Source organism: Bacillus sp. FSL R5-0443 (assembly GCF_038608285.1).
Classification (GTDB): Bacteria; Bacillota; Bacilli; order Bacillales; family Bacillaceae; genus Bacillus; species Bacillus velezensis.
The window spans coordinates 1054000-1282768 of the sequence record NZ_CP152013.1; the positions used below are offsets into that span (position 1 = coordinate 1054000).

At 47.0% G+C, this 228769-nt stretch carries 250 protein-coding genes, 1 tRNA gene, 2 pseudogenes, 4 riboswitches and 1 other annotated feature (2 of these 258 running past the window's edge); of the genes and pseudogenes, 166 read left to right on the forward strand and 87 right to left on the reverse strand.

Annotated elements, in window-relative coordinates:
• The 4 genes from NYE28_RS05435 to NYE28_RS05450 all read left to right on the forward strand — a co-directional run.
• Nucleotides 1-165, forward strand: the end of a protein-coding gene (locus tag NYE28_RS05435) for a TVP38/TMEM64 family protein (protein WP_012117242.1). 462 nt of this gene lie to the left of the window's left edge; 165 of the gene's 627 nt are visible here — the last part of the coding sequence; its start codon lies off the left edge, out of view; it ends in the stop codon at nucleotides 163-165.
• Nucleotides 162-677, forward strand: a complete 516-nt coding sequence (gene lepB / locus NYE28_RS05440) for a signal peptidase I (RefSeq protein ID WP_003155158.1) — start codon at nucleotides 162-164, stop codon at nucleotides 675-677. Before NYE28_RS05435 ends, lepB begins: the two co-directional genes overlap by 4 nt.
• A gap of 147 nt (nucleotides 678-824) precedes the next feature.
• Nucleotides 825-2303 carry a monooxygenase gene (locus NYE28_RS05445; protein WP_337681304.1) on the forward strand — a complete coding sequence of 493 codons (1479 nt, stop codon included), beginning with the start codon at nucleotides 825-827 and terminating at the stop codon, nucleotides 2301-2303.
• Between the two features lie 88 nt (nucleotides 2304-2391).
• Entirely contained in the window at nucleotides 2392-2913 is a 522-nt protein-coding gene (locus NYE28_RS05450; protein WP_227051441.1) for a MarR family transcriptional regulator, read from the forward strand.
• Nucleotides 2914-2949: 36 nt separating this feature from the next.
• On the opposite strand, the gene NYE28_RS05455 is transcribed toward NYE28_RS05450, so the two are convergent.
• The 5 genes and pseudogenes from NYE28_RS05455 to NYE28_RS05475 all read right to left on the reverse strand — a co-directional run bounded on the left by NYE28_RS05455 (nucleotide 2950) and on the right by NYE28_RS05475 (nucleotide 7650).
• Entirely contained in the window at nucleotides 2950-4107 is a 1158-nt protein-coding gene (locus tag NYE28_RS05455; protein ID WP_337681306.1) for an AbrB family transcriptional regulator, read from the reverse strand.
• A gap of 167 nt (nucleotides 4108-4274) precedes the next feature.
• Entirely contained in the window at nucleotides 4275-5471 is a 1197-nt protein-coding gene (locus NYE28_RS05460) for an MFS transporter (RefSeq protein ID WP_252052727.1), read from the reverse strand.
• Between the two features lie 15 nt (nucleotides 5472-5486).
• Nucleotides 5487-6107: a TetR/AcrR family transcriptional regulator gene (locus NYE28_RS05465; protein WP_012117247.1), complete on the reverse strand. Its 621-nt coding sequence runs from the start codon at nucleotides 6105-6107 to the stop codon at nucleotides 5487-5489.
• A gap of 250 nt (nucleotides 6108-6357) precedes the next feature.
• A complete protein-coding gene (locus NYE28_RS05470; protein WP_337681308.1) occupies nucleotides 6358-6867 on the reverse strand; it encodes a ferritin-like domain-containing protein in 510 nt (169 codons plus the stop codon).
• Nucleotides 6868-6935: 68 nt separating this feature from the next.
• Nucleotides 6936-7650, reverse strand: a pseudogene (locus NYE28_RS05475) (DUF421 domain-containing protein).
• A gap of 139 nt (nucleotides 7651-7789) precedes the next feature.
• Here NYE28_RS05475 and addB point away from each other — a divergent pair.
• The 5 genes from addB (at nucleotide 7790) to NYE28_RS05500 (ending at nucleotide 19916) form a co-directional block, all read left to right on the forward strand.
• Nucleotides 7790-11290, forward strand: a complete 3501-nt coding sequence (addB, locus tag NYE28_RS05480) for a helicase-exonuclease AddAB subunit AddB (RefSeq protein ID WP_069007028.1) — start codon at nucleotides 7790-7792, stop codon at nucleotides 11288-11290.
• Nucleotides 11277-14981 carry a helicase-exonuclease AddAB subunit AddA gene (gene addA / locus NYE28_RS05485; protein WP_342490479.1) on the forward strand — a complete coding sequence of 1235 codons (3705 nt, stop codon included), beginning with the start codon at nucleotides 11277-11279 and terminating at the stop codon, nucleotides 14979-14981. The genes addB and addA overlap by 14 nt, the downstream gene beginning before the upstream one ends.
• Before the next feature lie 64 nt (nucleotides 14982-15045).
• On the forward strand, nucleotides 15046-16218 hold the full coding sequence (gene sbcD / locus NYE28_RS05490) for an exonuclease subunit SbcD (protein WP_257726655.1): 1173 nt from the start codon (nucleotides 15046-15048) through the stop codon (nucleotides 16216-16218).
• Entirely contained in the window at nucleotides 16215-19607 is a 3393-nt protein-coding gene (sbcC, locus tag NYE28_RS05495; RefSeq protein WP_342490331.1) for an exonuclease subunit SbcC, read from the forward strand. The genes sbcD and sbcC overlap by 4 nt, the downstream gene beginning before the upstream one ends.
• 15 nt (nucleotides 19608-19622) lie before the next feature.
• Nucleotides 19623-19916, forward strand: a complete 294-nt coding sequence (locus tag NYE28_RS05500; RefSeq protein ID WP_003155144.1) for a hypothetical protein — start codon at nucleotides 19623-19625, stop codon at nucleotides 19914-19916.
• A gap of 43 nt (nucleotides 19917-19959) precedes the next feature.
• Here the strand turns inward: NYE28_RS05500 and NYE28_RS05505 are convergent, their stop codons facing one another.
• From NYE28_RS05505 to NYE28_RS05535, 7 genes are all read right to left on the reverse strand, one after another.
• Nucleotides 19960-20178, reverse strand: coding sequence for a spore germination protein (locus NYE28_RS05505; RefSeq protein ID WP_003155143.1), 219 nt, complete (start codon nucleotides 20176-20178; stop codon nucleotides 19960-19962).
• Nucleotides 20179-20217: 39 nt separating this feature from the next.
• Nucleotides 20218-20613 carry a spore germination protein GerPE gene (locus tag NYE28_RS05510; protein ID WP_007409166.1) on the reverse strand — a complete coding sequence of 132 codons (396 nt, stop codon included), beginning with the start codon at nucleotides 20611-20613 and terminating at the stop codon, nucleotides 20218-20220.
• The gene (locus NYE28_RS05515; RefSeq protein WP_003155141.1) at nucleotides 20613-20789 is read right to left on the reverse strand and encodes a hypothetical protein; all 177 of its coding nucleotides are present in this window, start codon (nucleotides 20787-20789) and stop codon (nucleotides 20613-20615) included. Before NYE28_RS05515 ends, NYE28_RS05510 begins: the two co-directional genes overlap by 1 nt.
• Complete coding sequence (locus NYE28_RS05520) at nucleotides 20786-21403, reverse strand: spore germination protein GerPC (protein ID WP_003155139.1); 618 nt, start codon at nucleotides 21401-21403, stop codon at nucleotides 20786-20788. Before NYE28_RS05520 ends, NYE28_RS05515 begins: the two co-directional genes overlap by 4 nt.
• 35 nt (nucleotides 21404-21438) lie before the next feature.
• Nucleotides 21439-21675 carry a spore germination protein GerPB gene (locus NYE28_RS05525; protein ID WP_007409164.1) on the reverse strand — a complete coding sequence of 79 codons (237 nt, stop codon included), beginning with the start codon at nucleotides 21673-21675 and terminating at the stop codon, nucleotides 21439-21441.
• A gap of 12 nt (nucleotides 21676-21687) precedes the next feature.
• Entirely contained in the window at nucleotides 21688-21909 is a 222-nt protein-coding gene (locus tag NYE28_RS05530; RefSeq protein WP_003155135.1) for a spore germination protein, read from the reverse strand.
• Nucleotides 21910-22098: 189 nt separating this feature from the next.
• The gene (locus tag NYE28_RS05535; protein WP_007409163.1) at nucleotides 22099-22314 is read right to left on the reverse strand and encodes an aspartyl-phosphate phosphatase Spo0E family protein; all 216 of its coding nucleotides are present in this window, start codon (nucleotides 22312-22314) and stop codon (nucleotides 22099-22101) included.
• A gap of 217 nt (nucleotides 22315-22531) precedes the next feature.
• On the opposite strand from NYE28_RS05535, the gene NYE28_RS05540 reads away from it, so the two are divergent.
• The gene (locus NYE28_RS05540) at nucleotides 22532-23437 is read left to right on the forward strand and encodes a fumarylacetoacetate hydrolase family protein (RefSeq protein WP_059367263.1); all 906 of its coding nucleotides are present in this window, start codon (nucleotides 22532-22534) and stop codon (nucleotides 23435-23437) included.
• Between the two features lie 93 nt (nucleotides 23438-23530).
• Nucleotides 23531-23887 carry a YisL family protein gene (locus tag NYE28_RS05545; RefSeq protein WP_007409161.1) on the forward strand — a complete coding sequence of 119 codons (357 nt, stop codon included), beginning with the start codon at nucleotides 23531-23533 and terminating at the stop codon, nucleotides 23885-23887.
• Nucleotides 23888-24152: 265 nt separating this feature from the next.
• Here the strand turns inward: NYE28_RS05545 and NYE28_RS05550 are convergent, their stop codons facing one another.
• The gene (locus NYE28_RS05550; RefSeq protein ID WP_014417377.1) at nucleotides 24153-24695 is read right to left on the reverse strand and encodes a DUF2777 family protein; all 543 of its coding nucleotides are present in this window, start codon (nucleotides 24693-24695) and stop codon (nucleotides 24153-24155) included.
• 175 nt (nucleotides 24696-24870) lie between these two features.
• Here NYE28_RS05550 and asnB point away from each other — a divergent pair, with 175 nt between their 5' ends.
• Both asnB and NYE28_RS05560 read left to right on the forward strand, forming a co-directional pair.
• A complete protein-coding gene (asnB, locus tag NYE28_RS05555) occupies nucleotides 24871-26712 on the forward strand; it encodes an asparagine synthase (glutamine-hydrolyzing) (protein WP_025284535.1) in 1842 nt (613 codons plus the stop codon).
• 85 nt (nucleotides 26713-26797) lie between these two features.
• The gene (locus tag NYE28_RS05560; protein WP_007409157.1) at nucleotides 26798-27538 is read left to right on the forward strand and encodes a squalene/phytoene synthase family protein; all 741 of its coding nucleotides are present in this window, start codon (nucleotides 26798-26800) and stop codon (nucleotides 27536-27538) included.
• A gap of 35 nt (nucleotides 27539-27573) precedes the next feature.
• Here NYE28_RS05560 and NYE28_RS05565 read toward each other — a convergent pair whose 3' ends face one another.
• On the reverse strand, nucleotides 27574-28941 hold the full coding sequence (locus NYE28_RS05565; protein WP_003155121.1) for an MATE family efflux transporter: 1368 nt from the start codon (nucleotides 28939-28941) through the stop codon (nucleotides 27574-27576).
• Between the two features lie 122 nt (nucleotides 28942-29063).
• Here NYE28_RS05565 and NYE28_RS05570 point away from each other — a divergent pair, with 122 nt between their 5' ends.
• Entirely contained in the window at nucleotides 29064-29927 is an 864-nt protein-coding gene (locus tag NYE28_RS05570) for an AraC family transcriptional regulator (protein ID WP_052827243.1), read from the forward strand.
• Between the two features lie 143 nt (nucleotides 29928-30070).
• On the opposite strand, the gene NYE28_RS05575 is transcribed toward NYE28_RS05570, so the two are convergent.
• The gene (locus tag NYE28_RS05575) at nucleotides 30071-30565 is read right to left on the reverse strand and encodes a DinB family protein (RefSeq protein ID WP_015239546.1); all 495 of its coding nucleotides are present in this window, start codon (nucleotides 30563-30565) and stop codon (nucleotides 30071-30073) included.
• 53 nt (nucleotides 30566-30618) lie between these two features.
• Nucleotides 30619-31227: a LysE/ArgO family amino acid transporter gene (locus NYE28_RS05580; protein WP_025284538.1), complete on the reverse strand. Its 609-nt coding sequence runs from the start codon at nucleotides 31225-31227 to the stop codon at nucleotides 30619-30621.
• A 125-nt stretch (nucleotides 31228-31352) separates the two neighbouring features.
• Between NYE28_RS05580 and NYE28_RS05585 the strand changes: the two genes are divergently transcribed.
• Nucleotides 31353-32795 (forward strand): PLP-dependent aminotransferase family protein, encoded by a 1443-nt coding sequence (locus tag NYE28_RS05585; RefSeq protein WP_025284539.1) that lies wholly within the window; start codon nucleotides 31353-31355, stop codon nucleotides 32793-32795.
• 7 nt (nucleotides 32796-32802) lie between these two features.
• On the opposite strand, the gene NYE28_RS05590 is transcribed toward NYE28_RS05585, so the two are convergent.
• From NYE28_RS05590 to NYE28_RS05605, 4 genes are all read right to left on the reverse strand, one after another.
• Nucleotides 32803-33429 carry a pentapeptide repeat-containing protein gene (locus NYE28_RS05590; RefSeq protein ID WP_094031635.1) on the reverse strand — a complete coding sequence of 209 codons (627 nt, stop codon included), beginning with the start codon at nucleotides 33427-33429 and terminating at the stop codon, nucleotides 32803-32805.
• A 197-nt stretch (nucleotides 33430-33626) separates the two neighbouring features.
• The gene (locus tag NYE28_RS05595) at nucleotides 33627-34067 is read right to left on the reverse strand and encodes a GNAT family N-acetyltransferase (protein WP_342490332.1); all 441 of its coding nucleotides are present in this window, start codon (nucleotides 34065-34067) and stop codon (nucleotides 33627-33629) included.
• Nucleotides 34068-34149: 82 nt separating this feature from the next.
• Nucleotides 34150-35991 (reverse strand): bifunctional homocysteine S-methyltransferase/methylenetetrahydrofolate reductase, encoded by a 1842-nt coding sequence (locus NYE28_RS05600; protein WP_132106290.1) that lies wholly within the window; start codon nucleotides 35989-35991, stop codon nucleotides 34150-34152.
• Nucleotides 35992-36080: 89 nt separating this feature from the next.
• A riboswitch (SAM riboswitch) is annotated at nucleotides 36081-36202 on the reverse strand.
• Nucleotides 36203-36302: 100 nt separating this feature from the next.
• A complete protein-coding gene (locus tag NYE28_RS05605) occupies nucleotides 36303-36794 on the reverse strand; it encodes a YajQ family cyclic di-GMP-binding protein (protein ID WP_012117263.1) in 492 nt (163 codons plus the stop codon).
• Between the two features lie 99 nt (nucleotides 36795-36893).
• On the opposite strand from NYE28_RS05605, the gene NYE28_RS05610 reads away from it, so the two are divergent.
• The 4 genes from NYE28_RS05610 (at nucleotide 36894) to NYE28_RS05625 (ending at nucleotide 41965) form a co-directional block, all read left to right on the forward strand.
• On the forward strand, nucleotides 36894-37790 hold the full coding sequence (locus NYE28_RS05610) for a S1 RNA-binding domain-containing protein (RefSeq protein WP_170936341.1): 897 nt from the start codon (nucleotides 36894-36896) through the stop codon (nucleotides 37788-37790).
• 170 nt (nucleotides 37791-37960) lie between these two features.
• Nucleotides 37961-38938, forward strand: a complete 978-nt coding sequence (locus NYE28_RS05615) for a BMP family ABC transporter substrate-binding protein (RefSeq protein ID WP_136396258.1) — start codon at nucleotides 37961-37963, stop codon at nucleotides 38936-38938.
• Nucleotides 38935-40584: a methyl-accepting chemotaxis protein gene (locus NYE28_RS05620; protein WP_015239551.1), complete on the forward strand. Its 1650-nt coding sequence runs from the start codon at nucleotides 38935-38937 to the stop codon at nucleotides 40582-40584. The genes NYE28_RS05615 and NYE28_RS05620 overlap by 4 nt, the downstream gene beginning before the upstream one ends.
• A gap of 130 nt (nucleotides 40585-40714) precedes the next feature.
• The gene (locus NYE28_RS05625; protein WP_099566548.1) at nucleotides 40715-41965 is read left to right on the forward strand and encodes a cytochrome P450; all 1251 of its coding nucleotides are present in this window, start codon (nucleotides 40715-40717) and stop codon (nucleotides 41963-41965) included.
• Between the two features lie 48 nt (nucleotides 41966-42013).
• On the opposite strand, the gene NYE28_RS05630 is transcribed toward NYE28_RS05625, so the two are convergent.
• Together NYE28_RS05630 and NYE28_RS05635 are read right to left on the reverse strand one after the other, a co-directional pair.
• Nucleotides 42014-42136: a DUF3941 domain-containing protein gene (locus tag NYE28_RS05630; protein ID WP_136803431.1), complete on the reverse strand. Its 123-nt coding sequence runs from the start codon at nucleotides 42134-42136 to the stop codon at nucleotides 42014-42016.
• Between the two features lie 48 nt (nucleotides 42137-42184).
• Nucleotides 42185-43036: a DegV family protein gene (locus NYE28_RS05635; protein WP_052827249.1), complete on the reverse strand. Its 852-nt coding sequence runs from the start codon at nucleotides 43034-43036 to the stop codon at nucleotides 42185-42187.
• Nucleotides 43037-43161: 125 nt separating this feature from the next.
• Here NYE28_RS05635 and NYE28_RS05640 point away from each other — a divergent pair, with 125 nt between their 5' ends.
• Together NYE28_RS05640 and NYE28_RS05645 are read left to right on the forward strand one after the other, a co-directional pair.
• Complete coding sequence (locus tag NYE28_RS05640; RefSeq protein WP_007409143.1) at nucleotides 43162-44004, forward strand: YitT family protein; 843 nt, start codon at nucleotides 43162-43164, stop codon at nucleotides 44002-44004.
• Between the two features lie 14 nt (nucleotides 44005-44018).
• Nucleotides 44019-44480, forward strand: coding sequence for a BsuPI-related putative proteinase inhibitor (locus tag NYE28_RS05645; protein WP_007409142.1), 462 nt, complete (start codon nucleotides 44019-44021; stop codon nucleotides 44478-44480).
• A gap of 36 nt (nucleotides 44481-44516) precedes the next feature.
• Here the strand turns inward: NYE28_RS05645 and NYE28_RS05650 are convergent, their stop codons facing one another.
• The 3 genes from NYE28_RS05650 to NYE28_RS05660 form a co-directional block, all read right to left on the reverse strand.
• Complete coding sequence (locus NYE28_RS05650) at nucleotides 44517-44714, reverse strand: DUF3813 domain-containing protein (protein WP_003155097.1); 198 nt, start codon at nucleotides 44712-44714, stop codon at nucleotides 44517-44519.
• A complete protein-coding gene (locus NYE28_RS05655; RefSeq protein WP_003155094.1) occupies nucleotides 44714-44863 on the reverse strand; it encodes a hypothetical protein in 150 nt (49 codons plus the stop codon). Before NYE28_RS05655 ends, NYE28_RS05650 begins: the two co-directional genes overlap by 1 nt.
• Before the next feature lie 85 nt (nucleotides 44864-44948).
• Complete coding sequence (locus NYE28_RS05660; RefSeq protein WP_007409141.1) at nucleotides 44949-45761, reverse strand: Cof-type HAD-IIB family hydrolase; 813 nt, start codon at nucleotides 45759-45761, stop codon at nucleotides 44949-44951.
• A 120-nt stretch (nucleotides 45762-45881) separates the two neighbouring features.
• On the opposite strand from NYE28_RS05660, the gene NYE28_RS05665 reads away from it, so the two are divergent.
• Nucleotides 45882-46649: a prolyl oligopeptidase family serine peptidase gene (locus tag NYE28_RS05665; protein WP_007409140.1), complete on the forward strand. Its 768-nt coding sequence runs from the start codon at nucleotides 45882-45884 to the stop codon at nucleotides 46647-46649.
• Nucleotides 46650-46711: 62 nt separating this feature from the next.
• Nucleotides 46712-47020, forward strand: a complete 309-nt coding sequence (locus tag NYE28_RS05670) for a metal-sulfur cluster assembly factor (RefSeq protein WP_003155088.1) — start codon at nucleotides 46712-46714, stop codon at nucleotides 47018-47020.
• Between the two features lie 131 nt (nucleotides 47021-47151).
• Here the strand turns inward: NYE28_RS05670 and fosM are convergent, their stop codons facing one another.
• Complete coding sequence (fosM, locus tag NYE28_RS05675; RefSeq protein WP_007409139.1) at nucleotides 47152-47595, reverse strand: FosM family fosfomycin resistance protein; 444 nt, start codon at nucleotides 47593-47595, stop codon at nucleotides 47152-47154.
• Nucleotides 47596-47916: 321 nt separating this feature from the next.
• On the opposite strand from fosM, the gene NYE28_RS05680 reads away from it, so the two are divergent.
• From NYE28_RS05680 to NYE28_RS05725, 10 genes are all read left to right on the forward strand, one after another.
• Nucleotides 47917-49353, forward strand: coding sequence for an FAD-binding oxidoreductase (locus NYE28_RS05680; RefSeq protein ID WP_007409138.1), 1437 nt, complete (start codon nucleotides 47917-47919; stop codon nucleotides 49351-49353).
• Entirely contained in the window at nucleotides 49350-49892 is a 543-nt protein-coding gene (locus NYE28_RS05685; protein ID WP_012117271.1) for an MFS transporter, read from the forward strand. Before NYE28_RS05680 ends, NYE28_RS05685 begins: the two co-directional genes overlap by 4 nt.
• 168 nt (nucleotides 49893-50060) lie before the next feature.
• A complete protein-coding gene (gene argC, locus NYE28_RS05690) occupies nucleotides 50061-51098 on the forward strand; it encodes an N-acetyl-gamma-glutamyl-phosphate reductase (protein WP_085341878.1) in 1038 nt (345 codons plus the stop codon).
• Nucleotides 51099-51120: 22 nt separating this feature from the next.
• Complete coding sequence (argJ, locus tag NYE28_RS05695) at nucleotides 51121-52338, forward strand: bifunctional ornithine acetyltransferase/N-acetylglutamate synthase (RefSeq protein ID WP_015239557.1); 1218 nt, start codon at nucleotides 51121-51123, stop codon at nucleotides 52336-52338.
• Nucleotides 52339-52352: 14 nt separating this feature from the next.
• On the forward strand, nucleotides 52353-53129 hold the full coding sequence (gene argB / locus NYE28_RS05700) for an acetylglutamate kinase (RefSeq protein WP_032871177.1): 777 nt from the start codon (nucleotides 52353-52355) through the stop codon (nucleotides 53127-53129).
• On the forward strand, nucleotides 53126-54283 hold the full coding sequence (locus NYE28_RS05705) for an acetylornithine transaminase (RefSeq protein ID WP_342490333.1): 1158 nt from the start codon (nucleotides 53126-53128) through the stop codon (nucleotides 54281-54283). Before argB ends, NYE28_RS05705 begins: the two co-directional genes overlap by 4 nt.
• A 68-nt stretch (nucleotides 54284-54351) precedes the next feature.
• Entirely contained in the window at nucleotides 54352-55410 is a 1059-nt protein-coding gene (locus tag NYE28_RS05710) for a carbamoyl phosphate synthase small subunit (protein ID WP_012117273.1), read from the forward strand.
• Entirely contained in the window at nucleotides 55403-58498 is a 3096-nt protein-coding gene (locus tag NYE28_RS05715) for a carbamoyl phosphate synthase large subunit (RefSeq protein WP_160222959.1), read from the forward strand. Before NYE28_RS05710 ends, NYE28_RS05715 begins: the two co-directional genes overlap by 8 nt.
• Entirely contained in the window at nucleotides 58486-59457 is a 972-nt protein-coding gene (gene argF / locus NYE28_RS05720; protein ID WP_094031642.1) for an ornithine carbamoyltransferase, read from the forward strand. The genes NYE28_RS05715 and argF overlap by 13 nt, the downstream gene beginning before the upstream one ends.
• A 75-nt stretch (nucleotides 59458-59532) precedes the next feature.
• Nucleotides 59533-59712 (forward strand): YjzC family protein, encoded by a 180-nt coding sequence (locus tag NYE28_RS05725; RefSeq protein WP_003155070.1) that lies wholly within the window; start codon nucleotides 59533-59535, stop codon nucleotides 59710-59712.
• A gap of 36 nt (nucleotides 59713-59748) precedes the next feature.
• Here NYE28_RS05725 and NYE28_RS05730 read toward each other — a convergent pair whose 3' ends face one another.
• Nucleotides 59749-59934 carry a YjzD family protein gene (locus NYE28_RS05730; RefSeq protein ID WP_007409129.1) on the reverse strand — a complete coding sequence of 62 codons (186 nt, stop codon included), beginning with the start codon at nucleotides 59932-59934 and terminating at the stop codon, nucleotides 59749-59751.
• Between the two features lie 260 nt (nucleotides 59935-60194).
• On the opposite strand from NYE28_RS05730, the gene NYE28_RS05735 reads away from it, so the two are divergent.
• The 4 genes from NYE28_RS05735 to NYE28_RS05750 all read left to right on the forward strand — a co-directional run bounded on the left by NYE28_RS05735 (nucleotide 60195) and on the right by NYE28_RS05750 (nucleotide 62825).
• Entirely contained in the window at nucleotides 60195-60929 is a 735-nt protein-coding gene (locus NYE28_RS05735; protein WP_080130436.1) for a hypothetical protein, read from the forward strand.
• An 82-nt stretch (nucleotides 60930-61011) separates the two neighbouring features.
• Nucleotides 61012-61578 (forward strand): hypothetical protein, encoded by a 567-nt coding sequence (locus NYE28_RS05740; RefSeq protein ID WP_007409126.1) that lies wholly within the window; start codon nucleotides 61012-61014, stop codon nucleotides 61576-61578.
• A gap of 89 nt (nucleotides 61579-61667) precedes the next feature.
• Nucleotides 61668-62621, forward strand: a complete 954-nt coding sequence (locus NYE28_RS05745; RefSeq protein ID WP_007409125.1) for a BMP family ABC transporter substrate-binding protein — start codon at nucleotides 61668-61670, stop codon at nucleotides 62619-62621.
• Between the two features lie 12 nt (nucleotides 62622-62633).
• Nucleotides 62634-62825, forward strand: coding sequence for a ComZ family protein (locus NYE28_RS05750; RefSeq protein WP_003155061.1), 192 nt, complete (start codon nucleotides 62634-62636; stop codon nucleotides 62823-62825).
• Between the two features lie 28 nt (nucleotides 62826-62853).
• On the opposite strand, the gene NYE28_RS05755 is transcribed toward NYE28_RS05750, so the two are convergent.
• The gene (locus NYE28_RS05755; RefSeq protein ID WP_007409123.1) at nucleotides 62854-63072 is read right to left on the reverse strand and encodes a hypothetical protein; all 219 of its coding nucleotides are present in this window, start codon (nucleotides 63070-63072) and stop codon (nucleotides 62854-62856) included.
• A gap of 166 nt (nucleotides 63073-63238) precedes the next feature.
• Between NYE28_RS05755 and NYE28_RS05760 the strand changes: the two genes are divergently transcribed.
• From NYE28_RS05760 to NYE28_RS05800, 9 genes are all read left to right on the forward strand, one after another.
• A complete protein-coding gene (locus tag NYE28_RS05760; RefSeq protein WP_007409122.1) occupies nucleotides 63239-64177 on the forward strand; it encodes a beta-ketoacyl-ACP synthase III in 939 nt (312 codons plus the stop codon).
• A gap of 22 nt (nucleotides 64178-64199) precedes the next feature.
• A complete protein-coding gene (fabF, locus tag NYE28_RS05765) occupies nucleotides 64200-65438 on the forward strand; it encodes a beta-ketoacyl-ACP synthase II (RefSeq protein WP_012117277.1) in 1239 nt (412 codons plus the stop codon).
• A gap of 83 nt (nucleotides 65439-65521) precedes the next feature.
• Complete coding sequence (locus NYE28_RS05770; protein ID WP_012117278.1) at nucleotides 65522-66307, forward strand: DUF2268 domain-containing protein; 786 nt, start codon at nucleotides 65522-65524, stop codon at nucleotides 66305-66307.
• Between the two features lie 173 nt (nucleotides 66308-66480).
• Complete coding sequence (locus NYE28_RS05775; RefSeq protein ID WP_029325950.1) at nucleotides 66481-67467, forward strand: ABC transporter ATP-binding protein; 987 nt, start codon at nucleotides 66481-66483, stop codon at nucleotides 67465-67467.
• Nucleotides 67464-68453, forward strand: a complete 990-nt coding sequence (locus NYE28_RS05780) for a dipeptide ABC transporter ATP-binding protein (RefSeq protein ID WP_003155053.1) — start codon at nucleotides 67464-67466, stop codon at nucleotides 68451-68453. The genes NYE28_RS05775 and NYE28_RS05780 overlap by 4 nt, the downstream gene beginning before the upstream one ends.
• Nucleotides 68454-68530: 77 nt before the next feature.
• Nucleotides 68531-70159, forward strand: coding sequence for a peptide-binding protein (locus tag NYE28_RS05785; RefSeq protein WP_007409118.1), 1629 nt, complete (start codon nucleotides 68531-68533; stop codon nucleotides 70157-70159).
• Nucleotides 70160-70225: 66 nt separating this feature from the next.
• Entirely contained in the window at nucleotides 70226-71176 is a 951-nt protein-coding gene (locus tag NYE28_RS05790; protein WP_003155051.1) for an ABC transporter permease, read from the forward strand.
• A 21-nt stretch (nucleotides 71177-71197) separates the two neighbouring features.
• Nucleotides 71198-72112 carry an oligopeptide ABC transporter permease gene (opp4C, locus tag NYE28_RS05795; RefSeq protein WP_007409117.1) on the forward strand — a complete coding sequence of 305 codons (915 nt, stop codon included), beginning with the start codon at nucleotides 71198-71200 and terminating at the stop codon, nucleotides 72110-72112.
• Nucleotides 72113-72259: 147 nt separating this feature from the next.
• Complete coding sequence (locus tag NYE28_RS05800; protein WP_007409116.1) at nucleotides 72260-73012, forward strand: YjbA family protein; 753 nt, start codon at nucleotides 72260-72262, stop codon at nucleotides 73010-73012.
• Nucleotides 73013-73044: 32 nt separating this feature from the next.
• Here NYE28_RS05800 and trpS read toward each other — a convergent pair whose 3' ends face one another.
• Nucleotides 73045-74037: a tryptophan--tRNA ligase gene (gene trpS / locus NYE28_RS05805; protein WP_014304785.1), complete on the reverse strand. Its 993-nt coding sequence runs from the start codon at nucleotides 74035-74037 to the stop codon at nucleotides 73045-73047.
• 55 nt (nucleotides 74038-74092) lie between these two features.
• Nucleotides 74093-74304 (reverse strand) — a binding site (T-box leader).
• A gap of 476 nt (nucleotides 74305-74780) precedes the next feature.
• Here trpS and NYE28_RS05810 point away from each other — a divergent pair.
• From NYE28_RS05810 to spx, 8 genes are all read left to right on the forward strand, one after another.
• Entirely contained in the window at nucleotides 74781-76415 is a 1635-nt protein-coding gene (locus NYE28_RS05810) for a peptide ABC transporter substrate-binding protein (protein WP_025284554.1), read from the forward strand.
• Nucleotides 76416-76521: 106 nt separating this feature from the next.
• Entirely contained in the window at nucleotides 76522-77457 is a 936-nt protein-coding gene (locus tag NYE28_RS05815; RefSeq protein ID WP_015239567.1) for an ABC transporter permease, read from the forward strand.
• Between the two features lie 3 nt (nucleotides 77458-77460).
• A complete protein-coding gene (gene oppC / locus NYE28_RS05820; protein WP_007409113.1) occupies nucleotides 77461-78378 on the forward strand; it encodes an oligopeptide ABC transporter permease OppC in 918 nt (305 codons plus the stop codon).
• Between the two features lie 12 nt (nucleotides 78379-78390).
• Nucleotides 78391-79467, forward strand: coding sequence for an ABC transporter ATP-binding protein (locus NYE28_RS05825; protein ID WP_003155039.1), 1077 nt, complete (start codon nucleotides 78391-78393; stop codon nucleotides 79465-79467).
• Nucleotides 79460-80377, forward strand: a complete 918-nt coding sequence (oppF, locus tag NYE28_RS05830; RefSeq protein WP_015239568.1) for an oligopeptide ABC transporter ATP-binding protein OppF — start codon at nucleotides 79460-79462, stop codon at nucleotides 80375-80377. Before NYE28_RS05825 ends, oppF begins: the two co-directional genes overlap by 8 nt.
• 106 nt (nucleotides 80378-80483) lie before the next feature.
• A complete protein-coding gene (locus NYE28_RS05835) occupies nucleotides 80484-81671 on the forward strand; it encodes a putative glycoside hydrolase (protein ID WP_015239569.1) in 1188 nt (395 codons plus the stop codon).
• A gap of 117 nt (nucleotides 81672-81788) precedes the next feature.
• Nucleotides 81789-82367, forward strand: coding sequence for a GNAT family N-acetyltransferase (locus NYE28_RS05840; RefSeq protein ID WP_007409110.1), 579 nt, complete (start codon nucleotides 81789-81791; stop codon nucleotides 82365-82367).
• A gap of 178 nt (nucleotides 82368-82545) precedes the next feature.
• A complete protein-coding gene (gene spx / locus NYE28_RS05845; RefSeq protein WP_003155034.1) occupies nucleotides 82546-82941 on the forward strand; it encodes a transcriptional regulator Spx in 396 nt (131 codons plus the stop codon).
• Nucleotides 82942-82998: 57 nt separating this feature from the next.
• Here spx and NYE28_RS05850 read toward each other — a convergent pair whose 3' ends face one another.
• Nucleotides 82999-83655, reverse strand: coding sequence for a TerC family protein (locus NYE28_RS05850; protein WP_007409109.1), 657 nt, complete (start codon nucleotides 83653-83655; stop codon nucleotides 82999-83001).
• 275 nt (nucleotides 83656-83930) lie between these two features.
• Here NYE28_RS05850 and mecA point away from each other — a divergent pair, with 275 nt between their 5' ends.
• The 3 genes from mecA to pepF all read left to right on the forward strand — a co-directional run bounded on the left by mecA (nucleotide 83931) and on the right by pepF (nucleotide 87955).
• Entirely contained in the window at nucleotides 83931-84587 is a 657-nt protein-coding gene (mecA, locus tag NYE28_RS05855) for an adaptor protein MecA (RefSeq protein ID WP_003155032.1), read from the forward strand.
• Nucleotides 84588-84737: 150 nt separating this feature from the next.
• Nucleotides 84738-85898: a competence protein CoiA family protein gene (locus NYE28_RS05860; protein WP_132106271.1), complete on the forward strand. Its 1161-nt coding sequence runs from the start codon at nucleotides 84738-84740 to the stop codon at nucleotides 85896-85898.
• Nucleotides 85899-86125: 227 nt separating this feature from the next.
• Entirely contained in the window at nucleotides 86126-87955 is a 1830-nt protein-coding gene (gene pepF / locus NYE28_RS05865) for an oligoendopeptidase F (protein WP_094031915.1), read from the forward strand.
• A gap of 37 nt (nucleotides 87956-87992) precedes the next feature.
• Here the strand turns inward: pepF and NYE28_RS05870 are convergent, their stop codons facing one another.
• The 5 genes from NYE28_RS05870 to NYE28_RS05890 form a co-directional block, all read right to left on the reverse strand.
• A complete protein-coding gene (locus NYE28_RS05870) occupies nucleotides 87993-88160 on the reverse strand; it encodes a hypothetical protein (protein ID WP_003155026.1) in 168 nt (55 codons plus the stop codon).
• A 285-nt stretch (nucleotides 88161-88445) separates the two neighbouring features.
• Entirely contained in the window at nucleotides 88446-89348 is a 903-nt protein-coding gene (spxH, locus tag NYE28_RS05875; protein WP_003155024.1) for a protease adaptor protein SpxH, read from the reverse strand.
• Entirely contained in the window at nucleotides 89345-89743 is a 399-nt protein-coding gene (locus tag NYE28_RS05880; protein ID WP_003155023.1) for a thiol management oxidoreductase, read from the reverse strand. Before NYE28_RS05880 ends, spxH begins: the two co-directional genes overlap by 4 nt.
• 228 nt (nucleotides 89744-89971) lie before the next feature.
• A complete protein-coding gene (locus NYE28_RS05885) occupies nucleotides 89972-90658 on the reverse strand; it encodes a lytic transglycosylase domain-containing protein (RefSeq protein ID WP_007409105.1) in 687 nt (228 codons plus the stop codon).
• Nucleotides 90659-90662: 4 nt separating this feature from the next.
• Complete coding sequence (locus tag NYE28_RS05890) at nucleotides 90663-91235, reverse strand: CYTH domain-containing protein (protein WP_014417426.1); 573 nt, start codon at nucleotides 91233-91235, stop codon at nucleotides 90663-90665.
• 124 nt (nucleotides 91236-91359) lie between these two features.
• Here NYE28_RS05890 and NYE28_RS05895 point away from each other — a divergent pair, with 124 nt between their 5' ends.
• The 4 genes from NYE28_RS05895 to NYE28_RS05910 are packed head-to-tail and all read left to right on the forward strand — an operon-like array spanning nucleotide 91360 to nucleotide 94114.
• On the forward strand, nucleotides 91360-91725 hold the full coding sequence (locus NYE28_RS05895; RefSeq protein WP_003155020.1) for a hypothetical protein: 366 nt from the start codon (nucleotides 91360-91362) through the stop codon (nucleotides 91723-91725).
• Nucleotides 91726-91752: 27 nt separating this feature from the next.
• The gene (gene yjbM / locus NYE28_RS05900; RefSeq protein WP_007610625.1) at nucleotides 91753-92388 is read left to right on the forward strand and encodes a GTP diphosphokinase; all 636 of its coding nucleotides are present in this window, start codon (nucleotides 91753-91755) and stop codon (nucleotides 92386-92388) included.
• A 17-nt stretch (nucleotides 92389-92405) separates the two neighbouring features.
• Nucleotides 92406-93206, forward strand: a complete 801-nt coding sequence (locus NYE28_RS05905; RefSeq protein WP_003155018.1) for an NAD kinase — start codon at nucleotides 92406-92408, stop codon at nucleotides 93204-93206.
• 14 nt (nucleotides 93207-93220) lie between these two features.
• Nucleotides 93221-94114, forward strand: coding sequence for an RluA family pseudouridine synthase (locus NYE28_RS05910; RefSeq protein ID WP_059367228.1), 894 nt, complete (start codon nucleotides 93221-93223; stop codon nucleotides 94112-94114).
• Between the two features lie 33 nt (nucleotides 94115-94147).
• Here the strand turns inward: NYE28_RS05910 and prpE are convergent, their stop codons facing one another.
• Complete coding sequence (gene prpE, locus NYE28_RS05915) at nucleotides 94148-94897, reverse strand: bis(5'-nucleosyl)-tetraphosphatase PrpE (RefSeq protein ID WP_076423888.1); 750 nt, start codon at nucleotides 94895-94897, stop codon at nucleotides 94148-94150.
• Nucleotides 94898-95125: 228 nt separating this feature from the next.
• Between prpE and NYE28_RS05920 the strand changes: the two genes are divergently transcribed.
• From NYE28_RS05920 to NYE28_RS05965, 10 genes are all read left to right on the forward strand, one after another.
• Nucleotides 95126-96970, forward strand: coding sequence for a monovalent cation:proton antiporter family protein (locus tag NYE28_RS05920; protein WP_007610641.1), 1845 nt, complete (start codon nucleotides 95126-95128; stop codon nucleotides 96968-96970).
• 53 nt (nucleotides 96971-97023) lie between these two features.
• A riboswitch (TPP riboswitch) is annotated at nucleotides 97024-97132 on the forward strand.
• 87 nt (nucleotides 97133-97219) lie between these two features.
• On the forward strand, nucleotides 97220-97927 hold the full coding sequence (gene tenA, locus NYE28_RS05925; RefSeq protein WP_015417218.1) for a thiaminase II: 708 nt from the start codon (nucleotides 97220-97222) through the stop codon (nucleotides 97925-97927).
• On the forward strand, nucleotides 97905-98522 hold the full coding sequence (tenI, locus tag NYE28_RS05930) for a thiazole tautomerase TenI (protein ID WP_012117296.1): 618 nt from the start codon (nucleotides 97905-97907) through the stop codon (nucleotides 98520-98522). Before tenA ends, tenI begins: the two co-directional genes overlap by 23 nt.
• Entirely contained in the window at nucleotides 98506-99615 is a 1110-nt protein-coding gene (thiO, locus tag NYE28_RS05935) for a glycine oxidase ThiO (protein WP_342490334.1), read from the forward strand. Before tenI ends, thiO begins: the two co-directional genes overlap by 17 nt.
• A complete protein-coding gene (thiS, locus tag NYE28_RS05940; RefSeq protein ID WP_007409096.1) occupies nucleotides 99612-99815 on the forward strand; it encodes a sulfur carrier protein ThiS in 204 nt (67 codons plus the stop codon). Before thiO ends, thiS begins: the two co-directional genes overlap by 4 nt.
• Nucleotides 99812-100582 (forward strand): thiazole synthase, encoded by a 771-nt coding sequence (gene thiG / locus NYE28_RS05945; protein WP_094031644.1) that lies wholly within the window; start codon nucleotides 99812-99814, stop codon nucleotides 100580-100582. Before thiS ends, thiG begins: the two co-directional genes overlap by 4 nt.
• A complete protein-coding gene (gene thiF / locus NYE28_RS05950; RefSeq protein ID WP_132106256.1) occupies nucleotides 100579-101589 on the forward strand; it encodes a thiazole biosynthesis adenylyltransferase ThiF in 1011 nt (336 codons plus the stop codon). The genes thiG and thiF overlap by 4 nt, the downstream gene beginning before the upstream one ends.
• Nucleotides 101590-101611: 22 nt before the next feature.
• Complete coding sequence (gene thiD / locus NYE28_RS05955) at nucleotides 101612-102424, forward strand: bifunctional hydroxymethylpyrimidine kinase/phosphomethylpyrimidine kinase (protein WP_052827264.1); 813 nt, start codon at nucleotides 101612-101614, stop codon at nucleotides 102422-102424.
• Nucleotides 102425-102554: 130 nt separating this feature from the next.
• The gene (fabI, locus tag NYE28_RS05960; protein ID WP_003155001.1) at nucleotides 102555-103331 is read left to right on the forward strand and encodes an enoyl-ACP reductase FabI; all 777 of its coding nucleotides are present in this window, start codon (nucleotides 102555-102557) and stop codon (nucleotides 103329-103331) included.
• Nucleotides 103332-103428: 97 nt separating this feature from the next.
• Nucleotides 103429-104037, forward strand: a complete 609-nt coding sequence (locus NYE28_RS05965) for a CotO family spore coat protein (RefSeq protein ID WP_080130422.1) — start codon at nucleotides 103429-103431, stop codon at nucleotides 104035-104037.
• Nucleotides 104038-104095: 58 nt separating this feature from the next.
• Here NYE28_RS05965 and cotZ read toward each other — a convergent pair whose 3' ends face one another.
• The 5 genes from cotZ to NYE28_RS05990 form a co-directional block, all read right to left on the reverse strand.
• Complete coding sequence (gene cotZ / locus NYE28_RS05970; protein ID WP_015417224.1) at nucleotides 104096-104539, reverse strand: spore coat protein CotZ; 444 nt, start codon at nucleotides 104537-104539, stop codon at nucleotides 104096-104098.
• 148 nt (nucleotides 104540-104687) lie between these two features.
• Nucleotides 104688-105170, reverse strand: coding sequence for a spore coat protein CotY (gene cotY / locus NYE28_RS05975; protein ID WP_007409090.1), 483 nt, complete (start codon nucleotides 105168-105170; stop codon nucleotides 104688-104690).
• 150 nt (nucleotides 105171-105320) lie between these two features.
• Complete coding sequence (locus tag NYE28_RS05980; protein ID WP_015239583.1) at nucleotides 105321-105821, reverse strand: spore coat protein; 501 nt, start codon at nucleotides 105819-105821, stop codon at nucleotides 105321-105323.
• Nucleotides 105822-105913: 92 nt separating this feature from the next.
• Nucleotides 105914-106228, reverse strand: coding sequence for a hypothetical protein (locus NYE28_RS05985; RefSeq protein WP_015239584.1), 315 nt, complete (start codon nucleotides 106226-106228; stop codon nucleotides 105914-105916).
• Between the two features lie 37 nt (nucleotides 106229-106265).
• Nucleotides 106266-106652 carry a spore coat protein gene (locus NYE28_RS05990; RefSeq protein ID WP_003154992.1) on the reverse strand — a complete coding sequence of 129 codons (387 nt, stop codon included), beginning with the start codon at nucleotides 106650-106652 and terminating at the stop codon, nucleotides 106266-106268.
• A 170-nt stretch (nucleotides 106653-106822) separates the two neighbouring features.
• On the opposite strand from NYE28_RS05990, the gene NYE28_RS05995 reads away from it, so the two are divergent.
• The 4 genes from NYE28_RS05995 to NYE28_RS06010 all read left to right on the forward strand — a co-directional run bounded on the left by NYE28_RS05995 (nucleotide 106823) and on the right by NYE28_RS06010 (nucleotide 108337).
• Nucleotides 106823-107179 carry a DUF1360 domain-containing protein gene (locus NYE28_RS05995; protein ID WP_015239585.1) on the forward strand — a complete coding sequence of 119 codons (357 nt, stop codon included), beginning with the start codon at nucleotides 106823-106825 and terminating at the stop codon, nucleotides 107177-107179.
• Between the two features lie 286 nt (nucleotides 107180-107465).
• Nucleotides 107466-107663: a hypothetical protein gene (locus tag NYE28_RS06000; protein ID WP_012117306.1), complete on the forward strand. Its 198-nt coding sequence runs from the start codon at nucleotides 107466-107468 to the stop codon at nucleotides 107661-107663.
• A 91-nt stretch (nucleotides 107664-107754) separates the two neighbouring features.
• Complete coding sequence (locus NYE28_RS06005) at nucleotides 107755-107916, forward strand: YjcZ family sporulation protein (RefSeq protein ID WP_007610678.1); 162 nt, start codon at nucleotides 107755-107757, stop codon at nucleotides 107914-107916.
• 166 nt (nucleotides 107917-108082) lie between these two features.
• A complete protein-coding gene (locus NYE28_RS06010; protein WP_003154986.1) occupies nucleotides 108083-108337 on the forward strand; it encodes a stage VI sporulation protein F in 255 nt (84 codons plus the stop codon).
• A gap of 68 nt (nucleotides 108338-108405) precedes the next feature.
• Here the strand turns inward: NYE28_RS06010 and NYE28_RS06015 are convergent, their stop codons facing one another.
• Nucleotides 108406-110691, reverse strand: a complete 2286-nt coding sequence (locus NYE28_RS06015) for an ATP-dependent helicase (protein ID WP_015239586.1) — start codon at nucleotides 110689-110691, stop codon at nucleotides 108406-108408.
• A 120-nt stretch (nucleotides 110692-110811) separates the two neighbouring features.
• On the opposite strand from NYE28_RS06015, the gene NYE28_RS06020 reads away from it, so the two are divergent.
• A complete protein-coding gene (locus NYE28_RS06020; RefSeq protein WP_138092115.1) occupies nucleotides 110812-111066 on the forward strand; it encodes a hypothetical protein in 255 nt (84 codons plus the stop codon).
• Nucleotides 111067-111133: 67 nt separating this feature from the next.
• Nucleotides 111134-111883, forward strand: a complete 750-nt coding sequence (gene bla / locus NYE28_RS06025) for a subclass B1 metallo-beta-lactamase (RefSeq protein ID WP_337681333.1) — start codon at nucleotides 111134-111136, stop codon at nucleotides 111881-111883.
• A 41-nt stretch (nucleotides 111884-111924) separates the two neighbouring features.
• Here the strand turns inward: bla (NYE28_RS06025) and NYE28_RS06030 are convergent, their stop codons facing one another.
• From NYE28_RS06030 to NYE28_RS06055, 6 genes are all read right to left on the reverse strand, one after another.
• Nucleotides 111925-112647: an ABC transporter permease gene (locus NYE28_RS06030; RefSeq protein ID WP_015239588.1), complete on the reverse strand. Its 723-nt coding sequence runs from the start codon at nucleotides 112645-112647 to the stop codon at nucleotides 111925-111927.
• A complete protein-coding gene (locus NYE28_RS06035) occupies nucleotides 112640-113377 on the reverse strand; it encodes an ABC transporter ATP-binding protein (RefSeq protein WP_007409079.1) in 738 nt (245 codons plus the stop codon). Before NYE28_RS06035 ends, NYE28_RS06030 begins: the two co-directional genes overlap by 8 nt.
• Nucleotides 113378-113611, reverse strand: a complete 234-nt coding sequence (locus NYE28_RS06040) for an AbrB/MazE/SpoVT family DNA-binding domain-containing protein (RefSeq protein WP_007409078.1) — start codon at nucleotides 113609-113611, stop codon at nucleotides 113378-113380.
• Between the two features lie 160 nt (nucleotides 113612-113771).
• Nucleotides 113772-114203: a GNAT family N-acetyltransferase gene (locus tag NYE28_RS06045; protein ID WP_012117312.1), complete on the reverse strand. Its 432-nt coding sequence runs from the start codon at nucleotides 114201-114203 to the stop codon at nucleotides 113772-113774.
• A gap of 4 nt (nucleotides 114204-114207) precedes the next feature.
• Nucleotides 114208-114723, reverse strand: a complete 516-nt coding sequence (locus tag NYE28_RS06050; RefSeq protein ID WP_007610690.1) for a YjcG family protein — start codon at nucleotides 114721-114723, stop codon at nucleotides 114208-114210.
• A 25-nt stretch (nucleotides 114724-114748) separates the two neighbouring features.
• Entirely contained in the window at nucleotides 114749-115471 is a 723-nt protein-coding gene (locus NYE28_RS06055) for an esterase family protein (protein ID WP_012117313.1), read from the reverse strand.
• 174 nt (nucleotides 115472-115645) lie between these two features.
• A riboswitch (SAM riboswitch) is annotated at nucleotides 115646-115771 on the forward strand.
• Between the two features lie 68 nt (nucleotides 115772-115839).
• Here NYE28_RS06055 and NYE28_RS06060 point away from each other — a divergent pair.
• The 3 genes from NYE28_RS06060 (at nucleotide 115840) to NYE28_RS06070 (ending at nucleotide 118340) form a co-directional block, all read left to right on the forward strand.
• Nucleotides 115840-116961: a methionine biosynthesis PLP-dependent protein gene (locus tag NYE28_RS06060; protein ID WP_012117314.1), complete on the forward strand. Its 1122-nt coding sequence runs from the start codon at nucleotides 115840-115842 to the stop codon at nucleotides 116959-116961.
• The gene (gene metC / locus NYE28_RS06065; RefSeq protein WP_052827270.1) at nucleotides 116954-118129 is read left to right on the forward strand and encodes a cystathionine beta-lyase; all 1176 of its coding nucleotides are present in this window, start codon (nucleotides 116954-116956) and stop codon (nucleotides 118127-118129) included. Before NYE28_RS06060 ends, metC begins: the two co-directional genes overlap by 8 nt.
• 138 nt (nucleotides 118130-118267) lie before the next feature.
• Nucleotides 118268-118340 (forward strand) — tRNA-Val (locus NYE28_RS06070).
• Nucleotides 118341-118584: 244 nt separating this feature from the next.
• On the opposite strand, the gene NYE28_RS06075 is transcribed toward NYE28_RS06070, so the two are convergent.
• The 5 genes and pseudogenes from NYE28_RS06075 to NYE28_RS06095 all read right to left on the reverse strand — a co-directional run bounded on the left by NYE28_RS06075 (nucleotide 118585) and on the right by NYE28_RS06095 (nucleotide 122184).
• Complete coding sequence (locus NYE28_RS06075) at nucleotides 118585-118941, reverse strand: tRNA-Val4 (protein WP_160222981.1); 357 nt, start codon at nucleotides 118939-118941, stop codon at nucleotides 118585-118587.
• A 365-nt stretch (nucleotides 118942-119306) separates the two neighbouring features.
• Nucleotides 119307-119606, reverse strand: coding sequence for a contact-dependent growth inhibition system immunity protein (locus NYE28_RS06080; RefSeq protein WP_095352238.1), 300 nt, complete (start codon nucleotides 119604-119606; stop codon nucleotides 119307-119309).
• A 53-nt stretch (nucleotides 119607-119659) separates the two neighbouring features.
• Nucleotides 119660-119968: pseudogene (locus NYE28_RS06085) on the reverse strand (hypothetical protein).
• Between the two features lie 33 nt (nucleotides 119969-120001).
• Nucleotides 120002-120394, reverse strand: a complete 393-nt coding sequence (locus tag NYE28_RS06090; protein WP_021494070.1) for a hypothetical protein — start codon at nucleotides 120392-120394, stop codon at nucleotides 120002-120004.
• Nucleotides 120395-120405: 11 nt separating this feature from the next.
• Nucleotides 120406-122184 carry a T7SS effector LXG polymorphic toxin gene (locus tag NYE28_RS06095; protein ID WP_160222982.1) on the reverse strand — a complete coding sequence of 593 codons (1779 nt, stop codon included), beginning with the start codon at nucleotides 122182-122184 and terminating at the stop codon, nucleotides 120406-120408.
• A 520-nt stretch (nucleotides 122185-122704) separates the two neighbouring features.
• On the opposite strand from NYE28_RS06095, the gene NYE28_RS06100 reads away from it, so the two are divergent.
• The 4 genes from NYE28_RS06100 (at nucleotide 122705) to NYE28_RS06115 (ending at nucleotide 125416) form a co-directional block, all read left to right on the forward strand.
• Nucleotides 122705-123067, forward strand: a complete 363-nt coding sequence (locus tag NYE28_RS06100; protein ID WP_038457666.1) for a hypothetical protein — start codon at nucleotides 122705-122707, stop codon at nucleotides 123065-123067.
• Between the two features lie 290 nt (nucleotides 123068-123357).
• Nucleotides 123358-123744, forward strand: coding sequence for a VOC family protein (locus NYE28_RS06105; RefSeq protein ID WP_136396273.1), 387 nt, complete (start codon nucleotides 123358-123360; stop codon nucleotides 123742-123744).
• 348 nt (nucleotides 123745-124092) lie between these two features.
• Nucleotides 124093-125013, forward strand: a complete 921-nt coding sequence (gene bla / locus NYE28_RS06110) for a class A beta-lactamase (protein WP_132106234.1) — start codon at nucleotides 124093-124095, stop codon at nucleotides 125011-125013.
• A gap of 100 nt (nucleotides 125014-125113) precedes the next feature.
• The gene (locus NYE28_RS06115) at nucleotides 125114-125416 is read left to right on the forward strand and encodes a putative quinol monooxygenase (protein ID WP_236655713.1); all 303 of its coding nucleotides are present in this window, start codon (nucleotides 125114-125116) and stop codon (nucleotides 125414-125416) included.
• A gap of 99 nt (nucleotides 125417-125515) precedes the next feature.
• On the opposite strand, the gene NYE28_RS06120 is transcribed toward NYE28_RS06115, so the two are convergent.
• The 9 genes from NYE28_RS06120 to lacG form a co-directional block, all read right to left on the reverse strand.
• Complete coding sequence (locus tag NYE28_RS06120; protein ID WP_160222983.1) at nucleotides 125516-126928, reverse strand: MDR family MFS transporter; 1413 nt, start codon at nucleotides 126926-126928, stop codon at nucleotides 125516-125518.
• A 142-nt stretch (nucleotides 126929-127070) separates the two neighbouring features.
• A complete protein-coding gene (locus NYE28_RS06125) occupies nucleotides 127071-127544 on the reverse strand; it encodes a MarR family transcriptional regulator (RefSeq protein ID WP_007407329.1) in 474 nt (157 codons plus the stop codon).
• Between the two features lie 285 nt (nucleotides 127545-127829).
• A complete protein-coding gene (locus NYE28_RS06130; RefSeq protein WP_052827293.1) occupies nucleotides 127830-128942 on the reverse strand; it encodes a glycosyl hydrolase 53 family protein in 1113 nt (370 codons plus the stop codon).
• Between the two features lie 51 nt (nucleotides 128943-128993).
• On the reverse strand, nucleotides 128994-130493 hold the full coding sequence (gene galT / locus NYE28_RS06135) for a UDP-glucose--hexose-1-phosphate uridylyltransferase (protein WP_342490335.1): 1500 nt from the start codon (nucleotides 130491-130493) through the stop codon (nucleotides 128994-128996).
• A gap of 1 nt (nucleotide 130494) precedes the next feature.
• Nucleotides 130495-131487, reverse strand: coding sequence for a UDP-glucose 4-epimerase GalE (galE, locus tag NYE28_RS06140; protein ID WP_012117333.1), 993 nt, complete (start codon nucleotides 131485-131487; stop codon nucleotides 130495-130497).
• Nucleotides 131488-131490: 3 nt separating this feature from the next.
• On the reverse strand, nucleotides 131491-132660 hold the full coding sequence (locus NYE28_RS06145) for a galactokinase (RefSeq protein WP_160222984.1): 1170 nt from the start codon (nucleotides 132658-132660) through the stop codon (nucleotides 131491-131493).
• Nucleotides 132661-132675: 15 nt separating this feature from the next.
• The gene (locus NYE28_RS06150) at nucleotides 132676-134373 is read right to left on the reverse strand and encodes a PTS lactose transporter subunit IIBC (RefSeq protein WP_007407324.1); all 1698 of its coding nucleotides are present in this window, start codon (nucleotides 134371-134373) and stop codon (nucleotides 132676-132678) included.
• An 11-nt stretch (nucleotides 134374-134384) separates the two neighbouring features.
• The gene (locus NYE28_RS06155; RefSeq protein WP_007407323.1) at nucleotides 134385-134699 is read right to left on the reverse strand and encodes a PTS lactose/cellobiose transporter subunit IIA; all 315 of its coding nucleotides are present in this window, start codon (nucleotides 134697-134699) and stop codon (nucleotides 134385-134387) included.
• Nucleotides 134700-134762: 63 nt separating this feature from the next.
• On the reverse strand, nucleotides 134763-136163 hold the full coding sequence (gene lacG, locus NYE28_RS06160; protein WP_076423928.1) for a 6-phospho-beta-galactosidase: 1401 nt from the start codon (nucleotides 136161-136163) through the stop codon (nucleotides 134763-134765).
• Nucleotides 136164-136415: 252 nt separating this feature from the next.
• Here lacG and NYE28_RS06165 point away from each other — a divergent pair, with 252 nt between their 5' ends.
• Both NYE28_RS06165 and NYE28_RS06170 read left to right on the forward strand, forming a co-directional pair.
• Nucleotides 136416-137177, forward strand: coding sequence for a DeoR/GlpR family DNA-binding transcription regulator (locus tag NYE28_RS06165; RefSeq protein ID WP_052827299.1), 762 nt, complete (start codon nucleotides 136416-136418; stop codon nucleotides 137175-137177).
• Nucleotides 137178-137194: 17 nt separating this feature from the next.
• Nucleotides 137195-137878 (forward strand): HAD family phosphatase, encoded by a 684-nt coding sequence (locus tag NYE28_RS06170; protein ID WP_136803354.1) that lies wholly within the window; start codon nucleotides 137195-137197, stop codon nucleotides 137876-137878.
• Nucleotides 137879-138073: 195 nt separating this feature from the next.
• Here NYE28_RS06170 and NYE28_RS06175 read toward each other — a convergent pair whose 3' ends face one another.
• Nucleotides 138074-138421: a DUF3147 family protein gene (locus NYE28_RS06175; RefSeq protein ID WP_124934908.1), complete on the reverse strand. Its 348-nt coding sequence runs from the start codon at nucleotides 138419-138421 to the stop codon at nucleotides 138074-138076.
• Nucleotides 138405-138830: a MarR family transcriptional regulator gene (locus NYE28_RS06180; protein WP_160222985.1), complete on the reverse strand. Its 426-nt coding sequence runs from the start codon at nucleotides 138828-138830 to the stop codon at nucleotides 138405-138407. The genes NYE28_RS06175 and NYE28_RS06180 overlap by 17 nt, the downstream gene beginning before the upstream one ends.
• Nucleotides 138831-139191: 361 nt before the next feature.
• On the opposite strand from NYE28_RS06180, the gene NYE28_RS06185 reads away from it, so the two are divergent.
• Nucleotides 139192-139827: an MgtC/SapB family protein gene (locus tag NYE28_RS06185; RefSeq protein WP_007407316.1), complete on the forward strand. Its 636-nt coding sequence runs from the start codon at nucleotides 139192-139194 to the stop codon at nucleotides 139825-139827.
• 339 nt (nucleotides 139828-140166) lie between these two features.
• Here the strand turns inward: NYE28_RS06185 and NYE28_RS06190 are convergent, their stop codons facing one another.
• The 3 genes from NYE28_RS06190 to NYE28_RS06200 form a co-directional block, all read right to left on the reverse strand.
• Nucleotides 140167-140340, reverse strand: a complete 174-nt coding sequence (locus NYE28_RS06190) for a YjfB family protein (RefSeq protein WP_136396281.1) — start codon at nucleotides 140338-140340, stop codon at nucleotides 140167-140169.
• 43 nt (nucleotides 140341-140383) lie between these two features.
• A complete protein-coding gene (locus NYE28_RS06195; protein ID WP_136396282.1) occupies nucleotides 140384-140785 on the reverse strand; it encodes a DUF2809 domain-containing protein in 402 nt (133 codons plus the stop codon).
• Nucleotides 140786-140882: 97 nt separating this feature from the next.
• The gene (locus tag NYE28_RS06200) at nucleotides 140883-141452 is read right to left on the reverse strand and encodes a YjgB family protein (protein WP_136396283.1); all 570 of its coding nucleotides are present in this window, start codon (nucleotides 141450-141452) and stop codon (nucleotides 140883-140885) included.
• A gap of 124 nt (nucleotides 141453-141576) precedes the next feature.
• On the opposite strand from NYE28_RS06200, the gene fdhF reads away from it, so the two are divergent.
• The 4 genes from fdhF to NYE28_RS06220 all read left to right on the forward strand — a co-directional run bounded on the left by fdhF (nucleotide 141577) and on the right by NYE28_RS06220 (nucleotide 147678).
• Nucleotides 141577-144534, forward strand: a complete 2958-nt coding sequence (fdhF, locus tag NYE28_RS06205; protein ID WP_076423932.1) for a formate dehydrogenase subunit alpha — start codon at nucleotides 141577-141579, stop codon at nucleotides 144532-144534.
• Entirely contained in the window at nucleotides 144527-145069 is a 543-nt protein-coding gene (locus NYE28_RS06210) for a DUF1641 domain-containing protein (RefSeq protein WP_012117344.1), read from the forward strand. Before fdhF ends, NYE28_RS06210 begins: the two co-directional genes overlap by 8 nt.
• A 207-nt stretch (nucleotides 145070-145276) precedes the next feature.
• Nucleotides 145277-146497: a cytochrome P450 gene (locus tag NYE28_RS06215; protein WP_284646875.1), complete on the forward strand. Its 1221-nt coding sequence runs from the start codon at nucleotides 145277-145279 to the stop codon at nucleotides 146495-146497.
• Nucleotides 146494-147678, forward strand: a complete 1185-nt coding sequence (locus tag NYE28_RS06220) for a macrolide family glycosyltransferase (RefSeq protein ID WP_025284588.1) — start codon at nucleotides 146494-146496, stop codon at nucleotides 147676-147678. The genes NYE28_RS06215 and NYE28_RS06220 overlap by 4 nt, the downstream gene beginning before the upstream one ends.
• A 42-nt stretch (nucleotides 147679-147720) precedes the next feature.
• Here the strand turns inward: NYE28_RS06220 and NYE28_RS06225 are convergent, their stop codons facing one another.
• A complete protein-coding gene (locus tag NYE28_RS06225) occupies nucleotides 147721-147906 on the reverse strand; it encodes a hypothetical protein (protein WP_003154919.1) in 186 nt (61 codons plus the stop codon).
• Between the two features lie 175 nt (nucleotides 147907-148081).
• Here NYE28_RS06225 and NYE28_RS06230 point away from each other — a divergent pair, with 175 nt between their 5' ends.
• Nucleotides 148082-148900, forward strand: coding sequence for a uroporphyrinogen-III synthase (locus NYE28_RS06230; RefSeq protein WP_025284589.1), 819 nt, complete (start codon nucleotides 148082-148084; stop codon nucleotides 148898-148900).
• A gap of 25 nt (nucleotides 148901-148925) precedes the next feature.
• Here the strand turns inward: NYE28_RS06230 and fetB are convergent, their stop codons facing one another.
• The 3 genes from fetB to NYE28_RS06245 are packed head-to-tail and all read right to left on the reverse strand — an operon-like array spanning nucleotide 148926 to nucleotide 151436.
• Nucleotides 148926-149687 carry an iron export ABC transporter permease subunit FetB gene (gene fetB, locus NYE28_RS06235; RefSeq protein ID WP_003154915.1) on the reverse strand — a complete coding sequence of 254 codons (762 nt, stop codon included), beginning with the start codon at nucleotides 149685-149687 and terminating at the stop codon, nucleotides 148926-148928.
• Between the two features lies 1 nt (nucleotide 149688).
• Nucleotides 149689-150426: an ATP-binding cassette domain-containing protein gene (locus NYE28_RS06240; protein WP_085341908.1), complete on the reverse strand. Its 738-nt coding sequence runs from the start codon at nucleotides 150424-150426 to the stop codon at nucleotides 149689-149691.
• A 26-nt stretch (nucleotides 150427-150452) separates the two neighbouring features.
• Nucleotides 150453-151436: a multidrug resistance efflux transporter family protein gene (locus NYE28_RS06245; RefSeq protein WP_032871245.1), complete on the reverse strand. Its 984-nt coding sequence runs from the start codon at nucleotides 151434-151436 to the stop codon at nucleotides 150453-150455.
• 129 nt (nucleotides 151437-151565) lie between these two features.
• On the opposite strand from NYE28_RS06245, the gene NYE28_RS06250 reads away from it, so the two are divergent.
• The 12 genes from NYE28_RS06250 to NYE28_RS06305 all read left to right on the forward strand — a co-directional run bounded on the left by NYE28_RS06250 (nucleotide 151566) and on the right by NYE28_RS06305 (nucleotide 163913).
• Nucleotides 151566-152063, forward strand: coding sequence for a cupin domain-containing protein (locus NYE28_RS06250; protein ID WP_060561819.1), 498 nt, complete (start codon nucleotides 151566-151568; stop codon nucleotides 152061-152063).
• A gap of 386 nt (nucleotides 152064-152449) precedes the next feature.
• Nucleotides 152450-152866, forward strand: a complete 417-nt coding sequence (locus tag NYE28_RS06255) for a DUF1641 domain-containing protein (RefSeq protein WP_003154908.1) — start codon at nucleotides 152450-152452, stop codon at nucleotides 152864-152866.
• Between the two features lie 39 nt (nucleotides 152867-152905).
• Entirely contained in the window at nucleotides 152906-154084 is a 1179-nt protein-coding gene (locus NYE28_RS06260) for an NAD(P)/FAD-dependent oxidoreductase (RefSeq protein WP_012117352.1), read from the forward strand.
• Nucleotides 154085-154269: 185 nt separating this feature from the next.
• On the forward strand, nucleotides 154270-155667 hold the full coding sequence (gene uxaC / locus NYE28_RS06265) for a glucuronate isomerase (RefSeq protein ID WP_094031660.1): 1398 nt from the start codon (nucleotides 154270-154272) through the stop codon (nucleotides 155665-155667).
• Nucleotides 155668-155690: 23 nt separating this feature from the next.
• On the forward strand, nucleotides 155691-157076 hold the full coding sequence (locus tag NYE28_RS06270) for an MFS transporter (RefSeq protein ID WP_025284594.1): 1386 nt from the start codon (nucleotides 155691-155693) through the stop codon (nucleotides 157074-157076).
• A 76-nt stretch (nucleotides 157077-157152) separates the two neighbouring features.
• The gene (locus NYE28_RS06275; protein ID WP_025284595.1) at nucleotides 157153-158151 is read left to right on the forward strand and encodes a LacI family DNA-binding transcriptional regulator; all 999 of its coding nucleotides are present in this window, start codon (nucleotides 157153-157155) and stop codon (nucleotides 158149-158151) included.
• Nucleotides 158152-158226: 75 nt separating this feature from the next.
• Entirely contained in the window at nucleotides 158227-159672 is a 1446-nt protein-coding gene (locus NYE28_RS06280; RefSeq protein ID WP_076423943.1) for a tagaturonate reductase, read from the forward strand.
• Nucleotides 159669-161162 (forward strand): altronate dehydratase family protein, encoded by a 1494-nt coding sequence (locus tag NYE28_RS06285; protein WP_160222990.1) that lies wholly within the window; start codon nucleotides 159669-159671, stop codon nucleotides 161160-161162. Before NYE28_RS06280 ends, NYE28_RS06285 begins: the two co-directional genes overlap by 4 nt.
• 183 nt (nucleotides 161163-161345) lie before the next feature.
• On the forward strand, nucleotides 161346-162017 hold the full coding sequence (locus NYE28_RS06290) for a response regulator transcription factor (RefSeq protein WP_015417275.1): 672 nt from the start codon (nucleotides 161346-161348) through the stop codon (nucleotides 162015-162017).
• Nucleotides 162014-163372, forward strand: coding sequence for a HAMP domain-containing sensor histidine kinase (locus tag NYE28_RS06295; RefSeq protein ID WP_025284598.1), 1359 nt, complete (start codon nucleotides 162014-162016; stop codon nucleotides 163370-163372). The genes NYE28_RS06290 and NYE28_RS06295 overlap by 4 nt, the downstream gene beginning before the upstream one ends.
• Nucleotides 163373-163484: 112 nt before the next feature.
• Entirely contained in the window at nucleotides 163485-163580 is a 96-nt protein-coding gene (locus NYE28_RS06300; RefSeq protein WP_236655736.1) for an ATP-binding cassette domain-containing protein, read from the forward strand.
• A gap of 141 nt (nucleotides 163581-163721) precedes the next feature.
• Nucleotides 163722-163913: a hypothetical protein gene (locus NYE28_RS06305; protein ID WP_025284599.1), complete on the forward strand. Its 192-nt coding sequence runs from the start codon at nucleotides 163722-163724 to the stop codon at nucleotides 163911-163913.
• A gap of 73 nt (nucleotides 163914-163986) precedes the next feature.
• Here NYE28_RS06305 and NYE28_RS06310 read toward each other — a convergent pair whose 3' ends face one another.
• Nucleotides 163987-164751 (reverse strand): sulfite exporter TauE/SafE family protein, encoded by a 765-nt coding sequence (locus NYE28_RS06310; RefSeq protein ID WP_025284601.1) that lies wholly within the window; start codon nucleotides 164749-164751, stop codon nucleotides 163987-163989.
• A 144-nt stretch (nucleotides 164752-164895) separates the two neighbouring features.
• Entirely contained in the window at nucleotides 164896-165363 is a 468-nt protein-coding gene (locus NYE28_RS06315; RefSeq protein ID WP_025284602.1) for a DinB family protein, read from the reverse strand.
• Nucleotides 165364-165568: 205 nt separating this feature from the next.
• Between NYE28_RS06315 and NYE28_RS06320 the strand changes: the two genes are divergently transcribed.
• The 3 genes from NYE28_RS06320 to NYE28_RS06330 all read left to right on the forward strand — a co-directional run bounded on the left by NYE28_RS06320 (nucleotide 165569) and on the right by NYE28_RS06330 (nucleotide 167925).
• Nucleotides 165569-166705, forward strand: a complete 1137-nt coding sequence (locus NYE28_RS06320; protein WP_087920760.1) for a Rap family tetratricopeptide repeat protein — start codon at nucleotides 165569-165571, stop codon at nucleotides 166703-166705.
• Nucleotides 166695-166829 carry a PhrA family phosphatase inhibitor gene (locus tag NYE28_RS06325; RefSeq protein WP_003154881.1) on the forward strand — a complete coding sequence of 45 codons (135 nt, stop codon included), beginning with the start codon at nucleotides 166695-166697 and terminating at the stop codon, nucleotides 166827-166829. The genes NYE28_RS06320 and NYE28_RS06325 overlap by 11 nt, the downstream gene beginning before the upstream one ends.
• A gap of 142 nt (nucleotides 166830-166971) precedes the next feature.
• The gene (locus tag NYE28_RS06330) at nucleotides 166972-167925 is read left to right on the forward strand and encodes an N-acetylmuramoyl-L-alanine amidase (RefSeq protein WP_015417280.1); all 954 of its coding nucleotides are present in this window, start codon (nucleotides 166972-166974) and stop codon (nucleotides 167923-167925) included.
• Nucleotides 167926-167962: 37 nt separating this feature from the next.
• Here the strand turns inward: NYE28_RS06330 and NYE28_RS06335 are convergent, their stop codons facing one another.
• A complete protein-coding gene (locus NYE28_RS06335) occupies nucleotides 167963-168340 on the reverse strand; it encodes a PH domain-containing protein (RefSeq protein ID WP_007610770.1) in 378 nt (125 codons plus the stop codon).
• Between the two features lie 109 nt (nucleotides 168341-168449).
• On the opposite strand from NYE28_RS06335, the gene NYE28_RS06340 reads away from it, so the two are divergent.
• Nucleotides 168450-169055 carry a poly-gamma-glutamate hydrolase family protein gene (locus tag NYE28_RS06340; protein WP_047935636.1) on the forward strand — a complete coding sequence of 202 codons (606 nt, stop codon included), beginning with the start codon at nucleotides 168450-168452 and terminating at the stop codon, nucleotides 169053-169055.
• A gap of 118 nt (nucleotides 169056-169173) precedes the next feature.
• Here the strand turns inward: NYE28_RS06340 and NYE28_RS06345 are convergent, their stop codons facing one another.
• Entirely contained in the window at nucleotides 169174-169764 is a 591-nt protein-coding gene (locus tag NYE28_RS06345) for an ImmA/IrrE family metallo-endopeptidase (RefSeq protein ID WP_007610775.1), read from the reverse strand.
• Nucleotides 169765-169912: 148 nt separating this feature from the next.
• Nucleotides 169913-170251 carry an HTH-type transcriptional regulator Xre gene (gene xre / locus NYE28_RS06350; RefSeq protein WP_003154871.1) on the reverse strand — a complete coding sequence of 113 codons (339 nt, stop codon included), beginning with the start codon at nucleotides 170249-170251 and terminating at the stop codon, nucleotides 169913-169915.
• A gap of 190 nt (nucleotides 170252-170441) precedes the next feature.
• Between xre and NYE28_RS06355 the strand changes: the two genes are divergently transcribed.
• The 36 genes from NYE28_RS06355 to NYE28_RS06530 all read left to right on the forward strand — a co-directional run bounded on the left by NYE28_RS06355 (nucleotide 170442) and on the right by NYE28_RS06530 (nucleotide 197356).
• On the forward strand, nucleotides 170442-170621 hold the full coding sequence (locus NYE28_RS06355) for a hypothetical protein (protein ID WP_007407285.1): 180 nt from the start codon (nucleotides 170442-170444) through the stop codon (nucleotides 170619-170621).
• Nucleotides 170611-171435: a phage portal protein gene (locus NYE28_RS06360; RefSeq protein ID WP_337681400.1), complete on the forward strand. Its 825-nt coding sequence runs from the start codon at nucleotides 170611-170613 to the stop codon at nucleotides 171433-171435. The genes NYE28_RS06355 and NYE28_RS06360 overlap by 11 nt, the downstream gene beginning before the upstream one ends.
• Nucleotides 171335-172135, forward strand: coding sequence for an ATP-binding protein (locus NYE28_RS06365; RefSeq protein WP_014417520.1), 801 nt, complete (start codon nucleotides 171335-171337; stop codon nucleotides 172133-172135). Before NYE28_RS06360 ends, NYE28_RS06365 begins: the two co-directional genes overlap by 101 nt.
• Nucleotides 172135-172302 (forward strand): hypothetical protein, encoded by a 168-nt coding sequence (locus NYE28_RS06370; RefSeq protein ID WP_003154863.1) that lies wholly within the window; start codon nucleotides 172135-172137, stop codon nucleotides 172300-172302. Before NYE28_RS06365 ends, NYE28_RS06370 begins: the two co-directional genes overlap by 1 nt.
• 97 nt (nucleotides 172303-172399) lie before the next feature.
• The gene (locus NYE28_RS06375) at nucleotides 172400-172741 is read left to right on the forward strand and encodes a phage portal protein (protein WP_100001386.1); all 342 of its coding nucleotides are present in this window, start codon (nucleotides 172400-172402) and stop codon (nucleotides 172739-172741) included.
• Entirely contained in the window at nucleotides 172731-172934 is a 204-nt protein-coding gene (locus NYE28_RS06380) for an XtrA/YqaO family protein (RefSeq protein ID WP_100001388.1), read from the forward strand. The genes NYE28_RS06375 and NYE28_RS06380 overlap by 11 nt, the downstream gene beginning before the upstream one ends.
• A gap of 113 nt (nucleotides 172935-173047) precedes the next feature.
• Nucleotides 173048-173560, forward strand: coding sequence for a sigma-70 family RNA polymerase sigma factor (locus tag NYE28_RS06385; RefSeq protein WP_007407279.1), 513 nt, complete (start codon nucleotides 173048-173050; stop codon nucleotides 173558-173560).
• Nucleotides 173561-173672: 112 nt separating this feature from the next.
• Nucleotides 173673-174470 (forward strand): terminase small subunit, encoded by a 798-nt coding sequence (locus NYE28_RS06390; RefSeq protein ID WP_100001390.1) that lies wholly within the window; start codon nucleotides 173673-173675, stop codon nucleotides 174468-174470.
• Complete coding sequence (locus NYE28_RS06395; protein ID WP_025284605.1) at nucleotides 174467-175765, forward strand: PBSX family phage terminase large subunit; 1299 nt, start codon at nucleotides 174467-174469, stop codon at nucleotides 175763-175765. The genes NYE28_RS06390 and NYE28_RS06395 overlap by 4 nt, the downstream gene beginning before the upstream one ends.
• A gap of 48 nt (nucleotides 175766-175813) precedes the next feature.
• Entirely contained in the window at nucleotides 175814-177205 is a 1392-nt protein-coding gene (locus NYE28_RS06400) for a phage portal protein (protein ID WP_160223388.1), read from the forward strand.
• 19 nt (nucleotides 177206-177224) lie between these two features.
• Nucleotides 177225-178070, forward strand: a complete 846-nt coding sequence (locus tag NYE28_RS06405; RefSeq protein WP_342490336.1) for an XkdF-like putative serine protease domain-containing protein — start codon at nucleotides 177225-177227, stop codon at nucleotides 178068-178070.
• 26 nt (nucleotides 178071-178096) lie between these two features.
• Entirely contained in the window at nucleotides 178097-179032 is a 936-nt protein-coding gene (locus NYE28_RS06410) for a phage major capsid protein (RefSeq protein WP_007407274.1), read from the forward strand.
• Nucleotides 179033-179048: 16 nt separating this feature from the next.
• Nucleotides 179049-179432, forward strand: coding sequence for a DUF3199 family protein (locus NYE28_RS06415; protein ID WP_015239680.1), 384 nt, complete (start codon nucleotides 179049-179051; stop codon nucleotides 179430-179432).
• Nucleotides 179429-179785: a DUF3599 family protein gene (locus NYE28_RS06420; protein WP_007407272.1), complete on the forward strand. Its 357-nt coding sequence runs from the start codon at nucleotides 179429-179431 to the stop codon at nucleotides 179783-179785. The genes NYE28_RS06415 and NYE28_RS06420 overlap by 4 nt, the downstream gene beginning before the upstream one ends.
• Nucleotides 179782-180285, forward strand: coding sequence for an HK97 gp10 family phage protein (locus NYE28_RS06425; RefSeq protein ID WP_025284607.1), 504 nt, complete (start codon nucleotides 179782-179784; stop codon nucleotides 180283-180285). Before NYE28_RS06420 ends, NYE28_RS06425 begins: the two co-directional genes overlap by 4 nt.
• Entirely contained in the window at nucleotides 180282-180728 is a 447-nt protein-coding gene (locus tag NYE28_RS06430; protein WP_032871277.1) for a hypothetical protein, read from the forward strand. The genes NYE28_RS06425 and NYE28_RS06430 overlap by 4 nt, the downstream gene beginning before the upstream one ends.
• Nucleotides 180725-180934, forward strand: a complete 210-nt coding sequence (locus NYE28_RS06435; protein ID WP_007610809.1) for a hypothetical protein — start codon at nucleotides 180725-180727, stop codon at nucleotides 180932-180934. Before NYE28_RS06430 ends, NYE28_RS06435 begins: the two co-directional genes overlap by 4 nt.
• A complete protein-coding gene (locus tag NYE28_RS06440; RefSeq protein WP_284646872.1) occupies nucleotides 180934-182331 on the forward strand; it encodes a phage tail sheath family protein in 1398 nt (465 codons plus the stop codon). The genes NYE28_RS06435 and NYE28_RS06440 overlap by 1 nt, the downstream gene beginning before the upstream one ends.
• A 1-nt stretch (nucleotide 182332) precedes the next feature.
• Entirely contained in the window at nucleotides 182333-182776 is a 444-nt protein-coding gene (locus NYE28_RS06445; protein ID WP_003154837.1) for a phage tail tube protein, read from the forward strand.
• A gap of 76 nt (nucleotides 182777-182852) precedes the next feature.
• Complete coding sequence (locus tag NYE28_RS06450; protein WP_003154836.1) at nucleotides 182853-183299, forward strand: phage portal protein; 447 nt, start codon at nucleotides 182853-182855, stop codon at nucleotides 183297-183299.
• Between the two features lie 41 nt (nucleotides 183300-183340).
• On the forward strand, nucleotides 183341-183493 hold the full coding sequence (locus NYE28_RS06455; RefSeq protein ID WP_015239684.1) for a hypothetical protein: 153 nt from the start codon (nucleotides 183341-183343) through the stop codon (nucleotides 183491-183493).
• The gene (locus NYE28_RS06460; RefSeq protein WP_342490337.1) at nucleotides 183481-188526 is read left to right on the forward strand and encodes a transglycosylase SLT domain-containing protein; all 5046 of its coding nucleotides are present in this window, start codon (nucleotides 183481-183483) and stop codon (nucleotides 188524-188526) included. The genes NYE28_RS06455 and NYE28_RS06460 overlap by 13 nt, the downstream gene beginning before the upstream one ends.
• A complete protein-coding gene (locus NYE28_RS06465; protein ID WP_160222995.1) occupies nucleotides 188519-189178 on the forward strand; it encodes a LysM peptidoglycan-binding domain-containing protein in 660 nt (219 codons plus the stop codon). The genes NYE28_RS06460 and NYE28_RS06465 overlap by 8 nt, the downstream gene beginning before the upstream one ends.
• A gap of 13 nt (nucleotides 189179-189191) precedes the next feature.
• A complete protein-coding gene (locus NYE28_RS06470; protein ID WP_044802866.1) occupies nucleotides 189192-190169 on the forward strand; it encodes a hypothetical protein in 978 nt (325 codons plus the stop codon).
• Entirely contained in the window at nucleotides 190169-190435 is a 267-nt protein-coding gene (locus tag NYE28_RS06475; RefSeq protein WP_007610818.1) for a DUF2577 family protein, read from the forward strand. The genes NYE28_RS06470 and NYE28_RS06475 overlap by 1 nt, the downstream gene beginning before the upstream one ends.
• Before the next feature lie 103 nt (nucleotides 190436-190538).
• Complete coding sequence (locus NYE28_RS06480; RefSeq protein ID WP_003154825.1) at nucleotides 190539-190964, forward strand: DUF2634 domain-containing protein; 426 nt, start codon at nucleotides 190539-190541, stop codon at nucleotides 190962-190964.
• Nucleotides 190957-192003 (forward strand): baseplate J/gp47 family protein, encoded by a 1047-nt coding sequence (locus NYE28_RS06485; protein WP_076423970.1) that lies wholly within the window; start codon nucleotides 190957-190959, stop codon nucleotides 192001-192003. Before NYE28_RS06480 ends, NYE28_RS06485 begins: the two co-directional genes overlap by 8 nt.
• The gene (locus NYE28_RS06490) at nucleotides 191987-192565 is read left to right on the forward strand and encodes a YmfQ family protein (RefSeq protein WP_015239689.1); all 579 of its coding nucleotides are present in this window, start codon (nucleotides 191987-191989) and stop codon (nucleotides 192563-192565) included. Before NYE28_RS06485 ends, NYE28_RS06490 begins: the two co-directional genes overlap by 17 nt.
• A complete protein-coding gene (locus NYE28_RS06495; protein WP_060674884.1) occupies nucleotides 192562-192834 on the forward strand; it encodes a hypothetical protein in 273 nt (90 codons plus the stop codon). Before NYE28_RS06490 ends, NYE28_RS06495 begins: the two co-directional genes overlap by 4 nt.
• 2 nt (nucleotides 192835-192836) lie before the next feature.
• Nucleotides 192837-194468, forward strand: coding sequence for a hypothetical protein (locus tag NYE28_RS06500; RefSeq protein WP_052827325.1), 1632 nt, complete (start codon nucleotides 192837-192839; stop codon nucleotides 194466-194468).
• 12 nt (nucleotides 194469-194480) lie between these two features.
• The gene (locus NYE28_RS06505; RefSeq protein ID WP_043021266.1) at nucleotides 194481-194852 is read left to right on the forward strand and encodes an XkdW family protein; all 372 of its coding nucleotides are present in this window, start codon (nucleotides 194481-194483) and stop codon (nucleotides 194850-194852) included.
• A 4-nt stretch (nucleotides 194853-194856) separates the two neighbouring features.
• Nucleotides 194857-195054 carry an XkdX family protein gene (locus NYE28_RS06510; RefSeq protein ID WP_007610833.1) on the forward strand — a complete coding sequence of 66 codons (198 nt, stop codon included), beginning with the start codon at nucleotides 194857-194859 and terminating at the stop codon, nucleotides 195052-195054.
• 56 nt (nucleotides 195055-195110) lie between these two features.
• Nucleotides 195111-195872, forward strand: coding sequence for a phage portal protein (locus NYE28_RS06515; RefSeq protein ID WP_342490338.1), 762 nt, complete (start codon nucleotides 195111-195113; stop codon nucleotides 195870-195872).
• 51 nt (nucleotides 195873-195923) lie between these two features.
• Nucleotides 195924-196187, forward strand: a complete 264-nt coding sequence (locus NYE28_RS06520; protein ID WP_003154815.1) for a hemolysin XhlA family protein — start codon at nucleotides 195924-195926, stop codon at nucleotides 196185-196187.
• Nucleotides 196188-196200: 13 nt separating this feature from the next.
• Nucleotides 196201-196464, forward strand: coding sequence for a phage holin (locus tag NYE28_RS06525; RefSeq protein ID WP_003154813.1), 264 nt, complete (start codon nucleotides 196201-196203; stop codon nucleotides 196462-196464).
• A 13-nt stretch (nucleotides 196465-196477) separates the two neighbouring features.
• Nucleotides 196478-197356, forward strand: a complete 879-nt coding sequence (locus NYE28_RS06530) for an N-acetylmuramoyl-L-alanine amidase (protein WP_063095494.1) — start codon at nucleotides 196478-196480, stop codon at nucleotides 197354-197356.
• A 34-nt stretch (nucleotides 197357-197390) separates the two neighbouring features.
• On the opposite strand, the gene NYE28_RS06535 is transcribed toward NYE28_RS06530, so the two are convergent.
• The 6 genes from NYE28_RS06535 to NYE28_RS06560 form a co-directional block, all read right to left on the reverse strand.
• Nucleotides 197391-197516 (reverse strand): hypothetical protein, encoded by a 126-nt coding sequence (locus NYE28_RS06535; protein ID WP_023356844.1) that lies wholly within the window; start codon nucleotides 197514-197516, stop codon nucleotides 197391-197393.
• 96 nt (nucleotides 197517-197612) lie between these two features.
• Nucleotides 197613-197783 carry a type II toxin-antitoxin system SpoIISB family antitoxin gene (locus NYE28_RS06540; RefSeq protein WP_003154807.1) on the reverse strand — a complete coding sequence of 57 codons (171 nt, stop codon included), beginning with the start codon at nucleotides 197781-197783 and terminating at the stop codon, nucleotides 197613-197615.
• The gene (locus NYE28_RS06545; protein ID WP_076423978.1) at nucleotides 197784-198530 is read right to left on the reverse strand and encodes a type II toxin-antitoxin system SpoIISA family toxin; all 747 of its coding nucleotides are present in this window, start codon (nucleotides 198528-198530) and stop codon (nucleotides 197784-197786) included.
• Nucleotides 198531-198637: 107 nt separating this feature from the next.
• Complete coding sequence (locus NYE28_RS06550; protein ID WP_007407255.1) at nucleotides 198638-199636, reverse strand: inorganic phosphate transporter; 999 nt, start codon at nucleotides 199634-199636, stop codon at nucleotides 198638-198640.
• Nucleotides 199637-199648: 12 nt separating this feature from the next.
• Nucleotides 199649-200266, reverse strand: a complete 618-nt coding sequence (locus tag NYE28_RS06555) for a DUF47 domain-containing protein (RefSeq protein ID WP_003154804.1) — start codon at nucleotides 200264-200266, stop codon at nucleotides 199649-199651.
• 285 nt (nucleotides 200267-200551) lie between these two features.
• On the reverse strand, nucleotides 200552-201868 hold the full coding sequence (locus NYE28_RS06560) for an amino acid permease (protein WP_007407254.1): 1317 nt from the start codon (nucleotides 201866-201868) through the stop codon (nucleotides 200552-200554).
• Nucleotides 201869-202192: 324 nt separating this feature from the next.
• On the opposite strand from NYE28_RS06560, the gene NYE28_RS06565 reads away from it, so the two are divergent.
• The 3 genes from NYE28_RS06565 (at nucleotide 202193) to NYE28_RS06575 (ending at nucleotide 206457) form a co-directional block, all read left to right on the forward strand.
• A complete protein-coding gene (locus NYE28_RS06565; RefSeq protein ID WP_012117369.1) occupies nucleotides 202193-203143 on the forward strand; it encodes a ring-cleaving dioxygenase in 951 nt (316 codons plus the stop codon).
• Between the two features lie 183 nt (nucleotides 203144-203326).
• Complete coding sequence (locus NYE28_RS06570; RefSeq protein WP_094031668.1) at nucleotides 203327-205474, forward strand: glycosyltransferase family 39 protein; 2148 nt, start codon at nucleotides 203327-203329, stop codon at nucleotides 205472-205474.
• A gap of 11 nt (nucleotides 205475-205485) precedes the next feature.
• Nucleotides 205486-206457: a glycosyltransferase family 2 protein gene (locus NYE28_RS06575; protein ID WP_007610846.1), complete on the forward strand. Its 972-nt coding sequence runs from the start codon at nucleotides 205486-205488 to the stop codon at nucleotides 206455-206457.
• 88 nt (nucleotides 206458-206545) lie between these two features.
• Here the strand turns inward: NYE28_RS06575 and NYE28_RS06580 are convergent, their stop codons facing one another.
• On the reverse strand, nucleotides 206546-206722 hold the full coding sequence (locus NYE28_RS06580) for a hypothetical protein (protein ID WP_164463354.1): 177 nt from the start codon (nucleotides 206720-206722) through the stop codon (nucleotides 206546-206548).
• A 99-nt stretch (nucleotides 206723-206821) separates the two neighbouring features.
• Nucleotides 206822-208171, reverse strand: a complete 1350-nt coding sequence (locus NYE28_RS06585) for a trypsin-like peptidase domain-containing protein (RefSeq protein ID WP_153014822.1) — start codon at nucleotides 208169-208171, stop codon at nucleotides 206822-206824.
• A 287-nt stretch (nucleotides 208172-208458) separates the two neighbouring features.
• Between NYE28_RS06585 and NYE28_RS06590 the strand changes: the two genes are divergently transcribed.
• The 10 genes from NYE28_RS06590 to NYE28_RS06635 all read left to right on the forward strand — a co-directional run bounded on the left by NYE28_RS06590 (nucleotide 208459) and on the right by NYE28_RS06635 (nucleotide 219543).
• On the forward strand, nucleotides 208459-210018 hold the full coding sequence (locus NYE28_RS06590) for an MFS transporter (protein ID WP_342490339.1): 1560 nt from the start codon (nucleotides 208459-208461) through the stop codon (nucleotides 210016-210018).
• 155 nt (nucleotides 210019-210173) lie between these two features.
• Entirely contained in the window at nucleotides 210174-210998 is an 825-nt protein-coding gene (locus NYE28_RS06595) for a M55 family metallopeptidase (protein WP_332286084.1), read from the forward strand.
• A 14-nt stretch (nucleotides 210999-211012) separates the two neighbouring features.
• The gene (locus NYE28_RS06600; RefSeq protein WP_342490340.1) at nucleotides 211013-211939 is read left to right on the forward strand and encodes an ABC transporter permease; all 927 of its coding nucleotides are present in this window, start codon (nucleotides 211013-211015) and stop codon (nucleotides 211937-211939) included.
• A 5-nt stretch (nucleotides 211940-211944) separates the two neighbouring features.
• Nucleotides 211945-212892 carry an ABC transporter permease gene (locus NYE28_RS06605; protein WP_003154782.1) on the forward strand — a complete coding sequence of 316 codons (948 nt, stop codon included), beginning with the start codon at nucleotides 211945-211947 and terminating at the stop codon, nucleotides 212890-212892.
• Between the two features lie 5 nt (nucleotides 212893-212897).
• Nucleotides 212898-213926, forward strand: a complete 1029-nt coding sequence (locus NYE28_RS06610) for an ABC transporter ATP-binding protein (RefSeq protein ID WP_342490341.1) — start codon at nucleotides 212898-212900, stop codon at nucleotides 213924-213926.
• A complete protein-coding gene (locus NYE28_RS06615; protein ID WP_342490342.1) occupies nucleotides 213923-215545 on the forward strand; it encodes a peptide ABC transporter substrate-binding protein in 1623 nt (540 codons plus the stop codon). Before NYE28_RS06610 ends, NYE28_RS06615 begins: the two co-directional genes overlap by 4 nt.
• A gap of 75 nt (nucleotides 215546-215620) precedes the next feature.
• Entirely contained in the window at nucleotides 215621-216568 is a 948-nt protein-coding gene (locus NYE28_RS06620) for an LD-carboxypeptidase (RefSeq protein WP_161968259.1), read from the forward strand.
• 6 nt (nucleotides 216569-216574) lie between these two features.
• A complete protein-coding gene (locus NYE28_RS06625) occupies nucleotides 216575-217672 on the forward strand; it encodes a dipeptide epimerase (RefSeq protein WP_100001397.1) in 1098 nt (365 codons plus the stop codon).
• Nucleotides 217669-218568, forward strand: coding sequence for a C40 family peptidase (locus NYE28_RS06630; protein WP_015239704.1), 900 nt, complete (start codon nucleotides 217669-217671; stop codon nucleotides 218566-218568). The genes NYE28_RS06625 and NYE28_RS06630 overlap by 4 nt, the downstream gene beginning before the upstream one ends.
• A gap of 3 nt (nucleotides 218569-218571) precedes the next feature.
• Nucleotides 218572-219543 (forward strand): oligopeptide/dipeptide ABC transporter ATP-binding protein, encoded by a 972-nt coding sequence (locus NYE28_RS06635; RefSeq protein ID WP_007610864.1) that lies wholly within the window; start codon nucleotides 218572-218574, stop codon nucleotides 219541-219543.
• A gap of 27 nt (nucleotides 219544-219570) precedes the next feature.
• On the opposite strand, the gene NYE28_RS06640 is transcribed toward NYE28_RS06635, so the two are convergent.
• Both NYE28_RS06640 and NYE28_RS06645 read right to left on the reverse strand, forming a co-directional pair.
• A complete protein-coding gene (locus NYE28_RS06640) occupies nucleotides 219571-220620 on the reverse strand; it encodes a lactonase family protein (protein WP_025284622.1) in 1050 nt (349 codons plus the stop codon).
• A gap of 70 nt (nucleotides 220621-220690) precedes the next feature.
• A complete protein-coding gene (locus NYE28_RS06645; RefSeq protein ID WP_015239707.1) occupies nucleotides 220691-221551 on the reverse strand; it encodes a dimethylarginine dimethylaminohydrolase family protein in 861 nt (286 codons plus the stop codon).
• 189 nt (nucleotides 221552-221740) lie between these two features.
• Here NYE28_RS06645 and NYE28_RS06650 point away from each other — a divergent pair, with 189 nt between their 5' ends.
• The 8 genes from NYE28_RS06650 to NYE28_RS06685 all read left to right on the forward strand — a co-directional run bounded on the left by NYE28_RS06650 (nucleotide 221741) and on the right by NYE28_RS06685 (nucleotide 227986).
• On the forward strand, nucleotides 221741-222259 hold the full coding sequence (locus tag NYE28_RS06650; protein WP_003154772.1) for an acyl-CoA thioesterase: 519 nt from the start codon (nucleotides 221741-221743) through the stop codon (nucleotides 222257-222259).
• Between the two features lie 99 nt (nucleotides 222260-222358).
• Nucleotides 222359-222904: a GNAT family N-acetyltransferase gene (locus NYE28_RS06655; RefSeq protein WP_007407237.1), complete on the forward strand. Its 546-nt coding sequence runs from the start codon at nucleotides 222359-222361 to the stop codon at nucleotides 222902-222904.
• Nucleotides 222905-222916: 12 nt separating this feature from the next.
• A riboswitch (guanidine-I (ykkC/yxkD leader) is annotated at nucleotides 222917-223025 on the forward strand.
• A 66-nt stretch (nucleotides 223026-223091) separates the two neighbouring features.
• Complete coding sequence (locus NYE28_RS06660) at nucleotides 223092-223430, forward strand: multidrug efflux SMR transporter (protein ID WP_015239709.1); 339 nt, start codon at nucleotides 223092-223094, stop codon at nucleotides 223428-223430.
• Entirely contained in the window at nucleotides 223430-223744 is a 315-nt protein-coding gene (locus tag NYE28_RS06665) for a multidrug efflux SMR transporter (RefSeq protein WP_007407235.1), read from the forward strand. Before NYE28_RS06660 ends, NYE28_RS06665 begins: the two co-directional genes overlap by 1 nt.
• Before the next feature lie 74 nt (nucleotides 223745-223818).
• Nucleotides 223819-224721, forward strand: coding sequence for a formyltetrahydrofolate deformylase (purU, locus tag NYE28_RS06670; protein WP_007407234.1), 903 nt, complete (start codon nucleotides 223819-223821; stop codon nucleotides 224719-224721).
• 369 nt (nucleotides 224722-225090) lie between these two features.
• Nucleotides 225091-226203 (forward strand): glutamate 5-kinase, encoded by a 1113-nt coding sequence (gene proB, locus NYE28_RS06675; RefSeq protein ID WP_072589014.1) that lies wholly within the window; start codon nucleotides 225091-225093, stop codon nucleotides 226201-226203.
• The gene (proA, locus tag NYE28_RS06680; protein WP_025284624.1) at nucleotides 226200-227447 is read left to right on the forward strand and encodes a glutamate-5-semialdehyde dehydrogenase; all 1248 of its coding nucleotides are present in this window, start codon (nucleotides 226200-226202) and stop codon (nucleotides 227445-227447) included. The genes proB and proA overlap by 4 nt, the downstream gene beginning before the upstream one ends.
• Before the next feature lie 113 nt (nucleotides 227448-227560).
• On the forward strand, nucleotides 227561-227986 hold the full coding sequence (locus NYE28_RS06685) for an organic hydroperoxide resistance protein (protein WP_007610880.1): 426 nt from the start codon (nucleotides 227561-227563) through the stop codon (nucleotides 227984-227986).
• A gap of 27 nt (nucleotides 227987-228013) precedes the next feature.
• Here the strand turns inward: NYE28_RS06685 and NYE28_RS06690 are convergent, their stop codons facing one another.
• A complete protein-coding gene (locus NYE28_RS06690) occupies nucleotides 228014-228523 on the reverse strand; it encodes a MarR family transcriptional regulator (RefSeq protein ID WP_015417314.1) in 510 nt (169 codons plus the stop codon).
• A gap of 73 nt (nucleotides 228524-228596) precedes the next feature.
• Between NYE28_RS06690 and NYE28_RS06695 the strand changes: the two genes are divergently transcribed.
• Nucleotides 228597-228769, forward strand: the 5' end (the start) of a protein-coding gene (locus NYE28_RS06695) for an organic hydroperoxide resistance protein (protein ID WP_003154758.1). Its footprint extends 238 nt past the window's final position; only the first 173 of its 411 coding nucleotides appear in the window; its start codon is at nucleotides 228597-228599; the stop codon falls past the right edge of the window.

Below are 228769 nucleotides of genomic sequence, written 5' to 3' on the forward strand. Positions count from 1 at the left end.
AGCTTTATCGGATATGATCTTCACGCACTCATGACACAGCCTTTCAGGATGGCGGGCGCCATAATGGTGATCGCGGTGCTGTGGTATGCCGGGAAGCATATCGAACGGCGTTTACAGATGAGAATCAGTCAGCATGAGAAAGACGGAGGGAGACAGGAATCTTGAAAAAACGATTTTGGTTTATAGCCGGCGTGCTTATCGTTGTTTTGGCCATACAATTAAAGAATGCCATTTTTATTGATTATAAAGTCGAAGGAATCAGCATGAATCCGACCTTTAAACAAGGAAATGAGCTGATGGTCAACAAGTTTTCCCATCGTTACAAAACGATCCGCCGTTTCGATATTGTCCTCTTCAAAGGCCCGCACCGCAAAGTGCTGATCAAACGTGTCATCGGGCTCCCCGGCGAGTCAATCGCATACAGGGAGGATCAGCTGTATGTGAATGGAAAACGGGTGGCGGAACCGTTTTTAAAACCCTTAAAGTCATCATTGTCCGCCGGGAGCCATGTGACCGGTGATTATACGCTGAAGGAAACGACCGGGCGCAAAAGCATACCGAAGGGACAATACTTTGTTATTGGCGACAACCGCATATACAGCCTCGACAGCCGTCATTTCGGTCCGATTAAGGATAAAGACATTGTCGGAGTCATCAGTGAATCGGACGCCAAGTAAACGGCGTCTTTTTTTTCGGAAATGATTGTAAAAAAGCAGAGGAAAGACTATAATGAAAATTGTTACGCGTGAAACAAAAAGAAGGCGTTTTATTTTTTGGTTATTTTGTTACGCGTGTAACAAAAAATATGAAAGAGGGCTGATGAGATGAAAACACAGGCTGCCATTATCGGGGGAGGTCCGGTCGGACTTATGCTTGCATCAGAATTGGCGCTGGCCGGAGTGAAAACGACTGTCATTGAACGATTGAAGAAGACGGTGCCATATTCCAAAGCGCTTATCATGCATCCGCGCACACTTGAGCTTTTTGCCATGAGAGGCATATTGGAACGCTTTTTGGAAAAAGGGACGAAGGTGTCTTCCGGCCATTTTTCCATGCTGGATACACGGCTGGATTTTTCTCGGCTGGATACGAAGCAGAATTATTCGTTAATGCTGCCTCAGGCAGAAACGGAGCGGATTTTGGAGGAGTATGCATCAAGTCTCGGCGCAGACATCATCCGCGGGGCGGAAGCGGTGGCTGTCACCCAGACGGATGACGGAGTGGAGACGGTGTTCCGGGACGAAAGCGGGATCCGCACTCTTCACAGTTTATATGCCGCGGGTACAGACGGAGCGGGGAGCATTGTCAGGAAACAGGCGGGCATCGCTTTTTCGGGCACTGATGCCGACTTAACAGGAACCCTCTGTGATGCCGCTTTGAAACATCCGCCCGAATCTTCCTTTTTGTCAACGTGCCGCCTGGAGGGATCGGTTGTGATTGTCCCTCTTACGGACGGACTTTTCCGCGTCCTCATCGTTTCTCCGCACGCTCCGCAAAAGCGGAAGGAAGAGCCGGTCACCGAAAATGAGCTGAAAGAAGACCTGCGGCGGATATGCGGCACTGATTTCGGATTGAGTGATCCGGTATGGATGTCGCGGTTCGGCAATGCCGAGCGTCAGGCTGAGCAGTACCGCTCCGGCCGGGTTTTTGTGGCCGGGGATGCGGCGCACATTCATTTTCCCGCAGGCGGCCAAGGGCTGAACACGGGGCTTCAGGATGCCTTCAACCTCGGCTGGAAGCTGGCGGCGCAAATGAAGGGGAAAGCGGCGCCTTATCTTCTGGACAGCTATCATCAGGAAAGGCACAGCACAGGAAAAGAAGTATTGCACAATATAAAAACCCAGATAAAGCTCATGGATTTTACCGAGTCGGGGATGGCATTAAGAGAAACGATGGCCGCTTTGCTGGATTTTCAGGAGTCCAACCGTTTATTGGCGGGAAAAGTATCCGCGCTTGATCTGCATTATGAACCGGATGCGGAGCTGCCGCCGCATATTCTGAACGGAAAACGCCTGCCGGATATCGAATTGACCCTTCATGACGGGCGGCCGGCCCGGCTGTATGATTTTCTTCATAAGGGCGCCTTTGTGCTTTTGTCATTAAGAGGGAGCATTCCCGCCGGTATTGATACGGACAGCGTGGCAGCTGTCAGGGCGGAGCTTGCTGAAACACGTGCCGATTGGGATGACGTCCACACCGTTTTCATCCGGCCGGACGGCCACGCGGCATGGGCAGCCGGCGGCTCGGGACGTGAAGCGGAAGAAGCTGTTCTGGCCGGTTTGGAGAGATGGGGATTCATCTGATACCCTTTTATGCGCCTGTGTGATTGTTTCTTGTGTAACAAAACGTTATAGTAAAAGAAACAATCAATACGGAAGGGTGATTCAGCAGTTGGACAGAAGACAGCCAGACCATGCAAAACACATGATTCTTGAAGGGCTGACAGATATTTTTCACGAGCAGGAGAGGTGTCAGGAGGACATCAGGGCGTCGTTGGCCGGACGGATGGACGAACTCCGTGAAGAAAGCGGAAAAAAATTACAGTTGACTTTGACGGAAATTCACATTTTGTCGTGTATCGGAGATCATGAACCGATCAATGTCACGTCAATAGCGGAAAAAATGAAGACGACAAAGCCGACCGTGTCGAGAAGCTGCGCGAAGTTTTTGGAAGCCGGCTTTCTGCGCAGGACCCGGCTGAGCGACAATAAAAAAGAAGTCTATTTCCGGCTGACTCCTGCCGGGAAAGAGCTGCATTCCCTTCATCATGAATATCATGAATTGATAAAAAAGCGGCTCTTGGCGTTTTTAGACCGCTATACAGATGAAGAACTGTTATTTGCTGAACGGCTGTTCCGTGATCTTTCAGCAAACTGGCGGTCTGTAAATGGCGGCGGAGAGCTGTTCAAATAAAAAACACGCATATGGATGCGTGTTTTTTTATTCGGATCATGTTCCTCTTTCTGCCCGGCCTCTTTCACCGTGTGCCCGTTTCAGCTGAGAAAGGTGGTGCAGCAGCCGATAGAAGGGCGGAAGCATGGCGATGACGAGAACGATCCGGATGACCTGAACCGCGACGACGAAAGTCGAGTCTTCGTGCAGGGTGATCGAAGTCGCCGCCATCTCGGCGATCCCGCCGGGAGAAAAGGCGAGAACAGATGTAATCATGGAGATGCCCGTTAATTTAGAAACCGCAATCGCGCTCAGAATCATGGCGGCGATTAATCCGACGGAAGAAATAAATCCGACGGTCAGCACTCTCGTCACGCCGGTGAACATGCTTTTGTACATTTTTGATCCGATTGTGGCGCCGAGAAAAATTTGTGACAGCTGGTTCGCATCCGGCGGCCACCAGGCCAGCATGTCTTTGCCCGCTAAGGCGGACACGCCGATTTCCGCAGCAGCAACGCCGATCATGCTGCCGAGCAGCCAAGGGGCGGGAAATTTCAGCCGTTTTGCGCCTTTGCTTGCAAGCCAGGCAGCCAAAATAAATCCGGCCGTTAACAAGACGGGAGTAAGGCCCGGATGTGAAGCTCCTGCTGAAACGGCTCCGGCTGATGTCTGAGCTGCACCGTTTTGTTTGGTAAATAAGAAAATGACGAGAAACGGTATTGTCATGACGACCAAAAGGACGCGCGTCAGCTGAATAAGGCTTACAATCGCGGTGTTTGCGCCGACTTCCTGGGCGATACCGGGCATGGCGGATAAACCGCCCGGCGCCGTGCCTACAAAGCTTGTCATCATGTCCGTCCGGCTGAACCGAAAGAGCACATATCCGGAAACAAGCGCCATCACGATAGAGAAAATCAGCATGAAGCCTACCGGAAGCCAATGCTCCCGTAAAACCGACAGAACGGACAGGTTCAGTTTCTGGCCGAGTTCGATGCCGAGGATCATTTGTCCCGCGGCAAGCCATCTGCGGTGAATCCCTCTTCTGTCAGGCGCCATGAACAGCCAGCGGGGCCTCGTCATGGAGAGGATGCAGCCGGCGGCCAGCGTTCCGAGCATCCAGGCGATCGACATCCCTGTAAGCGAAAGAAGAAACCCCCCTGCCGCACTGATGAGAATAAACCAGATATCCGTAAGGAGATGTTTGTCTTTCTTCAATGAAAACCCTTCTTCCTGAAACATTCATATTAAATTGTTAAGCTCGTTAACCTTACTATTACTATAGTATAGATTTTGAGATAAATAAATAATGAATTATTTCTCATAATCCATTCATTTTTCTTATCGCAAACGCAAAAAAAGCTCCGGAGATGGGTGAGTGCACCCTACTCCGAAACCTCGCCCGCTTTTCCTTTCCACACAAAGGTCAATCCCAGACCGAGAAATAAAACCACACCTGCGAACAGAAACGGGAAGTGAATATTCATATCAAATAAAATACCGCCCAGAGCCGGGCCGAAAATGGTGCCCAAACTCGTGTATGTTGAGTTCATACCGGCAACAAACCCCTGCTGATTTCCTGCGATTTTCGATAAATAAGTAGTCAGTGCCGGGCGCAGTAAATCAAACGCAAGGAAAATGATGCAGGTGACAGCGAGCACGGGCAAAAATCCTGACATCACCGTAGAAACGAAAGCCAGCACAGCGCCGATGACCAGACAAAGCTGAATGACTTTTTTCTCCCCGAGGAAGTTGACAAGTCTTCCGAACGCGAGCACTTGAATGAGGACCGCCACAATGGAGCTGAACGTAATAATAATGGCGATATCCTTTGGCGTGAAGCCGAATTTATGGTTTGTAAATAAGCTGAATACCGTTTCGTACGCCGACAGTCCGAATGCCAAAACAAAAACGATGATAAAGGCGATCAAGTAGTTTGGATGAATCGACTTTTTCAAATCTTTTAAGAAGGTTGATTCTTTGACGCTTTCCAGCTGCTTTGCGCGTTCTTCTTTAGTTAACGGCTCTTTCAGCATAAAGACAGAGGAAATCACTGCGATAAATGCAATTCCCGCCGCAAAGAAAAACGGCATACGAACGCCGTGATCGGCAATAAATCCTCCTATGCCGGGCCCGATGATAAACCCTGTGCTGATGGCGGCAGATACATAGCCCATCGCCTTCGATCTTTCCTGAACCGTCGTAATATCTGCGACATACGCTGTAACAGCGGGCATGATAAAAGCGGCACTGATGCCCCCCAGCACCCTTGCGAAATATAAAATGGAGACATGTGTGCCCAATCCGAAGGTCAGTTCGGATAATGCGAACAAAAACAGTCCGGCGAGAATCATGATTTTTCTGCCGAAGCGGTCAACCCATCTCCCCGCAATGGGGGATGCAATTAATTGCGCAACGGCGAAGGCAGCAACAAGGTATCCCATTGTGCTGCCCGTCAAGTGCATCACATTCATAAACAGCGGCATAACGGGAATGATCAATCCGATGCCTAAAAACGCAATAAATATATTGCTTAATAAGATGATGAGTACAGCCTTTTGTTCTCTGATCGGTTTTTGCATGTTGTTTCTCCTTTGTCAGCTGTCATTCTGTTTATCAGCGCTGATCGACCCGTGAATAAACACGGAGATGGCTTCTTTTTGCAATTCGATTCTTTGCTGAATGGTATCGTTTTTATATAACACATCTAAACCGTAGAAGACGGATAGCAGGATTTTTACTTTTGATTCGACATGATGAATGGACCAGCTGCCGTCTTGATTTCCCTCTTCTAAGATCTCCCTCATCACATCGTCATATTCAATATCAATTTTGTTGAGCCGTTTTACGACCTCCTCTGACGTAAACGCACTCGCATAAAACTCTTCACTTGCTCTCATAAGCGGGTAATTGATGCTCATCCGGCTGAGCAGCTCCGCAAAGCCCGCCAGCTTTTCGGCAGCATCTTTCAGATCAGCTTCCATTTCCCTCCACGTCTCGATCATCACGCGGTGATCCTCTTCCATGATATGAAGAAACAGAAACTCTTTTCCTTTAAAATGGTGATATAGATTGCCTTTACTGATTTCGGCCGCCTCTAAAATATCCCGAATCGATGTTTCTGAATATCCTTTTTTTGCAAATAAGTCACGCGAAGCGGATACGAGCCTGTTCTTCGTCTTTTCGCTCTTTCCGGCACCGCCTTTTGTATTTGTCACTTCACACAGATCCTTTCCGCCTCATTCATATCGTTGTCCCGGCAAAGCGGGGCTCGGTTCGTTTGAAACCGACCAGTTGGTTTATTTTATTATAAAAGGTTTTTTCTGATTATACAATGAAGAAGGTATCCATTGTTTAGAGGGAGTATAAAACGGCTCGAAAAGTAAACCCCATTCTCTCATGTTGAAAGAACGGGGTTTGTCAGCGGTCTGAAGACTCCCGGCGGGGGAGCGTGATCTGCCTGAACCGTTATTTGCCGTTATTTACCTCGGTGTAGCTTGTGTTCGGCGCGTTTGATACCGTTCCCCCTGTATGGTGGGAGGGAGAGTGGGCCATATCGTATAAAAACCAGACGGCATGACGCTGTTCGTCAAATGCCGTGCGGGCAAATAACCGCTTCGCTTCCGGATGCACCGCTCTATCGGATGCCTGCAAATAAAAATCATTCGTTTTCTGCTCATCATAAAACGCCGCCCTCAGTCCTTCTCTGTATGTGTGCGGACAATGCTCCGTCTGTTTCGGCGTCAACTGTTTTCCGGTAATTGACGTATACAGTGAAGAAAAAGCGTGCAGGTGGCGCACTTCTTCTTCTCTGATATGTTCGATTCGTCTTCTGATTTCTGCGGTCGGCGCTTTTTCGGCTAATATTGAGTAGCAAATCACAGCGCTGTATTCACCGTTTATGGATTTTACCAGATCCTTTATAAGCACAGAATCGTCACTGCAGATGGCTGTATAATGAAAAAAATTCTCGTGCATTGGACTCACCCCCGAATGTTTATAGGGTATTATACGGCGGCAGCCCGTGACATGTGCGGATGTCATTTTTATTCTTGATCCAGCGGCGATGTAATATGGTCGTCGTAAGTGTCGACAAAAAGCCGGCCGTTGCTTCCGCGCACAGCGTATACGACGTCTTCCGGTTTGAGGTTTCTCTTGTCCAATTCTTCTCTCAGCCATTTTTCCGATACGTGGTTTTCTTCCAAATTTTTCATCACCAGCCGGCCGTCCATAATCAGCTCAACGGCAAAGTTCTTTTCATGTCCGGCAAAGATGCCGAGATCCTGTCTTGTAACGGGCGCAAATTCCGGTTTGACCTCCACTGACATGCTGCCGTTTGTTTCAATGATGGCAGTCTGAACCTGAGAAATGTCAAATACGTCATTTACACGCAGCTGCTGGTTCAAGTAGTCGATGGTATAACGCATCGTTTTCATATTATGCTCAAGTATTTTACCGTTTTGAATGATAATGGTCGGTTTTGCCTGCAAAGAAACCCCTCAGGACCCTGTTTTTCATAGAAAGATATGCGACAAGGTAAATGATTGCCACGAAAATAATGTAGGCAATGACATGATAATGAATCGGCAGCTTTGTATTAAACGACAGATTTGCCGTGATGGCGCCGAGCGAGATGGCCGCAATGAAATCAAAAAGCGTCATCTGTGAAATGGTTTGTTTACCGAGTATCCGGGCGCCGATAAACAGAATGCTGAACGACAGAGCCGTCCGTACAATTACTTCGGGATATTCTGACATCATCATTAGTCCTTTTTTCTTTATTTTGGTCAAAAACGAAATTTTTTAAAACAGTCATCCCGTTTTTACCAGCAGATGAGATTGGTCATTTTCGTCAACTTTCGATAAAATGTAGAAAGATAAAAAGAGAGGGGTCTTCTAATTGGGTGTTGAGTTTTTAGTAGGCAGATCGGGGAGTGGGAAAACGAGGCTGATTATCGACAGCATTCAAGATGAACTGCGCCGGGAGCCGTTCGGGAAACCGATCATTTTTCTAGTCCCGGATCAAATGACGTTTTTAATGGAATATGAGCTTGCTAAAACGCCGGATATCGGCGGCATGATACGCGCTCAAGTGTTCAGTTTCTCGCGTTTGGCGTGGCGCGTGCTTCAGCATACCGGGGGCATGAACCGCCCGTTTGTGACGACGACGGGTGTGCAGATGCTTTTAAGGAAACTGATTGAAGAATATAAGCACGAGTTTAAAGTGTATCAAAAAGCGAGTGACAAAACCGGGTTCACTGAGCAGGTGGAACGGATGCTGACAGAGTTTAAGCGGTATTGTATTGAGCCTGAAGACGTCCGACGCATGGCGGAAAGCGGAACGGCGTCAGAATATCGCGGAGAGCGGATGCTGTCTGAAAAACTTCATGATTTAGGCATTTTATATCAGCAGATGGAAAGAAGCCTCGCCGGACACTATTTGCATTCAGAGGATTATTTGACGCTGCTCGCTCAGCAGATTCCTTTGGCGGACGTTGTAAAAGGCGCCCGTGTTTACGTCGACGGATTCTATCAATTTACGCCGCAGGAATTAAGGGTGCTGGAGCAGCTGATCATGCATGCTGAACATGTCACATTCTCGCTGACGGCGGACAGCCCTTCGGCGGAACAGGCACCGGATGAGCTCGATCTGTTCAGAATGACGGGAAGCACATACTATAAGCTTTATCAGACGGCAAAGGAATTGAATGCCGATATTTCCTGCAAGGAACTGCATGGCACGAAGCGGCATCAGCATGCGCCGGAGCTTGCCTGTATAGAGTCGCAGTACGATGTGCGTCCCGCCGCGGCGTATACCGGCGGACAGGAAGCTTTTACCGTCATGCAGGCGCAAAACAGAAGAGCTGAGCTTGAAGGTATTGCCCGGGAAATTCAATCACTTGTCCGGGACGGAGGATACCGGTACAAAGATATGGCGATTCTCATCCGTCAGCCGGAAGATTATAAAGATTTGCTGAAGGAAGTGTTTGCCGATTACGGGCTTCCTTATTTTATTGACGGAAAAGCTTCTATGCAGCATCACCCGCTTATTGAATTCATCCGTTCAAGCCTGGATGTCGTGAAGGGGAACTGGAGATATGAAGCGGTGTTCCGCTGTGCGAAAACCGAACTGTTATTCCCGCTTGATCAGCCGGAGCAGAAAATAAGGGAGCAGGTTGATCAGCTTGAAAATTACTGTATCGCCTACGGCATTAAAGGGGAGCGCTGGACGAGCGGCGAGCGGTTTGTATACAGGCGCTTCGTATCGCTCGATGAGGATTTCGCGCAGACAGATCAGGAAATAGAGATGGAGAACATGCTGAATGAGACGAAAGAGTGGATGGCCGCGCCCCTTGTCCGGCTTCAAAACCGGATGAAAAAAGCGAAAACGGTTCAAAGCATGGCGGAGGCTCTTTATCTCTTTTTGGAAGATACCGATGTTCCCCTGAAGCTGGACCGGAAAAGGCAGCGGGCCGAAGAGGCCGGAAACATGATCGAAGCGCAGCAGCACGGCCAGGCGTGGGATGCCGTTATCCAGCTTCTCGAGGAGTTTGCCGGCATGATGGGTGAAGATGAAATATCTTTGGCGCTGTTCCAGCAAATGCTTGAAACGGGAACGGAATCGCTTCATTTTTCTTTAATTCCGCCTGCGCTTGACCAAGTATTTGTAGGGAATATGGATCTCTCAAGAATGTACGGCACGTCCTGCACATTCGTCATCGGGGCCAATGACGGCGTTCTTCCGGCGCGCCCGGATGAAAACGGCGTGCTGTCTGATGATGACCGGGAGTGGCTGAAAGCAGTCGGAGTGGAGCTGTCTTCCGCGGGGCGTGAGCGGCTGCTTGATGAGCATTTTCTCATCTATATGGCGCTGTCAAGTCCGTCTGACCGTCTTTATGTGTCATACCCGATTGCCGATGCGGAAGGAAAAACGCTCCTGCCGTCAATCGTTGTAAACCGGCTTGGCGAGCTGTTTCCCGATCATCAGGAAAAGCTGTCAGCGGCTGATCCCGAGCAGGTAAGCGAAGAAGAGCAGCTTCAGTATCTCGTCAATAAACAGGTGGCTCAGACATATACGGCAAGTCAGCTCAGGCTGTGGACAAGAGAGTACGAGATCAGTGACGTATGGTGGAGCGCATACAATGTGCTGATGAAAGAGCCTGATCACCAGCGTGCGAAAAAGCTGTTTTCAAGCTTGTTTTTCCGCAATGAGGCGAAGCGTCTTGAACGGCCTGTTTCGCGCCAGCTTTACGGCGAGCATATTAAAGGAAGCGTCTCCCGGATGGAGGCGTTTAATGCCTGCCAGTTTTCTCATTTTGCATCTCACGGGCTTCAATTAAAAGAGCGGCAGTTTTTCAAGCTGGACGCGCCGGATATCGGCCAGCTGTTTCACTCCAGCCTGAAGCTGATTTCAGACCGGCTTCGTGAGCAGAAGCTGGAATGGCGCGATCTGACGAAAGATCAGTGCCGGAATTTCTCCTATGAAGCGGTGGAACGGCTTGCGCCAAAGCTGCAAAAAGAGATTCTGCTCAGCTCAAACAGACACTTTTATGTGAAGGAAAAACTGCAGAAGATCGTCACGCGTGTTTCTGGCATATTAAGCGAGCATGCGAAGGCGAGCGGTTTCGTCCCGGTCGGTCTTGAACTCGGTTTCGGCGGAAGCGGGCCGCTGCCTCCGCTCACTTTCACGCTGAAAAACGGCTGTACGATGGAACTCGTCGGACGGATCGACCGCGTGGATAAAGCGGAAAGCTCAAAAGGCCTGCTGCTGAGAATCGTTGATTATAAATCAAGCGACAGGGGGCTTGATCTGGCTGAGGTGTATTACGGGCTCGCTCTGCAAATGCTCACATATCTTGACTTATCGATTACACATTCCGAAGATTGGCTCGGTATGAAAGCGACCCCGGCAGGCGTTTTGTATTTCCATATTCATGATCCGATGATTCAGGCCAGTCTGCCGATGGGGCTTGATGAAATCGAGCAGGAAATTTTTAAGAAATTTAAAATGAAAGGCCTTCTCCTCGGTGACCGGGAGGCGATCAGCCTGATGGACACGACCTTGGAGGAAGGGCGTTCAAATATCGTCAATGCCGGTTTGAAAAAGGACGGGTCTTTAAGATCCGACTCAGCCGCGGTCAGCGAACGGGATTTTCATCTGCTGACAGACCATGTGCGGCGGACATTTGAACAGGCGGGCGAAGCGATAACGGACGGGCTTGTGTCCATTACCCCGTATAAGCTGAAAGATAAGACGCCTTGTACGTACTGTGCGTTTCAATCGGTGTGCCAGTTTGATGAGTCGCTTAAGGAAAATGAATACCGCAGCCTGAAAGCGGAAAAAGACGGCACCATACTGGATTGGCTGAAGAAGGAGGCGGATGATGATGCAAATTCCTAAACCGAAAGACAGCATATGGACGGATGACCAATGGAGCGCCATCGTTTCTTCCGGCCGCGATATTCTGGTCGCTGCCGCAGCCGGATCAGGTAAAACGGCCGTGCTCGTGGAACGGATGATCAGAAAGATAATCGCGGAGGAAGATCCGGTTGATGTTGACAGGCTCCTTGTGGTGACCTTTACAAACGCCTCAGCAGCGGAGATGAAGCATCGGATCGCGGAAGCATTAGAAAAAGAGCTCGCCAAAAATCCGGGATCTCTGCATATCAGACGGCAGCTCTCTCTCTTGAATCGGGCGAGCATTTCGACGCTTCACTCTTTCTGTCTGCAAGTGCTTAAAAAATATTATTATATGATTGATCTTGACCCCGGTTTTCGGATGGCTGACCAGACGGAAGGCGAATTGCTCGGAGACGAAGTTCTTGATGAGCTGTTTGAAGATGAATACGCAAAAGGGAATCAGGCGTTTTTTGAGCTTGCGGACAGATATACGACAGACAGGCATGATCTTGATCTTCAAGACCTTGTCAAACGGGTGTACGAGTATTCCCGGTCGCATCCTGACCCGGAAGTATGGCTGCAAAGCTTTGTCCGCCTGTATGATGTGACGGAAGAAAGCAAAATGGAAGAGCTTCCGTTTTATCAATATGTGAGAGAAGATGCTGAAATGGCGCTTTTCGGGGCAAAACAAAAGCTTGAGAAGGCGCTTGAACTGACAAAAGCGCCCGGCGGGCCGGCCCCGCGCGCTGATAATTTTCTGGATGACCTTCAGCAGATAGAAGAGCTGATCAGCTGCCGGCATGACTTCAATGCGCTGTATGAACGGGTTCCCGCAGTCTCCTTTAAACGGGCGAAGGCGGTAAAGGGTGATGAATTTGACAAAGCGCTTTTGGACGAAGCGACCGATTTGCGAAACGGCGCGAAGAAACTGATCGAAAAGGTAAAGACCGATTATTTTACAAGAAGTCCGCAAGATCACTTAAAGAGTTTAGCAGATATGAAGCCTGTCATCGAAACGCTCGTTCAGCTCGTGATATCGTACGGAAAACGATTTGAAGCGGCGAAACAAGAAAAATCAATTATTGATTTCTCAGATTTGGAACATTACTGCCTGGCGATTTTAACTGCGGTTGATGAAGAAGGCCGGCGGGTGCCGAGCGAAGCGGCCGTTTATTATCAAGACCAGTTCCATGAAGTTCTGGTTGATGAATATCAAGATACGAATCTTGTGCAAGAGTCTATCCTGCAGCTTGTTAAAAGCGGGAATGAAGAGACGGGAAATCTGTTTATGGTAGGCGACGTCAAACAATCGATCTACCGTTTCAGACTTGCTGAGCCGCTGCTGTTTCTCGGGAAATATAAAAGGTTTACAGAAAGCGGGGCAGGCACGGGGCAGAAAATTGATCTGAACCAAAATTTCCGCAGCCGCTCCGATATTTTGGACAGTACGAATTTCTTGTTTAAGCAGCTGATGGGCGGAAAAATCGGCGAAGTGGATTACGATGAACAGGCGGCATTGAAGCTCGGCGCATCGTATCCGCCGAATGACGCGGCAAAAACGGAACTGCTGCTCATTGACAGCGCTGATGGCGCAGACAGCTCCGAGGATGCCGAAGACTTTGAAACTGTGCACTGGGAAGCGAAAGCGATAGCCGGGGAGATCCGAAAGCTTGTCTCATCTCCGTTTAAGGTATATGACGGCAAAACAAAAACACACCGGAATATCCAGTACCGGGATATCGTAATTTTGCTGCGCTCCATGCCGTGGGCGCCGCAATTAATGGAAGAGCTGAAAAACCAGGGTATTCCGGTGTACGCCAATTTGACGTCGGGTTACTTTGAAGCCGTGGAGGTGGCTGCGGCGCTTTCAGTCTTGAAGGTGATTGATAATCCGTATCAGGATATTCCGCTTGCTTCCGTGCTGCGCTCGCCCATCGTCGGCTGTGACGAAAATGAACTTGCGCTGATACGCCTTGAAAAGAAAAAAGCGCCGTTTTATGAAGCGCTGAAAGCATATATAGCGAACGCTGACAGGCATGATGAACTGTATCAAAAACTGAGAACCTTTTATGACAGTCTGCAAAAGTGGCGGTCATTTTCGACGAATCATTCGGTGTCTGAGCTGATTTGGGAAGTATACCGCGATACCGGATATTTTGACTATGCAGGCGGCATGCCCGGCGGAAAGCAGCGCCAGGCCAATCTGCGCGTCTTGTATGACCGGGCGCGCTCGTACGAAGCGACGGCGTTCCGCGGGTTATTCCGCTTTTTGCGGTTCATTGAACGGATGCAGGAGCGCGGCGATGATCTGGGGACGGCCCGGGCGCTCAGCGAGCAGGAGGATGTCGTTCGGCTGATGACGATCCACAGCAGCAAAGGACTTGAATTCCCCGTCGTTTTCACCGCCGGACTCGGCAGAAGTTTTAATATGATGGATCTCAACAAATCATACCTGCTTGATAAAGAGCTCGGTTTCGGCACGAAGTATATTCATCCGGAACTCAGAATCAGCTATCCGACTCTTCCGCTTGTGGCGATGAAGAAAAAGATGCGCAGAGAGCTCTTATCCGAAGAATTGCGCGTATTGTATGTGGCGCTGACCAGAGCGAAGGAAAAGCTGTTTCTCGTCGGTTCCTGCAAAAACCGGGAAAAACAGCTGGCCAAATGGCAGGCGCAAGCAGACCGGGCCGATTGGCTTCTTTCTGAATTCGACCGCTATCAGGCGTCATCTTATTTGGACTTTATCGGGCCGGCGCTCATCCGCCACCGTGACATGGAGGCGCACAGGACGCCGGGACTTTCCTCATCTGAGGATATCGCGCGCGACCCGTCGCGTTTTCACATCCGGATGCTTCAGCAAAGTGAATTGCTGGAAGAGAATCCAAAAGAACGTGCTGAAGAAAAGAGCAAACGTCTCAAAGCGATTCAGCAGGGCGAGCCGATTCCTGATTCGTTTTCATTTGATGATCAGGCGCGCCGTCTGCTTGAATGGGAATATCCGTACCGAGAGCTGACGGCTATCAGAACGAAGCAATCAGTTTCTGAGCTGAAGAGAAAGCAAGAATACGAGGATGAATACAGCGGCCGCTCTCTCATCAAACCGTCAGGAGACACGCTTTTATACAGGCGTCCCGGTTTTATGATGAAAAAAGGGCTGACAGCCGCCGAAAAAGGGACGGCGATGCATACGGTGATGCAGCACATACCGCTGACGCACGTTCCGACTGCCGAAGAAGCGGAGCGGACGGTCCGGATGCTTTACGAAAAAGAGCTGCTGACAGAAGAACAGCAGGAAGCTATTGATTTAGAAGAAATTGTCCAGTTTTTCGGAACTGAAATCGGGAAAGATCTTCTCAGGGCGCTGCGGATTGACCGGGAAGTGCCGTTCAGTATGGCGCTTCCGGCCGGCGAGGTGTACAAGGATGCCGAAACGGCCGGTGAACCGCTGCTCGTGCAGGGGATTATTGACTGCCTCTACGAAACGGCGGACGGTCTCTATTTGCTGGACTATAAAACAGATCGGATAGAGGGGAAATTCCGGAACGGATTTGAAGGCGCGGCTCCGATTCTGCAAAAAAGGTATGAAACACAAATCGAATTGTATACAAAAGCGGTTGAACAAATTACAAAAACGAAAGTGAAAGGGCGTGCGCTCTATTTCTTCGATGGAGGTCACGTTCTTACACTGTAACAAGATCCGAAGCTCCTTTTTGGAGCGGATCTTTTTTTCTATCAAAAAGTGAGGTGAATGCGGTATGCGCATTTTACATACAGCTGACTGGCACCTCGGCAAAACGCTGGAAGGCAGAAGCCGGCTGAGCGAGCAGGCCGAGGTATTAGAAGAGCTGAATACCATTGTCAAGGAAGAAAATATTGATGCGGTCATTATGGCGGGGGATGTATTTGATACGGTCAACCCGCCTGCGCTCGCTGAACAATTGTATTACGAAAGTCTTTCCGCGCTTTCTGACGGCGGAAAGCGCCCGGTCGTCGTCATTGCCGGAAACCATGACAATCCCGACAGGCTGGCGGCGGCTTCTCCGTTAACAAATGAGCGCGGCATTCATTTAATCGGCTATCCGCGGACAGAACCCGTGCATATTGAAGTGCCGTCGGCGGACGAGCTGTTAGCCGTAGCTGCGCTGGCATATCCGTCAGAGGCGAGATTAAACGAAGTGCTTTCTGATACGTTTGAGGAAAAGCTTCTTCGCGATCATTACGATGTCAAAATCAGAGAGGCGTTTGCTCACATGTGCGGACTGTGCCGGGACGATGCCGTGAAAATCGCGGCGAGCCACATTTATGTCGCGGGAGGAAATCAGACCGATTCAGAGCGTCCGATTGAAGTCGGGGGCGCTTACACAGTTGCCGCTGACAGCCTGCCGGCTGATGCGGCTTACGTGGCTCTCGGCCATCTCCACCGTCCGCAAACGATCAAGCGCGCCAAGACGGCTGCCCGTTATTCAGGCTCTCCGCTCGCATACAGCTTTTCAGAAGCCGGTTATGCCAAATCGGTGACGGTGGTAGAAGCGAAGCCCGGCGGAGAAGCGAAGTGGGAAGAGATTTTCCTGTCTTCCGGTAAACCGCTCGTCAAATGGAAAGCGCAGGGGCTGAGCGAAGTTCACGGCTGGCTCGATGAAGGGCGTGACCGGAATGCCTGGATCGATCTTGATATCCATTTGACGGATCAGCTTTCTCTCGAGGAAATTCATCGGCTGAGAAAGGCGCATCCCGGCTTTATCCATATCAGGCCGGTTTTTGAAGAAAAAGAGACCGAAAATGACCGGATTGAAGTGAAACACACATCAATTGAGGATCGATTTAAGAAGTTTTATGAAAAACAAACGGGCGGCGGCGTGCCGGATGAGGAGATGGTCAAGCTGTTTTTAGAGCTTGCGTCAACAGATGATGAGGAGGATGCGACATGAAGCCGATTCTGTTAACGATAAAAGGGCTCCACAGCTTCAGAGAGGAACAGACCATCGATTTTGCCGGACTGTCCGGAGCCGGGGTGTTCGGAATTTTCGGGCCGACCGGAAGCGGAAAATCATCAATCCTTGATGCCATGACACTCGCTTTATACGGAAAAGTGGAGCGCGCCGCAAATAATACGCACGGCATCCTGAATCATGCCGAAGAGCAGCTCGCCGTCTCATTTACATTCGCGCTTCAATCCGGCCACCGGGTTTCCTACAAGGTCGAGCGCGTTTTTAAGAGAACGGATGAAACGAAAGTAAAAACCGCCCTCTGCCGCTTGATTGAAATCAAAGAGGAACAAACGGTGCTGGCCGATAAAGCGAATGAAGTGAACAAAAAGGTAGAGGAGCTTCTTGGCCTGACCATTGACGACTTTACAAGAGCCGTCGTGCTGCCGCAAGGAAAGTTTGCCGAGTTTCTGTCGCTTAAAGGCGCGGAAAGAAGACATATGCTCCAGCGCCTGTTTAATCTGGAACAGTACGGGGACAGGCTTGTCAAAAAATTGCGGCGGCGGGCGCAGGAAGCGGCAGCGAAAAAAAATGAAATGCTGGCGGAACAATCCGGGCTCGGAGACGCAGGAGAAGATGCGCTGAAGCAGGCTGAACAGCAGTTTCACGAAGCGAACGAACGGCTTGAAGAAGCTGAGAAGAAACGGGTCCGGGCAAAAGAGCGCTTTGAGAATCACCAGGAAATTTGGAACCTGCAGACAGAAAGAGATGAATATGAGCGCCGGGAGAAAAAGCTTGAGGAAAGACGCCCGTACATCACGGATTTGACTGAGCGTCTTAAAGAGGCGGAAACAGCTCTCGCCCTTGAGCCGTACGCAGACCGTTACACAGAAGCCGTCCGCCGGAAGCAGCACGCTGAACGGGAACACGAACTGGCCAAACGGAAATCAGAGGCGGAAACCGTTTCATTTACCCGGCAAAATGAAGCCTATGAAGCATGGCGGGCCCATAAGGCCGAACAGGAGCCGAAGCTTGTCAAGGAAGAAGAGCTGTATCAAAGACTTTCAGCCATTGAACAAAAACTGCTTGAAGCGAAAAAAGAAGCGGAAAAAACAAATGCGGAACACAGCAAAAAAGAGGAAGAATACGAAGCCGCCTCGAAACAGCTGGCCGGAGTGAAAGACCGCCTGACCCGCGGCCAAAACAGGCAGAATGAGCTGAAAGAAGAGCTGAAAGCAGTTCAAGTGACCGCCGATGAACGGAAAAAATGCCAGACCGCAGCACAGCTGGCGGCAGGCTTTCAGCAGACACAGGAACAAATCACGAAAGAGCGGGCCAATCTGACAACGCAGCTGAAAAACGTGGAGAAGCTGAACGGAGAAAGCGAGTCGCTCACAGCGAAAGCGAAAACGGAAGAGGAAGACATTACGCACGCTTATCAAACGCTTCAAACCGTTTACCATATGGTCTGTGAAACGGAACGTTCACTGAAAGCCGCAGCCGAACGGGCTGACAAAACGCAAGCCGATCTCCGCAGGCGCTCAGAGGAAGCGAGAACGGCTGCATTAACAAAAGAATTATCGGAAAAACTAATCGAAGGAAAGCCTTGTCCTGTATGCGGCTCGACGCAGCATGACCGCCCGCGTTCCGCTCATGAAACATTCTCGCCTGATACGGCTGTACAGGAACAGCTGCAGCAGGTTGAAGCGCTGCTTTCTGAGGCGGCGGCTCTTTCTCAGGAGGTGCTGACAGCCAAGGTTGCATTAGAAGAGCAGTCGGGGCGTTTTACCGAAGAATGTCCGTTTCTGCAAAGCGCCCGGGTTCCGGAGCTGGAAGCCGCTTCCTCCATCAGCGGACGCCCGCTTGATGAAGCGTTCAGCGCCGTCCGCTTGGAGTGGAAACAAATGAAACAGGATATGCTGTCGGTAAAAGAGAAGGTCACAAGACTGATCAGCGCGCATCAGCAGACGGTGAAACAAGCTGAGCAGCTTGCCGAACGAATCCGCTACGAGGAAAAAGAAGCCGGCCGTCTCAGACATTCATTAGAAGAGCTTGAATCGCTGTCAGAAAGCCGATTGAATCAGTACAATGAAGTCTGCGGTGATATTCCGCCAAACCGGATTGACGCCTGGCAGGCTTCGATAGATGAGAAGGACAGGCAGGCAGAAGAATGTGAGAAGCGCATTGAAACAAGCATCGCATTCCTCAAGGAACATGAAGAGGAGAAAGAACGCCTGCAGGAGATGAAGCATCGGCTTGAACGGGAACGGCTCGAGCTTCACTATGCGTCTGAGCGCCTGCAGCAGGTGATTGACGGATATGAACAAGAGCTCGGAACAGCAGCTGAAGAAACATCAATTTCCGCAAAGCTTGAAGCGGTGCGGCAGGAATTACAGCTGTTAAAATTCAAAGAACAGTCCCTATTCGATGCGCTGAAGCAGGCGCAGCAATCACTGAATGACGCAAAAGGCCGGGAATCCGGGAGTCTCATGTCACTCAGGGATGCTGAGACCTCCCTTGAGAAAGCGCAAAACGACTGGCGCGTGAGGTCAAAAGACACCGGGTTTGCCGAGCCGGACCAAGTCAAAAAAAGTCTGCTTCCGCAAGGGCGTGCAGAGGAAATGAAAAAAGAAATAGATGAGTTCATGGACACCTCAAAACAGCTATCGGCAAATATCAGCCGTGTTACTGATAAATTAGCCGAGCGCCGGATATCGGAGGAAGAATGGACAGCATCCGTTTCTCTGCTGAAGCAGGCAGAGGCTGAGTCAGGCGCCGCCATGGAGGAAAAAGGAGCACAGGCAAAAGCCTTCGCGGTTATGCAAAAACAGCATAAGCGCTTTAAAGAGATTGAAGCCGAACTGAAAAGCTGGCAGACACAGATTGACAAGCTTGATAAGCTCCAGTCTGTATGTAAAGGCAATACATTCGTCGAATTTTTAGCGGAAGAACAGCTGGAAAGTGTGGCTCGGGACGCCTCTGCCCGTCTCGGAGCTTTGACAAGGCAGCGGTATGCCATATTAGTCGATTCAGAAGGCGGTTTCGTCATGCGTGATGACGCGAACGGAGGCGTCAAACGGCCCGTATCAAGCCTTTCTGGCGGAGAGACGTTTCTGACATCGCTGTCGCTTGCGCTTGCCTTGTCCGCCCAGATTCAGCTGCGGGGGCAATACCCGCTGCAATTCTTTTTCTTAGATGAAGGATTTGGAACTCTTGACCAAGGGCTCTTAGACACCGTTGTCACAGCGCTCGAAAAGCTGCAATCGGACAACTTATCCGTCGGAGTGATCAGCCATGTGCAGGAGCTGAGAGCGCGTCTGCCGAAAAAATTAATCGTTCATCCGTCCGAACCGGGCGGGAAAGGCACCCGGGTCACATTGGAGATCATGTAGAAAGGAGAAGGAATCATGGCCGATTCTGCCGAGGGCACATGTGAATTATGCGGCCGCCATCATGTGCGGCTGACGGAGCACCACTTAACGCCTAAGGAAGAAGGCGGGACATTCCTTCCGACCGCAATGCTCTGCATCCCTTGTCATAAACAGGTTCACGCGCTCTATACGAATCAGGAGCTTGCGGCAAGGCTCGCGGGAATAGAAGAGCTGCGGCGTGACCCGAAACTCGCGCGGTTTGTGAAATGGATCAGAAAACAGCCGCCGGAAAAGCTTGTAAAAACAAAAAAAGCAAATGAACGAAAATAACGCTGAACCAAAAGCAGCCCTCTTCTGAAAGAGCGGCTGCTTTTTAGGCGTTTCCGACCACATTTTGATCGCTGACATCGGGGTCTATATAGTTTGTCGCATTGACAACGTTGTTTAATAACAGGAAATCTCCGGTATTGCCTGCTCCCGAACCGAGCGCAGATTTAGAAGAGCTTTTTGGAGAAAGGTAAAAGGAATCACCAAAGTTTACGACTCCGCCCGATATGGAATTGATAGCTATAGGTCCGGTAATTGCTGGCATAAACGACACCCTTTATAGAAGTCTCACCGTCATTATATGTCAGGGCTGCTGTGATTGTGAGCTTGGCGTGAAGATCTGCCTAATATGTTTCAGCCGCGAATCTCCCAGAACGATCGACGTCGATCCGATTTGAACCACGGACGCTGACGATACCCCTTGAACTTTCACATTCCTTACCCGAATTGAAGGGTTTTCATGGCAGAATGCGCTTTGGACTCCCGTTTCCGGTAACGGCATGACGGCCGGCTGCCGAAAAATCTGGTATTCTTTTTTGTTAAATGAGCCTTCATCATCTCTGTATACAGCAAGACTACGCTGATCGGCCAATACTTTGATCCGCATATTGATTTCATTCGTATCGCCTGCTTGAAAAACACTCGCAATCCCGACTGAATTGATTTTGGCGTTCCGGAGGCGTGAAATGCGCTTTAACATTATTCCGGCGCCAGCGGCACATAAGGCCCGATAATAAGAGATTCCGGAGGCGTGTCAAAGATGGAAGACAGATAGACGGAATCGGTGTCGCCGATTAATAATAAGGAAGAACTGGATACACCGGTAGACCGGATGTCGCCGACTTCAATATTCCGGTTAATCACTGTAAAAATCATGACGGATCATCACCTTTCATTTCACCAGGTATGTGCTTAATAAAGTGCTCGACGGCCCTGACAATATCACGCTTCACATGTTCGGCAATCTGCTCGGCATATTGCGCGGGCGCCGTATTTTCTTCTTTCGGGACATGGGACAGATAATACTGAATCCGGCTGTCCATCTGCTTTCTGATATCTTCAATAATATGATATTTGTTCGTTTCGTCCAGCCTGCTCTCATACTGAGTTTCGAGCTGTTCTAAAAGCGCGGGGATTTCTTCATTCAGGTACATATCGACGTTTTGGCGGATTTGCTGCATTTGCTGGCCCGCCTGTTCCTGCTGCATCATTCCGACCTGCGGAGATGTCTGGCCGACTTCGAAGTTTTGCACGGCATTCGGATCAGTCGGATTCAATCCGATATTCAGCGTTCCTTCTAACCGTTCAATTTTCAGCTGATCAAATTTATACTCGAGCCGATCGATTCTTGTAGAAGGCTGCTGCTTCAGCGTTGAAATTTCATTTTGGAATTCTTTCAGCTGCCGTTCGAGCTCCTGAATCTGCTGCGCCTGCTGCTGGACGAAAGAATTTAAATTCTGCAGGTAGGATGAAACGGATTGATCATACATGACATTCACCTCGCGTCTCGTTTCCTTCATTAAAACTACCGGCTTGGCGGCTGGAGCGGTACAAATGATGAGGTGCCGGGACCTCCCCCTGTTGTTACAGTCTGCTGCCCCGCGGTGACAGGCGGCGCCGGCTCAACATAACTCCCTGTGTTGTACAGATTGGAAAGAGATTTAATTGAACCGGCGCTTCCGATTTGCAGTATGGAGGAATTGCTGACAGATTCTACACGCATGTAATTGATATGGATCGACTGATTGACGTAAAAATTCATACGGCGCCTCCTTTATGCGTTTCCTGCCATCGGCTGATCGATTACATCATTATCGTACACATTCGTTGAATTCCTGTAATTCGTCAGTGTGAGATTGTCTCCGGTATTGAAGCTGCCCGCTCCGGCAAATGTCTTAACCTCTGCTTTTGGAGAAATGGTGATGCAGTCGCCTATATGAACGACTCCGCTCGTACCGACGGCATTAATTTTAAACGCTCCGACAATTGCGGGCATACGAGCACATCCTTTTCGTGAAGATTTTCATGACTGCACTCCAGGAGCTTATCTGGGCTGCCTGCCTAAAATAGCTTATGACAAATGCACATTTTTGTGAGCGGAAAAAACTTTAGACGTAAAAACACCGGCGCTTTACGCATGCCGGGTCTTATACATAAATGATACAGATTTATATACATATCACGTTTATGAGAAAGCCTCTTTTTTTCCTGCGGTGCGGCCGTGCTCAATCTGTGCGGCCGGGTTCAGCCCGCTGTCTTTCGTTTGTTGGATGAGCCCGCCCCGGCACCCGTTTAAAAGGCTGTCCAGCTCCTGGCTGCACCTGATGGTCTCCGTTGCATTGATTCCGAATTTTTGCGCTGTCTCGAATAAAGTTAATCTTTTTTCTTCAATTTTGTTCATCGTGTGATCTCCAATTCTCGATTATTTTGGAAAACATAGGATGACAATAGTATAACCCATTTTGGCCAAGAAGGTTTTATTTCGTCAATATGACTAAAAAAGTGACAATTTTTGATACTCTTTTACACTTATTTTCAGCCTGTTTAAAAGAGGAATTTCCCGCCCGGAGGAAGAATACATAAAGGAATGCCAGATTTAAAAATGATGGGGGATTAACATGAAATTTGCGACAGGGGAACTGAACAGCCGAACATTTGTCGGTCTGATCATTGATGATGACAAAATCTTAGATCTGCAAAAGGCTGAAAAAAAGTTGTTTGAACTTGAGACGATTCCGGGTTCGCTGATCGAGTGCATTCAAAAAGGAGATAAGTTTGTCGCGCATGCCGGACAGCTTGCGGAATGGGCGAAAAAACCGAATGACGAGTCGGGTTCATTTATGTATGCGCTGTCTGACGTAAAGCTTTGCGCGCCTATTCCGAGACCTTCAAAGAACGTGATCTGCATCGGGAAAAATTATCGTGATCATGCTGTTGAAATGGGGAGTGAGGCGGATATACCGGAGCATCCCATGGTTTTTACGAAAGCCCCGGCTGCCGTTACAGGACACGGAGAAACAGTGGACAGCCACTTGGACGTAACGGAGCAGCTTGATTATGAAGGGGAGCTTGCGGTAATCATATCAAAAAGCGGATCGCACATCTCCAAAGAACATGCGCTTGATCATATATTCGGCTATACAATTGTAAATGATATAACAGCGCGCGATCTGCAGAAGAAACATAAACAGTTTTTTATCGGCAAAAGCCTCGATACGACATGCCCGATGGGCCCGGTCATTGTACATAAGTCGGCCGTCAGTGATCCGCAAAACCTGAAAGTTGAAACGCGGGTGAACGGAGAACTGCGCCAATCAGGATCAACGGGTGACATGATTTTTCCGATAGCTGACTTAATCGAAACGCTGTCAAAAGGAATGACGCTTGAAGCCGGTGACATTATAGCGACGGGGACGCCGTCCGGTGTCGGAAAAGGGTTTAAGCCGCCGAAATTTTTAAAGCCGGGGGACCGCATTGACATTACAATTGAACCGATCGGCACGCTGTCGAACCAAATCGGATAATTGTGTGTCTTTCGCACGATTGATAATGCTCCGATCGGCTTGTTGTGGTACCATAAGTGAGGCAGATTGATCTGATAGGGGGAATTGAACATAATGACACATTGGCATATTACTTCATGGGTCGTTGCGCTTATCCTGGTATTTGTCAGCTACGGGCTGTACGGTTCCGGAAAAGCGAAGGGCGCAAAAATTACGCATATGATTCTGCGCTTATTCTACATTATTATTATTCTGACCGGAGCTGAGCTTTTTGTCCGTTTTGCGAATTGGAACGGAGAGTACGCCGGAAAAATGCTGCTCGGCATCATTACCATCGGACTGATGGAAATGCTCGTCATCCGCAAGAAAAAAGGCAAATCAACCGGCGGACTGTGGATCGGTTTTATTATCGTGCTCGTCCTGACGGTGCTGCTCGGCCTTCATTTGCCGATCGGCTTTCACGTATTTTAATCAATTGCTTGAAAAACCCGGATGCATCCGGGTTTTTTTAGTTGCGCATACATTCTGCGCAACTGTGCCGCTGAATGAGAAATGCCGTGACAGGGGGATGTTGATGAGGCGAAGGAGATTTGCAGGATGCCAAAAGCGTCAATCACTCTTGTTACCGCAAAAGCTACGGCTGTGAAGGGTCAAAGCAAACGCCGGGCGTCAATCAGCGTGAAAAACAAAGCTGAATACATCAGGCGGCACCTATTTAAAAGGTGCCGCCTGTTTGTTACGCGGTGCCGTCTTGTTTTGCCGCTGAATACATAATGGAGCGCCGTCCGTCAGATGCCGTCCATTCAAATCTGTCGTGTTTACCCGAGCTGCCGCGGTGATGCTGCAGGGCGCATTGTGCGTCATCCGCCGAGAAGTGATAAAACGAAACGCCTTCACCGGAAAACAGCGCCTGATTGTAGGAAAATACGCAATCATATACAGACAGGCCGAACCCGTGAAGATGGCTGAGAAACAGCAGAAACGTTTCATCGTCCAGCGAATCGAGCAAGGTTAACAGCGGCCGTTTGACCGCCTTTTCATAACGGATTTCTTCCCCGCCGAGCAGGGGGATGGTGTCTGCGCCGATTTCGGCCGCACCGCCGCAAATCCGTGCCGGCTGCCATCTGCCGCCGCGTTTCATCAATACGTCTGCGTTACCTAGACTGTCTGCCAGCAGGATATCGCCTTCATCGTTTTCGACGAGGCAGATGCCGTCCTCTATCATCAGGGTGCCGCGCCCCCATTTGTTTTTTTCTGAGAAAAGCTGTTTTCGTTTCATAACCGTGCCGGTCTCCTTTGTTTGTTTCTTCTCTTCCGTTCTTTCCAAATCGGGCTTGTCTCATACAACTCTTAGTGGGACAAATCAACTATCTGCGTTTCTTTGCATAAACTGGGTAAAGTGCTGATAGAAACGAATTTGATACCGACAGAAACGGGATTGGAGCTGATATCACATGTGTGGAATTGCGGGTTGGGTCGATTTTCAAAAGCAGCTCGTCCAAGAGAAACATATTATGAACAATATGATAGACACTCTTTCAAAACGAGGTCCTGATGATTCAAACGTCTGGGGAGAGCCCCATGTTTTATTCGGACATAAAAGACTTTCGGTCGTTGACATTGAAGGCGGCCGCCAGCCGATGGCCTGCACGCATCAAGAGGAAACGTACACCATCATTTATAATGGCGAGCTGTATAACACGGAAGAATTGCGGAAGGAGCTTCAGGCGAGGGGCCACCGTTTTGAGAGGACCTCTGATACAGAAGTGCTGCTGCACAGCTATATTGAGTGGCGGGAGGAGTGCGTGGACCGCTTGAACGGTATTTTCGCTTTTGCCATCTGGGATGAAAAGCGCAAGCGGCTGTTCGGGGCAAGAGACCGGCTCGGCGTCAAACCGTTTTTTTATAAAGAACACGGCTCTTCCTTTCTGTTTGGGTCGGAATTGAAAGCCATTCTTGCTCATCCTGATGTGAAAGCCCGCACAGACAGCGGCGGACTTGCGGAAGTATTCGGACTCGGACCATCCAGAACTCCGGGCTGCGGGGTGTTTAAAGGAATTCACGAGGTGCGTCCCGCCCATGCGTTCACTTTCTCAAAGGACGGTTTGTCCATATGGCGTTATTGGAATGTAAAGAGCGAAAAGCATACAGACAGCTTCGATGAAACCGCGGCTCACATTCGGTACTTATTTCAGGATGCAGTGACACGCCAGCTCGTATCTGACGTGCCGGTTTGCACGTTTTTATCAGGGGGGCTTGATTCGAGCGCGATAACCGCGATAGCCGCCGCTCATTTTGAGAAACAAGGCAGAGATCCCCTTCATACTTATTCCATTGATTATGAGGAGAACAGCAAATTTTTTAAAGCGAGCGCCTTTCAGCCGAATGATGACGGCCCGTGGATCGATAAAATGACAAATGCATTCGGCACACAGCATCATAAGTGCGTGATTACGCAGGATCAGCTGGTTGAACATCTGGAGGAATCCGTTCTCGTCAGAGACCTGCCGGGCATGGCTGATGTTGATTCCTCGCTATTATGGTTCTGCCGGGAAATTAAAAAAGATTTTGTCGTGAGCCTTTCCGGAGAATGTGCGGACGAAATTTTCGGCGGATATCCGTGGTTTCACACCGCGGCAGAAGAAGACGGATTTCCTTGGATGAGGTCGACTGAGGAGAGGATCACGCTCTTGGATGAAAAGTGGCAAAAACGGCTGAATCTTAGAGAATACGTGAATGCGAGATATGAAGAAACCATTGCGGAAACGCCGCTGTTAGACGGTGAGACGGGAACAGATAAAGCGAGACGGCAGCTGTTCTACTTAAATATGCTTTGGTTTATGACAAATCTGCTCGACCGCAAAGACCGCATGAGCATGGGCGCAAGTCTTGAAGTACGGGTGCCGTTCGCCGACCACAGACTTGTGGAATACGTTTGGAATATTCCTTGGGAAATGAAAATGCATGGCAGCCGGGAAAAAGGCATATTGCGGAAAGCGCTTGAAGGACTGCTTCCTGAAGATATTTTGTACCGCAAAAAAAGCCCTTATCCGAAAACGCATCACCCGAAATACACGCAGGGGGTCACAGAATGGCTGAAAACGATTTTACAACAGAAAGATTCCGTGCTTCACACCCTGCTTGACAGAAAGAAGCTGGAAATGCTGCTGGAGACAGAAGGTTCATCTTTTCAGGTTCCGTGGTTCGGCCAGCTGATGAAAGGCCCGCAGCTGATCGCCCATCTTGCCCAGATCCATACATGGTTTGAGGCGTACCGTATCGATATAGAAGAATAACAGTGCCGCGACCGGTTTCCGCTGAAGGATATCGGTCTTTTTATTGTGAAACATATGGTACACTAAAAAACAGAGGAGTGATACCATGACCGAATACGAAACATGCGCCCAGCTTGCCGAGGCGCACTTTCCTTTATATAAACGGACTTTCTCATCCCTGCCGCCAAAAAACAGGCGGGCCGCATGGGCGGTGCTTGCTTTGTTTCACGAAGCTGACCGGCTTGATGTGCAGGAACTTGGAGGATTTGAACAGGCGGCACAAGACTTTCTGAACGGGTCCCGCGCCGACGGCTTTTTGTGGGAGGCGCTCACCGATGTGCGGCAGCAATTTGCGCTTGAAGAAGAGCCGTTACGTGAGTTTATCGCCGGCCAAATCTCTGACAGAGAAAAAGTAACGTATCAAGAGTTTGATGACCTGCTGATGTATGCGGGCCAAACAGGCGGAGCCCTCGGCCTGCTGCTGCTGCCGGTTTGTGCGCGCCGGAACCAAGAGAAACTCCGCCATGCAGCCGTTTCATTAGGAGCAGCCATTCAGCTGACCCGGGTGCTTCTGGAGGTCCATACGGACGAGCGGGCGAAAAAGCGTCTCCCGCGCCAGGTGATGAAGCAATTCGGCTATACGGAAGAAGAACTGGAGAGCCATACCGTCAACAAAGCTTTTATGAATGTATGGGAGTACATCGCATTCGAGGCCGAGGCGTATTTCGAGGAGGCGTCTGAAGAGCTGGAGCTGTTTCCGTTATACTCAAGGCCCGCCGTTACCGGTTTAGCGGCACATTACCGGTCAGAGCTCGGTGACATGAGACAACAGCTTTCACAAGCATAAAAAAACGCCCGGCTTCATAACGAAGCTTCGGGCGTTTATGCAATCCCTTTTTGAATCCAAATCCGCGACCGCCATCTTCTGTACATAAGAATGCCTCTGACCCATTCATCCGCGATAAATGAAATCCAGATGCCCATGAGCCCTAATCCGAAATGAATGCCGAACAGATAAGCGAGCGGCAGTCCGATACCCCACATGGAAATCATCGCCATGTAGACGGGGAATTTTGCATCTCCGGCAGCCCGCAGCGAGTTGATGATAATGACATTGAATGAACGGCCGGGCTCAAGAATGATCGTCATGGCGATCAGCATGCTCGCCGTCGCAATAATGTCAGGGCTGCTTGTGAAAATTCCGATCAGCTGCTTTGAAAACAAAGTCATGATCACGGATGTCAAAGCGGCAATGCCAAGCGCCCAATACAGACTTTTCATGCAGCGGTCATAAGCGTCGTCAAACCGTTTGGCGCCGATATATCTTCCGATCAAAATCTGTGTGCCCTGGCTGATTGCCGTTCCGAACAGCAGGATAAACATGGTGATGTTTTGTGTATAAACCTTTGTTGTAAGTGCCTGAGCGCCCATAATGGCGATAAAATAAGTGACAACCATTTGCGAAATGTTGTAAGACAGCTGTTCGCCGGCAGACGGAATCCCGATTTTCAGGAGTTTCCGCAAGTGCTCTTTATGGACGTGAAAAATCTTTTGCCATGTCAGACCGAGTCCGATGCGTTTTTTGACGATCACAATCATCGCGATCAGCCCGATGATCCGCGCGAAGGACGTTGACATCGCAACACCGGCGACGCCTAACACCGGAAGGCCGAGCGGCCCGAAAATGACAAGAAAGTTTCCGGCAATATTTAAAATATTCATCCCGATCGTAACGAACATCGTATCCTTCGTATGACCGTAGCTTTTTAAAATGGCGCTGAACGTCATAATCAAAGCCTGAATGAAGGACAGCCCGCCGACCACCTGCAAAAAGACTTTGGCATCCGGCATCAATTCATTGGAAAGACCCATCACATGAAGCAGCGGAACGGCCGCAAAAAATATGGCGGCGCTGATGGCGAGACTGATGACAAAGTTCGCTCCTATTGATACATAAGCCACTTCCTGCGCCTCTTTTTTCTGTTTAGATCCTAAAAACTGTGAAATCACAATTGTCGTACCCGTTGCGATAAAGCTGAACATCACGATAATTAAATTTAAAATCTGATTGCTGACACCCACGGCCGCCACACTGTTGTCAGAGTATTGGCTAAGCATAAGAGTGTCGGCGTTTCCCATAAACATATATAATGAAACCTCAATAAATATCGGCCAAGTCAGCGCATATAATGAGAGTTTGTGATCAGAGGATTGTTTGAACGCAGCCCGTTTTAAAATCGCTTGTTTCATTTCTTTTAACCCCTTTCCTGACAAAATCAACGTTTAAAAGTGTACCTCCATTTTCTTATAATAAAAAGGGAGAGAAACGAAACTTCTTGCAAAAATCCGACTTAAAAAGGAGGGCCGAAAATATGTCCTTTCTCGAGTTCACAGTTCCTCCGTTCCCGGTCTTTATCGCTGCGGGAGAAGGAGTGTTCAAAAAAGGCGAAACCCATGTGAGACGGGTCTTCCCGGTGTTTGATCTGCTGTATGTGAAAGAAGGCGTCCTCTACATTACAGAAGACGAAAACGCCTTTTCCGTTGAAGCGGGAGAATATATTCTGCTTTCTCCCGGGCTTGAACATTACGGAACAAAAGGCAGTGAAGAAACGACATCCTATTCGTGGCTTCATTTTGAGGGAGCGGCTTATGAGATGGCTGAAACAACCGGGAACAACTGGTCGGAGCTGAGGCGAAAAAAAGGGAGCTTTGAAGAGCCGTCCCGCTACCGGCTGTCCCTGCCGCAAAAAGGGAAGGTGAGACGCCCGCAGTTTATGGCCGGGCAATTCAGTGTGCTGACCGATGACAGCGCAGAGAACTCCGATCTGCCGCTCAGAAAGCAGATTCTGTTTGAAGAGCTGCTGCTCCATCTTCAGAAGGAAGCGTTCCAAATCCCATCCGCAAAGGAAAGAGTCGCATGGGAGGCCGCCCGGTACCTGCAGGAGCACTATCAGGAGAAAACAACCATCAAAGCGCTTTCATCGGCTCTTCATTACAACCAAGACTACGTGACCCGCTGTATGCAGCAGGTGCTCGGCGTCACGCCCGGCCAGTATACGAACAAAGTCAGAATGACGGAGGCGAAACGTCTTTTGTCCGCAACCAATGACAAAATGGGGACAATCGCGGATGCCATCGGTATGGAAGACCCGACCTATTTTTCCAAACTGTTTAAACAGATTGAAGGCATTTCGCCGCTTGAATACCGCAAATTCGTAAGCCGGAAAACGGACTGACCTAAAACCAGAGAACAAAAGAGGGATCGGTAAGCATGAAAATGACAATTTACGATGTGGCCGAAAAAGCGGGCGCCTCCGGCTATGCCGAATTATGATAGATTCGAAGTAAAAAAGCAAAGGCCCGGGAGGCCTTTGCTTTTTTATGATTCGTATGAGAAAAAAATGTAGTCAGTCGGCACGCCTTTATAGCCCATTTGGTGAAGCATCGCGGTGATATTGCCGCGATGGTATGTGCCGTGATTCACAACATGCCGGATCACATCGGCATATGTCGTCTGAAGCGTCCCCAGGCGCGGATGAGAAATAGAGATCGGACCTTCCGGGTTCTCCATTTCTTTTAAAAATTCGCTGAATTCTTTGTCCAGTTCAGTCATTCTATGTTCAATCGCCTCAAAATCTCCGTCAAGCTTTTCAAATTGATCAAACTGCGAGACGATTTGTTCGAAAGTTTCTCCGTAAAGCACGTGAAGCCAAATGTAATCAGCCCGGTATATATGCACAAGCACGGCGTTCACAGTCGGAAAAACACTTTTCAGTTTCTGCTGTAAGCTGACCGCGGGCAGCGTCTTCAGATGCTGAATAACTTGCTCATTTGCCCATCTGTGGTAGTGATACAGCTTTAAAATGTCTGACATTCCAATTCCCCCTCTTCTTCCGGTACATTCAACATGGCCTGGCCGAATTCCTTTTATCGAAACAAAAGCGCCGCAAAATAAAAAGCAGCACCCCACATCACCAATGCCGAGCATTTATTCAGGATGCCGAGGAGCCGGCCTCCTGTATCCGCCGTTTGAACGAGCCGTCCCGCGAATGCCAGTCCGGCGAACCATACCCAGGAAACCGCGATACAAGCACCGGCAAACAGCCATTTATCAATTCCCGGATAGGCGGCGGAGCTTGTGCCGATGACACTGACGGTATCCAAAATCGCATGCGGGTTCAAAAGGGATACCATGACGGCCGTGACCGCCTGTTTTTTTGCCGTGAAAACCGTTTTTCTCGCCTGTTCGGCCTGCGGTTTGCTTCTCCAAGTCTGCCAGCCTAAAAAACTGAGAAACAAAAAGCCGCCTATAAGCATGACGGTCTGAAAAACGGGAATCTCTGCAATAATCATTGACACGCCTGCGACGGCCGCGCTAATGAGAATCGTATCGCATACCGCGGCGGCAATCACTGCGGGAAATGCCTGCCACACATGTTTTTGCCAGGCTCCCTGCTGAAAAATAAACACGTTTTGCGCGCCCAATGGCAAAATAAGGCCGAAAGCGAGCATCACTCCGTGAAGAATGGCATTCATTTCGTAAAACCCTCCAATCGTCAACTAAATCTCATTGTAGCCGCACCGTGTGCTGATGTCTCCGGCCATTTGGCTGGTACTTGAACCAGCCAAATGTATAATAAATAAAGAAGGAGGGATGACGTATGAACAGCTGGCGTCCGGATCGGGAGTCGCACATACCGCTTTATCTCCAGATCGAACAGCATATAAAAGAAAAAATACTTCATGGCGAATGGACCATCGGCACGAAAATTCCCTCACAAAGAAAGCTCGCCGAGGAGCTTCAGGTCAACCGAAGCACAGTGACGGCAGCAGTTGATGAGTTAATCGCCCAAGGTCTTCTGGAAGGAAAAAGAGGGGGAGGCACAAAGGTCGTCAACAATACGTGGAGCATCATGGCAGCGGCTAAGCCCCTTGATTGGAGCACATACGTTACATCGGGGAGTCATCAGCCGAATTCATCCTTGATTCAGGCCATTAATCAAAACGAGCCGCGTCCGGATCTGATCAGGCTGGGGACGGGTGAACTGAGTCAAGAGCTGCTGCCTGAGCAGGAGATGGCCGAACTGTTCCGTGAAGCGGGAACTAACATTTTTGCGCTCGGCTATGAAGAACCGAAGGGCAGCCTGCAGCTTCGGCAAAGCGTCGCGGAACATTTGAAAACAAAGGGGATTCACGCGTCCCCGGCATCCATCGTAATCGTCTCAGGCGCGCTGCAGGCGCTTCAGCTCATTTCAATCGGGCTGCTAAAACCAAACTCCGTCATGCTGACTGAAAACCCGTCGTATCTCCATTCCCTGCGTGTGTTTCAATCAGCGGGCGTCAGGCTTAAGGGAGTGCCGATGGATGGGAGCGGAATCAAAACGGATCATCTTCCCGCTTACCGGCGGCAATACGAAGCAGGGCTGCTGTACACCATTCCGTCATTCCATAATCCGACGGGAACGGTGATGTCACTCAAGCGGAGGAAGGAACTCATCGTCCTCGCAAGAAATCACCGCCTGCCTGTCATTGAAGATGACGCATACGGTGATTTATGGATCGATAAAGAACCGCCGCCTCCGTTAAAATCCATGGACGGTGAGGGGAATGTGCTGTATGTCGGCACGCTGTCAAAAACCGTAAGCCCTGGTCTGCGCATCGGATGGGTCGTCGCCCCTGAGCCGGTTGCAGACAGGCTCGCCGATATTAAAATGCAGACGGATTACGGCTCCAGTGCTTTATCTCAATGGGCGGCATGTCAATGGCTGTCAAGCGGCCGCTATGAAGCGCGTCTTTTGCGTCTCAGAAAGGAACTCAAAATGAGGAGAGATGCGGCATTGCGTTTTCTTAAGAGATACGCAGGAGATATTGCGGAGTGGCGTGTGCCGGAGGGGGGCTTTTATATTTGGGTCACTTTTCATCAAGCAATCGCCGTTCAGACGCTTTTCACCCGTGCCTTGGAGGCCGGCGTGCTGATCAATCCGGGAGCTCTCTATCTTCCCGAAGACCGGCAAAGCCTGCGTCTTTCCTATTCATACGCATCCTTACCGGACTTGGAAAAAGGCATTCAAACGATAGCGGACATCGCCCGCCGTTTCGTTTAATAAAAGATCACGTCACAATGGCTCCGAGTGCTTCTGCGAATGTAATGGCATGAGACGGAGAGATGCGGCATCCTTTCAGCTTCTCAAGTGAGACGTGCAGATGATCAAATGTGCACGTGCTGATATCCATATTAAAAAGAGACGTGCCGATGAAGTTTGCGCCGTTCAAATCACAGACGTCAAGATCTGTGTATTCAAGAACGGCATCATTCCACTCGCTTTCTGTAAGAGCGCACGTGTCAAACCGGACATGCTTCATATTGGAATAGCTGAAGGAGCTGTAATTTGCGAGGCAGTCTTCAAACCGTACATGACGCATGGCGGAATCCGCCAGATTCAACCCGAGAAGTTTTGAATGCTGAAACGCCGTTCTATGGATGATGCTTCCGCTGAAATCAGCGTTTGAGACATCACATTTGTCAAACAGGACATCCGTACATTCCATATGTCTGAAAGAGACATCCGTAAAAACGGTGTTTCTGAAAATGACTTTTTCGGCGCGCAGGCCGTCCAGTTTGCTGTTTACGACGGCGTTTTCTATGACGACTTCTTTTATGAGGTCGTCCTGAAGCGCTTCTGTGAAAGAAAGCACCGGCAATTCTTTCGGGATTTTCGGTTTTTGGATCGTATTCATCTCATACTTCCTTTTCTGAATTAATAGCTGAAAACGGCAATTGACAGATATCGTTTTCTGCCTGCCATCCTTGCTGTTGCGTAATGTACAAAGGGTATTAAAAAAGCGGGAGGGCGTCAATAGTACCGTATATAAAAGCAGACGTGACATTCAGGGTAATGCCCTTAGAGACATGTCCCCAAGGGCATTTGTCTGTTTCAGGCGAGTTCTTTATACATGATCACATGAGGGCCGATGCCGGGTATGTCAAAGGGGCTGCCCGTGCTTTTCCAGCCGAGCTTTTCGTAATATCCCTTTACGTGACATCTGGCGTTGCACCAGACAAGCGCCGCCCCCATATCTGCCAGTTTTCGTTCTGCATAGGCGATTAACGTGCTTCCCGCTTTTTGCGTCCGGTATTCCTCAAGCGTCGCCATGCCGCGCAGCTGGTAGGCGGGCGCTGCCTGTAACGCCTGCTGGTTCTGCGGGTAGAAAGAAGCGATGCTGATCAATGTCCCGTCGTAAAAACCTCCGAGATGAAAGGCTCCTTTGACGCTGTCCTGATCATATTTACAATCCTCAATCGTCTGATGGGGGCGCAGCACGCTGTGTCTGATCGCGTACGTGTCTTCTGCGGTGATGGGTTTTAATTCAACCATGAAAAAATCCTCCTTTGCTTGATTCTTTTTCTGTATCGTACCATGAAAAAGCCGCCTGTCATATCAGGCGGCCTCTTCCGCGTCAATGCAAATATACATCAGCCCGCTTTTCATCCTTTTGCTTAATATAAGCTGCAAGCTCTGACGTCAAATCAGAACGGAGAAACGGGGTGATTAAATAAATTCCGTTAAACAGTTCGCACGCCGTGTCGAGAAGCGACTTGGCGATGGCGAGGCCTTCGGCTTTCTGCTTCCGCTTGTCTTCGCCGGCGAGCGCCATTTTTTCGCGGATGCTGTCTGACAGCTTAATGCCCGGGATTTCATGATGGATGAACTCTGCGTTGCGGCTGCTCGTTAACGGCATGATTCCGATATACACCGGTGTTTTGAGATGCTTCGTTTCATGATGAATGTCAATGAGCTGCTGCTCCGAGTAGACAGGCTGGGACACGAAGTAGTCAGCTCCGCACTCGATTTTTTTCTCCAGCCGTTTTACTGCTTTATCAAGGTGGCGGACATTCGGATTAAATGCTCCGGCTACGGAAAAGTTCGTTTTCTTGCCGAGCGGTTTCCCTGATAAAGAAATGCCCTCGTTGAATTGTTTAATCAGCCTGATCAAGTCAAAGGACGTTAAATCATAGACGGAGGTAGCCCCCGGAAAGTCGCCGATTTTTGAAGGATCACCCGTGATGGCTAAAATGTCGGTGAGCCCGAGCGTATCCAGCCCCATTAAATGTGACTGAAGGCCTATTATATTGCGGTCTCTGCATGTAATGTGAACGAGAGAACGGATATCAAGGCGCTCTTTCAGCAATGAACCGCAGGCGGCATTGCTGATCCGCGGTGTCGCCAATGAATTGTCGGCGAGCGTCAGCGCTTCTATGCCGGTTTCTTTTAATTCAGCCGCCGCTTGCAGAAATTTGTCAAAATTCAATTTTTTCGGCGGATCAAGCTCTACGATAATTGACCGTTTTTGAGCGGCGATTTCGTTTAAACCCGGTTCGGTCCGTTCGTTGCGGACTGAGATGACTTCTTCTTCCCGTCTGATTTTCACTTCTTTCTCAGTGACGGGAGAAAGTCCTTGGACCGCTTCAGCCATGGCTCTGATATGGTTTGGCGTCGTACCGCAGCAGCCGCCGATAATGCGCGCGCCCTGAGTGCGGAACTGGACGGCGCTCTCCCGGAAATAGGCATCGTCCGTATCATAAACAAGCCGGCCTTCTTCTAAAGACGGAAGGCTGCTGTTCGGATAGACCGATAAATAAGCGTCACGGAAAATCGGCACTTCGGTGAGCGCTTCAATCATGTGGTACGGGCCGAGCCGGCAATTGATTCCCGTTATGTCAGCGCCGAGATCGGCAATGGACCTGAGGGCTTCCCGAAGCGGCGTTCCGTCCTGCAGCACGCCCTGTTCGTGCATGGATACGTTCAGCATAATCGGAAGTTCCGTTTCTTTTCTCGCGATCTTCAGCACTTCACGCGCCTCTTCTAAATCATAGTATGTTTCCAGAAGCAGACCGTCCGGCTCTTCGTGCAGCAATAAATAAAGCTGCTCCCGAAAGCTGCGTTTAATCTCCTCCAGGCTGTAGGCGTTTTTGTTAAAGGTGCGGATGCCGCCCATCGTTCCCAATACATAAGCGCCGTCTGAGGAAGCGCGCGCGATTCTGACCGCCTCCTGATTGATTTTTTTCGTTTCATCCTCAAGTCCGTATCTTGAGAGCTTAATAAAATTCGCGCCGTACGTATTTGTCTGGATGATGTCTGCCCCGGCTTCCACGTAAGCCTTATGTATCCGCTTGATTTCTTCGGGCTTTGATACGTTCAGTTCCTCAAAACATCTGTCAATGCCGTAGGAATAGAGGAGAGTGCCCATCGCGCCGTCTCCGATTAAAATCCGTTCTTTTAAGTCTTGTAATAGTCCCATTGTTTGCCTCCTTCGTCACATTCAGCAAGGAAAAAAGAGAAATAAAAAAAGTCTTCTTAAGAAGAAGACTTTGTAATCATTTGTCTCTCTTCTTATCTTCCAAGCTGTTTTTAGCTTGCTGGATTTAGCACCTTGGTCATGGTTTGGGTAAACCACTACACCGGTTGCTGAAGCGTCGTCGGGCCAGTCCCTCGGCTTCTCTTGATAAGAACGTTCATGTAATTGTCATGGGTTTCCAAAACTTAACTGTGAAAATCCCTTTCTCCAAATTTACCGAAAATAGAGACAATAATCAATAGGAATCACATAATTTATCTAAAATTAATAAATTGAACGTCAATCGGCAGGTCTGCTCCGCGGACGGCTGCAATAATCTGCTGCAGATCATCTTTATTTTTTCCGGTGACGCGCACTTGGTCGTCCTGAATCTGCGACTTGACCTTCAAGCCGGAGTTTTTAATCACCGCGTTGATTTTTTTGGCGTTGTCTTTATCAATGCCCTGTACAAGCTTCGCGCGCTGGCGCACCGTGCCTCCCGATGCATTTTCGATTTTGCCGTATTCAATGTTTTTCGTCGGCACGTCCCGTTTGATCAGCTTGCCGCTCAGCACATCTTTGAGCTGATTCAGTTTAAACTCGTCATCAGAAATCAGGACAAGCTCTTCCTTTTCTAAAGTTACATCGCTTTTCGATCCTTTAAAGTCATAGCGCGTGCCGATTTCTTTCAGCGTCATCTGAATCGCATTCTGCACTTCGGGAAATTCAACTTTGGATACAATATCAAAAGAACTTTCTTTTGCCATGAGAAAACCTCCTATAACATTTCACTTATGAGTTGATTATAGTAGAATAAAGAGAAATGTCCAACAGCATAAAGCATGAATTTATGCATATTGGAAAAAATGAGAAAAACATCAGCCTCATACGGGCGAATCAGGAAGGACGATAACATGAGACCAGGGCAGCAGCTCACGCTTAGTATAGATCACCAAACCGATTTCGGTTATTTTTTAACCGACGGCGAGGATACGGTTCTTTTACATAACAGTGAAATCACAGAGGATATCGAAGACAGAGATGAAGTGGACGTATTTATTTACGTCGATCATCAGGAAAGACTCGCGGCGACGATGAAAAAGCCGCTCATCAGCTTTTATGACTACGGATGGGTGGAAGTGACGGACGCTGTGGAAGATATGGGCGTATTCGTCGACGTCGGTCTGTCAAAAGACGCGCTCGTCGCAACGGAGCACCTGCCTCCGTACAAATCCGTCTGGCCGCAAAAAGGAGACAGACTGTATTGCATGCTGAAGGTGACAAGCCGCGGGCGCATGTTTGCCAAGCCGGCACCCGAAGATATCATCAGTGAATTATTTACGGATGCAGAGGAAGACGTCATGAATAAAGACCTGACGGGCACGGTGTACAGACTGATTGCATCAGGCTCTTTTCTGATTACCGATGAAGGCATCCGCGCGTTTATTCACCCTTCAGAAAGAAAAGAAGAGCCGAGACTCGGCAGCCGCGTGACAGGGCGTGTCATCGAGGTGAAGGAAGACGGCTCCGTCAACATGTCACTGCTGCCGAGAAAGCAGGATGCGCTTTCGGTTGACGCGGAAGAGATTCTGACCTATCTGAGATCAAGAAACGGCGCGATGCCTTACGGAGACAAAAGCCATCCTGACGATATCCGCGAACGGTTTCATTTAAGCAAAGCCGCCTTTAAGCGGGCGCTCGGGCATCTGATGAAAAACGGCAAGGTCTATCAGGAAGACGGCTGGACATACGAAAAACAATAAATTTTCTGCAAAAACATCGGTGAACCAAAACCGATGTTTTTTATTTTCTCAAAAGCTCCTATACCCTCATTTGTTTAACATCCTGCCGAACATACATATTTTATTGAAATAAAATATTCTGACATCCGAACCGATATATAACTATAGAAAAAAACAAAAGGAGAGTTTCAATGAGAAAAATGGCGATATTTGCGGCTGTACTGCTGATTGCGTTCAGCACGGCGGGATGTGCCGGCAAATCTGAGGAAACGGCGGCCGAAAAAACGAAAACAATCGGCATCATGCTGACAGACAACGGCCTCGGCGACCAATCATTTAATGATTCAGGCTTTCAAGGTTTGATGAAAGCGAGAGACGAGCTCGGCATCACATTTGATTACCGGGAGATAAAAGACACCGGTACATACGAAAAAGGACTGACCCAGCTTGTCCGTGAAGGCAATGATCTTGTGGTGGGGCTCGGTTACAGCATGCAGGCGGATTTAGAAAAGGTCGCCAAAAAATATCCGAAGCAGCGGTTTGTGCTGATTGATTCCGTATCAGACCTGGGTAATGTCACCTCCGTCACGTTTAAAGAGGATGAAGGAAGCTTCTTAGCCGGAGCGCTGGCGGCCATGACGAGCAAAACCGGCACGATCGGATTTATCGGCGGTTCAGATGCCGACGTCATTAAACGGTTTAAAAAAGGCTATCTGAAAGGCGCGGAATCAGTCAAACCGAATATCCGCGTGCTGTCGGACATCAGCGGTACGTTTGATGATGATAAGCTCGGGAAGGGCATCGCCCAAAACATGATCCGAAAAAAAGCCGATGTCCTGTTTACGGCGGCCGGCTTCACGGGTGTCGGCGCACTGAAAGAAGCGGAGGCGCAAAAAGTATACGCCATCGGTGTTGACAGCGATCAATATTACACCGCCGAGCACGCGGTTATCTCTTCTTTAGTGAAAAACGTCGACCATGTCATCTATGAATTGGCGAAAGATTTAACAGACAACAAGGAGATCAAAAGCGGTGAGATCGTTTACGGACTGAAGGAAAACGGCATGGACTTAGCTAAGATCAGAGTTGTCAAAAACGCAGGCGGGCTGGCGAAAAAGATCACGGATATGAAAAACAGCCTGATTGAAAAAGGAGGCGATCTGAAGTGACATTACGGACAAGGCTGCTCGTTAACGCAGCCGTTACGATGATTTGCTTCGCCGCCGTCATCGGCTTTACCATTGTAAACATGATGAAGATTCAGGCTTCAAATGAAGATGAAGTGGACGCGCTGTTAAACGTCCAGGAAGCAAAAGCTGACCTTAATACGTTAAAAGAAAGCATCACCGGCTATTCCTATACGCTCGCAGACGCCCAGAAAGAAGATGTGCGAAGCTATATGAAAAGCAGCTCAGACAAACTGGCGGCGCTCAAAAAAACGATGACGGACGGTGCAGACAAAGCTGCTTATGACAAACTCGCCAAAAAATACGAATCATGGCAGGCGGAGGCGGACGCTGCTCTTGATTCGAAAAGCCCGGCTGAAGCGACAAGGACGGCGGCCCGCATCAACGGTCTTCTGAATGATATTTATATGCTGAATCTGAAAAGCCGGGATCACTATGAAGACATGCAGAAGCAGACGGCTGACCAGATTCAGTTTATCGTTTACAGCGCAGCCGTGCTGACCATCGTGATACTTGCCGTCACCGTCATATCTTCCATCAGGCTGACGAAGAGAATTGCAGGGCCGATCCGCCGCATGGCTGAAAATGCCCGTCGTATTGCAGGAGGGAACCTTGCTGTTGAAATGCTTGATTATAAAGGGAAGGACGAACTGAAAGAGCTGAATGACTCATTCGGAATGATGGCTGAACAGCTCCGCACCTTAATTCAGGCGATCGGAGAGGTCGGCCGTGAAGTCGAGACTTTCGCGGAAGGTTTGACGAAGGAAAACCAGACGCTGAAGGACATGACCGAGCAGGTGTCCGTGTCGACGGAAGAAATGGCGCAAGGCTCCCAAACCATTTCAGAAGATCTGCAGCATGCGGTGCAATTCATTGAACAAATGGATGAACATTCAAAGGCGAACGCCGAACGTTCAAAACAAACGACGAGAAGCAGCGAAGAGACGATTGCGGCGGTGGCTGCGGGGCGCGGTGCTTTAGCCGAGACCAAGCAAGCCATTGATAAAAGCAATGAGACATCAAAAGAGATTTCCGAAGCCGCCGATCTCTTCATAGAGCATGCGGCAGGCATCAGTATGATGGCGCAGACCGTTTCTGACATTGCGGGCCAGACCAATCTGCTGTCATTAAACGCCGCAATCGAGGCGGCCAGAGCAGGCGAGGCCGGAAAAGGATTTGCCGTCGTTGCCGAGGAGATACGGAAGCTCGCAGACGGATCAGCCAAAGCGACCGCGCAGATTTTCGATATGGTAAAGCAAATTGAAGACGGCATCACATCTATTACCGGAGCTGTCACGACCGGCGTCGCTTTAGCGGACAGACAGCAGGAGCTGATGGAGAAAACGTCAGAATCATTCGTCCATATTGAACAAAAAGCCGCCCATATTAAAGCCGAGCTTACTCAATTGGACGGACGGATCATCGAATCGAAACAGCTTGGTGAGCAAGTGCTGCATCATGCCGAAAGCATCAGCGCCGTCGTTCAGGAAACGGCTGCGGGAAGCGAAGAGATTTCTGCCTCCGCGCTTGAGCAGCTGTCTTCTTTTCATAAAATGGCGGAAAGCGTCAATAATCTGGTGAGCCTGACAGAGCGGTTAAACGATCAGGTCCGCCGGTTTACTTTGTAACGGGCTTATGCCCCGCCCCCTGATTTTTGCAGCCTGACATGAGTAACTTCTGAATGAAACACAAATACTGAATATACTTGTGTTATTTATTCTTTTTCGAGAAAGGTGAAAAAAGAAGGGAGGAATCGGGATGGATGAACAAATTCCGCATGAAAAGGGTCTTGATAATAGTCTGGCTTTATTACGCGATGGTTATGTATTTGTGAAAAACCGAGCGGAGAATTATCGCTCGGATGTGTTTCGCGCCCGTTTATTAGGGAAGACATTCATTTGTATGAGCGGAGCGGAAGCCGCAAAGCTTTTTTATGACACAGAACGATTTCAGCGGGAGCATGCCCTCCCCAAACGGGTGCAGAAAACGTTATTCGGAACAGGGGCAATCCAGTCAATGGACGGTGAACGGCATAAGCACAGGAAGCTTCTATTTATGTCGCTGTTGACGCCGCCCCGGCAAAAACGGCTTGCGGAAGCGGTGGCAAAACAGTGGAAAGCATCTGCGGAAATGTGGGAGGGTTCAAACCGAATTGTCCTTTTTGATGAAGCGAAGAAAGTGCTGTGCCGGGCTGCCTGTGAGTGGGCCGGCGTCCCGCTGAAAGACTCAGAAGTGAAAGAGCGGGCGGAGGATTTCACCGATATGGTAGACGCATTCGGCGCTGTCGGACCGCGTCATTGGAAAGGCAGAAGGGCGAGGCTGAAAACGGAGAAATGGATAGAGGAGGTCATTGAGGATGTGCGGTCCGGCAAGCTGCAAACGCCGGAGTGCTCAGCCTTGTATGAAATGGCTTTTCATACAGAACTTGACGGGAACAGACTTGATTCTCACATGGCTGCTGTTGAGCTTATTAATGTTCTGCGCCCGATTGCCGCCATTTCTTACTTCATTACGTTTTCAGCTCTTGCATTGCATGATTACCCTGAATATCGGGGCAAACTGAGATCGAGAGATGATCAGGAGGCTGAAAGATTTGCACATGAAGTTCGGCGGTATTACCCGTTTGCCCCGTTTTTAGGAGCCGTTGTGAAAAAAGATTTCGTATGGAAGAACTGTGAGTTTAAAAAGGGTGCATCCGTCATGCTTGACCTATATGGTACAAACCATGATTCCCGGCTTTGGGAAAATCCCAATGAATTTCGCCCGGAACGTTTTCAGGGGCGGGAGGAAAATAAATTTGATTTCATTCCCCAGGGCGGAGGTGATCCGGCTAATGGCCACCGCTGTCCGGGTGAGGGAATGACCGTGGAAGTCATGAAAACTTCCCTTGCGTTTCTTGCCAATGAAATAGAGTACGATGTTCCGTCCCAAGATTTGAGCTTCAGCCTGTCCAGAATGCCGGCATTGCCTGAAAGCGGATTCGTGATAAGTGATGTTAGACGCATATAGAACAAAAAACAGCCCTCTATCTTCATACACAAGAGGGCTGTTTTGCTTTTACAGATGGTCCGGTTTTTTGGAATTCTGGTTTTTTCCCGCCTGCCGGTTTTTTTCGGCAAGCCGGTTCTTTTTCTGATTTATGGCGTTATTGTCCAACGGTTTTTTGTCATCATCTTTCATGCGGCAAAGCCTCCCTTCTGTCCGTTAGGATGCCCGCCCGCATTGAAATTATGGCTTCAGGAAAAAAATCGCGAGCGTGCCCGGCCCGGAGTGCGCGCCGATCGCAGAGCCGATTGAATGAAGAATGGTCTCTTTCGGATGGAACGCTTCTTCAATCATTTCCTTCATCCGAAGCGCCGTCTCCTCGTTATCTGCATAGCTGATCCCCACGGTTTGATCCGCCCAATCGCCGCCTTCTTCCTTCATCATTTCTATAATCCGTTTAAACAGTTTCTTTTGTCCGCGTAATTTTTCGAGCGGCACGAGCCTGCCGTCATCCACATGCAGAATCGGTTTAATGTTCAAAAGCCCCCCGACAAAAGCGGACGTTTTTGAAATTCTGCCGCCCCGCGCGAGATAAGCGACATCATCGACCGTAAATATATGTTTCATCCGTGCGCAAAAGCTCTTTACAGACGTTTCGATTTCTTGTATTGTATTCCCGTTAACACAGAGTGTTTGCGCGTGCATCACCGCAAGGCCGCAGCCCAATGAAGCGCATTTGGAATCTACAATCCGTAAATCAAAATCGGGAAATTCCTCTTTTACTTCATTGGCGATCATCACCGCCGTCTGATAGGTGCCGGAAAGACCTGAGGAAAAGGCGATGTATATCGCCGGTTCTCCCAGTTCCGCGTATTGTAAAAATACTTTTTTTATCGTATCCGGTGATGCCTGGGATGTTTTCGGAACTTTCCCGTCCCGCATCGCTTGAAATATATGATCCGCCTGAATGGTGACCGTGTCCTCATATTCGTTTCCGTCAAGTGTTACGTGCAGCGGAATGAACCCGATCCGGTTTTCTTCAATATAAGATTTCGGCAGGTCAGAGGCGCTGTCAGCAATAAGGTGAACTGTCATCATAATTCCCTTCTTTCCGATTGGTGAGAGTGATGCCAACTATATCATATAAATGTGGCAAAATAGTGTTCAAAACTTTATTTTAAGGGAAAAGCTAATAATGAAAATGAGCGGAGGAGCAAGCCATGGTACTAGAACAAGCAAAAAAATTAGCAATCGTCGTCATCGGCGCGTTTCTGTATGCGGCGGGACTGAATTTATTCCTGATACCGGCGAATGTATATGCCAGCGGTTTTACCGGTGTCGCCCAGCTGCTGTCAAGCGTCGTTGATCAATACGCCCCCTTTTATATTTCGACAGGAGTTCTCATGTTCCTCTTAAACATTCCCATCGGTGTGTTAGGGTGGCTGAAAGTCGGCAGATCATTCACTGTATACAGCATATTAAGCGTAGCGCTGACGTCCGTCTTTATGGGAATTCTCCCGGAAATGAGACTGTCGCACGATATTCTTCTGAATACCGTATTCGGAGGAGTCATCTCAGCTATCGGCATCGGTTTAACGCTGAAATTCGGCGCTTCGACAGGCGGTCTTGATATCGTGTCGATGGTGCTGGCCAAATGGAAGGATAAGCCGGTCGGCACATATTTCTTCATTTTGAACGGGATTATCATTTTGACGGCAGGATTATTGCAAGGATGGGAGAAAGCATTATATACCCTTGTCGCTCTGTATGTCACAACAAGGGTGATTGACGCCATTCACACACGCCACATGAAACTGACCGCCATGATCGTTACAAAAAAAGCCGATGAAATCAAAGAAGCGATTTACGGGAAAATGGTCCGCGGCATTACGACGGTGCCGGCAAAAGGCGCTTACACAAACGAACAGAAAGAAATGATGATCATCGTCATCACGCGGTACGAATTGTATGACCTTGAGAAAATCGTGAAAGAAGTCGACCCGAAAGCCTTCACAAACATCGTGCAAACGACGGGGATCTTTGGTTTCTTCAGAAAAGACTGATAGGAGCGGATAGAATGAAGTGGCTGTTTGGCCTGTTATTACCGGTCATTTTATTGATCGGATGCAGCAGTCAATCCGGGCAGAAGGAGCCCGCTGAGGAGGTATCCGGAGAGATGAATGAACAGCAAGCGGAATTAGCCGTAAACCCTGTGCAGACGGATCAGCAGATCGAATTTCAAATGTCTTTAAAAAACAAGAGCGGCAGCCCGATCGATTTCACATTCAGCTCAGGGCAGAAATTCGAATTGACCGTACATGACCAACATCACAAAGAACTGTACCGCTATTCAAAAGACAAAATGTTTACTCAGGCGTTTCAGACTGTGACCTTAATGCCGAATGAAACGTATGACTTTTCAGATGTGTGGAAGAACGTGCCCGGTCCGGGAACATACACGGTGACGGTGACGTTTTTAGGGAAGTCCGATCAGATCGGAAAAAGACTGAAAACGGTAAAAACATTTGAAGTGAAATAAAAAAGCGGCGCCCTCGTCTAAACGGGGCGCCTTTTTTTATTGCAATTTCTCCAGCTGATCCTGAAATTGGTGCAGCTGCTGACGTTCTGCATCCGTCGAATTGGCGTACGCGGAAGACACGGCGTTTTTGGCGCGTGAGACAGCTTTTTCCTGATCGCCGTCCTCGAAACCGTTAGCAATCATGACGGCCTGCTGGACAAATGACTTGGCTTGAGAAAACAGTTCGTTTCTCATTAAAAGTCAACCTGCCTTTCAGCCGAATCTTTTGCTGCATCATGCTGTGCTTCCTCTAATGTAGACCGATATGGAAATCTTGCGTCATGAAGACTGACAGAGTCCTTGCCTTGCTGAATAAACCGTTTTGATTTGTTTCGTTTACCCATTGCAATGTCCCCCTTCCATATTTAGACGAGATGAGTCGTCTGTTTTAGTATGGGCGGAAGGCTTTGTGTTATGAGCGGCAAAACCTCACAGGGAGAAATAGGATTTTAAAAATTCGGCGATTCCGTCCGCTTCATTTGATCCCGTGACGCGGTCGGCGGCCTGTTTGACTTCATCCGTGCCGTTTCCCATCGCTACGCCGCACCCGGCAAACCGGAGCATTTCAAGATCGTTGTCTTCGTCGCCGAACGCGATGATCCGTTCTCTCGGCACTTGGTAATAGTCGCTGATTTTCTTCAGGCCGACCGCTTTATTCATCCCGTGTTTAATGATTTCAATCACATGCCACGGAGCCGCCCATCTTCTGTGGTCAATGACCTCGGCGTGCACATCGGATAAATGTGCGCGTATATCCGCGACGTCCTCTTCCTTTGCATGAATCAATACGGACGTTACATCCTCCTTGACCGTTTCACGCAGATCGCCGAATGTGACATTCGCCGTATTCATATGAAACGCCTCAATTAAATGCTCATCATGATAATGGAAGTACACATCATCAATGACCTCAGCGAGCACATTATGTATTTGATAGGTCTCTGTAAGTTCGGCAAGCTGTCTGACCACATCGACCGATAAAGACGTGTGGTAGCGTCCCCATGATTCGTCTTTCGGGTGGTGGACAAATGCCCCGTTAAAATTGACAATCGGCGTTGTCAGCCCAAGCTCGTCATAATACATCGAACTGGAACGGAAAGGGCGCCCGGTTGAGATGCAGACATGATGGCCCGCTTCTTTCAGCTTCTGAATCGTCCGTGCCGTTTCAGGGGAAATGGTTTTATCGTCTTTTAATAAAGTTCCATCCAGATCTAAGGCGATGAGATAAGGTTTTGTCTCCATAAATAACTCCTTTTGTCATATAATTTGCTGTTTTTCACTTATGTACAGTGTAGCTTTTTACCATCTTTATTGTCTACATGTTACACTTATGATTATGGTTATCCTAAGGAGGGAGTCAACGTGATTCTTATTGATCATCAAACCGTATCAGGCATTCCGTTTTTACATATTGTAAAAGAAGAAAATCGGGACCGTCCCGCTCCCCTTGTTTTCTTTATTCACGGTTTTACAAGCGCGAAGGAGCATAATCTTCATTTCGCTTACCTGCTTGCTGAAAAGGGCTTCAGGGCCGTGCTGCCGGAAGCTCTTTACCACGGTGAACGCGCTGAACAGCTGTCAGCAGAAGAGCTCGCCGTCCATTTTTGGGACATTGTATTAAATGAAATCGAGGAGCTTGACGTGCTGAAAAAGGATTTTGAAGCGCGCGGTCTGATTGAAGACGGGCGGATCGGTCTTGCGGGCACGTCAATGGGCGGAATTACGACATTCGGCGCGATGGCCGCGTATGATTGGGTCAAAGCCGGCGTCAGTCTGATGGGAAGCCCGAACTATACGGCATTTTTTCAGCAGCAGATTGACCACATTCAAAAGCAGGACATCGACATTGACGTCACAAAAGAACAGGTCGATGAACTGTTTGCGCGGCTCAAACCGTTCGATCTCAGTCTGGAACCGGAAAAACTCCGCAGCCGCCCGCTGCTGTTCTGGCACGGCGTTCAAGACAAAGTCGTTCCGTATGCACCGACCCGCGGCTTTTATGAAACGATTAAACCCCATTACAGCAGCCGGCCCGACCATCTTCAGTTTCTGAAAGACGAACGGGCTGATCATAAAGTCCCGAGATACGCCGTTTTAGAAACCGTCGCCTGGTTCGATAAGCATTTATAAAGCACAAAGGTGTTAACAAAAGCCGCTTTTACGTTATACTGAGGAAAAAGGAGTGATGGAACGTGGAAGAAGCATTAAAAGAAAACATCATGGGCGCCTTGGAGCAGGTTGTTGACCCTGAGCTCGGCGTCGATATCGTCAATCTCGGCCTTGTATACGACGTTGATATGGATGACGACGGCCTCACGCACGTTACGATGACACTGACATCAATGGGGTGCCCGCTCGCTCCGATCATCGTCGACGAGGTGAAAAAAGCGCTCGCCGACATTCCGGATGTAAAAGAGACGGAGGTCCACATCGTCTGGAATCCGCCTTGGACAAGAGACAAAATGTCACGCTACGCAAAAATCGCATTAGGGATTCAGTAATAAGAAAATGCACCTCGGATTTTAGGTACATCCTAAAGTTTGGAGGTGCTTTTCTTTTGTCTGCATTTACAAGGAAAAAATCAACGCGGATAAGCGACAGTGAGGGTTTGTTTTGGATCGCAAACAAACCTTTAAATATAAAATTTCATATGAGGTTTATCTTTTTTGTAATAGGACAGTCTGTCTTGGAGTGTACCTGTGTGGAATTCAAATTTATGTCCATCGGGATCAGTAAAATAAATTGACTTTTGATCTTGCTTATCCCTAGGACGCCCATTTAATATATTTACATTTAGATTTTTTAACCTTTGATGTATTGCATCAAAATCTTTTGGGTCAATTGTAAAGGCCATATGCGTATAAGATTTATGTATTTCATTTCTTGGTATATCCGCCTCTAAGTTAAGTGCAAGCCAAAGCCCGTTCAGATCAAAATATGCTGTCTTTTGTCCTTTAACCAGGAGCTGTGCATGAAATACTTTTTCATAAAATTCTATAGATTTTTCCAAATTTGAAACAGAAAAAAGAAGATGATTGATTCCTTTTATGTTTATTTTCCCCACCTCATTTAACATGTTTGTTTGAAACAATCCCTCTGGTAATACATCTGCATATATATCGATTATATACTGACTAAAAAATCATTTTAAGGATTTCTGTGGATTTTTATGCCCGGTGTTTTCCGGCTGACCGTTTCGAGCTGTACTAAACATGATTCTGTCGGGCGCCGTTCTGTCTGCTTTGCCGCTGCAGACCGGCGTTCGGAAAGAAGGGCAAGTCACTAAAAAAACCCGAGTTTCCCACCATTCGGGGTTTTTTGCGGTATCGGGTTAAAAAGGAAAAAAACGGACGTGAGGCATGATATAATAGACCGGCTGCATGCGAGGGAGGAATCCATGAAGAAAAAATTACTTCTCATTATCCTTAGCATTCTTGTTTATACGGCGCTGTTCGCTGTTTCCGCTTTTCACAAAGAGCCGGTGCAGCAGGCAGGGACAATGACGGATGTCAGCCGTCTCATGCCCGTGAAAATTAAGCAGACGGTCAAAGGAAAAGAGAAAGAAACATTGGTCGAAACCATTAAGGAAGCAAAGAGAAAGCATCTGAAGATCTCAATCGCAGGCGCCCAGCACTCAATGGGCGGCCAGACGTATTATGAAGACGGTATCGTTCTCGACATGACGGGCTACAACAAAATACTCGGTCTCGACCGAAAGAAAAAAATCATCAGGGTGCAGGCGGGAGCGACGTGGAATGATATTCAGCGCTATGTCAATCCGTACGGGCTCGCGGTAAAAGTCATGCAATCGCAAAACATTTTTACGATCGGCGGCTCACTGAGCGCCAACGCCCACGGCCGGGATATCCGGTACGGTTCGCTGATTGATACGGTCAAATCGTTTCATCTTTTAAAGGCGGACGGCAAAGTCATCACCGTTACTCCGAAAGATGACCTGTTTTCAGCCGTCATCGGCGGCTACGGCCTGTTCGGCGTCATCCTTGACGCGGATATTGAGCTGACGGATGATGAGCTTTATGAAATGAAAACGAAACGCATGAACGCTGATACATACAGTCAATATTTTACGCAGCATGTTCGGCGCAACCCCGCCGTGCGCATGCATCTCGCGCGGATCGCAACAGGGGATAAAGGCTTTTTGCACGATATGTATGTGACTGATTACACACTCTCAGACAACCAGAAAGAATTAAAGCGGCACAATGAACTGAAAGAAGATGAGCATCCGGCGCTGACGAAATTCGCGCTCGGCCTCTCCCGCCGGTATGACTGGGGCAGAAATTGGTTCTGGTCAACCCAGCAGTCTTATTTTCTCAGCCAAAACGGCGTGAAAGTCTCCAGGAACAATGTCATGCGGTCAGAATCGAAATTTTTGGAATATGAAAACACGGACAACACCGATGTGCTGCAAGAATACTTCGTGCCAGTCGGCGAATTTGCGCCGTACATTCATGATTTACGCAAGACGCTGTCACATGAAGATCTCAATCTCGTAAATATTACGATCCGCTACGTGCAAAAAAATGAAAAAGCCGATCTGTCATACGCAAAGGAAGACATGTTTTCACTCGTTCTTTTAATCAATGAAGGGTTTTCAACAGACAGCCAGGCGAGTGCGGCGCGGATTGTCAGAAAAATGACGGATACGGCATTGCGCCACCGCGGCAGTTATTATCTCCCGTATATGCTGTATCAAACGAAAGAGCAGATGCGCGAGGCATATCCGAAAAGCGATATGTTCTTTCAGAAAAAACACAAATATGATCCGGATGACTTGTTTATGAATTATTTTTATCAGAGGTACAAATCATGAAACACAACCATTTAAAATGGCTGATCCTGTCTCAGAGCAGTGTCTTTTTTGCCGGCAGCCTGATCTTTCCGTTTTATATTTTATTTATTAAAAACATCGGTTCCAGCTACACGCAATTCGGTCTCTCATACGGCTTGTTCGGCTTGAGCGGCGCATTGATTCATCCGCTGCTCGGCCGGCTGTCGGCAAGACTGGATTCCCGCTGGTTCCTTATGGCAAATTCGTGGGGGATGGCGGTGCTTCTTCTGACGCTCCCGCACATTACCGGCGTGCACCAGGTTTATGTTGTGCAGGTGCTTTTGGGCCTGTTCGGCGCGATGCAAAAACACGGCGAGAAAATCATGATCGCCGATTACACCGACGGCGGGGAGCGGGGAAAAAAAGTCGGCAGCTATCATTTCTGGACGGCCGTATTTTCAGCTGCCGCCATTATTCTCGGCGGGTTTCTCGCTGATTTCTTTACGGTTTATATTATCTTTTACGCCAGCTCCGTGCTGTTTTTTATAAGCGGGCTGATGATGCTGAAAAAAACAGGCTGATCCGATCAGCCTGTTTTTCTTATGCCCCCCCCCCTCGATCGAGAGGGGGTTTTTTGTCAGTGAAAACAGATGGAAAATGAATGAAAAAATATTAAATATACAATTGAATTAATTTTTATTCATGTTATAATGTTAAATAATTTCACAAAAACCAAGAAGGTGAACCCGTTGAAAATAGGTATTATAGGCGCGACTGGTTATGGAGGCGCCGAACTTGTCAGGATTCTTAACCATCACCCTTATGCAGAAGATTGTATATTATATTCATCGAGCGACGAAGGAAAAGAATATGCCGCTTCATATCCGCATTTGAGGAATATAGCGTCACAATCACTTCGGCCGCTTCATATAGAAACGATCCGAAACGAAATTGATGTCATGTTCATAGCCGCGCCGCCCGGCGTTTCCGGAGAGTGGTCGCCCAAGCTGGCGGAGGCGGGCATCCCGGTCATTGATCTATCCGGCGATCTGCGCATTCAAAACCCGGCCGTGTATGAAAAGTGGTATAAGCGGAAGGCCGCTCCGAAAGGAACGATTCAAAGCGCGGTTTACGGTTTAGCTGAACTGCAAAAAGAAGAGATTCAGACCGCAAAGCTGATTGCCAATCCGGGATGTTTTCCGACGGCTGTGCTGCTCGGGCTCGCCCCGCTGGCGAAGAATAAGCTTTTACAAGATTCGTTTCTGATTGTTGATGCGAAAACGGGCGTATCCGGCGCCGGCCGAAAAGCATCCATGGGCACTCATTATTCTGAGCTGAATGATAATTTCAAAATTTATAAGGTTAATGAGCATCAGCATACTCCGGAAATTGAACAGCAATTAGCGGCTTGGCAGCCCGGCACAGGCCCGATCACGTTTTCCGCTCATTTGGCGCCGATGACAAGGGGCATTATGGCGACGATGTATACGGAGGCTCCTCCGGGTATGTCTGCTGAACGGATAAGAGAATTGTATTCCGAATTCTACAAAGATTCATATTTTGTCAGAATCAGGCCGGAGGGTGAATTTCCGGCGACGAAAGAGGTATACGGCAGCAATTTTTGTGATATCAGTGTCACTGTGGATGAAAGAACAAACCGTGCCACCATCGTTTCTGTCATAGATAATCTGATGAAAGGCGCCGCAGGGCAGGCGGTTCAAAATTTAAATATCATGAATGGCTGGCAGGAAGAAACGGGACTTACGATGACGCCAGTCTATCCATAGAACGAAAGAGGGATTCGAAAATATGATTCAGCTGAGTGAGGAAATCACGAAAATAAAAGGCGGCGTATCCTCGCCGAAAGGGTTTGAGGCAAAGGGCGTACACTGCGGTCTGCGCTATTCAAAAAAAGATCTCGGAGCGATTATCAGCGAAGCGCCTGCAGTCAGTGCAGCGGTATATACGCAGAGCCATTTTCAGGCAGCGCCGCTGAAAGTGACGCAAGCCAGCCTGAAAAAAGAGGGTGTGCTTCAGGCGGTTATCGTCAACAGCGCGATTGCCAACGCCTGTACGGGAGACCAAGGATTAAAGGACGCCTATGAAATGCGGGACGGCTTCGCGAGCCAGCTCGGCATTGAGCCGGAGCTTGTTGCGGTTTCGTCAACCGGGGTGATTGGCGAGCTTTTAGACATGAAAAAAATTCAAGCGGGCATTGAACAGCTCGGTCAAGCGCCGTCCGTATCCGGAGCATTTGAAGAAGCCATTTTGACGACGGATACAGTGACGAAACAGACGTGTTATGAACTGGTGATCGGCGGAGACATCATCACGATCGGCGGAGCGGCGAAAGGCTCCGGCATGATCCACCCCAACATGGCGACAATGCTCGGCTTTGTCACAACGGACGCGGCCGTGGAAGAACAGGCGCTCAAAAACGCGCTTAGAGAGATTACGGATGTTTCATTTAACCAAATCACCGTTGACGGAGAAACATCGACGAATGACATGGTGCTTGTGATGGCAAACGGCTGCGCGGGGAATGATTGCCTGACGGATCAGCACCCTGACTGGCCGGCTTTTAAAAAGGGATTAAAGCTTGTATGCGAAGACCTTGCCAAAGATATAGCCAGAGACGGTGAAGGAGCGACGAAATTAATTGAAGCCAGAGTCGAAGGCGCGAAAAACAACCTTGAGGCGAATATTATCGCCAAAAAAATCGTCGGCTCAAGCCTTGTGAAGACCGCCGTTTACGGCACAGACGCCAACTGGGGGCGCATCATCGGCGCAATCGGGCACAGTGCGGCAAGCGTAACGGCCGAACAAGTGGAAGTTTTCCTCGGCGGCCAGTGTCTGTTTAAACACAACGAACCTCAGCCGTTTTCGGAAACTGATGCCAAGGAGTACTTATCAGGTGATGAGATTACGATTGCAGTCCGCCTGCAGGAAGGCTCCGGCAGCGGCCGGGCATGGGGCTGTGACTTAACCTATGATTATATTAAAATCAATGCGAGCTATCGCACATAACAAAGGGGAGCGGCATGAAGAAAACGATCGTTTTTAAGTGCGGCGGAAGCGTAATCCGCGAGTTATCCGCCGATTTTTTTCAAAATGTAAAAGAGCTTATGCAATCGGGCTGGAACATTGCCGTCGTCCATGGAGGCGGCCCGGACATTTCAAAAATGCTGAAAACATTGCAGATTGAAACGGAATTTGTCGATGGACAGCGTAAAACGACCAAACCGGTGCTGGAAACAGCGGAAATGGTCTTGTCAGGGACGATCAATAAATTTTTCGTAACCGAACTCGCGAAAAACGGGCTGAAAGCCGCGGGAATATCAGGAAAGGACGGCGGTCTCCTTCAAGCATCCTATCTTAATCAAGACAAATACGGAGAAGTCGGCGAAATACAAAAAACCGATCCGTCAATCATTCACGCATTAATGAAAGAAGGCATCATTCCCGTTATCGCTCCGCTTTCCATGACAAGTGATTTCGAAACGCTGAACGTCAACGCAGACGCAGCGGCATCGGCCGTCGCTTCAGCCTTACACGCCGATAAACTTTTATTTGTCACGGATGTCGAAGGAATTATGGACGGAGAGAACAGGCTGGATACTTTGACGCCGCAAGAGATTCAGGCCCTCATAGATGACGGCGTGATTTCAGGAGGGATGATTCCGAAGGTAAACTCGGCATTATCGGCACTGAGTGAAGATGTCGAGGAAGTGATGATCGTAAACGGAAAAGGAGCGTTTTTCACCGATCAAGCCTTCCAAGGAACAAAAATCGTCAAAGAAAAGGAGAGCGTGTCATGAGCAGTCTATTTCAAACCTACAGCCGCTGGCCCATCGATATCAAAAAAGCGAAAGGGACAATTGCAGAGGATGAAAACGGAAAAACGTATCTCGATTTTATTCAGGGCATCGCCGTTTCCAATCTCGGCCATTGTCATGATGAGGTCACAGAAGCAGTGAAAGAACAGCTTGACAGCGTATGGCACGTTTCCAATCTGTTTGAAAATGATCTTCAGGAAAAAGCCGCGGCAAAGCTTGCCGAACATAGCGCGGGAGATCTCGTTTTCTTCTGCAACAGCGGGGCCGAAGCGAATGAAGGCGCCATTAAGCTTGCCCGTAAAGCAACGGGAAAGACAAAAATTGTAACATTTCATCAATCCTTTCACGGGCGGACCTATGCGGGGATGGCCGCCACCGGACAAGACAAAATCAAGACCGGTTTCGGACCGATGCTTCAAGGCTTTCACTATCTTCCGTTCAATGATCCGTCGGCATTCAGCACGCTTTCAAAAGAGGATGATATCGCCTCCGTCATGCTTGAGACGGTGCAGGGAGAAGGGGGAGTCAATCCCGCCGATCCGGAATTCATCGAAGCCTTACAGACATTTTGCAAAGACAAACAGGCGCTGCTTATCGCAGACGAGATTCAAACCGGAATCGGCCGGACGGGCAAGGCATTCGGCTATGAGCATTTCGGCATCTCTCCGGACATCATCACTGCTGCGAAAGGGCTTGGAAACGGTTTTCCCGTCGGAGCCGTGATCGGCAAAAAGAAGCTTGGAGAGGCCTTTACGCCGGGTACGCATGGTACGACTTTCGGCGGCAATAAGCTTGCCATGGCAGCTGTGAAAGCAACCTTGGATATTGTGTTTCAGCCGGACTTTCTCCAGGCGGCAGCAGACAAAGGATCATTTTTAAAAGCGCAGCTGAACCGTGAACTGACAGGGCCTTTTGTAAAAGAAATCCGCGGAAAAGGGTTATTAATCGGCATTGAATGCGCAGGTCCCGTGTCCGGCATCATCGGAGATCTGCAGGAACGCGGGCTTCTCGTGCTTCCGGCCGGACCGAATGTCATCAGGCTGCTCCCGCCGCTTACGGTTTCTGAAGAAGAAATGCTGTCGGCCGTCAGTATGCTTAAGGCAGCGATCGAAGCGCATTCGGCAGTGAAACGGTAATTTTTTTCGATATAAAAGTATAAAAATTCATATTTTTAATTAATTATTCATCAAGAGGTGGGCTTTAGATGAAAGGCTATTTAGTATTGGAAGACGGAACATCATTTGGCGGTGAACTTGAAAAAGAAGCCCGCTGTGTTGGCGAAGCGGTTTTTTTCACCGGAATGACGGGCTATCAGGAAGTGCTTACAGACCCGTCATATAAGGGTCAGATCATCGTCTTTACGTATCCGCTCATCGGAAACTACGGAATTAATGAAAAAGACCTTGAAAGTAAGATTCCTCAAGTCAAGGCTGTTGCCGTCTATGAAGCGTGTGAACATTTTTCTCACCACGAAGCAGTCTCAAGCTTGAGAGAGTATTTAAATAAATGGAACATCCCGCTCTTAACCGAAGTGGACACACGGGCCGTCGTCAAAACCATCCGCTCCGGCGGCACGATGAACGCTGCCGTGTCAACAACAGGAGAAATTCCGGCAGCATCCGGAACAGAAAACCCGGCGGAGCTGGCGCAGTCTGAAGACATCACGTCAATGGGGAATGGAGACCGGCATATTGCGCTGATTGATTTCGGTTATAAAAAATCAATCGCCTCGTCACTTGTAAAGCGCGGCTGTAAAGTAACGGTCATTCCGTATCAGCAGATGAACGCTGTTTACGACATTCAGCCCGACGGAATCGTGCTCTCAAACGGCCCGGGCGACCCGAAAGCGATTGCGCCGTACATGAACCGGATTACATCATTACTCAGTGATTTCCCCGCACTCGGCATTTGCCTCGGGCATCAGCTGATTGCCCTGGCTTTCGGAGGAAATACGTATAAGCTGCCGTTCGGCCACAGGGGTGCCAACCATCCTGTCATTGACCGGAAAACGAAACGGGTGTTTATGACAAGCCAGAACCACAGCTATGTCGTTGATGAAGCATCAATTGACGAAAACGAGCTGTCCATCAGATTTCATCATGTCAATGATACATCGGTAGAAGGGCTCATTCATAAGCGCCTTCCCGTATTAAGCGTCCAGTTCCACCCTGAAGCTCATCCCGGACCGGCTGAGAGCGAGTGGATATTTGATGAATTTCTAGAGAAAGTGATACCAGCAAGGAGAGAAATCGCTCATGCCTAAAGATACAACCATTTCCAGCATATTAGTCATCGGCTCCGGCCCGATCATCATCGGCCAGGCGGCAGAATTTGATTATTCAGGAACGCAGGGCTGCATGGCTCTGAAAGAAGAAGGATACCGCGTTATTCTAGTCAACAACAACCCGGCAACGATTATGACGGATGAGGCGTTTGCCGATGAAATATATTTTGAACCGCTCACAACCGACAGCATCGAGGCCATTATTGAAAAAGAAAAACCGGACGGTCTGCTTGCCAATTTGGGCGGCCAGACGGCATTGAATTTAGCCGTTAAGCTTGAAGAAGCAGGCGTGCTGAAGAAGCATCACGTCAAGCTTTTGGGAACATCGGTGGAAACCATTCAAAAAGGCGAAGACCGGGAGCAGTTCCGGGCCCTGATGAAAGAGCTCGATCAGCCCGTTCCGGAAAGCGAAATCGTCGACAACGAAGAAGACGCCCTCCGTTTCGCTGAGTCTATCGGATTTCCGGTCATTCTGAGACCGGCGTACACGTTAGGCGGAAAGGGAGGCGGAATCGCGAAAACGAAAGAAGCGTTTCAGACGCTTATTAAACAGGCGCTCTTAGCAAGCCCGATCAGCCAATGCCTCGTCGAAAAAAGCATCGCCGGTTTTAAAGAAATCGAATATGAGGTCATGCGCGACAGCAATCATACATGCATCACCGTCTGTAATATGGAAAACATCGATCCCGTCGGCGTGCACACAGGGGACTCCATTGTCGTCGCACCGTCCCAGACGTTAACGGATGAAGAATATCAGATGCTGCGTTCAGCAAGCCTGGCGATTATTTCGGCGCTGGATGTGGTCGGCGGCTGCAACATTCAATTTGCGCTGGATCCGTTCAGCAAACAGTACTATGTCATTGAAGTGAACCCGCGTGTCAGCCGCTCTTCAGCCCTCGCGTCAAAAGCGACCGGCTATCCGATTGCCAAAATGGCGGCGAAACTTGCCGTCGGCTATACGCTTGATGAACTGAAAAATCCGCTGACGGGCTCTACTTATGCAAGCTTTGAACCGGCGCTTGATTATGTCATCGTCAAATTCCCGCGCTGGCCGTTTGATAAATTTAAACATGCCGACCGCACGCTCGGAACGAAGATGAAAGCGACGGGAGAGGTCATGGCGATTGAAAGAAATATGGAAGCGGCCATTCAAAAAGCGGCGGCCTCCCTTGAGCTGAAAACGATCGGCACCCGCCTGCCTGAACTCGGCGGCTGTACGATCAATCAGCTGTGGGAATTAGCGGTAACGCCGGATGACCGGAGATTTTTCGTCGTCATGGAGCTGTTAAGCCGCGGTGAAACAATAGAAGACATCCATGCCAAAACGAAAATTGACCCGTTTTTTCTCCATGTATTCCGAAATATCATCACATTGGAAAACAAGCTGATGGAAGAAGGGGATCATCTGTCTGTCCCGCTTTTAAAGCAGGCGAAGGTAAAAGGCTTCACGGATGTCATGATCGCATCTCTCACGGGAAAAACGGAAGAAGACATCCGTGTTCTCAGAAAGAAATCAGGCATCGTCCCGTCGTTTAAAATCGTAGATACATGTGCCGCTGAATTTGATGCCAAGACGAATTATTTCTACTCCACCTACCTCGGGGAAAGCGACGGAGATATCAGCCGAAAAGAGAAAAAACGCGCCCTCATCATCGGCTCAGGCCCGATCCGCATCGGTCAGGGAGTGGAATTTGATTACAGCGCCGTCCACGGCGTTCTGACCCTGCAAAAGCTGGGGTATGAAACGATTATGATCAATAACAATCCGGAAACAGTAAGCACGGATTATGAAATCGCCGACCGGCTTTATTTTGAACCGCTGACGACAGAACATATTTTGAACGTGGCGGAACATGAAAACATTGATTTTGCCATCGTCCAATTTGGGGGACAGACCGCGATCAATGCCGCTGAACCGCTGGAAAAAGCGGGCATTCCGCTGCTCGGAACATCCTTTGAAACCCTTGATGCGCTGGAGGATCGGGATCTATTTTATCAGCTGCTTGATGACCTTGACCTGAAACATGCCAAAGGCGAAACCGCTTATTCAAAAGAAGAAGCAACGGAAAAAGCAAGCCGAATCGGCTACCCCGTGCTGATCCGTCCGTCTTATGTCATCGGTGGGATGGGCATGATCATCGTTGATTCAGAAGCGCAAATGTCAGAGCTGCTGGCAAATGAAGCGAGCATGCCGTATCCGATTTTGATCGATCAGTACATTACAGGAAAAGAATTGGAGATCGATCTGATTTCCGACGGACATGAAGTATTTGTGCCGACTTACACAGAGCACATTGAACGCGCCGGCGTCCATTCGGGTGACAGTTTTGCGATTCTTCCGGGTCCGTCTGTCACACCTGATATGCAGCGGAATATAAAAGAGGCCGCCGAAAAAATCGCGGTAAAACTGGCTTTTAAAGGCATCATGAACATTCAGTTTGTCATTGATGATAAAGGGGATATTCTCGTTCTTGAAGTGAATCCGCGGGCAAGCCGCACGGTTCCTGTCGTGTCTAAGGTGATGGGGGTGCCGATGATCCCGCTTGCCGCCAGATTGCTGGCCGGCGCTTCCCTTAAAGACATCAAGCCCGAGGTTCAAAATCAGCACGGAACGGCAGTGAAATTCCCGGTTTTTTCTTCGCACGCCATTCAGGATGTGGACGTAAAGCCCGGGCCGGAAATGAAGTCGACCGGAGAAGGCATGTGTGTCGCGTTTGACGCAGAAAGCGCCCTGAAAAAAATCTACGCGCACGTCTGGGAGAAAAAAGGCAGCATCTATCTGGAAGGCTGTGATGCGGAATTGGAACGTCAGGCTCAAGAGGCGGGATTTACGGTATGCAAAGATGCGTTCCCGGCATGGGCAGAGCGAAAGGATAAAGCGGTCCATATCAATTTCAATCACTCTGAAGAAGCGCGTAAACAACGGATCGAAGCCATGACGCACGGTGTGACGGTCTTTACTGAACCGGAAACCGTAAAGGCATTTTTAGCAAGCGGCTCGGGCAAACCTCAGCCTGTATCGCTCAAAGATCTTTATCAAAAGGAAGTGGCATCATGCACACAATAAAAGCGGAACACACATTAACCCATTTGTACGGCAAAGATTTTCTTTCCTTAAAAGATGTCAGCCCGTCAGACATCAATGCGCTTCTGACAGAAGCTTCATTATTAAAACAACATCCGATACAGCCGATTTTCCAAGGGAAAACATTGGCGATGATTTTTGAAAAATCTTCAACCCGCACACGTGTGTCTTTTGAAGCGGGAATGGCCCAGCTCGGGGGAACGGGACTATTTCTTTCAAGCAGCGACCTGCAGCTTGGGCGGGGGGAGACGGTCGCGGATACGGCGAAGGTGCTGTCCGGCTTCGTTGATGCCATTATGATCCGCACCTTTGAGCATGAAAAAGTCGAAGAGCTTGCCGAGCATGCAGACATTCCCGTCATAAACGGGCTGACCGACCGGTATCACCCGTGTCAGGCACTCGCGGATCTGTTAACGATACAAGAAATAAAAGGAAAACTGAAAGGAGTAAAAGCCGCCTATATCGGTGACGGAAATAATGTAGCGCATTCACTAATGATCGGCTGCGCAAAAATGGGCTGTGACATTGCGATTGCTTCGCCGAAAGGCTATGAAGTAAAGGAAGAGGCGGCAAATGCCGCAAAAGAAGCGGCGGCTGTTTCCGGAGCGAAAATCACCCTTACCGAAAATCCGCAGGAAGCGGTGCGGGATGCAGACGTGATTTACTCCGACGTCTTCACGAGCATGGGGCAGGAGGAAGAGACGCAGCAGCGGCTGAATGTGTTTGCCCCGTATCAAGTCAACGCCTCACTCGTCAGTCTCGCCAAACCCGACTATACATTTTTGCATTGCCTGCCCGCGCATCGGGAAGAAGAGGTCACGTCCGAGATTATCGACGGCCCGAACTCTGCGGTATTTCAGCAGGCGGAAAACCGGCTTCACGCGCAAAAAGCGCTCCTGAAAGCTCTTCTTTACAAACAGGATGAACAAAAAAACCGCTGAATCTCATTCAGCGGTTTTTGATATTTCTCCGCATACAAGCGCATACTACATAAAAAAGAAAAAGGAGGAAATGACGTGGGACAGCAGCATCAATTCCGCCCGGGACAAAAAGCGCCGAATAACGGTGTGTACGTTGAAATCGGCGAAACGGGAAGCATGGTCAAAAACCCGCAAAAAATCAAGCTTACAGTGGGAGAAATGTTCCCTGAAACTTCAAACCACAACAGATTGTGGACGTATCAACGAAAACCGTGAACACAAAAAAACCTGCTGAATAGCAGGTTTTTTTATTTAATGCTGGCTTGCATCCTGTTTGACAGGCATGATCTCCGCAAGAACAAAGACTAGCACCGCAATAACCACGGCAATAACGGATGATTGCTTGAAATTGTACGCCGCGCTGTTCATGGAGGCGACCAAATAACAGGCCATATGTGTTAAAAGGAACGTCCAAATAAAACCGATAATAAACCGCACGTTTCCACCTCGTCCTTCATTTTATTCTACGTTGTATCATACCATACATAAAGCGCGGGCGGAAGGTCATTTTCTCATCAAAAAGCGCGCCTGAAACTGACATTTGCCCGCCTGTCAGGCCGTCTGAAGGAAAATTCGGTTCCCGTGCTCGGGATAATAGCCAAAACATAGCAGCAAATAGGAGTTTATCCGATCCGTTTTCATTCTTCTTACATATGATAGCCAATAGAGAGATTAGGAGTAAAAGGAGGCGGGCAGGCATGGGGATTACGGAAAGATTTTTCCAATTCGGATCTGAGCTGAACGTCATCCATCTGCCGTATCGGCCGAATGGCTTCTGTATCTTTATTCTGGGGGACAGAACCCACTTTGTCAGCCGGGACTCAAGCTTTTGGCTCGAACATGAAGGGAGAAACCAGCTGTTACATGTGCTGCTTGACAGAGGGTACACGATTTTTAACAGCAATTTATACGGACGGCATTGGGGTTCGGAAAAAGCCGTCCTTTACGCCAGACAGCTGATGCATTATGTGTTGAAACAAGAAACCCTCAATCCGAAAATACACTTGCTCGCAGAAGGCATGGGCGCCCTTATCGCCGATCAATTGCTGCAGTCTTCAGCGGAGCATATCCGTTCAGCCGCAATGTTAGATCCTTGTCTTGACCTTCAAGCCCATTTTGAATCAGAGAAAGAAAATAAGTTTTTTTATAAGCAGTTTCTGAGGGAAACGGCACAGAGCTTCGGTGTTTCTGAAAAAGAGGCAAGCTCACTGAGCTATCAGACCATTACCGGCTGCCGCACCCGCGTGCCGGTACATATATGGCAAAGAACGACCGGAGCGCCGTACCCGTACACCCTGCATGCGAATGCGTATAAAGAAGCCCGGGAAAAGACCGGAAGCAAGACTGATATCACGTATCACCTGCTTGAGAACCCTGCGCGTATGTACAGAGCCATCTGCCGGTTTTTCCGCAGTCATGAAAAAGACCTGTAATGAATAGAATACAACAGCCATCTCTTTTCAGAGGGCTGTTTGGCTTGTGTGCGAATGAAAAACCGGAAAGGCGGCAGATGTGATGAAGACAGCGCTGATCATTGGAGCAGACGAATTTCTCGGCCTTTCATTGTGCGAACGGTTGATGGATGAGGGCGTGCATGTTGATGTCATTTTGGCAGAACCGGAGGACAAAACGAGGCAGCTGTATTTAGAAGAACGATTAATGTGGCTCGCGAGAAACGGGCTTTTTCAAATAATAGATGAAATCGGTGAAAAGGAATACGATCGTATCTGCGTTCAATACGGGAGCGGGTGTCTGCCTGAAGAAAGGGCTGAGCCTTTATATTGGATTGTTTACAGTGAGGATCACGGAGACTGGGAAAAAAACGGTCAGCGGGATACGGCAAAAGCGATTATCCTTCCTCCCCTTTACGGTCCGTGGACAGAAGCAAAAGAAGATGGCGAAAGCAGGATCTTTTTAGAAGACGCAGTCTGCGGGCTGATGAATCAGCTTGAGGCATACGGCACAGAAGACGAAAATCAGATTATTACCCTGGAAATAAAAGAAAAAACGCAAAAAACGGAAGCGGAAGAAAAAATTAAAGAATGGAAAAGACAATTTTCATCAATATTCGACATTTTTTAAGAAATACCTTCCATGTTATGTGCATTACCGCTACAATAAACGTATATCAATTATACATGTTATGAGTTTGAAAAGGGGTTGAACATGGCTTGATCACCAGGCTTGTCATGATCTTTTCTGTCCTCCTTTTATTGAGCGGATGCGCACAAACTCCGTTTAAAGGAAAAATTGAGAAGGTCGGAATGCTTTTTCCCGATACCATCAGTGACTTGGTATGGGGCACAAAAGGTTACAAAGGTTTATTAGCGATACAATCTGAATTTAACGTTGACGTTTATTATAAAGAAAATATCAGATCCGATGAAGATATTTTAAAAGCGATAGATGATTTTCATAAAAAAGGAGTCAATCTTTTATACGGGCACGGAAATGAATACGAGGAAATCTTCAATATGATCAGCAAGGATTATCCCGACATGGAATTCGTCGTCGCAAACGGAACGGCGAAAAGCGATAATGTCACAAGCGTTCATCTTATGGGAGAAGCAATGGGTTTTTTCGGGGGAATGACAGCCGCCCATATGTCAAAAACCAATGAGGTCGGCGTCATCGCCTCCTTTTTGTGGCAGCCTGAAGTAGACGGCTTTATCAAAGGGGCGAAATATGAAAAGCCTGATATCACCGTCAACACTGAATTTACGGACCACTGGGATAACGGCAATGAAGCGCTGCATCTTTACGAGAAGTTAAAAGCGGAAGGCACGGATGTTGTATATCCGGCCGGAGACGGGTATAATGTTCCTGTCATTCAGCAAATCAAAAAAGACGGGCTTTACGCCATCGGCTATGTCGCCGAGCAATCGAATCTCGGCAAAAACACGGTGCTGACAAGCACGGTGCAAAACGTAGATAAAGCCTATACATTAATTGCCGAGCAATATAATAAAGGTACGCTCAAGAGCGGAGATCACAACTTTGATTTCAGGGAAGGAGTCGTTGAAATGGGGACGTTCAGCCCTCTGGTGGACAAAGCATTTCAAGACAAAATCTCAGACCTTGTAAAAACGTATAACCGAACAAATGAACTGCCGTCAAATGAATAGAGGTGGATACACATGCAGCATGAAAAGTCTCTTGAATTTATGCAGATCGCGATGAAATACCTGCCGGAAGCAAAGGCAGAGCTTGAGAAATCCGGCATAGATCTGTCTATGGAAATGATTCAGCCGTTTATGGACCTGTTTACATCGGTCATGGCGGAAGCGTATGAGCTTGGCAGATCTGATGCCGGGGAGCTGAATAAATAAAGAGAGCCACTTTTCATGAAGTGGCTTTTCACATGATTTTTTTCTTTATAGCGGACACCATCGGCGCGAAGTCTTTAAATACGGGCTTTAATTGATCCAGAGAGTTCATGATGGACCCCAGCTGATTCATCACGTGGTTGTAATCGATCTCTTCTTCGTTTTCAGCCTGAGGCTGCTCCGGGTTTTCTTCCGGTTCTTTATCCCGGTCTCTGGAATCGCCGAACATCATTTTGGAGAAAATATCCATAGTGAAGCCTCCTTTCGTCTTCCTTTTATTCTATGAGGAGCAGCGTCCGATAGTTTAGACGAATATATTGCCAACAGAAAAAAAATAGGGTAGAATTAGTACCTGATACTAATAATTGATCATAACTAATTAGTTTTAAATTCATTATAAAAAAGGAGTCTTTCCAATGAAAGCTGGAATTCTTGGCGTCGGCCGTTACATCCCGGAAAAAGTGCTGACAAATCATGATCTTGAACAAATGGTAGATACATCGGACGAGTGGATTCGTACGAGAACAGGTATAGAAGAAAGAAGAATCGCCGCGGAAGATATGTATTCATCCGGCATGGCCGCTGAGGCTGCGCAAAAAGCGCTTGATCAGGCCGGCATTTCCGCTGAGGAGCTTGATATGATCCTCGTGGCGACGGTTACTCCTGACCAGTCTTTCCCTACCGTTTCCTGTATGATACAAGAGAAGCTCGGGGCCAAAAAAGCGTGCGCGATGGATATCAGCGCCGCATGTGCGGGTTTTATGTACGGTATCGTAACCGCCAAACAATTCATTGAATCGCAAACATACAAACATGTCCTCGTGGTCGGCGTGGAAAAGCTCTCAAGCATTACCGACTGGGACGACCGCAATACGGCTGTGCTGTTCGGAGACGGAGCCGGAGCGGCGGTCATCGGACCGGTCAGCGACGACAGAGGCATACTGTCATTTGAGCTCGGAGCAGACGGTACAGGCGGTCAGCACTTGTACTTAGATGAAAAAGGGCATACAATCATGCATGGAAGAGAAGTATTCAAATTCGCCGTCCGGCAAATGGGTGAATCGAGTGTAAATGTCATTGAAAAAGCCGGCCTCTCCAAAGAGGACGTAGACTTTTTGATTCCGCATCAGGCAAACATCCGCATCATGGAAGCGGCACGGGAACGTTTGGAGCTTCCGGTTGAAAAGATGTCTAAAACAGTCCATAAATATGGAAACACATCCGCAGCATCCATTCCGATTTCATTAGTAGAGGAACTGGAAGCAGGCAAAATTAAAGACGGCGACGTCATCGTCATGGTCGGTTTCGGCGGAGGATTGACATGGGGCGCCATAGCAATACGCTGGGGACGATAAAAAAAGGTGAGGTGCACACAAGATGAGTAAAAAAAGAGTAGTCGTTACAGGGCTTGGAGCCCTGTCTCCGCTTGGAAACGACGCCGAAACAAGCTGGAAAAATGCAATCGGCGGCGTATCCGGAATCGGACCGATCACACGTGTGGAATCGGACGAGTATCCGGCGAAAGTAGCTGCTGAACTGAAAGATTTCAATATTGAAAATCACATGGATAAAAAAGAAGCGCGAAAAATGGACCGCTTCACGCAATACGCTGTCGTAGCCGCGAAAATGGCCGTTCAAGATGCCGGTCTGAACATCACAGACGAGATCGCGCCGAGAGTCGGCGTTTGGGTAGGGTCCGGAATCGGCGGTCTTGAAACGCTTGAATCCCAATTCGAAATCTTCCTGACAAAAGGGCCGAGACGGGTCAGCCCGTTCTTTGTTCCGATGATGATTCCGGATATGGCGACAGGCCAAATCTCAATCGCTCTCGGAGCAAAAGGAGTCAACTCCTGTACGGTGACGGCATGTGCGACGGGAACGAACTCTATCGGTGACGCGTTTAAAGTCATTCAGCGCGGCGATGCCGATGCGATGATTACGGGCGGAACGGAAGCGCCGCTGACAAGAATGTCATTTGCGGGCTTCAGCGCAAACAAAGCCCTTTCTACAAATCCTGATCCGAAAACGGCAAGCCGCCCGTTTGATAAAAACCGTGACGGCTTTGTCATGGGAGAAGGCGCGGGGATCGTCGTGCTTGAAGAGCTTGAGCATGCGCTTGCCCGCGGTGCGAAAATCTACGGGGAAATTGTCGGCTACGGCTCAACGGGTGACGCCTACCACATTACCGCGCCTGCCCAAGACGGGGAAGGCGGTGCGAGAGCGATGCAGGAAGCAATTAAAGATGCGGGCATCAAGCCTGAAGAAATTGATTACATCAACGCTCACGGCACAAGCACGTACTACAATGATAAATATGAGACAAAAGCCATTAAGACCGTTTTCGGTGATCATGCGTACAAGCTTGCCGTCAGTTCGACAAAATCAATGACGGGTCATTTGTTAGGCGCTGCCGGAGGAATTGAAGCAATCTTCTCCGTCATGGCCATTAAAGACGGCATTATCCCGCCGACGATTAACATCGAAACACCTGATGAAGAGTGTGATTTAGATTATGTACCGGACAAAGCGCGCGAGCAGGATGTCAACGTCGTTCTCAGCAACTCGCTCGGCTTCGGCGGACATAATGCCACTTTGATCTTTAAAAAATATCAATAATACAGTTTTTGACCGGCTGCCTGAAAAAGGTGGCCGGTTTTTTTGTGCGTGCATATGATAACAACAAGAGGAGGCGAACCGGTATGAGCGTCAAGCAGACATATCAATGGATGGAAAAGGCGGCATCCGTAAATGATCTGGCCCCGCATCTTTTGCCGCTTTTTTCAGGGGCCGATAAGAAAGAGTGGAAGCCAATACTCGGGATGCTGCAAAACCACGGCATGTTCCGCCATTTGAAGGATGGCGTTAGGACCAGTAAACGGCTGAAAGAAAAAGGATGCTACAGCCATATTCAAAAGGAGGAAGCTTATTTAAAGGAGAAGTGGAACGGGCCGGACGTGCCGATCGTAGTTTTGCCCGTCGATGAACGAAACCGGAAAATCCGTCAGGAATTCGGATCAAAATCCGGTCTGGCCTTTCGGGACAAAATGTTCCTCTTTCTATCGTCGGATAGTTCCAATTCAGCTGTATCCGCCCTTATGACACATGAATATAATCACGTCTGCCGGTTAGAGCATGTGACAAAGGACGAAAAAGACGAGACATTTCTTGATACAATCATGATGGAGGGGCTGGCAGAATATGCTGTATATGAGCGGTTCGGCTCAAGTCTTACGGCGGAATGGACGTCCTACTATACGCCTGAGCAGCTTGATTTTCTGTTTGAAAAAAGAGTCAAGCCGAACCTCCGCTTAACGAGAGACAGCAGAATGTTTTCCCAGCTGTTATACGGAAAAGGATACTTCCCCTCAATGCTCGGCTATGCCGTCGGATTCAATATAGTAAAAAAATATTTAACCGACCATCAAAAAACAGTAAAAGAAGCATTGGCCATCCCTTCAAAAACCTTTCTGGAGGCAACGCTTTAATAGATTAAAAGAATGGAAATTATTTAAGGATATTACATTTATCCTAAAAAATTCTTGCTTTTGTAATAATGATGTAATAATATACAACTATAAAATTTTTCGACTATTCTATATTTTGTGATAGCGAAACGTATGTTTCCCTCTGCTTCAGCGGAATGAGAAAGGGGCGTATCATGAGCACACTATTAGAAGTGAATAATTTAAAGACCTATTTTTTCAGAAAGAAACAGCCGATCCCCGCAGTCGACGGGGTTGATTTTCACATTAACAAAGGCGAAACCGTCGCTCTTGTAGGAGAATCCGGCTCGGGCAAAAGCATCACCTCGCTTTCTATTATGGGACTTGTCCAAGGCTCGGGCGGAAAAATTATGGACGGCTCGATTAAGCTTGAAGGCAGGGACCTGGCCTCCTTCACCGAAAACGAATATTGCAAAATCCGCGGAAATGACGTCTCTATGATCTTTCAGGAGCCCATGACTTCCCTGAACCCGGTGCTGACCATCGGCGAACAAATTACCGAAGTGCTTGAATACCATAAAAAAATGAATAAAAGAGAAGCGGCTAAAAAAGCCGTTGAGCTTCTGGAACTCGTCGGATTCTCCAGAGCGGAACAAGTGATGAAAGAATATCCGCACCGTCTTTCCGGAGGGATGAGACAGAGGGTGATGATCGCCATTGCGCTCAGCTGCAATCCGAAGCTTCTGATCGCTGATGAGCCGACGACGGCGCTTGATGTGACGATACAAGCCCAAGTATTGGAGCTGATGAAAGACCTCTGCAAAAAATTCGATACTTCCATTCTGCTGATCACTCACGATTTAGGTGTGGTTTCCGAAGCCGCCGACAGGGTGATCGTGATGTACTGCGGACAAGTCGTAGAGAGCGCGAGTGTGGAGGACTTATTTTTAAACCCTCTTCATCCGTATACCGAAGGGCTGTTAAACTCCATACCGGTGATAGATGGAGAGATTGATACATTAAAAGCGATCAAAGGCAGTGTCCCGACACCGGATAATCTTCCGGAAGGCTGCCGATTCGCCCCGAGGTGTTCAAAAGCGATGGACAAATGTAAAACAGGGCAGCCGGAGCTGATAACGCATGAAAGCGGCCGTTCTGTAAGATGTTTTTTATATGAGGAAGAGGGTGCCCAATCAAAATGACAGCTGCAGGCCAAGAAACGATTTTAGAGCTGAAAGACGTAAAAAAATATTTCCCGATCCGCTCCGGTTTTTTTCAAAGGAAAGTCGGTGATATAAAGGCTGTTGACGGTGTTTCTTTTTCACTGAAGCGCGGGGAGACGCTCGGCATCGTCGGTGAATCAGGATGCGGCAAATCAACGGCGGGAAGGACGATGATCCGTTTATACAAGCCGACAGACGGCCGGATTCTATTTAAGGGTCAGGATATCTCCGGCTTATCTGAAGAAAAGCTGAGAAAAAGCGTCCGCAAAAACATCCAGATGGTCTTCCAAGATCCCTTCGCATCCCTTAACCCGAGGAAAACGCTGCGTTCCATTATTAAAGAGCCGTTCCAGACTCACCATATGTACAGCATGAGCGAGCGGAACGAGCGAGTAGAGGAGCTGCTGGCGAAAGTCGGCCTTCATCCGAGCTTTGCAAACCGCTATCCGCACGAATTTTCCGGGGGGCAGCGCCAGCGGATCGGGATTGCGCGGGCTCTGACGTTGAATCCCGAGCTGATTATTGCGGATGAACCCGTTTCCGCACTCGATGTCTCCATTCAGGCCCAGGTCATCAATCTGATGGAAGAACTGCAGGATGAATTCAACCTGACCTATTTGTTTATTTCTCATGATTTGAGTGTTGTCCGCCATATCAGCGACAGAGTCGGCGTCATGTATCTGGGAAAAATGATGGAGCTGACCGATAAACACGAGCTGTACGGCAATCCGCTTCACCCTTATACGCAAGCGCTTTTGTCTTCAGTGCCCGTCACGAGAAAAAAAGACGCCGTCAAGCGGGAACGAATCATCCTGAAAGGAGAACTGCCAAGCCCGGCAAACCCGCCGAAAGGCTGCGTGTTCCACACGCGGTGCCCGATGGCCAAACCGATCTGCAAGGAACAAATCCCGGCATTTGAAGAAGCCGCTCCCGGCCATTACGTCGCCTGCCATTTATATGCCTGAAATGACAAGCATCGAGAGGGGGTATGCCGGATTACATAACCAGTTTGCTGCATATATATCACAAAGGGGGAATTGATATGAAATTACGTAAAAGCGCACTGATGATGCTAAGTGTTTTTATGGCGTTTGCCATCTTCCTGTCAGCCTGCTCCGGCTCAAAATCCACAAGCACCGAATCCAAACCGGCAGGAAAACCGCAAAAAGGCGGAGATTTGGTTGTCGGGTCAACCGGGGAACCCACACTTTTTAATCCACTTTATTCTACTGATGTTGCAAGTTCTGATATTGAAGGAATGCTTTACAGCACATTATTGGAAACTGATGAGAAATTAAACGTCAAGCCGTCGCTGGCTGAAAAAGTAACAGAAGCTGACGGGGGATTAACGTATGATGTAAAACTGAAAAAAGGCGTTAAATTCCATGATGGAAAAGAACTGACGGCCGATGATGTTGTTTTCACCTACAGCATCCCTCTTAACAAAGATTACAACGGTGAGCGTGGCTCGGGTTTTGAGTCCCTTAAATCCGTAACGAAAAAAGGAAAATATGAAATTCAGTTTAAAATGAAGAAAAAAGATGCCTATTTCTATAATGTCGTTCTCGACAGTTACGGCATTTTGCCAAAACATATATTGGGTAAGGTCCCGGTTGCAGATCTGGGAGAGAATGAATTTAACCGTAAAAATCCAATCGGTTCCGGTCCGTTTAAGTTTGTTGAGTGGAAAAAGGGCGAGTATGTCAAACTGGAAGCAAATGATGATTACTTTGGCGGCAGACCTTACCTTGATACAGTGACAGTAAAAACAATACCTGATTCTAACGCGGCCGTGGCTCAGTTAAAAGCGGGGGATATTGATTTCTTCGTTGTGCCGGGCACAGATTTTGATACGGTTAAAACGTTTGGAAATGTGAAGGTCAAATCTGACCTTGGTTTAAACTACAGCTATATCGGCTGGAATGAGAAAAAAGAGATCTTTAAAGACAAAAAAGTGCGTCAGGCATTGACTTACGCTCTTGACAGGCAGGCAATGGTGGATCAAGTGCTGAACGGAGACGGTAAGGTAGCGGATGTTCCTGAGAGTCCGCTGTCATGGAATTATCCGAAGTCTAAAGTGCCGACATTTGATTATAATCCGAAAAAAGCAAAGCAGCTGCTAAAAGAAGCCGGATGGGAAGACCATGACGGTGACGGCTACCTTGATAAAGACGGAAAAAAATTCTCATTTGAAATTAAAACGAATCAAGGCAATAAAATTCGTGAAGATTTAGCTGTTGTCGTTCAGCAGCAATTAAAAGAAGTGGGAATCGAGGCTAAACCGCGAATTGTTGAATTCAGTGCGTTAATCGAACAGACAAGTGCCCCTAATTGGGATTATGACGCTCTTCTTCTCGGATGGAGTCTTGCAACGTTCCCGGATCAGTTCTCTATCTTCCATTCAAGCCAATCGAAAAACGGGCTGAATAATATCTGGTATAAAAACCCGAAAGTCGATAAGCTGCTTGAAGAAGCGAAGACAATTACAGACAGAAAAGAATACCAAAAGAAGTATGAAGAGATATACAAATTGATTGCTGAAGATCAGCCGTACAGCTTCTTATTCTATTACAATTACCACAGAGCGATGCCGAATAATTTACAAGGCTATGTATTCCACCCTAAAAATGACTTGTACAATATTGAAAAATGGTGGCTGGATCAAAAATAGCAAAAGCCCTGGAGAGGGAAGGAGGTTCCTTTCCTCTCTTATCCTATTTAAAAAGGGGACAAGAACATGGTTACATATATTTTACGGCGAACATTAATGTCCTTGCCGATTCTCTTAGGCATTACAATTTTGTCGTTTGCCATCATGAAAGCAGCGCCGGGAGACCCGATGTCACTTATGATGGACCCTACAATCAGTCAAGCGGACAGGGCAAAATTCATTGAAAAATACGGGTTGAATGATCCGGAACCTGTTCAATATGTGAAATGGCTGGGGAATATGCTGCAAGGGGATTTCGGGACTTCTATCGTCAAGAAAGGCACTCCAGTTTCTGAACTTATCTTATCCCGCTTACCGAATACGATTGTGCTTATGCTTTTCTCAACCCTTGTCGCTCTTCTTATTTCTATTCCATTTGGTGTTCTGTCAGCGAAGCGTCCTTATTCAAAATTGGATTACGGGATAACTGTTACTTCATTTTTAGGGCTCGCCATTCCGAATTTTTGGTTCGGTTTGATTTTAATCATGGTTTTATCTGTAAATCTGGGGTGGTTTCCCACTGGCGGAGTAAGCACTTTGAATGCTGACTTTAACATATTTGACCGATTGCATCACTTGATTCTGCCTGCTTTTGTGCTCGCCACGGCAGACATGGCAGGGATAACGAGATACACAAGATCCAGTATGCTTGATGTGTTAAAACAGGATTATATACGAACGGCGCGTGCGAAAGGATTCCGAGATAATAAAGTAATTTTTAAACACGGTTTGAGAAACGGACTTCTTCCTGTCATCACTATTTTTGGTCTGATGATACCGTCATTTATCGGGGGAGCGGTAGTGGTAGAACAGATTTTTACTTGGCCGGGTCTCGGCAAATTGTTTATTGATTCAGCCTTTTCGCGGGATTATCCGGTTATCATGGCCATGACGGTCATTTCAGCTGTTTTGGTTGTGGTGGGGAATTTAATTGCGGACATCTTATATGCGCTGGTTGATCCCCGCATTGAATATTAACAAAGAGAGGTGAGAGGTCAAATGTTACAGCCAAATACCGGCACACCCCCCAGCGAAGTAAAATTAAAGGAAAATATTCAATCCAAACCGGAAACAATGACGAAGATTTTTTTCGAAAAGTTCTTTCAAAATAAACTAGCTGTAATCGGAGCCGTTATATTAACCATCATCATCTTGTCAGCCTTATTCGCTTCGGTAATCGCTCCTTACTCTCCGGAGAGTCAATCTCTTATCAATCGTTTGAAGCCGCCGAGCTTAAAACATCTAATGGGAACTGATAAATTCGGAAGAGACATCTTTACGAGGGTTCTGTACGGGGCGCGCGTCTCCTTGCTTGTCGGATTCGCTTCTGTGATCGGCGCGATTACAATCGGGACAGTTGTCGGAGCCGTTGCCGGATATTTTAAAGGGATTGTCGATGCCGTTCTCATGAGAACCGTTGATATCGTATTATCCATACCTGATATATTTTTGCTTATTACACTTGTTACGATTTTCCAGCCAGGAATGGATAAATTAATTTTAATTTTCTCCCTTACAGGCTGGACAACAACGGCACGTCTTGTTCGAGGGGAGTTTTTATCGCTTCGTTCCAGAGAGTTTGTATTAGCTGCAAAGACGATCGGTACAAAAAATCATCATATTATTTTTTCTCATATATTGCCGAATGCGCTTGGGCCGATTATTGTCTCGGCCACATTAAAGGTCGGAACGGTTATTTTGGCAGAATCTACATTGAGTTATCTCGGTTTCGGGATTCAGCCGCCGATCGCAAGCTGGGGCAATATGCTTCAGGATGCACAGAACTTTACGCTTATGATTCAGGCTTGGTGGTACCCGTTATTCCCAGGTTTGTTGATCCTTCTTACCGTATTGTGCTTTAACTTTGTCGGAGACGGGCTGCGTGATGCGCTTGATCCGAAAAATGTGAAATGATCTCCCGGACGGAACGGGAGATTTTTTTGTTGCAATGCAGTCAGAAATCCAGTTCCGTATTGCGGAAATCTCATATCGAAATGGAATAATTTATCTATCCCTTGCCTATACTGTGGACAACAGTTTTTATAAAGTGAGGGGTCGAATATGTTATTTCTTCATGATGTATGGGTCAATTGGTTTGAAGGGGAAGAAAACGGCTACAATGTATGCCATTTTCACGAATGGCGGAAGGAAGACACGGTTGAGCTTTTGGATCAGACGCCGCTGCTCAGAGTGCCGTCGGTATTATTTCATTACATAGAAAACGACTTATCAGAGCTTCCGAAAGAACTGCTTGACCAAGTCCACCAAAAGTCATACGTGCGAAAAAATCATGAGCGGACAAAGCTGGAGTATTGTTTTGTCGTGACAGACGGTATCGGCATCATTGCCGTGGATACGATCGGGTATACCATTCCGGTCAGAAAGAGCCGCCTGATTCCGAGACAGGAGCAGCTTGTTTATGAAATGGTAAAGGATGTAGAACCGGAATCGTTTCAATTTGAGCCGGCGCAATTGGAGTCTTCAAAGGAATATCACATTTTGTCATTGGCGCCGGAGCACGTCAGAGGGCTGACGAGAAAAGAGCGGCAGATCAAGCAGCTGATGTTTATGGCGCTCGACCAGCTGAAAGGGTTGAAAAACCGTGCGGAAATTGTGTATTGGTACACGGAATGGAATCCGCATATGTATGAGCAGATCAAACGGATGAGCTTTGAAGAGATCTGGGACATGCTTTACAATGAAACAATTGAAGGCTGGTCAGATAAACATCTTGCGTTCTGTGAAAATTTGATTAAAGGGCAGCCGTTTTTCGAAAAGCTTTGGGAAATGGAGCAGGAATCAAAAGTGAACTAAAAAAGAGGCGGGGATTCTCCCGCCTCTTTTCTTTATCTTCTTTTCCGTCCGAGACCCATGGCGTTTTCCATTTTCTTCACCATTTTGCCGGCCGTTTTGTTTGCGCGCGCCGCTCCTTCGTCGAGAATGCGGTCAAGTTCGTCGCTCTCAATTAATTCACGGTAGCGCTCTTGGATCGGTGTCAATGCGCCGATAACGACTTCGGCTAAATCGCTTTTGAATTCACCGTACCCTTTGCCTTCATATTTAGCTTCTAATTCTTCAATTGATGTGTTTCCTAAAATAGAATAGATCGTCAAAAGATTAGAAACGCCCGGTTTGTTTTCTTTATCATACTTTACAATGCCTTCAGAATCAGTCACGGCGCTCTTGATTTTCTTCTCGAGCTGCTTCGGCTCATCAAGCAGCGTGATGAATGCCTTTTGGTTCGGATCTGATTTGCTCATTTTTTTGAGCGGATCAGCCAGTGACATGATGCGCGCGCCTGATTCAGGAATTTTCACCTCAGGAATCGTGAAGATGTCATTGTATTTTTTATTGAAGCGTTCCGCTAGGTTGCGGGTCAGTTCAAGATGCTGTTTTTGATCTTCTCCGACCGGAACAAGATCCGTTCCGTACAGTAAAATATCGCCGGCCATCAGCGGCGGATAGGTTAACAGTCCTGACACGACGGCTTCTTTGCCCTTTGACTTATCTTTAAATTGCGTCATCCGCTCAAGCTCGCCGATATATGCGACGCATTGGAGCATCCACCCCGCCTGGGCATGAGCGGGAACCTCCGACTGGATAAAGAGGGTCGCTTTCTCGGGATCAAGTCCGACGGCCAGGTAAAGAGCCGCGAGGTTGCGGATGTTCTTCCGCAGCTCAAGCCGATCCTGCGGAACCGTAATCGCATGCTGATCGACAATACAGAAGTAGCCGTTGTAGTCATGCTGCAAATCAACAAATTGCTTCATTGCGCCGATGTAGTTGCCGAGGGTAACGGAACCGCTCGGCTGAATGCCAGAAAAAATCGTTTTCTTCATAGTTCTTACCTCATTTCTTAAAACATAATAAAAAAAGCCCATTCTTCCCGTAGAAAAAAGGGACGAATGAACCGTGGTGCCACCCTGATTATTCCATTACAATGGAATCGCTCGAGACGTTGGTAACGGAGGCTGCTCCGGCTGGGCCTACTAACGTTCGGTCAGCTGCTCAGAAGTCCATTCCACATCGCCCGTTACCTGCTCCCAGCACCGCAGACTCTCTTCAAACGGATGAAAATGTGTACTACTCTTCATCATCGCAATCACAACAAATGTATTTGATTGATCTATTATAAATCAATTATAGCCAAATGTCATCAGAGGAATACAAGCTTATTTCCAGTTTGCTTAAGGGCTGGAAATCCTCAAAAAGAACTGAAAATGCTTAAATGATAACGCATATCAACATTTCGTATAACGAATATTATATGTAAAAAGCAATATGAACTGGAAATTGCAATAAAAAAATTTAGTTAGGTCATGCTTTAAACTATAGAAGTGTATCACCTTTTTGACAGAAAAACTGACCAAATTTAAATATTTTAAATTGAGAAAATAGTATTGCAATAAATTATTCATTTCATTATAATGAACTTGTTCACTCTATTGTTACAGCTTCTTTACATAAAATAATCAGAAAAGACGGAACACAATTAAAGTTTAGAAAAATATTAAGTTATTTTGTCTGATATTTCTGAGTATTTAGTAGTAAAGGCTGAAAAATTTGATTAGGGGGTTAGTGCATGAAAAAGCGTTGGTCTATTGTAGGTTTGATGCTTATCTTCTCGCTTGTATTAAGTGCGTGCGGCGGATTCAGCGGCGGATCAGGCGGCGGTAAAAAAGACACCAAAGGACAGACTTCACTTAATATCAATATTAAAACCGAGCCGTTCTCACTGCATCCTGGTTTAGCGAATGATTCCGTTTCAGGAGGCGTAATCCGCCAGACTTTTGAAGGATTGACACGCGTAAACTCCAAAGGTGAGCCTGAAGAAGGAATGGCATCTAAAATTGAAACAAGCAAAGACGGAAAGACCTATACATTTACGATTCGTGACGGTGCGAAATGGTCTAACGGCGACCCTGTGACGGCGCAGGATTTTGAATATGCGTGGAAATGGGCGCTTGACCCGAACAACGAATCACAATACGCTTATCAGCTCTACTACATCAAAGGCGCTGAAGCTGCCAATACAGGAAAAGGAAAGATTGATGATGTAGGCGTAAAAGCCGTAAATGACAAAACATTAAAGGTTGAACTGAATAACCCGACACCTTATTTCACGCAATTAACTTCATTCTATACGTATATGCCGATCAACAAGAAAATCGCGGAAAAACATAAAAACTGGAACACAAATGCGGGCGAAAATTATGTGTCAAACGGCCCGTTCAAAATGACGGCCTGGAAACACAGCGGTTCCATCACGCTCGAAAAGAACGATCAATATTGGGATAAAGACGCTGTGAAATTGAAGAAAATCAACATGGTGATGATTAACAATAACAACACCGAACTGAAAAAATTCCAGGCCGGTGAGCTTGACTGGGCAGGAATGCCGCTCGGCCAGCTTCCGACTGAATCTCTGCCGACATTGAAAAAAGACGGATCTCTTCACGTTGAACCGATCGCAGGCGTGTATTGGTACAAATTCAACACAGAAGAGAAACCGCTGAACAATGTCAACATCCGTAAAGCCCTTGCTTATGCGATCGACCGCTCGTCCATCGTGAAAAATGTAACGCAGGGCGAACAGATCCCGGCCATGGCTGCGGTGCCGCCGTCAATGAAGGGATTCAAGGATAACACAAAAGGTTATTTCAAAGACAATGACGTCAAATCAGCTAAAGAATTCTTAAATAAAGGACTGAAGGAATTAGGCGTCAAGAATGCCTCTGACCTTCCGGCGATCAAACTGTCCTACAATACGGATGACGCGCATGCGAAAATCGCGCAGGCCGTACAGGAAATGTGGAAAAAGAACTTGGGCGTCAAAGTTGAGCTTGATAACTCCGAATGGAATGTTTACATCGACAAGCTGCACAGCCAGAACTACCAAATCGGGCGTATGGGCTGGCTCGGCGATTTCAACGATCCGATCAACTTCCTAGAATTGTTCCGTGATAAAGAAGGCGGAAACAATGATACCGGATGGGAAGATCCTGAGTTTAAAAAGCTGCTGAACCAATCTCAGCTTGAAACGGATCCGGATAAACGTATCGAAGAGCTGAAAAAAGCAGAAAAGATCTTTATTGACGCAATGCCGGTCGCGCCAGTTTATTTCTATACGGATCCTTGGGTGCAGGATAAAAACCTCAAAAATGTGATCTTGACAGGAACAGGCGAAGTTTACTTCAGAAATGCTTCTTTTGAATAAAAGACGGTTCTGAAAACAAAAGACCCAAGGTATATGGGGAGGATGTCCCCATATACCTTTCTTACTGATTAAGTTTAAAATTGTAAAAAACATGGAGGTGTTCACCTTGCTGAAATATATCGGTAAACGATTCATTTACATGATCATCACGCTGTTTGTGATTGTGACCGCCACATTCTTCTTAATGCAGGCAGCGCCGGGCGGACCATTTTCCGGCGAAAGAAAGCTGCCGCCTGAAATTGAGGCAAACTTAAACGAACACTATGGCCTGGACAAGCCTCTTTTCGTTCAATATGTCAGCTACTTAAAATCTGTGGCGATGTGGGACTTCGGACCTTCTTTTAAATATAAAGGCCAAAGTGTTAATGATTTAATCAATTCAGGCTTCCCCGTCTCATTCACTCTCGGTGCAGAAGCTATTCTCCTCGCTTTAGCGTTCGGTGTGCTTTTCGGGGTGCTTGCTGCCCTGTACCATAATAAATGGCAGGATTATACCATTGCGATTTTAACGATCTTTGGGATCTCAGTTCCGAGCTTTATATTGGCGACGATTTTGCAATATATTTTCTCAATTAAATTAGAACTGTTCCCGGTCGCAGGGTGGGAATCCTGGGCATACACCTTTCTGCCCTCTATTGCGCTCGCTTCCATGCCGATGGCGTTCATTGCCAGACTCTCCCGTTCAAGCATGATTGAAGTGTTAAACAGCGATTACATACGGACTGCAACAGCTAAAGGACTTTCCCGTCCGTCAGTCACCGTGCGCCATGCGCTTCGAAACGCGCTTTTGCCGGTCGTGACATATATGGGGCCGATGGCGGCATCCATTTTAACGGGAAGTTTCATCATTGAATCCATTTTCGGAATTCCCGGTTTAGGCGCGCATTTTGTAAACAGCATTACAAACCGTGATTATACGGTCATTATGGGAGTTACCGTGTTCTTCAGCGTGCTTCTGCTTTTATGCGTATTAATTGTAGACGTGCTGTACGGATTAATCGATCCGAGAATCAAGCTTTCCAAAGCAAAGAAAGGAGCCTAGACCATGCAGAACATTCCTAAAAATATGTTTGAACCAGCTTCAGCTAATGCCGGCGATGCCGAAAAAATAAATAAAAAAAGCCTTTCCCTCTGGAAAGACGCCATGCTCCGCTTCCGCAGCAATAAGCTTGCGATGGTCGGGTTCGTACTGATCGTTCTTATTATTCTGATGGCGATTTTTGCGCCTGTCTTTTCAAGGTATGATTATGCCACTACCAATCTATTAAATGCGGATAAAGCGCCGTCGAAAGATCATTGGTTCGGCACGGACGACCTTGGAAGGGATATATTCGTCCGGACATGGGTGGGCGCGCGGATTTCTATCTTTATCGGTGTCGCAGCTGCCGTGCTTGATTTATTAATCGGCGTAATCTGGGGCAGCATTTCCGGTTTCCGCGGCGGACGCACAGATGAAGTGATGATGCGCATCGCCGACATTCTGTGGGCTGTTCCTTCATTATTAATGGTTATTTTGCTGATGGTTGTTCTGCCGAAAGGATTGCTCACCATTATCGTCGCCATGACAATAACGGGCTGGATCAATATGGCGAGAATCGTCCGCGGACAGGTGCTGCAATTAAAGAATCAGGAGTATGTTCTTGCTTCACAGACACTCGGCGCCAAAACCGGCCGGCTTTTGTTTAAGCATATCGTCCCGAACGCGATGGGCTCTATCCTCGTAACGATGACACTGACGGTTCCGACGGCGATTTTTACAGAAGCGTTTTTAAGTTATTTGGGCCTCGGCGTACCTGCGCCGCTTGCGAGCTGGGGAACGATGGCCTCAGACGGATTGCCTGCATTAACCTATTACCCTTGGCGTCTGTTCTTCCCTGCCGGCTTTATCTGCCTGGCGATGTTCGGCTTTAACGTTGTCGGCGACGGGTTAAGAGACGCGCTGGATCCTAAGTTACGCAAATAAGGAGTGATATGAGTGACACGTTTGCTAGAAGTAAAAGACTTAGCCATTTCATTTAAAACATACGGCGGAGAGGTACAGGCAATCCGCGGCGTGAATTTCCATTTGAATAAAGGAGAGACGCTGGCGATCGTGGGGGAGTCGGGTTCCGGAAAAAGTGTGACCTCCCAAGCGATTATGAAGCTGATCCCGATGCCGCCGGGCTACTTTAAAAGAGGACAGATTCTTTTTGACGGACGCGATATCGTGCCGATGTCTGAAAAAGAAATGCAGGCCATCAGAGGAAAGGATATCGGAATGATTTTCCAAGATCCGATGACCTCTCTGAACCCGACGATGAGAGTCGGCAAACAAATTACGGAAGTGCTTTTCAAACATGAAAAAATCTCAAGTGAAGCCGCGAAAAAGCGCGCCATAGAGCTGCTTGATCTCGTCGGAATTCCGATGCCCGAAAAAAGGATCGGCCAATTCCCCCATGAATTTTCAGGCGGGATGAGACAGCGTGTCGTCATCGCGATGGCGCTTGCGGCAAATCCGAAACTGTTAATTGCCGATGAACCGACAACAGCTCTTGATGTGACGATTCAGGCACAGATCCTTGAGCTGATGAAAGATCTGCAAAAGAAAATTGATACGTCTATCATTTTTATCACGCATGATCTCGGCGTTGTCGCCAATGTCGCCGACCGGGTCGCTGTCATGTACGCGGGTCAGGTCGTCGAATCGGGCACGGTGGATGAAATCTTTTATGATCCGCGCCATCCGTATACGTGGGGGCTGCTTGCCTCAATGCCTAGCCTGGACAGCACCGATCAGGAAAAACTGACGGCCATCCCGGGCACGCCGCCTGATCTGACGAACCCTCCGAAAGGGGATGCATTTGCGCTCCGCAGCTCATATGCGATGAAAATTGACTTTGAACAGGAACCGCCGATGTATAAAGTGTCTGATACGCATTTTGTGAAATCGTGGCTTCTGCATCCTGATGCGCCTAAGGTCGAGCCGCCTGAAGCGGTGAAGGCTAAAATCCGTCAGCTTCCGAATACGTATCAGCATCCTGTTTTAATGAAGGAAGGTGAAAAAAATGACTGAGAAGCTTCTCGAAATCAAACACTTAAAACAGCATTTTTTCACGCAGAAAGGAACGGTAAAAGCCGTAGATGATTTGTCATTTGATATTTATAAAGGCGAAACGCTCGGCCTTGTCGGAGAATCAGGCTGCGGTAAATCAACGACGGGCCGCAGCATTATCCGGCTGTATGAGGCAACCGGCGGGGAAGTTCTCTTTAACGGGGAAAATGTCCACGGGAAAAAATCCCGCAAGAAACTGCTGGAGTTTAACCGGAAAATGCAAATGATTTTCCAGGATCCGTACGCATCTTTAAATCCGAGAATGACAGTCGCCGACATTATTGCCGAGGGAATAGATATTCACCGCCTGGCAAAAACGAAAAAAGAGCGGATGCAGCGGGTTCACGAACTGCTGGAAACGGTCGGTTTAAATAAAGAGCACGCCAACCGCTACCCGCATGAATTTTCGGGCGGACAGCGCCAGCGTATCGGAATCGCCAGAGCGCTGGCGGTTGATCCGGAGTTTATCATCGCGGACGAACCGATTTCGGCGCTTGATGTCTCCATTCAGGCGCAAGTCGTCAATTTAATGAAAGAATTGCAGAAAGAAAAAGGGCTCACTTACCTGTTTATCGCCCATGATTTATCAATGGTCAAATACATCAGCGACCGCATCGGCGTCATGTATTTCGGAAAATTGGTGGAGCTTGCGCCGGCGGATGAGCTTTACGAAAACCCGCTTCACCCATACACGAAATCATTGCTGTCCGCTATCCCGCTCCCTGATCCGGACTATGAAAGAAATCGCACGCGAAAGAAATACGATCCGTCCATTCATCAGCTGCAAGACGGAGAAAAGATGGAATTCAGAGAAGTGAAACCGGGACATTTTGTCATGTGCACAGAAGCTGAATTTAAAACCTATCTATAAACGTATCATCCTCCAAGAATCAGTCTTGGAGGATTTTTTTGCGCACATTCAAGTTTATTAAGCCTGCTCCCGTTTTTCTATAATGGAAAAAAAGGGGGAGATCAGTATGAAAACCATTTTGTGCGCCATTTGTGCGGGACTGTTTATCAGTGCAGCCGCTTATCCGGCCCACGCCGCTGCGAAAGAGGAGCAGCCGCTTGTAAAAATAGCGCTGGCCGAAAAAGAACTGCCGAAATCAAATGCACGGTTCGCTTATCCGTCAGGGCTGCATTTTTCACATCCTGATAAGGTGCGGGGCATTTACGTCACAGGGCATTCAGCGGGAGGAAGCAAATTCGGAGAGCTGACAGACTTTGTGGACAAAACGGAGCTCAATACAATGGTGATTGATGTCAAGGACGACAACGGAAACCTCACCTTTAAGCCGGACGGCCATTCTGAGTATGCCAAAATCGCCAAGCCGTACATCAAAGACCCAAAAAAGATGATGAAAAAGCTGGAGGAAAAAAAGATCTATCCGATCGCGCGTATTGTCGTATTTAAAGACAGCGAACTCGCGAACAAAAAGCCGGAGTGGTCCTTTAAAGAAAAAAACGGAAGTGTCTGGAAAAACGGCCGCGGCGAATCGTTCGTCAATCCGTTTATGAAAGAAGTATGGGATTACAATGTAAAGATTGCAAAACAAGCCGTAAAGATGGGTTTTCAAGAAATTCAGTTTGATTATGTCCGTTTTCCTGAAGGATTTGAAAAACGTGATGACGAACTGACATACGGTCACGGCGATTACGGAAAAACAGCAGACAGCAATGTGCAAAAACGTGTTCACGCCGTCACCGATTTTGTCGGTTATGCGAAGAAAAAACTCAAGCCGTACGGCGCGGATGTGTCGGTTGATATTTTCGGCTATTCAGCCACGCTACCGGAAGCGCCTGGTATCGGCCAGAATTTCAGCAAAATTTCAGAACAGGTCGATGTCATTTCATCCATGATTTATCCGAGCCATTGGACAAGCTATTTCGGCATTGATAAACCGGATCTTGAGCCTTACAAAGTCGTCAAAGAATACGCGAAGGTGGAACATAAAAAACTGTCTAAGCTGAAACACCCGCCTGTATCGCGTCCGTGGCTTCAGGACTTCACGGCATCATATCTCGGCAGCGGAAATTATCAAAAGTACGGAAAACGCCAGGTGGAAGACCAGGTTAAAGCGCTGCATGATGAAGGAATTGACGAATTTTTATTGTGGGACGCGGCAAACCGCTATACCAAAAACGTCGATTACACACCATTTTAAAAAAATTGAAACCATGTTAAAGGATCACACGTCTTAATAGATGTAAGATTGTTTAAACAATCGGAAATGGGGTATATCTAAAAGTGTGAAGACAACGAACCCATAAGGAGCAAATGAATGAACTGGTACGAAAAGCTGAGTGAATATTTTCCGATTGAAGAAATGAAATCAAAAGCGCATATGGAAGCTCTGTTAAAGGAGCAAAGCGATGTTTATCATAAAGAAGAGGGGCAGTACCACGTGCTGATGTATGCGGAATTTGACTCTTTCATCTTTATTGATTACCTGTTTGTGTCAAAGAAATCCAGAGGACAAGGCCTCGGAAGCAAGCTGATCGGCAGGCTGAAAAAGAAAAACAAGCCGATTCTGCTTGAGGTGGAGCCTGTTGACGAGGATGACACGGATACACAGAAACGCTTGCGTTTTTATCAAAGAGAGCATTTCAAGCACGCGCAGTCAATCGGGTATCGGCGCCGGTCATTGGCTACGAATGAAGTGAACAAAATGGAGATTCTGTACTGGTCACCTAAGACGGAATCAGAAGAAGAAATGTTTGAAGCAATGAAACAGACATATGAAAACATTCACACTTATAAAGATGAAAAATGGTACGGAGAATCATACGAAAAAACGGATGAAGTTCTCAAAGTCATTGATGAGAAAAAACGAAAAAACATTTTCGATCAGCTGAGCTAATTGAGAATGGGGAAACATCCGCCAGCCGTAAATTTGCCGGATTGACACATTTTTTTCTCAGGAGACTGTTCACACTTACTTTTTTATAGTATAATACCTATAAAGATTCCTTTTTTAAAGTCATTTCAATTTGAGAATACAAACATGTTCATCCTACTAATTAGAGGAGTGAAGATTAATGGTTACATTATACACATCACCTAGCTGTACGTCATGCAGAAAAGCAAGAGCTTGGCTTGAAGAGCACGAGATTCCGTTTGTAGAGAGAAACATTTTCTCCGAGCCGTTATCAATTGATGAGATCAAGCAGATTCTGCGTATGACTGAAGACGGTACGGATGAAATTATCTCTACCCGTTCTAAAGTATTCCAGAAACTGAACGTAAATGTTGAATCTATGCCGCTTCAAGACTTATATACTTTGATCAATGAGCATCCGGGACTGCTCCGCCGTCCGATTATCATTGATGAAAAACGTCTGCAAGTCGGCTATAACGAAGATGAAATCAGACGATTCCTGCCAAGAAAAGTGCGTTCTTTCCAATTAAGAGAAGCACAGCGTCTTGCCAACTGATATAAGCTTACGATAAGCATGGAAAAAGCCCAAAACCATCGCGGTTTGGGCTTTTTGTTATTTTTCAGTCTGTTGGTAAATCATACTGGCGAGGATAACAAATACGACGGTCAAAATCGGCAGCGTCATTTGTATAATGCCGTGTTCTGCCATGAAAAATGACAGCTTGCTGTCTCCGGCAATCATTTCACCGCCGGTAAATGCGAGAAGACCGCTTCCGGCGTACATCAATAAAGGCATTTTGTCCATGGCGGCATGAACGAGCTTGCTGCCCCAAATGATAATCGGCACCGAGATGAAGAGACCGATCACTACAAGTGTCAGCTCACCGTGAGAAGCGCCGGCTACTGCGATGACATTGTCAAGCGACATAAAGATATCAGCCATAACGATTGTGCGGATGGCTTTCCAAAGAGAAGAACTGCTTTTCACATGCTGCGCATCTTTCTTCTCAATCAGAAGCTGATAGCCGAGATACAATAAAAATACCCCGCCTGCGCATTGCAAAAAAGGAACATTCAATAAATAGACCGCAGCGCTCGTCAGAACGATTCTCAAGACGACTGCGATAAACGTTCCGAAGATGATCGCTTGCTGTCTTTGTTTATGGGCCAGATTCCGGCTGGCCATCGCGATGACGACGGCATTGTCACCGCCGAGAATAAGGTCAATTCCGATAATGAGCAGAAGGGACAGCAGGTAATCGTGCGGCATGGTAACACCTCGCTTATAGATCGATTGCTTGTACAGCTAATATATGAAGAAGTGCGCTATTTATGATGGGAACCGGGAGAAAGCCTGTTTTTCGGTGTGAAAATGCTTTTTTATTTCTTTTATAACTGTTTTATCATAAAATAGAAATATAAAGAATTTGCGCTGTCTTCTATAAGGTTAAGATGTGGACGGAATGGGTAAAGTGTAGTAAAGTACTATTCATCGGGAGCTTAGATGTCCCTTCAACATCTTATAAAGAAGGGAAGGTTGGCAAAATGGAAATAGAAAGAATTAATGAGCATACTGTAAAATTTTATATGTCTTATGGTGATATTGAAGATCGCGGTTTTGACAGAGAAGAAATCTGGTACAATCGCGAGCGCAGTGAAGAACTGTTCTGGGAAGTCATGGATGAAGTGCATGATGAAGAGGAATTCGCTGTCGAGGGTCCTCTTTGGATTCAGGTTCAGGCATTGGACAAAGGACTGGAAATAATCGTAACAAAAGCCCAGCTTTCCAAGGACGGACAAAAACTCGAACTGCCGATCCCGGAAGATAAAAAACAAGAGCCGGCAGATGAAAATCTCGATGCTTTACTTGATGATTTCCAGAAAGAAGAGCAGGCCGAGAGCCGGGAAGATAAGGAGCAAAAGCTTCAGTTCACTTTGCGGTTCGATGATTTTGAGGATCTCATCTCGCTATCAAAATTGAATCTTAACGGAATTAAAACGACCCTGTATTCGTTTGAAGACCGATATTATTTATATGCAGATTTTTATGAGCAAACTGATGAAGAGGTTGAAAATCAGCTAAGCATCCTGTTGGAGTACGCGCACGAATCATCAGTCAGCATTCACCGTCTTGAAGAATACGGCAAATTGGTGATCGCTGATCATGCGTTATATACAATAAAAAAACACTTTGCATCATAACAAACCGATTTCTCTCAGCAGAAATCGGTTTTTTTTGTTCTGAATGACAGGATGAACGGCTGAAAACCGTATAACGGCTCTCATCCGCAAACAGGATTATATCTTCTTCCTGCTGAATACAACAAGATTCAGGAAAGGAGAAGATGCAACATGTTCAGTGCTGTGACTGCCGACGGACGGCTCATTCAGCTGGCCGGAAGCTATTCAAAGGAAAAAGCGGCGGAGCTGAGAAAGAAACGCTGGTTCTGCCCCGTTTGCGAAAGTGAACTTGATATCAAACTGGGACGGGAGAAACTGCCGCACTTCGCTCATAAAAAAAGCAGGCTGTGTCCGGGGGAATCCGAACCTGAAAGCGAATATCATCTGGAAGGAAAAAGGCAGCTTTTTCTCTGGCTAAAGACACAAGGGTGCAGCGTCAGCCTGGAACCGTATCTGACTTCCGCTGGACAGCGGCCTGACTTGACGGCGGAAAGCGGAGAAGAGAGGCTGGCTTTTGAATTTCAATGTGCGAACCTTTCGGCGGACTCTTTAAAGAGCCGGACGGCAGGCCTGAAAAACGCCGGGTACCGGCCGGTCTGGATCATCGGGGCAAAACGGTTAAAACGGATGGCCGCGCAATTTTTCCGGCTTTCTGCTTTTCACTGGCAGTTCTTTGAAGTCCATTCATTTTCCTCTTTAATGTTTTACTGTCCCGACGCCCGCTCCTTTTACAGGCTGCATTCCATCACTCCGTTTTACACCGGCTATTCTTATGCCGGCTTAACCACAATCCCTCTTCATAAAGCAAACCTGAAAGACATATGTCATCCGGAAGGGCGGCACAGCGTCAGACTTCCCTCGTGGGGACGTGCCGTAGCCGGCTTCCGAAACAAAAGCGGGCGGTTTTTATCTGAAGATGCCGGTCTTATCCGGCGTCTTTTTTACGAAAGACATCAGGTCGCATTTCCATTTCTCCCCTCTGAAGTGTTTATTCCCGTTTCAGCGGGCTTTGTGTTTGCAAGTCCCGTTTTTGTGTGGCAGAGCCATTTATACTTGCGGCTTGCGGAACTTTCTAAAAAAGGCGCGCCGATCCGATTATCCGGCATGGTTCATGATTTGCGGCAAAAAATCAGGCGTAAGGAGATTCGGATGCGGTATGGTTCCCAAAATAGCCTTATCAGAATGGCGGTAAAACAATATGCTGATTTCTTATGTTTGCAGGATTTTTTAAGGGAAATTGAGAATGAAGTATATATGCCCTCATCTCAACGGAAGCTCCCTCAAACGGCAGAAGAGCTGCGCCGGCGGGATCTGCTCTTTTTTGGGGAATGAGAATGCTTCATTTCGTTCACCCTAACGTCAAGGTGGTGGCGAATGTGAGGGGCGTACAAGCAGTTTGTTTTCGTTTTTTCACTGTATTATTGGTATGCTTGGTCTTATATGCCGCATATGATTTGACAAAAGGCAGTGAAAAGCCGGAAGATAATCACAACACAAGTTTTTGGAGAAACAATCGTTTTTTCAATTGGCTTGAAGTAAAGAAAACGAGGGGGATCACCATGACTGAGGAAAATAAAGCAGCACAGCTGCCTGACAGAAGTGAAGTAAAGGCAGAGCATACATGGAGACTAGAGGATATTTTTCCTAGTGATGAGGCCTGGAATAAAGAATTTCAAGCAGTTAAAGAATTAATCCCGAATTTATCTTCTTTTAAAGGCACGCTTGCTCATTCGGCTGATAATTTATACGCGGCGCTTACGGCACAGGATGAAGTGACGAACCGCCTTGGGAAACTTTATGCATACGCGCATATGCGCTCAGACCAGGATACGGGAAATTCTTTCTACCAAGGGCTGAACGACAAAGCCGCAAGCCTGTATTCCCAGGCTGCCAGCGCGACTGCTTACATTGAACCGGAAATTCTGGCGATTCAGGAGGACAAGCTGCACCAGTTTATTCTGGAAAAAGAGGAGCTTAAACTTTACTCCCATGCAATTGAAGAAATTACAAAACAGCGTCCGCACGTGCTGAGCGAACAAGAAGAGGCCCTGCTTGCGGAAGCCTCAGAAGCGCTGTCGTCGCCTTCCAATACATTCAGTGTTTTAAATAACGCCGATATTACGTTTCCGTCGATTAAAGATGAAAACGGCAAGGAAACTCAAATCACACACGGCAACTTTATTAATTTCCTGGAAAGCAGCAATCGTGAAGTCCGCAAAAACGCATTTGAAGCCGTATATAAAACATACGGACAGTATAAAAACACGATGGCGACTACACTCAGCGGCACTGTGAAAAAAGATAATTTTTACGCCCGTGTGAAAAAGTATAAATCAGCACGGGAAGCGGCTTTATCCAATAACAGCATCCCTGAAGAAGTTTACGATAACCTTATTAAAACGATCAATAAACATCTTCCGTTATTACACCGTTACATTGACCTGCGGAAAAAGGTTCTCGGCCTTGATGAAGTCCATATTTATGACCTTTACACACCGCTTGTAAAAGATTCGGGAATGAAGGTCACATATGAGGAAGCGAAAGAGTATATGCTCAAAGGACTTGCTCCGCTGGGCGAGGAATACGCGTCTATTTTAAAAGAAGGACTTGAAAACCGCTGGGTCGATATATACGAAAATAAAGGAAAACGCAGCGGTGCTTATTCGTCCGGTACATACGGCACGAATCCGTACATCTTGATGAACTGGCATGACAATGTCAATAATCTGTTTACGCTCGTTCACGAGTTCGGCCATTCCGTGCACAGCTACTATACGAGAAAATATCAGCCGTATCCGTACGGTAACTACAGCATTTTTGTCGCTGAAGTCGCTTCAACGACCAATGAAGCGCTGCTCGGTGAATATATGCTGAACAGCTTAAAGGATGAAAAACAGCGTCTGTACCTGCTCAACCATATGCTTGAAGGATTCAGAGGCACAGTGTTCAGACAGACGATGTTCGCTGAATTTGAGCATCTGATTCATACGAAAGCGCAGGAAGGCGAGCCGCTAACGCCTGAACTGCTGAACGAACTTTATTATGATCTGAATAAAAAGTATTTCGGTGACAACATGGTGATTGATAAAGAAATCAGTCTGGAATGGTCAAGAATTCCGCATTTTTATTACAATTATTATGTGTATCAATATGCGACAGGCTACAGTGCGGCCCAAGCGCTGAGCAGCCAGATCTTAAAAGAAGGCAAGCCTGCGGTGGAGCGCTACACCGAATTCTTAAAAGCGGGAAGCTCGGAATATCCGATCGACATACTGAAAAAAGCGGGAGTCGATATGACATCGCCTGAACCGATCGAGGCAGCCTGCAAAATGTTTGAAGAGAAACTGAACGAAATGGAAGAGCTTCTTTCGAAAGTGAACCCTTCGTAGTTCAAAAAAGCCTGTGCATAAGATGCGCAGGCTTTTTCTAAAACCCTTTAAACGTTTTTCTGTGATTCAGCCGATACAGGGCAAACAATATGGACAGAAACAGCAGGGGAGATGTAATGTAAATCGGCAGCATGTGCATCATGGCCAGCAGGTTTAAAAAGAAGAAAAACACAATCATTCCGATGATCAATACGGTGCGGAGCATTGATTTCCCTCCTTGTTTTTCATTGATATATTCTATGAAAACAAGCAGTCAGTTATGTTTTGTGACAAAAATATGAACATTAATCTTATGGCTTGTCAAAACTCGACAAGATTTGATATGATAAGGATGTGAAATTGATCACAAACAAACATTACCCCTTTGTTTGACCGTGAAAAATTTCTCCCATCCCCTTTGTTGTCGTTAAGACATATGAAACCGCGCTTATCCCGGCGCGGTTTCTTTATTTGCACAAAAAAAGCCGGCTCCGTAAGGAATCAGCTTTTTTTAATGATCACAACAGGTGACATCCTCCTGGGTGCCGGCCAGAGACTTCCAAAACAGACCGTGCTTTGCTTCCACTCTGGCGACCTTTTTGGCGAATGCCAGTTTTTTCATTTCTTTTTCAACTTCTTCTAGACTCAAATCATAAACGAGTGCGATTTCTTTCGATGCGACAAACCGAAAATATTCAATGAAACATTCCAAAGGCGGCGTTTCAGAAGGTTTCGGTTCATCCCCGAGCATTTCGAATAAGATCTCTTCGTATACGTCATAAGAATAGTTGCCGGGAACCTTCAGCCCTTCATCATCATGCAGGCTGTTAAAGAACGTCAATGTCGGGTTGACGGTGACGTCCATTTCCGCCGCGATTTTCATATCGCACTGAAGCGCTTTTACCGCGCTTTGCGAATGGAGGTCGCGCTTGAATTCTTCAACATCCAATTTCGTCTTTTCGGCAATCTCTAAAAGAACGTCTTCATCCGTAATATTCTGCTTGGAAACAAACAGGCTTTCCTGCATGCTGCGGAGAAACAGAATGCCCGCTTTTCTTCCCTGCAGTTCGGCCGCTTTTAAAGCGAGTGCGGCAAGGTAGGGCGATGAAAGAGGCTGATCCTGCTCAAGCCAAAGGCTTCCGTCACAGGGCATCCCGGAACGGTTCGCAATTTTTTCCCAAGCTTCGGCAAGGAGGTGTTTTTTCCGCTTTTGCTTATTCAGCGATGTAATGCTCGCGGAAACAATGATCCGCAGCGTAAAAAAACGTCCGTATTTGATTTTTAATTTTTTTATGGCGGGCTCCAGCGACCAGCATTCAGGACATAAAGGGTCGACAAACATGTAAATTTCGAGCGGTTTTTTTGGATGTCCGTGGCAATGGGCGAAGTATTGCTCATGCTGATAATTCGTCAATATGATCGATCCTCCGCTTCTGACTGGTTTACCATATGCCTGGCCGTCAGTTCCAGACGCCCGTACAGGAATTCACGAATATCGCCCTCCAGCCCGACCTGATCCATCGCTTTGCTCATACAGCTTAGCCACGCATCAGCCCTTTCGTCCGTAATCGGAAAGGGGAGATGCCTTGCCCTCAGCATGGGATGTCCGTGCTCTTCAGTATAAAGAGGAGGTCCGCCCAAATACTGGGTTAAAAATTGCTTTTGTTTTCTGGCCGTTTCAGTCAAATCACTTGGAAATATCGGCTTCAGCAAGGGATGAGACGAGACACGCTCATAAAAAGTATCAACAAGTTGCGATAGAAGTTCCTCTCCAATCGCTTCATATGGTGCGTTAAACGATTGTCCCATGTTGACTACTCCTTTATATGGCTAATAGGAATCATAATTCCCATTGCGAATTTATCTTTCAGTTTTACTATCTTCAGTTACTGTATATTTTAGCAATAACATTTTATTTCTACAAACAAAGTGCCTTTCTGTCAGGCGCTTGTATTTCATATCATATCACATCGCCTTCATTCATGTGTAAGATTTCACTCCGCAAAAAAACCAGAGGGCGAAGGAAGCCTCTCTGGTTTACGCGTAATACTGTTTGGTTATGTTTTTGACATATTGCTGTGTTTCCTTAAACGGCGGAATGCCTCCGTACCGATCTACGTTGCCGGGGCCTGCGTTGTAGGCGGCTAACGCCAGAGATACATTTCCGTCGTATTTCGTGAGCATCTGCTTTAAGTACTTTGTGCCGCCCTCAGCGTTCTGGACGGGATCAAGCGGGTTTGACACCCCGAGTGATTCTGCCGTGGAAGGCATGAGCTGCATCAGTCCCATTGCCCCCGCACCGCTGACCGCTTTCGGATTAAAGCCTGATTCCTGTTTAATAACCGCGCGGATCAGCTTTTCGTCCACTCCGTATTTTTCGGCCGCTTTCTGAATGGCGCTGTCTATTGAAAAGTTTCCGGTGCTGATATCAGAAGCCGCATCCGGAGACTTTATGCCCGGGGAAGCGGTCTGTGAAGCAGCCGCGGAGCCGGATGAAACGGGAATTCTCGGTGAATATGAAGCGTGAGCGGTCCGCACACCGTTTAAAATTCCTGATTCCGGCTGCTGCCGGACGGCTGTGTCCGTATACTGGCTGAGCAGCGCGCTGAAATTTGCAAGCGGGCTTTCTGAAGATTGTCCGCCTGAAGCCGTGCTTGTATGAGAGATTGATTGCAGCGCCATTGATTGCAGCTGGAGAAGGGCCGCCCAATTCGTGATATTCACTGTGTCATTCCACCTTTTTTTGTTTCTGTTCATAAAAACGCTGGATTTTATTTTTCGTGATCCGCTCTGGGATGCCGAATTGCTTGAGCAATTGTTCAAACGCCCGTTTTCCTTCATCCCAGTCAGCAGCTTCGAATTCCAATTCAAAGTCTTCTTTCTCTAAATATCGGCTGTGATCTAAAATGATTAAGCCTTTTTCTGATTCTTTTTCCGCGCGTGCGGTCGACAGCGTTCCGAAATAGCAAATGTGTTCTGAGTTGATTCCGAGACCTTCCAGCTGACGTTTGACGGGGCCATCCGGAATCTTGAAGACGTCAAGATCAGGTGCCGCAAGCTCTTGGTGGGTTTCCAGCAGACCGACCGCGGCAGGCTCTTTTAACGTCAGAACGAACGCGCCGTCTTTTTCTCGGATGCGGAGTGCTGATTTTTTTTGTTTCAGGGAAAAATCTTTCGTGTCGAAATAATGATTGACCTGCTGTTTAAAATCATGTTCTTTCATGCAGAGTGCTTCACTCAGCTTCAGAAATTCTGATTTTGTCAGCAGGTTTTTGAATTCAATTTCTATTTCTTGGGTCATGACAGTCTTCCTTTCAGGACGAAAAATTGTATAATTCCCATTATCTCTTTAGAGGTTACGTTTATCAATATCGACCTTGATATGATAAAATAAATGCTGTACTTTGTTAAAAAAGGAGAACATTATGCAAAAGAGAATTGAAATCCAAAATGCATCATTAACAGAAGACGCGCTCCGCTTGAAGTGCGGAGAGGACTTAAGCGGAGCGGAACGCAAAGCCTCAGGTCAAATGCTTGTTGATTCCGATCACTTTGCTTTTGTATACATACTTGAATCAGCTGACTCTTTTGAATATGTCATTATAAAAGAACATATCTGGCCGGATCTGAAAGAAGCCTTAGACCAAAGAAAACCGGCGGTCCTTGAGGCCGGCGGAAAAACGGTTGAACTTTCAGGGCTGCATGAAGAACTCGATTATCTTCTTGAAAATATTAAAGATAATGCAAACTACGGAGATATGGAAGAAAAAGTGAAAAGCGTATTTCTTTAGAACAGGTTCGGAATTGGGGGATGTACGATGGATGACAAACAATGGGAGCAATTTCTAGCGCCATACCGCCAGGCTGTTGAAGAATTAAAGGTGAAGCTGAAAGGCGTCAGAACCCTTTATGAGTATGAAGATGACCACTCACCGATTGAGTTTGTGACAGGCCGCGTGAAGCCGGTGGCGAGCATACTTGAAAAAGCGAGACGAAAAAGCATACCGCTTCATCAGATTGAAACGATGCAGGATATCGCGGGGCTGCGTATTATGTGCCAATTCGTCGATGATATCCAGATCGTCAAAAATATGCTGTTTGCCAGAAAAGATTTTACCGTTGTCGATAAGCGGGATTACATAGCAGAGCATAAGGAAAGCGGATATCGGTCTTACCACCTTGTCGTTTTATATCCTTTACAAACAACGTCCGGAGAAAAGCACGTTCTTGTGGAAATACAGATTCGGACGCTTGCCATGAACTTTTGGGCAACCATTGAGCATTCACTGAATTACAAATACAGCGGGAACATTCCCGAAAAAGTAAAGCTGAGGCTGCAGCGGGCCTCAGAAGCCGCATCCCGGCTCGATGAAGAAATGTCAGAAATCCGCGGAGAAATCCAGGAAGCCCAAGCCGCGTTCTCGCGAAAGAAAAAAGCGGGAGACCACCAGTAGGAAAGGAGGGGAATGGCATGAAATTTGCCGTTTCTTCAAAAGGAGACGAGGTTTCAGATACACTGAAAAGCAAAATACAGGCGTATTTACTCGATTTTGATATGACCTTGGATGAAAAAGAGCCGGAAATCGTGATTTCCGTCGGCGGTGACGGAACGCTTCTTTACGCATTTCACAGGTACAGCGACCGTCTCGATAAAACGGCGTTTGTCGGAGTTCACACGGGGCATTTGGGTTTTTATGCCGATTGGGTTCCGCAGGAGATAGAAAAGCTCGTTCTGGCCATTGCCAAAACGCCGTATCATACCGTGGAGTATCCCCTTCTTGAGGTGATTGTCACTTATCATGATGAAGAGCGTGAGGAGCGGTATCTGGCTTTGAACGAATGTACGATCAAAAGCATAGAAGGCAGTCTCGTCGCTGACGTGGAAATTAAAGGCCAGCTGTTTGAAACGTTCAGGGGGGACGGTTTATGTCTGTCCACGCCTTCCGGAAGCACGGCTTATAATAAGGCGTTAGGCGGCGCGATCATCCACCCTTCCATCAGAGCGATTCAGCTTGCAGAAATGGCATCCATCAACAACAGAGTGTTCAGGACTGTCGGCTCGCCGCTTTTGCTTCCCGATCATCATAACTGTGTCATCAAACCGAGAAACGACGTCGACTTTCAAGTCACAATTGATCATTTAACCTTGCTGCATAAGGATGTCAAGTCCATTCTATGCCGTGTGGCAAATGAAAAAGTCAGATTTGCAAGATTCCGTCCTTTTCCGTTTTGGAAAAGGGTGCAGGATTCCTTTATCGGAAAAGGCGAATAGAAAGAGGAAACGGATTGGACAACTTTTTTATCCAAAAGAACATGACTGCCCGGGAAGCCGGCATGACGGTAAAAGAATATACGGCGCAGCTCGGCATTTCAAAGCGGCTTCTCGCTGACATTAAATTCGGTGGGGGAGACCTGCTTGTGAACGGAGAGCATGTAACCGTCCGCGCCGTGTTAGCGGAAGGAGACGTGCTTAAGATTGAATTTCCGAAGGAGCATGTGAGTGAAACGCTTGTGCCTGAGCCGGTTCCGCTTGATATTCTTTATGAAGATGACCATGTGCTTGTGGTCAATAAACAGCCGTATGTCTCCTCAATTCCATCAAGAGAACACCCGTCGGAGAGCATCGCTAACGGAGTGATCAGCCACTACCGAAAAAGCGGTGTGCAATCAACGGTTCATCTTGTCACCCGCCTTGACAGGGATACATCGGGGGCGATGCTCATCGCCAAACATCGGCTTTCCCATTCTCTTTTGTCGGCAGCGCAGAAAAAGGGGCTTGTCAGCAGGCGGTATCTCGCTGTCGTACACGGGATCATGCGGCAGAAGGAAGGAACGGTGGACGCGCCCATCGGAAGAAAACACGACAGTATTATTGAGCGGATGGTAACGCCGGAGGGACAACGAGCGGTGACGCATTTTCAAACGGAAAAAGCGGGACATGCGTTTACGCTTGCAGCCCTGCGGCTGGAAACGGGGCGGACGCATCAAATCCGGGTGCACATGAGCTACCTCGGCCATCCGTTAGTCGGTGATACACTGTACGGCGGAAAAAATGAGGGAATTGCGCGGCAGGCTCTTCACAGTGAGCGGCTTTCATTCGTACACCCCATGACCGGAAAAACGCTCGTTTTTCACGCTCCGGTGCCTGACGATATGAAAACATTAATTGAACACATGTAAAGCCCGAACCGTTTGCCGGTTTCGGGCTTTTTTTCATGCCTGCCTTCCGTGATCCTCGCGAAATCGTGAAGCATCATAGGGCATTGAGCTTTCCACAGAGACGGTTTCATGCTCCGGAAAGCGAAAGCCTGTCAGTTGATTGCCGAAGACGCATCCTGTATCAATGTTGATTGTACGGTTGACGATCCGGGGACGTTTTACCGGGGTATGGCCGTAAACAATCCATGCCTTGCCTTCATAAGCGGCGGCCCAGTCTCTTCTGACGGGTCTGCCGTCGGGATGCGTTTCACCCGTGATATCGCCGTACAGAACAAATTCTTTTACCTTACGCGAGTATTTACCGATATCGTCAGCTTTTATGCCGGCGTGGGCGACAACGAGATCGCCATTATGTAAAATGTCATAAAGCGGCGCTGACTCGTATAAGCGGATGAATTGTCTGGAGACTTCCGTTCTGTCGGCGGGAGACAGCTCTTTCAGTTCGGCTGCCGTCGTTTCCAGTCCGTGCATCACTTTTACGGGGTTTCCTTTTAAGTAACGGTACAGTTTGTTGCAATGATTTCCCGGGACATAACGGACGGCTCCTTTTTCATATGCTTTTGCCACAAAACGCATCACTTCTACGGATTTTGGGCCTCTGTCCGTTAAATCCCCCGCAAAGACAAGCGTCCTGCCTTCAGAGTGAACGGGCGTTCCGTCTTTCACTTCATATCCGAGCTTTTGTATTAACGCGATCATTTCGTCATAACATCCGTGTATATCGCTGATGATGTCATAAGCCATTCGTGTCTGCCTCCTTATTAACGGTTTTTTATTTATTATGGGGCTAATTCCTATACCTAATTACGCTGTTTTTGCACAAATTAAAAAAAGAATTAAAGAAATAAAGCCTTATCACTTTTTTTTCGCGTTCAGCCTTGTTAGAATATGCGTTATGTTTTTAAAAAAAAGTAAGGTTTCGCCCGCTTTAAGCGGGCTTTTATAACCCTTGTTTTAAGGAGGTATTTACGAATGGAACACACATCAGTCGCATCTTTAGTCGTCGTTCTGATCGTCGCTTTTTTGACGCCGCTCCTTTTACATCGGTTTAAGCTCAGCATCCCCGTCGTCGTCGCGGAGATCATCATGGGGCTTATTATCGGAAAAAGCGGCCTGAATCTTGTCGTTCAGGGAGACACGTGGCTGGAGACGCTGTCTGTTCTCGGCTTTATCTTTTTAATGTTTTTAAGCGGCTTGGAAATTGATTTTTCTTCATTTGAGAAAGGGAAGAAAAAACAATTCCTTCCGAATGGCAAGGAAGCGCCCAACACGTTTTCTGCCGCACTGATTATCTTTTTCGGCATCTTTATTTTATCATTGCTGCTGTCCTATGCCTTTGTATTAGCCGGTTTTATTCAAAACGCATTTTTAATGACGCTTATTATTTCGACGATATCACTCGGTGTGGTGGTCCCGACTTTAAAGGAAGAACGGATCATGAACTCCAATATCGGCCAGATCATCCTGCTTGTCGCCGTTATCGCGGACTTGGCTACGATGATTCTGCTCGCTTTCTTCTCTTCTCTTTACGGAGAAGACAGCGGAAATATGTGGCTTCTGTTGATTCTCTTTGCCGCGGGGGTCGTGCTGTATTTCTTCGGCAGGATCTTTAAACACCGTTCATTTGTGCAGTCGATGTCTAAAGGCACCGTGCAGATCGGCACGAGAGCCATTTTCACACTGATTATCGTGCTTGTCGCTTTATCGGAATCTCTCGGGGCGGAAAATATTCTCGGCGCGTTTTTGGCAGGCGTTCTGGTATCGCTTCTGTCTCCGAATAAAGAAATGGTGGAACAGCTGGATTCCTTCGGCTACGGGTTTTTAATTCCGATCTTTTTCGTCATGGTCGGGGTGAAATTGGACATTTGGACGCTCTTCCAAGATCCGAAAACATTAACGATGATTCCGCTGCTTCTGCTTGCGCTGTTTATCAGCAAGATGTTCCCGGTGTTTTACTTAAAGAAATGGTATGACAAAAGAACCGTGTTTGCTTCGGGCTTTTTGCTGACGTCCACGCTGTCGCTTGTTATCGCGGCGGCTACGATCGGAGAAAGGCTCCACATTATCAGCGCCAATATGTCCGGCGCGCTGACTTTAGTTGCGGTTATTGCCAGCATCATCACGCCGATCGGCTTTAAGAAATTATACAAACGGCAAAGTGCGCCGCAGGAAAAAAAGCGCATTACATTTATCGGCGCCAACCAAATGACACTTCCGGTTACGCTTGAATTGCCTGAGGAGGAATATGAAGTACGGGTCGTCCATGTGTATCAGGAAAATGCCGGGGAAACGCTTGCGGAATCCGTTTTTTCGGTTGACACGATTTCTGATTACGAGCCCGGAACGCTTGAGTCGCACGGTATTTTCAAAACGGATATTCTTGTCGTGGCGACGGGAAATGAAGATGTGAACGCCGAAATCGCCTTAATAGCGAAAGAGAAAGGGACTGAGCGTATCATCGCAAGCGTCGGCTCGGTTGAGCATGAAACAAAACTGAAAGAAGAGGGCATCAGTATTTTTTCTATCCTTCTGTCTACAAAGACGCTCTTGCGCGCATTAATTGAGGCGCCGGGCGTGATGAGCCTCCTGACGAATGAGGAGTCTTCGTTATATCAGATCAATCTGGAAAACCCGGCGTATAACGGCATCATTCTGCGGGAATTTCCGCTGATGGGCGATGTGATTTTCGTCCGGATTTTCAGAGGTGTGGACAGCATCGTTCCGCACGGAGACACGCGGCTGAAAACAGGAGACCGTCTCATCGTCACGGGCTCGCGCAACTACGTGTCGGAACTGAGAAAAATCCTTGAAGCTTGACCAAATTGCAATTCGTGATAATATAGAAGGCATAACAAATAAATCATTAATCGTATGACCACTAGGGGTGTCCTTCATAAGGGCTGAGATAAAAGTGAGACTTTTAGACCCTCATAACTTGAACAGGTTCAGACCTGCGTAGGGAAGTGGAGCGGTATTTTTTTGGGGTTCCTTTTATCCATTTAAATTCCAAACCACTTTTCCGATGCGGGAAAGTGGTTTTTTTATTTTATCAGGGGGGAAGACATGATGACATTTTCTGAAGAATGCAGACAGGCGGCTGCCGAATGGTGGGACGGAAGTTTTGTTCATCCGTTTGTAACGGGAATCGGTGACGGAAGCCTGCCGATAGACCGTTTCAGCTATTACGTGCTGCAAGATTCCTACTATTTGACGCATTTTGCAAAAGTTCAGGCGTTCGGCGCCGCATATGCCGAAGACTTGTTTACGACGGGCAGGATGGCGGGCCACGCTCAAGGGACATATGAAGCGGAAATGGCGCTGCACCGCGAGTTTACGGAGCTTTTAGGGATTACGGAAGAAGAGCGTGCGGCATTTAAACCGGCACCGACCGCCTATTCTTATACGTCTCATATGTACAGATCGGTGATGAGCGGCAATTTTGGAGAAATATTAGCTGCGCTTCTGCCCTGTTATTGGCTTTATTATGAAGTCGGCGAACACTTAAAGGAGTGCAAACCGGAGCATCCGATTTATGAAAAATGGATCGGTACATACGGCGGAGACTGGTTCAGACAGCAAGTCGAAGAACAGATCAGCCGTTTTGACGAGATTGCTGAAAACAGCACAGAAGACATTCGTGCGAAAATGAAAGAGAATTTTGTAATTTCAAGCTATTATGAATATCAATTTTGGGGAATGGCATATCAAAAAGAAGGCTGGTCCGAGAAGGGCGGAAAAGAGGTGGAATCTTTTGGAGCTGCACGCGGTAACTGATAATCGCAAACCCGTTGCCGAGCTGGCCGAGGATATTCTTTCGATTCAGCGCGAAGTAAGCTTTATCCATATCCGTGAGCGGGATAAAACAGCGGGAGAGATCATGCAGCTTTTGTCCCTTTTGAAAAAGGGCGGTGCGGATAAGGACAAATTGATCATCAATGACAGGGCGGATATCGCGCTTTTTGCCAATATACACCGTGTTCAGCTTCCGTCCCGCAGCTTTTCCGTAAAGCAGGTGCGAAGCAGATTTCCCCATCTTCATATCGGACGTTCGGTTCATTCGCTGAAAGAAGCCATCCAAGCTGAAAAGGAAGATGCGGATTATGTGGTGTTCGGCCATGTATTTGAAACCGAATGTAAACAAGGACTTGAAGCAAGAGGCATCAGCCTGCTTTCAGAGATCAAACGCACGCTTTCCATCCCCGTCATCGCAATCGGCGGAATGACACTGCAGACGATCGGACACACAAAGCAGGCGAAACCGGACGGAATTGCCGTCATGTCAGGTATATTCTCAGCTGAAAATCCTGAGGAGGCGGCAAAACGGTATGCACGCGCGGTAAGGGAGGCCGATTATGAAGAAGCACTATGATACGGCGGTGATCGGCGGCGGAATTATCGGATGCGCCATTTCTTATGAGCTGGCGAAGACGCAGCAGAACGTTGTCTTGCTTGAAGCCGGAGAAGTCGGCCGAAAAACGACAAGCGCTGCCGCAGGAATGCTGGGCGCTCATGCGGAATGTGAAAACCGGGATGCGTTTTTTGATTTTGCCATGCACAGTCAAAGGCTGTATGAAGCGGCGGGGCAAGAGCTTGAGGAAGCTTGCGGCATTGACATCAGGCGCCATAACGGCGGAATGCTTAAACTGGCGTATACCGAAGAAGATATCGCCCGTCTACGGAAGATGGATGATCTGCCTTCCGTCACCTGGCTTTCAGCGGAAGATGCCCTTGAAAAAGAGCCTTACGCTTCAAAAGACATTCTCGGCGCAAGTTTTATAAAAGACGATGTCCATGTCGAACCGTACTATGTCTGCAAAGCGTATGCAAAAGGAGCGCGGCGCTATGGCGCTGATATATATGAGCATACACAAGTCACCTCCGTAAAACGGATGAACGGAGAATATTGCATCACAACGTCCGGCGGGGATGTTTATGCTGACAAAGTCGCAGTTGCAAGCGGTGTATGGAGCGGCCGGTTTTTCAGCCAGCTCGGCTTGGGACAGCCTTTTTTTCCTGTGAAAGGAGAATGCCTTTCCGTGTGGAATGACGATATCCCGCTGACCAAAACCCTTTACCATGATCATTGTTATGTCGTCCCGAGAAAAAGCGGCCGGCTTGTCATCGGCGCCACGATGAAACAGGACGACTGGAGCGATACGCCTGACATCGGAGGAATTGAGGCCGTCATTGCAAAAGCGAAAACCATGCTTCCCGCCATCGAACATATGAAAATAGACCGGTTTTGGGCGGGTCTCAGGCCGGGAACAAGAGACGGAAAGCCGTTTATCGGGCGGCATCCTGAAGACAGCGGCATCATCTTCGCTGCCGGCCATTTTCGGAACGGCATCCTGTTGGCGCCGGCAACGGCTGAAATGGTGCGGGATATGATCCTGGAAAGACAGATTAAGCAGGAATGGGAAGAAGCGTTTCGAATTGATCGCAAGGAGGCTGTTCATATATGATCCTTCAGCTGAACGGAAAACAAATTGATTGGAATCGAAATGAGGGGACGGTTCAGGATTTGCTTGAATCGTACCAGCTTGATCAAAGAATCGTAGTTGTGGAGAGAAATAAAGAAATCATTGAAAAAAAGAATTATGAAAATACGAGTTTGTGTGACCGCGATGTCATAGAAATTGTCCATTTTGTAGGAGGCGGATGAGGATGTTAACAATAGGCGGAAAACAGTTTCAGTCAAGATTGCTGTTAGGAACGGGAAAATATCCGAGTTTTGAGATTCAGAAAGAGGCGGTGGCTGTCTCGGAATCAGATATTTTAACCTTTGCGGTAAGGCGGATGAACATCTTTGAAGAGTCTCAGCCTAACTTTCTTGAACAGCTTGATTTGTCTAAGTATACGCTTCTGCCGAATACGGCCGGCGCCGCAACGGCTGAAGAGGCGGTCCGAATCGCAAGGCTTGCCAAAGCTTCAGGGCTTTGTGACATGATAAAAGTAGAAGTCATCGGATGCAGCCGGTCACTTTTGCCTGATCCGGTTGAAACGCTGAAAGCATCAGAACAGCTGCTCAAAGAGGGGTTTATCGTGCTTCCGTATACGTCAGATGATGTTGTGCTCGCAAGACGTCTTGAGGAGCTCGGAGTGCATGCCATTATGCCGGGCGCTTCGCCGATCGGTTCCGGTCAGGGAATTTTAAATCCGCTGAATCTATCCTTTATCATTGAACAGGCGAAGGTGCCGGTCATTGTCGATGCCGGCGTCGGATCTTCAAAAGACGCCGCCTACGCGATGGAGCTCGGGGCTGACGGTGTGCTGTTAAATACCGCTGTGTCAGGCGCTGATGATCCGGTCAAAATGGCCCGGGCGATGAAGCTTGCCGTAGAAGCGGGCCGTCTTTCTTATGAAGCGGGGAGAATTCCGGTGAAAGATTACGGAACTGCAAGCAGTCCGCGAGACGGTCTTCCGGTATGACGGACAGATATTCCAGACAGGAGCTGTTTCAGCCGATCGGTCCCTCCGGCCAAGAGAAGCTCCGGTCGTCTCATGCCGTGATTATCGGCGCGGGTGCGCTTGGGACGGCAAGTGCGGAGATGCTTGTCAGAGCAGGAGTCGGGAAGGTAACGATCGCTGACAGAGATTATGTGGAGTGGAGTAATCTCCAGCGCCAGCAGCTTTATACCGAAGACGATGTAAGAAATGAAATGCCGAAAGCCGCGGCGGCTGAAAAACGGCTTCGATCTATAAATAGTGATGTAGAGGTCGAGGGATTTGTCATGGATGTCACTGCGGAAAACGCACCCGGATTGATTCGTGGCGCCTCCCTCATCGTGGATGCCGCTGACAACTTTGAAACGAGGCTGATTGTGAATGATGCGGCTGTACAGAAAGGGATTCCCTTTCTGTACGGCGCCTGTGTCGGCAGCTACGGGCTCTCTTTTACCGTCATTCCCGGTGTCACGCCGTGCCTTCACTGTCTGCTTGAGACATTGCCTTTAGGCGGTATGACATGCGATACGGCGGGAATCATCAGCCCGGCTGTATTGCAGACGGCCGTTTTTCAGGCAGCAGATGCGCTGAAGCTGTTAACGGGCGGATCTATCGAGCATGTTCTCCGTTCCTTTGATTTATGGAAAAATGAACGGTCAGAAATAAACGTCGCCCGTCTTAAGTCGGCTGATTGCCCAAGCTGCGGCACGAACGATTATCCGTTTTTATCCTATGAAAATCAGACAAAAGCGGCGGTTCTGTGCGGGCGGAACACGGTGCAGATCAGAGCGGGGATCTCTGAACAGTTTGATCTGCAAAAACTTGCGGGACAGCTCAGACGGACAGGGCTTGATGTTTCAGCCAACCCGTATTTAATTTCGTTTTGCAAAGACAATTTCAAGATGGTACTGTTTCGTGACGGCAGAGCATTAATACACGGCACAAGTGATATCAGCAGAGCGAAATCCTTTTATCATAAATGGATCGGATAATGCGAAAGGAGAGAAAAACATCATGAGCATATGCAAAGCATTGACGATTGCCGGATCAGATTCAGGAGGCGGCGCCGGTATACAGGCGGATCTCAAAACCTTTCAGGAGCTCGGCGTTTTCGGAATGTCAGCCATTACAGCGGTAACCGCCCAGAACACTTTGGGCGTTCACGGCATTTATCCGCTCACCCGGGAAGCGCTGGGCAGCCAGATTGACGCGGTGGCGGAAGATTTGCGGCCTGACGCTGTAAAAACGGGAATGCTGTGGAGCGCGGAAATGATTGCGGAAATTGCGGAAAAAACGGATCAGTACGGGCTTGATCATCTCATCACGGACCCCGTCATGATTGCCAAAGGAGGCGCTTCCCTGCTGCGTGAGGAATCTCAGGCCGCGTTAAAAGAGCTGTTAATTCCGCGCAGCTATGCGGTGACGCCGAATGTTCCGGAAGCTGAGGTATTGACGGGAATGGAAATCCGCACGTTTGAGGACCGGAAAAAAGCGGCCGAACGCCTTTGCAAGCTTGGTGCAAAGCATGTCATCATAAAAGGCGGACACCAGCCTGAACAGGGGAGGATCGTTGATTTATTATTTGACGGTTCGTCTTTTACCCAAATCAGCCACGCTTATATTGACACCAAACACACCCACGGAACAGGCTGCACGTTCGCAGCCGCGCTGACGGCGGAAACGGCAAAGGGGAAAAACATTCAGACCGCGTTTGAGACAGCCGTCAATTTTGTGCGGGAAGCCGTGGAACATACGCTCGGCATTGGAGAGGGACACGGCCCGACCAATCATTTTGCCTTTAAAAGGAACAGTCTGCAGACGAGATAAAAAAGAGACCGCTTCAACATCCGCGGTCTTTTTCCCATGCTTTCAATCTGGACAAGGTTATGATATGATAAAAATTAAGATCAGGTACTAAAACTATGTCTTTAAGACGATTACAGGAGGCTTTATACATATGAATTTCTCACTTGAAGGCCGCAACATCGTTGTGATGGGCGTTGCCAATAAACGCAGTATCGCATGGGGAATCGCCCGTTCGCTGCATGAAGCCGGAGCGCGCCTCATTTTCACTTACGCGGGAGAGCGCTTGGAAAAATCAGTTCATGACCTTGCGGCTACATTAGAAAGAAATGATTCCATCATCCTTCCGTGTGATGTGACAAATGACGCTGAGATCGAAACTTGCTTTGCGAGCATTAAAGAGCAGGTCGGCGTGATTCACGGCATCGCGCACTGCATCGCGTTCGCAAACAAAGAAGAGCTTGTCGGCGAATATTTAAATACGAACCGCGAAGGATTCCTGCTTGCGCATAACATCAGTTCTTACTCTCTGACAGCGGTCGCAAAAGCGGCGCGTCCGATTATGACTGAAGGCGGAAGCATCGTTACACTCACTTACCTCGGCGGAGAGCGCGTCGTTTCAAACTATAACGTAATGGGTGTGGCAAAAGCGTCTCTTGATGCGAGCGTCAGATATTTAGCCGCTGACTTAGGAAAAGAAAACATCCGCGTCAACAGCATTTCAGCAGGACCGATCCGTACGCTGTCTGCAAAAGGAATCAGTGATTTCAACTCCATCCTGAAAGAAATTGAAGAGCGCGCGCCGCTGCGCCGCACGACAACACCTGAAGAAGTGGGCGACACGGCTGCATTCTTGTTCAGTGACCTGTCAAGAGGCATCACGGGCGAAAATCTTCACGTTGATTCAGGATTCCATATTACCGCACGTTAAATAACAAGCAGTCCCTTTCAGGGATTGCTTTTTTCTTTCTTCTGATTTTAATCATTCCGTCATATAAATAAAACATGACAGAATCGGAGGGATGAAGATGTCAAAACAAAACAGAAACGCGGAAAAAAAACCGCTCATGTATATTGTTCAGGCGGATTATTCAGACACGCAATCATCAATGCAGGACATATTAATCAAAAAAAGGAAAGCGCCTCAGCCGCCGGAAGAAGAGCCGATGCATGGAAAGCGGGAGGAAGAATGTCAAACTCAGCCTGAAGGAGCAGTGGCTGTCGAACCAGAAAAGCAAGTACCTGAACAGCACAGCCGCGCAGAAGAAGCCGTTCAAGAAGTTCCGGCGCAAGCGGAGCAGGACACTGCCAAGCCCGACGCCGCTAAAAAAGAGCCTGATGCCGCTAAAAAAGAGCCTGAGGCGGTTCACAATGCCGCCCCAGAGGAAAAGGTTCCGCCAAAGCGCGTGAAAAAGCCGATGAGCAGAATGTCCATTCTTGAAAAAATTGATTTCTTAACGAAGCTGCCGCATAATATGCCGCGGACCCTTTGTCTGATAGAAGCCAACGGGAAAACCTACAGAGGCGTCATCGTCGGCAGAAAAAATAATGCGATCTTCCTGCGGACGACAAGCAACGGAGCGCCGGCAGAACTCGCAATAGACGATATTACCTCGCTGCATCCGCTTGGATTTTAACCATACAAAAAGCTGCCTGAATTCTTTCATCCGGCAGCTTATTTTTATGCTTTTTGATTTAAGAATGTGTGCGGTTGATCAGTCTCGGGTTCAGGCAATTGATGGCGCAGAAGCTATGGAGATCGACTTCAACGCAATAGTTCGTTTTTTCTAAACGGAATACATCGCAGAGAGAGTCTTTATCTGTAAAATCAAGAATGTGCTTATGCTCGTCAAAAGCAATAAGCAGGCTTAATGTGGCACAGCCGTCACAGACCCTTTCAACTCTGAAAAAAACGGTATTAAAGCACGGACCGTTATCCAGCTCGCCGACGTTTCCGAATGCGGTGAACGGTTTCGATTTTGAGGTGAAGATGGCGAACGGCACTGTATCGCCTAATGTATAAGCCGGAGATAGAAGTTTAGAATAACAGCCTGTCGGGCAATCTTCTTCAACCGCATTTTGCAGGTCTTCAATATTTTCTACCGCTTCACGCACACAGTATGTTGTATGCTTGCTCATAATATCCCTCCTGACTTCACGTTTTAAATGGTACCGGTTTAAACGATATCGGAGAGTCAGCCGCCCGGAAGTCCGGGCGGGCTGATGATTGCATCTGTAATAGAAGGTTGGAAGGGGATTCTTCTTTAGGAAAGATGCGAATCAATGACTATCCGTGATGCTTTTTCTCTTTGTGCGGCGCAGGCCGGTTAACAAGCTCGGGTGAAAGGCACTGAATGGCGCTGAAGCAGCTCAGATCAACTTCAATGCAAAATTCTGTTTTTTCTAAACCGAAGAAATCAGGATCACAAGGATGGCAGACGCTGAGGGTGTCGCCGTGCACATCTACGGGGCGCAATACTGAAAGCGTCGCGCAGCAATCGCATAGTCTTTCTACACGAAAGAAAATGGACTCAAAGCACTGGCTGTCATCCGCAAATCCTCCGACGTTCCCGAATGTGGAGAACAATCCGCCTTTTTTATCAAATACGAGAAACGGAATGGTGTCTTTACCTGCAATCGTCGGGCTCAAAAGATTCGTATAGCATCCAGTCGGGCATTGTTCTTCAACAGCCTCTTGTTCTGCTAAAATCTTCTCGACTGCATCGCATACACAACTTTCATCTCGGCCATGGTGTTTTCCGCAGCTCATGGATTTCAGCTCCTTCTTTTAGGGTATTTGACTTTTGTCTTTAACAACATATGTACGCGAGCCTCACTTGGTGTGGGTGAACGTCTATATATTCATCATATGCGGAGAAAATAAGAAAAAGCAGAGCATTTTTAGCTCTGCTTTTTCTTTTTAGAGGACAAGGGTGATGACTAAGACAGCAATCAGTAAATTTGTCGCTGTTGAGATCAACACTGCGATATCGGCATCTACTGTTGTCACGTTTACGCCGCGGGAGTTTTCGATGAGCAGTTTTTGACGGTTGATTTGTTTGTTAGCTGTTAGCTGCAATAAGTCTTGTGCGACCAATTCAGCGATGACTCCGTCAGCGATTGAAGTGAGAGTGGCCGTTACGACTGCTGCATTAATCGCTGTCATGACTGAAGCGACTGCTTGAACGTCTGTTGACGTTACGTTAATATCACAAGAGTCTCTGATAATAATCGCTTCTTCAGAAACTTGTTTGTTGATATTCGCTTGAGCAAGGTCTTGGTCAAGGAAGGCATTATCTTCGCCAAATCCATGTCCGTTACAGCAAACATTACATCTTCTGCCTTCTTTTTCTTCTTTTTCTTCTCGCGGATGTTCGCATTCAGGATCAAGTGCAACCCAAGAGTATGGTCTGCTTTCCATATCTATTCCTCCTTTTCTTTTACTATTATTAAATGAGCCGGCCCCTTACTTTGACTCAGGCATCTATCCTGATAAAAATCACTATTTTTTAGTTATTGACCGGGATTTTGGCGTCTTTGCCGGAGCTGTTCGATTAATTGTTCTCTGCGGGTTTGCGGATTGGTCTGCTGATCTTGCGCTTTTTCCTGCTCTTTTTTCTGTTTCTGGCTTTCAAGAAAAGCTTCTGTTTTTGCCTGCATGTCTTTGACTAATGCGATCAGCATTTCTTTTTCTTCATCAGGAATTTCCCGCATTTTATCTTTTGTCACGCCGTGTTTTTTGAAGACATTGCTGACAAGCACCTTTAAAAGCGGATCCACTTCTGGTAGATTTTCGAGTTCTTTTTTTAATTTTTCGTTATCTGCCATTTGTTCTCACCTCTATTTAAATATTTGAAAAGAAAGGTTAAAGGATGTCTAGTTCAGCAAAAAGTATATTTAATAATTGAAACAAAATTTGTACAAAGGCCATAATATCGTCTGCAGTCAATGTGATTTTAATATTGCGGCTGTTCAGGACTTGAATGACGGTCCTCTTTTTTATTTGGCAATCATCCAGGATCAGCAGTTCGGTTGCTATTTGGTCGGCTGTGTCTTCATCTGCGATCGCGAGCTGTGTCGCGAGGATAATCGCCGTAGTAACTGAGGCTTGTATAGAAAGAGCGGCCGTTATATGTGTTGTATCTATTGTGACATTTTCGCAATCAATCACTTCGATCGTCTGCTCGAATTCGTTGGATAATTGTTCGTATATTTGCGGTTGCAGTGTTTCGACTTTTTCTTCAAACGACATAACCTTCACTCCTTTCTCATTCATACTTTATATAATGCAAATGAAACGCCGAGCGGAATAAGAAAAACAACTAAACCGCACCTATTTTTTTACCGGACAAGGTGCGATTCATGAAGATCAGGGTTTTCGCATATGTATAAAGAGGTCAAGTTTTGAAAAGGAGTGAACAGGTGGTTATCAATTGGCTTTCATTTATTCTGTTATCGTTTGCCGTTTTCCGGCTGGCCAGGCTTTTCGTATTTGACACCATTATGGCGCCGCTTCGGAGCCTTTTTCACGAGGAAAAAACAGAAACCGCACCCGACGGCACGACAGAAACCTACATTGTCATAAAAGGAAAAGGCATCAGGGCATTTATCGGTGAACTTCTCAGCTGCTACTGGTGTACGGGCGTGTGGTGTGCCGCCTTTTTAATTGCGGTCCAGATTGTGGTACCCGAGGCTGCGCAATGGCTGATTTTGCTGTTAGCCATAGCCGGCGCGGCCGGGATCATTGAAGCTGCGGTTTCTCGTCTTCTGCAGGAATAAGGCGGTTCCACCAGCAACTTACCGTCACCTTCGGCATAAACTGGCATATATGACATAAGGAAAGGAAGGATCACCATGAGTCAATCAAGCAAACCTTCCCAACATTCTCCATACAAATCAACTGTGCATCAGCCTTACGAAAAAAAAATCAAGAAAAAAGGCTGCGGCTGCGGCCAAAAGAAAAAACCGAAATAGCCGTTTTCTAAAAAACCGGAGCTTCCGGTTTTTTTGTTTTTTGCCGAACGCCGGCCTCTGTTCGGCATAGATCATAGGAGGAGGGGATGTTATGAATATATTTGAATCATTCATAAACGGTAAATACCGCCGGCACAATCAAAACCAGCGGGAGCATGACAAATATATCTTATCTATTGAAAAACAGCTGTCTGAGTTTGATGAAGCGGGATCGCGCTTTGAGGAATGGATAGATGTGTTTGCCGCCGAAACAGAAGCAAAACTGAAGAAAAATGAGCATTCTCACTAAAATGAATGAAATCCGCACCGGCCCTATGCATTTATCCAAGCCAAACAAGTCGGCTCACATAGAGTATAGAGAGTAAAGGAGGTGCTTAGATATGGGATTCGGATATGGCGGATTCGGCGGCGGCTACGGCGGTTATGGCGGCTGCGGCGGATACGGAGGCGGCTATGTCGGAGGCGGCTACGGCTCAACATTTGTTCTTGTTGTCGTATTGTTCATCCTTCTGATCATTGTCGGTGCATCCTTTTTTGGCTAAACCTTAGCAAGACCTTGGATAAGCGCGGGACCGTTCAGTCCCGTGCTTCCCTGATGTATGAAGGAGTATAGAGACGGGGCACTCGGAATTTTTTCCTTGTCTTACGGGCACATGTTCCGCTCTTTATTCATACAATATCGTATTACTCCACAAAAGGAGGCACACCATGGATAATCAATTTTTCAAAAATATTGAGAAGAAAACAGGCGTCAGCATGAAGGATGTCATGAACCTTGCAGGATCATTGCAAAATGCCAATTTCAAAGATGAAAACACGGTGAGAGGCGTCATTCAGAAGGTGTCCCAGCTGGCTAACAAGCGTGTTCCGAAAGAATTGGAAGACAAAATCGTTCAATCTATTACAAGCGGTAAAGAGAAACTTGATTTTGGCACCATTTCTAAAATGCTGAACAATAAATAGGCGTCAGCCGGCCTTGCTAAAAAGGCCTTTTTATGTGAGAAGAACCCGGCAGTGATCTGCCGGGTTCTTTATATCCTGAGTGCGCTCCGTCTGTCCGTCCGAAGAAGGGGCTCGAGAAATCTTGAGCTGCGCGCTGTTTTTCCCCGCCTGTACGCGGGACAAGATACATATAAATGCTGCATGGCCCTTGTCATTGCGACATACAGAAGCCGTCTTTCTTCTTCGAGCGGAGCGGGATCGCCCTGTCTCGCCGTCTCAAGCGCGAAGTCATGGGGGATCGAGCCGTCAGCCGCGCCTAAAATATAGACCGTATTGAATTCAAGACCTTTAGAGCGGTGAATGGTCAGCAGTTCGACGCCGTTTTCATCGGTTTTCAGATTCTCAGCGGCGCGCATATGATCGACATGCGCAAGAAAATCGGGAATGGTTTTGAATTTTTTGGCGGCCACTTTGACATCCCTGAGATCATCAGAGCCTTTTTCCAGTTTGTTTCCCTCATTGCCCCGTTTTTTTAAATACTCGGAAAAACCCATTTTGCTTTCTGCAAAGGTGATGGCTTCAACCGGCTTCATTGTCCGGATGCTTGCGAAAAACGGAACGATCTGCTTGATCTTCCCTATTTGAAAAGGCTTCAGGTCAGGCAGTTTCGTCAGTGCCTTAATCATCGTGCAATCTTCCGTAATTGACAGCGCCTTTAACGTTTGCAGGGCGGATTGCTTTAAAAATAAGGCGGGCAGCAGGTCTTTCACCGCATCCGGATCATCTTCATTCTGACTCGCATATAAGTAGGCGAGGATCTGGCGTACGATTCTGCGGCTGTAGAACGTCTGCACGCCCCTGTCGGCATGGTAAGGAATCGATGATTGATGCAGTCTTTCATAAATGGCCCGTCCGGCGCTGTTTGTCCGGTAAAGTACGGCAAAATCGTCAGGACTCGCCCCGTTTTGAATCTTCTCTTTCATATCCGAAACGATCATGGTCGCTTCTTCTTCTTCATCGTAAGGATAAAACATCACGGGATTGTGAACGCCGTCTTTGACGGCAGAAAGTGTTTTTTCATACCGTTTTTTATTTTTCTTTACGACGGCATGAGCGCTTGAGACGATCGGATGAGGCGATCGGTAATTTGCCGTTAAGTAAATGGTCTTTGCTGCCGGGTAATCTTTCTGAAAATCTAAAATGAAAGACGGGCTGCTGCCGCGGAACGCATAAATGGATTGGTCGTCATCACCCACGCAGCACAGGTTATTCTCAGGGCTTGCGATCATTTGCATAATGTTGTACTGGACAGGATTGATATCTTGAAACTCATCAATCAAAATATGAGAAAATCTGTTTTGGTACTGCGCGAGAATATCAGGCCGGCTTTGAAACAGTTCATAACAGCCTTGGGCCATGTCATCAAAATCAAATTGCCGTTTTTCCCGCTTCTGCCGTTCGTAATGTTCGTAAAGCCTGTACACTTTTTTCTCCCAGTCGTCCGCAAGCGGAATGGTCTCATGGGGGAGATACGTGTTTTTCCAGCAGCCGATAAGCTGAAGCGCCTGGTCGACGGGAAACTCTTTTTCATCCAAATTTTCTTCATAGAGCGCCTTTTTCACATATTGCTCTTTTTGCCACTCCATTTTTAAAAGCTGGCTGCCGTTCCATTTTGAAGAATCATAATGACAGAGTATTTTATAGAAAAAACTGTGGAATGTTCCGGTCACGAGACGGGAGACTTTTCCGGCTGCCAGACCGTACTCATTCGCCATCCGCTCTTTCATTTCGGCGACGGCTTTTGTCGTAAAGGTCACAAGCAGCATATTTTCAGGTGAAATGCCGAGGTGTTCAATCATATGGGCGGCGCGTGCTGTCAGCACCCTTGTTTTTCCGCTTCCCGCTCCGGCAAGCACTAATAAAGGCCCGTCCGTTTCAGTAACTGCCTTCATCTGTTCGCGGTTCAGGCCGATGCCGGGGAACAAAGATGTATCAGCCGCCTCGGATGTTGGTGAAAACGGTTCGGCCGCAGGCACTTTTTTCGGGCTTTTCCATTCTGAGACGATCGGTTTCGGATTCTCTGAAATCGCTTTTCCTTTCGGCAGGCGGAACATGCCGGCTTCCTTATACTCTTCTTTTTCTTTCTCCGCTTGTGGTTCCTCGGCCGCGCATGCTTTTTCACAGGCGGTGAAGTCTCCCTTTTGCCGGTGATAAAATGCCGGCTGCTCTAAAATCGAAAGCCGCATCAAGACGGGCTGCTCACAATGTGCGCAAAAAATATTTCCTTTCTGAGCTTCTTCAAAAAGGAATTGGTAATGTTCTCTAGAATATGTATGTAAATGTATCGTTCGGTTATTCAGTCGGGCGCAATTCAAAAAGGGGTCCTCCCATTAAAAGGTGTTCATCCATTTGATAGACAAAGAATATCATAACAAAAGAACAGCGTTTCAAAAAGTAAGATTAAGGGAAATGAAAAGCGAAGGGGAGGGGTACATATGATTTATGCAGGACGGATTCAAAACCAGCAGTATTCTCAATACGCAAACCGGGCAGCGGGTTATAAGTCTGATTATGCCGGCATCACGAAAGCGGCCGCCCTTGCCAATGACAGGGTGTACAGAGAGGTGGAGCGCCGCCAGGAAAACACCGCAGCCGCAGAAAAGAAAGTACATGAGGAAAAACGTAAGCGCTCTCTTTCCCGTCTGCCGCAAATCATGGGAAAAGGCCGGTTGATTAATCAATGCGTGTGAAAAGCCCGGAAATATCCGGGTTTTTTTGAGGCGTATATATGAAAGATGCGGAAAGGAATGGGTCAATTTGAGAAGGATTTCTTTATTAATTGCGGGGTTATTTCTATTCGGCCTCTTGACTGCCGGAATGAAACCGGCACACGCGGCGGAGAGCTCCGCAGCAAAAGATGTCACTCTCACACAGCTGGCGCCGCATGTCTGGATGCATACAAGCACCGGTACGGCAGACGGAAATCCCGTCCCTGCGAACGGATTGCTTCTTGAGACTTCCAAAGGAATTGTACTGATTGATACTCCGTGGAATGACAGTCTCACAGAGCAATTAATGACACAAATAAAAAAGCGGTTTCCCGGCAAAAGGATGACCGATGCCATTGTGACACACGCCCATGATGATCGTATCGGCGGTCTGAACACCCTGTACAAATACGGTGTAAAGGTGCACAGCACGAAACTGACCGCCGACTTCGCCCGACAGCAGGGATATGACCGGCCGCTCGGAGATTTGAAAAACGTGACAAAGCTGCAGTTTGGCGATATGAAAATTGAAACGTTTTATCCGGGAAAAGGGCATACGGAAGACAATATTACCGTCTGGCTGCCTGAGGATAAGCTCTTATTCGGCGGATGCTTAATCAAGGCTTTAGAAACAAAGGAAATCGTGCCTACTCCGGGTTTTTATCCGGATCAGTGGCCGCGCGCCGTCCGCAAAGTCATGAAAAGATATCAGGACATCAGCATTGTCGTTCCGGGCCATGGCAGTCCGGGGGATGACCGTCTGCTGCCGCATACGATAAACCTTCTGAAAGAAACGTAATAAAGAAGACCGGCGCTCCCATTACGGAGTGCCGGCTTTTTTTATCTCTTCCTGATTTTCATAAAACTGAGGAAAGCAAGTGCAAGCGCCAAAACGGTATATCCCGCTATCGGCCAAATATGCTGATGAAAGGAAGAATAATCTCCGGATATGACTTCCTGGGCCAGCTCGATCGAGTGAATAAACGGTAAGGCATAAGCGATATGTTTGAATGTGTCACCGAGCAGGCTCACCTCCATCCAAGCCCCGCCCAGAAATTGCACGAGTGTAATATAAATCGTTCCGATGCCTGAAATTTGTTTGTCCGTAAACACAGCCCCTAAACATAAACCGAAGAAAACGGACATCATCGCAATCGGCAGCAAGACAGCGATACCTGCGAGAAGATTCATCCACTCGGCGGATAAACCGGCAGCCGCTGCTGCGATAAAACAAATGACGATTTGTAAAATGGCTAACGGCAGCATCGGTATTGCATAACCGATGACATAATCGGCTGTTTTTAAAGGGGAAGCAAACAAACGGGTCAAAAGGGCGGTCTGTTTGTCTTTTGCGATCAGCAATGCAGAGAACATCGTAAGGAAAGCAAAACCGAAAACAATGAGTCCGGGTGCTAAATGCTGAATTTTAAAGGTATCAAGCGGCGCATTTTTTTCAATCGCCGTAAACAGAAACAATAGAATAACAGGCAGTGCGATTCCAAGGATAATAGACAGGGGGTCACGAAAAATTTCTTTGCGGTTGCGAATGGCGAAATCAAGCATAAAGACCCGCCTCCCCGTCACAAATCGCTAAAAAGGCATCTTCAAATGTGGCTGAATGAGTTTGCTTTTTCAGAGCCTCCGCCGTACCCAGTGCTTTTAAAGTCCCATTTTCTAAAATGCAAATACGATCTGCCAGGGCTTCAGCCTCTTCTAAATAGTGTGTCGTTAAAATAATCGTCATGTCCCCCTTTAATGCCTCAAGATTTTTCCACAACTCGCGGCGTGAACGGACGTCCAGCCCTAATGTCGGCTCATCTAAGAAATAAATATCAGGCTTGGTGATCATTCCCATTGCGATGCTGAGGCGGCGCTGCATTCCTCCTGATAATGTTTTTGTTTTTGCTCTTTCTTTCTCTTTTAATTGAAACAATTCGAGCATCTCATCTGTTCTTTTTTTTGCTTCTTTTTTCGGAATTCCGTAGACTCCGGCTATAAACTCTAAGTTTTCCCGTACGGTTAGATGAGGAGCGATGGCTGTTTCCTGCGGGGACATATTCAATTTCGGTTTTATTTTATCCAAATCAGTCAAAATACTGTGTCCAAGCACTGATGCATCACCGTCATCCGGAGAAAGGAGTCCGCAAAGCATACTGATTAATGTCGTTTTTCCGGCTCCGTTCTCACCGAGTAAAGCGAAAAATTCCCCTTTCTCAACTGAGAACTCAAGACGGTCAACGGCGGCGGTTTCTTTATAATGTTTCGTTAATTGCTTCAGCTCAATCGCGTGCATTTACTCATCCTCGCTATCTTCATCGATTTGCTTAGCGTTTAAAATATCTTTTGCAAACTCGAAAAAGAGTTCTTGTTTAACAAGTGCGATACCTTGCTGGTCATCTCCGAGCATAAGCAGCGAATCCCCCGGATTTATATCAAAAACATCTCTTGCTTCTTTAGGAATGACAATCTGTCCTTTTGTACCCACTTTAACAGTCCCGAATATGTGTTTTCCTTTTGGTGCCGTCATGTGTATCCCTCCGAAATATGAATTGTATTTTTTGTATGAATTGTAATACTTCGTATACTAAACATACATTAACCTTCCATAAAATGCAATAAAATGCATGAAATAGTATTATTTTCATAAAAAAAGCACTCCTGCCATATCAACAGGAGTGCTTTTGATTTTATCGTTTGTGTTCCTTTATCATTTCCAGATGGGGGATGCCCGCATCGAGAAATTCTTCACCGGATGTGACGCGGTATCCTTGTTTTTCGTAAAACGGAACCGCCTGCGTCTGCGCATGTAAGATAAAGCTGTCGGCGCCCTTGGCTGCCGCAGCTTTTTCAAGCGCCTGCATAATGATGGCTCCGACGCCTAAAGAACGATGGCTTTTCATCACGCAGATGCGCTCTAATTTTCCATGCCCGTCTTTCAAGCGCCATCTGCCGGCTCCGACCGGCTGGCCGCCGTCATATATGACTATATGCTCTGACGTGTCTTCGAATTGATCAATCTCTTCTTCTTCCGGAACGTGCTGTTCTTTAACAAAGACCTCTTTTCTTACGAAAAAAGCGTCGTTTAGCTGTTTTTCAGTTTTTGCGATGATGGATTCCAAGCAGTTATTCTCCTCCGCCTAATAAAAATGTTTCGTACACAGTCCATGAGCCGTTATCCAGCTGATAGAGCAAGTGAAAACGGTCGATGACTTCTTCGTGGGAAATGTCCTGCATTTTCAGCTGTCCGAGTACGTCGGAATGTTCATCTGACGACAGCTTTTGGCCGACCGTGACATGCGGAACGAAGCTGTATTCCGGCTCGCCGGATAATGCTCCTGAGTAGCATTTCTCACTCAGAGATTTTAATTCCTCCGTCGGCTCTGCTTTCATATATATCACATTATTCACAGGAGAAAACGAGCTGTATTTTGTGATTTTCAGAACGAGCGGATGCGACTCTTTCGCCGTCTGTCTCAGTTGTGATACGACCTGCTCGATTTCCTGTTCTGTCGCTTCAAACGGATCTCTTAGCGTCAGGTGCGGAGGAATGAGCGCGTAGCTCGGGTCGTAGCGTTTCCGGTACGAATTTGCGAGATCCTGTAATTTTTTTGATGGAAATAAAACAATACCGTATTTCATGAAAGTTCCCTCCTTAAATGAATGGTTACAGCATTTTTTTCAGCGCCGGCGTGATGAGCGGCTGCCAGTAGGTCCATTTATGATCCCCGTCGAAGGTTTCATACGTGTATTCAGACTGTTTGCTTTCCAGCAGCTGTTTGAGCTCTTCGTTCGGCGCGGTGAAATCAAGAACCTGGCCGTCTGTCGTGTGAACGCCGGTTTCTTTTTCTCCGATTTGATGATAAACGGAAATCTGTTTGAGATCCTCCGACTGCCGGACGGCATCCAGCACGTGCCCGTCAACATACGGAGACTGCATGATGACGTTTCCAAACATGTTCGGATAGTCAATCGCCGTCATGAGCGAAACGGTTCCGCCGAGGGAATCCCCAATCATGGTGCGGCCGTATCCGACTTGATAAGTCGGGTATTCTTTGTCGATAAAAGGAACGAGCTCATTTGCGATAAATCGCTTATATGAGGCGAACTTAGAGCCTTCTGGATGGTATGTGTTTCTTCGCTCCCGCACATTTTTATAAGGGACGCCGATAATGATGCAGCGGTCAATTTCCCCTTTTGACATAAGCTCTTCCGCCTGCCGCCCGATTCTCCCTAATCTGAAATAATCATGGCCGTCCTGAGCGATGATCGTATGATATTTATACAGGGGGGAGAAGGTGGCGGGCAGGTAGACCAAAACGGTCATTTCCTCTTCAAGCTCATGGGAGAAAAGTTTTTTCTCATGAATGATTCCGTTTTTTGATGCCACTTCGCATTCCTCCAGGCCGCTTCTTGTCTTGATGGTTTTTTCCTATTGTACCATGAATTATTAGAAATTTCTTTCTTCAGATGCACTTCTTGCGAGAGTTCAGATAAATAAAAAGTTATTGAAATTCATTTTATAGTGCGTTAATATAGAACAATCAGAAAATACAAAACAATATTCTTATCACGAGAGGTGGAGGGACTGGCCCTTTGAAACCTCAGCAACCGGTTTGCTTTGCCGCGGGAAGGCAAAGTGCCAAGGTGCTAAATCCAGCAAGCGATTCACATGCTTGGAAGATAAGAGGAAGAGAAAAGCTCCTTCTTCTTATGAAGAGGGGGCTTTTTTATTTTGAAAAAGGATGGTGCTTACTGATGACGCAGCATGTTGATACAAAATTAGCCCAAATCGGAAATAGAAGCGAAGAAGCAACGGGAACGGTCAGTCCGCCGATTTATCTGTCCACCGCCTATCGCCATAGAGGAATTGGAGAATCTACAGGCTTTGATTATGTGCGTACGAAAAACCCGACACGCCAGCTCGTTGAAGACGCTATCGCCGTGTTGGAAAACGGTGCGAGAGGCTTTGCTTTCAGCTCGGGAATGGCAGCCATTCAAACGATTATGGCTTTATTTAAAAGCGGAGATGAATTGATTGTATCCTCCGATTTATACGGAGGCACGTACCGTTTGTTTGAAAACGAATGGAGAAAATACGGCTTAAGCTTTATTTATGATGATTTCAGCGATGAAGACTGTTTACGCTCCAAAATAACGGAAAACACGAAAGCGGTATTTGTTGAAACGCCGACAAACCCGTTAATGCAGGAGGCGGACATTGAAAAAATCGCCCGGATTACGAAAGAAGCCGGCCTGCTTTTGATTGTGGATAATACGTTTTATACCCCGGTGCTCCAGCGTCCGCTTGAACTGGGAGCGGACATCGTCATTCACAGCGCCACAAAATATTTAGGCGGGCACAATGATCTCCTTGCCGGTCTTGCTGTCGTAAAGGATGAAGAGCTCGGCGAGATCATGTTTAATCACCAAAATGCGATCGGAGCCGTTCTCCCGCCGTTTGATTCGTGGCTTTTAATGAGAGGGATGAAAACACTCGGACTCAGAATGCGCCGTCATGAAGAAAACGCCCGTGAACTTGCGGAATTTTTAGAACAGGAAGAAGAAATCGCCGACGTGTTATATCCCGGAAAAGGCGGGATGCTGTCTTTCCGGCTGCAAAAAGAGGAATGGGTCAATCCGTTTTTAAAGGCGCTGAAAACGATCTGTTTCGCAGAAAGTCTCGGCGGGGTGGAAAGCTTTATTACATACCCCGCGACGCAGACGCACATGGACATTCCGGAAGACATCCGTATCGCAAACGGCGTCTGCAACCGTCTGCTGAGATTTTCAGTGGGCATTGAACATGCAGAAGATTTGAAGCGGGATGTAAAGCAGGCATTACAGCAAGTAAAAGAGGGGGCCGTGTCATATGAGTAATCACAATTGGACGCTGGAAACCCAGCTCGTGCACAATCCATTTAAAACAGACGGAGCCACCGGAGCCGTCAGCGTCCCGATCCAGCATGCTTCCACATTCCATCAGTCTTCATTTGAAGAATTCGGGACATATGACTACAGCCGCTCAGGCACACCGACAAGAACAGCGCTTGAAGAAACGATCGCAGGTCTTGAAGGCGGAACGAGAGGTTTTGCTTTCAGCTCAGGAATGGCGGCGATTTCGACGGCGTTTCTGCTCTTATCCCAAGGCGACCATGTCCTCGTCACGGAGGATGTGTACGGCGGAACATTCCGCATGGTGACTGAGGTTCTGTCCCGTTTCGGAATCGAACATACCTTTGTCGATATGACGGACACAGAAGCGGTCGCCCGCGCCATCCGGCCGAACACGAAAGCCATTTATATGGAAACACCGTCAAACCCGACGCTCGGCATCACGGATATTAAGGGCGTCGTCAAACTGGCAAAGGATCACGGCTGTCTGACATACCTTGACAATACTTTCATGACGCCTGCTCTGCAGCGGCCGCTTGATCTCGGCGTAGATATCGTGCTTCACAGTGCGACGAAATTTTTAAGCGGCCACAGCGACGTGCTGTCAGGCCTTGCCGCCGTAAAGGATGAAGAGCTCGGCAATCAGCTGTATAAGCTGCAAAATTCATTTGGAGCGGTGCTCGGCGTTCAGGACTGCTGGCTCGTATTGAGAGGCTTAAAAACATTGCAGGTCAGACTGGAAAAAGCGAGCCGGACGGCTGAGCGGCTGGCTGCCTATTTTGACGGGCATCCGGCCGTCAAAAACGTTTACTATCCCGGCCTTGCCGGACACCCGGGAGCCGATACCCATAAACGTCAAGCGAGCGGTGCGGGCGCCGTCCTGTCCTTTGAATTGGAAAGCAAAGAAGCCGTCAAAAAGCTGGTCGAAAACGTATCGCTTCCGGTATTTGCCGTCAGCCTCGGCGCCGTCGAATCCATTCTCTCATACCCTGCAGCCATGTCGCATGCCGCCATGCCAAAAGCAGAGAGGGAGAAACGCGGCATCACAGACGGCCTTCTGCGCTTGAGCGTCGGAGTCGAAAACGCCGAAGATTTAGAGCGGGACTTCGAACAGGCATTGAAAAAAATAACCCCCGCCCAAGTGAGATCATAAACGAAAAGGGCGCCGTCAATTTTGTGACGCGCCCTTTTTTTATTTTAGATAAAAAAAGTGTTGACGAATGAGAAATCAGGATATATAATTATAAATGTCAGAGAGACAACAACATACCCAGCAACACATACATATCATGATTCCGTAGCTCAGCTGGGAGAGCGCTACCTTGACAGGGTAGAGGTCGCTGGTTCGAGCCCAGTCGGAATCATAGCCAAAACCCTTGCGTAGCAAGGGTTTTTTACTTTTTATTGAAACAGCTCTAGAGGCTTACATTATTCCAGTAAGAAGGGCAAGGAAATGGCATTGATAGCTATTATGCACTGAAAACCGAAAATTCGTCAGACGGTTCCTAATGAGTTCTCCAGATAGTAACTGCGGATCGAAAACAAAGTGAAACTTGAAGCGGTATTAAGTAATAAAAAGGTCCCTTGAATTTCAAGGGACCTAAAGTTTCAATCATCACTCTTATACCTTTGGGGGATCTTGTCTCTCCAGTCGAGTATAAGTTTTTTGAATTTTTCTGTCTCCATGGAGCTTCTATCATTTTCATTTTCTGTATAAAGGTGTTCTATGACTGTTTGATCTTCTTTTATATATGCAATGGTTGTACTTAGTTGAATCTCATAATCTTCAGAAGAACCATCCAATACATCTTGAATAATTTTCAAGTATTCATCAGCTTCATCTACCGAAACAATGTCTTCAATGAAATCAGAAAAGTATTCTAACTCTGCGGGGAGAACTACTCGTAAGTATCCTAAATGGTCTCTTTTACATTCAAATATATATTCCATAATAAAATCAATCATTCCCTTGGTTTTTTATATAAAGGATATGCAGTAGCTATTGAGCCATCTTTATTAATATACATCTCTACATCAAATACAGCCGATATGGTTTAGCGACTTTTTGTTCATCAGAGAGATGGGAAAAATCCCATAAAATGAGATTAGAAGAATATAAATTAAGTCCATTATTATGGGATTTTTTACTACCCTCTTTTTCTGCAGTTTATACCACTTCAATTTATCTGTCATCAAAAATGCGGTCGAACGATTCAGTCCATGTTTGTTTTGAAGACATACGGCATTTACGGACTAAAAACGAAAGCGGAGCTAGAAGTGAAATTGAAATTATAAAAGAAGCCCTTCTTATAAGAGGGCTCTTTTTCTAACTATGTTGTTTTAAGGTGTTTTTTAATTTGTTCAGTGACTTGCTTAAGCCATTCTAATGGAGTTATATCATCTTCAGGAAAGTATATGCCATCCGCTGCTTCCTCTATAAATTCATTCTTGTCTTCTTCTGAATAATCACTATTTACAAACTCAGTTAGTGCTATTAAATCTCTTTCTTTTAGTTTTTGTGATGCTTCATTTAAATATTCATCAAGTGCATTTGCCGGAGACTCTATATCTTGGTGGAAATGTCCACCGAGAAATCTAAATAAAGGATCAGAAACTTTAATTTCAATCATTGCTTACCACCACCAAGAATCGTTATCTTCAAATATAAGAGATGGTAAGTATATTATTCTATATAACTTTCTGCTATATCAATATCATTTGTCATTTCTAGGCCAGGGAATTTTCATCTAATTTTCTTAAACAATCAATAAGGTCTTTACTTTGCAAACTTTCAGCTAAATCTTCAAATACCTCACTGACCCAATATAAATCTGCTTTATTACAATTTTCTAGAGTAGCTGATTGTATTTTCTTCGTTTTCTGAGAGCACTTCAATTATTTCATCCCAACTTTTTTGAATGCCATAGTCATCATTAAGATTAAGTTTTTTTCTTTTAATTAATATATCTTTCATTTTTTTCTCTAAATTCATATTGATTCTCTTAACTAAGAAGGGCTAATATTTTCATATTGCTTTTCCTATTGTTACATCTCCATCATGGAAAAATTCAATAACATAACCAGATTCGCTGAACATGAAGGTATCTGAACCTACAGCAGTTACATCATCAATTACGTTTAAGGCGTTGTCTAAGCTGGTTTTTACAGCTGGATAATCACCGTAAGCCCAAAGGAGAATAACAGTTTTATTATCTATTTTATTCTCAACTAACCATTCATCAATATCTTCAGCGTAATCAATAGATCTGTGATAAGTTACTTCATCCCATTTAATTCTTCCCCATGATGTGAAGGGGAAACTTTCGCCAAGTTGCTCATGATATTTACGTGTCTCAGAAATAGTGAGGACTTCTTTGTTATCTCCAAGAGCTTCTAGACATTCTTCGTATAAGGTCATATTAACACTTCCTATTTATTTAAATGTTTTAAAAGGGATTTATAAGTATCTTCGTTTCCGTTAAAAGGTATATAATATTTCTTTGCCTTATCTCCTTTTCCATTTCTATAATCCTCAACATTTATATGAGGTCCCTTTTCGGGGTCATAATCTAATCTCCAAAGGACTTTATTATCTCCAGACATTCGGCCAGTAACTTTACCAAAGCCTGCGCTTTTAGATAAAGTACCTATAAAAGGTTTTGAATCTATTCCTAAATCACCAATTAGATTTAGCGCCTCATTTCTAGCTTGTTCATATGTGTCTACCTTTGGAAGCGCAACTTCTCTTGATTTTTTGGAAAGGCCTTTTTTAACTGTCTTGTTTTTTGATGACTTACCATTGATTGATTTAAAGAGTACACTACCTTTAGTGGAATCGGCTATTCTTTTTAGGAGTGGTGTATTCTTCACATTAATAGTATTCTCAGCATCTTGAAGGATTCCTTCTAATGCAGGAGTATACCGATTGACAGGAGATTTGTAAAACTGTTTTACAGACTTTCCGCCTTTCTTAATTGTGCCACCAGCTTTAGCAAGATCTTTCGAGCCTGTTGAGACAGAGGACTTTCCGCCTTTCAATAACAGAAGACTTCCGCCCAAGTAAGTAACATAGTGCATCCGTGTATATGCATCCCCGTGAATCATCTTTTTATCCCAATCATCCTTCAATGTGTCAACCATACTTTGAAAGACACCTAGATAGTCGTATTCCAGAACAGTATCCAGAACTTTTTGAGGATCTTTGTTTAAGTTGTCAATTGTCCAACCGATATTCCGTCCGAGTTGAAGTGCTCCTTCACCGGTATCCTTGGCAAGATCGTATACACCAACAAGCAGACCTTTGGCGCCATCACCTATGATTTGCAATGCTTCTTTTCCGTTATCCATGAAAGCTTTACGCTGTTCCAAAAATAAAACAAATTCAAGCTGTTCAGGGGTGAGATTCTCATAGCCAACCTTCTTGGCGATTTCTAAGTATTCATCCGGGTCGGTTACACCATCAGCCAGCTTTTTCTTCAGATCCTTGATTTCACGCTCTTTCGCTTCTTCCTTTTTAATCGTCAAATAAGCATCCGAGTGCCTTGCGATATCGCCTTTTTTCTTATGGATGTCGCTTTCACGGTACGCCTTGGCATTGTAGTGAAGCGGAGTTGCGCTTTTTCCTGTGCCCGTGGCGTTTTGGAGCTGCTCAAAGTCGGCTTGGATGAACTGTTCGTTCGCTTCGGTTTCTGTGTATTCCTTCGTTAAATCGTGATCAAGCTTGTCGAGCTTATGTATCGTTTCGCTTCTTTTTTTGTCAGCTGAAGAAAGCTTCTGATCTGTGCTTTCGGTTGAAAACAGATCAAGCGAGATGATGTCTTCGATCTCTCCGAGGATGGAGCGCATGTCCTTTTTCTGCTCTTCCATAATCGCCTTTGATTTACTGAGGGCGTGGGTGAGCTCATGCTCCAGAAATGATTCCTCCACATGCGAATTGGAAAGTCCGGCATCTTCGACCTTACCGGGAAGGCTTGTGAGAAATGCGATTTTCATATCGATCAGATCAAGCCAGCTGTCTGTGACGCCGGCGTGGTCCTGGAAAAAGGCTTTGATGTTGTCAGCGCCCCGGCCTGAGAAGTCGCTGTCACCGAGATCAGCCATACCTTGAAACGCTTTTTTCAGATTGACCATCTGGCCGCGCAGTTCTTTGTATTCACCCGCGCGCTGTTTGGCGGCGGCCAGCAGGGTGGTTGCTTCGAAAACTTTCATGACCATATCCTTTCATTCGAAATACTTCAACAAGATATTACCATGGAAGAATGAAGAAAAAGACAAATAAGTATTTTGAAAGTGCAAAATGATTAATTTGTTCTGGGTAAATTTACTTATTTTATGATCGGGAATTGGGGAAGAGTTAGCTTTAGGTTGAATCGGTTGTTAGAACATCATGTGACGCACCTCCTTTACAAAGCATACACACATATTAGAGGGCTGAAATTTACCCATATGAATTGGATACGGCGGTCCAAACTGCTTTCCGCATGGAACCAACATGCGGCAACTGGTCCACAGCTTTAGAAACTTCATCTTAACAGGGAAGTACGGCAAGCATTGGGAATATAAAGGAATATAGGCTTACAGCTATGAAGGATGTATGAAAATCCGTCAGATGGCGAAGGGAAGGCAACCTCCATGTAATTGTGACGGTTTGAATGCGGGTGTATGGAACTTCCCATTCATCCGCTGTTACGTCAGAGGGACGAAGCGACTTTTTTGAGGAGGAAGCGGAATGATTGAATTTACACGGCCATCACCTATGAAGAAAACATGCACGATGCACCCGGAAAAGGAATCTGTCAGAGCGGTTTCGTTTACTGATTTTAACGGCAATTCTGTAACAGTAACCCTTTGTCAAATGTGTCTGGCTGAATTAAAAATGAAAGCCGCGACTGAATACAGGAGCATGACCGAGGAGCGGGCCAAACTGAATCGTTTCAAGATTGGTGATCATGTGTATTTAGAGCATTTGGGAGTAGTCAGCGAGATAAAAAACATGGAAGGCGTTCAAGTGGCAAACAGGACAGACACAGACGGAGTCCGAAAGGCTACCCCTAAGGAAATCGCAGAATATAAAAAGCAGGGGAAGCAATGACGGTGAAAAAACGATTCAGTCAATCATTTATCAGTTGTGTTACTTACAGGAGCGGCGGCCGGATGTTTACGGATGCGCGACTTACACGGCCGGAGCCTCCACGGTGAAGTGAAGGAAAATTCAAACCAAGAATGTGAATTGATCAAACGCAGTTTCATGAATCTCCGAAGGCTTTCATCCGAAATTTAGGTGCAGTATGGAAAAAAATTTATGGAAACTTGACATAATGCTGTCAGGTCCCTATTGTATGATTAAATGAATGGCCAGTAAAATGATAGGAGGCGTTCAATATGAAATTGCTGCAAATTAGACTATTGGTTAATGACTTTAAGAAAAGCGTCGAGTTTTATAAAGATTCATTAGGACTTCCAATCAGTTGGTTAGAGAAGGAAATGGAATATGCACTTTTCGATAATGGAGAAACGAAAATAGAGCTTTTATCTCGAGAAAATATGGCTGAAATAGTTGGAGAAGAAAGAAAATCTTTAGACGGAGATGCGCAATCAAGATTTTTGCTTCAGTCTAAGGTAGAAGATGTTGATAAAACGTATGACTATCTGCACAAGCAAGGGATTAAATGCGTCAATGAACCGCATGATCGTCAGGAATGGCGTGCACGAGTGGCTCATTTTAGAGATCCAGATAATAATCTTATTGAAATATATAAAATGATATAATTTTTTGACTGGCGAGATTAAGGTAATGCGTTTGTTAACTTACCTTATGATTTTTATAGTCTGTAAGAGAAACATATATAGGTCCAAGACGGAAAGCCTGCAGACACTGATCATTGCACAGCTCACTGTGCTCTGATTGGTGCCCGTTTTTATTTGCACGGAGGGATAACAAATAGATGATGAACACGAAGCGGACATGCAAACATTCAGACGCGGCAAGGGCGGCGCATTTAATAAGGGGAGGGATCAGAATGCAGGATTTAATCATCTCACAGGAAATATATTGACTTTCATCCTGTTTGTAATGTTAATTAGAAGATGTATACAAAATCATTATAATGAGGAGGTCTGGATGTGAAAAATAAAGCGGGAATACAAGTTGGAATATGCATTGGACTTTTATGTTTAAGCTTTACCGGTTTCAATCCTTTATTCGGCTCAGCGCATGCTGAAGCGAAGTCTATAGAAAACACAAAAATGACAAGCTGTATAACGAATCAAAAATTTGTTCAGCTTGAGAAAAAATTTGATGCCAGGCTCGGCGTTTATGCGATTGATACAGGTTCAAACAAGACAATCGCCTATCGGCCGAATGAACGGTTTGCTTACGCATCAACCTATAAAGTTCTGGCTGCCGCTGCTGTTCTGAAGAAAAGCTCAAATGAAAAACTTAATGCCATCATCCGCTACAGCAAAGACGATTTAGTTACATATTCCCCAATCACAGAAAAACACCTGGATACAGGCATGAGCCTGAAAGAAATCTCAGAAGCCGCTGTCCGTTACAGCGATAATACCGCCGGGAACCTATTGCTGCAGCAGCTTGGCGGCCCCAAAGGTTTTGAAAAATCACTGAAACAGATTGGGGATCATGTAACAAAAGCTGATCGATTCGAGACGGATCTAAACTCTGCGATTCCTGGGGATCGTCGTGACACAAGCACCGCAAAAGCACTGGCGAATGACCTTAAGACTTTCGCTTTGGGTAACACTCTCACGGCTGACAAGCGCACGATTTTAACAGATTGGATGCGGGGCAACGCTACCGGCGACGAACTGATTCGGGCAGGCGCTCCTGCAGGATGGGAAGTCGGCGATAAATCCGGAGCCGGAAGCTACGGCACACGAAACGACATTGCGATCGTTTGGCCGCCTGACAGAGCCCCAATTGTTTTGGCAATCCTGTCAAACCGGTTTACGGAAGATGCCAATTATAATAATGCTCTTATCGCTGAGGCTGCAAAAGTCGCTCTTAATGATCTTAAATAAACATTGCCGTTCATTTTTTATGGACGGTTTTTTATATGTTGAGAATGCGGTATGCCGGTTTCGTTTTTCGATACATGTTATAATGTAAAGCCATAAAAAGATGGAAAGAGGGGGATTTTCGATGCATTACATAACGGCATGCTTAAAAATCATCAGTGATAAAGACCTTAATGAAATAATGAAAGAGTTTAAAAAACTTGAGGAAGAAACGAACAAAGAAGAAGGGTGTATTCAGTTCCATGCTTATCCGCTTGAACCATCAGAACGCAAAATCATGCTTTGGGAGATTTGGGAAAACGAAGAAGCTGTTAAAGTCCATTTTACGAAAAAACATACAAAAGACGTTCAAAAACAAGAATTAACGGAAGTAGAATGGTTAATGAAAAGCAATGTGAATGAGTAAAAGGCTTTGTCTATTGTTGGCTGACTCTGCCGGCAACCATCATCAGTTTCATTCACTAAAACCCTTGCTGTGCAAGGGTTTTTTACTTTGAAAAGTTCTTTATATCGCAGTCTTTTTATGGGTAAGGAACAGACTTGGAATGAAGATGGCCGCAAGGATGATGACGGATACTAAGAATCCGGCATGGTAGCCTTTTAAACTGTTCGAAATCGTCGGCTGCAATCCTTGTATGACAGTTGCGGTAACGGTTGCGATCACACCTGACCCAAAGCTGGAACCGAGGTTTTCAATCATATGAATACCGACACCCGCTTCCGGAAGCTGTTTGCTGTCAAGACCTGTATAAGCGTCACTCATCAATGGTAGCATAATTCCTCCAAAACTGGTGCCGCGGATAAATAATACGACGGAAATCCAAATCATACTTGTGTTATCGGTGATAAAAATAAGCGGGATAGATCCGATCAGCGAAAGAACAAGACTGACCGTAACCACGTATTTCGCACCGATCTTATCAATCATTTTTCCGATCAGCGGACGAGTCACGAGCATTCCGACTCCTTGAGGGATTAAAGCGAGTGCTGCTCCGACTGCCGTGAACTGACGAATGTTTTGAAAAAACAGCGGAAGTATTAACATCGGCCCCATGATGGCAACATTCGCTAAGAACAACCCGATCGAAGATGCTAAGAAGCTCTTGTTTGCAAACAAATTCATAGGCAGCACGGTTTGGTTTTTCTTGATCAGATTATATACAAGATAAATGACTGCTGAAACAAGACCGATACCCGCCCATAAAATGGTGTCGCTATTGTTAAATGATGCATGATCCGCCGCTTTCGTAATACCGTAAATCAATGCCGCGCTCATTAATGACAAATTGATAATCCCGAAAATATCGAGTTTACGATCTTTGTTGAATGGTTCAAAGTCTGGAATGGTTTTCATCATAAGCGGTGCAGCAATCAAAACGATGAACACGTTGATGTAAAAAATCCAATGCCATGAAGCGCCTTGGACGATGAAGCCTCCGATGACAGGTCCTAAGATCGGGCCGAAGATCATAGGGGTGCTGACGATTGCCATCACTTTTCCCAGGTTTTCCGGACCTGCCGTTTTAACCAAGAGTGTTGACATAAGCGGAGTCATAATGCCGGCGCTGAATCCTTGAAGCAAACGGAAGAAGATGAAGCTGGAAACGTCACGGCTCATTCCCGCAAAAACAGAAATGACACCAAAGGCGATGACTGAGCCGATGAAGATTTTCTTACCGTTATATTTATTCATAAGCCAGCCGGATACGGGTACTGCAATCGCAAGTGCTAAGACATAGCCTGTAACGGACCACTGAATGGTATCCAATGTCGTGTTGAAGTCTTTGGTCAGTTTGTCGATGGCGATGTTTACCATCGTAGAGTCAAGCATTGGAGTGATTGCTCCCAGTGCAATAGCCCAGGCGGCTGTGAGAACTTCTTTTGGCACCCGAAGTTCCTTTCTTTTATGTGTTGACATATTACTCTCCTCTCAAAATTGCTATCTTTGTTTCCTCGTCAACAAAATAATAGAGTGATTTTGTTTCCTTGTCAACAATAAGAGGGATATAAAAAGGCAGCCCGTTTTCATGGAGAAGGGCTGCCTATGGTTTTATTCATATTTATTCCGATTTCATGTCTGCACCAAGTTTCTTTATTTCTGAATCCAAATGCCTGCTGTATGTTTCCACGAAGTTCAGCATCGTGTCAAATTGTTCATCAGTTACTTGTTCAAACACGATTTTGTCCCGTTCTTGAAACTCTTTGTGCAATTCCTCGTGAATTTTATAAATGACTTTTCCTTGTTCGGTAAGCCTGAAATAGATTTCTTTCTTGTTAAGCGGCTTCTGATAGCTTTCGATAAGGCCTTTATTGATAAGCTTCTTCGTTAATTTACTTATGGCGCCTCTTGTCATATAAAGGGACTCCGCAAGTTTTGTCACATTGGCGTCTTCAATTTTTTCGATGAATTCGATGCAATGCACTTCAGAAGGTTTATGCCCCTTAAGGCTTTCTTCCATCTTCAGCCTATTCAGCCACACCATCTTGTTAAAAAAGTCCCTGAAATCCGTGAGGAGCTGTTCTTTTTTGTCCATGGCCCGTCCTCCTGCTCGGTGGTGCTTACACAATATTATAAAATGTTTGTTTCTTTTTCAACAATCGTAAAGTTATTATTTAGGAACTGAGAGATAGTGCGCAGAAATAAGAAGGAGGGGGAACAGAAGAAGTATTCTATTTAAAAAGCGGTTTTTTAACCGAAACGTGGGTTTTCGGGTATTTTTCTTTCCGTATTCGTTACTTGCTCTTTTTCATAACAGGCCAACACTACAGCCTTATCAAAAAGCAGGCTGCGCAATGAGCCTGCTTGAGATTCGCATCAATCATTTTCCTGTTGCGGCATCATGAAAAGCGTCGATTGCGGTTGTGTATTTCAAGACGTTTTTAGACACTTTGGCGGTTGCGCCTAATGGATACGCGTCTGACAGAACGCTGGAGTGAGCCTCGGGCTCCCAGTAAAATACGCCGGTTCCTTTGCCGTTCGGAACGGCTTTCACCAGTTTTATGGTGTCTTTTATGGTCCAGTAGGAATCTTTCGGATTATTTTCATCTCCGCCCAGTTCAACCACCATGACTTCCTTGTTGTAGCGTGAGGCGATGTCATTCAAATTAGATGATAAATGGCCGGTGAGCTCCCAGTACGGCTTACCTTCCCAATAGGGATAGAACGAAACGCCGATAATGTCGGTTTTCCCGCCGTTTTTAAAGAATTGATCAAACCACCATCTGAATAGGCTGTTGTCCGTGCCGTGTGCCAAATGGCTGATGACCTTGGTGGCCGGGCTGACGGATTTCACGGCGTCATAGCCTTTGTTCAGTAAGGCGGTCAATTTGCTGAAATCGTTCGTGCTGCCGTCGGGCAGTAAAATTCCTGAATTCATTTCATTCCCTACTTGCACCCAATCAGGGGAGATGCCGTGATTTTTAAGTTCTTTCATGACATCGTACGTATGGTTATACACGGCTGCCTGCAGCTGGCTGTTTGAATAGCCGGTCCATTGGTTCGGCTTGATCTGGTGGCCTGGATCAGCGAACACATCACTGTAATGGAAGTCAACCATTACCTTCATTCCTAACGCTTTTGCCCTTTTGGCCGCCGCAAGTACGCCCGCTTTGTCACTATAGCCGAGCATGGTCCATGTTGTGCCGTCTTTCAGCCAATAATAGCTGCTTGGCGGATTCACAAACACTCTCAGTCTCACGGCATTTATTCCGTGATCTTTAAGAATCTGCAAGGCATCTTTCTGTTTTCCGCCGTCATCCAGCCAGCGCACACCTTCGTCCTCCATTTGTTTCAGCCATCCTATATCAGCGCCATAGGCAAACGGGGCATCCGCTTTTGCTTTAGGAGACTTCTCAAAGAATGTAAAAGCAGTGAAAATGAGAGAAAGACAGATTGCGTTTACAAATACACGTTTCAATCGGTTTTTGAACATCACAATACCTCCTGATAAAAAAGATTGTTGATTGATTTCACTCTGAATGTTTCAGCTGCCATTCTCCAATAACGTCGTGAAACGCTGAAACGCCTGAATTCCTTCGTGTGTCATTTTAAAAACGCCTGCATCGGTCAGCGCGCGTAAAAATACATTCGCGGTTTCTTTTTGTAAAACAGCGGCTGCATTTTCCGGTGTCACGTCTTCATCCGTTTTGATGTTTTCGGCCCACGGAAGATGAATGTCTTTGATGTCATGAGGTTCATTCAGTAAATACTTTTTCACTTCTGCCAGCTCATCTTTCAGGCGGGGAGGTAAAACGGCGAGTCCCATCACTTCAATCAGACCGATATTTTCTTTTTTGATGTGATGCACATCTTGATGCGGGTGAAAAATGCCATCCGGATAATTTTCGGAGGTGCGGTTGTTTCTGAGAGCGAGATCGATTTCAAAATCCGTTCCCCTGCGTCTGGCAATTGGGGTGACGGTATTATGGGGTTCATTTGTCTTTGCGATGATGCTGACGGTTTCGTCTGAATATTCCCGCCACTTTTCAAAAACATACGCAGCGGCATCTGTCAGCAAATCCGGATCTTTTGCGCGAAGGCGGATCACTGATACCGGCCACTTCACGGCTTCGGCCTGAACGTCTGGAAAATGACGCATATGAAAAGGGTAGAGGGAACCCGCTTTTGCCATCGGAAACTCATGGGCGCCGCCTTGATAATGATCGTGTGAAAGAATGGAACCTCCTACGATCGGCAAGTCTGCGTTTGATCCCGCAAAATAATGCGGGAAGATTTCCGTAATAGCCAAAAGCCTTCTGAAGCTGTCGCGGCTGATGTTCATCGGCTTGTGCACGCTTGAAAGAAAGATAGCGTGCTCGCTGTAATACGCATAAGGAGAGTATTGAAACCCCCACTGTTCTCCCGCTAAGTCAAGCCTGATGATGCGGTGATTTGAACGGGCGGGGTGATGCGGTGTTCCGGCATACCCCTCGTTTTCCATACAGAGCAGGCATGTCGGATACCGGTTTTCCGGACTGTTTTTTACCGTGGCGATGTCTTTAGGGTCTTTTTCGGGCTTTGATAAATTAATGGTGATGTCCAATGCCCCAAAAGGTGTTGGTGAGCGGTACACGATATTTTTTCGAATGGCCCGCGTCTTAATATAGTCGTTGTTTTGGCTCAGTCGGTAAAAGTAATCTGTTGCTTTTTTCGGGCAATCTGATAACAATTTGCTGAATGCGGCATTGATCAGAGAAGGGGCCGGCGTGATCACGTCCATGATTCTGCTTCCCAGCATGTCTCTTTCAGCCGGCGTATCGTTAATGATTGACCGTTTTACCGCGTCTTTCACCATTTCGTCCAAATAGTGAAGCCTGTTTTGTTTCTTGATATGCTTCGGTTCTGCATAATCCGTCAGTCCGAGCAGATCGAGAAGTCTGTTTCTTGTGTAAATCACATCTGTTTCATTTATGTCGCCTAAGACAGTGCTTTCTTTCAGAAACCCTGCCACTGATTCAAAAACTTCAATGACCGCCGCCTCCATTTCATTTGTCCTTGTATCCGTTTGGATGTTGCCGATGCCAATTCCATGCTGACGCAATGATTTCCGATATGTCCGTTTGTTTCGGATTCCAGCCCAGAATGTTCCGCGCTTTATCGCTGGAAGCGATGAGGGTGCTTGGATCACCGGGTCTTCTTGCGGCCGCTCTTACTTTTATGTCTCTTTCGGTCACTTGCCGGGCCGCTTCGGCCATTTCTGATACGGAAAACCCGCTGCTTGATCCTAAATTGAAAATGCCGCTGTCTCCGCCGTTTTGCAAATATTCCAGAGCGAGAATATGGGCATCGATTAAATCGGAAACATGGACATAATCGCGGATGCACGTGCCGTCTTTTGTATCATAGTCAGTGCCGAATATCAAAACCTCCTCGCGCTGACCGAGCGCGGTTTGTAAAAGGATAGGGATAAGGTGGGTTTCCGGATGATGATCTTCTCCGATGGAACCGTCCGTTTTCGCGCCGGCAACGTTAAAATACCGAAGCGAGACATATTTTATGCCGCAGGCGGTTTCACACCACTTCAGCATTTTTTCTGCCATGAGTTTTGATTCGCCGTATGCGCTTTCCGGCTTTTCCGGCATGTCTTCTGTGATGGGCACTTTTTCAGGTTCGCCGTATACAGCGGCGGATGAAGAAAACACAATGTGTTTCACCCCGAATTCCTGCATGACCTCCAGTGTAATTTGCGTACCGTACACATTATTATTGAAATATGAAAGAGGGTCTTTCATTGATTCGCCGACAAGGGATTGAGCGGCAAAATGGAGAACGCCTGTTACGTTCTCCTTCGCAAACACAGAGCGAAGAAACGGTTTGTCACGGATATCTCCATGGTAAAAAACTGCTTTTTCATGAACAGCTTTCCGGTGGCCTGTCTGCAGATGATCCACAGCTATCGTTTTAAATCCTTTGTTTAATAATTGATCAACCGCATGAGAACCGATATAGCCGGCTCCGCCGAGAACGAGAATCGCCATGATTTATTTTTCCCTCCATTCAGCCGCGCCATCGCTTATATCCGCGATGTAAAAAGAAGCTTCAAGACCTGTCCTGCTGCGGTAGTGAGATGAAACGGCCCGGATAAAGCCGGCGGTTTCTTCACTTTCCACAATGGCTATGGCGCAGCCGCCGAACCCCGCGCCCGTCATCCGCGCTCCGAGTGCTCCTTCTTTCCAGGCTGCTTCAGCAAGCGCGTCTAATTCGTCACCGGTCACTTCATAATCATCGCGTAACGAACGGTGGGACGCATTCATCAGCTCGCCGAACGTTTTCAAATCATTCGATTTGAGAGCTTCCGCGGCTGAGAGGGTCCGCTCGTTTTCATTGACCGCGTGCCGGGCTCTTTTACGCAACGTTTCACAGGAGAGAAGGGATTCGAGTTTGTTGAATTCTTCTCCCGTCAATTCTGCAAGTGATGCGATATTCCGATATTGCCGCAGTTCTGAAAGAGCCTCGTCACATTCGCTGCGGCGTTCATTATATTTTGAAGCCGCCAGCTCCCGGCGCTTGTTCGTATTCATAATGACGATTTTATATCCGTTAAAAGCAGCCGGAATCATTTCGTGCTCAAGCTTATCGCAGTTTAACAGAATGGCCATGTTCTTTTTGCCTTTTTGCACTGCGAATTGATCCATAATGCCTGAATTCACGCCGATAAATTCATTTTCGACTCTTTTTCCGATAAGCGCCAGTTCAGTATCGGTAACATCCAGGCTGAATAACTTTCTTAAAATGGAACCTGTTAACATTTCAATAGAAGCGGAGGAGCTTAAACCGGCTCCGTTTGGAATTGTACCGTGAAAAAGAATATCCATTCCGCTGTCTATTTGGCCGCCGGCTTTAAGAAGGTAATGGATCATCCCCTTCGGATAATTGGCCCAGCCGTCTTCTTTTTTGTATGATGTGGCGGAAAGATCAAGGCAGACAATGCCGCTGTCAGGAAAGTTTTCTGAGTATAACCGGATCTGGTGATCTCCGCGTTTTGCGCATACGGCATATGTTCCGATCGTGATCGCGCATGGAAGAACGTGGCCGCCTATATAATCCGTATGTTCCCCGATCAGGTTGATCCGGCCGGGTGCGAAAAACAGTTCTCCGTTACTTCTCTTGAAAATGTCTTCGAATCTTGATTTCAAAAGTTTGGCTTCCATGATAAACCTCCGATTCTATTTTGAGGTATGCTCCAGTATGAACTGAATGGCTTTTTGTGAATTTCTGGTGAGGCTGATATATTCTGCTCCTTTCGTTGCGATGAGTTTCACTTGCAGGCGGTCCGCATCTTCTTTAATGTCATCGTAATAAGAGCCGACCTGCGGAGCCAAAATGATCATATCGAAGTCTTTCATGATGTCGTAATGGGATCCGTAGGCGCCTGCTGAGGCGGTAATCGGCACGTTATATTCTTCGGCTCCTTCTGTCAGTGCGTTCGCAAGCATAGCGCTCGTTCCCGCTCCGGCGCACAGCACTAACACATTGGTGCTGTGTTCCAAGGAGGATGAGGATTCCTGAAGATTTGTGCTGATGACGGAGGACGCGTCTTCGGAGGCGCCGGCCATGGCGGGCTGTAATGTTTGCGGCGCGGTTTCAGGCTCGGTGTGTTGGGCTTCTTTCGCCGCTAATACTTTGTCATAAGCTTTGCAGAATGGCAGGTATATCAGGAAATCGACAATGATTAATACAGCTGTCAGCACAAAAGCCGAGAGCCCCATGCCGGTTCCGAGAATCAAGCCGGCGGGCGCCGGGGTGGCCCACGGAAGAACATACATAAAACTGTTCATTCCGATGACATCCACGAAAAATTTAAACAGACAGACATTCACCATCGGCGTTACAACAAACGGAATGAAAAAATAAGGATTTAAAATGATCGGCGCAGCAAAGAGCAGAGGTTCGTTTACTGCGAAAGACACCGGAACCGCGGATGCTTTTCCGACTGCTTTCAATTGCTTGGATTTCGCGAAAAGAAGAAAGATAAACGGAACCACAAGGGTTGCGCCGGTTCCTCCCATTGTGCCGACGAAGTTCCCGAGTCCGACGGTCAGCACGTTGGACGCCTGCTCACCGGCATTATGAAGCTGAAGGTTCGCCTCCACATTTGCGTAAATAATAGCTGCGATGGCCGGTTCCACAATAGAAGGCCCGTGAACGCCGACAAACCAGAACAGCGCCATCATTCCCCAAATGACACAAATCCCCAGATAACCGTCTGCGGCGGTAAAAAACGGCGATAAGAGAGAGGAGAGAGCCTCTGCAAACGATACGTTCAGCGTGTTCCTGATCAATAAATCAACGATCACCATGGCCAAAACGGAAAAAGCGAACGGAAAAACATCTTTAAATGTTTGTGAAATGGTACCCGGTACTTCTTTAGGCATTTTAATCGTAATATTTTTCAGCACGCAGAATCTGTAAACGTTCACTGTTATGAAAGCGGATACAAAAGCGGCTAAAAGACCTTTTGTGCCGAGGTATTCCGTGGAGAACCCGCCATCGATTTGAGTGACGCTTAAAATGAGAAACCCGACGACTGAAGCAAGCATCGCTGAAACGGGGTTGATCCCTTTGTTTTTCGGCATTTTTCGGTTCATTGATTCACTCAGGCATTTCGCACTTGTTGCCGCAACGATCAGACCGAGGGCGCCCATTGAATAGTTATAAACTTTCCAAAGCCATTCAGAAACACTTTTAGGCCAAGTGAAACCCAACACTTCCGGCACAGCGGCGGTGAGGATGAAAATGCTGGCGAATAAAATAACAGGCATGGCCGTTAAGAAGCCGTCGCGGATCGCGCCTAAATAAATGTTTCTTGAGATTTTTTCAAAAAACGGTTTTCCCTTTTCGATTTGCTTGATGATACCGTTCATTTTTCCACTCCTTATCGGCGGCTTCGGTAGAGTTCTATAAAATCCTGAATAAGATCACGGAGCAAAAGGGTTGTCATCAAGTGGTCCTGACCGTGAACGAAAATAAATCCTAATTCCATGTCCTTGCCGTCAGCTTCTTCAGCTAACATTTTCGTTTGCGCATTGTGGGCGAGGGTTAAATTTTCATCGGCGCTTTTCAATGCTGCTTCCGTGTTTTCGAAGTTTCCGGCACGGACTTCTTTCAGGACTTTCAATAAAGTGCTTCTGGCGTCGCCGGCATAGGCGACGATTTCAAAACCGAGCATCTGCAATTCTTCCTTTGTCATGAAAAAAACCTCCTAAAGACGGCACACATGATGAAAAGAGACTCTTTTCACCATGTATGATCGTTAAATGATTGTTTTTGTTTCACTTACAAGTTTGTACCAGTAGGCCGATTCTTTCGGATATCGTTTTTGGGTGTCAAAGTCGACGTAAAAAAGACCGTAACGTTTGTTGTAGCCGTTGGTCCATGAAAATAAATCCATTAAGGACCATAAGAAGTACCCCTTTACATTGACTCCGTCGGTAATCGCTTTACTGACGGCTTCTAAATAGACTTTTAAATAGTCGATTCTTGCCTTATCCATAATGATGCCGTCTTCAAACTCATCTTTATAGCCCATGCCGTTTTCGGTAATGTACATTTTGTTATATTGCGGATAGTCCCGTTTGATGCGCATCAGCATGTCATACATGCCTTCAGGATAAATGAGCCAGTCCCAATCGGTCCGTTTCAGGCCTTCTTTGTAAATTCTTTCGCCGATTCCTTTTACTTTATAGACCGAAGTGCCCTTATCGCCCGTTCCGTTATGGTGAATAACGGTTTCTCCGTCGTACGCTTTGACGAAATGGCATTGATAATGATTGATGCCGAGATAATCATTGCGCGTTGAAGCTTTTTTCATCACGTCAAAGTCACTGTCTGAAAACTCGTATGAAGCGCCGTTTGCCTCACAGATTTCATCCAGAGCCCGCATGGTTTCCTCAGAATAATAGCCGAGGTAGGTGGCGTCGAGGAGGAATCTCACTGATAACGCGTCATCCAGAAAACAGGCGTGGCGGTCTTCTTCTGAGTCGCTGGCGGGATATTTTGTTTCCAATGAGTGGACGACACCGATTTCTCCCGGATAGCCGCCGTCTTTAAAAAGATTGACGGTCATCGCATGCGCTACCATCATATGATGGAGGCATTGAATGACTTTTGTGATATCACTTTTAACAGATGGCGGGAAAACCCCGAGTAAATACTGGTTGGTGGCTGTGGGATAAATTTCGTTAAACGTGCTCCAATATCTGATTTCGCTGAATTCTTTAAAGCAAAACTCCGCATAGCTGACGAACGCTTCTATTGCAGCGCGGTTGAGGAAATCTCCCTGGTCAAATAATCCTTTCGGTGTATCGAAATGATGCAGCGTGACAAAAGGGGTGACGTTGCGTTTATGGCACTCTGAGAAAATACGATGATAGTAATCAACACCTTCCTGATTGATTTTGCCCGTGCCGTCAGGGAAAATTCTCGTCCAGGCTATAGAAAGGCGGATGCCGTTTATTCCGAATTTTTCACATAGTTTAATATCTTCCGGAAACTGGCGGTAAAAATCACTTGCCGGATCAGGGCTGAATCTTCCCTGTTTTTCAAGAAATTCATCCCAGGCCACAGGCCCTTTGCCGCCTTCTTTTGTGGCGCCTTCCGCTTGATATGCCGCAGTCGCCCCGCCGAAAATAAAGTCATGAGGTAATTTGAGCATTACTGAATCCTCCTTCGCCAATGTGTGAATTGAAGTTTGTTAATGTTTGTAATTGTTATCTTTTGTTTAATAGTAAACGCATACATTTTTGTTGTCAATAGCTTCATAAAGAAATAAAATCTGTTTTCATAGGGGGTATATAAGTTTTTCGTTGTTTTATATGTTGATTATGTTGTTTGTTAGTGTTTGTTTTTGTTGACCGGGTTGCCGCAGTGTGTTAGATTGTGTGTAAAGTTGAGGGGATGATTGAACATGTTAAAAAAAGAACGTCTTTTAAAAATCATCGATATCGTAAACTCGCGGGGGTTTATTACGGTGAGTGATATTATCGATGAACTGGATGTTTCTGATATGACAGTGAGAAGAGATCTGGACGAGCTGGATAAGGCCGGAAAAATCGTACGTATTCACGGAGGCGCACAGAGCATTTCTTATTCCATTGATCACGAATTATCGCATAATGAAAAACTGGGTGTTCAAATGGAGGAGAAGGAGAAGATCGCGGAACTCGCAGCTTCCTATGTAAATGACGGCGATACCGTTTTTGTAGGGCCCGGCACGACGATTGAACTTTTAGCCAAACACCTGCTGCATAAGCGAATCAGGATTATCACAAACAACTATCCCGTATTTGATATTTTAAAGCATGGTGACACTGCGGATACCATCCTGATTGGCGGCGATTTCCGAAAAAATACCGGTGCCTTCGTCGGGCCCATCGTGAACGGCAATCTGCAGAAATTCAATTTTACGAAAGCCTTCATCAGCGCCAACGGCATACATAATGATGAGATTTCTTCTTACAGCATTGAAGAAGGGGAAGCTCATCAAATCGCGCTGAATAATTCGCGGACGAAATTTTTGCTGGCGGATAATAAAAAATTCAACCGGGAAGATTTTTACGTGTTCTATAACTTACATGATATGGATTATCTGATTACGGATGATAAAGTGATGAAAGATGTTCAAATTCATTACGAGCAATATGTAGATGTCAAAATCGCAAAAAAATAAAAAAGGCGGGCGGTTCAATGAAAGGGGTTATTTTTGATTTTAACGGCACGATGTTTCAAGATTCGCATCTGCACGAAAAAGCATGGTTTTTCATGGTGAAAAAATACGCGCCGAAAACCATTTCTGATGAAGACATTTTCGTTAACATTCACGGGAGAACAAACAGTGAAATCCTGACGTATTTTATTTCCGGCGATTTAACAAATGAAGAAATCAAGAAGCTGTCTTTTGAAAAAGAAGCCTACTACAGAGAATTATGCCTTGAAAACAAAGATGAGTTAAAGCTGACGAAGGGACTGACCGGCGTATTGAACCATCTGAAAAAATCAGAAACGCCAATGACCATTGCCACGGCTACGGTAAAGGAAAATGTCGAGTTTTACTTTGACGCCTTTCAGTTGGATCGGTGGTTTGATTTTGACAAAGTCACGTTTGATGACGGGAGCTTCCCCGGAAAACCGGCGCCGGATATTTTTCTCATCGCATCGGAAAAGTTAGGCCTCGGACCTGAAGATTGCTTAGTCATTGAAGATGCCTTTTCGGGGCTCACAGCGGCGAAAAAAGCAGGTGCAGGCAAGATTATGGCCATTGACCCGCTCGGAAAAAACCGCGCGCTATTTGAAGAAAAACAGCTGGCGGATGACGGGATACTGACAGATTTCACCTCGTTTTTTGAGGTGATTGCCGGACATTCTGTTTGAGAGATCAGCCGGTTCTTCATGCCGATATGGCTGTACAGGCTGCGGACTCCGTTCGCAACACGGGATGTTTTTGTGTTCGGCGGTGTCTGCTTCTCGTGAAGAAAGGGGTTTCGCTTTTTAATCGGAGTCACTTTTAAGACAGGGGTATCCCTGTTTTTTTTAATTCCTCGTATTTACAAAGAAGCGCTAAGGAGCTTATTGCTGACTGTTTATATGTTTTACGATAAAATCCTGAGCATACAAGAAAACCAGCCATCCTGTAAGTCCAAGCCCTGATGCGGCAATGAAAGACAGTGAATGGCGAAGGGCGATGCCGATAATGACCAGCATAATGACTGTGGAGGGGATGCCGGAAGCCACGCTGAATGCAAAATGACTTAATGTCTCCTTCGGTTCGCCTTGGATGTACAGCCAAACCATGCTCAGCATACTGACAATTGGTAAAGCCGCTATTATACCTCCATAACTCGGGCTTCTTCTTGATATTTCAGTGATAATCCCAATAATAGCAGCGGAGACAATGATTTTAACGATCGTAAACATCTTCAGCACGCTCCTTCATCAAACTGAATGCTTTTAGGACAAGTGTTCTTTCTTCATTATTCATGCTGTCAATAAGAAGCTGTTTAAGCTTTTCTTCATCGAGCCCGGAATGCCGGTAAAGGACATCCGCCCCCAAACTGGTAAGTTTTAAAATGACTTTCCGCTCATCCTCAACACTTCTGGTTTTATAAACGTACTTTTTCTGCAGTAACCGCTTTATATGTTCCGAAGCGGTATTATGTGATACTTGAATCGCTTCGGCAATGTCTTTTATTCCGACTGCCTTCTCTTTTTGAATGACTTGCAGAATCCGTACACCTTGGTGAGTAATTTTTTCATGGTGCTGATAACGGAGCCGGTAGTAAATATCTGTCCAGAGGTCATTTAATCGCATGATTTCGTTTGACATCATCATCCACCTTCTATCGTTTATTAAGATTATATCTTATATTACGATATATTTTTGCGGATTGAAAGCAATTTTTGAGCATGAGGGAGCGGCATTCGTTCTGTTTTTAGAAGATTGGAAGAGACAAGCGGCCGCAGCTTCAACGAATAAACTTGTTTCATATACTCTCAATAAGTTATTTCCTTTATTTTGGAAACGCCAGCTTAATACCTTCCGCATATAAATAAGAGCGCTGACAATATGATAAAGAACCAAAGTATATATTCAAATGCAGTTTTTTTCAGCAGGGCAGTCTTGTGCTGAAAGAAAAAGATACGGGGGATAAAAAGCGGGTAAGAAGATAAGGAAAGGAGAGAGACGGATGGAACTTGATTTTGTGATTCGTCTGGCGGTTGCGGGTCTGCTTGGGGCTCTTATTGGATTGGAGAGAGAATTCAGGGCGAAGGAAGCCGGTTTGAGGACGCATTTTTTAGTGGCCGTCGGCAGCGCCTTGATGATGATCGTTTCCAAATACGGCTTTTTTGATTTGTTATCCAACAGCCATACGTCCTTTGATCCGAGCCGGGTGGCTGCGCAGGTCGTCAGCGGCGTCGGATTTTTAGGAGCCGGCACGATTATTTTGCAGCGGCATGTCGTGCGGGGGCTTACGACGGCCGCGGGGATTTGGGCTACGTCGGGCATCGGGCTGACGATCGGGGCAGGTATGTATGTCATCGGCATCAGCGGCACGATTTTGGCGTTAATCGGGCTTGAACTGTTAAATTTTCTGTTTAAACCGGCGGCGCATTCTTTGTCTGTCAGTTTCAGGATTGAGGAGAAAGCCGTCATGCATGATATTTTAACTTCTCTTGAGGAAAAAGGAATTCTTATTACGTCCTATGAATTGAATAAGGCGGTGCTTGAAGTGAAGGGAAGGGTGAAAAGCAAAAGCGGGAAAGCGGCAGTAATGGAAAAAGTTCAAGCTCTCCCGTATATTCTGTCGGTCAAAGTTGAATAGCAGACAGGGGAAGCCTCCTGTCTGCGGTCATTTCTTTTAAAACATTAATACCAAGGATAGAACGGGATATACGGCCGCGGATAGTATGGATACGGTCTGGGGAAATAATAAGGCGGCCGCGGGTAGTATGGATATGGTCTGGGGTAATAATAAGGCGGCCGCGGATAATGATAAGGCACCCGTTCGTGGCTCTCGGCTGTGTCTTCATGGTAGAAAGGATCGTACAAGAGGAAAACCTCCTTTTCAAATGTTGGTTCCGTTTACCTTATTCCTGTATGCCAGGTATGGTGTACGTACAACGGGCAAAAAAAGACGCCGGTTATCATCCGGCATCTTTTTTTACACTTTCACATCAATTGAATGTCCGGCAGTCGGGTGCTGGGACGGCAGCATTTTCACTGTTTCTTCCGCCGTAGCCTGTGCATGCTGCATGACCGTTTTTGTTAAAGCGATATTTACATTCTGCGCCAGAGATGCTTGGTGCATAGCGATTGATAACGCAGGGATATCCATAGCTTCCACCTCCTTATCCCTTCATATCGGCGGCATGCTCCGATTATGAAGGGGACTGGCGGTTTCTTTTTACGGCCCATTCTAAAAATGCGGCAGCGCATACCCCGAGGGTATAGGCGAAAATGTCACTCCAGACAAATTGCCAGCCGAGGAGCAGCCCGCCGAGCGTGCTGCTTCTGATTGCGTCAATCCAAGGCGCGTGATACAGCTGGCTGCATTCAATCAGACAGCAAAACGAGAGGCTCAAAAATGCGGCTGTTTCCGTCCGTATGTGCCGAAACAAAAGCCCGAATCCTGTAAAAATCATTGCCGCCCACAAGGCATCTCCTAAATAAGCGTTTATGATGCCGGGCAATAGGGCGGTGATGTATGCGGTTCTGGACAGCAAACCGAGGGCGATGATAAAAACGGTACATATTCCGTATGTCAATGGATGTCTATTCACTTCACACTGTTCCCCTTTTTTTGTACTCCCATGTATTGTAAGGAACGACGGAAAAGCTGTCTATGAAAAAACGGCCCGGGAGGCCGCTTTTTTTGCGTTATCTGGCTTTTAGGTTGACATGGTCTGCTTTTTGATCACTGCCGATGACGAAGCGGAGCTCATACTGCCCCGTATGGTAGACGTAATCTGTTTCGCCCGTTTTTGGCACTGTCAGGATTTTGTCAGCGCTGCCGATTTGTTTGCTTAAGACGTCAGGTGTGACGCTGCCGAGGTTTAAGCGCCGCTCAACCCCTGTTCCGAAATAGCGTATTTCCGAGATTTTTCCGTTTTTATGATAGGAAAATCCATAACCGGGGTTTCCCATGTTCCAGCTGTATAAATCAAATGGATTGCGGCTGTCTGCTTTTTGTTCCGGCTCGCCGATTTTATCGTAAACGTCCTGTCTTGTGCTTTGGTTGATTTTCAGGCCTCTCACATTTTGCGGCATTTCCCCTTTAAACGCCGATTGGTAAAGGCTGTACACCAGTTCTAGTGCACGTTGATTTTCCGTTTTTGAAGCGGCTGCGGCATGGACGGGCTGTATAACCGAAAATGCTTCTGCGCCGAATGCGCATCCCGTGAGCATCACTGCCGATAATCCCGTGGCGAGTGTTTTTTTCTTCAACATATGTGAACGCCTCCTTTTTACCGCTCATACCCGTATGTTTCCTGAGATAAACGAGATGTTTTAGTGAAAGGCCGGCTGGGAATCATAGAGGATGTATAGAGGGGTACAGAAAGGGGAAAAGAAAATGGCTGGTACAAAGAAAGTTACAATCAATGGGGTTGAAATGGAAGCGCCGGACGGCCAAACCGTTTTGCAGCTTTTGAACAATAGTTCAATTGACGTGCCGCACGTGTGTTATCATCCGAGTCTCGGGCCGATTGAAACGTGCGATACCTGTATCGTCAATGTTAACGGGGAACTGGTGCGTTCGTGTTCCGCGCAAATAAAGGACGGAGATGTCATTGATACGCTTTCGTCCGATGTGAAAAAAGCGCAGATTATCGGCATGGACAACATTTTGCACAACCATGAATTGTACTGCACGGTCTGTGATTACAACAATGGGAGCTGCGAAGTACATAATACCGTAAAGGAAATGAAAATCAATCATCAAAGCATTCCGTTCGATCAAAAACCGTATCCTAAAGATGAATCAAATCCGTTTTACCGATATGATCCCGACCAGTGCATTTTGTGCGGACGCTGCGTCGAAGCCTGTCAGGACGTACAGGTAACCGAAACGTTAAGCATTGATTGGGAGCGGAAACGCCCGCGGGTCATTTGGGATCAGGATGTGCCGATCAATGAATCATCATGTGTTTCCTGCGGACATTGCTCGACGGTATGTCCGTGCAATGCCATGATGGAAAAAGGCATGGAAGGCGAAGCGGGGTATTTAACAGGCATTAACCAAGAGACGCTTCGGCCGATGATTGACATCACAAAAGGGGTCGAAACCGGGTACGGATCGATTTTGGCCATATCGGACATGGAATCGGCCATGCGGGATGAAAGAATCAAAAAAACGAAAACCGTATGCACTTACTGCGGTGTCGGATGCAGTTTTGATATATGGACAAAAGGAAGAGACATTTTAAAGGTCGAGCCTCAGGCCGAGGCGCCAGCAAATGGCATTTCGACGTGTGTGAAAGGGAAATTCGGCTGGGATTTCGTCAATAGTGAAAAGCGCCTTACCAAACCGCTTATCCGGGAAGGAGACTCGTTTCGGGAGGCGGAATGGGATGAAGCGCTGCAGCTGATCGCTGATAAATTTACCGATATAAAAGAACATTTCGGCCCGGACGCACTTGCCTTTATCACATCTTCCAAATGCACGAATGAAGAATCATACGTGATGCAGAAGCTTGCGAGAGCCGTCATCGGCACAAATAATGTCGACAACTGCTCACGCTACTGCCAGTCTCCCGCCACGGCCGGATTGTTCAGAACGGTCGGATACGGCGGTGATTCAGGGTCGATTACAGATATAGAAAAAGCTGAGCTCGTGCTGATTATCGGCTCAAATACGTCTGAGTCTCACCCCGTCCTGTCCACACGCATTAAACGTTCTCATAAACTGCACGGACAGAAGCTCGTTGTCGCTGACTTGCGAAAACATGAAATGGCCGAGCGCTCCGATGTGTTTTTCCAGCCGCGTGCCGGATCAGATATTGTCTGGCTGAATGCCGTATCGAAATATCTGCTTGATCACGATTTGGCGGATACTGCATTTCTGAAGGAGAGAGTGAACGGATTAGATGAATTTGTGAAAAGCCTTGAACCTTATACAATGGAATATGCGGAAAAACATACCGGTGTGGACAAGGATACCCTAATCAAAGTGGCCCGGATGATTCATGAAGCCGGCAGCGTGTGCGCACTGTGGGCGATGGGTGTCACCCAGCATATCGGAGGAAGTGATACGAGCACGGCCATTTCCAACATGCTTCTTGTGACCGGAAATTACGGCAAGCCCGGCGCAGGCTCATATCCGCTTCGGGGCCATAATAACGTGCAGGGAGCCAGTGATTTCGGCAGTATGCCTGACAGCTTCCCCGGTTATGAAAAAGTAACGGATGAAAAAGCCCGCAAAAAGTATGAGCAGGGCTGGGGAACAGACTTGCCGAAAGAAATCGGAATGACAAATCATGAAATGATCGAAGGCATCCACTCAGGAAAACTGAAGTCCATGTACTTAAAAGGAGAAGAAATGGGGCTTGTCGACTCCAATATTAACCATGTTCATGCCGCATTTGAAAAGCTTGATTTCTTCGTTGTGCAGGATATCTTTCTTTCGCGTACGGCCGAGTTCGCCGATGTCGTGCTTCCGGCAAGCCCGAGCCTTGAAAAAGAAGGGACGTTTACGAATACGGAACGGAGGGTGCAGCGCCTTTACAAAGTGTTTGAACCGCTGGGCGATTCAAAGCCTGATTGGCAGATCATTACGGACATCGCCAACCGTCTGGGCGCTGATTGGCACTATGAACATCCGGCAGACATTATGGAAGAAGCGGCGATGCTTTCGCCGCTCTACGCAGGCGTCACTTACGAACGTCTCGAAGGCTACAATTCACTGCAATGGCCGGTTGCAGCGGACGGAACCGATTCACCGCTTTTATTTACGGATAAGTTCCCGTTTTCAGACGGCAAAGCGATTCTATATCCCGTTCAGTGGACCGAGCCGAAAGAATTTGGTGAAGAATATGATATCCATGTGAATAATGGGCGGCTGCTCGAGCATTTTCACGAAGGGAATCTGACTTACCGATCAAAAGGAATATCCGAAAAAACACCGAGTGTGTTCCTTGAGGTCTCGCCCGAACTCGCCGAAGAAAGAGGGCTGGAAGACGGAACGCTTGTCCGTCTGACATCACCGTACGGAAATGTGAAAGTCAAATGCGTCATCACAGACAGGGTAAAAGGCAAACAAGTCTATCTTCCGATGAACGATTCAAAAGACGCCGCCATTAACCTTTTGACAAGCAGCTATGCCGATAAGGATACCGATACACCGGCTTATAAAGAAACATCAGCGAAGATGGAGATTTTGAAAAAAGAAGGCGTTAATCCGCTTCCGAAAATCAATTTCCGTTACGGAAACCCGCAGCCGCAGATCGGTGTCCGGGTTGATCGGAAATGGGCGCGTAAAGATTATGTATTCCCGGGAGACGCCGTAAAAAGGGGGAAACAGCAAAATGGCTAAAGCAATCAGCGGCATCCGAAAACAGACCGTCACAGAAGAAGACAAACGAAAAAAGGACTTAGAAGAGATCGAGACGGCTCTTTTACGAAATAAAGACGCGATTTTGGAATCTCTGCATATTCTTCAGCACATGAACGAGCGCGGCGTTTTGGCGCTTCTGCGCGGGCTCTTCGGCCAGGGAGACAAAGTGATGGATATCCTCGTGAAGAAGGCGAATACTCCGGAAACGGCCAATATGCTGAAAAATCTCCTGTTGTTAAGCGGCGTTCTCGGCATGCTCGATGTAAAACAGCTTGAGCCGTTTATCGTTAAAATCAATGCGGGGGTCACAAAGGCCGTCGAGGAAAAAGACAGCGGCAGGAAGACCGGGTATTTTGATATCGTCCGCGCTTTAAAAGACCCGGAAATCAACAAGGCCGTCACTCTGCTGTTTTCTTTCCTGAAAGGCATGGGCGCTGATACGGACGATATGGAAAGAAATACGCAGCCCCCTGAAGACCAAAAGCAGCACCAGAAACCGCAGACGAATGAGTGAACATATCTCCCGAGCCTGGCCGAAGGCTCGGGTTTTTTGTGCGCTTCTGCTGTTTTCTTGGGAGAAATTTCACCTCCGGATTCATGACTTTTGTTGTGTTATGTTAATAGTTAAGGTTATGAATAGAAAAAAATTGAAAATATGTGCTAGGATAAAATTCAAGGTACGTCAACTATTCAAATATGAAACAATCAGGAGTGATGAAACATGAGTAAGCTGAGGAGCACGAGACAAGCCATCCAAAGAACCCTGATGAAAGGAAAAAACGGCCTGGACGTATACAACCCTTTTCCTTGGTACGAAAAAATGAGACGGGAAAGCCCTATACACTTTGATGAAGAAACGAAGGTTTGGAGTGTGTTTTTATACGATGATGTCAAAAAAGTCATCAGTGATAAAGAGACGTTCTCAAGCCTCATGACTGATGTGAAAAGCTCGATTGCAAAGTCCATGCTGAATATGGACCCGCCGAAGCATACCCAAATCAGATCCGCCGTCAATCGCGCTTTCACTCCCCGCGTCTTGAAGGAATGGGAGCCGAGAATTAAAGACATTACCGATCATCTCCTGAAACAGGCAAAGAACAAAGGGCGGATTGATATCGTTAAAGATCTCTCTTACCCTTTGCCGGTCATGGTGATTTCAGAATTATTAGGCGTTCCGTCCGAACGTATGGATCAGTTTAAAAAATGGTCGGACATTCTCGTCAGCATGCCGAAAGATGCGAGTCCTGAAGCGGCGGAGAAAAATCAGCAGGAACGTGACCAATGTGAGGCGGAGCTGGCGGCGTTTTTTGCGGAAATAATAGAAAGCAAACGAAAACAGCCCGGCCAAGACATTATTTCTATTTTGATAAAAGAGGAAGAAGAGGGAGAGAAGCTCACGGCAGAAGATCTGATCCCGTTTTGCAACCTGCTTTTAGTGGCGGGAAATGAAACAACGACTAATCTCATTTCAAATGCGGTTTACAGCATATTAGAGACGCCCGGCCTTTATGAAGAGCTGAGACAGGACCCTTCTCTCATCGCGCAAACGGTGGAAGAAACGCTGCGTTTTCGCGCTCCCGCTCCGTTTGTCAGAAGGACGGTCCGGCACGACACTGAACTGCGCGGACGCCGCTTGAAAAGCGGGGAGGTCGTTCTCTGCTACGTTGCATCTGCCAACCGTGATGAAAACAAATTTGAGAAGGCGGGCGTATTTGATATTCATCGCCAATCGAATCCGCACCTTTCCTTCGGATTCGGCGTACACTTCTGCTTAGGCGCTCCGCTTGCCAGACTTGAAGCGGAAGTGGCGCTGAAAGGAATTGTAAAAGCCTTTTCACACCTTGAGCCGATCCGGATTGAGCCGATCCGAAACAGTGTCATGTACGGGCTGGAGTCTTTAGAAGCGGAGATAAACGAAAATAAGGGAGAAGAAAAAAGATGAGAAAAACACATATCGCCATTATTAATGTGGCCGCTCACGGTCATGTCAATCCCACGCTGCCTGTAGCCGAGGAACTTGTCAATCGCGGGTATAAAGTGACATTCGCTACGACTGAGGAATTCGAAGCTTCCGTTGCCAAAACGGGCGCCATTCCCGTTTTATACCGCACAAGCATAAAGGCGGACCCGGAGACGATAAAAGAACGGGTAAATAAAAATGACGCGTTTGTGATGTTTCTGGAAGAAGCGGTTGAAGTGCTTCCGCAGCTGGAAGAGCTGTACAAAGACGACCTTCCTGACATCGTCCTGTTTGATTTTTTAGCTCTTGCCGGAAAATTGTTTGCGGATAATGGCGGCATCCCGGCCGTAAAGTTCTGCCCGAGCTATGCAATGAATGAGTATTTTCAATTAGGAAGAGACGAAGAAACACTGGAAGCGGCCAAACAGGCGATAGAAGAATACCAGGAGCAGATTGAAAATGAACAATTGAAACGGATGACAATGGAAGAATTTTTCATGCCTGAAAAACTGAATATTGTCTTTATGCCAAGGGCCTTTCAGCCGAAACAGGAAACCTTTGATGAACGATTCTGTTTTGCGGGTCCGTCTCTTGGAGAACGCACAAATACGGGAAGTCTGGAAATTGATGCAGCCGATGACCGTCCGCTTATGCTCATCTCACTGGGAACGGCGTTTAACGCCTGGCCTGAATTTTACCAGATGTGTATTGACGCGTTTCGGGACTCGGACTGGCGGGTTATTATGTCAGTCGGCACAACAATTGATCCGGAAAGTTTTTCGGATGTCCCCGATCACTTTATCATCCGCCAGCACGTTCCTCAGCTTGATGTGCTGGAGAAAGCAAAGCTGTTCGTATCTCACGGCGGGATGAACAGTACAATGGAGGCGATGAATGCGGGTGTCCCGCTCGTTGTCGTTCCGCAAATGCACGAACAAGAGGTTACCGCAAAGCGTGTGGATGAATTGGGGCTTGGCGTGCATCTGCCGCCGAAAGAAGTCACTGTGGCCCGTTTGCAAAAAGACGTTCAAAACGTATACGGCGATAAAAACATCCTCAGCCGCGTGAAAAGCATGCAGCAGAAAATAGAAGAAACCGGCGGCCCCAAACAGGCTGTTTGCGCCATTGAAGAATTTTTGAAAAAGGCGGCCGTCGAAAATTGATTGAGAAACAGGCAGCGCACCGGAAGACGGCTGCCTGTTTTGTTATATGTTTTTCTTCATGCCGCATCTCCGGCATTCCCTCAAAAATTTTCCGCCCTTCACTGAGCTTTTAAACAGCGTGTAGTCGCAATTGTCACATCGGCCGCTGTGAACATCAGGATATTCATTGAACTCATAAATGACCGAAGTATCGTATCCTTTTGTCTCGAACTCTTTTTTTGTTTCCATGATTGAAAATCCCTCCGCGAATCAAATCGTTCTGCCCGGTTAATGATACAGCAACTGCACGGGGGATTCAACGGGAGCATAGCTTGATTTTCCCGGCTGATTGCGTAACAATAATAGAAATAAATGACGGCCTGCCATAGGGCGCCCGGCATCTGAAGGGAAGAAGAAAACAGCGATGGGAAAAGGATTGAACGGGAAACGGATTGCCATCGGCGGTTCGCGGAAAACAGAAGAGATCACAAGATTAATAGAAAAGCAGGGCGGAACGGCGGTCGTCCGTTCCCTCCAAGGAACCGTATACCTGGCGGAGGATCAAATTGAACCCGACGTAAGAACATTTGCCGGGCAAAAAGCCGACTGGGTAATATTCACCACAGGCATCGGTACGGAAACGTTATTGTCGGTATCGGAAAAAATCGGTCTGAAAGAAGAATTTTTAGCGGCCGTTCATGAAGCGAAAATCGGCTGCAGAGGCTATAAAACATATGCGGCCTTAAAAAAGCTCGGCATCACGCCGCATGCCTCAGATGAAGACGGTACAACAAGAGGGCTGATCCGCTCCTTGGAACGATTTGACTTTAAAGATAAAAAAGTCATGATACAGCTTCATGGCGAAAAAGCGCCGGTCTTAACGCAGTTCCTTGAGAAAAACGGAGCGGAGGTATTCCCTGTTCTGCCGTATCAGCATATTCCGCCTGAAAGGGAGACGGTTGATAAACTGCTGGGAGAGCTGTTAAACGGAGAGGTCGATGCCGTATGTTTTACAACAGCCATTCAAGTGCGCTCTCTCTTTGATTATGCAAAAGAAAAAGGATCCACAAAAGAATTGCAGCAGGCATTCGAAAAACAAGTGCTTGCCGCCGCAGTCGGCAAAGTGACGGCTGAAGCGATCCGGGATGAAGGGGTAAAGAGGGTCCTTGCTCCGGACATTGAGCGGATGGGAGCGATGATTATTGAATTATCCCGTTACTATGAATCTCTGACCTTGTCATAAACCATCATTCAGCAGGGAAAAAAGCCTACGCTTCCCTGCTGAATTTTTTTAATTGCCAGTGTTCCGTGAAAAGGGAAGGATATGTCAAGGCGCTGAGTATGATACATGTAAGAAGAGCGGAGGCCATCGTTGTAAAAACGATCAGCAGCTGAAAGCGCACCGCCTGTATCGGATCAGCCCCCGCTAAAATCTGCCCCGTCATCATGCCGGGAAGCTGAACGAGACCCAATGTTTTCTGGCTTTCAAGCGTCGGGATCATACTGAGCTTCATACTGGACGTCAATATCTGCCGGACGGCCTGCTTAGGCGTTCCTCCGAGAGAGAGAATCAGCTGGATTTCTTCTTTCCGCAGGTCTGCTTCCGAACTGAGCCTGCTTAAAAACAGGCTTGAGAGCACCATGGAGTTTCCGATGACCATGCCGCTTATCGGAATGACATATCTTGAAGTGAACGGAATGATGTGAAGGGTCAGTAAAAGTCCCTGCGTCACGGTTTCCGCGATCGCCAGTGTCAGAAAAACGCGCCAAAATGAGCCGATCCGCATTTTTTTCCGTTTGGCGACATTGTGCGAAGCGGCCGTGAGCATGAGAAGCACCATTAATATGATAAATATCGGGTGATCACCGCGAAAAATCAATGACAGCACATAGCCGATGATGAGAAGCTGAATGACGGCCCTGACGGTTGCGACGATCATATCCTTTTCGACGCCGGCTTTAAAAGATTTAGACAGGAATAAAGCGATAATGACAAATATACTTGTCAATAACAGAGAAAGATCATTCATATCAGCGCCCGCTCCCTTGTAAAAGCGCCCGGGCCTTTTCGTGTTTCGGTTCCTTAAAGAACGTTTTCGTTTCCGCGGTCTCTAAAAGCCGACCCTCAGCCATAAACCATACCGTATCGGATAATCGTTCCGCTTGTTCAAGGTTATGGGTGATCCACAGGACCGTCAGCTGTTTTTGCCGATGGAGTTTCGTAATCAGTTTCTCAATGATGAGAACGGATGACGGGTCCAGCGCCGAGGTGATTTCATCCAGCAGCAGGATGGACGGCAGTCCGGCGAGAGTTCGCGCTAATGAGAGCTTCTGCCGCTGACCTCCGGATAATTCTTTTGCATTCCGATCCAGAAGCACGCGCGGAAGGTCTGTAAAATCTGCGAGCTCTTCAGGCGTATAGTGCTGTGCCCCGTGGAGTTTTTCTGCGAGCAGAAGGTTGTCCCGCACCGTTCCCTCGAGGACGGGAGCTGATTGAAATGCAAGGCCCGCGGTTTTTCTGAGCTCTCTGATGTCCCAGTGTCTTATTTCTTTTCCGAATACAAGCACTTCCCCTTCATCAGGTGTATTCATCAGATTGCACAGTGACAGCAATGTGCTTTTTCCCGCGCCGGAAGGGCCTATCAACGCCGTGATAGAATCTTTTTGAATATGTCCGGTTACACGGCTTAGGACATCAAAGGACGTATTGTTTTGTTCAAAGCGTTTGCCGGCTGACAGAAAAGATATTGCCGGAATTTCTTCTTTCATACAGGAGGACACCTTTCGTAAAAAAATCAGGAACCGGTGAGATTGGCTGACGTTTGCTCAGCCGTTTTCTGGTCTGTCTGCCGGGAAGCGAATGTATGCATGACCATTCCCGCAATAATAATGAACAGTCCGGCAAATGAAAGAAGTGACGGAAACGCCGCGGATAAAAAGACGATTTCGCCGATCAGTGCAAAAAGAACCTCTCCGGACTGCGTCGCTTCAACAGCAGCGAGCTTCTGCGGCTCATTCCTCACCATATCGGTGGCGCGGAAAAATAATACTGTTGCGATAACGCCAGAGCTGAGTGCGACGATAAAGGATTGGAATGACTGTCCCATTGACGGAAGCCCGTCTCTATGCCAGCCGAAAGCGGCGATCAAAAGCCAAAACGGAAGGCTTGCGAGCGTCATGCCGAGCACCCGCTGAAACGTATCGAGTTTTCCGCCGTATTGTTCCAGCATTTTGCGGTTGCCGAGCGGATAGGCAAAAGCGGCGATGACGACCGGCACCACGCTGAATAGTATCGTGCGGCCGGACAGAGAACCCGCATGCTGAAGCTGAATCAGACCGGCTCCGATCAGGATGATGACGGAAGTAACCAGCGAAATCAGCGGGATCTTTTGTCTGGCGGAAACCGGGCCCGCCGGTGAATGTTTTGTTTCGTAGAAAAACGGCGACAGAAGCACACCCGCGACAATTGTAATCTGCCACGTGCCGGCGATCAGCCAGCCCGGCCCATATGCCGCCGCAAACGTAATCGGGGCATAAAAAAGCACGAACCCGGTAAAACTCCACTTCAGCCAAAAAAACGGTTTTTTCCGGATTTCATGCCAGAGCGGCGCCCATTTTCCTTTCGCATAAACGATCAAAAATAAAAACGGAACCATAAAAAGAAAACGCAGGGAAGAGCTCCACATCCAGCTTCCGCCGGAAAGCTCCATCGCCCTGTTTAAAATAAATGTGACTGCAAAAAACAGAGATGCCAATATTCCGATCACGATGGCTTTCATTAAATCCCTCATTTTTACACATATTTTTTTATACTATACTATTCACTGGCAGGCTTCGCAATGGAATATGAGAAAATAGCGTTTTAACAAATGATGAATGGGAAACAGACATATACGGAGGTGAAAACAATGCAGAAAGAGGATATTCAAGTGCTTTATTTTGAAGATGACGGCCGCATTCCGAATAACCCGAATCTTCCGCTTGTTATTTATAAAGCGGTATTTAATGAAGAAACGGTGCAGAAAGCAGAGTCCGTCCTCAGCCGGCACGATTGGTCGAACAGCTGGACGGGCGGAGTATTTCCGTATCACCATTTTCACAGCACCACGCACGAAGTTCTTGTCGCGGTAAAAGGAAACGCGGTTTTGAGGTTCGGCGGGGAACAAGGAGCGGATGCCGTTCTTCAAACGGGGGACGCAGCGGTCATTCCGGCCGGCACCGGACATAAAAAACTGTCGGGCAGTTTTGATTTTACCGTGATCGGGGCTTATCCGGGCGGCCGGCAGTACGATACAAAAACGGAGAAAAATGATAGAACTTCAGAAGAAACCAGCCGTGTCCCCCTCCCGGAATGCGACCCCTTTACGGGAAAAACGGGCCCGCTATTAAAATTGTGGGAAAAATGACAGGGGAAAAGCGGATGGTCTGTAAAAAAATAGCCTAAAAGAAACGTTATTACACCCCCGCCATATAAATAATTTCATAAACGAAACAATTCACGTTCAAATTTTGTTCAAAAAGTGTTATTATATAAGAGTAAATCAAATTGGGGTTTTTTATGTTTGCTATTTTCAGAGAGGAAAAAGAAATTTTGACTTATTCAATTGTTTTTGTTGATATAAAAATAATACTGGATATGGCAAAGTGAAAAACTGGGTAGTAAACATTTATTTTTGTAAATGATTGTGCATGAATTCACAATCTTGCTTTTTCATGCTTTTCTGCATGAAGGGGGAAAGGCTACCCTTTCCAAAAAAATCAGCATACTGCTTATAGTAAAGGAGAATCGGATATGCCAGAAACAATCGATCAAACAAATGCATCTGTCAGCCAAGGCCAACGCGATCTTATTGATCAGCTGCTAAAACCTGAAGTTCAAGAATCACTGACTGTTTTAGTGGATCAGCTTCCAAAACTGACTGAGTTAGTAAATATTTTAACGAAGTCTTATGATTTTGCACAGTCTGTAGCGACAGACGAAGTATTGAAGAGCGATACAGTGGGTGCGCTTACAGAAATTCTTGAGCCGGTGAAAGAAACAGCGAAAGAAGTGGCGGCTACTGCGATCGAAGCAAAAGACCGCGCGGATGCAAGCAATGAAACGATCGGACTTTTCGGCCTGCTGCGCATGCTGAAAGATCCTCAAGCTCAAAAGCTGTTCCGTTTTGCTAACAGCTATCTTGAAATCATGAACGAAAAACAAAAATAATCTCAGATTCAAATTGATATAAAGGACGGAGGATATACGATGTCAAAACATATTGTCATTTTAGGCGCTGGTTACGGCGGAGTTCTTTCTGCTTTAACCGTTCGCAAACATTACAGTAAAGATGAAGCACGCGTAACCGTTGTGAACAAATACCCGACTCACCAAATCATTACGGAACTGCACCGCCTTGCAGCGGGCAACGTGTCTGAACAGGCTGTTGCTATGCCGCTTGAAAAACTTCTGAAAGGAAAAGACGTCGACATTAAAATCGCAGAAGTCAATTCTTTCTCAGTTGATAAGAAAGAAGTTGCCCTTTCTGACGGTTCTAAGCTGACTTATGACGCGCTTGTTGTCGGACTTGGTTCTGTTACGGCTTATTTCGGCATTCCTGGACTCGAAGAAAACAGCATGGTGCTGAAATCTGCGGCTGATGCCAACAAAGTATACAAACACGTGGAAGACCGTGTGCGTGAATACGCTAAAACGAAAAACGAAGCTGATGCAACAATCCTTATCGGCGGCGGCGGCTTAACAGGCGTTGAGCTTGTCGGTGAGCTTGCTGACATCATGCCGAACCTTACGAAAAAATACGGCGTAGATCCGAAAGCAATCAAACTGAAATTAGTAGAAGCAGGTCCGAAAATTCTTCCTGTTCTTCCTGATGACCTTATCGAACGCGCGACAAAAAGTCTTGAAAAACGCGGCGTTGAGTTCTTAACAGGTCTTCCTGTTACAAATGTTGAAGGAAACGTTATTGATCTGAAAGACGGTTCAAAAGTCGTTGCCAACACATTTGTATGGACAGGCGGCGTACAAGGCAACCCGTTAGTCGGCGAATCCGGCCTTGAAGTGAACCGCGGCCGTGCGACGGTTAACGATTTCTTACAATCTACTTCTCATGAAGATGTATTCGTTGTCGGAGACAGCGCTGTATACTTTGCGCCGGACGGCCGTCCGTACCCGCCGACAGCGCAAATCGCTTGGCAGATGGGTGAACTTGTCGGTTACAACCTGTTCGCTTACTTAGAAGGAAAAACGCTTGAAACATTCAAGCCTGTAAACTCTGGTACGCTTGCAAGCCTCGGACGTAAAGACGCGGTTGCCATCATCGGAGCGAACTCTACTCCGCTGAAAGGTCTTCCGGCATCTTTAATGAAAGAAGCAAGTAACGTACGTTATTTAACACATATCAAAGGATTATTCAGCCTCGCTTACTAATCCTTAAAATCACACAGAAGACATTGCCGGACTTTCTCGGCAGTGTCTTTTTTTGTATGAAAATGTTAACGGATACAATTTTCTGAAAAATAAAATAAAAATGATTGATATGTGAGAAAGAGGAAGCTAAAATAAAAAAGAACCATTTTGTTAACGTTAACATTTTTAAGAGGGAGGATGAAAGTGTGAAAGCTTTTATGGGTGATGATTTTTTACTGGATAGTACAACGGCCGTAAAGCTGTACAGGGAATACGCCGAAAACATGCCGATCATTGATTATCACTGTCACTTAAGCCCAAAGGAAATCTATGAAAATAAAACCTTCGCAACGATTACGGAGGCATGGCTTTACGGTGACCACTACAAGTGGCGGATCATGAGGGCCAACGGCATTGAAGAGCGCTGCATTACCGGAAACGCTTCAGATGAAGAGAAGTTTTTCGCCTGGGCAAAAACGGTGCCGATGGCGATAGGCAATCCGCTGTACAGCTGGACGCATTTAGAGCTGCAGCGCTGGTTCGGCATTTATGACGTATTGAATGAAAAAACGGCCGCGGCAATTTGGAAAAAAACGAATGAGCTCCTGCAGGGAGACGGGTTTGGCGCAAGGGATCTCATTCTGAAATCAAATGTCAAAGTCATTTGCACAACCGACGATCCTGCCGATGCGCTGACATACCACGAACTGTTGAAAGAAAGTGATTTTCCGGTTCAAGTGCTGCCCGGATTTCGGCCTGACAAAGGACTGGACATCAGCAGCCCGGGTTTTGCCGATTGGGTCCGTTCGCTGGAGAGCGCTTCCGGAATGGCTGTCACCACCTACCAATCGTATTTAGATGCGTTAGAATCCCGCGTCCGCTTTTTTCACAATGCCGGGGGAAGAGTGTCGGATCATGCGTTAGATCAAATGGTTTATGCCGAGACGACCGAAGAGGAAGCGGCCCGGATTTTTGCAGCCGGATTAAGCGGAGAGCATGTGTCTTTTGAAGATGAAAAGAAATTCAGAACACGGACGCTGCAATATCTTTGCGGTCTTTACGCCGAACTGGACTGGGCGATGCAGTTCCATATAAACGCGTTAAGAAATACCAATACAAATAAGTTCAGCAGCCTCGGTCCTGATACGGGATATGACTCAATTAATGATGAACGTATCGCAAAACCGCTTGCCCGGCTGTTAGATTCCGCCGAAAAAAAGCGGCAATTGCCTAAAACGATTTTGTATTCTTTGAATCCGAATGACAACTATATTATCGCCAGCATGATCAACAGCTTTCAGGATGGGAAAACACCGGGGAAAATTCAATTCGGCACAGCCTGGTGGTTCAATGACACGAAAGATGGAATGCTCCAGCAAATGAAAGCGTTATCGAACATAGGCCTGTTCAGCCGTTTTATCGGGATGCTGACGGATTCAAGAAGTTTCCTGTCCTATCCCCGCCATGAATACTTCAGGCGGCTTGTCTGCACGCTGATCGGCGGCTGGGCGGAACAAGGCGAAGCGCCTTACGATATGGAGCTTTTAGGAAAGATTGTCGAGGGAATTTGTTACCGGAATGCTGAGGAATATTTCCGCTTTTAAAAATGGAATGAAAGAGGTGGCCTATGAGTAATGTGCCTGTCGTGACAGCACCTGCCGCAAAAGTGAAGGAGCATAAGCTGAGTCTGAAAGAAAAAGTATCCTATGGTTTTGGAGATTTTGGGAACGGATTTATGTTTGATCTCGGGCAGATCTATTTGCTGAAGTTTTTCACAGATGTCGCAGGCATTCCGGCAGCGTTCGCCGGCAGTATTTTTTTGGTCAGCAAGCTGTTTGCGGCTTTGACTGATCCGATTGTCGGCTCGGCCATTGACTATAGAAAAAAGATCGGACCCCGGGGGAAATTCAGGCCGTACTTATTATTCGGAAGTATTATTCTTGCGGTCATGACCGTATTGATTTTTGTGTCACCGGACGTGAGCGTCACCTGGAAGCTTGTGTACGCCTATGCTTCTTACATGCTGTGGGGGGTCGCTTATTCTTTCGTCAATATTCCGTACGGCTCCCTCGGCGCGGCCATTACACAGGATGCGGAGGACAGAACGGCGCTTTCCGCATTCCGCCAGATAGGCTCCCTCGGCGCGCTGCTCATTACAAGTGTCATCGTCATCCCGATTCTTGTTCATTTTGATAACGCTCACATCGGCTACCCGGCAGTCATGGGAATGATGGCCGTAATCGGAATCGCGGGATTTATGATCTGCTACCGAAACTGCAAAGAAAGAATTATCGTCCGTGAAGCGCCGAAAGAAAAGCTTTCCGTCATGTCGGTTTTCAAATGCTTTATCGGCAACAAACCGCTTCTGACCGTCGTTTTCATGACGATTTTCTCAATATCGGCATACAACATTAAATCCGCTATGCTTGTTTACTTCGCCCAGTACAATCTCAACAATGCGGAGCTGATGTCCTACATGAGTTTTATCATCATCGGTTCTTCATTTTTAGGTGTTTTGTTTATGCCGAAACTCGTCAAACGTTTCGGAAAAAAGCAAACGGTGATGATCGGTTTTGCCGTCAGCGCCGCGGCTGATGCGCTGAATTTCTGTCTGCCGTCAAACGTATTTATCTTTACGGCGTTAGCGAGCATTGCTTTTATCGGGATCAGCATACCAAACGGCATTACGTGGGCGCTCGTGTCGGACATTATTGATTACGGAGAATGGAAGACGGGTGAACGGAAGGAGGCGACGACATATTCGCTTTTCAACTTCTCCAGAAAACTCGCCCAATCTTTATCAGGTTTTCTTTCAGGCATCGGGCTGAGCGTTATTGGCTATATCCCGAATGCATCTCAGACAAAAGGCACGTTAATCGGGATTAAAGGGCTTCTGCTGCTGTACCCGGCTTTCGCTTTAGCGTGCGCCATGCTGATTATCGGTTTAATGTATAAACTGACGGACCGGCAGCATGCCGAGCTCGTTCAGGACTTACATCATGCAAAACCTTAACTTTTGTGATTTTATGGACTGTCCGTTAATGGTACAATAGAAATAAATGCCAGCATACAGAAAGAAAGGAAAAACGATGGTAACCATAAAAGATATCGCAAAACTCGCCAACGTATCCCACACAACCGTATCCCGGGCACTTAACGGCAGCCCCTACATTAAAGAGCATACAAAACAGAAAATATTAGAGCTCGCTTCACAGCTGAATTACACACCGAATGTAAATGCAAAAAGCCTTGCCATGCAAAAGTCCCATACGATCGGGCTGTTTTTTACAAGCATCACAAACGGAACCTCACACAGCTTTTTTTCCGATACCATCAAAGGTGTAAACCGCACAATCAGTGAGGAATACAATTTGTTCGTCCGCGCGATTGACGACCTGAAAAGCTTTGAAACCATTACGCCCATGAGATATGACGGAATCATTTTAATGAGCCAAAGCGACAGTGATAATTCATTTATTTATCATATCCGCGAGAAAAACATCCCGCTTGTCGTGCTGAACCGGGACATTGATGACCGGAGCATCACGAATATCCTGTCAAACGATAAAGAAGGCTCCAGACAGGCGGTCGACTGCCTGATCGCAAACGGACACAGAGATATCGCGATCATTGAGGGAAAGGAAGGATTCAGGTCAACTTCTCAGCGGAAAGAAGGCTATTTGACATCTTTAATTGATCATTCTATCCCGATTAAGCATGAATACAGTGTAAAAGGCCGCTATGATATGGAAAGCGGCAGTCAGGCGATGGAGAAACTCTTGGCGCTTCAATCACCTCCTACGGCTGTTTTTTGTTCAAACGATGATATGGCGATCGGGGCGATGAACGCCATTTTCGCCAAAGGCCTGAACGTTCCGGAAGATATATCCGTTATCGGGTTTGATGACATCGGCATTTCCCAATACATGACGCCGAGGCTTTCGACAGTAAAACGCCCGGTTGAAAACATCAGCATACTCGGCGCAGAGAAGATTTTGGCTCTAATCGCCGACCCGGATACGGCGGCGGAAAAAATATATGAAAACACCGAGGTGATCATAAGAGATTCCATTAAAAAACTCACATAACGGCCCGTCTGAATATCCGGGTTTTCACACGGAGGAATGTTAACGTGTGCATAAATGCAGAAGGAGGCGGACAGCTTGCAGCAGCTGAATAAAAAGATGTGCGGCGAATACATTCAATATCCTGAAAAAGTCCTTCAGTTCGGTGAAGGCAACTTTTTGCGGGCTTTCGCTGACTGGCAGATCGATCAATTGAATCAATTGACGGATTTTAACGGAAGCGTTGTCGCCGTACAGCCGAGAGGCTCTGAGAAAATCAAACGTTTAAACGAGCAGGACGGTTTATTTACGCTTTTTTTGCAGGGGATAAAGGACGGAAAACCGGCTGAAGAACACATGATCGTCAAATCCATCAGCCGCGGCATTGATCTTTTTTCTGACTATGATTCCTTTAAACGGCTGGCAGCACAAGAGGATCTTCGTTTTATCATTTCTAATACGACGGAAGCGGGAATCACGTTTGAGAAAGGCGACCGGCTTGAGGATAGACCTCAAAAAACATTCCCCGGGAAATTAGCGGCGTTCCTTTATTTCCGCTATAAGGCATTTGCGGGTGACGCCGAGAAAGGGTGCATTATGCTTCCATGTGAACTGGTCGAAGAAAACGGACGGAAACTGAAGGCGGCCGTGCTTCAATATGCCGGGCTGTGGGAGCTGGAACCTGGTTTTACTCAATGGATTCATGACGCGAACATCTTCTGCAATACCCTCGTGGATCGGATTGTTCCCGGATTTCCTGTTGATACCGCGGAAGAACTTACCGATTTTCTCGGATACGAAGACCGTCTGCTTGTGGTTGGTGAGCATTATTATTTGTGGGTGATAGAAGGGCCGGAACAGCTTCAGAATGAGCTTCCTTTTGCTGAGGCCGGGCTGAACGCACTGATCACGTCTGACCTTACGTCTTACAGGACAAAAAAGGTGAGAATCTTAAACGGCGCTCACACGGCATTGGCGCCAGTGGCTTTACTATACGGACTGCAAACCGTCCGGGAAGCGGCTGAGCACGAGATGACGGGCAGATTCATCGAAGAGCTGATCAATGAAGAAATTCTCCCTGTGCTGCAAATGGAGGGTGTCACCCAATACGCGGCAGATGTGTTACAGCGGTTTAAAAACCCTTATATCCACCATTATCTGCAAAGCATTACCCTTAACGCCGCCGCGAAATTCAAAACAAGAAACCTGCCGACGCTGAAGGCTTATATCGAACAGGAGGGCCGGCTACCTGAGAAGCTGGTATTTTCGTTCAGCGCCATGATCTATTCATACTGGAACGGACCGAACAAACCGGCAGACGGCGAGGAGGTTCTTAACCGTTTTCAAATGGCGCGGTCCCGTTGCAAAGATGATATGTTTCAAGCGGCATCTGCCATATTAGGAGAAGAGCGATTGTGGGGGAAGAATCTGAATCATCTTCCGGGGCTTACCGAACGAACGGCTTTTTTTCTGTCTGTCATTCATAAGCGGGGTATGAAGCATGCGTTACATGAATGCTGCGGAAAAAAGGGGGAAGTGAAATGAAAGAGGTCATAAAAATCCATAAAAACGATAACGTGCTTCTCGCCATGCGCCATTTTAACAAAGGGGAGCGGCTGCATACAGACGGACTGACGATTGAAGTGAAGGACCCTGTAAAGCGGGGGCATAAAATCGCGCTGCAAACCATTGAAGAAAACGGCAGCATCATTAAATACGGTTTTTCAATCGGGCGTGCGACAAGGCGGATTTCGGCCGGCGAGCATATTCATACCCATAATCTGCAAACGAATTTATCCGATGTGCAAGAATACACGTATTCACCGCGCTTCGAGGACAATCCTTTTACAAATGAGAACCGGACATTTAAAGGCTACAGAAGAGAAAACGGTACATCCGGCGTCCGGAATGAACTGTGGATCGTGCCTACAGTCGGCTGCGTAAACGGCGTCGCTGAGAAAATCCTGCAGCGCTTCGTAAAAGAGGAGAAAGACATTGCGCCCTTTGACAATGTGCTGGTTTTAAAGCACCAATACGGCTGCTCCCAGCTTGGCGATGATCATGAGAATACGAAACAAATGCTGATGAACGCCATCCGTCATCCAAATGCGGGCGGTGTGCTGGTTTTAGGGCTCGGCTGTGAAAATAATGAGCTGGCGGCGATTAGGGAAACGCTTTCTGAAGTGAATGGAGATCGGGTGAAATTTCTCGAATCACAAGCTGTCACAGATGAAATTGAAGCGGGTACTGCGCTTCTTAAAGAGATACACCTTGCGGCAAAGGGAGATAAACGTGAGGAGATTCCGCTGTCAGAATTGAGCATCGGATTGAAATGCGGCGGGTCGGACGGTTTTTCCGGCATCACGGCAAACCCTTTATTAGGGAGATTTTCAGATTACTTGATTGCACAGGGAGGGAGCACGGTCTTAACGGAAGTGCCTGAGATGTTCGGCGCTGAGACGATTCTCATGCAGCGTGCGGCGAGTGAAGAAGTGTTTCATAAAACAGTCCGATTGATCAATGATTTCAAGCAATATTTTATGAAGCACGAGCAGCCGATTTATGAAAACCCGTCACCAGGGAATAAGGAAGGCGGCATTTCAACGCTCGAAGACAAGTCGCTCGGCTGCACCCAAAAAGCCGGTCTTGCACCGGTTTCTGATGTGCTGACATACGGTGAAACACTGAAGACAAAGGGATTGACACTGCTCAGTGCGCCCGGCAATGATTTAATCGCTTCTTCAGCGCTCGCCGCGGCGGGCTGTCACATCGTTTTGTTTACAACCGGAAGAGGCACGCCGTTCGGCACATTTGTCCCGACTGTGAAAGTATCAACAAATACCGATTTATTTCAATCAAAGCCTCATTGGATTGATTACAACGCGGGCAGATTGGCGGAAGACCAAATAACAGAAGATCACATTGTAAGAGATTTTATTCAATACATTATTAAAGTTGCAAGCGGAGAATTCGTCAATAACGAAAAAAACGATTTTCGGGAGCTTGCAATTTTTAAGTCCGGTGTGACATTATAAGGGAAAAGGCGATCTGACAACAGACCGCCTTTTCGAGTTGACTTATCGTTTTGCCCCTTGATGAATTGTGAATATCTATAAGTTATAATAATGGAATGGTGCCTTACATAAAGGAGATTTTTATAATATATATAATTATTATGGAAGATTGATTTTCAGTCACATATTTCAGAGGGGGTCCTAATGAATAACATTTTATACATTGAAGATGACCAAGAAATTGGCCAATTTGTAAAAGGTGATTTAGAAGATCGGGGCTATATGATTATATGGCTCACTTCTTCCTATAATTACGAAACATATATAGAAAAGGCTGATCTGATCGTGCTTGATATAATGATGCCCGGTTTAGACGGATTTACAATCGGTCAAAGGATGAAAAAAACACATCCGCAGATCCCGCTCTTGCTTTTAACAGCCAGAACGGGTCTGGAAGATAAGCTGAAAGGCTTAGGATTTGCGGATGATTACGTGACAAAGCCCTTTCATCCCGATGAATTGGCTGCTCGAATCGAAGTATTATTAAGAAGATTTGACAAGACTGCCATTCATGAATTGAAGCTAAAACACTTAAGTGTTCACTTGAAAGAAAAAAGAATTTTAAATCATCAAAGTCATGAGGAAATATTTTTAACTGATAAGCAGTTAAGGATTTTTTTGCTTTTGCTTAGACATCCCAATCAAATATTAACAAAGGAACAAATTTATGAAAATATTTGGGAACAGCCTTATATCGAAGGGGATAAGACGTTGATGGTACATATCCGGCATTTACGGCAAAAAATCGAGATCAATCCAAATGAGCCGGAAATTCTTGAAACAATCAGAGGGATTGGATACAGGATCAAACAATGAAATTATCAACCAAATACCTTATTAATATCGTTGCCTCAATTTTGTTTTTTCCGATAGCCTTTTTAGGCGTGAATTTTCTATACTATGTCACATTAACATACTTGATTGATCACCAAGGGCAAGTACACTATGAACCAAACAAGTTGGAAAGTGATTGGAAGTCTGATGTGGAAGATTTTTCAGGGAAATCCAATCGGGAAATTACGTCTGCTTTCCCGCACATGAAGCAATATAAACACTCTGATATTGTATGGATAAATGATAAGGGAAAGGTGATGTTTTCTAACTCAGAACGGTTGGCCAAAAAGGGTGAGGTTATTCACCTTAGCGAATTGATTAAAATGATAGAACAAAACGAAAAGAAATATTTATTGCTGAGTGCTTATGTAAATGGGAGTGAAGACAGCGGATATGCATTTTTAGAAACTCCGCGCTCAATTATAGGATCTCAATGGGAGGTTATGAGGGCTAAGTATTCCTATATATGGTTTATCGCCTTGATTTTTGTCTGTTCACTTTTTGTGATTAATTCATGGATGTTTTTTGCGAAAATACAAAAAAGGTTAATTTCTTTGGGGTATCATATGAAAAAACAAGATAATGACGGCATACCGGAATTTGTAACAGTTAAACAGAAGGATGAACTGGGCCAAGTGGAATATTCATTCAACCAGATGGTTGAGGAACTAAGGAACAGCAGACAAAAAGAGCGCGAAGAAGGCGAAATCCGAAAAAACTTGATTGCTGATTTATCTCATGATTTAAGGACCCCTCTTACGGTTATAAGAGGGCATACATTTACATTAAAGAATGAAATAAGCAGTGAAAATGGAAAGCATTCTTTAGGGATCATAAACGATAAAATAACGTTTATGGGCGAACTGATTGACAATTTGTCATCATTTTCTCTTCTTGCCGCAGGTAAATTGCCGCTTCATAAAAAGAGTTGTGACATATTAAAGATAATACGTTCTTCGTTAACAGCTTGGTATCCGATTTTTGAGAAAGAGCACTTTACAATAGATATTGATCTGAAGGAAAACATCGTATGGGAAATAGACGAGACTTGGTTGAAGAGAATTCTTGATAACATTTTTCAAAATGTTTTGCGCCATGCTCATTCAGGAAAATACGTTTCCGTACAGACAAAGCTAATTGAAAACAAACCCGTAATCATAATTGAGGATAGGGGCCCGGGAATGAATAATAAATCTGAAAGAAAAGGCGCCGGGATTGGCTTATCGATCATTAATATGATGCTTAAACAAATGGGGCTTGAACATAAAATAAAGAGCAATCAAAACGGAACGATTTTTATAATTTATCCAAACAGCAGTGAATACGTGAAGCCGTAGAGGCTTCACGTATTTTTTATGTTGAGAAATTTAAACGCAAATTAACCTTGATTATATCTTCTTTTTAACCTCGTAAGTTTATATTATAAACAGAACAAGACGGAAAGGGATGATGCGTTTATTAGGTCCCAACGGTGCAGGAAAAACGACATTGCTTAAAGTTCTTTTAGGGATATTTCCTCAAACTTCAGTCCCGGCAAGCGATTAATAGCGACATTTTTTCTGCTGCTATGAACTTAGTAACGTTTCAATTCTAGTAATGAAAATGTTAGGTCGCAATAATTTTATCTTTTTCCCAGACTAATAGGCATATTTGAAAAAATAAAATGTAAATAGAGGATGATTTGACATGGAACAGGTTATTTTTGTGATTTCAATGCTCGCTTTAGGAGTTACACTGGTGACATTTTTCGGAATGATTTTGAATGACGGATTAAGAGGAGTATTAAACTTCTCAAGAAAACCCGTAAAATTTATGGCTGGATCATTTCTGGTATACATTGTTATGTTTGCTGTTTATATTTTAATAAGTGTAGGGTAATATTGAACTTTTATAGAGGTACTCGTTGGGGGATTTCCCAAATAAAAAAGCGATCCCGTAGAGGGACGCTTTTTTATATTAATTTGATTCCGCTGATTAAAATAATCGCCGCCATCACAAACTGCAGGGGGCGCGGTGAGAATTTCGGCGAAAAGAAGCTGCCGAGAAGCACACCCGGCACAGAGCCGATCAACAGATTCAATACAAGCAGGTAATCGACGCTTCCGAAGCTTGCGTTTAACAGACCGGCAGCAGTTACGAGCAGAAAGGCATGTGCGATATCCGTTCCCACCACTTCTGCCGTTTTCATTCTGAACAGGTATAACATGGCGATCGCAAATAATGAGCCGGACCCAATAGATGTCAGGCCGACGATGAAGCCGAAAATGACGCCGATCATTATCAAGAGTGTCCGCTTTTCTTCAAGCGTTTTTTGCTGCCAGCGGTTCGGCCGCAGTCTTTTATCGAAAAAAAGGCGGGCGATAATGGAAATGGCGACAAGGGTCAGTACGTAGCCGAGCGCCTGTTTGATAATCTGCTCCTGATGCTGGTGAAAAGCGGGAAACACGTGAAGAACACCGATGGCGGCTGTTGCGCTGGGAATGCTTCCGAGCGCCAAGTAACCGACAAGTTTAAATTGAACGGTGCGCTGCTTCCAATGAGAAACGACACCGAACAGTTTGGTGATGGAGTTATATAAAAGGTCAGTGCCGACGGCGATTGAGGGGTTGATCCCCAAAACGATCAGTAAAGGAGTCAAAAGCGCCGCTCCTCCCACACCCGTCAATCCGACAAGCGTTCCGACAAAGAAACCCATAAACACAATGCTTACTGTCATCTGTGTGCCTCCTGAATAATCCTACTATTTTTATCAGATTATATATGATTAAGAGGCGGTAATCAATTAAATTTTCGGAAAATTTTATACAGAACAAAAAATCCGCCAGCCTGCTGTTATGTCGCAGACCGGCGGATGGCCGGATTATGATTTTTGCTGATAAAACGGAAGTTCCGTGTGGCCCATTTCTCTGACATACACGAAAAGATTGCCTTTATGATGAATTTCATGCTCCATGGCAAGCTGAAGGAGAGCCGCGCCGGTCACTTTTCTGCCGAAAGAGGCGGTCAGGTCAATTTCGCGGTTCAGCTGCTCTTCTGTCAGCTGTGACAGGATGTCTGTCGTTTTTTCAGTACACGTTTCAGCCAGTTTGACGAGGTCTGTTTCTGCTTCTTCTTTCGGTTTGTTCTGGATGGCTGATGCGTTTCCGTCGTTAATGACGTTTGCAAACATAAGAAAAGAATAAACCATGTGTTTTACAAGTTCCTGAGCGGACATTGATGTCTCTGCCGGCTTGTAATCGTAATGTTCGCGGCTGATTTTTTCCGCCAGCTCAATCGTCACGTTTCGATGTGACAGAAAGTGGCTGACCAATTGATTTTGTGCTGTCATGTGAAAACCCCCATTTAATACAGAATAAAAAGCTGCAAGGATATGCTATATCAACGGCACGGAAGAAACAAGCAATAAGCTTGTGACGGAGATAAATCGTTGCGGATATCCGAAATTCGACAATTGCGGTCTTTTTGCGTTCTTCTTTTTCTAGCAAATATGATAAAATATGACATATCTCGGTCATTCCAAAAGGGGGGATTTATTGAGGATGAAGCAGACTATTCCGTCCTCTTTTGTCGGGCTCAAAATTAATGAATGGTATACCCATATCCGGCAGTTTCACGTCCTTGAGGCGGAGCGCGTCAAACGTGAAGTAGAGAGAGAGATCGAGGATATGGAAGAAGATCAGGATCTGCTGCTGTATTATTCATTAATGGAATTCAGACACCGTGTCATGCTGGATTACATCAAGCCCTTAAAAGAGGACCCTTCTCAGCCTGAGTTTTCAGAATTATTGGAAGACATTGAAGGCAACCAGTATAAACTGACAGGACTGCTTGATTACTACTTTAATTTTTTTCGAGGAATGTACGAATTTAAACAGAAAATGTTCCTAAACGCCATGATGTATTACAAACGGGCTGAAAAAAACCTTGCACTCGTTTCTGATGACATCGAGAAAGCTGAGTTTGCTTTTAAAATGGCCGAGATATTTTACAACCTGAAACAAACCTACGTCTCCATGAGTTATGCCGTTCAAGCCCTTGAAACGTACCAATCGTATGAGACGTACAACGTCCGCAGAATCCAATGTGAATTCGTTATTGCAGGGAATTATGATGACATGCAGTATCCAGAAAGAGCATTGCCCCACTTAGAACTTGCTTTAGATCTTGCAAAACAAGAAGGCAATCCCCGTCTTATCAGTTCAGCCTTATATAATCTCGGAAACTGTTACGAAAAAATGGGAGACCTCTCTAAAGCAGCCGAATATTTTGAGACATCCGTTTCCATTTGCAGGTCAGAAAAGTTCGATAATCTTCCGCATTCTATTTACTCATTAACACAGGTTCTTTATAAACAGAACACTACAGCCGAAGCAGAGAAGCAATACCGCCTCGGGCTCAGTATCGCCCGCGAATACAATGATGAATTGTTTGTGAATCTGTTCCAATTTTTACATGCGTTATACGGCAAGGAAATGGATAACGCATCCGTCAGGCACACGTTTGATTTTCTGGAAGAACACATGCTGTATCCGTATGTGGAAGAATTGGCGCATGACGCTGCCAAATTTTACATGAAACACGGACAGCCTGAAAAAGCGCTCACGTTTTATGAAAAAATGGTGCACGCCCAAAAACAAATCCAGAGAGGAGATTGTCTATATGAAATCTAAACTGTTGTCAGGATTGCTGCTTGTTGCTGTCGGGTTCAGCTTTACACAGGTGATCGGCCATGAAAGCCATTTGGAAAACCAAGCGGACGGCACATTCCATATTGCCGCGCGCAACCAAACATAACATAAAGACCCTTCTGTGGAAGGGTCTTATTTTTTGCGTGCGTATCCATTCCATTTTTATCCGAATGCAGGGTCTATATGCTCAAGTTATCTGTCCTACGAATGCCACCTATTGATGAAAAAGGCATAAGGAGAGATGAAGAGTGGGGATTGAAGTGAAAAAACGGCTCGTATCGGCTGATAAATATGCGTTAAAATGTCCGAATCCGATGACGCCGGAGTATATTACCATTCATAACACGGCAAACGACGCATCCGCCGCTAATGAAATCAGCTATATGACGGGAAACAGCGAATCAACGAGCTATCATTTTGCGGTTGATGACAAAGAAGTGATCCAGGGAATTCCGTTGGACCGGAATGCCTGGCATTCGGGAGACGGCACGAACGGTACCGGAAACCGAAAGTCGATTGCTATAGAAATCTGTTACAGCAAGTCAGGCGGCGAACGGTACAGAGCCGCAGAAGAACTGGCGATTGCGTTCGCGGCGCAGCTTTTGAAAGAACGGGGCTGGGGGATTGACAGAATCAGAAAGCATCAGGACTGGAACGGAAAGTACTGCCCGCACCGCATTTTGTCTGAAGGCCGCTGGGATGAAGTGAAGGCGAAGATTGAAAAAAAATTAAGCGGGAGTATGCCGGCGAAAAAAGCCTCTATTGCTTCTTCCGCGTCTGAATACCATGTGAAAAAAGGCGACACCTTATCGGAAATCGCCGCATCGCACGGTGTCAGCGTAAAATCGCTGCAAAGCATCAACCATATCACCGATCCGAATCACATTACAGTCGGACAAGTGATCAAGCTCGCTCAGACGGGTTCTTCTTCAAAAAGTCAGGCTGTGTCTTCCTATCCGCTTCCATCCGGTGTGATCAAAGTGACGAAACCGCTGACGAAAGGGACAAACGTAAAACAAGTGCAAAACGCTTTATCCGCTCTTTATTTTTATCCCGATAAAGGAGCAAAAAATCATGGGGCGGACGGCGTTTACGGTCCGAAAACGGCAAATGCCGTAAAACGTTTTCAATCCGTCAGCGGATTAACGGCAGACGGAATTTACGGCCCGAAAACGAAGGCGAAAATTGAAGAAAAACTGTAATCAATAAAACGGAAGCTCCCCGGGCTTCCGTTTCTTCTTACATACAAACTGCTGCAAGGGCCTTTTGAATATCATAAATGCTTTCATCTTTTTTAAACTGCTTTGAGACAGCGGGAAGTTCCGCGCCTGAAATCCAAATTTTCAGCTCTGAATCAAGGTCAAAGCGGCCGGCAGTTTCTACGCTGAATCTGGAAATGCTCTTGTACGGAATGGATTGAATCTCCGTTTTCTTCCCTGTGAGTCCCTGTTTATCAACAAGAATAAGACGCTTATCCGTAAAGACAATGATATCTCGGACAAGCTTAAATGCGGCATTGACATTCTCACCTTCCAGCAGAATACGAGCCAGTTCTGCTTTTGCTTCAGCCGTCGATATTGTCGACGCATTGCCCAGCAATCCATTGATGAACCCCATGATATATCCCCCCTGATACGTATTCTATCAAATCATACTATAAAAAGGTTTCCATTCCCAGATGAGTAGAGTAAACTGGTGCTGACTGGAAAAGGAGAGCATGTTACACATGAAAGATAGATATGACAATTTCGCAGCCCTTTCTGCTGCTGAATCGGAATACAGAATTATTTATGAAGAAAAAGAGGGAAGTAAATGTATCGTCCTCGCTCCCCACGGCGGCAGGATTGAGCCGGGTGTCAGTGAGCTGGTGCGGGCATTTTCTGACCAAAGCTCAATTTATTTATTTGAAGGAACGAAGCGGTGCGATAACCGTTCTCTCCATTTGACAAGCACACGCTTTGACGAACCCCTGGCTTTAGAAAAAGTGACCGCCCATCATTACGGATTGGCTTTTCATGGGTATCATGATCTGAAAAAGGCAAATACACTCGTCGGGGGCGCGGATCTGGAAAAAGCAAGACTGATTTGTGATCTGCTGCGTGAAGCGGGGTTTGATGCCGAGCTGACAGAGAAGAATGATCGGCTGGCAGGTGTAAATCCCCGCAACATTGTCAATCGGACAAAAAGGAAAATGGGGCTGCAATTGGAAGTGAGCACGGCGCAGAGACACGCGCTGTTCAGCAATTTTGGCTGCCGGGGAGAAAAATATACGCCAACCGATCTGTTTTTTCGGTATGTAGAAGCCGTGAAGGCCGGTTTTTATGATAAATGAACAGGGGGCCCGTTCTTATATTTACTGGAGCTGCTATGCGGCGCAAGAAGTGCGTGGCGGGCAGCACGGTGAGAATGATGACATTCTGCCGGCTGCGTTCCAAGCCGGCAGAGTATCGCTAATTTTCAATAAAATACGGCGTTTTTTCTTCAGCGGCATGCAAGTGTGTCTGTCCGCTTTCATAATACACATTCGGCCGCTTGTCGGATAACAGACAAGCGAGCCGCTTCTGAAATTGAATACCTGCTTTACGCCGTTCAAACAGCTCCAGCCTTTTTTCCGCAAATGATGCCGTCACCCGGAAAGCGGCTGCGATTAAAATGACGGCGTGGCTCCTTCGCTGGGGAAGCTCCATGTTTAACAGCATAAAGGTCGGCACACAGAAGTGGTACATAAAATGGTTGGCCTGAAATTCCTGCAGTTCTCTGAACAGCTTGTTCATATGAAAATGGTTGCCGGTATGCTTCAGCACATGGCACAGTTCGTGCGCAAAATCCTGCCATTGCTCTTCGGGTGACTTTTTTTGATTCAGGACGATGCTGTACATGCCGTCCCGCTTCAGCATCATACTGTGCGTATCTTCAAAATGAATCCAAATGTCAAGCTCCTTGGCAATCATCTGCATATCAATATGGAGAGGGGCGGTCATTCCCATGCGGCAATATAAGTTTTTGACGTATTCCTCAAGATGTGTTAAAAAATCGCCCAATTGAATACACCCTTTCGAACATATGTTCTTTTTTAAGCGAGAAAGAAAAGCCCTGATCGGACTTTGAATCAATTCCCTTTTCTTTTAAAAATAAACATTCAGCTTTTATATCGGCTGAACGTTAAGCAGTTTAAAGGAAAAGAGCGGATTATTTATGTTTCGGCCTGCGGTTTTTCTCTTTTTCTTTTAAATAATTAATGAATTCAATGGCCTGCTGTTTGCTCTCCGGGGAAAAGTCCTGCATGTCCCGATATGCGATCTGCAGGTCGGGATCGGCAAACATGTCTTCATCTGAAGGTTCTTTTCCGGTTAACAAATAATCAGTCGACACTTTGAAATAATCCGCAAGCTTTTGCAGCGTGTCGTAATCGGGTTCAGATCGGCCGTTTTCATAATGAGAATATCTGGCGCGCGAGACACCGATATGATTTGCGACTTCTTCCTGCGTTTTCTTTCCTCTGAGACTCTTTAATCTTCCGCCTATCATCCGAATGACCTCTCTTTTTTCAACACCCTAAGTTACTTATGATTATAGATACAAAATGTATCAAAATAAAGAGATGATAAAAAAAGTATCAAAAAGGTCTTGATGATACAAAATGTATCGTATATAATCAACATCATAAGGATACAAAATGTATCAATATACGATAAAAAATTGATCAGGAGGGTGAGAGATGCAGCCGATAATCATCCGTTTCAGCAGCAATCCGGCTGACCAGAGATGTTTAGGAAAAGCAGGCGGTTCGATATCTTTTACCGCTTGCGGACTTCCGGTATTCCGATTTGATAACCGATTGCAGTATGAACGCTATATAGGTCTGAAGACAAACGGAGACGTCCCTTATGAATCGTAAAAGCTACCCGTTTTTCATCTATTCCGGATTACTGAATTCAGAACATTATGACAAAATAGGGTCCGCCATTTGGCTGTTTTTATGGTTCATCAGCTCAACGACAAAGGAACACGTAAAAGACGGTGTAAAGTGGGGGATCGTCCTTGGTCATAAGCCCGTAAAAGCAAGAGAGATGGCCGATGTATTTGCCGTCAGCGAAAAAACCGTCAGACGGTGGCTTGAGGTTTTGGAACAGCATGAATATATCAAAACCGTCCGCGCCCCTTACGGACTCATCGTCTCCGTAAAGCACTCGAAAAGATTCACGCCGAAAAAGACATTGACCCGCCCGGAAGCAACTGACCGGACAATATCGGCGGATCACCGGGACAAAAATGTCCGGAGAGAAATAGATATAACAAAAAATCATACTGCTGAAGAAACGATTAACGACATTGCCGCCCATTTTATCAGATTAAGGTCTGCACAGGAGGGGCGGAGCGTATACCCGTCGCCCCGGGATTATCAGGCCATCGCCCGTATTGTTTCCCTCGGTGCGTCAGCACAAGAAGCAATCAAATGGCTCGGCGAATGCTTTACCGCTTTTGAACAGCGGCGCACATCTTCTGAAACGATCAAGGCTTTCAGCTATTGCGCCAAGTATATGGAAGACCGCTTGAATGCACGAATTGCGGGAAGGACAATCACAACAAAAAAAGAGAGGAATACGATACATGACAAAACGAACGATCGAGCAGATACTGGCCGACCTGAAAAACGGAAAACGTCCATTACTGGCGGACAGACCGGAAGAATCAGACGAAAGCCGCTTTGACTGTCCGCTCTGTAAAGATCAGGGCGGTTATCTCAAAAACCAGCTGGGAATGGATGTGTGGGTTAAGTGCCGCTGCGCCGCCGAACGAAAAGCAGAGCGCATCCTCAGCGCAAGTGAGATTACAGGCGCCTTTCGGAAGCTGGATTTCAAAGGATTTATCACGCGGGGCAAGCCTCAGGCAGTCGTCGACGCATATGAGTGCGCCCTTGAATATGTTGAAAACTTCGACAAGATTAAAAACTGCCGGAAAAACAGCATTGCCCTTTTAGGGCGTCCGGGGTCGGGAAAAACCCATCTTTTGACCGCTCTCAGCAATTATGTCATGAGACAGAAGCAGACACCCGTGCTGTATTTTCCTTTTGTGGAGGGATTTACGGATTTAAAAAATGATTTTGATCTGCTTGATGCAAAGCTTGGCCGTATGAAACAGGCGGATGTGCTTTTTATTGACGATCTGTTCAAACCGCTGAACGGAAAACCCCGGGCGACCGATTGGCAGATTGAACAAATGTACGCCGTCGTAAATTACCGCTATTTAAATCATAAGCCGGTTCTTATCTCGAGCGAGCTGGCCTGTGACGGACTGGTGCAGGTTGATGAAGCCTTGGGCACAAGAATTTATGAGATGTGCAGCGATTATTTAGTCATCATTAATGGCAATTCATTTGACGTAAACCACAGATTAGAGGGGGCGAGATAATGTGTAAGCTGTGCGGGCCGAAGAAGGTCATTGTGACGGAAACGGGTTTCGGCGCTGTCTTTCACCCTTGCCCGAACTGCAAAACAGGCACTGATTTAACGCCGGTCATTAAACGTCTTGAGCGAATGGTTCAAGACGCAAAAGCGAGGCTTGATGCACGTGTATAAATATATTAAATGGCTTTTTTGCCTGCTGTTCAGGGCGAAACGGATAGAAAAGCAAATTGAAGCATGGCATGAGGCTGATGGAAAGTGAGGATAACCATTGCAAGAAAAACACAGCCCCGCTCCATGGCGGGCCGTACACAGCGGAGAAGAAAAACCCATTTACATTTATTCCGCTTACAGCGAAGCGGATAAAGAGAAGTTCCCTTATTCAAACGGAAGGCTCATCGCGGCCGTTTTCAACTTAAGTTCATACTCACAACAGATCAACGCGGGATTGATGGCAAAAGCCCCGGAACTTTTTGAGGCGGCCGAAACGGCTCTCCGCCTGCTCCGGGGAGAAAGTTCTGAAGAAAAAGAAGCGTTCATAAATGAGCTCGGAAGCCTCATACATGAAGTAAACATCCTGAAAAAAACGGAGGACGTAAAACATGAATCCTAAAAAACTGACTGACATTGAACATACAACATTACAAAGCCAGCTGGAAGAAGGCAAGGTTCGGGTGATTATTATAGACGGACTGAATAAGGAAGCATGGCTCGCCGAAGCGCCGGAGCACGGCAAAACGCTTGTCGAAACGCGAAAAGGGGATCTGGCCCGGGTCGAATATGAAATCGGCTTTAAATTGAATTAATCGAAAAAAACAGAATACGTCCAAGACGGAAAGCCTGCGGACACTGATCAATCGCGTACATGCTGCGCATTGGTTGGTGTCCTTTTTTTGTTCCGAAAAAGAGGAGGATCTGCATGGAAGACTTACTATTTGAATATAAACGCACGCTGAAAGAGACGAAAAAGTGGTACAAGCAGCTGGAGGAAGCCGATGAAACGGTGCTTACTTCAGAAGAACTGAAAGATAAAAAAATCATCAGAACGATCATTACAGATGTGGAATATGTCATCGAATGGCTTGAAAAAGGCCGGCAGCCCGGCATAAGAAGAGCGATAGACCGCAGAGACGCTTATCAGAGAATGCTGATTAAAGATCCGAGAATCATAGAAACCTATTCGCAGGCGCTGATGTTTGAACCTTCCGGGAATGTGACTGAAGAAGACAGAATCAGACTGCGGGACGCATTAGCCGTTTTAACGGATAGAGAAAAAGAAATGCTGCTGCTCCACAAAGCGGAATGCTTTTCATATGAACGGATCGCCGCCTTGCTGAATGTAAAGAAATCAACCGTACAGACGACGGTCAAACGGGCGCTTCTAAAAATACAAAAACAGCAGGAACAAAGAAATCAATCGCCTGCTTCATAAGTTGTCATACGTTTGCCACCTAGAAGTGAACAGACGATCACAAAAAGCGGCCCGATTAGAAGCCGCTTTTTATTATAGACAATCATGTCGGAGGTGGCGGTGATGCCGTAGCATGAAAAACGCAAAAAGAAAACAGGCATTTACAATCTATCAGTCTCATAAAGGCCGCATCACAAATCGCGCCCTTGCCGGCGAATCAGGCGTATCCGCAAGAACGATCGGCAGATGGAAAAAAGAAGGGCGCTGGGACGAGGCGCTCCATAAGAACGCGGAAAGCGGCGGAAAAAACACCCCGGGCGAAGATGATGAGTTAAACGAACGCCAGCGGCTGTTTTGTCTTTATTATGTGAAAAGCTTTAACGCCACCCAATCTGCGATAAAAGCCGGGTATTCACCGGAAAGCGCGCATGTGACGGGAAGCAGGCTGTTAAAAAACGAAAAAGTCGCCAAAGAAATCAGCCGCATGAAAAAGGAAATGGTCAATAAAGTGTTTGTCGAAGCGATGGACGTTCTTCAAGTCTATGTGAAAATCGCTTTCGCCGACATTACCGATTATGTAACCTTCGGAAAAAAAGAGGTTCAGGCCTTCGGAAAATCAGGGCCGCTCTTTGACGAAAATGATAAGCCGATTATGCAGGAAATCAGCTACGTTGACGTTAAAGATTCGCACCTTCTGGACGGAACCATCGTCACAGAAGCAAAACTCGGAAAAGAGGGCATTGCAATAAAGCTTGCCGACAAGATGAAGGCTCTTGAAAAGCTGTCCTTGTACTTTGACCTTTTCCCTGATCAATTTAAACAAAAAATCGAAAATGAAAAATTAAAGCTGGCACAGCAGAAGATGGAAAAAACAGAAGACAGCCAAAAGCCGATTGACATTGTCATTACGCGGAAAGAGGAACGGTCATGATTGAAAAAGCGGTCAACCCGCGCTTTGAAGATTATTTGTTCAATTGGAATGAAACGTACCAATTTCTCGTCGGAGGCTACGGCTCGTCAAAAAGCTATCATACCGCGCTGAAAATCATCCTGAAGCTGCTTCGTGAAAAGCGGACGGCGCTTGTCGTGCGGGAAGTTTTCGATACGCACAGAGATTCTACGTTTGCCTTGTTTGAAGATATTATCGGGGAGCTTGAGCTGGGACATGCCGTAAAAGCCGTGTCTTCACCGATGCAGCTGAGATTTTCAAACGGAAGCCGGATTATGTTTAAAGGGATGGACAACCCGGCCAAATTGAAATCCATTCATCATATTTCACTGATTTGGATTGAAGAATGCTCTGAAGTGAAGTATGAAGGCTTTAAGGAGCTGATCGGGCGTCTGCGCCATCCCGAGCTTTCGCTTCATATGATATGCACCACAAATCCCGTCGGCACCTCCAATTGGACGTACCGGCATTTTTTTCGTGATGAGCAAAAAAAACGCTTCGTATTGGATGATCAGACGCTGTATGAAAAAGGCACCGTCGTTAAGGGGGATACGTATTACCACCACTCCACAGCGTGCGATAATCTGTTTTTGCCGAAAAGCTATATTAAGCAGCTGGACAGTTTACGGCATTACGATCCCGATTTATACCGGATCGCCCGCAAAGGACAGTTCGGCATCAATGGCATCCGCGTGTTTCCGCAGTTTCAGGTCATGGAGCACAACGAAGTAACGGAGCGGATTGCTTCCATCAGGCGCCCCCTGTTTCGGACCGGCATGGATTTCGGTTTTGAAGAGTCATACAATGCGGTCATCCGGCTTGCCGTCGATCCGGATCAAAAAGAGCTTTATATTTTCTGGGAGTATTACAAAAACAAAATGACCGATGATCAGACAGCTGAGGAGCTTCAGGAATTGGCGGATCAAAAAGAGCTGATCAAAGCGGATTCGGCTGAGCCGAAAAGCATCCAATATTTTCGCAGGCAGGGCTTTTGCATGGTTGCGGCCAAAAAGTTTCCGGGCTCAAGACTTCAGTATACAAAAAAACTGAAACGGTTCAAACACATCTATTGCTCAGACAGCTGTCAACATACGATCCGCGAATTGCAGAACTTAACGTACGCAAAAAACAAAAACGGCGTTCTGTCGGAAGATGAGTTTTCAATTGATCCCCACACACTTTCAGCCATTTGGTATGCGCTGGATGACTATGACGCGGCGGATCTGAAAGATGCATCACAAAAACGGAGACGTCCGAATCGGGAAAGGAGGAGGTAGGCGTTGCCGAACTATCAAAACGTTAGAGCCACCGTCTTTAAATCAAAAATGGCCGCGCCGCAGGCAAGGCAGATGAACGAAGATCAATTTGCCGATCTGTACGGCGAAGACATCATCTCACCGCCCTATAATCTCATTGAACTGAAAACAATCGCCGAATACTCGACGATTCTTCAGCAGTGCATTGACGCGTATCGGGTCAATATTACGGGTTTTGGGATTGATGTGGAATATACCTTTGATGTAAATAGCCCAGATTGCTCCCCGTCAAAAAAGGCCCGGGCCGAAAAAAACTGGATGAAGCTGGAGAGCTTTTACAAATGTCTTCATTTTGATGAATCAGCCGAGACGATCCTCGGATATGCGATAGAAGACCGTGAAAAAACGGGCAACGGTTTTCTCGAAGTGCTTCGGGACGGGGCGGGAAAACCAGCGGGGATTGAATATCTGGATGTGAAACATATGCGCGTCTGCGGTGTGACTGATCCCGTTGAAGTTACATTTTCTTATGAAGAAAATGGCGCATCCAAAACGATTAAAAGGCAAAAACGGTTCCGTAAATATGTTCAGATGCTGAACGGTCGGAAAGTGTTTTTTAAGGAATACGGCGACCCCCGCATGATGGACATGAGAACCGGCGAATACGTAAAGACCCTGTCTGAGGAATACCGGGCAAATGAAGCCATTCACTTAAAAATCGGCAGCGGCACTTACGGAATTCCGCGCTGGGTCGGCAATATCGTCAATCTGTACGGCGCCCGGAAAGCGGAAGAACTGAATTTTATGTATTTCAAGCAGGGCCGTCACGTGCCGGCCGCCATTACGGTTGAAAACGGCATGCTGTCAGAAGCATCGTACAAAGAACTCCAGGATTATATGAATGACCTGGAAGGGGTGGAAAATGCCCACAAATTTCTGCTGATTGAGGCGGAAGGCATTGCGAAGGAAAAAGACCTTCACGGAGGCGAAGACATTACGCCCGTGTCTGTGGAAATTAAATCACTTGCGGAAATTCTGCAGGATGATGCGCTGTTTCTTGAATATGACGACAAAAGCAGAAATAAACTCCGCTCCGCTTTCCGTCTCCCGCCGCTTTATACGGGCGAGGCGCAGGAATACAACAAAGCCACCGCCGATACGGCACGGAAAATAACGGAGGAGCAGGTGTTTCAGCCGGAGCGGAAAACGCTGATTAATAAGCTCAACACGTTATTTTTGCCTGAACTGGGTCTCCACGATGTACAGCTTACATTAAAAGGGCCTGATTTTCGCGATCCGCTTGAAATTGCGAAGGTGCTTACACCATTTATTTCCGCCGGCGCGGTCTCTCCTAATGACCTCCGTGATCTGGCCGGAAGAGTGCTCGGCAAGACGCTTGAGGAATGGCCTGAAGAGTACTACAGCCGGCCGGTGCTGAAAGGGAAAAAGGAGCAATCCTGAAAGGGGGTGAAAACATCTCGTGCCGAGAGAATTGAGAAATGCCGTCATCAGTTTTGTGAGCTATGTCGATAAGGCGGCGAACCAAACGGAATTCTTTTTTACAAAATCAGCCGGAGGCCTTCCGTCATTTAAAAAAAAGGTGCAGGTGTTTACAAAAAGCGAATCGGATGAGCAGAAGCTTGTTTACGGCATCGTTTACGAGCCGGATGTCCCGGATGCCCATGGCGATTATATGACGGCTGAAGAGATTGAAAAGGCCGCTCACGGTTTTTTGGCGGACGCCCGCAACATCGATACAAATCATAATTTTGAAGGCGGGACCGGCGAGGTGGTGGAGTCGTACGTCGCCCCGGATGACTTTGAAATCGGGAATGCTGTGATCCGGAAAGGATCTTGGGTGCTTGTCACCAAAGCTTCCGATGAAGTATGGGATCAGATTAAAGCCGGTATCATTACGGGCTACAGCATGGCGGGAACCGCTGACGTTTACGAAGAGCCGGCAGAAAAGCAAGCCGGCTTATTCGGCGCGGTCAAGCAATTTCTCGACCGTGACCGCAAATCAAGAAACCGCAAGGGAGAGGACTTGAACAAGATGAGAAAAGAAGACGTAAGAGAATCGATTGAACACGCGCTGCACCCGCTTTTAAAGCGGCTTGACAGCTTGGACCAAAACACGGAAGACAAAGACGGGGCGGCTGCGCCGTCTGATGAAGAAAAGCTGAAAATGCTTGTTGAGGACATGCTCGCGCCGATTATTAAACGCATTGAAGCGCTTGAAAAAGTAAGAGGCGCATCAAAGCAGCCGGAAGAAGAGACGGGCGGCCAAGAGCCTGTTAAAAAATCCATTTGGAGCGGACTGCTTTAAGCCCAGTCAGAAGGAGGAACTGTAGAGTGAGAAATCAAGATATCATCAGAAAGGCGGAAATGTCACTTTCCGCTTTAAAAAGCGGCGGTTTAATGAACCCCGCACAAGCTTCAGCATTTATCCGCATGGTGCAGAACACGCCGACTATTTTCAGCGAATCGCGTGTGATTCAAATGGAAAATGACTCGCAGAAATTTGAAAAAATCGGTTTCGGCCAGCGTATTCTGCGTGCCGCTGAGGAAGGAAAAGCCTTAACTGACGATCAGCTGACCGTTCCGGCAACAAGTACGGTGCAGCTGAATACGAAAGAAGTCATTGCGGAAATTAATATCACCTATGACACGCTTGAAAATAATATTGAAAAAGACGGTCTGCAGCAGACGATCATGCAGATTTTGGCGGAGCGGGCGGCAGTCGATATTGAGGAGCTTGTCGTAAACGGCGATACATCTTCTTCTGATCCGTACTTGGCACAGCTTGACGGAATCCGTAAGCAGACTGTATCTCACGTCATTGACGGAAACGGGGAAGAGCTGTCCAGAGCCACATTTAAAAAAGGCTTAAAAGCCATTCCGGCAAAATATTTGCGCCTGCCTCAGGAATTCAGATTTTACACATCTCAAGGCATGGAGATTGAATGGAAAGACCGTGTGGCTGACCGTCAGACCAATCTGGGGGATCTTGCGGTGCAGGGCGGTTTGTCTTCAGCATTCGGCGTTCCGGTCAAAGGAGTGTCCAATCTGCAGCCGTACTCGGTCGGAGAAGGTGACTCCCAGTACGATGCGTCTGACATCATTTTGACTCACCCGAAAAATATCATTCTCGGTTTTTCACGGAATATCCGAATCGAAGTAGATAAAGATATTCGCAGCCGCAAATTTATTATCGTACTGACGGCTAAACTTGACAGCAAATTTGAAGAAGAAGATGCAAGCGCCAAAATCGTAAACGTTAAAGAATAAGACGGAGGTGGCAGTTATGTTAATTCAGCCGTCTGACGTTGTTTCATATTCAGTTTATGATCAAGTCAAAAACAGGCCGGAGCCGCTTCTAATACAGGACATTCTGGAGGCGGAGGCGGAAGCGGCCAGAATGGCGGGGCATTCGTTCACTGACCCTATTTACTCACCGCTTCCCGAAAAGATTAAGCTTGCGTTATTAAAGCTTTCTCAATATTTTGCGCTGATCAACCAGAATGAAGCAGCCGCTTCCGCCTATCAATCTGAAAAGATAGGCGACTACTCGTATACGGTGGCAGGTGAAGGCGGAATCAGAAAACCGGCGGTGCACCATCTGCTCTGTGAATATATCACGCCGGGTTATTCCCCGGTTTCTGCAATCGCAAAGGTGAGACCTTTATGAGCTACGAACGGCTGCTCACTGACAGATGCGATATTTATCATGAGACGGTGTCAGTTCCGAAGGCCGGACGCTTCGGGATTCCCGCCGAAAAGCTCCAGCCTGTCTTTTCTTATCCGGAAGTGCCCGACGCTGAAGACGTGCCGTGTCTGTTTGTTGAAAAACAGCAGCAGCTTATTCAGCTTGCGCCTGATCATAAGGTATATCAGCGGTTTCTCGTTCATTTTCCGAAAGAGGCCGCTGTGCGTGTCAATGACAAAATCATTTGGGAAGGACAGGCGTATATTCTGGAAATGCCGAAGAAAGCAAGACAGCACCATTGGGAGGTTATCGCTGTGAGAGATGACAGGCTATGAGCATAAAAAACCTTGAACAATGGAATCGGTCGCTGCAAAAGGCATCATCCGGAGAATTTGCCCGTCAGGCAGGCGAATGGCTGGAACAGTCAGGAGAGGATTTTCTCGACATGGTAAGGGAGGAGCTTGTTCATTCGGGAGGAATTGAAACAGAAAACCTGCTGTCTTCTTTCCGAAAAGGAGCGCAGGATCATGTATGGATCATTGAAAACGGGGGACTGACCCTTGAAATCGGCACCAATGTAGAGTATGCCTCATTCATAAATGACGGACATTGGACCGTCTCAGATGAAAATGTCAGATGGGTGCCCGGGTATTTTCAAGGCTCCCGGTTCATCTATGATCCGTCAGCTTCAACGGGAATGGCGCTCAAAAAACAGTGGATCAGCGGGAATGGGTTTTGGGACAAAGCCCTTCTTTTGTATGAAACACTCTTCGCCGAATCGCTGGACAAGCGTTTCAATCAGTGGCTTAACACGTTGGGGGGAGATATCGGATGAATCGCGAAACCGGTTCAATCGCCGCTTTTTTGTATCAGCAGTGCGGCGTGCCCGTATATGAAAATGAACTGCCTGAACAATTTCAGGTGCCGTCACTATACATTCCGCCCCCATTTGTTTTTGACGAAAATGATACAGTCTCCACTTATAAGAAAACGTACAGTCTGAATGTGAAGCTGTTCCATGCCGACTCGGTGCAGGCGCTCTATACAGCCGACCGGATCGCTGATGCGGTGAGAGAATCAAGACAGCTGATTCCGCTGCTTACGGAATCAGGGGAGGATACCGGTGATTTCGTCCGCATCAGCCGTATCGAAACAAGAGTCGGAGACAAAGGCGAGGCAGTGATCACAATCCGCTGGACGAGCCGCTACTACTATCAGAAACAAACATCTCCCGCACTGCGGGATGTGGACATTAACAGCGGGGTGAAAGAAAAGTGAAACAACATAAAAAGAAAAATGCCGCAGCGGCGGAACGAGCGGTTCTTTATGACACGGCGGATTTAACAAAGCACGCGAAGGAGCTTTTCGGCGTAAAACCTGAGATTCTCCAGGGGGCTTTATTCGGCGTGAAGCAAAAACAAATGACAAAAGCGCAAGCCAAGTCTTACATTGAAGCATTTTTAACCAAGGAGGTCATGCAATAATGAACGGCGGAACATTTACGCAAGGAAAAGAAAAAGAACGTGCCGGGATCTATTTTAACTTTAAAACAACCGCCCAGGAGCGGGTATCGATCGGTGAACGCGGGATTGTCGCCCTTCCCGTCGCATCCGGCTGGGGGGAAGCGAAAACATTCGTTTCCATTTCAAGTATTGAAGATTTGAATAAAAAAGTGGGGCTCAGTATTGAAGATCCGTCACTGATTCTGCTTCGTGAGGCGAAAAAGAAAGCAAAAACCGTTTTGATGTACCGTCTGACAGAGGGAATCAGAGCGAGCGCCGATCTTTCGCAAGGTGTTAAGGCAACCGCTTTGTACGGCGGTTCAAAAGGAAATGACATCATCATCCGCATCAGTGAAAACGTCCTTGATCAGACCGCTTTCGATGTGACCACTTACATGGATGAAGCGGAAGTTGACAAACAAACGGTGAAAAAAGCCGAAGAATTAAAAGCAAACGGCTATGTCACATTCACGGGAACGGGCGAACTGTCGGCTTCCATCCCGCTGACAGGCACCGAGGAAGAATCCGGGGAAACGTTAAACCCGCAGGCAGGCATCCGTCTTGCGGGCGGAACTGATAAAGCACCGGTCAACTCAGACTATACGGATTTTTTAGCTGCTGCTGAAACGGAGAATTTCGATGTCATCGCTCTTCCTGTCGCGGAAAACGATCAGCTGAAAGCGACATTTGCCGCATTCATTAAACGCCTTCGCGATGCGCAGGGACAGAAAGTGCAAGGGGTGACCGCCCATTACAGCGGGGATTATGAAGGCATTATCAATGTGACTGAAGGTGTCCTGCTGGAAGACGGAACCGAGATTAAAGCTGAAGATGCGACCGCCTGGGTGGCAGGCGCAAGTGCCAGCGCCGCATTTAATCAATCCTTAACATTCGTTGAATACGAAGGCGCCGTCGATGTGCTGCACCGCCTGACTCATGATGAAGTGATCGAACGTCTTTCCAAAGGTGAATTCCTTTTCTCTTATGATGCCCGTGATAAGTCAGTCAGCGTTGAAAAAGATATCAACTCATTGGTGACATTTACGGCAGAGAAAAACAAAAAGTTCGCGAAAAACAAAATCGTCCGTGTGCTTGATGCGGTGAATAACGATTTGACACGTGAACTGAAAGCCTTAATTAAATCGAAAAAAGGCACGGGCAGCGATCTTCCTGCGACAAATGACGGCCTTCAATTCGTCAAAACGATGATCATTCAATATTTGACTACGCTTCAGGATGCGGGTGGCATCGCCAACTTTAATTCAGACAAAGACATTATAATCGGGCTGAATGAAGACCGCGACGGCTTTTTAATCGATCTCGCTGTACAGCCTGTGGATGCGGCAGAAAAATTCTACTTTAACGTGGAGGTAAACTAAGATGGCATTAAAAGCGCAAAACACGATTTCAGGAAAAGAAGGCCGTTTATTTCTCGACGGAGAAGAGATGGCGCATATTAAAACGTTTGAAGCAAACGTGGAAAAAAACAAATCAGAAGTAAACATCATGGGCCGCCGCATGACGGGACATAAAACAACAGGCGCCAACGGAACGGGCACGGCAACATTCTATAAGGTCACATCCAAATTCGCCGTCCTTATGATGGATTACGTCAAAAAAGGCAGCGACCCGTATTTTACGCTGCAAGCCGTTCTTGATGACAAATCATCGGGCCGCGGAACAGAACGCGTCACTCTGTATGACGTCAACTTTGATTCTGCAAAAATCGCCGGACTGGACGTAGACTCAGAAGCACTCGAAGAAGAAGTGCCGTTTACCTTTGAAGATTTCGATGTGCCGGAAAAGCTTTCTGAAACGTTTTAATTAAGATCGGTATGAGTGAAACAGGCCTTTTTACAGGCCTGTTTTTTATAAAAAATAGAGTAAGGGAGTTTTCATCATGAGCGAAAAAAACGAACAAGTATATGATCTATCATTCTTTATGCCAGGTAAAACAGTCGAGGCTGAGGAGATTCGGGTTCCGCTTTCAAAGCGTTTTGTCGATAAAAAAGGAAACATCGTGCCTTTTATTTTTAAAGCCATTACGACTGAGCGCATTGATGAACTGGAGAAGGAAAGCACGACATATAAAAATGTGAAGGGCAGAGGCCGCGTAAAAGACTTAGACAGCCAGCGCTTCTATGCGCGGATCGCGGTTGAATCTACGATTTACCCTGATTTCCGGTCTAAGGAGCTCCGCGACGCTTACAAAACGGCAGATCCGGTCGAGGTGGCAAAACGCGTGCTTTCAGTCGGCGGTGAGTATGCAAATTGGCTGAATAAAGCGATTGAGATCAATGGTTTTGAAGATGAATTAGAAGATCTGGAGCAAGAAGCAAAAAACTGATAAAAGATGGGAATAAGGAAGCCGTGTATCTCTATTACGCGATGCATGAGCTTCATTATTCTCCATCAGAACTGAAAGAGTTATATGAAGCACCGAGACATTTTAAGGCGCTGTTGTACGGTTTAATCGGTTACAAGCTGGACATTCTTGAAAAACAAGCGAAGAAAGGGGGAGCGACATCATGGCAAAGCTGACCGCCCGTTTTGAATTGGAAGATCGGGTTTCAAAGAAAATAAGGAAAATCCAAAATGGCTTCAGAGCGCTTGAGAAATACAGGAAAATGACAAAACGCCAAAGTGAAATTGATATACGCAAAGAGAGTAAATCAGTTTTAAGAACAATTGACCGCATTCAGCGCTCTATGAAAAGAAAGCTGGGCGCACAAATGATCTCTATTTCAGCTGAAGACGGAGCCAGTGCCGTCATTCAAAAGGTGCAAGCCCAATTAGCGGGTCTGCCTGCGTCTTTAACCATTAAAATAGGAGCAAAAGACAGCGCGACAGCGGCATTTGAGAGATTGCGGGATCTGGCTGCCGGTTTTAAAGGATTTACCGTTTCACTTTATGCGTCAGACGAAGTGACCCCTGCCATGGAACGTATCAAACGCTATATGCAATCTGCGTTAAAGAACGGGTACTCTGTCACTATACGCGTCATAGATCACGTCATGAAAACAGTCGGCCGAATTTCAGCGGGCATTGATTCGCTGACGAGAAAAAACAATGTTATTCAATTATCGTTAAACGAAAAGGTGACAGCACAGCTGGCTGCAATGCAAAAGAATATGCCGGACGTCGGAAAAGCTTCTGCATCTGCTGCTCCTGCTTCGCCGAAAAACGATTTTTCAATGCTTGACTCCATTGCAGACACCTTCATGAAAAAAGTCAATGACATCGCATCCAAATTTTATCCGGAAACAATCATAGCGGAACTGGATAAATTCGCTGCAAGCTTTATGAAGAAAGCGGACGAAATCGCAAGCAAATTCAGCCCGGAGACGATTTTAGCAGAATTGGACAAGTTCACGACATCATTCATGGGGAAAGCGGACGAAATCGCAAGCAAATTCAGCCCGGAGACGATTTTAGCAGAACTCGATAAGTTCACAACGTCATTCATGGGAAAAGTGGACGAGATCGCGAGCAAATTCAGCCCGGAGACGATTTTAGCAGAGTTGGACAAGTTCACGAGCTCATTCATGGGAAAAGTAGACGAAATCGCGAGCAAATTCAGCCCGGAGACGATTTTAGCAGAATTGGACAAGTTCACGAGCTCATTCATGGGAAAAGTAGACGAAATCGCGAGCAAATTCAGCCCGGCAACGATTTTAACCGAACTGGATAAGTTCACAACGTCATTCATGGGAAAAGTGGACGAGATCGCGAGCAAATTCAGCCCGGCAACGATATTAGCCGAACTCGATAAGTTCACGACCTCATTCATGGGGAAAGTAGACGAAATCGCGAGCAAATTCAGCCCGGCAACGATATTAGCCGAACTGGACAAGTTCACGAGCTCATTCATGGGGAAAGTAGACGAAATCGCGAGTAAGTTCAGCCCTGAGACGATTTTAGCAGAGCTGGACAAGTTCACGACCTCATTCATGAGAAAAGTAGACGAAATCGCGAGCAAGTTCAGCCCTGAGGCGATATTATCAGAACTGGATAAATTCGCTGATTCGTTTATGAAAAAAGTAGACGGGGTCGTGAGTAAATTCAGTCCGGAAGCCATATTGAAAGAACTGGATAAATTCACTGATTCATTTATGAAAAAGATAGATGACGTTGTCAGTAAATTCAGTCCGGAGACCATATTGAAAGAGCTGGATCATTTTACTGATTCGTTTATGAAGAAAGTCGACGACGTTGTCGGCAAATTCAGTCCTGATAAGCTAATCGACCGCGCCGAACAATTTGTAAATGACACGATTGACCGAATTTCTGAGAAATTCGATTTTCTCAATCCGGATAAGATTTTGGAAAAAGTGGAGCAGTTTACATCCTCACTGTTCGGAGGCATTGATAAAAAGTTCGGCAAATTCAGTCCTGATGCGATCATCGAAAAAGCCGAGGCATTTGTTGATAAAATTGTCAGCAAGATTGCCAAGAAATTTGAGAAATTCAGCCCGGACAAAATCATCGAAAAAGCCGGGGAATTAATAGAAAAAATATTTTCAGGAATCGCTGAAAAATTAGGCAAACTCAATATCGGCGGATTATTAGGAGGCGGCACGAAAAAAGAAAAGAGTAAGGGCGGCCTTACTGCCGGCGGCTCCAACAGCCCGAAGCGTCCTGATCTGACAAAGGGTTCACAGCGCACGGTAACAGCGTCAAAATCTTCAGGAAAGTCAGCCAAAAAAACCGGCGGGGCTTTGGGGGGATGCTGCTGCTGTACCGGAGTGACGAGGGGCAAAAGCAGTAAAGTCGAAGAGCGGAATAAATCTTCAAAACGAGGTTCATCTGCAAAGGGAAGCAAACAGGCATCCGTAAACACGCCGAAAACAAAAGGGGCAGGTAAAGGCATCGGCGCGCTTTTGAAAGGCTTGGGAGATTCAAAGGCGCTAAAAGGCGGTATGAAAGGGTTAAAAGGTGCCGCTAAAGGAATTCCCGGCATAGGTGAATTGTTATCACTCACTGATTTAGCCGGCATCAATAAAGATAATGCAGGAGAGAAGGTCGGCTCAGCAGGCGGCGGTCTTGCCGGAGCCGCGGCCGGAGCGGCAATAGGAAGCGTTGTTCCCGGAGTGGGCACATTAATCGGCGGCGCGGTAGGCGGCATCGCCGGCAGTTTAGGCGGTTCCAGCTTGGGAGAGGCCTTTGATTCAGGAGCTTTGAAAGACACGTGGAATGATATTTCCAAAGCGGCGCAAAGTGCTTGGACAACAATACAAGATACTTGGGGAAGCGTTTCATCCTGGTTCATGGAAAATGTATGGACGCCGGTTTCATCAGCTGTCGTCGGAGTGGCGACAAGCATCTGGTCAAATATCGTGAATGCGTGGACGACGATTCAAGGGATTTTCAGCACGGTGTCATCCTGGTTCATGGAAAATGTATGGACGCCGGTTTCATCGGCTGTCGTCGGAGTGGCGACAAGCATCTGGTCAAATATCGTGAATGCGTGGACGACGATTCAAGGTGTCTTCAGCACAGTATCCGGCTGGTTTATGAGCACGGTGTGGGGGCCCGTAAAATCGGCTGTCGTCGGAGTGGCGACGTCCATTTGGAGTAAAATCACAGGAGCTTGGGATAAAATTAAATCTGTTTTCAGTACGGTTTCCGGCTGGTTCATGGATACTGTCTGGAATCCGGTGAAAGACATGGTGAAAAATGTCGGTAAAGGAATATCAGATGCTTTCCAGACTGCTTTAGATACGGTAAAGAATATATGGAAAGGGTTAAGCGGCTGGTTTGAGAAACATATAAAAGAACCTCTTGTAAAAGTGGGAACGGCCATATCAGATGCTTTTTCTGCAGCATTCGACTGGGTGAAAAAGATTTGGGATAAAACCGGCGGCAAAATGATTTCAGGCATAATGAACTTTGTCACAGGAGGCGGCGGAGATAAAAAGAAAAAACCGGACAAAAACGCCACAGGAGGCTACATTACAAAGCCGACCATTTCCTGGATTGGTGAAGCCGGTAAAGAATTTGTCATTCCCGTCGACAACAATCGCGGACGCGGAAAGATGCTGCTTTCACAAGCTGCGTCTAAGCTCGGCATGCGTGTTGTCGATGATATGGGCGCGGCTTCGGCTCAGTCTTCTGCTGTTCCGGCGGGAGCGGGCGGTGTTTCTTCTTCTGCATCTGTGTCGGCCGCAGCGTCTGTGGATTCTTCCGGATTTGCCGGGACGGCTTCATCACTCGGCAAACAGTTTACTGAAGGCTTTGACAGCGGAATCAGCAAAAAAGCGGTGGATATGGACGGCTGGAAGGAAAAAAACATCGGAACGCCGTTCAATGCCCTCATTTCGTCTTCATCCGGTTACGGAAAGCAAGTCGTTGCGGGCTATGCCAAAGGTCAGAATACTTCGCCGACGGGCACCGATTCATTTTTAAAAACAAAGGTGAAAACACCTTATCAATCGGCGGTTAATCAATCGTCATCATGGGGCGCCGCAACGGTGAAAGGATATTCGGCCGGACAGAATGCAAAAGATACGGGAACGTCGCAATACGTAAGCACACATATCAATAAACCGTTTGTGCAATCAAGAGATTCCGCGAACGGCTGGGGGTCAGGCCTGATCGGACACTTCGTATCAGGGATGACTGCAAAAGGAAGCGAAGTCAAACAGGCGGCCAAAGATATGGCCAAAAAAGTCGAGGACGCATTCAGGGAAGAGCTTGATATTCACTCTCCTTCCCGTGTCATGATGAGCCTCGGGCGCTTTGCTTCAGTCGGCGTCGTCAAAGGGCTCAGCTCAGTTGACGTGAAAAAATACGCCGAAAAACAGGCAGGCTCGCTTGCAGCAGCCTTTTCCGGCATGGGTGCAGCGGGAGGAAGCGTCAAAGAGTGGCTTTTGGCCGCAATGAAAGCAACCAATACGCCGATCAGCTGGCTTCCGGGATTAATGACGATCGCACAGCATGAGTCAGGCGGCAACCCTAATTCCATTAATCTATGGGACAGCAACGCCAAAGCCGGACACCCGTCACAGGGGCTTATGCAGACGATTCCAAGCACCTTTGAAGATCACAAAGCGCCGGGTATGAATGATATCAGAAATCCAATTCACAACGCCGCTGCCGCTATCGGCTATATTAAAAGCCGATACGGCTCGATCAGCAATGTCCCCGGGATTAAAAGTATGGCTCATGGAGGCCCTTACGTCGGTTATGCCAATGGGGGTCTGATTACCAAGGAGCAGATCGCCCGTGTCGGCGAAGGGAACAAACGGGAGTGGATCATCCCTGAAGAGCGGGGCATCCGCGGCCGTTATCTGCTGCAACAAGCCGCTCAAGCGCTCGGCATGGAAGTGTCCGATCCGTCCCAGACGGAACCGGCGGCGCTTTCAGCCGGCACGGTTTCCGCAGCCGTTAAAGGCGGCGGACAAACCGTTCAAAAAACGGGAACAAAAGAAATTAAAATCGAATTCAGCGGCGATCAGCATTTCCATAACGGACAGGACGCCGACAGCCTCGCCGCCAAAATCAAACAGGCGCTGATTGATGAACTGCAAAAAGACATTTATACCGGAGCAAAGGGGGCCGTTGCTTTTGACTAAATCTGTTTACGAATTTTGGCTGTCTCAGGGGAAGGACAAGCTCCGGCTTCCCGTTCTCCCTGAAGCGATTGATATCGCAAACAGCGTGCAGAATGATTCCGTGAAAGTCACCGGACTTGGAGAGGTGACGTTTATCGAAGAACCGGGAGCGAAAGAAATTTCGTTCTCTTCTTTTTTTCCGAAACGGTACAGCCCGATTGCCGAATATCAAAGCATCCCTTCGCCGGAAAAAGCCATTTCAGCCATTGAAGCATGGATGAAAGCGAAAAAACCCGTTCAGTTTTTGATTACAGGGACAAAAATCAATGTCACATGCAGCATTGAAAGCTTTAATTACAGCGAAGGTGACAATGAAATCGGTGACTGGAATTTTGATATCGTACTGAAAGAATATAAAACCGCTTCGCCAAGAAAAATCAAACAAAAGAAAAAAACGAAAGCGAAGCGCCCGTCCAAAGCTTCACCCAAAACATATACCGTCAAAAAAGGGGATACGCTTTGGGACATCGCCGGCAAGTTTTACGGAAAACACACGGAGTGGCGGAAAATCTGGAACGCGAATAAAACCCCCATGATTAAGCGCAGCAAACGGAATATCCGGCAGCCGGGGCATTGGATCTTCCCGGGGCAGAAGCTGAAGATACCGCAATGAAACGGGTGAAAAGATGATTGAACTATTTGTCATAAAAGAAACGGAGTGGCTCGAGCTTGTCACAGAAAGCGTAACGCTGGAAGGACACAGATATCAGGCGCCCCGCTCCATCGAAGCGACGATTGTCGTAAAGCAGGGCAGCCAGACGTATTACGGTGTATCGGAGGGGGATACGGTTTTGTTCAAATGGAACGGAAAAGAACTGTTCCGCGGCATTGTTTTTGCAAGAACGCCCGATGAGCATACCGTCGCCTTCACCGCATACGATATGCTCCAATACCTTGTGAAAAACCAGGACGTTTACGTGTTTTCCAACAAGCGCGCCGATCAAATATTAAAAAGGATCGCCAGCGATTTTCAAATTCCCGTCACATCCATTGCCAACACAGGCCATACCATTAAATCACTCGTTTTTAAAAATGATACAAGTCTTTACGATATGATGCTAAAAGCGTTAAAGCAGACAAAAAGCCAGACGGGGCGCAATTATCAGCTCTATTCAGAAAAAGGCAGGCTCGGCTTGCGTGAATGGCCGGAGCCGTCTGACATATGGGTGCTGGAAACAGGAGTTAATATCACAGGGTATCAATACAGCACCTCAATTGATGACACCGCAACCCGTGTCGTCATGCGGCTGCAAAAAGACAATAAAACGATAAAGGCTTCCGCGTCAGACAGCGCGGGCATGAAAACATTCGGCGTTTTGCAGTATACCGAAACGGTTTCTGACGACATTAATGAAGCCCAGCTGAAACAGCGCGCAAAAGTGAAGCAGGCTGAGAAAAAAGGCGTTAAGAAAGAGCTGAAAAATATACAGGCAATCGGTATTCCTGGGTTGGAAAGCGGATTGCCTGTCTATATTTCAATTCCGGAAATCGGGCTGAAGAAAACCTATTATGTAGATACGGACCGCCATGAATTCCAAGGAACAAAACATACCATGACGATTGACGTCACGGAGAAAAATTCACTGCCGGAGGGGACATCCTGATGAGATTAAGTGATGCCATTAAACATTTAGCCGTCGGAGCGGTTGACGCCGAAGCGCCGGTGGAGCTGATGCCGGCCGAAGTGACCTCCGTTTCGCCGCTCGAGCTGAAATTGAAAGATCACGACAAACTTTTGATTCCGTCTGATGCACTCATTGTGCCGAAGCGGCTGAGATCCGGAGAAGATGATCAGCTCCAGGCGGGAGATCGGGTGATGACCGCCGCCTTAACAGGAGGACAGTCTTTCTTTGTACTGGACAAAATTTAACCGGCATCCGGACGGAGATGTACGAGAATATCAGCCTATTAAAGCCGCTTCATCTGCCGAAGAGGGCTTTTTTACATGAACAAATCTAAAAGGAGCGGGTGCAATGGCCCTGACACCGGAAATCGAATTTGAAGATTTGGAGGATGCGAGTGAGGCCGTTGAGACTTCACAAACCTACCGAATTGATTTTGAAAACAACCGGATTACCAATGAACTGATAAACGGACTGGACGCAATCAGACAATTTGTCTATATCGCTCTTCACACAGAACGGTATTCATATTCGGTTTTCAGCCATGATATCGGAAATGAACTGCAGGAAGTGCTTTCAGATCAGAACACGACGGATGCTTATAAAAAAATGGAGATTCCAAGACTGATAGAAGAAGCCTTGCTGTATGATGACCGTATTTTGGCCGTTACCAATTTTGAGATTGAGAAAAAAGATGATGCCTTCATCGTCTCTTTTACCGTTGAAACTGATGAGGGCATGCTTGAGATAGAGGAGGTGCTGGGTGAGGATGTTTGAAGCTCAGACGTTTGACGACATTATGGACAGAATGCTGGCGCGCATTACGGCAGATATTGATACGAGAGAAGGCAGCGTCATTTACAATGCGCTCGCGCCTGCGGCCGCTGAGCTCGCAAAGTCTTATATTTGGCTGGATACCGTGCTGGAGCTCGTGTTTTCCGATACGGCTCAGGGAGAATTTCTGGACAGGCGTGCTGCTGAAGCGGGAATTGAACGAACACCTGCCACAAAAGCGGTCAGAGCAGGAGAATTTACAGCGGGCATCACCATTCCGCCAGGCTCCCGTTTCTTCGTTGATAACCTGTATTTTCAATATACGGGGGATGGAACGCTTGAATGTGAAACAGCCGGTGAAGCGGGCAATGCCGGCATTTCAGGGCAGAACCTGCTGCCGCTTGATACGATACCCGGGCTTGAGAAAGCAGTCGTGCGCGATATATTAATTCCCGGCCGTGAGGAAGAAGATGACAACAGCTTAAGGGCGCGCTATTTTACCCGTGTCCGCCGGGAAGCAGTCAGCGCAAATAAACAGCATTATAAACAATGGGCCGAAGAGGTTGACGGCGTCGGCAGAGCGAAAATCTTTCCGCTTTGGAACGGAGACGGAACGGTGAAGGTTGTCATCACAAATGCGAATTTGGAACCGGCATCAGATATTCTGATCAAAAAAGTAAAGGATTATATTGATCCGGACGAAGGGCAGGGAGAAGGACAGGCGCCGATCGGAGCGGCAGTAACGGTGGAAAGCGCCGTATGGAAGGAAATCGAAATCTCCGCTTCCGTGCTGCCTGAGCTGAACAGCTCGATCGATGACGTAAAAGCGGAGATTGAAAAAGGCGTCCTGAATTTATTTAAGAAAATGGCCTTCGAAGAAAACACCGTCCGTCTATCACAAATAAACAACATCGTTTATAACTCGGCATCCGTCAGTGACTACGCTGATATCAAAATGAACGGTGCGGCGGAAAACCTCGTGCTCAGTGACGTGGAAATTCCTAAACTCAAAGAGGTGACAATCCTTGAGCAGACTCGATGAGATGACGGCGTACCTCCCGCCGTTTTTAACCCGATTAAAGGAGATGGCACAACTGCTTGAGGCGGAAGCTCCCGAGTTTGAGCGGCAGAATAACGATATTTTCGATTTGACAGATCAGCTCTTTATCACGACGGCGACGTGGGGGCTTGAACGCTGGGAAAAAATATTAAAAATACCGCGGGAATCAGGTGACACGGAGGATATGAGACGGCTCAGGCTGATTTCAAAGATGTCGAATATTCCGCCCATCACACATCAAGCGATCGAGCAGGCGCTAAACCGTTTTTTAAAACATCCGTCAGCTTACGTTCGGATGTTTCCGGGGCAGTATCGTTTTTATGCCGATATCGGGCTTGATGACCTGCAGCACATGAACGAGCTGATTGAAACACTTGAAAAAATCAAACCTGCTCATTTGGCGTATACACTGAGAGCCGCATTAAACGAAACACTGGAAATCAAAGACCGGGTCATTCTCAACAATCGGAGATACCGAAAAGTCAGTGAACTGAAGGTCGGTTATTCCGTCACACTCAACAATAACGAGGTGGTCTTACCATGATATCAGCCGCTTACAGACAGCGTGCCGCAGCCGATCTGAAAAACAGGATCACAAAAGTGCTGTTAAACGGAAAAGAAACTCCGATTGCGGACATTTCCGTAAAAGAAGCCGCAGTCACCGTTCTCACACGCAGGGAAGAAGACGTCAAACACATTGAAACCGTGCAGATGCTTGACGAAACAGGAAGCGTCATCACAGAACGAAAAACAAATTTAGATCTCAGCAATAACAGAACGCTTGATTTAAGATTTACCTTTGAGGTGGTGTAACGATGGCTTACGAAGAAAAAACAGACTGGCTTCCGGACGATCCGATTAACGAAGATGACGTCAACCGCTGGGAAAAAGGCATAAATGACGCACACACGGATCTGGCGGCCCATAAAAACGACATGAACAACCCGCACAAAACGACAAAGGCGCAAATCGGCCTCGGAAACGTGGACAATGTCCAGCAGGCAGCAAAGAAAGATTTTGATCAGCACAATCAAGATCTGGACCGGCATGTGACGAAAGCTGAGAAGGATACATGGAATGCAGGACAGCTGTTTAAATTAACGGAAGATAATGGGTTGGCAAAGTATCGAAGCGGTGCTGACTTTAATACGGTAACGGATACAGGTTTATATTATATGAGCAGTGTCACGACCGCATTAAACGCGCCAGTGAATAATAACGGGTATTTGTTTGTTCACAACTACGGAACGTATGCTTATCAGGAATATACGTCCTATAGCAGCAGCGACTCAACGTCGTCAGGCCGCCGAAAGTTTATGCGTAATAAAATCTCAGGCTCGGATTCTTGGACGTCATGGCGTGAGTTTGAGTCAGTGGAAGGATCGCAGTCAAAGGTCGATGCACATGCTAATAAAACAGATATTCACGTAACAAAATCTGATAAGGATAAATGGAACAATGCGCAGTTAAATAAAATTTCGAATGATGACGGCCAGCCGTTATTTAATGTCACAACTGATCTTCATGCTGAATTGTTAAATTATCCTTCATTGACCTATTTCTCATATGAAAAAACTGCGGCGAATACCCCTCCTGCAGGCGGACGCGGGTTTTGGACCTGCAGTGTCGGAAAGTCATATGGTCATGTTCTTGCCATGACAAATGACAACAGAACATTCCGTAAGTCTTTGGCAAATAATGTTTGGAGTGATTGGGTTGAGTTGGACAACACAGAAGCTGTACAAAAACTAGTAGACGCTCACGCTAATAAAAAAGACATCCATGTCACACAGGCGGATAAAAATATGTGGAACGGGGCACAGCTTTCGAAAATAACAAACGATAACGGCGGCTATCTTCTTACAATTGGTGATGATGATAACTTTCTTGAAAAAATCGTTAAAAACGGCAGGGCGTTCGGCACCTTTTATTCAACCGGCAAAGCGGCAGACAGTCCGAGCAGCGCTTCGACCCGCGGCATGTTTCATTTTACCTCTCTTGACAGTGAGGGAAAGGGAACGTTTGGGTATGTCATTGCCGTTGATTATAAAAATAATATGTTCACGAACTATTTGGATTTGAACTTGGGCTGGCAGGGCTGGCGTCGCCTCATTACTGAACTTGATACTGAGAATGTACCTTGGATCAATGTTCCTTATAAAAATGGCGCTAAATCAGGAGACAGGCCGCTTCAATACCGCAAAGTGGGAAACACCCTTCACCTGAACGGACACGTTCTTACGGACAGAGAAGTGGTATTCGGGAGTGTGCCATCCTCTTGTGCGCCGGCCAAAGGCGTTGTGACGATGGTTGCAGCCAGCGGCACCACCGGTTACAGCAAATTTATTATTTATTCTAATGGAGATATGAAGCTGACGGGAATTATGGCCAATATAGAAAGTAATGTGAACGGCTATTATATTGACCTTGTTTTGGCACTCACGTAAAGGAGCGAGAATATGAAATTAATATTTCCGTATGACAATAACAACATTTATACAGGCACTCCGGTTGAGCTTTATCCGGATTCTGAGACAGGAAATTATATGCTGCCGCCTAACGCTGCGGACTTTCCGCCGGAAATAAACGGCGAAGGCATGTGGCGCCCATTTTTTGATGAAGAGAAACAAGAATGGGTGGAAACCGCTGACGAAGCATATAAAGACAGCTTAAAAAAAGATACGGCTCCCGATTCAAACCAGCTTGCAGGCCTCGGCGGACAGCTGGCGAATGAGAAATTGGCCAGAAAAGCAGCCGAACAAGCGCAGCAGTCACTCGGCAGGCAATTAGCGTCTTTAAAATTAGAATTATTAAACGTAAAAGGAGAATGAAAAAATGAAGAGACTTAACTTTTGGGTTTACGCTTTGTTTTATAAGTGGGCCTCAATAGAAATGGTCAAACAAGCTATGGGCTATGATGACTGCTCTGCCGAAGATCTGGCTGAAGGTGTGGCCGCGAAGTATATCACGCCTGAGGAATTTCAAGAAATAACGGGTGAAACATACGAAAATTATAAAAATGCTGTGTCATAAGCCAAACGGCTTTTTTTATTTGTCATTTTTAATAAATGAGAAAAGGAGGACGGCCGATGAAAAAGCATTCATTTGAATTTCCCGCCGATCAACTTGGCAGACCCGGCGCCGTAAAAGCTTATCGCGGTAACAAAAACGATTATGTCACACCTGTTGCTGATTTGTCCGGAATGGCAGAGCTTCTTACCAATACGCCGCTAGAAGCGATTGAAGTTTACAGCCAATTCGGACAAGACCGTTTAGGAGCCGTCTTAATAGACAGAGTACAGGGGTGGGCTTATTCGGACCGCAGCGGAACTCTTTTTATCGAAGAGAGCGAGGATAACAATTCGTGGACAGCTTCACATTTTGTCGCAGTCAAAGGCGGAGTGCTGACCGCTTCGGGGTGGGTCTGCCTGACAAAACGATATTACCGGTTCCGTTTTGAAAACGGAAATCAAAAGCAGTCCGAATTTGTTTTATACCAATCTGTCGGTACGGGCGGTGATATGGCGTTTTCATATACAGACGTGATTTTTCATGAAAATGCAGCAGAGGCGGGCGAGGGAAGCATCTTCTCGGCGGGCGCTTGGAAAAAATTTCTCGTCGAAATCACCGGCACGGCTGAGTCGGGCCATGTCGCGTTTTGGGGGAGATCCATCTCGGGAAAAAACGTGCCGATCAGAGGAATCAGGTCTGAAGACGGAACATCAGCCGCCGGTACATCAGGCACAGACGAAGTGTGGTCATTTGATATTGCCGGTTTTAAGGAAATCATCATGGAAATCAAAAGCATTTCCGGCGGGAGCCTTTCTGTCAAAGGCACGGCATTTTCTTAAGAATGAAGCTTCCGAAGGGAGGTGAGAACAATGTAAGAGGGGGGAGCGGAAGTGCTTCTGGATGAACAAGCGGTGCAAAAAGAATTCGCAGGCATCAAAGGTGAACAAAAGGTGCTTGAACAGCGGGTAGCCGCATTAGAGCGGGTATCCGACCGGCAGGATCAGCAAATCATGACGCTGAATGAAAAACTGAACAAAATTGACGAAAACACAACATGGATTAAGCGGACCATTACAGGAGCGATCGTGACAGCAATCTGCACGGGCGTCATTGGCGGAGCCATCGCCATCATGTACAATCTGCTGCAAAAGTAAGGGGGAAACCGATATGAAATTCGCGGACAAAGGCACGGTCGTCAGGACGGTGCTTCTTTTGCTTGCTCTATTGAATCAAACTTTGCTGATGTTCGGCAAATCGCCGCTGAATATTCAGGAGGACCAGGTCAGCCAGCTTGCAGATACGCTGTATGCCGCCGGGTCGGCCGTTTTTACAATCATAACGACTGCCGCCGCCTGGTTTAAAAACAATTACGTTACAGCAAAAGGGAAAAAACAGCAGGCTTTATTAAAAATAAACAATTTATCGAAATAGGAGAGATGAGAATATGGTAAAAATCACACAGGATTTTATCCCGGCAGGAAACAATAACCGCCCAGGCTATGCAATGACACCGATTTACATTACGGTGCACAATACAGCCAATACCGCAGTCGGAGCTAACGCCAAAAGTCACGCAAGCTATGTGAAAAATCCCGATACACCGACAAGCTGGCATTTCACAGTCGATGATACGGAAATTTATCAGCATCTTCCGCTGAACGAAAGCGGCTGGCATGCCGGTGACGGAAACGGGGACGGCAACCGTAAATCCATCGGTATTGAAATTTGTGAAAACGCAGACGGCAACTTTTCACAGGCCGTGGCAAACGCCCAATGGCTCATCCGCACATTAATGACCTCTCACGGCATCACGCTTGCAAATGTCGTTGCGCACAAGCATTGGTCAGGAAAACTTTGTCCGAGAAGACTGTTGGATACATGGGATGAGTTTAAAGCGGGAATCGGTTCTGGGGAAAGACAGACGTATACCGTCCAAAAAGGAGATACGCTGTCGGCGATCGCGCGGAAATTCGGCGTCAGCGTGGCCGATCTGCAGAAATGGAATAACATCGCTGACCCGAACCTGATTAAAGTCGGACAAGTACTGATCGTCAGCCCGCCGGTTGAAGCACTGTATTCTCTTCCGGACGAGGTGATTCAGCTGACAGAGCCGTACACGTCCGGCGAAAAGGTATACCAGGTGCAAAACGCGCTCGCCGCGCTTTATTTCTATCCTGAAAAAGGAGCTGTCAATAACGGAATTGACGGTATCTACGGTCTGAAAACCGCAGATGCCGTGGCCCGCTTCCAATCTGTAAACGGACTGACGTCTGACGGCGTCTACGGCCCCGCTGTAAAAGCGAAAATTCTGATGCAGCTTTAACAAAAAAGGCTGAGTCCCGTTCACATTGCGGGATTCAGCCTTTTTTCTTTTTTAACCGGTTCAATAGCCTGAGATTCCTCGCCCGCATCCTCAGCGAATAAGCGGAAAGCCCGAAGCGTCCGTAATCCACAAACTTTACGCGCCTGACAATTTTCTTCACATCATCACCTGTCGCATCTCTTTGTTGGTTTTATTATATGAAAGATAAGGAAAAAAGGAATAAGGACAAGAGCCGTGTCTCCTGTCCTTAGTGTAATCAAGCTTTTTTTTGTTTATACTTGTCAATCAGCCGCTCGTTTTCTTTGAAAATTCTGGCGGTATGAGGGCTGACCTGGTAACTTGCGATACTTGTCATTGAACGTTTTTTAAACATTTTGAACGGTTTCGCTCTTTGTTCCGGCTGCCCGTTTTGAAATGCCTGCTCCATTTAACCGTCACCTTCCTCTTCTATTGGCAGCATTAAATCATAAATGCTCGTTAGCGATGTGAAAAGCAAATAATCGAATTCCGTCAACAGGTTTTCCGACGTGAGTTTGATCACGTAATGGCGGTTCTGGACTGTAAACGGAATAAGCACAAGCCTGCCTTTTTGATCATAGTAGACGTCTTTACGGTTAAGACGGGACTGAACGTCCGCCGCATCAGGCATATGCTCCGTCAAGCGGTCCTTTTCCGATTGTGCGGAATAGTCGCACAAGGAAGCCGTGACATTCATTTTTTCGGCATAAGCGGCCAGCAGTCTGCTGATGCCTTCCGCATAAGCTTCTGTACTTCCATAATATACATGGATCGGTTCATTTTTCAACAGATATTGATAGGTTTTCAGTTTTTCAAGATAGGAGTGAAGCATTTCGTTATTTTCTTCTAAAATTTCCCGCGTATCCGTCTCTAATTCATTGCCGGCGAGCTTTTTGATATACGCGCTCAAAAAGATAAACGCATCAATAAGGGCAAAGCAGACGGCAACAATCAAATATTGTCTCCATGCGGCAAAGAGCGATTCAGGATCATATGTCCAATAGACCATGGAGCCCAGTACAAATAGTAAATACCACGTTTTACGGATGGCAAACATTTTTTCTTTTACCTTTGCCTCATACCGCCAGGATGCGTACACATATAAAATGAGCGCGGCCGCCATCGTCCACACCATGATCTGAAAAAACAAAAGCATGAGCATCCCTCACAATTTGAAAAATGGTCTGCTATGTTCATTCTATGTCATGACATCATTTTCCTGTCACAAAAAAAACCGCTTCTGTAAAGAAGCGGATGCCGTCATTAGAAAAAGAGATCTAAGATGAAAAAGGCGATGGCGCCGAGTGTACCTGCAATCGGCAGGGTGATGACCCATGTAATGAGCATCCGTTTAGCCGTTCCCCAGTTTACGCCTTTTACGCGGTGGGAAGCGCCCACACCGAGAATGGAAGACGAAATGACGTGCGTCGTGCTGACAGGGAGATGAATAAACGTGGCCCCGAAAATAATGGCTGCGCCGGTTAAGTCGGCAGATACGCCGTTTACCGGACGGATTTTCATAATTTTTCCGCCGACGGTTTTAATGATTTTCCAGCCGCCGATGGATGTGCCGAGACCCATTGCCAGGGCACAAGAGAGCTGCACCCAAAAAGGAATGGCATCACTTTTATGTAAATTGGCCGTCATAAGCGCCATCGTAATGATACCCATCGCTTTTTGCGCGTCGTTCGTTCCGTGTGTATAGGACTGAATGGCAGCCGTCAAAATCTGCACTCTGCGGAAGCGTTTATTTGTTTTCGCCAGATTGCTGTCTTTAAAAATCAGCTTCACGATCGAATATACGATAAAGCCGAGAACAAAGGCGATGATCGGTGATAAAATAAGTGCTTCGATAATTTTAATGAACCCTTTATAATTAAGCGTTGCAAAACCTGACGCTGCAATGGCCGCTCCGGCGATCGCTCCGATAATCGCATGTGAAGAGCTGCTCGGAATGCCGAAATACCATGTGATCAAGTTCCAGACGATTGCGGCGAGTAAAGCCGCCAGAATGACAACTGACCCGTTGTCTAATGTATAAGGATTCACAATGTCCTTTGTAATGGTTTTCGCCACACCGGTAAATGTCATCGCTCCGAGAAAGTTCATGATGGCGGCCATAACGATTGCGTGCCGCGGCTTCAGCGCTTTTGTCGAAACTGAGGTGGCGATTGCGTTTGCGGTATCGTGAAATCCGTTAATGAAGTCAAATACCAAAGCGCATATGACAATTAATATCGTTAAAAGTAATAGAGTATCCATTATAACCCCTCGTTACGCGTTTTTCATAATAATGGTTTCAAGGTTATTGGCAACGCTTTGGCAAGAGTCGGCAATTTCCTCAAGCGTTTCGTAAATTTCGCGGTACTGAATCACTTTAATCGGATCGGTTTCTGTGCCGAACAGATTTTTTAATGATTTACGGTGCAGGTTATCACAGCTGTGCTCGTATTCCTTAATTTTAATGGCGTGAGGGTGAATGTCCTTCAATCGGTTTTCTGCAAGAAGTTCAATCGTGATTAAAATTTCCTTCGCGCACTCTCTGATGTATCCGCTGAACTTATCGATATGCTCATCGGAAGAAGTGATCGAGAAAATCTCCATCATTGCTGAAAAATGTTCGATTCCGTCAAGCACGTCATCGAGGCTGTTTGTCAGCTCAAGGATGTCTTCACGTTCAATGGGAGTGATAAAAGCTTTGTTCAGCTCTTTAATCATAACATGAACATGATTATCTCCTTTTGTTTCAAACTCTTTTAACGTATCGGCAAATTCCTTTAAAGTCGTCTGGTTCGTCACTTTAAAGTTGACAAAATATTCTGCGGTTTCGTCTATGTTTTTTGCGATTTCTGTTAAAAGGAGTGAGAACTTATCTTTTTTTCTTTTTATCATTAAAAACCCTCCATTGTTTGAATGAGACAATGCACACATCAAATTATTATATAGCCTTTTGTCGAAAAAAAACAGATAAAGTCGAAAAAAACGCCTCTTGATTTTTTCGTAAAAACGTGTCTCATCCTGTTTTTCTTATGTTACCCACTTCGCCAAAAAAACGTAACATACTTCGAATTCAGACATCTTGCTTAAAAAGTATAACAAAAGATGTGAATTTGCTGTCAACTTTTGCACGTGATTTTGCCAGAAAAAAAACGGCTCCCGTAAAAGGAACCGTTTTTGTCAGTTTTTTCTGCCGTTTTTCAGCCAAAAATAAAGCGGCAGCCCGGCGAGGCCGATCAAGAGGGACAGCACGCAGCTCAGTGTATCTGTAATGATCGTGCTGATCAGCACAAACAGTGAACCCGCGATGGCCAAAACAGGAATGATCGGATACAAAGGCACGCTGTAGGCGCGCGGTTTTCCGCCGCTTTTTTTTCTGAGGATAAACACGGCGAAAAAGGCCATGACGTAAAAAATATAAATCATGAAAATAGAGATTTCAGACAGCTTATCGGGATTGCTGGCGATCATAAAAATAATGGCCAGCGCGATCTGAAATGACACGGCAATCCACGGGGTGCGGAACGTCGGGTGCACCCGCGAAATCTGTCCGGCAAACGGCAGCTGTTTCCGTTCCGCCATCGCAAATGAGACACGCGGAAAAGCGAGAATCTTTCCGTTTAAACAGCCGAAGATGCTGACGATGATTCCGACGCTGATCAATTTTCCTCCGATGTCGCCAAATAGCATTCCGGCAGCGGTGCCGGTCGCATTTTCACCGAGTTTGACGATGTCGGTCGCAGGAAGAATGTGCAGCAGCGCAAAGTTAATGAAAAGATAAATGGCGGTGACGACCAGCAGTCCGCCCGTCATCGCTCTCGGGAGCAGCTTTTCCGGATTTTTCATTTCGCCGCCGAGTGCCGCAAGCAGAATCCAGCCGTCATAAGCAAACAAGGTGGCCAGTATGGCAGCGCCGAAATTCATGTCCGACATGCTGCTTGTAACGGCTGTGAAAATATGCTGATCGCCTTTCCAAAGGCCGAACACGATCATGCAGATAATCGGAATCAATTTGCCGACAGTCGTAATTCCCTGGACGATGCCGCCATATTTCGTTCCGATAATGTTAATGATGCTTAAAAACAAAACGGCTGAAATCCCGATCAATTTAGACCAGCCGGAATCCCAATTGAACAAGTGCGCCATCAAAGAGCCGAAATACAAGCCGATTGCTCCGATAATGGCGGGGCCGTAAATGATAATTTGAACCCATCCGCACAAAAAGCCCCAAAATTCGCCGTACACTTCTTCTAGATATGTATAAAGTCCGCCCGTTTTCGGAATCTGAGTGCCGATTTCCGCAACGGTCAAGCCGCCGGCAAGCGTCAAAATGCCTCCTAACAGCCACGCGATAAGCGCAGTTTTCGCATCACCGGAGTAGGCAAGCACGGCGCCTGGTTTCATAAATACGCCGGAACCGATGATGGTGCCGATAACAAGTGAGAGGGCGATGGTAAGGCCGATCTCTTTTTTAAGTCCGTTCTCTTCAATCTGCATATCCTATCCCTCCAGATGTAAAATCGTCATGCTGAAAAAACTATTTTCCATATTGTAAACCCTAATTGCTGAAACGCGAATAAAATAAATTTTCTGATTTTGTTGTTTTCCCTAAAAGATAAAGGTTTCTGCTTTTGAGAAGGAAAAAATACTGTTTTAAAAGCGAACATTAATGGTTTTTTAATATCGAAGGTTCGTTATTTGGAGAGCAACAGTCTGCAGACCGTCTGTGAAGCAGATGGGTTGACTTTGCGATCCGGATAACATAAATTGTATATATATAAAATATCTCGAAATCGAGATAATTGACTGGAGGATAACATAATGAAAGTTAATGGAATACACCATGTATCAGCATTGACGGCTGATGCGCAGAAAAATTTAGATTTCTATCGGAACATCCTGGGATTGAAGCTTGTGAAAAAGTCCGTAAACCAGGATGAACCGACGATGTATCACTTATTTTACGGTGATGAAACAGCTAATCCGGGATCGGAATTGACGTTTTTCGAAATTCCGCGGATTGCGCCGTTTCATGCGGGAACAAACAGTATTTCTTCAATCGGCCTGCGTGTCCCGGATGCACAAGCGCTTCAATATTGGAAAAAACGATTTGAAGAGCATCAGGTCGCTCATGGCGACATCATGACAATAGCGGGCAGAGAGACACTCGCTTTTTGGGATCATGAAGGACAGCGGCTTGTGCTGACAGCTGACGAAAAAGGAAAAGACATCGGTGAAGCGGTGAAGCAAAGCGGCATACCGGAAGAATATTCTTTCCGCGGTCTTGGTCCCGTTGAATTGACCGTCCCGTATGCAGAACCGACGCTGCGTGTGTTAACCGATGTGCTGGGCTTCACTGAAATCGGGAAAGAAACGCATGAAGACCGGGGCACGGTTACGGTGCTCGAATCCGGAAACGGAGGCGCGCGCACAGAAGTCCATCTCATTGAAAGAAACGATCTTCCGCGCGAGCGTCCGGGGAAAGGCAGCGTCCACCATGTGGCCTTCCGCGTTCAGAATGAAGAGGAGCTTGCTTTATGGCACCGCATCATTACAAAAGAAGGTTTCAGCAACTCAGGCATTGTAGAGCGTTATTATTTCAAAGCGCTGTACTTCCGGGAGCCAAACGGAATTCTGTTCGAATTGTCAACGGACGGTCCGGGATTTATGGTTGATGAAAAACCTGAAGAGCTAGGCAAAACGGTTGCGCTCCCGCCTTATCTCGAACACCGCCGTTCTGAAATAGAAGCACGGCTGAAACCGATACAGTAAATCAGAAATCATGACAGATGCCTCCCGGCTTGACGGGGGCATCTTTTTTTTGCTTTTTTACCCGTTTTGTCATTCTTTTTACCTATTTGTAAACGGCAAAATAATTGTCTTTGTTTATTAATAAATTTTTCACATTTGGTTGTTACACTTGTTCAAAGTTAAACAAAAGGAGTGAAAACACAGGTGAAAATGAAAAAACGCGAGATAGACGCAGTCTTCATTCTCATTTTACTCGCTTCCGCATTCTTGAATATGTACAACATCTGGAATGACGATACGGTGAATCCTTATTACACCGCAGCGGTAACGAGTATGCTTCAAAGCTTTCATAATTTCTTTTACGCTTCATTTGACGCAGCCGGGTTTATCACGGTAGATAAACCGCCTGTTACATACCAGATACAAACGATCAGCGCGCTGATATTCGGTATGCACGGGTGGAGCGTCATCCTGCCTCAGGCATTGGCGGGTGTAGGTTCAGTTCTATTCATGTACTTATTAATAAAGCCGACGTTCGGAAAAACGGCGGCGCGCATCGCCTCATTTGTCATGGCGTGTACACCGATCGCAGTAGCGGTCGCGCGGACGAATAATGTCGATGCTTTACTGGTCTTTTTCCTCTTGTTCGCCACATGGCTTCTCTTTAAAGCGATCAGAAAAGGCAGACTGATCTGGCTTTTGGCGGCATTTTTTGTCGTCGGAGCAGGCTTTAACACAAAAATGCTTCAGGCTTATATGATTTTGCCGGCCTTCTTGCTGTTCTATATGATTGCGGCAAACACCACGATTAAGAAAAAAATCATTTCATTGGTAAGCGCGTTAGCCGTTTTAGCAGCCGTTTCATTGTCATGGCCGCTCATTGTTGATAATATTCCAGCCGGCAAAAGGCCATATGTCGGAAGCAGCCAGACAAACTCCGTATTGGAATTGGCTTTCGGATATAACGGGATTCAGCGGCTGACAGGGCAAAGTTCCGGCGGCGGTCAGGGCGGGCCGGACGGAAACGCATCGAAAGAGATGTCTTCTTCCGATGGTTCTTCACAAATGCAAAAACCGCCTGGCCAGTCTTCAAGCAGCAGTTCAGCAAGCGGAGACAAACCACAAAACGGCAGTATGACGGCACCTCCATCTAACGGGAAAATGCCAAGCGGCGGTCAAGGAGGTCCTACAAGCGGCGGAGATGGTCCCGGTGGCGGAGGAAAAAGCGGTACAGGCACCGGCTCGAAAATGCAATCAGGTTCAGGAATGTTCGGAACGGGAACTCCTGGTCCGCTGCGCCTTTTCCAAACGGAATTATCTGATCAGATCAGCTGGCTCCTGTCGTTTGCGATTTTTGGAATGGCCGGTTTATTGATCGCCGGGGCGAGAGAAAGAAGACGATTATCAGCAGAACAGAAGGAAACGATCTTTTGGGCAGCGTGGCTTGTGCCGATTGCCGGATTCTTCAGTGTGGCGGAATTTTTCCACCATTATTATCTCATTATGCTGGCGCCTCCGATCGCGGCACTTGTCGGTGCGGGATGGGTCGCCCTCGTTCATCTGTACCGCAAGCAGGCGGGATGGAAAACTTGGCTATTGCCGGCCGCTATTCTTGTGACAACCGGATTTGAGCTGTTTATCCTCAGAAACTACAATGATCAAATCGGCGCAGGCTGGAGCATCGGAGCAGGCGTTCTCGGCGCAGTGGCAGCAATCGCCCTGTTCGTATTCAAACAGCGCCAAAAACCGCTAAGTTATTATGTTTCACTTGCAGCCCTTTTCGTCTTGATGGTCATGCCGATTTATTGGGCGAGCACACCGCTTCTGTACGGAGGCAACAGCTCATTGCCTGAAACAGGCCCTCAGCTCGCTTCAACAAGCGGAAAAGGCATGGGAATGGATAACGCATCTGTCAATACAAAACTGATCAACTATTTAGAGAAACATAACGCCGGAGCGGACTATCTATTTGCTGCAACCGATTCCAACACAGCGGCGCCTTACATTATCAAAACGAAAAAAGCGGTCATGGCGATCGGCGGTTTCAGCGGGTCTGACCCGGCCATTACGCTGACTCAATTTAAAAAGCTCGTAAAAGAAGGGAAAGTAAAATACTTCTTAACATCCGGAATGGGCAAAGGCGGAAATAACGATATTGTGCAGTGGGTTGAGAAAAACGGAAAGAAAGTATCTTCAGATAAATGGAAATCAAGCACAGATCAGAAAACGAAAAATAGTGATCCAGCTGATACAAAAAGCAGCAAGGCTGCGGGTAAAAACAGACGAATGAGCGGCGGGCCGGGCGGAATGAATCAGTCAGCTTCACTATACGAACTTCAATCTGATGAATAGGAGGAAAAAACATGAGCAGACATATTCAATATTCAATAGTCGTCCCGGTTTATAACGAGGAACTCGTCATTCAGACAACCTATCAGCGCCTGAAAGAAGTCATGGATCAAACAAAAGAGCATTATGAATTGATCTTTGTCAATGATGGAAGCAAAGACCGCAGTATTGAGATTTTAAGAGAGCAAAGTCTGATTGATCCGAGAGTGAAAATTATTGATTTTTCCAGAAACTTCGGACATCAGATCGCGATCACAGCGGGTATGGATTATGCAGAGGGGAATGCAATCGCCGTCATTGACGCCGATTTGCAGGATCCTCCTGAATTAATCCTTGATATGATTGAGCAGTGGAAAGAAGGCTACGATGTGGTGTACGCCGTCAGAACGAAACGAAAGGGAGAAACCTTTTTCAAGAAACAGACGGCCTCTATGTTTTACCGGCTGCTGCGGAGCGTGACTGATATTGATATTCCGCTCGACACCGGAGATTTCCGCCTGCTGGACAGAAAAGTCTGTGATGAGATGAAAAGATTAAAAGAAAAAAATCCTTTTGTCAGAGGACTCGTCAGCTGGGTCGGCTTTAAGCAGACTGCTGTAGAATATGAACGAGATGAGCGGCTTGCGGGGGAAACGAAATACCCGCTTAAAAAAATGCTGAAGCTTTCCATGGACGGGATCACAACGTTCTCTCATAAACCGCTCAAGGCGGCAAGCTATGCGGGAATGATCATGTCCGGAGCGGGTTTTCTCTATATGTTTATCGTTTTATACATGAAGCTGTTTACGAACAGCACCATTACGGGCTGGTCCTCTCTGATTGTGATACAGCTGTTATTCAGCGGCATCGTTCTATTAATGCTTGGAATGATCGGCGAATATATCGGAAGGATTTATGACGAAGCAAAAGACCGTCCGCTCTATATCGTGCAAAAAGCGTACGGCATGAAAAACGAAAAGATTTATCGGGACCAGCATATGTCTTAACCGAAACACCCTGTCCGGCCAGCGGACAGGGTGCTTTTATGTGAAATAAAAGCCGCGGGATGACAGAATGTCCCGCGGCTTTTTTCATTCATCTGCGGCCGGTCTGCGTGTGCAGAGAGCGCATGATCAGTCCGGTTCCCGAAAGGTTCAGTAAAATGCTTGCGCCAAGCGTCATACCCCAAGCAGCGTTTTGCTGAGGAAACTGAATGCTCAGCTGCAGCAAGATCAGGCCTGTAACGACCAGCAAAAGTCCTGTTTGTTTCATGTGTAAGTATCCTCCTTTGTACACTAAGTCATACGGCTGATCCAGGCCTAAAGTTTCATCTGTATATAAAAAATCCAAGGCGGCTGCCTTGGATTTTTGTTAAGAAGATGTTTCTTCTTTTTGAGTCAGTTTCATTTTTTTCGTCATTTCCTTGCCGTTTCTGATAATCTTCACGTCAACGGTGCTGCCGACTTTCGTATTCTTGTAGAGAATATTGCGGAGTTCGCTGCCCGTGTCAGTTTCTTTCCCTTTTAAGCTGATAATGATGTCTTCTGCTTTTAATCCGGCTTTGGCAGCAGGTGAGCCCTGCGCCACTTCGCGAATATAAACGCCTTTATTCAGCTGTTTGCCGAAAAGCCCGAGTGTGCCTTCCTGATAGTTTTGCGGCACTTGTTCCAAGTCGATCATGCTCACGCCGATATAAGGGCGCTCCACCTGTCCTTTCGTGAGAAGCTCTTCGGCGATCGGTTTTACATCGTTGCTCGGGATGGCAAAGCCGATGCCTTCTACATCACTTTCGCTGATTTTCATGCTGTTGATGCCGATGATTTTGCCGTCTGTATTTAAGAGCGGTCCGCCGCTGTTTCCGGGATTGATGGCGGCATCGGTTTGGATGACGTTGATGCTCGACTCGCCGGCTGACGTAGAGATCGAGACGGTTCTGTTTAAGCCGCTCACGATGCCTTGTGTGACGGTGCGGGAAAGGTCTTTTCCGAGCGGATCACCGATGGCGATGACGGATTCACCCGTTCTGAGAGCGGATGAGCTGCCGAAGCTTGCCGTTTTTGTCACGTGTTTATCACTGATTTCTAAAACGGCCAAGTCTGTCAGAGAGTCGCTGCCGACGAGTTTAGCTGTTACATCGGTGCCGTCAAATAATGACACTTTAAGGGAAGAGGCGCCTTCGACCACGTGGTTATTCGTAATGATATACGCTTTGCCGTTTGCTTTCTTAAAAATAACGCCTGAACCCGATCCCGTTTCCGCATCATCACCCGACGAATTAGAGTTTGAATCTGAGCTTGATCCGAATCCGAATAAATCGGAACTGCTTTGCTGCTTCTGCAGATTGGTGATCCCGACGATCGCCGGTGAAATGTCTTCCACCATATTCGAAATGCTGCTTGAATTTGCCGATGAGCTGTTTGCCGATTTGCCGCTGTCTGATTCAGAAGATGTCTGCTTGGCGGTTACCGATGACGTTTCCTGAGCGGGAGCCGGATTGGAAGTATCTTGAGTCTGATGGTCTCCAAGCGGCGTAAATGTATAGATGCCGAGGGCGAGCCCTCCGCCGATCACTCCGCCGAGAAGCGGTCTGAACCAGCCGAAGCTTCGTTTTTTCTTGTCCTCGTCCGGCGCGGAATATCCGGCCGTCTGCGGGTTTTCTTTTACTAAAAGGACTTCCTGTTCTTTTTGGTCTGTCCGATTTTCATCACGATAGTTATCCATCATGTTCACTCCGTTTCTCTATTTCATCATAGCATGATTTGCCTATTATTACTGACTCCATCTTAAACAAAAAGTGTGGGATAATAATGAAAAGATTGTGGGAAATTGTGAAAAAGACGAAATCGGACGCGCGGCGCTTTATATTGACAATTTCCATCGGTTTTGAAATAATAAATGAGATATTATGTTCAATCCTTCACATGAAAAGATATGAAAATTCTGTCAAGCTAATGGGGGAAATCTGTTAGCTTTTTCACTTTGTCAAATAGTCAGAAAGGGGTTGTCACATGAAAGAAAAACATCACTGGATTATTTCTCTGCTCGCTGTATTGGCGGTCGGGCCGGGGCTGATGTCGAATACCGCTCTTTCGGCTGTCCAAAGCCTTGTCCGGCAGACGGTCGGCGGGGAAAACTTTGACTCTTTTCATCCGATTATTATCGGTAATATGGCATTTGCCTTATTCGTGCCGGCGGGGCCGTATTTAAGAAAAAGATTCGGCTCCCGGCCTGTCTATATGATTTCGATGGCCGCGGGTGTCATCGGAGCGCTCCTTGCTGCTGTGACAAATGATATTTATCCGCTCGCCGCGGGCCGTTTTTTACAGGGAGCTGCGGCGGGCACTATGCTGATGATTATGATCCCGATGCTGGTGCTTTCGTTTCCGATTGAGCGCCGGAATTACGCATTATTTGTGTTAATCGGCGGATTTTACGGGTCCGTCATTATGGGAACCGTTTTAGGCACGGCGGCGGCAAGCGCCGGCCATTGGCATTGGCTGTTCGGCATTTTTGGCCTGCTGTCTTTTTTCGGCCTCATTTTCAGTTATATGTGGCTGCGGGATGACGCTTATAAAAATGCTGAAAAATCTCCATTTGACGGCATCGGTTTTCTGTTAGCGGGTGTATCAGCCGTGCTGACCGCCTATACATTTATTCATCTGCCGAAATGGGGCTTTTCATCATGGCAGACATTGGCGGGATTTGGAGGAAGCATCGTCATTCTTCTGATCTTGCTGATCATGCAGTACAGAAACGAACATGCGCTGATTTCGATTAAACTTATGCTGATTCCAAAGCCGATTCTGGGTGTTTTCATGATCGCTGCGGGCAGTATTTCCATAGCGGTCAGTCTTTCTGCATTTCACGGGGAGCTTCAGACCGCATATCATATGTCACAAACTCAACTGATATTCCTTTATGCGAGCCTTTTGGGAGGCGGGGCCATCGCCGCTGTCATCAGTGCATTAGCATATGATAAAGTCGGTCCGGGCATGCTCGGCATAACAGGCTCTGTTATACTGGTGTTCGTGAATTTCCAATGGATGACGGCAGATCATCATATACCGCTTATTCTATTTGCGGGGCTTTTCGTGATGCTGGCGGCCGGGACAGGGCTTATTGTGGCAGCCGGACTGATGGGAGCCGCGTTGGGCGGACCGCTTCCGGAACTGGTGAAACGCATGACGGCAGTTCAGTTTTTGAGGCTTTTCATTTATATGGGCGCACCTGTTTTAATAGGGTATTTTACGAAAAGAGATGCTTCCGGCACGCTTCGGGGCGCGCGCGGCACACAATCGCCGCATGACCTGCTGATGGGGACATACAGCGATTTGTTTCTTATTGCTTTCATCTTAAGCTTGCTTTTAGTGTGTTTATCATTTGTCATGAATGCGACCGGCATGGGACATAAGCTGGCGCATAAACCGCATGCCGTCCGTAAGCAGGCGGCTGAACAGTCTTCGCCGCAGGCTCCTGAACCGATCAGGCATCAGGTCATTCCCGATCATGAATACAGAAGTGCGGTCAGACAGTTTCAGCGTCATCATATAAGCAAAAACAGTATGTAACTATTTCTATCAGCAAACCCTTTTCCCGGTGAAAAGGGTTTGTTTTTTCCCATAATGGCAGAATGGTATATTGCATGTTTCATCCTTTTTTAATATAATTTGTTAGAATATTCATAATTTAATATCGAAATTTTAAGTAAAAAAGGAGGCATTACATGAAACTGTATCTATCTGTGGATATGGAAGGGATTTCCGGACTGCCTGATGAAACATTTGTCAATTCCCGCATGCACAATTATGAGCGCGGCAGGGTTCTGATGACCGAAGAAGCAAACTGGTGCATCGCAGAAGCGTTTAATAACGGATGCACGGAAGTGACCGTGAATGACAGCCACTCAAAGATGAATAATCTGCTCGCGGAAAAACTTCACCCTGAGGCAGAGCTGATTACGGGGGATGTCAAGCCGTTTTCCATGATGCAGGGGCTTGATGAATCGTATTCGGGCGTGATGTTTATCGGCTATCATGCGAGAGCGTCGATGCCGGGCGTGATGTCGCACAGCATGATATTCGGCGTCCGCCACTTTTACATAAATGATAAGCCGATCGGTGAACTGGGGTTAAATGCCTATCTCGCCGGATTTTACGATGTCCCTGTCATCATGGCTGCAGGAGATGATTGCGCCGCAAAAGAAGCGGAGGAGCTGATCCCGAATGTGACGACTGCCGCCGTCAAACAAACCATTTCAAGAACTGCGGTCAAATGCCTGTCCCCTCAAAAAGCCGGACGGCTCCTGACGGAAAAAACAGCCTATGCGCTCAAAAATAAAGATAAGGTCAAACCGCTGACTCCGCCTGAAAGACCTGTATTAGGCATTGAATTTGCCAACTACGGACAGGCTGAATGGGCCCATTTAATGCCGGGCACAGAAATCATCCCGGGAACGACAATCGTTCAATTTCAGGCAAAAGACATGCCGGAAGCCTATCAGGCCATGCTCGTCATGACAGAACTCGCCATGAGAACAACATTCTGTTAAAGGGGTGAACGGCATTGCTGCGGTATTTTATTAAACGTTTTATCGCCATGATTATGACCGTCCTCGTCATTACCACTCTGACATTTGTCATGATGAAAGTAATCCCCGGCTCGCCTTTTAACGAAGAGCGGGGCACAAACGAAGCGGTCCAGCGAAATCTCGAATCCTACTACCATCTGAACGAACCTCTTATCACTCAATACGCTATCTATCTAAAATCCATTCTTACCTTTGATTTCGGTCCTTCAATTAAAAAACCGTCAGACAGTGTAAACGCTATGCTTGAACGCGGGTTTCCGGTCTCATTTGAGCTTGGGATAACGGCGATCATCATCGCTGTTATTTCCGGACTCGCGCTCGGCATAATGGCCGCTCTCAAGCGCGGCGGCTTTCTCGATTATGCGGCCATGAGCCTTGCGGTGCTCGGGATTTCCATTCCAAATTTTATTATGGCTACGCTGCTGATTCAGCAATTTGCGGTTCATCTGAAATGGTTTCCGGCAGCTACCTGGACGAGTCCCGTTCACATGGTCCTGCCGACTGTTGCGCTTGCCGTCGGTCCCATGGCCATTATCGCGAGGCTGACAAGATCAAGCATGGCCGAAGTGCTGACTCAGGATTACATCCGCACGGCAAAAGCAAAGGGGCTTTCTCCCGTCAAAATTGTGATCAAACACGCATTGAAAAATGCTCTTATGCCTGTTGTGACAGTACTCGGGACGCTTGCCGCAAGTATTTTAACGGGCAGTTTCGTCATCGAGAAAATTTTTGCCATACCGGGAATGGGCAAATATTTCGTAGAAAGCATCAATCAGCGAGATTACCCGGTCATCATGGGAACGACCGTATTTTACAGTGTGATTCTGATCGTCCTGCTGTTTCTGGTTGATTTGGCATACGGCCTGTTAGACCCGCGCATAAAACTTCATAAGAAAGGGTGATCCTGATGAATCTCCCGCAAGAAACGGTAAAACACACAGAAGTGCCTGATGACTGGTTTCAGCCGGGTGCGGAAAGAAAGGGTGAAACCGAGTCGGTCAAGCGTCCGAGCCTGTCTTACAGTCAGGATGCGTGGCGGCGGCTTAAAAAGAACAAATTGGCGATGGCCGGCCTTGTGATATTATGCTGCCTGTTTCTATCGGCTGTGTTCGGTCCGCTGATATCACCGCACAGCGTGACAAGGCAGACGCTCGCCGAGCAGAATCTTCCGCCGTCTTTTTCACACTGGTTCGGAACCGATGAACTTGGCCGGGACGTGTTTACAAGAACGTGGTACGGAGCGAGGATCTCTTTATTTGTCGGTGTGATGGCGGCGCTGATCGACTTTTTGATCGGCGTTATCTACGGAGGCGTCGCCGGCTACAAAGGGGGCCGGACAGACAGCGCCATGATGAGAATCATCGAGGTTCTCTACGGATTGCCGTATCTGCTCGTTGTCATTTTGTTAATGGTGCTGATGGGGCCGGGGCTCAGTTCCATTATCGTCGCTCTGACCGTGACGGGATGGGTCGGCATGGCGCGGATTGTCAGAGGGCAGGTGCTGAGGATGAAGCATGATGAACACGTATTGGCTTCGAAAACGTTTGGAGCGAAAACATTTCGGATTATTAAGAAAAATCTGCTGCCGAATACGATGGGAGCCATTATCGTCCAAATGACGCTTACGGTGCCGGCGGCGATTTTTGCGGAATCATTTTTAAGTTTTCTCGGACTCGGCATTCAGGCGCCGTTTGCAAGCTGGGGAGTCATGGCAAACGACGGGCTGCCGGCGATTTTATCAGGCCATTGGTGGCGGCTGTTTTTCCCCGCTTTTTTCATTTCCTTGACGATGTACGCGTTTAACGTACTTGGAGACGGCTTGCAGGATGCGTTAGACCCGAAACTGAGGAGGTAGGAAAAATGGCGCAGCAAGTTCTATCCGTTCAAAATCTGCATGTTACTTTTTCAACATACGGAGGCACTGTAAAAGCCGTCAGAGGCGTCAGCTTCGATTTATATAAAGGTGAAACGTTTGCGATCGTCGGTGAATCGGGCTGCGGAAAAAGCGTGACGTCACAAGCCGTGATGGGTCTTCTTCCGAAACATTCGGCAAAGATTGAATCCGGAAGCATACAATTTAAACAGAAAGACCTTTGCCAAATGTCGGATCGGGAAATGCGGGCAATCCGGGGGCGCGATATTTCTATGATCTTTCAGGACCCGATGACGGCGCTCAATCCGACTTTGACCATAGGGGATCAGCTCTCAGAAGCGCTGTTGGAACACCGTGCCATGACAAGAAAACAAGCTGAATCCGAGGTTCTCGCCATGCTGGATCTGGTCGGTATCCCGGACTCGAAATCCCGCCTAAAGCAGTACCCCCACCAATTAAGCGGGGGCATGCGGCAGCGGATCGTGATCGCGATGGCTCTGATCTGCGAGCCGGAAATTATGATCGCCGATGAACCGACAACGGCTCTTGATGTGACGATTCAAGCACAAATCCTTGAATTATTTAAGAGGATTCAAAGAAAAACAGGCGTGTCTATTATTCTGATCACACACGATCTCGGCGTCGTCGCTCAGACCGCCGACAGAGTCGCCGTCATGTATGCGGGGAAAATCGCCGAAATCGGCACGAGGCATGATATTTTTTACCGTCCGGCTCATCCATACACAAAGGGGCTGCTTCGTTCAGTGCCGCGTCTGGATATGGAGGATAGTGAGCTGTCGCCGATTGACGGGACGCCGCCTGATTTATTCGATCCGCCGCCGGGCTGCCCGTTTGCCGCCCGCTGCCCGGACAGGATGATCGTCTGTGAAAAGGTATACCCGGCAACAACCGTGAAATCCAAAAGCCATATCGTCAACTGCTGGCTTCAGGATCACCGTGCAGAACGGCTGAAGCAGCAGCTGACGGCAGCAGAGGAAAAAGGGGGATTGAAATGAAAAAGAGATGGGCGATCGGTGTGATTGCTGTTGTTTCGTTTGCTCTGATGGGCTGTACAGCCAATGAACAGGCGGGGACAGAACCCGGCAAAGCAAAAGAACAGGGGGGTGAAACGGTGCTGCGGCTCAATAACGAAAATGAGCCGACCTCACTTGATCCGCCGATCGGATTTAATAATGTTTCCTGGCAGCCGCTGAATAACATCATGGAAGGATTGACGAGGCTCGGAAAAGATAATAAGCCCGAACCGGCCATGGCGGAAAGCTGGAAGGTGTCCGCTGATAAGCTGACATATACCTTCAATATCCGGGATAACGCCGAATGGACAAATGGCGATCCCGTTACGGCGGAAGACTTCGTGTACGCCTGGAAACGGATGCTCGATCCGAAAACGGGCGCATCTTCCGCTTTTCTCGGCTATATGATCAAAGGCGGTGAAGAATTTAACAGCGGAAAAGGCAAACAAGAAGACGTGAAAGTCACGGCAAAAGATAAAAAAACGCTTGTCGTCACATTGGCGGCACCGCAGGATTATTTTCTGAGCGTCGTGTCCAATCCGGCGTATTTCCCGATTAATGAGAAGGTCGCCAAGGCTGATCCGAAATGGTTCACTGAAGCAAAAACCTTTGTCGGCAACGGGCCGTTCAAACTGACGGAATGGAAGCATGACGACAGCATGACGATGGTCAAAAACGAGACGTATTGGGATAAAAAGACGGTGAAACTGGATAAAGTCACATGGGCGATGGTCAGTGACCGGAATACCGACTATCAGATGTTCCAGTCCGGGGATTTGGATACCGCCTTTGTGCCGGCAGAGCTGAGCGAGCAGCTGATGGGAGGAAAAAATGTCCGCACGTGGGATCAGGCCGGACTCTATTTCTATCGTTTTAACGTAAAAATGGAGCCGTTTCAAAATGAAAAGATCAGAAAAGCGTTCGCGGCAGCGATTGATCAGAAAGAAATCACGGATTATGTGACCAAAAACAGTGAAAAGCCGGCACATGCCTTTGTATCCCCGGGATTTACTCAGCCTGACGGGAAAGATTTCCGCCGCGAAGCGGGCGGCAGTTTATTAAATCCGGATGAATCAGAAGCCAAAAAACTGCTGGAAAAAGGCATGGCAGAAGAGCATTATGACAAGCTGCCCGCCGTTACATTGACATACAGCACAAAACCGGAGCATAAGAAAATAGCGGAAGCGATTCAGCAGAAGCTCAAAAGTGTGCTCGGTATAGACGTTAAGCTCGCCAATATGGAATGGAACGTCTTTTTAGAAGAGCAGAAAGGACTGAAGTTCCAGTTCTCTCAAAGCTCATTTTTACCGGATTACGCAGATCCGATCAGTTTTCTAGAGGCTTTCCAGACGGATAATTCCATGAACCGCACCGGCTGGGGCAGCGCGGCATACGACGGCTACATCAAGCAGGCAAAACAGGAAGCCGATGCCAAAAAACGTTTTGCGCTCATGCATAAAGCGGAAAAACTGCTCATGAACGAGGCTCCGATCATTCCGATTTACTTTTACAATCAGGTGCATCTGCAGAACAGCGGCGTGAAGGGCATTGTCCGGCACCCCGTCGGTTACATTGATCTGAAGTGGGCGGAAAAGTCCTGATCTTACAGCGGAAACATACGCCGCTCTTTTGCCGTTAAAGGAGCGGCGTGTTTCACTTTTCAATCCGGAAAGGAGATTGAAAAAGTCATGAACCATAAACCGAAAGCACTGCAAAAAGGCGACACGGTCGGTGTGATTGCGCCCGCAAGCCCGCCAGAGAGCGGGACGCTGCAAACCGCGCTGCTGTTTTTAGAGAATGAGCTTGGCCTTCAAGTGAAACTCGGCCGGGCGCTGAAGACCCGTCACGGCTATTTGGCGGGAGAGGACCGGGCGCGCCTCGATGATCTCCATGACATGTTTAGTGATCAGAATGTCAAAGCGGTGATATGCGCGTGCGGAGGATTCGGCACGGGCCGCATTGCCGCCGACATCGATTTCGGCTTAATCCGCCGCAATCCGAAAATTTTCTGGGGATACAGTGATATCACGTTTTTACATACCGCCATTCATCAAAATACGGGGCTCGTCACATTTCACGGCCCGATGCTGAGCACGGATGTCGGGCTTGAAGATGCTGATCCCCTGACAAAAGCGTCGTATCATCAGCTTTTTACAGAAACGGAATTCACCTATACGGAGGACATTTCTCCCTTAGAGGTGCTGACAGGCGGAAGGGCCGAGGGAGAGCTTGCGGGAGGCAACTTGTCGCTCATTACGTCCACACTCGGCACGGCGTTTGAAATTGATACAAAAGACAAATTGCTGTTTATCGAGGATATTGATGAGGAGCCGTATCAAATCGACAGAATGCTGAATCAATTAAAGATGGCCGGAAAACTGTCAGACGCAGCCGGAATCCTGGTCTGTGATTTTCACCAATGCGAACCGAAGCATAAAGAAAAGTCGCTTACTTTAGAGCAAGTGCTGAACGATTACATTGTCAAATCAGGGAAGCCCGCGCTTAAAGGCTTTAAAATCGGCCATTGTTCACCGAGCTTCGCCGTTCCGATCGGAGCCCGCGCGGTTATGGATACGGCGGCCAAAGCGGTAACGATTGAATCGGGGGTTTCCGGAAGGGAGTGATCAGGCGTGAGGATTACAGATATTCAAACGGGACGGATGTCCGTGCCGCTGAAAAAGCCGTTTAAGACCGCTTTACGCACGGTTTACAATGCTGAATCGGTCATTGTGAAGCTCACTTTTGACAACGGTCTGACCGGCTGGGGGGAGGCGCCGCCGACGGTTGTCATTACAGGCGACAGTGCGGCCGGTATTGAAAGCGCCGTCCACGATGTGCTGAAGCCCGCTCTCTTGGGGCGGGGCCTTTCCGGCATGGAAGCCGTTTTGTTTGATATCAGCCGGCTGTTGGAAAGAAATCAAAGCGCAAAAGCCGCGGTGGATATGGCTGTATATGACGGATGGGCGCAAATGCACGGACAGCCGCTTTACCGGCTTCTCGGCGGCTATCGGAATACACTGGAAACAGATTTTACCGTCAGCGTTAACTCTCCTGAGGAGATGGCGGGGGATGCAGACCGTTATGTGAACAAAGGATTTCATATTTTAAAAATAAAAGTCGGCATAGGTGACATATCAGACGATGTTGCCCGGATTCAGGCGATCAGATCACGTGTCGGCGGAAACGTCAAACTGAGATTGGACGCCAACCAAGGCTGGACTTCGAAAGAAGCCGTGACTGCGATCCGAAAGATGGAAGACGCCGGACTGGACATTGAGCTGGTCGAGCAGCCTGTTCACAAAGACGATATCGCCGGGCTGAAGCAGGTCACCGATGCCGTAGACACGCCGATTATGGCGGATGAGAGCGTCTTTACCCCCCGTCAGGCCTTTCACGTGCTGCAGACGAGAAGCGCCGATTTAATTAATATTAAGCTGATGAAAGCGGGCGGCATAAAGCAGGCGGAAACAATCAATGCGATGGCGGAAACGTGCGGCGTGGAGTGCATGGTCGGCAGCATGATTGAGACCAAACTCGGCATCACCGCCGCGGCCCATTTTGCCGCGGGCAAACGGAATGTGACGAGGTTTGATTTTGATGCGCCGCTTATGCTGAAAGATGATTTGATTCAAGGCGGCATCACATACAGCGGCAGTCAGATTGCGATTCCCGACGAACCGGGTCTCGGCATTACCGGTGTGTCGATACAAGAGGGGGCGAAAAGATGAGAGCAGCCGTTACAGCGGCGGCAGCCAACGTATGGACGCTGCCGTCATCTCCCCGTTCGTATGATGCGCCGATGCTTGAAAACCCGCCGCAGATCAGAAAATGGTTAGCGTCTATGGGATATGAAGAGCGGCTGCAATTATGCACAGACAACCTTGTCCAAACGCAAGCGCTTTTCGGGGAAGAAGTGATCATTCTCAAAGAGGAAGGGGAATGGACTTTTGTCGCCGTTCCCGGCCAGCCTTCAAACAAGGATGTGCGCGGATATCCGGGGTGGATGAAAAAAAGCCAGCTTTCAAAAGACGGCTTTCATACATCTTCCCCCGCCGTATGGATTACCAAACCGACAGCTTTTTTATATCACACAAATGGCGAACCGGACTTGGAAGTAAGTTTCCTAACGCGTCTTCCGGCATCAGGACGTGAGAAAGGCTTTTTCCGGGTGGTGACGCCGCTCGGAGAAAGGTTCGTAAATGAAGCTGACGCAGACGAGTGCCGGCATACGGAAGGACGGGCGGCCGATGTCATCGAAACGGGCATGATGTTTCTCGGGCTTCCGTATTTATGGGGAGGACTGAGCGGTTTCGGGTTTGACTGTTCCGGGTTTATGTATTCGATATTTAAAGCAAACGGCTATACCCTTCCCCGTGATGCAACGGACCAAGCAAAAGCCGGATGCGGCGCGGCGGTAAACGATATCCTGCCGGCTGACCTTTTGTTTTTCGCCTATGAAGAAGGAAAAGGCGCGATCCACCATGTCGGTTTGGCGCTGGGAGACGGCCGAATGCTGCACTCCCCGAAAACGGGAAAAACAATCGAAGTGCTGTCTTTGGAAGGAACCGTCTATGAAAAAGAATTATGCACCGTACGCCGCTGTATAAGCGAAAAGGGGGAATAGAAAATGACGGCATCTCCGCTCCTTGAAGTCAGCGGGCTGAAAATGCATTTTGACGCAGGAAGAAAGAAAGCCGTAAAAGCAGTCGACGGTGTCAGCTTTCACATTAAAAGAGGGGAAACATTCGGACTTGTCGGAGAATCGGGATGCGGTAAATCGACGCTCGGAAGGGTTATTCTCCGTCTGTATGACCCGACGGCCGGTTCGGTATCATATGAAGGGACGGATATACACCGTGCCGCGGCAGAACAGCGGTCGGTCTTCTTCCGCAAGCTGCAGATGATTTTCCAGGATCCTTACGCCTCGTTAAATCCGCGCCTGACCGTAAGGGAAATTATTATGGAGCCGATGGAAATCCACAATCTTTATAATACAAGGAAAGCCCGTCTGATGATGGCGGATGAACTGCTTGAAGCTGTCGGGCTCCATCCGGATTTCGGCAGCCGGTATCCCCACGAATTCAGCGGCGGACAGAGGCAGAGAATCGGGATTGCCAGAGCGCTCTCTCTGCATCCCGAATTTATCGTGGCGGATGAGCCGATTTCCGCGCTGGATGTGTCGGTACAGGCTCAGGTCGTCAACCTTTTAAAAAGGCTTCAGAAAGAGAAAGGGCTGACATTTTTATTTATCGCCCACGATTTATCAATGGTCAAGCATATCAGCGACCGGATCGGCGTGATGTATTTGGGCCGCATGATGGAAATTACAGAAAGCGCTGCGCTTTACCGGGAACCGCTTCACCCTTATACGAAGGCGCTTTTATCCTCAATCCCGATTCCTGATCCGCTTCTTGAGGACAAGCGTGAACGGATTATTCTGAAAGGGGAGCTGCCGAGCCCCCTTAACCCGCCGAGCGGCTGTGTATTCAGGACGCGGTGTCCTGAAGCGATGGAGCTCTGCGGTAAGATAACGCCTGAGCTTGAAGAAGTGAAGGCGGGGCGTTTTGTCGCCTGCCATTTATACAAAAAAGAAAGCTGACAATATAAAGTCAGCTTTCTTTTTTAATTAAACCTGATGCAGAAATGACACGCAGACCGGATACGGAACCGGAATGTCAGATTGAAGCAGAGTCAATTTGCCCGTTTCCGGATCACGTTCAAACAAAACCAGATTTCCCGTTTCTTCGTTTGACGCGACAAGGAATGTCTCGGAAGGGTCAAACGCGAAATCACGCGGCCAGTTTCCTTCTGTCGGCACCCATTCAATAAGAGACAATTCGCCGGAATATTGGTTGATCTTAAAGATGGCGATGCTGTCATGTCCGCGGTTGGCGGCATAAAGAAATCTGCCGTCTTTAGATATGCGGATCGCGCTGCCTTGCGATTTGTCCGTAAAGCCTTCAGGCAAAGCGGAAATGACCTGCAGCTCTCTGAATTCACCTAAGGTCGGGTTGTATTCAAGCGCGATGACTTCATTACTGATTTCCGTCATGACATAGGCGTATTTTTCCGCCGGATGGAAAACGATGTGGCGCGGCCCTGAACCCGGTGCGAAAGAGTGAGTTTTCACCTCTGTGAGCGAACCGTTTTTCATTTGGTAAGTATAAAGCGTATCCGTCCCTAAATCGACGGCTGCAATGTAGTTATGCTCAGGTGTATAGCCTGCGAAATGGGTATGCGGTTTCTCTTGTCTTTCATGAGGACCTGTTCCCGTATGAGCGGCTTCGGCAGCCGGCTCCCGCAGACTTCCGTCTTCATTGACGGGAAAGGCGTGCACTTTTCCGCTGTGGTAATTAGCGGTTAACACATATTCATGTTTATCATCAATGCTGACGTGGCATGGAGACGGGCCTTCAATCAGCTGGTGGTTCACAAAAGTTAATTCCCCGCTGTTCTGATGAATCTGATAGGCTGCGACGCCGCCTTTTCCGTCTGCCTTTTCAATGGAATACAGCATGCTGTTATCAGAATTCGGAGTGACGTATGTCGGGTTGCCGAGCTTTGCTGCCAGCTTCGGACGGCTGAGCCGTTTCGCTTCTGTATCAAGTTCAAAACAATAAATGCCTTCGCTTCCGCCTTTTGTATATGTTCCCGCGTATCCTATGTACTTAGCCATTCGGTTTCCCCCTTTAGAGTCTTGTCTTCTCTATATTAACGTATCTTGAAGGAAACTGCCTTGTAAATGTTTAAGATGTTCTGACAAGCGGCAAGGTGCAGCAGCGGAAGGAACCGCCTGATTTAATAATTTCGGAAAACTCGGTTTCAATGACTGTATAACCTCTTTTTCTGAGCTCGCGGTTCGTATGACGGTGCTGAGGCAGGCTGATAATTGTCTGATTGCCGATTGACAAGATATTAGGACCGAGCGTGAATTGCTCTTCTTCAGGCACTTCTATCATCTCAAAACGTTCGGCGAGAAGATCAATTTCTTCCTGCCGCAAGCCATTTTTGCAGTATAGCGCCTCCGTTTCCGAGATCATATTAAATACACAGTCCAAATGTAAAAAATCTTCCTTGAGAGGGATCGGCACTACCGTCATCTCCGGCAGTGCCTCCCGCAGCTCCCGGACAGCCGCTTTATCCGTGCGCTCGCTCAGCCCGGCGTAAACGGTGCCGTCTGCGATCAAGATGTCGCCGCCTTCAATGTTCGCTTTTTTCAGTCGCGTATAGGGGATTTTCTTATTGTCAAGCAGGTTTTGAAACACTTTTTCTTCTCCCTGCCGGACTGAAGCCGCCATGTTTGAAATAAACGCCGTCTCGCCTAAGACAAATCCGATATCCCGGGTGAATACCTGCTCAGGCAATGCGGGATCGGCAGGCAGCAGGACGACTTCAATCTGATGAGATCTTAAAATGTCAATAAACTCACTATGCTGTTTGAGGGCAACGGGTATGTTAATATTTTCTTGTTTGAAATGTTTCTGCGTTCCGTTAATAATATCCTTGATGGCCATGTGTTCCGGCCGGCATAAGATGACTGTCTGCAAAGCATCAAACTCACTGCGGCAAGCCGGTTTCCGCGTGGATTTGGGAATGGATACGTCCATGTGATATCCTCCTATCGGTATTCAATGTGCGTTTATTATTCCCGGATGTGATGAATAATGAAACATTTATGAGAGAATATCTAACCAACTTAATATTTAAAATTTTAGACAAAACGGTCAAAGTATTGTTTAATAGGGTACAGATGAATGAGTCAAAACGACCAGACACCAAAGGGGAGTTTAAATAATATGAAGTTGCCAGAATCAAGATTTTGCAAAGAAACAAGGGTTGTTAAAACAAGCAGGGTTTTTCCGCTTGATACGAATAATCACAATACGCTGTTTGGCGGAAAGCTGATGAGCTACATTGATGATATCGCTTCAATTTCCGCGGCCCGCCACTGCCGGTGTGAAACAGTCACGGCCTCAATGGATTCTGTAGATTTTTTGCGCCCCATCGGCCAACAGGATTCCGTATGCCTTGAATCTTACGTCACATGGGTCGGCACATCGTCTATGGAGGTGTTTGTTAAAGTCATTAAAGAACATCTGATGACGGGCGAACGCGAGCTTGCGGCAACGTCGTTTCTGACCTTTGTCGCGCTTGATTCAAACGGGAAATCGGTACCCGTTCCGCGGATCGTGCCGGAAACCGAGGAAGAAATCATGCTTCACAATACGGCCGTTCAGCGCGCCGGAGAACGAAAAAACCGCTTAAAACACAGCAAGGCCCTGGCCGAGGCGCTCGGAACAGATAAACCTTGGTAATCATCAAACCGCTTTTTTAAAAAGCGGTTTTTTTATGCTGAGAAAGGACTTTTCCTGCCGGATCCATAATCTATTACAGGGAAAGGAGACGTGGCGTGCATGATGAAACATAAGTCTTCCGGCACCATCCTGACAACCGGGCGTATCCGTCTGCGGACTATGCGGGATGACGATGAAGAAAATTTGTACGGGCTGTTTACCGACAGAGAGGTCATGAAATATTATCCTTCTCTTAAAAGCAGACGGGAAACGAAGGAATGGATTGCCTGGAACAAACGATTGGCCGCAGGATACGGCGTCAGTCTTTGGATCGCAGAGGATAAAGAGACGGGCGCATTTCTCGGTCAATGCGGAATCGTTCCGCAGACGGTAAACGGAAACACTTTGATGGAAATCGGCTATATGTTTGCCCGCCGCCGCTGGGGCTGCGGCTATGCGACAGAGGCGGCGAACGCCTGTCTGGACTACGGTTTTCATACGCAGCAATACGGACGCATAGCGGCGCTGATTGATCCGGAAAACGCTGCCTCCGTCCGTGTCGCGGAAAAAATCGGTATGGTGCCCGGTGAGACCGTTACCAAATGGGAGAGGCAGCTGACGGTTTTTGACATCACATCTGACGTTGAACGTTTCGGCGAAATGTAGTATGATACGAACAGACATGTTTTCTAGGGTTCCGCATGTTCATACATGGCCTGGTCCGAGAGAAAACACATATGCGGACATATCCCGCATATGCACACGGAGGGAAAAAAGCCCGGGAGAGTCAATCTCATGTGAGACGACTATCCGGGCTTTTTTGTATTGTCCGGATACAGAAAGGATGAAGAACATGAAATGGGGTTTAGTGGTCATAGCGGCCGTATTTGAAGTGGTATGGGTCACCGGCCTGAAACATGCTGATTCGGCACTGGCGTGGAGCGGCACGATTGTGGGAATCATCATCAGTTTTTATCTATTAATCAAGGCGACAGACAGCCTGCCCGTAGGAACGGTATATGCGGTCTTTACCGGACTCGGGACAGCGGGCACCGTGCTCAGTGAAATCCTGCTTTTCAAAGAGCAGGCCGATCCGGTGAAAATCGTGCTGATCGGCGTTTTGCTGATCGGTGTCATCGGATTAAAGCTGGTCACACAGGATAAGCCTGAGACGAAGGAGGAGAAGGCGTAATGCATTGGATCAGCCTGATAGCCGCGGGTCTTTGTGAAATGCTCGGGGTCATTTTAATGAATCAATTTCAAAAAGAAAAGAAAGTCAAATGGATTCTTTTCATTATCGCCGGATTTGCGGCTTCTTTTTCCCTGCTTTCTTATGCGATGGAGACGATCGCGATGGGCACGGCCTATGCGATCTGGACCGGTATCGGCACGGCGGGCGGCGCATTAGCCGGCATTCTTTTCTACGGCGAGCAGAAGGATGCGAAGCGCATCTTTTTCATTGCGCTTATTTTATGCGCTGCCGTAGGGCTGAAAATTCTTTCGTAAATTGATTTTTATCAAATCTTCAGTATAATTTATTAGTAAGTTACGAATTATGAAGATACGAGGGATTAAAACAGATGAATTCATATATGACACAGCGGCTGAAAGAATACCGCCGCGGGAATGAGGAAAAAGGGCGCCTGCTTGTCAGCTGCCCCGACCAGCCGGGAATTGTATCGGCCGTGTCGGCGTTTTTGTTTGAACATGGTGCAAACATTATTGAATCAAATCAATACACGACTGACCCTGAAGGCGGACGGTTTTTTCTTAGGATCGAATTCGACTGCAAGGGCATTCGTGAGAAAAAAGAGGACTTACAGCAGGCGTTCGCCTCAATCGCCCAGACATTCGGCATGACATGGAGCCTGTCTCTGGCAAGTGAGCTGAAGCGGGTGGCGATCTTTGTATCGAAGGAGCTGCACTGCCTTCATGAACTGATTTGGGAATGGCAAAGCGGCAATATGATGGCCGAAATTGCGGTCGTCATCAGCAACCACGAAGAGGCCAAAGAAGTGGTCGAACCGCTGAATATTCCGTTCCATTACATGAAAGCTAACAAAGACATCCGCGCCGAAGTGGAGCGGCGCCAGCTTGAGCTGCTGGAGCGGTATAAGATTGATGTGATCGTTCTTGCCCGCTACATGCAGATTTTGACGTCTGATTTTGTATCTGCCCATCCGAATCGGATTATTAACATCCACCATTCATTTCTGCCGGCCTTTATCGGCGCTAACCCGTATAAACGGGCTTATGAGCGCGGAGTGAAATTAATCGGCGCGACCTCTCACTATGTGACGGACGATCTTGATGAAGGGCCTATTATTGAACAGGATATTGAACGCGTCGATCACAGAGATCACGCAGAGGATCTGAAGAATATCGGCAGAACGATTGAGCGGAGCGTGTTGGCAAGAGCCGTAAAATGGCATCTGGAAGACCGCGTCATCGTTCACGGAAACAAAACGATCGTATTTAATTAATGGCGGTCCGCCGGGGAGGCGGACTGTTTTTTATGGATGAAAATGTCTTGACAAGAACCTGTTTTCTTTGCATAATATAAAAAAATCATTGAGCGTTGAAGAGGATCAGTACGCAGAACTTTCTGTGACAGAGAGCAAAATGGCCCGCTGAAACATTTTGCCGCATGAAACCTGCCGAACCTGCCTTGGAGTCCTGAGGGGAAAACTCAGGCGCGATAACCTGGCGTTACAGGAAAGCGGGACGCGTGAAAAACGCGTTCAAACAAGGTGGTACCACGGAAAGCCCATTTCGTCCTTATTTTTCAGGACGGAATGGGCTTTTTTTATTGAAGAGAGCCGGTTTGGATTGATTGCCACGGAGGAGAAACGATGAAAAAACAAAGAATTGTTGTGAAAATCGGGAGCAGCTCGCTCACCAACAGTAACGGAAGCATTGATGAAGCAAAAATCAAGGAACATACGGAAGCCATTTCTTTATTAAAAGAAAACGGGCATGAAGTGATCCTCATTACCTCAGGCGCGGTGGCAGCGGGTTTTTCCGCTCTCGGCTATCCGTCGCGACCCGTTACGATAAAAGGAAAGCAGGCATCTGCCGCAGTCGGCCAGACGCTTTTAATGCAGCAATATATGGACCATTTAAAAAGATACGGTCTGACGCCGGCACAAATTTTATTAACAAGAAATGATTTCTCAAAAAGAGAGCGGTACAGAAATGCCTATGCCACTGTAATGGAACTGTTGGAGCGGGGCGTCGTGCCGATTATTAATGAAAATGATTCCACATCAGTCGAAGAGCTGACGTTCGGTGATAACGACATGCTGTCGGCGCTTGTAAGCGGTTTGATTCATGCAGACCAATTAATGATTCTCACAGACATTAACGGGCTGTACGATGCCAATCCGAATGAAAACCCGGACGCAAAGCGGTTCGACTATCTGAATGACATCACACCTGAATTGCTCGGATATGCCGGATCAGCAGGCTCAAAGGTCGGCACCGGAGGCATGAAGTCAAAACTTCTCGCCGCCCAGACCGCATTGTCGCTCGGGGTAAAGGTATTTATCGGAACCGGCTCCGGACGGGAAAAACTGATGGTGATTTTAGACGGAAAAGGCGACGGCACTTATATCGGCGATAAAGACCTGTCCTCAGTGAATAATACACGGCAATGGATCATGTTTCATTCTCCGATATCAGGGGAAATCATCATTGATGGGGGAGCGGAGCAGGCGATGATCCATAATGGGTCAAGTCTCCTCCCTGCCGGCGTCGCCGATGTCTGCGGCAGTTTTCCGAAAGGGGCCGTAGTGGAAGTCAAAGGGCCCGGCGGCATTATCGGCAAAGGGCAGACGCAGTACTCATCCGATGAAATTTTAGAAGTCAAAGGGAAGCGGAGCGACCAGCTTTCAGGAACGAAGCAGGTGGAAGTGATTCACAGAGATGATTGGGTGAATTTATTTGACGAGGGGGAACACAAATGAGTGAAGTATTGCAAAAAGCGGCCTTGGCAAAAGAAGCGGCTGCCGAAATGGTCATGAAAACGACGGCTGAAAAAAACGAAGCGCTCCAATGTATCGCAGACGGACTCAGAAATGAACGCCGGCTGATTTTAACAGAGAATCAGAAAGATATTGAAGCGGGACGGAACAGAGGACTGACACCTGACATTATTGACAGGCTGACTCTTGATGAAAAACGCCTGCTCGATATCGCGGACGCCGTGGAACTATTAATCGGTCTTGAAGATCCCGTCGGTGAATCGCTGGAGACCATTCAAAAAGAGAATGGATTATCCATTGAAAAAATCCGCGTGCCCCTTGGAGTAGTGGGCATGATCTATGAGGCCAGACCGAACGTTACCGTAGACGCGGCCACACTCTGTCTGAAAACCGGAAACGCGGTTGTGCTCAGAGGAAGTTCTTCCGCCATCCACAGCAACATAGCGCTTGTCAGTGTGATGAAACGCGCACTGGGGCTGTCAAAGCTTCCGATTGATGCCGTTCAGCTCATAGAAGATACAAGCAAAGAAACCGCCAAACAGCTCTTTACATTAAATGACGGGCTGGATGTATTGATCCCGCGCGGCGGTAAAAATTTAATTGATCTAGTGGTCAGGGAATCAACCGTACCCGTTTTAGAAACCGGAGCGGGCAATTGCCACGTGTACATAGATGAGTCAGCAGATCCTCAAATGGCAAGCGAGGTCGTCATCAATGCCAAAACACAGCGTCCTTCGGTCTGCAACGCGATTGAATCTCTTTTGATTCATGAAAAATGGGCCGAAGAACACGGACGAAAGCTGCTGAATCAGCTGACAGAAAAAGGGGTGGAGCTCCGAGGAGACCAGGTAATTTGCAAACTGGAGCCTCAAGCGAAACAAGCAGAAGAAGCCGATTGGGGAGCGGAGTACCTGGCGCCGATTCTCAGTGTGAAAACGGTGCAGGACGTACAGGAGGCGGTCCGCCACATTCAGCAGTACGGCACAAACCATTCAGAAGCCATTCTGACGGAGAACGCCGAGCATGCGGCTTACTTCCAGACCGCCGTTGACGCCGCCGCCGTGTATCATAATGCTTCAACCCGGTTTACGGACGGCTTTGAATTCGGATACGGAGCCGAAATCGGCATCAGCACGCAAAAGCTTCACGCGAGAGGGCCGATGGGGCTTCCGGCGTTAACATCTACAAAAATCATCATCAAAGGAAACGGACAAATCCGCGTATAATCTTTTAAGCTTATCCTTCAAAAAGGGTAGGCTTTTTTTATGCGGAAAGATTGACGGTTCTTATTATATTGTGTAAAATTAAATTGTACACAATATAATAGAGGTGAATTCACATGACAAAACCATTATTTACTGCAACCGTATCAGCCGCCGGCGGACGTGAAGGGAAAGTCACGTCTTCTGACGGAGTGCTGAATCTTGATGTTGCTATGCCGGGAACGCCAAGAGCAAAAAAGCTCGAACATGCCACAAACCCTGAACAGCTGTTTGCCGCAGGATATTCAGCCTGCTTTGACAGCGCTCTTCAGCTCGTAGCGAGAAAAGAGCGTCTGAGTATTGAAACAGAGGTCACTGCGCATGTCAGTCTGCTGAAAGATGAAGCAGACCAAGGATATAAACTAGGCGTTACGCTTGAGGTCAAAGCATCCGGCATTGATAAACAGGAGCTTGAAGCCCTTATCCAAAAAGCGCACGGTGTCTGCCCGTATTCAAAAGCGACAGCGGGAAATATTGAAGTGAAGCTTCTGGCAGCAGAATAAAAATAAGGATGCCCATTCGGGGCATCCTTATTTTTTGCCGTGCAGCGTATTCAAAACCTCATAAAGCGACTGTTTTAACTGCTTTAATTCCTCTTTTGACCGTCCCGTCTGTTCCAGCATGGCAATGGGGATATCCGCCGCTGTCTTCTGCAAGGCCCGTCCTTCATCTGTGAGCCTGATCGTCACGGATCGCTCGTCTTCAGCCGACCGCTTTCTCATGATGATTCCGTGCTGCTCCATCCGTTTCAGCATCGGTGTCAGCGTTCCGGAATCCAGGTACAAAAGCTCACCCATCCGTTTCACATTCAGTTCTTCGTGCTCCCATAATAAAAGCAGCGCCAAATATTGGGGATAAGTTACGTTGAGCTTATCAAGCAGCGGTTTGTACCGTTTCGTCATTTCCCTTGAGCTTGCGTACAGCAAAAAACAAAGCTGATTCTCCAGTTTCATATGTTCAAAATCTTTTTCTGCCATTACTTCTTTCACCAACTCTTTGTTTGTTAACGTTACCCCTATTGTAGCCGAAAAACGGCCCATTTCCTATTCCTCATGTTTAAAAATATGAGCAGGGGCAATATATACAGTAAGTACAATGAGGAGGCTGATAATAATGGCATTATTTACTTCAAAAGCGACCGCAGTCGGCGGACGAGCAGGACATATTAAATCCGAAGACGGGGTGCTGGATTTTGACATCATCATGCCGAATGCAAAAAAAGACGGAGAAACCGGCACAAACCCTGAACAGCTCTTTGCGGCAGGATATGCTGCCTGCTTCGGGGG

Coding starts and splice junctions, on each gene's coding strand:
- NYE28_RS05685 (WP_012117271.1), top strand. CDS start 49,350: ATGAAACACAACCATTTAAAATGGCTGATCCTGTCTCAGAGCAGTGTC.
- NYE28_RS05650 (WP_003155097.1), bottom strand. CDS start 44,714: ATGAGAAACGAACTGTTTTCTCAAGCCAAGTCATTTGTCCAGCAGGCC.
- NYE28_RS06665 (WP_007407235.1), top strand. CDS start 223,430: ATGCATTGGATCAGCCTGATAGCCGCGGGTCTTTGTGAAATGCTCGGG.
- NYE28_RS05800 (WP_007409116.1), top strand. CDS start 72,260: ATGTTATTTCTTCATGATGTATGGGTCAATTGGTTTGAAGGGGAAGAA.
- proB (WP_072589014.1), top strand. CDS start 225,091: ATGAAAAAACAAAGAATTGTTGTGAAAATCGGGAGCAGCTCGCTCACC.
- NYE28_RS05600 (WP_132106290.1), bottom strand. CDS start 35,991: ATGGGACTATTACAAGACTTAAAAGAACGGATTTTAATCGGAGACGGC.
- NYE28_RS06610 (WP_342490341.1), top strand. CDS start 212,898: ATGGCGCAGCAAGTTCTATCCGTTCAAAATCTGCATGTTACTTTTTCA.
- NYE28_RS06125 (WP_007407329.1), bottom strand. CDS start 127,544: ATGGACAAAAAAGAACAGCTCCTCACGGATTTCAGGGACTTTTTTAAC.
- NYE28_RS05575 (WP_015239546.1), bottom strand. CDS start 30,565: ATGTCAGACATTTTAAAGCTGTATCACTACCACAGATGGGCAAATGAG.
- asnB (WP_025284535.1), top strand. CDS start 24,871: ATGTGTGGAATTGCGGGTTGGGTCGATTTTCAAAAGCAGCTCGTCCAA.
- NYE28_RS06260 (WP_012117352.1), top strand. CDS start 152,906: ATGTCAAAACATATTGTCATTTTAGGCGCTGGTTACGGCGGAGTTCTT.
- NYE28_RS05460 (WP_252052727.1), bottom strand. CDS start 5,471: ATGCAAAAACCGATCAGAGAACAAAAGGCTGTACTCATCATCTTATTA.
- argJ (WP_015239557.1), top strand. CDS start 51,121: ATGATTCAGCTGAGTGAGGAAATCACGAAAATAAAAGGCGGCGTATCC.
- NYE28_RS06325 (WP_003154881.1), top strand. CDS start 166,695: ATGAAATCTAAACTGTTGTCAGGATTGCTGCTTGTTGCTGTCGGGTTC.
- tenA (WP_015417218.1), top strand. CDS start 97,220: ATGACATTTTCTGAAGAATGCAGACAGGCGGCTGCCGAATGGTGGGAC.
- NYE28_RS06275 (WP_025284595.1), top strand. CDS start 157,153: ATGGTAACCATAAAAGATATCGCAAAACTCGCCAACGTATCCCACACA.
- NYE28_RS05840 (WP_007409110.1), top strand. CDS start 81,789: ATGAACTGGTACGAAAAGCTGAGTGAATATTTTCCGATTGAAGAAATG.
- NYE28_RS05775 (WP_029325950.1), top strand. CDS start 66,481: ATGAGCACACTATTAGAAGTGAATAATTTAAAGACCTATTTTTTCAGA.
- NYE28_RS06030 (WP_015239588.1), bottom strand. CDS start 112,647: ATGCTTGATTTCGCCATTCGCAACCGCAAAGAAATTTTTCGTGACCCC.
- NYE28_RS05705 (WP_342490333.1), top strand. CDS start 53,126: ATGAGCAGTCTATTTCAAACCTACAGCCGCTGGCCCATCGATATCAAA.
- NYE28_RS06630 (WP_015239704.1), top strand. CDS start 217,669: ATGAGAGCAGCCGTTACAGCGGCGGCAGCCAACGTATGGACGCTGCCG.
- NYE28_RS06450 (WP_003154836.1), top strand. CDS start 182,853: ATGAGCGAAAAAAACGAACAAGTATATGATCTATCATTCTTTATGCCA.
- NYE28_RS06060 (WP_012117314.1), top strand. CDS start 115,840: ATGACGCAGCATGTTGATACAAAATTAGCCCAAATCGGAAATAGAAGC.
- lacG (WP_076423928.1), bottom strand. CDS start 136,163: ATGCTCAAATTACCTCATGACTTTATTTTCGGCGGGGCGACTGCGGCA.
- NYE28_RS06515 (WP_342490338.1), top strand. CDS start 195,111: ATGAAAAAGCATTCATTTGAATTTCCCGCCGATCAACTTGGCAGACCC.
- NYE28_RS06395 (WP_025284605.1), top strand. CDS start 174,467: ATGATTGAAAAAGCGGTCAACCCGCGCTTTGAAGATTATTTGTTCAAT.
- xre (WP_003154871.1), bottom strand. CDS start 170,251: ATGATAGGCGGAAGATTAAAGAGTCTCAGAGGAAAGAAAACGCAGGAA.
- proA (WP_025284624.1), top strand. CDS start 226,200: ATGAGTGAAGTATTGCAAAAAGCGGCCTTGGCAAAAGAAGCGGCTGCC.
- NYE28_RS05890 (WP_014417426.1), bottom strand. CDS start 91,235: ATGACCCAAGAAATAGAAATTGAATTCAAAAACCTGCTGACAAAATCA.
- NYE28_RS06150 (WP_007407324.1), bottom strand. CDS start 134,373: ATGAACGGTATCATCAAGCAAATCGAAAAGGGAAAACCGTTTTTTGAA.
- galE (WP_012117333.1), bottom strand. CDS start 131,487: ATGGCGATTCTCGTTCTCGGCGGAGCCGGCTATATCGGTTCTCATGCG.
- NYE28_RS06105 (WP_136396273.1), top strand. CDS start 123,358: ATGAAATTGCTGCAAATTAGACTATTGGTTAATGACTTTAAGAAAAGC.
- pepF (WP_094031915.1), top strand. CDS start 86,126: ATGACTGAGGAAAATAAAGCAGCACAGCTGCCTGACAGAAGTGAAGTA.
- NYE28_RS06415 (WP_015239680.1), top strand. CDS start 179,049: ATGTTAATTCAGCCGTCTGACGTTGTTTCATATTCAGTTTATGATCAA.
- NYE28_RS06425 (WP_025284607.1), top strand. CDS start 179,782: ATGAGCATAAAAAACCTTGAACAATGGAATCGGTCGCTGCAAAAGGCA.
- NYE28_RS06310 (WP_025284601.1), bottom strand. CDS start 164,751: ATGACAGTAAGCATTGTGTTTATGGGTTTCTTTGTCGGAACGCTTGTC.
- NYE28_RS06285 (WP_160222990.1), top strand. CDS start 159,669: ATGAAAGAGGTCATAAAAATCCATAAAAACGATAACGTGCTTCTCGCC.
- NYE28_RS05520 (WP_003155139.1), bottom strand. CDS start 21,403: ATGTATGATCAATCCGTTTCATCCTACCTGCAGAATTTAAATTCTTTC.
- NYE28_RS05990 (WP_003154992.1), bottom strand. CDS start 106,652: ATGTCGTTTGAAGAAAAAGTCGAAACACTGCAACCGCAAATATACGAA.
- NYE28_RS05790 (WP_003155051.1), top strand. CDS start 70,226: ATGGTTACATATATTTTACGGCGAACATTAATGTCCTTGCCGATTCTC.
- NYE28_RS06530 (WP_063095494.1), top strand. CDS start 196,478: ATGGTAAAAATCACACAGGATTTTATCCCGGCAGGAAACAATAACCGC.
- cotZ (WP_015417224.1), bottom strand. CDS start 104,539: ATGAGCAAGCATACAACATACTGTGTGCGTGAAGCGGTAGAAAATATT.
- NYE28_RS06360 (WP_337681400.1), top strand. CDS start 170,611: ATGAATCGTAAAAGCTACCCGTTTTTCATCTATTCCGGATTACTGAAT.
- NYE28_RS06480 (WP_003154825.1), top strand. CDS start 190,539: ATGGCCCTGACACCGGAAATCGAATTTGAAGATTTGGAGGATGCGAGT.
- NYE28_RS06255 (WP_003154908.1), top strand. CDS start 152,450: ATGCCAGAAACAATCGATCAAACAAATGCATCTGTCAGCCAAGGCCAA.
- NYE28_RS06080 (WP_095352238.1), bottom strand. CDS start 119,606: ATGATTGAAATTAAAGTTTCTGATCCTTTATTTAGATTTCTCGGTGGA.
- NYE28_RS06035 (WP_007409079.1), bottom strand. CDS start 113,377: ATGCACGCGATTGAGCTGAAGCAATTAACGAAACATTATAAAGAAACC.
- NYE28_RS05810 (WP_025284554.1), top strand. CDS start 74,781: ATGAAAAAGCGTTGGTCTATTGTAGGTTTGATGCTTATCTTCTCGCTT.
- NYE28_RS05560 (WP_007409157.1), top strand. CDS start 26,798: ATGACCGAATACGAAACATGCGCCCAGCTTGCCGAGGCGCACTTTCCT.
- NYE28_RS06505 (WP_043021266.1), top strand. CDS start 194,481: ATGAAATTAATATTTCCGTATGACAATAACAACATTTATACAGGCACT.
- NYE28_RS05500 (WP_003155144.1), top strand. CDS start 19,623: ATGGCCGATTCTGCCGAGGGCACATGTGAATTATGCGGCCGCCATCAT.
- NYE28_RS06190 (WP_136396281.1), bottom strand. CDS start 140,340: ATGGATATCCCTGCGTTATCAATCGCTATGCACCAAGCATCTCTGGCG.
- NYE28_RS05580 (WP_025284538.1), bottom strand. CDS start 31,227: ATGAATGCCATTCTTCACGGAGTGATGCTCGCTTTCGGCCTTATTTTG.
- NYE28_RS05735 (WP_080130436.1), top strand. CDS start 60,195: ATGGGGATTACGGAAAGATTTTTCCAATTCGGATCTGAGCTGAACGTC.
- NYE28_RS06455 (WP_015239684.1), top strand. CDS start 183,341: ATGCATGAGCTTCATTATTCTCCATCAGAACTGAAAGAGTTATATGAA.
- NYE28_RS05780 (WP_003155053.1), top strand. CDS start 67,464: ATGACAGCTGCAGGCCAAGAAACGATTTTAGAGCTGAAAGACGTAAAA.
- NYE28_RS06175 (WP_124934908.1), bottom strand. CDS start 138,421: ATGTTTACGATCGTTAAAATCATTGTCTCCGCTGCTATTATTGGGATT.
- NYE28_RS05715 (WP_160222959.1), top strand. CDS start 55,403: ATGCCTAAAGATACAACCATTTCCAGCATATTAGTCATCGGCTCCGGC.
- argB (WP_032871177.1), top strand. CDS start 52,353: ATGAAGAAAACGATCGTTTTTAAGTGCGGCGGAAGCGTAATCCGCGAG.
- NYE28_RS06500 (WP_052827325.1), top strand. CDS start 192,837: ATGGCTTACGAAGAAAAAACAGACTGGCTTCCGGACGATCCGATTAAC.
- NYE28_RS06355 (WP_007407285.1), top strand. CDS start 170,442: ATGCAGCCGATAATCATCCGTTTCAGCAGCAATCCGGCTGACCAGAGA.
- purU (WP_007407234.1), top strand. CDS start 223,819: ATGAATTCATATATGACACAGCGGCTGAAAGAATACCGCCGCGGGAAT.
- fabF (WP_012117277.1), top strand. CDS start 64,200: ATGAGTAAAAAAAGAGTAGTCGTTACAGGGCTTGGAGCCCTGTCTCCG.
- NYE28_RS06485 (WP_076423970.1), top strand. CDS start 190,957: ATGTTTGAAGCTCAGACGTTTGACGACATTATGGACAGAATGCTGGCG.
- NYE28_RS06200 (WP_136396283.1), bottom strand. CDS start 141,452: ATGTTGAAGAAAAAAACACTCGCCACGGGATTATCGGCAGTGATGCTC.
- NYE28_RS06040 (WP_007409078.1), bottom strand. CDS start 113,611: ATGACGGCACCAAAAGGAAAACACATATTCGGGACTGTTAAAGTGGGT.
- NYE28_RS06370 (WP_003154863.1), top strand. CDS start 172,135: ATGTGTAAGCTGTGCGGGCCGAAGAAGGTCATTGTGACGGAAACGGGT.
- NYE28_RS05655 (WP_003155094.1), bottom strand. CDS start 44,863: ATGGGTAAACGAAACAAATCAAAACGGTTTATTCAGCAAGGCAAGGAC.
- NYE28_RS06240 (WP_085341908.1), bottom strand. CDS start 150,426: ATGAAAGAAGAAATTCCGGCAATATCTTTTCTGTCAGCCGGCAAACGC.
- NYE28_RS06095 (WP_160222982.1), bottom strand. CDS start 122,184: ATGAAAGTTTTCGAAGCAACCACCCTGCTGGCCGCCGCCAAACAGCGC.
- NYE28_RS05540 (WP_059367263.1), top strand. CDS start 22,532: ATGAAATTTGCGACAGGGGAACTGAACAGCCGAACATTTGTCGGTCTG.
- NYE28_RS05535 (WP_007409163.1), bottom strand. CDS start 22,314: ATGAACAAAATTGAAGAAAAAAGATTAACTTTATTCGAGACAGCGCAA.
- NYE28_RS05905 (WP_003155018.1), top strand. CDS start 92,406: ATGAAATTTGCCGTTTCTTCAAAAGGAGACGAGGTTTCAGATACACTG.
- NYE28_RS06390 (WP_100001390.1), top strand. CDS start 173,673: ATGAAAAACGCAAAAAGAAAACAGGCATTTACAATCTATCAGTCTCAT.
- NYE28_RS05630 (WP_136803431.1), bottom strand. CDS start 42,136: ATGAAAGATGATGACAAAAAACCGTTGGACAATAACGCCATAAATCAG.
- NYE28_RS05770 (WP_012117278.1), top strand. CDS start 65,522: ATGAGCGTCAAGCAGACATATCAATGGATGGAAAAGGCGGCATCCGTA.
- NYE28_RS06165 (WP_052827299.1), top strand. CDS start 136,416: ATGTTAAAAAAAGAACGTCTTTTAAAAATCATCGATATCGTAAACTCG.
- NYE28_RS06555 (WP_003154804.1), bottom strand. CDS start 200,266: ATGATAAAAAGAAAAAAAGATAAGTTCTCACTCCTTTTAACAGAAATC.
- NYE28_RS05750 (WP_003155061.1), top strand. CDS start 62,634: ATGCAGCATGAAAAGTCTCTTGAATTTATGCAGATCGCGATGAAATAC.
- thiD (WP_052827264.1), top strand. CDS start 101,612: ATGAGCATATGCAAAGCATTGACGATTGCCGGATCAGATTCAGGAGGC.
- NYE28_RS06660 (WP_015239709.1), top strand. CDS start 223,092: ATGAAATGGGGTTTAGTGGTCATAGCGGCCGTATTTGAAGTGGTATGG.
- NYE28_RS05920 (WP_007610641.1), top strand. CDS start 95,126: ATGGAACACACATCAGTCGCATCTTTAGTCGTCGTTCTGATCGTCGCT.
- fetB (WP_003154915.1), bottom strand. CDS start 149,687: ATGAATGATCTTTCTCTGTTATTGACAAGTATATTTGTCATTATCGCT.
- NYE28_RS06540 (WP_003154807.1), bottom strand. CDS start 197,783: ATGGAGCAGGCATTTCAAAACGGGCAGCCGGAACAAAGAGCGAAACCG.
- NYE28_RS05615 (WP_136396258.1), top strand. CDS start 37,961: ATGAGAAAAATGGCGATATTTGCGGCTGTACTGCTGATTGCGTTCAGC.
- NYE28_RS06420 (WP_007407272.1), top strand. CDS start 179,429: ATGAGCTACGAACGGCTGCTCACTGACAGATGCGATATTTATCATGAG.
- thiO (WP_342490334.1), top strand. CDS start 98,506: ATGAAGAAGCACTATGATACGGCGGTGATCGGCGGCGGAATTATCGGA.
- prpE (WP_076423888.1), bottom strand. CDS start 94,897: ATGGCTTATGACATCATCAGCGATATACACGGATGTTATGACGAAATG.
- NYE28_RS06075 (WP_160222981.1), bottom strand. CDS start 118,941: ATGATTGATTTTATTATGGAATATATATTTGAATGTAAAAGAGACCAT.
- NYE28_RS06565 (WP_012117369.1), top strand. CDS start 202,193: ATGAAAGTTAATGGAATACACCATGTATCAGCATTGACGGCTGATGCG.
- NYE28_RS06220 (WP_025284588.1), top strand. CDS start 146,494: ATGAGAAAAACACATATCGCCATTATTAATGTGGCCGCTCACGGTCAT.
- NYE28_RS06690 (WP_015417314.1), bottom strand. CDS start 228,523: ATGGGCCGTTTTTCGGCTACAATAGGGGTAACGTTAACAAACAAAGAG.
- NYE28_RS05980 (WP_015239583.1), bottom strand. CDS start 105,821: ATGGAAAGCAGACCATACTCTTGGGTTGCACTTGATCCTGAATGCGAA.
- thiF (WP_132106256.1), top strand. CDS start 100,579: ATGACGGACAGATATTCCAGACAGGAGCTGTTTCAGCCGATCGGTCCC.
- NYE28_RS06300 (WP_236655736.1), top strand. CDS start 163,485: ATGCGTTTATTAGGTCCCAACGGTGCAGGAAAAACGACATTGCTTAAA.
- sbcD (WP_257726655.1), top strand. CDS start 15,046: ATGCGCATTTTACATACAGCTGACTGGCACCTCGGCAAAACGCTGGAA.
- NYE28_RS06005 (WP_007610678.1), top strand. CDS start 107,755: ATGGGATTCGGATATGGCGGATTCGGCGGCGGCTACGGCGGTTATGGC.
- NYE28_RS05605 (WP_012117263.1), bottom strand. CDS start 36,794: ATGGCAAAAGAAAGTTCTTTTGATATTGTATCCAAAGTTGAATTTCCC.
- yjbM (WP_007610625.1), top strand. CDS start 91,753: ATGGATGACAAACAATGGGAGCAATTTCTAGCGCCATACCGCCAGGCT.
- NYE28_RS06605 (WP_003154782.1), top strand. CDS start 211,945: ATGAATCTCCCGCAAGAAACGGTAAAACACACAGAAGTGCCTGATGAC.
- NYE28_RS06685 (WP_007610880.1), top strand. CDS start 227,561: ATGACAAAACCATTATTTACTGCAACCGTATCAGCCGCCGGCGGACGT.
- oppF (WP_015239568.1), top strand. CDS start 79,460: ATGACTGAGAAGCTTCTCGAAATCAAACACTTAAAACAGCATTTTTTC.
- NYE28_RS06215 (WP_284646875.1), top strand. CDS start 145,277: ATGAGTAAGCTGAGGAGCACGAGACAAGCCATCCAAAGAACCCTGATG.
- NYE28_RS05660 (WP_007409141.1), bottom strand. CDS start 45,761: ATGGAGACAAAACCTTATCTCATCGCCTTAGATCTGGATGGAACTTTA.
- NYE28_RS06020 (WP_138092115.1), top strand. CDS start 110,812: ATGATTTATGCAGGACGGATTCAAAACCAGCAGTATTCTCAATACGCA.
- galT (WP_342490335.1), bottom strand. CDS start 130,493: ATGGAGGCGGCGGTCATTGAAGTTTTTGAATCAGTGGCAGGGTTTCTG.
- NYE28_RS05895 (WP_003155020.1), top strand. CDS start 91,360: ATGCAAAAGAGAATTGAAATCCAAAATGCATCATTAACAGAAGACGCG.
- NYE28_RS06550 (WP_007407255.1), bottom strand. CDS start 199,636: ATGGATACTCTATTACTTTTAACGATATTAATTGTCATATGCGCTTTG.
- fdhF (WP_076423932.1), top strand. CDS start 141,577: ATGGCTGGTACAAAGAAAGTTACAATCAATGGGGTTGAAATGGAAGCG.
- NYE28_RS06590 (WP_342490339.1), top strand. CDS start 208,459: ATGAAAGAAAAACATCACTGGATTATTTCTCTGCTCGCTGTATTGGCG.
- NYE28_RS05585 (WP_025284539.1), top strand. CDS start 31,353: ATGAACAGCTGGCGTCCGGATCGGGAGTCGCACATACCGCTTTATCTC.
- NYE28_RS06645 (WP_015239707.1), bottom strand. CDS start 221,551: ATGGACGTATCCATTCCCAAATCCACGCGGAAACCGGCTTGCCGCAGT.
- NYE28_RS06245 (WP_032871245.1), bottom strand. CDS start 151,436: ATGAAAGCCATCGTGATCGGAATATTGGCATCTCTGTTTTTTGCAGTC.
- NYE28_RS05510 (WP_007409166.1), bottom strand. CDS start 20,613: ATGTTAAAGCGCATTTCACGCCTCCGGAACGCCAAAATCAATTCAGTC.
- NYE28_RS05985 (WP_015239584.1), bottom strand. CDS start 106,228: ATGGCAGATAACGAAAAATTAAAAAAAGAACTCGAAAATCTACCAGAA.
- thiG (WP_094031644.1), top strand. CDS start 99,812: ATGAGGATGTTAACAATAGGCGGAAAACAGTTTCAGTCAAGATTGCTG.
- NYE28_RS06115 (WP_236655713.1), top strand. CDS start 125,114: ATGGAAAGAGGGGGATTTTCGATGCATTACATAACGGCATGCTTAAAA.
- NYE28_RS06155 (WP_007407323.1), bottom strand. CDS start 134,699: ATGACAAAGGAAGAATTGCAGATGCTCGGTTTTGAAATCGTCGCCTAT.
- NYE28_RS06545 (WP_076423978.1), bottom strand. CDS start 198,530: ATGCTTTTGTTTTTTCAGATCATGGTGTGGACGATGGCGGCCGCGCTC.
- NYE28_RS06315 (WP_025284602.1), bottom strand. CDS start 165,363: ATGACAGCACAAAATCAATTGGTCAGCCACTTTCTGTCACATCGAAAC.
- NYE28_RS06145 (WP_160222984.1), bottom strand. CDS start 132,660: ATGGAAGCCAAACTTTTGAAATCAAGATTCGAAGACATTTTCAAGAGA.
- NYE28_RS06580 (WP_164463354.1), bottom strand. CDS start 206,722: ATGAAACAAACAGGACTTTTGCTGGTCGTTACAGGCCTGATCTTGCTG.
- NYE28_RS05570 (WP_052827243.1), top strand. CDS start 29,064: ATGTCCTTTCTCGAGTTCACAGTTCCTCCGTTCCCGGTCTTTATCGCT.
- NYE28_RS05680 (WP_007409138.1), top strand. CDS start 47,917: ATGAAGAAAAAATTACTTCTCATTATCCTTAGCATTCTTGTTTATACG.
- NYE28_RS05530 (WP_003155135.1), bottom strand. CDS start 21,909: ATGCCCGCAATTGTCGGAGCGTTTAAAATTAATGCCGTCGGTACGAGC.
- mecA (WP_003155032.1), top strand. CDS start 83,931: ATGGAAATAGAAAGAATTAATGAGCATACTGTAAAATTTTATATGTCT.
- oppC (WP_007409113.1), top strand. CDS start 77,461: ATGCAGAACATTCCTAAAAATATGTTTGAACCAGCTTCAGCTAATGCC.
- NYE28_RS06430 (WP_032871277.1), top strand. CDS start 180,282: ATGAATCGCGAAACCGGTTCAATCGCCGCTTTTTTGTATCAGCAGTGC.
- NYE28_RS05590 (WP_094031635.1), bottom strand. CDS start 33,429: ATGAATACGATCCAAAAACCGAAAATCCCGAAAGAATTGCCGGTGCTT.
- NYE28_RS06010 (WP_003154986.1), top strand. CDS start 108,083: ATGGATAATCAATTTTTCAAAAATATTGAGAAGAAAACAGGCGTCAGC.
- NYE28_RS06335 (WP_007610770.1), bottom strand. CDS start 168,340: ATGGGGTTCATCAATGGATTGCTGGGCAATGCGTCGACAATATCGACG.
- NYE28_RS06650 (WP_003154772.1), top strand. CDS start 221,741: ATGAAGTTGCCAGAATCAAGATTTTGCAAAGAAACAAGGGTTGTTAAA.
- NYE28_RS06250 (WP_060561819.1), top strand. CDS start 151,566: ATGCAGAAAGAGGATATTCAAGTGCTTTATTTTGAAGATGACGGCCGC.
- NYE28_RS06440 (WP_284646872.1), top strand. CDS start 180,934: ATGAACGGCGGAACATTTACGCAAGGAAAAGAAAAAGAACGTGCCGGG.
- NYE28_RS06090 (WP_021494070.1), bottom strand. CDS start 120,394: ATGACCTTATACGAAGAATGTCTAGAAGCTCTTGGAGATAACAAAGAA.
- NYE28_RS06000 (WP_012117306.1), top strand. CDS start 107,466: ATGAATATATTTGAATCATTCATAAACGGTAAATACCGCCGGCACAAT.
- NYE28_RS06640 (WP_025284622.1), bottom strand. CDS start 220,620: ATGGCTAAGTACATAGGATACGCGGGAACATATACAAAAGGCGGAAGC.
- NYE28_RS05640 (WP_007409143.1), top strand. CDS start 43,162: ATGGTACTAGAACAAGCAAAAAAATTAGCAATCGTCGTCATCGGCGCG.
- NYE28_RS05545 (WP_007409161.1), top strand. CDS start 23,531: ATGACACATTGGCATATTACTTCATGGGTCGTTGCGCTTATCCTGGTA.
- NYE28_RS06460 (WP_342490337.1), top strand. CDS start 183,481: ATGGCAAAGCTGACCGCCCGTTTTGAATTGGAAGATCGGGTTTCAAAG.
- argF (WP_094031642.1), top strand. CDS start 58,486: ATGCACACAATAAAAGCGGAACACACATTAACCCATTTGTACGGCAAA.
- NYE28_RS06230 (WP_025284589.1), top strand. CDS start 148,082: ATGGGAAAAGGATTGAACGGGAAACGGATTGCCATCGGCGGTTCGCGG.
- NYE28_RS06585 (WP_153014822.1), bottom strand. CDS start 208,171: ATGGATAACTATCGTGATGAAAATCGGACAGACCAAAAAGAACAGGAA.
- spx (WP_003155034.1), top strand. CDS start 82,546: ATGGTTACATTATACACATCACCTAGCTGTACGTCATGCAGAAAAGCA.
- NYE28_RS06340 (WP_047935636.1), top strand. CDS start 168,450: ATGAAAGATAGATATGACAATTTCGCAGCCCTTTCTGCTGCTGAATCG.
- NYE28_RS05860 (WP_132106271.1), top strand. CDS start 84,738: ATGTTCAGTGCTGTGACTGCCGACGGACGGCTCATTCAGCTGGCCGGA.
- metC (WP_052827270.1), top strand. CDS start 116,954: ATGAGTAATCACAATTGGACGCTGGAAACCCAGCTCGTGCACAATCCA.
- NYE28_RS05645 (WP_007409142.1), top strand. CDS start 44,019: ATGAAGTGGCTGTTTGGCCTGTTATTACCGGTCATTTTATTGATCGGA.
- NYE28_RS06225 (WP_003154919.1), bottom strand. CDS start 147,906: ATGGAAACAAAAAAAGAGTTCGAGACAAAAGGATACGATACTTCGGTC.
- NYE28_RS05755 (WP_007409123.1), bottom strand. CDS start 63,072: ATGGATATTTTCTCCAAAATGATGTTCGGCGATTCCAGAGACCGGGAT.
- NYE28_RS05835 (WP_015239569.1), top strand. CDS start 80,484: ATGAAAACCATTTTGTGCGCCATTTGTGCGGGACTGTTTATCAGTGCA.
- NYE28_RS06615 (WP_342490342.1), top strand. CDS start 213,923: ATGAAAAAGAGATGGGCGATCGGTGTGATTGCTGTTGTTTCGTTTGCT.
- fosM (WP_007409139.1), bottom strand. CDS start 47,595: ATGTTAAATGAGGTGGGGAAAATAAACATAAAAGGAATCAATCATCTT.
- NYE28_RS05785 (WP_007409118.1), top strand. CDS start 68,531: ATGAAATTACGTAAAAGCGCACTGATGATGCTAAGTGTTTTTATGGCG.
- NYE28_RS05445 (WP_337681304.1), top strand. CDS start 825: ATGAAAACACAGGCTGCCATTATCGGGGGAGGTCCGGTCGGACTTATG.
- NYE28_RS06655 (WP_007407237.1), top strand. CDS start 222,359: ATGATGAAACATAAGTCTTCCGGCACCATCCTGACAACCGGGCGTATC.
- NYE28_RS06270 (WP_025284594.1), top strand. CDS start 155,691: ATGAGTAATGTGCCTGTCGTGACAGCACCTGCCGCAAAAGTGAAGGAG.
- NYE28_RS06595 (WP_332286084.1), top strand. CDS start 210,174: ATGAAACTGTATCTATCTGTGGATATGGAAGGGATTTCCGGACTGCCT.
- NYE28_RS05470 (WP_337681308.1), bottom strand. CDS start 6,867: ATGCACGAGAATTTTTTTCATTATACAGCCATCTGCAGTGACGATTCT.
- NYE28_RS06120 (WP_160222983.1), bottom strand. CDS start 126,928: ATGTCAACACATAAAAGAAAGGAACTTCGGGTGCCAAAAGAAGTTCTC.
- NYE28_RS06495 (WP_060674884.1), top strand. CDS start 192,562: ATGATATCAGCCGCTTACAGACAGCGTGCCGCAGCCGATCTGAAAAAC.
- NYE28_RS05565 (WP_003155121.1), bottom strand. CDS start 28,941: ATGAAACAAGCGATTTTAAAACGGGCTGCGTTCAAACAATCCTCTGAT.
- NYE28_RS05525 (WP_007409164.1), bottom strand. CDS start 21,675: ATGAATTTTTACGTCAATCAGTCGATCCATATCAATTACATGCGTGTA.
- trpS (WP_014304785.1), bottom strand. CDS start 74,037: ATGAAGAAAACGATTTTTTCTGGCATTCAGCCGAGCGGTTCCGTTACC.
- NYE28_RS06210 (WP_012117344.1), top strand. CDS start 144,527: ATGGCTAAAGCAATCAGCGGCATCCGAAAACAGACCGTCACAGAAGAA.
- NYE28_RS05850 (WP_007409109.1), bottom strand. CDS start 83,655: ATGCCGCACGATTACCTGCTGTCCCTTCTGCTCATTATCGGAATTGAC.
- NYE28_RS06475 (WP_007610818.1), top strand. CDS start 190,169: ATGAGATTAAGTGATGCCATTAAACATTTAGCCGTCGGAGCGGTTGAC.
- NYE28_RS05760 (WP_007409122.1), top strand. CDS start 63,239: ATGAAAGCTGGAATTCTTGGCGTCGGCCGTTACATCCCGGAAAAAGTG.
- opp4C (WP_007409117.1), top strand. CDS start 71,198: ATGTTACAGCCAAATACCGGCACACCCCCCAGCGAAGTAAAATTAAAG.
- NYE28_RS06365 (WP_014417520.1), top strand. CDS start 171,335: ATGACAAAACGAACGATCGAGCAGATACTGGCCGACCTGAAAAACGGA.
- fabI (WP_003155001.1), top strand. CDS start 102,555: ATGAATTTCTCACTTGAAGGCCGCAACATCGTTGTGATGGGCGTTGCC.
- NYE28_RS06290 (WP_015417275.1), top strand. CDS start 161,346: ATGAATAACATTTTATACATTGAAGATGACCAAGAAATTGGCCAATTT.
- NYE28_RS06305 (WP_025284599.1), top strand. CDS start 163,722: ATGGAACAGGTTATTTTTGTGATTTCAATGCTCGCTTTAGGAGTTACA.
- NYE28_RS06185 (WP_007407316.1), top strand. CDS start 139,192: ATGGAACTTGATTTTGTGATTCGTCTGGCGGTTGCGGGTCTGCTTGGG.
- NYE28_RS06525 (WP_003154813.1), top strand. CDS start 196,201: ATGAAATTCGCGGACAAAGGCACGGTCGTCAGGACGGTGCTTCTTTTG.
- NYE28_RS06050 (WP_007610690.1), bottom strand. CDS start 114,723: ATGAAATACGGTATTGTTTTATTTCCATCAAAAAAATTACAGGATCTC.
- NYE28_RS06575 (WP_007610846.1), top strand. CDS start 205,486: ATGAGCAGACATATTCAATATTCAATAGTCGTCCCGGTTTATAACGAG.
- NYE28_RS06380 (WP_100001388.1), top strand. CDS start 172,731: ATGAATCCTAAAAAACTGACTGACATTGAACATACAACATTACAAAGC.
- NYE28_RS06400 (WP_160223388.1), top strand. CDS start 175,814: ATGGCCGCGCCGCAGGCAAGGCAGATGAACGAAGATCAATTTGCCGAT.
- NYE28_RS05635 (WP_052827249.1), bottom strand. CDS start 43,036: ATGACAGTTCACCTTATTGCTGACAGCGCCTCTGACCTGCCGAAATCT.
- thiS (WP_007409096.1), top strand. CDS start 99,612: ATGATCCTTCAGCTGAACGGAAAACAAATTGATTGGAATCGAAATGAG.
- NYE28_RS05710 (WP_012117273.1), top strand. CDS start 54,352: ATGAAAGGCTATTTAGTATTGGAAGACGGAACATCATTTGGCGGTGAA.
- sbcC (WP_342490331.1), top strand. CDS start 16,215: ATGAAGCCGATTCTGTTAACGATAAAAGGGCTCCACAGCTTCAGAGAG.
- NYE28_RS05870 (WP_003155026.1), bottom strand. CDS start 88,160: ATGCTCCGCACCGTATTGATCATCGGAATGATTGTGTTTTTCTTCTTT.
- NYE28_RS06385 (WP_007407279.1), top strand. CDS start 173,048: ATGGAAGACTTACTATTTGAATATAAACGCACGCTGAAAGAGACGAAA.
- NYE28_RS05740 (WP_007409126.1), top strand. CDS start 61,012: ATGAAGACAGCGCTGATCATTGGAGCAGACGAATTTCTCGGCCTTTCA.
- NYE28_RS06100 (WP_038457666.1), top strand. CDS start 122,705: ATGATTGAATTTACACGGCCATCACCTATGAAGAAAACATGCACGATG.
- NYE28_RS06295 (WP_025284598.1), top strand. CDS start 162,014: ATGAAATTATCAACCAAATACCTTATTAATATCGTTGCCTCAATTTTG.
- NYE28_RS05965 (WP_080130422.1), top strand. CDS start 103,429: ATGTCAAAACAAAACAGAAACGCGGAAAAAAAACCGCTCATGTATATT.
- NYE28_RS06130 (WP_052827293.1), bottom strand. CDS start 128,942: ATGTTCAAAAACCGATTGAAACGTGTATTTGTAAACGCAATCTGTCTT.
- NYE28_RS05505 (WP_003155143.1), bottom strand. CDS start 20,178: ATGCCAGCAATTACCGGACCTATAGCTATCAATTCCATATCGGGCGGA.
- cotY (WP_007409090.1), bottom strand. CDS start 105,170: ATGAGCTGCGGAAAACACCATGGCCGAGATGAAAGTTGTGTATGCGAT.
- NYE28_RS06635 (WP_007610864.1), top strand. CDS start 218,572: ATGACGGCATCTCCGCTCCTTGAAGTCAGCGGGCTGAAAATGCATTTT.
- NYE28_RS05515 (WP_003155141.1), bottom strand. CDS start 20,789: ATGATTTTTACAGTGATTAACCGGAATATTGAAGTCGGCGACATCCGG.
- NYE28_RS05880 (WP_003155023.1), bottom strand. CDS start 89,743: ATGGGACAATCGTTTAACGCACCATATGAAGCGATTGGAGAGGAACTT.
- NYE28_RS06445 (WP_003154837.1), top strand. CDS start 182,333: ATGGCATTAAAAGCGCAAAACACGATTTCAGGAAAAGAAGGCCGTTTA.
- NYE28_RS06560 (WP_007407254.1), bottom strand. CDS start 201,868: ATGCAGATTGAAGAGAACGGACTTAAAAAAGAGATCGGCCTTACCATC.
- NYE28_RS06470 (WP_044802866.1), top strand. CDS start 189,192: ATGATTGAACTATTTGTCATAAAAGAAACGGAGTGGCTCGAGCTTGTC.
- NYE28_RS05625 (WP_099566548.1), top strand. CDS start 40,715: ATGGATGAACAAATTCCGCATGAAAAGGGTCTTGATAATAGTCTGGCT.
- addA (WP_342490479.1), top strand. CDS start 11,277: ATGCAAATTCCTAAACCGAAAGACAGCATATGGACGGATGACCAATGG.
- NYE28_RS06180 (WP_160222985.1), bottom strand. CDS start 138,830: ATGTCAAACGAAATCATGCGATTAAATGACCTCTGGACAGATATTTAC.
- NYE28_RS05550 (WP_014417377.1), bottom strand. CDS start 24,695: ATGAAACGAAAACAGCTTTTCTCAGAAAAAAACAAATGGGGGCGCGGC.
- NYE28_RS06510 (WP_007610833.1), top strand. CDS start 194,857: ATGAAGAGACTTAACTTTTGGGTTTACGCTTTGTTTTATAAGTGGGCC.
- NYE28_RS05610 (WP_170936341.1), top strand. CDS start 36,894: ATGAGAAAAACATCAGCCTCATACGGGCGAATCAGGAAGGACGATAAC.
- NYE28_RS06170 (WP_136803354.1), top strand. CDS start 137,195: ATGAAAGGGGTTATTTTTGATTTTAACGGCACGATGTTTCAAGATTCG.
- NYE28_RS05595 (WP_342490332.1), bottom strand. CDS start 34,067: ATGGTTGAATTAAAACCCATCACCGCAGAAGACACGTACGCGATCAGA.